This window comes from Enterobacter sp. UPMP2052 (assembly GCF_053709675.1).
The window spans coordinates 1208886-1434051 of record NZ_JBSKJR010000001.1 but is presented as its reverse complement, the minus strand read 5'-3'; the positions used below and the strand labels follow the sequence as shown (position 1 = coordinate 1434051).

Annotated in this window: 227 protein-coding genes, 2 tRNA genes and 4 pseudogenes (2 of these 233 only partly in view); 109 read left to right on the top strand and 124 right to left on the bottom strand. The window is 55.7% G+C overall.

Annotated elements, in window-relative coordinates; translation table 11 throughout:
• Together ACWKX3_RS06660 and ACWKX3_RS06655 are read right to left on the bottom strand one after the other, a co-directional pair.
• On the bottom strand, positions 1-297 hold the start of the coding sequence (locus ACWKX3_RS06660; RefSeq protein ID WP_006174886.1) for a helix-turn-helix domain-containing protein. Its footprint begins 333 nt before the window's first position; the window shows 297 of its 630 coding nt (coding positions 1-297); the start codon lies at positions 295-297; the stop codon falls past the left edge of the window.
• Positions 298-374: 77 nt separating this feature from the next.
• Entirely contained in the window at positions 375-1034 is a 660-nt protein-coding gene (locus ACWKX3_RS06655) for a helix-turn-helix domain-containing protein (RefSeq protein WP_006174887.1), read from the bottom strand.
• A 401-nt stretch (positions 1035-1435) separates the two neighbouring features.
• On the opposite strand from ACWKX3_RS06655, the gene ACWKX3_RS06650 reads away from it, so the two are divergent.
• From ACWKX3_RS06650 to ACWKX3_RS06625, 6 genes are all read left to right on the top strand, one after another.
• Complete coding sequence (locus ACWKX3_RS06650; RefSeq protein WP_454541690.1) at positions 1436-1966, top strand: fimbrial protein; 531 nt, start codon at positions 1436-1438, stop codon at positions 1964-1966.
• A 75-nt stretch (positions 1967-2041) separates the two neighbouring features.
• A complete protein-coding gene (locus ACWKX3_RS06645; RefSeq protein ID WP_058608965.1) occupies positions 2042-2722 on the top strand; it encodes a fimbrial biogenesis chaperone in 681 nt (226 codons plus the stop codon).
• A gap of 36 nt (positions 2723-2758) precedes the next feature.
• The gene (locus ACWKX3_RS06640; protein WP_454541488.1) at positions 2759-5281 is read left to right on the top strand and encodes a fimbria/pilus outer membrane usher protein; all 2523 of its coding nucleotides are present in this window, start codon (positions 2759-2761) and stop codon (positions 5279-5281) included.
• A 10-nt stretch (positions 5282-5291) separates the two neighbouring features.
• Positions 5292-6239, top strand: a complete 948-nt coding sequence (locus ACWKX3_RS06635) for a fimbrial protein (protein ID WP_058608963.1) — start codon at positions 5292-5294, stop codon at positions 6237-6239.
• A 15-nt stretch (positions 6240-6254) separates the two neighbouring features.
• Positions 6255-6761 (top strand): fimbrial protein, encoded by a 507-nt coding sequence (locus ACWKX3_RS06630; RefSeq protein WP_400403542.1) that lies wholly within the window; start codon positions 6255-6257, stop codon positions 6759-6761.
• Between the two features lie 25 nt (positions 6762-6786).
• Positions 6787-7419, top strand: coding sequence for a helix-turn-helix transcriptional regulator (locus ACWKX3_RS06625; RefSeq protein ID WP_454541487.1), 633 nt, complete (start codon positions 6787-6789; stop codon positions 7417-7419).
• A 75-nt stretch (positions 7420-7494) separates the two neighbouring features.
• Here the strand turns inward: ACWKX3_RS06625 and ACWKX3_RS06620 are convergent, their stop codons facing one another.
• Genes ACWKX3_RS06620 through ycgZ form a run of 3 tightly spaced genes read right to left on the bottom strand, consistent with a single transcriptional unit; the run spans position 7495 to position 8362 of the window.
• Positions 7495-7773 carry a biofilm/acid-resistance regulator YmgB/AriR gene (locus ACWKX3_RS06620; protein WP_006174895.1) on the bottom strand — a complete coding sequence of 93 codons (279 nt, stop codon included), beginning with the start codon at positions 7771-7773 and terminating at the stop codon, positions 7495-7497.
• A 29-nt stretch (positions 7774-7802) separates the two neighbouring features.
• Positions 7803-8123: a hypothetical protein gene (locus ACWKX3_RS06615; RefSeq protein ID WP_454541486.1), complete on the bottom strand. Its 321-nt coding sequence runs from the start codon at positions 8121-8123 to the stop codon at positions 7803-7805.
• Positions 8123-8362, bottom strand: coding sequence for a regulatory protein YcgZ (gene ycgZ, locus ACWKX3_RS06610; protein ID WP_042319640.1), 240 nt, complete (start codon positions 8360-8362; stop codon positions 8123-8125). The genes ACWKX3_RS06615 and ycgZ overlap by 1 nt, the downstream gene beginning before the upstream one ends.
• A 340-nt stretch (positions 8363-8702) precedes the next feature.
• Here ycgZ and ACWKX3_RS06605 point away from each other — a divergent pair, with 340 nt between their 5' ends.
• Together ACWKX3_RS06605 and ACWKX3_RS06600 are read left to right on the top strand one after the other, a co-directional pair.
• Positions 8703-9923, top strand: a complete 1221-nt coding sequence (locus tag ACWKX3_RS06605; RefSeq protein WP_088207437.1) for a diguanylate phosphodiesterase — start codon at positions 8703-8705, stop codon at positions 9921-9923.
• A 188-nt stretch (positions 9924-10111) separates the two neighbouring features.
• A complete protein-coding gene (locus ACWKX3_RS06600) occupies positions 10112-10846 on the top strand; it encodes a MerR family transcriptional regulator (RefSeq protein ID WP_454541689.1) in 735 nt (244 codons plus the stop codon).
• A gap of 128 nt (positions 10847-10974) precedes the next feature.
• Here ACWKX3_RS06600 and ACWKX3_RS06595 read toward each other — a convergent pair whose 3' ends face one another.
• Together ACWKX3_RS06595 and ACWKX3_RS06590 are read right to left on the bottom strand one after the other, a co-directional pair.
• Positions 10975-11409: a DUF3828 domain-containing protein gene (locus ACWKX3_RS06595; protein ID WP_088207436.1), complete on the bottom strand. Its 435-nt coding sequence runs from the start codon at positions 11407-11409 to the stop codon at positions 10975-10977.
• 1 nt (position 11410) lies between these two features.
• Complete coding sequence (locus tag ACWKX3_RS06590) at positions 11411-11779, bottom strand: CHAP domain-containing protein (protein WP_454541485.1); 369 nt, start codon at positions 11777-11779, stop codon at positions 11411-11413.
• A gap of 604 nt (positions 11780-12383) precedes the next feature.
• Between ACWKX3_RS06590 and sufA the strand changes: the two genes are divergently transcribed.
• From sufA to ldtE, 7 genes are all read left to right on the top strand, one after another.
• Complete coding sequence (gene sufA, locus ACWKX3_RS06585; RefSeq protein WP_006174903.1) at positions 12384-12752, top strand: Fe-S cluster assembly scaffold SufA; 369 nt, start codon at positions 12384-12386, stop codon at positions 12750-12752.
• 8 nt (positions 12753-12760) lie between these two features.
• Complete coding sequence (gene sufB / locus ACWKX3_RS06580; protein WP_454541484.1) at positions 12761-14251, top strand: Fe-S cluster assembly protein SufB; 1491 nt, start codon at positions 12761-12763, stop codon at positions 14249-14251.
• A 9-nt stretch (positions 14252-14260) separates the two neighbouring features.
• Positions 14261-15007 carry a Fe-S cluster assembly ATPase SufC gene (gene sufC / locus ACWKX3_RS06575; protein ID WP_006174905.1) on the top strand — a complete coding sequence of 249 codons (747 nt, stop codon included), beginning with the start codon at positions 14261-14263 and terminating at the stop codon, positions 15005-15007.
• Positions 14982-16253: a Fe-S cluster assembly protein SufD gene (gene sufD / locus ACWKX3_RS06570; RefSeq protein ID WP_153681553.1), complete on the top strand. Its 1272-nt coding sequence runs from the start codon at positions 14982-14984 to the stop codon at positions 16251-16253. Before sufC ends, sufD begins: the two co-directional genes overlap by 26 nt.
• Entirely contained in the window at positions 16250-17470 is a 1221-nt protein-coding gene (gene sufS / locus ACWKX3_RS06565; RefSeq protein ID WP_454541483.1) for a cysteine desulfurase SufS, read from the top strand. Before sufD ends, sufS begins: the two co-directional genes overlap by 4 nt.
• 14 nt (positions 17471-17484) lie before the next feature.
• Positions 17485-17901 carry a cysteine desulfuration protein SufE gene (sufE, locus tag ACWKX3_RS06560; RefSeq protein ID WP_006174908.1) on the top strand — a complete coding sequence of 139 codons (417 nt, stop codon included), beginning with the start codon at positions 17485-17487 and terminating at the stop codon, positions 17899-17901.
• Positions 17902-17998: 97 nt separating this feature from the next.
• The gene (gene ldtE, locus ACWKX3_RS06555) at positions 17999-19012 is read left to right on the top strand and encodes a L,D-transpeptidase LdtE (protein ID WP_454541482.1); all 1014 of its coding nucleotides are present in this window, start codon (positions 17999-18001) and stop codon (positions 19010-19012) included.
• A 57-nt stretch (positions 19013-19069) separates the two neighbouring features.
• Here the strand turns inward: ldtE and lpp are convergent, their stop codons facing one another.
• From lpp to ACWKX3_RS06530, 5 genes are all read right to left on the bottom strand, one after another.
• Positions 19070-19306, bottom strand: coding sequence for a murein lipoprotein Lpp (gene lpp / locus ACWKX3_RS06550; protein ID WP_001082307.1), 237 nt, complete (start codon positions 19304-19306; stop codon positions 19070-19072).
• 309 nt (positions 19307-19615) lie between these two features.
• Positions 19616-21028: a pyruvate kinase PykF gene (gene pykF, locus ACWKX3_RS06545; protein WP_006174910.1), complete on the bottom strand. Its 1413-nt coding sequence runs from the start codon at positions 21026-21028 to the stop codon at positions 19616-19618.
• Positions 21029-21035: 7 nt separating this feature from the next.
• Positions 21036-21332: a protein YnhH gene (gene ynhH, locus ACWKX3_RS06540; protein WP_420026201.1), complete on the bottom strand. Its 297-nt coding sequence runs from the start codon at positions 21330-21332 to the stop codon at positions 21036-21038.
• 73 nt (positions 21333-21405) lie between these two features.
• On the bottom strand, positions 21406-22551 hold the full coding sequence (locus ACWKX3_RS06535) for a trans-sulfuration enzyme family protein (protein ID WP_454541481.1): 1146 nt from the start codon (positions 22549-22551) through the stop codon (positions 21406-21408).
• Positions 22552-22562: 11 nt separating this feature from the next.
• Positions 22563-23933 carry a pyridoxal-phosphate dependent enzyme gene (locus ACWKX3_RS06530; RefSeq protein WP_153681556.1) on the bottom strand — a complete coding sequence of 457 codons (1371 nt, stop codon included), beginning with the start codon at positions 23931-23933 and terminating at the stop codon, positions 22563-22565.
• 399 nt (positions 23934-24332) lie between these two features.
• Here ACWKX3_RS06530 and ACWKX3_RS06525 point away from each other — a divergent pair, with 399 nt between their 5' ends.
• From ACWKX3_RS06525 to ACWKX3_RS06505, 5 genes are all read left to right on the top strand, one after another.
• Positions 24333-25355, top strand: coding sequence for a methionine ABC transporter ATP-binding protein (locus tag ACWKX3_RS06525; protein WP_454541480.1), 1023 nt, complete (start codon positions 24333-24335; stop codon positions 25353-25355).
• Positions 25348-26016 carry a methionine ABC transporter permease gene (locus ACWKX3_RS06520; protein WP_058608951.1) on the top strand — a complete coding sequence of 223 codons (669 nt, stop codon included), beginning with the start codon at positions 25348-25350 and terminating at the stop codon, positions 26014-26016. The genes ACWKX3_RS06525 and ACWKX3_RS06520 overlap by 8 nt, the downstream gene beginning before the upstream one ends.
• A gap of 28 nt (positions 26017-26044) precedes the next feature.
• Complete coding sequence (locus ACWKX3_RS06515; protein WP_006174916.1) at positions 26045-26857, top strand: MetQ/NlpA family ABC transporter substrate-binding protein; 813 nt, start codon at positions 26045-26047, stop codon at positions 26855-26857.
• Positions 26858-26963: 106 nt separating this feature from the next.
• Positions 26964-27173, top strand: coding sequence for a fumarate hydratase FumD (fumD, locus tag ACWKX3_RS06510; RefSeq protein WP_014831602.1), 210 nt, complete (start codon positions 26964-26966; stop codon positions 27171-27173).
• Between the two features lie 173 nt (positions 27174-27346).
• Positions 27347-28753 carry a DUF1996 domain-containing protein gene (locus ACWKX3_RS06505; RefSeq protein ID WP_153689578.1) on the top strand — a complete coding sequence of 469 codons (1407 nt, stop codon included), beginning with the start codon at positions 27347-27349 and terminating at the stop codon, positions 28751-28753.
• Between the two features lie 48 nt (positions 28754-28801).
• Here ACWKX3_RS06505 and ACWKX3_RS06500 read toward each other — a convergent pair whose 3' ends face one another.
• On the bottom strand, positions 28802-28942 hold the full coding sequence (locus tag ACWKX3_RS06500; RefSeq protein WP_003857665.1) for a hypothetical protein: 141 nt from the start codon (positions 28940-28942) through the stop codon (positions 28802-28804).
• Positions 28943-29067: 125 nt separating this feature from the next.
• Between ACWKX3_RS06500 and ACWKX3_RS06495 the strand changes: the two genes are divergently transcribed.
• Entirely contained in the window at positions 29068-29850 is a 783-nt protein-coding gene (locus ACWKX3_RS06495; RefSeq protein ID WP_454541479.1) for an MBL fold metallo-hydrolase, read from the top strand.
• Positions 29851-29921: 71 nt separating this feature from the next.
• On the top strand, positions 29922-30557 hold the full coding sequence (locus tag ACWKX3_RS06490; protein WP_088207428.1) for a carbonic anhydrase: 636 nt from the start codon (positions 29922-29924) through the stop codon (positions 30555-30557).
• A gap of 28 nt (positions 30558-30585) precedes the next feature.
• Here ACWKX3_RS06490 and ACWKX3_RS06485 read toward each other — a convergent pair whose 3' ends face one another.
• Positions 30586-32181, bottom strand: coding sequence for an FAD-NAD(P)-binding protein (locus ACWKX3_RS06485; protein ID WP_454541478.1), 1596 nt, complete (start codon positions 32179-32181; stop codon positions 30586-30588).
• Positions 32182-32425: 244 nt separating this feature from the next.
• Here ACWKX3_RS06485 and glgS point away from each other — a divergent pair, with 244 nt between their 5' ends.
• Together glgS and ACWKX3_RS06475 are read left to right on the top strand one after the other, a co-directional pair.
• Entirely contained in the window at positions 32426-32626 is a 201-nt protein-coding gene (gene glgS / locus ACWKX3_RS06480; protein ID WP_454541477.1) for a cell surface composition regulator GlgS, read from the top strand.
• 8 nt (positions 32627-32634) lie between these two features.
• Positions 32635-32865 (top strand): hypothetical protein, encoded by a 231-nt coding sequence (locus ACWKX3_RS06475; protein WP_141114467.1) that lies wholly within the window; start codon positions 32635-32637, stop codon positions 32863-32865.
• A 411-nt stretch (positions 32866-33276) separates the two neighbouring features.
• Here the strand turns inward: ACWKX3_RS06475 and ACWKX3_RS06470 are convergent.
• The 3 genes from ACWKX3_RS06470 to mdtK all read right to left on the bottom strand — a co-directional run bounded on the left by ACWKX3_RS06470 (position 33277) and on the right by mdtK (position 34961).
• Positions 33277-33353: transfer RNA gene (locus tag ACWKX3_RS06470), tRNA-Val, on the bottom strand.
• A gap of 4 nt (positions 33354-33357) precedes the next feature.
• A tRNA-Val gene (locus ACWKX3_RS06465) sits at positions 33358-33434 on the bottom strand.
• 153 nt (positions 33435-33587) lie between these two features.
• Positions 33588-34961, bottom strand: coding sequence for an MdtK family multidrug efflux MATE transporter (mdtK, locus tag ACWKX3_RS06460; RefSeq protein ID WP_058608946.1), 1374 nt, complete (start codon positions 34959-34961; stop codon positions 33588-33590).
• Between the two features lie 225 nt (positions 34962-35186).
• Between mdtK and ACWKX3_RS06455 the strand changes: the two genes are divergently transcribed.
• Positions 35187-35828 carry a riboflavin synthase gene (locus tag ACWKX3_RS06455; RefSeq protein WP_006174926.1) on the top strand — a complete coding sequence of 214 codons (642 nt, stop codon included), beginning with the start codon at positions 35187-35189 and terminating at the stop codon, positions 35826-35828.
• A gap of 30 nt (positions 35829-35858) precedes the next feature.
• On the opposite strand, the gene cfa is transcribed toward ACWKX3_RS06455, so the two are convergent.
• Both cfa and punC read right to left on the bottom strand, forming a co-directional pair.
• On the bottom strand, positions 35859-37007 hold the full coding sequence (gene cfa / locus ACWKX3_RS06450; RefSeq protein WP_058608945.1) for a cyclopropane fatty acyl phospholipid synthase: 1149 nt from the start codon (positions 37005-37007) through the stop codon (positions 35859-35861).
• A 298-nt stretch (positions 37008-37305) separates the two neighbouring features.
• Positions 37306-38505: a purine nucleoside transporter PunC gene (gene punC / locus ACWKX3_RS06445; RefSeq protein ID WP_088207417.1), complete on the bottom strand. Its 1200-nt coding sequence runs from the start codon at positions 38503-38505 to the stop codon at positions 37306-37308.
• Positions 38506-38619: 114 nt separating this feature from the next.
• On the opposite strand from punC, the gene punR reads away from it, so the two are divergent.
• Positions 38620-39531 (top strand): DNA-binding transcriptional activator PunR, encoded by a 912-nt coding sequence (gene punR / locus ACWKX3_RS06440; RefSeq protein ID WP_006174929.1) that lies wholly within the window; start codon positions 38620-38622, stop codon positions 39529-39531.
• A 16-nt stretch (positions 39532-39547) separates the two neighbouring features.
• Here punR and purR read toward each other — a convergent pair whose 3' ends face one another.
• Positions 39548-40573 (bottom strand): HTH-type transcriptional repressor PurR, encoded by a 1026-nt coding sequence (gene purR / locus ACWKX3_RS06435; protein WP_006174930.1) that lies wholly within the window; start codon positions 40571-40573, stop codon positions 39548-39550.
• A gap of 297 nt (positions 40574-40870) precedes the next feature.
• Here purR and cydH point away from each other — a divergent pair, with 297 nt between their 5' ends.
• Positions 40871-40960, top strand: coding sequence for a cytochrome bd-I oxidase subunit CydH (gene cydH / locus ACWKX3_RS06430; RefSeq protein WP_042319665.1), 90 nt, complete (start codon positions 40871-40873; stop codon positions 40958-40960).
• 165 nt (positions 40961-41125) lie between these two features.
• On the top strand, positions 41126-42292 hold the full coding sequence (locus tag ACWKX3_RS06425; protein ID WP_006174932.1) for an MFS transporter: 1167 nt from the start codon (positions 41126-41128) through the stop codon (positions 42290-42292).
• A gap of 36 nt (positions 42293-42328) precedes the next feature.
• On the opposite strand, the gene sodB is transcribed toward ACWKX3_RS06425, so the two are convergent.
• Complete coding sequence (gene sodB, locus ACWKX3_RS06420; RefSeq protein ID WP_006174933.1) at positions 42329-42910, bottom strand: superoxide dismutase [Fe]; 582 nt, start codon at positions 42908-42910, stop codon at positions 42329-42331.
• 122 nt (positions 42911-43032) lie between these two features.
• Complete coding sequence (locus ACWKX3_RS06415; protein ID WP_006174934.1) at positions 43033-43803, bottom strand: C40 family peptidase; 771 nt, start codon at positions 43801-43803, stop codon at positions 43033-43035.
• A gap of 338 nt (positions 43804-44141) precedes the next feature.
• Between ACWKX3_RS06415 and grxD the strand changes: the two genes are divergently transcribed.
• On the top strand, positions 44142-44489 hold the full coding sequence (gene grxD / locus ACWKX3_RS06410) for a monothiol glutaredoxin 4 (RefSeq protein WP_313829695.1): 348 nt from the start codon (positions 44142-44144) through the stop codon (positions 44487-44489).
• Positions 44490-44531: 42 nt separating this feature from the next.
• Here the strand turns inward: grxD and rnt are convergent, their stop codons facing one another.
• The 5 genes from rnt to eptA form a co-directional block, all read right to left on the bottom strand.
• Positions 44532-45182: a ribonuclease T gene (gene rnt / locus ACWKX3_RS06405; RefSeq protein WP_006174936.1), complete on the bottom strand. Its 651-nt coding sequence runs from the start codon at positions 45180-45182 to the stop codon at positions 44532-44534.
• A gap of 96 nt (positions 45183-45278) precedes the next feature.
• The gene (gene gloA / locus ACWKX3_RS06400) at positions 45279-45686 is read right to left on the bottom strand and encodes a lactoylglutathione lyase (RefSeq protein WP_006174937.1); all 408 of its coding nucleotides are present in this window, start codon (positions 45684-45686) and stop codon (positions 45279-45281) included.
• A 100-nt stretch (positions 45687-45786) separates the two neighbouring features.
• Positions 45787-46884, bottom strand: coding sequence for an alkene reductase (gene nemA / locus ACWKX3_RS06395; protein ID WP_006174938.1), 1098 nt, complete (start codon positions 46882-46884; stop codon positions 45787-45789).
• Between the two features lie 54 nt (positions 46885-46938).
• Positions 46939-47538 (bottom strand): TetR/AcrR family transcriptional regulator, encoded by a 600-nt coding sequence (locus tag ACWKX3_RS06390; protein WP_006174939.1) that lies wholly within the window; start codon positions 47536-47538, stop codon positions 46939-46941.
• 26 nt (positions 47539-47564) lie between these two features.
• Positions 47565-49205, bottom strand: a complete 1641-nt coding sequence (eptA, locus tag ACWKX3_RS06385) for a phosphoethanolamine transferase EptA (protein WP_454541688.1) — start codon at positions 49203-49205, stop codon at positions 47565-47567.
• 148 nt (positions 49206-49353) lie between these two features.
• Here eptA and ACWKX3_RS06380 point away from each other — a divergent pair, with 148 nt between their 5' ends.
• The 3 genes from ACWKX3_RS06380 to sodC all read left to right on the top strand — a co-directional run bounded on the left by ACWKX3_RS06380 (position 49354) and on the right by sodC (position 51138).
• Positions 49354-49593, top strand: a complete 240-nt coding sequence (locus ACWKX3_RS06380; RefSeq protein WP_006174941.1) for a DUF1289 domain-containing protein — start codon at positions 49354-49356, stop codon at positions 49591-49593.
• A gap of 48 nt (positions 49594-49641) precedes the next feature.
• Positions 49642-50538 (top strand): aldo/keto reductase, encoded by an 897-nt coding sequence (locus ACWKX3_RS06375; protein WP_454541476.1) that lies wholly within the window; start codon positions 49642-49644, stop codon positions 50536-50538.
• Between the two features lie 81 nt (positions 50539-50619).
• Positions 50620-51138, top strand: a complete 519-nt coding sequence (sodC, locus tag ACWKX3_RS06370) for a superoxide dismutase [Cu-Zn] SodC (RefSeq protein WP_102891009.1) — start codon at positions 50620-50622, stop codon at positions 51136-51138.
• Here the strand turns inward: sodC and ACWKX3_RS06365 are convergent.
• From ACWKX3_RS06365 to ACWKX3_RS06355, 3 genes are read right to left on the bottom strand one after another with little or no spacing between them, the layout of a single operon-like run.
• A complete protein-coding gene (locus ACWKX3_RS06365) occupies positions 51117-53150 on the bottom strand; it encodes an FUSC family protein (protein WP_454541475.1) in 2034 nt (677 codons plus the stop codon). The genes sodC and ACWKX3_RS06365 overlap by 22 nt on opposite strands.
• The gene (locus tag ACWKX3_RS06360; protein WP_236347069.1) at positions 53150-54010 is read right to left on the bottom strand and encodes an efflux RND transporter periplasmic adaptor subunit; all 861 of its coding nucleotides are present in this window, start codon (positions 54008-54010) and stop codon (positions 53150-53152) included. Before ACWKX3_RS06360 ends, ACWKX3_RS06365 begins: the two co-directional genes overlap by 1 nt.
• 2 nt (positions 54011-54012) lie before the next feature.
• The gene (locus ACWKX3_RS06355) at positions 54013-54249 is read right to left on the bottom strand and encodes a DUF1656 domain-containing protein (RefSeq protein WP_006174946.1); all 237 of its coding nucleotides are present in this window, start codon (positions 54247-54249) and stop codon (positions 54013-54015) included.
• A 187-nt stretch (positions 54250-54436) separates the two neighbouring features.
• Between ACWKX3_RS06355 and slyA the strand changes: the two genes are divergently transcribed.
• Positions 54437-54877 (top strand): transcriptional regulator SlyA, encoded by a 441-nt coding sequence (gene slyA / locus ACWKX3_RS06350; protein ID WP_006174947.1) that lies wholly within the window; start codon positions 54437-54439, stop codon positions 54875-54877.
• Positions 54878-54914: 37 nt separating this feature from the next.
• Here slyA and ACWKX3_RS06345 read toward each other — a convergent pair whose 3' ends face one another.
• Both ACWKX3_RS06345 and slyB read right to left on the bottom strand, forming a co-directional pair.
• Positions 54915-56276 carry an MASE4 domain-containing protein gene (locus ACWKX3_RS06345; RefSeq protein ID WP_454541474.1) on the bottom strand — a complete coding sequence of 454 codons (1362 nt, stop codon included), beginning with the start codon at positions 56274-56276 and terminating at the stop codon, positions 54915-54917.
• Between the two features lie 189 nt (positions 56277-56465).
• Positions 56466-56933 (bottom strand): outer membrane lipoprotein SlyB, encoded by a 468-nt coding sequence (slyB, locus tag ACWKX3_RS06340; RefSeq protein WP_042319672.1) that lies wholly within the window; start codon positions 56931-56933, stop codon positions 56466-56468.
• 253 nt (positions 56934-57186) lie between these two features.
• Between slyB and anmK the strand changes: the two genes are divergently transcribed.
• The 5 genes from anmK to pdxY all read left to right on the top strand — a co-directional run bounded on the left by anmK (position 57187) and on the right by pdxY (position 61774).
• The gene (gene anmK / locus ACWKX3_RS06335) at positions 57187-58311 is read left to right on the top strand and encodes an anhydro-N-acetylmuramic acid kinase (protein ID WP_454541473.1); all 1125 of its coding nucleotides are present in this window, start codon (positions 57187-57189) and stop codon (positions 58309-58311) included.
• A 94-nt stretch (positions 58312-58405) separates the two neighbouring features.
• The gene (gene mliC, locus ACWKX3_RS06330; protein WP_236347060.1) at positions 58406-58729 is read left to right on the top strand and encodes a C-type lysozyme inhibitor; all 324 of its coding nucleotides are present in this window, start codon (positions 58406-58408) and stop codon (positions 58727-58729) included.
• Positions 58730-58786: 57 nt separating this feature from the next.
• Positions 58787-59443 carry a pyridoxamine 5'-phosphate oxidase gene (gene pdxH, locus ACWKX3_RS06325; RefSeq protein ID WP_006174952.1) on the top strand — a complete coding sequence of 219 codons (657 nt, stop codon included), beginning with the start codon at positions 58787-58789 and terminating at the stop codon, positions 59441-59443.
• A 125-nt stretch (positions 59444-59568) separates the two neighbouring features.
• Positions 59569-60843 (top strand): tyrosine--tRNA ligase, encoded by a 1275-nt coding sequence (gene tyrS / locus ACWKX3_RS06320; RefSeq protein WP_454541472.1) that lies wholly within the window; start codon positions 59569-59571, stop codon positions 60841-60843.
• A gap of 70 nt (positions 60844-60913) precedes the next feature.
• Positions 60914-61774 carry a pyridoxal kinase PdxY gene (gene pdxY, locus ACWKX3_RS06315; protein ID WP_236347059.1) on the top strand — a complete coding sequence of 287 codons (861 nt, stop codon included), beginning with the start codon at positions 60914-60916 and terminating at the stop codon, positions 61772-61774.
• Between the two features lie 86 nt (positions 61775-61860).
• Here the strand turns inward: pdxY and gstA are convergent, their stop codons facing one another.
• The 12 genes from gstA to blr all read right to left on the bottom strand — a co-directional run bounded on the left by gstA (position 61861) and on the right by blr (position 72062).
• The gene (gene gstA / locus ACWKX3_RS06310; protein ID WP_006174955.1) at positions 61861-62466 is read right to left on the bottom strand and encodes a glutathione transferase GstA; all 606 of its coding nucleotides are present in this window, start codon (positions 62464-62466) and stop codon (positions 61861-61863) included.
• 105 nt (positions 62467-62571) lie between these two features.
• Positions 62572-64080, bottom strand: a complete 1509-nt coding sequence (gene dtpA, locus ACWKX3_RS06305; protein ID WP_058608928.1) for a dipeptide/tripeptide permease DtpA — start codon at positions 64078-64080, stop codon at positions 62572-62574.
• 611 nt (positions 64081-64691) lie between these two features.
• On the bottom strand, positions 64692-65327 hold the full coding sequence (gene nth / locus ACWKX3_RS06300; protein ID WP_006174958.1) for an endonuclease III: 636 nt from the start codon (positions 65325-65327) through the stop codon (positions 64692-64694).
• The gene (locus tag ACWKX3_RS06295) at positions 65324-66010 is read right to left on the bottom strand and encodes an electron transport complex subunit E (RefSeq protein WP_058608927.1); all 687 of its coding nucleotides are present in this window, start codon (positions 66008-66010) and stop codon (positions 65324-65326) included. The genes nth and ACWKX3_RS06295 overlap by 4 nt, the downstream gene beginning before the upstream one ends.
• A 2-nt stretch (positions 66011-66012) precedes the next feature.
• Positions 66013-66633 (bottom strand): electron transport complex subunit RsxG, encoded by a 621-nt coding sequence (gene rsxG / locus ACWKX3_RS06290; protein WP_454541471.1) that lies wholly within the window; start codon positions 66631-66633, stop codon positions 66013-66015.
• Between the two features lie 10 nt (positions 66634-66643).
• On the bottom strand, positions 66644-67696 hold the full coding sequence (rsxD, locus tag ACWKX3_RS06285; RefSeq protein WP_006174961.1) for an electron transport complex subunit RsxD: 1053 nt from the start codon (positions 67694-67696) through the stop codon (positions 66644-66646).
• Positions 67697-69733: an electron transport complex subunit RsxC gene (rsxC, locus tag ACWKX3_RS06280; RefSeq protein ID WP_454541470.1), complete on the bottom strand. Its 2037-nt coding sequence runs from the start codon at positions 69731-69733 to the stop codon at positions 67697-67699.
• Positions 69726-70304 carry an electron transport complex subunit RsxB gene (gene rsxB, locus ACWKX3_RS06275; RefSeq protein ID WP_101737819.1) on the bottom strand — a complete coding sequence of 193 codons (579 nt, stop codon included), beginning with the start codon at positions 70302-70304 and terminating at the stop codon, positions 69726-69728. The genes rsxC and rsxB overlap by 8 nt, the downstream gene beginning before the upstream one ends.
• Entirely contained in the window at positions 70304-70885 is a 582-nt protein-coding gene (gene rsxA, locus ACWKX3_RS06270; protein ID WP_006174964.1) for an electron transport complex subunit RsxA, read from the bottom strand. The genes rsxB and rsxA overlap by 1 nt, the downstream gene beginning before the upstream one ends.
• 76 nt (positions 70886-70961) lie before the next feature.
• Positions 70962-71402: a DUF2569 domain-containing protein gene (locus ACWKX3_RS06265; RefSeq protein ID WP_006174965.1), complete on the bottom strand. Its 441-nt coding sequence runs from the start codon at positions 71400-71402 to the stop codon at positions 70962-70964.
• An 86-nt stretch (positions 71403-71488) separates the two neighbouring features.
• Positions 71489-71704 (bottom strand): transcription modulator YdgT, encoded by a 216-nt coding sequence (gene ydgT / locus ACWKX3_RS06260; protein WP_006174966.1) that lies wholly within the window; start codon positions 71702-71704, stop codon positions 71489-71491.
• Positions 71705-71936: 232 nt separating this feature from the next.
• Positions 71937-72062, bottom strand: a complete 126-nt coding sequence (gene blr, locus ACWKX3_RS06255) for a division septum protein Blr (RefSeq protein ID WP_171007377.1) — start codon at positions 72060-72062, stop codon at positions 71937-71939.
• A gap of 242 nt (positions 72063-72304) precedes the next feature.
• On the opposite strand from blr, the gene ACWKX3_RS06250 reads away from it, so the two are divergent.
• Entirely contained in the window at positions 72305-73345 is a 1041-nt protein-coding gene (locus ACWKX3_RS06250) for an oxidoreductase (RefSeq protein ID WP_153688471.1), read from the top strand.
• 44 nt (positions 73346-73389) lie between these two features.
• Here ACWKX3_RS06250 and add read toward each other — a convergent pair whose 3' ends face one another.
• The 3 genes from add to malX all read right to left on the bottom strand — a co-directional run bounded on the left by add (position 73390) and on the right by malX (position 77301).
• Positions 73390-74391 carry an adenosine deaminase gene (add, locus tag ACWKX3_RS06245; RefSeq protein ID WP_454541469.1) on the bottom strand — a complete coding sequence of 334 codons (1002 nt, stop codon included), beginning with the start codon at positions 74389-74391 and terminating at the stop codon, positions 73390-73392.
• 97 nt (positions 74392-74488) lie between these two features.
• Positions 74489-75661 carry a MalY/PatB family protein gene (locus ACWKX3_RS06240; RefSeq protein WP_454541468.1) on the bottom strand — a complete coding sequence of 391 codons (1173 nt, stop codon included), beginning with the start codon at positions 75659-75661 and terminating at the stop codon, positions 74489-74491.
• A 47-nt stretch (positions 75662-75708) separates the two neighbouring features.
• A complete protein-coding gene (gene malX, locus ACWKX3_RS06235) occupies positions 75709-77301 on the bottom strand; it encodes a maltose/glucose-specific PTS transporter subunit IIBC (RefSeq protein ID WP_454541467.1) in 1593 nt (530 codons plus the stop codon).
• 177 nt (positions 77302-77478) lie between these two features.
• Here malX and ACWKX3_RS06230 point away from each other — a divergent pair, with 177 nt between their 5' ends.
• Positions 77479-78507, top strand: coding sequence for a Mal regulon transcriptional regulator MalI (locus ACWKX3_RS06230; protein ID WP_006174972.1), 1029 nt, complete (start codon positions 77479-77481; stop codon positions 78505-78507).
• An 89-nt stretch (positions 78508-78596) separates the two neighbouring features.
• Here ACWKX3_RS06230 and ACWKX3_RS06225 read toward each other — a convergent pair whose 3' ends face one another.
• Both ACWKX3_RS06225 and manA read right to left on the bottom strand, forming a co-directional pair.
• The gene (locus tag ACWKX3_RS06225) at positions 78597-80123 is read right to left on the bottom strand and encodes a YdgA family protein (RefSeq protein WP_006174973.1); all 1527 of its coding nucleotides are present in this window, start codon (positions 80121-80123) and stop codon (positions 78597-78599) included.
• A gap of 99 nt (positions 80124-80222) precedes the next feature.
• Positions 80223-81398, bottom strand: a complete 1176-nt coding sequence (manA, locus tag ACWKX3_RS06220; RefSeq protein ID WP_442779045.1) for a mannose-6-phosphate isomerase — start codon at positions 81396-81398, stop codon at positions 80223-80225.
• Positions 81399-81596: 198 nt separating this feature from the next.
• Here manA and fumA point away from each other — a divergent pair, with 198 nt between their 5' ends.
• Positions 81597-83243: a class I fumarate hydratase FumA gene (gene fumA / locus ACWKX3_RS06215; RefSeq protein ID WP_454541466.1), complete on the top strand. Its 1647-nt coding sequence runs from the start codon at positions 81597-81599 to the stop codon at positions 83241-83243.
• Positions 83244-83406: 163 nt separating this feature from the next.
• Positions 83407-84801 (top strand): class II fumarate hydratase, encoded by a 1395-nt coding sequence (fumC, locus tag ACWKX3_RS06210; RefSeq protein WP_058608916.1) that lies wholly within the window; start codon positions 83407-83409, stop codon positions 84799-84801.
• Here fumC and tus read toward each other — a convergent pair whose 3' ends face one another.
• The 4 genes from tus to rstA all read right to left on the bottom strand — a co-directional run bounded on the left by tus (position 84802) and on the right by rstA (position 88870).
• Positions 84802-85731, bottom strand: a complete 930-nt coding sequence (gene tus / locus ACWKX3_RS06205; protein ID WP_042319685.1) for a DNA replication terminus site-binding protein — start codon at positions 85729-85731, stop codon at positions 84802-84804.
• A gap of 51 nt (positions 85732-85782) precedes the next feature.
• Positions 85783-87102 (bottom strand): two-component system sensor histidine kinase RstB, encoded by a 1320-nt coding sequence (gene rstB, locus ACWKX3_RS06200; RefSeq protein ID WP_454541465.1) that lies wholly within the window; start codon positions 87100-87102, stop codon positions 85783-85785.
• A 148-nt stretch (positions 87103-87250) separates the two neighbouring features.
• Positions 87251-87622 carry an anti-adapter protein IraM gene (gene iraM, locus ACWKX3_RS06195; protein WP_042319690.1) on the bottom strand — a complete coding sequence of 124 codons (372 nt, stop codon included), beginning with the start codon at positions 87620-87622 and terminating at the stop codon, positions 87251-87253.
• Positions 87623-88153: 531 nt separating this feature from the next.
• A complete protein-coding gene (gene rstA / locus ACWKX3_RS06190; protein ID WP_202562070.1) occupies positions 88154-88870 on the bottom strand; it encodes a two-component system response regulator RstA in 717 nt (238 codons plus the stop codon).
• 129 nt (positions 88871-88999) lie between these two features.
• On the opposite strand from rstA, the gene ACWKX3_RS06185 reads away from it, so the two are divergent.
• The gene (locus ACWKX3_RS06185; RefSeq protein ID WP_454541464.1) at positions 89000-89335 is read left to right on the top strand and encodes a GlpM family protein; all 336 of its coding nucleotides are present in this window, start codon (positions 89000-89002) and stop codon (positions 89333-89335) included.
• Here the strand turns inward: ACWKX3_RS06185 and folM are convergent.
• The 3 genes from folM to ydgH all read right to left on the bottom strand — a co-directional run bounded on the left by folM (position 89332) and on the right by ydgH (position 92605).
• Positions 89332-90054, bottom strand: coding sequence for a dihydromonapterin reductase (gene folM, locus ACWKX3_RS06180; protein ID WP_454541463.1), 723 nt, complete (start codon positions 90052-90054; stop codon positions 89332-89334). The genes ACWKX3_RS06185 and folM overlap by 4 nt on opposite strands.
• A 39-nt stretch (positions 90055-90093) precedes the next feature.
• Positions 90094-91476 (bottom strand): amino acid permease, encoded by a 1383-nt coding sequence (locus tag ACWKX3_RS06175; RefSeq protein ID WP_102890994.1) that lies wholly within the window; start codon positions 91474-91476, stop codon positions 90094-90096.
• A 184-nt stretch (positions 91477-91660) separates the two neighbouring features.
• On the bottom strand, positions 91661-92605 hold the full coding sequence (gene ydgH, locus ACWKX3_RS06170) for a DUF1471 family protein YdgH (RefSeq protein ID WP_058608912.1): 945 nt from the start codon (positions 92603-92605) through the stop codon (positions 91661-91663).
• A gap of 534 nt (positions 92606-93139) precedes the next feature.
• Between ydgH and pntA the strand changes: the two genes are divergently transcribed.
• The 3 genes from pntA to ACWKX3_RS06155 all read left to right on the top strand — a co-directional run bounded on the left by pntA (position 93140) and on the right by ACWKX3_RS06155 (position 97285).
• Positions 93140-94669 carry a Re/Si-specific NAD(P)(+) transhydrogenase subunit alpha gene (gene pntA, locus ACWKX3_RS06165; RefSeq protein ID WP_442779048.1) on the top strand — a complete coding sequence of 510 codons (1530 nt, stop codon included), beginning with the start codon at positions 93140-93142 and terminating at the stop codon, positions 94667-94669.
• 10 nt (positions 94670-94679) lie between these two features.
• Positions 94680-96068, top strand: a complete 1389-nt coding sequence (gene pntB / locus ACWKX3_RS06160; protein ID WP_006174988.1) for a Re/Si-specific NAD(P)(+) transhydrogenase subunit beta — start codon at positions 94680-94682, stop codon at positions 96066-96068.
• A gap of 107 nt (positions 96069-96175) precedes the next feature.
• Complete coding sequence (locus ACWKX3_RS06155) at positions 96176-97285, top strand: mechanosensitive ion channel family protein (RefSeq protein WP_088207392.1); 1110 nt, start codon at positions 96176-96178, stop codon at positions 97283-97285.
• Positions 97286-97326: 41 nt separating this feature from the next.
• Here ACWKX3_RS06155 and uspE read toward each other — a convergent pair whose 3' ends face one another.
• The 3 genes from uspE to ogt form a co-directional block, all read right to left on the bottom strand.
• Positions 97327-98277 carry a universal stress protein UspE gene (gene uspE, locus ACWKX3_RS06150; RefSeq protein ID WP_006174990.1) on the bottom strand — a complete coding sequence of 317 codons (951 nt, stop codon included), beginning with the start codon at positions 98275-98277 and terminating at the stop codon, positions 97327-97329.
• Positions 98278-98414: 137 nt separating this feature from the next.
• A complete protein-coding gene (gene fnr / locus ACWKX3_RS06145; RefSeq protein ID WP_006174991.1) occupies positions 98415-99167 on the bottom strand; it encodes a fumarate/nitrate reduction transcriptional regulator Fnr in 753 nt (250 codons plus the stop codon).
• Positions 99168-99350: 183 nt separating this feature from the next.
• Positions 99351-99866 carry a methylated-DNA--[protein]-cysteine S-methyltransferase gene (ogt, locus tag ACWKX3_RS06140; RefSeq protein ID WP_454541462.1) on the bottom strand — a complete coding sequence of 172 codons (516 nt, stop codon included), beginning with the start codon at positions 99864-99866 and terminating at the stop codon, positions 99351-99353.
• 823 nt (positions 99867-100689) lie between these two features.
• Here ogt and smrA point away from each other — a divergent pair.
• The gene (smrA, locus tag ACWKX3_RS06135; RefSeq protein ID WP_006174994.1) at positions 100690-101253 is read left to right on the top strand and encodes a DNA endonuclease SmrA; all 564 of its coding nucleotides are present in this window, start codon (positions 100690-100692) and stop codon (positions 101251-101253) included.
• Positions 101254-101329: 76 nt separating this feature from the next.
• Here smrA and tcp read toward each other — a convergent pair whose 3' ends face one another.
• Entirely contained in the window at positions 101330-102997 is a 1668-nt protein-coding gene (tcp, locus tag ACWKX3_RS06130) for a methyl-accepting chemotaxis citrate transducer (protein WP_454541461.1), read from the bottom strand.
• A gap of 140 nt (positions 102998-103137) precedes the next feature.
• Between tcp and ACWKX3_RS06125 the strand changes: the two genes are divergently transcribed.
• Positions 103138-104004, top strand: coding sequence for an aldo/keto reductase family oxidoreductase (locus ACWKX3_RS06125; protein ID WP_454541460.1), 867 nt, complete (start codon positions 103138-103140; stop codon positions 104002-104004).
• Positions 104005-104063: 59 nt separating this feature from the next.
• Here the strand turns inward: ACWKX3_RS06125 and ACWKX3_RS06120 are convergent, their stop codons facing one another.
• Positions 104064-104273, bottom strand: coding sequence for a hypothetical protein (locus ACWKX3_RS06120; protein WP_006174997.1), 210 nt, complete (start codon positions 104271-104273; stop codon positions 104064-104066).
• 231 nt (positions 104274-104504) lie between these two features.
• On the opposite strand from ACWKX3_RS06120, the gene ACWKX3_RS06115 reads away from it, so the two are divergent.
• Positions 104505-105893 (top strand): M24 family metallopeptidase, encoded by a 1389-nt coding sequence (locus ACWKX3_RS06115; protein WP_454541459.1) that lies wholly within the window; start codon positions 104505-104507, stop codon positions 105891-105893.
• Positions 105894-105991: 98 nt separating this feature from the next.
• On the opposite strand, the gene yajD is transcribed toward ACWKX3_RS06115, so the two are convergent.
• Both yajD and ACWKX3_RS06105 read right to left on the bottom strand, forming a co-directional pair.
• Complete coding sequence (gene yajD / locus ACWKX3_RS06110; protein WP_006174999.1) at positions 105992-106339, bottom strand: HNH nuclease YajD; 348 nt, start codon at positions 106337-106339, stop codon at positions 105992-105994.
• Positions 106340-106423: 84 nt separating this feature from the next.
• Positions 106424-107005 carry a nuclear transport factor 2 family protein gene (locus ACWKX3_RS06105; protein WP_220711409.1) on the bottom strand — a complete coding sequence of 194 codons (582 nt, stop codon included), beginning with the start codon at positions 107003-107005 and terminating at the stop codon, positions 106424-106426.
• Positions 107006-107112: 107 nt separating this feature from the next.
• On the opposite strand from ACWKX3_RS06105, the gene ACWKX3_RS06100 reads away from it, so the two are divergent.
• From ACWKX3_RS06100 to ACWKX3_RS06090, 3 genes are all read left to right on the top strand, one after another.
• The gene (locus ACWKX3_RS06100; protein ID WP_220711410.1) at positions 107113-107991 is read left to right on the top strand and encodes a LysR substrate-binding domain-containing protein; all 879 of its coding nucleotides are present in this window, start codon (positions 107113-107115) and stop codon (positions 107989-107991) included.
• Between the two features lie 116 nt (positions 107992-108107).
• A complete protein-coding gene (locus ACWKX3_RS06095) occupies positions 108108-109136 on the top strand; it encodes an LLM class flavin-dependent oxidoreductase (RefSeq protein ID WP_058608903.1) in 1029 nt (342 codons plus the stop codon).
• 23 nt (positions 109137-109159) lie between these two features.
• Entirely contained in the window at positions 109160-110107 is a 948-nt protein-coding gene (locus ACWKX3_RS06090) for a zinc-dependent alcohol dehydrogenase family protein (protein ID WP_102890984.1), read from the top strand.
• A gap of 13 nt (positions 110108-110120) precedes the next feature.
• On the opposite strand, the gene ACWKX3_RS06085 is transcribed toward ACWKX3_RS06090, so the two are convergent.
• Entirely contained in the window at positions 110121-111155 is a 1035-nt protein-coding gene (locus ACWKX3_RS06085; RefSeq protein ID WP_006175004.1) for an AI-2E family transporter, read from the bottom strand.
• A 133-nt stretch (positions 111156-111288) separates the two neighbouring features.
• On the opposite strand from ACWKX3_RS06085, the gene ACWKX3_RS06080 reads away from it, so the two are divergent.
• The 3 genes from ACWKX3_RS06080 to mdtI all read left to right on the top strand — a co-directional run bounded on the left by ACWKX3_RS06080 (position 111289) and on the right by mdtI (position 112257).
• Complete coding sequence (locus ACWKX3_RS06080) at positions 111289-111459, top strand: protein YdgV (protein WP_006175005.1); 171 nt, start codon at positions 111289-111291, stop codon at positions 111457-111459.
• A 119-nt stretch (positions 111460-111578) separates the two neighbouring features.
• Positions 111579-111941, top strand: a complete 363-nt coding sequence (gene mdtJ, locus ACWKX3_RS06075) for a multidrug/spermidine efflux SMR transporter subunit MdtJ (protein ID WP_058608901.1) — start codon at positions 111579-111581, stop codon at positions 111939-111941.
• Positions 111928-112257, top strand: a complete 330-nt coding sequence (gene mdtI / locus ACWKX3_RS06070; RefSeq protein ID WP_006175007.1) for a multidrug/spermidine efflux SMR transporter subunit MdtI — start codon at positions 111928-111930, stop codon at positions 112255-112257. Before mdtJ ends, mdtI begins: the two co-directional genes overlap by 14 nt.
• Positions 112258-112334: 77 nt before the next feature.
• On the opposite strand, the gene ACWKX3_RS06065 is transcribed toward mdtI, so the two are convergent.
• From ACWKX3_RS06065 to ACWKX3_RS06050, 4 genes are all read right to left on the bottom strand, one after another.
• Positions 112335-113156 carry a trypsin-like serine peptidase gene (locus tag ACWKX3_RS06065; RefSeq protein ID WP_006175008.1) on the bottom strand — a complete coding sequence of 274 codons (822 nt, stop codon included), beginning with the start codon at positions 113154-113156 and terminating at the stop codon, positions 112335-112337.
• A 272-nt stretch (positions 113157-113428) separates the two neighbouring features.
• Complete coding sequence (gene asr / locus ACWKX3_RS06060) at positions 113429-113797, bottom strand: acid resistance repetitive basic protein Asr (RefSeq protein ID WP_042319707.1); 369 nt, start codon at positions 113795-113797, stop codon at positions 113429-113431.
• Between the two features lie 148 nt (positions 113798-113945).
• Positions 113946-115433 (bottom strand): carboxypeptidase M32, encoded by a 1488-nt coding sequence (locus tag ACWKX3_RS06055; protein ID WP_337284968.1) that lies wholly within the window; start codon positions 115431-115433, stop codon positions 113946-113948.
• A 110-nt stretch (positions 115434-115543) separates the two neighbouring features.
• Positions 115544-116797: an MFS transporter gene (locus tag ACWKX3_RS06050; protein WP_454541458.1), complete on the bottom strand. Its 1254-nt coding sequence runs from the start codon at positions 116795-116797 to the stop codon at positions 115544-115546.
• A gap of 120 nt (positions 116798-116917) precedes the next feature.
• Here ACWKX3_RS06050 and ACWKX3_RS06045 point away from each other — a divergent pair, with 120 nt between their 5' ends.
• From ACWKX3_RS06045 to bioD, 3 genes are all read left to right on the top strand, one after another.
• Positions 116918-117817 carry a LysR family transcriptional regulator gene (locus ACWKX3_RS06045; protein WP_368746699.1) on the top strand — a complete coding sequence of 300 codons (900 nt, stop codon included), beginning with the start codon at positions 116918-116920 and terminating at the stop codon, positions 117815-117817.
• A gap of 127 nt (positions 117818-117944) precedes the next feature.
• Positions 117945-119165 carry a sugar metabolism global transcriptional regulator Mlc gene (gene mlc, locus ACWKX3_RS06040; protein WP_042319713.1) on the top strand — a complete coding sequence of 407 codons (1221 nt, stop codon included), beginning with the start codon at positions 117945-117947 and terminating at the stop codon, positions 119163-119165.
• 130 nt (positions 119166-119295) lie between these two features.
• Positions 119296-119991 carry a dethiobiotin synthase gene (gene bioD, locus ACWKX3_RS06035; RefSeq protein ID WP_454541457.1) on the top strand — a complete coding sequence of 232 codons (696 nt, stop codon included), beginning with the start codon at positions 119296-119298 and terminating at the stop codon, positions 119989-119991.
• On the opposite strand, the gene clcB is transcribed toward bioD, so the two are convergent.
• The 18 genes from clcB to ACWKX3_RS05945 form a co-directional block, all read right to left on the bottom strand.
• Positions 119926-121236 (bottom strand): voltage-gated ClC-type chloride channel ClcB, encoded by a 1311-nt coding sequence (gene clcB / locus ACWKX3_RS06030; RefSeq protein WP_454541456.1) that lies wholly within the window; start codon positions 121234-121236, stop codon positions 119926-119928. The two genes, bioD and clcB, sit on opposite strands and share 66 nt — an antisense overlap.
• A gap of 102 nt (positions 121237-121338) precedes the next feature.
• Positions 121339-122487, bottom strand: coding sequence for an osmoprotectant ABC transporter ATP-binding protein OsmV (gene osmV / locus ACWKX3_RS06025; RefSeq protein WP_153688450.1), 1149 nt, complete (start codon positions 122485-122487; stop codon positions 121339-121341).
• Positions 122487-123134, bottom strand: a complete 648-nt coding sequence (gene osmW / locus ACWKX3_RS06020; RefSeq protein ID WP_006175017.1) for an osmoprotectant ABC transporter permease OsmW — start codon at positions 123132-123134, stop codon at positions 122487-122489. The genes osmV and osmW overlap by 1 nt, the downstream gene beginning before the upstream one ends.
• A 9-nt stretch (positions 123135-123143) precedes the next feature.
• Positions 123144-124043, bottom strand: a complete 900-nt coding sequence (gene osmX / locus ACWKX3_RS06015) for an osmoprotectant ABC transporter substrate-binding protein OsmX (RefSeq protein WP_446187321.1) — start codon at positions 124041-124043, stop codon at positions 123144-123146.
• 18 nt (positions 124044-124061) lie between these two features.
• Entirely contained in the window at positions 124062-124772 is a 711-nt protein-coding gene (gene osmY / locus ACWKX3_RS06010; protein ID WP_006175019.1) for an osmoprotectant ABC transporter permease OsmY, read from the bottom strand.
• A gap of 236 nt (positions 124773-125008) precedes the next feature.
• Positions 125009-125761 (bottom strand): YoaK family protein, encoded by a 753-nt coding sequence (locus ACWKX3_RS06005; RefSeq protein WP_058608894.1) that lies wholly within the window; start codon positions 125759-125761, stop codon positions 125009-125011.
• A gap of 235 nt (positions 125762-125996) precedes the next feature.
• A complete protein-coding gene (locus ACWKX3_RS06000) occupies positions 125997-127730 on the bottom strand; it encodes a polyurethane esterase (RefSeq protein ID WP_101737797.1) in 1734 nt (577 codons plus the stop codon).
• Positions 127731-127757: 27 nt separating this feature from the next.
• The gene (locus tag ACWKX3_RS05995) at positions 127758-129119 is read right to left on the bottom strand and encodes a TolC family outer membrane protein (RefSeq protein WP_454541455.1); all 1362 of its coding nucleotides are present in this window, start codon (positions 129117-129119) and stop codon (positions 127758-127760) included.
• The gene (locus ACWKX3_RS05990) at positions 129119-130432 is read right to left on the bottom strand and encodes an HlyD family type I secretion periplasmic adaptor subunit (protein WP_454541454.1); all 1314 of its coding nucleotides are present in this window, start codon (positions 130430-130432) and stop codon (positions 129119-129121) included. Before ACWKX3_RS05990 ends, ACWKX3_RS05995 begins: the two co-directional genes overlap by 1 nt.
• Complete coding sequence (locus tag ACWKX3_RS05985; RefSeq protein WP_454541453.1) at positions 130425-132149, bottom strand: type I secretion system permease/ATPase; 1725 nt, start codon at positions 132147-132149, stop codon at positions 130425-130427. Before ACWKX3_RS05985 ends, ACWKX3_RS05990 begins: the two co-directional genes overlap by 8 nt.
• Before the next feature lie 576 nt (positions 132150-132725).
• A complete protein-coding gene (locus tag ACWKX3_RS05980; protein WP_058608889.1) occupies positions 132726-133229 on the bottom strand; it encodes a DUF523 domain-containing protein in 504 nt (167 codons plus the stop codon).
• 85 nt (positions 133230-133314) lie between these two features.
• Positions 133315-133983 carry an epoxyqueuosine reductase QueH gene (locus ACWKX3_RS05975; RefSeq protein WP_006175027.1) on the bottom strand — a complete coding sequence of 223 codons (669 nt, stop codon included), beginning with the start codon at positions 133981-133983 and terminating at the stop codon, positions 133315-133317.
• Positions 133984-134168: 185 nt separating this feature from the next.
• On the bottom strand, positions 134169-134618 hold the full coding sequence (locus ACWKX3_RS05970; RefSeq protein ID WP_454541452.1) for a cell envelope integrity TolA C-terminal domain-containing protein: 450 nt from the start codon (positions 134616-134618) through the stop codon (positions 134169-134171).
• 200 nt (positions 134619-134818) lie between these two features.
• Entirely contained in the window at positions 134819-135433 is a 615-nt protein-coding gene (gene dmsD, locus ACWKX3_RS05965; protein ID WP_102890978.1) for a Tat proofreading chaperone DmsD, read from the bottom strand.
• 40 nt (positions 135434-135473) lie between these two features.
• On the bottom strand, positions 135474-136328 hold the full coding sequence (locus ACWKX3_RS05960) for a dimethyl sulfoxide reductase anchor subunit family protein (RefSeq protein WP_454541451.1): 855 nt from the start codon (positions 136326-136328) through the stop codon (positions 135474-135476).
• A 1-nt stretch (position 136329) separates the two neighbouring features.
• Positions 136330-136947: a DMSO/selenate family reductase complex B subunit gene (locus ACWKX3_RS05955; RefSeq protein WP_006175031.1), complete on the bottom strand. Its 618-nt coding sequence runs from the start codon at positions 136945-136947 to the stop codon at positions 136330-136332.
• A 10-nt stretch (positions 136948-136957) separates the two neighbouring features.
• A complete protein-coding gene (gene ynfE / locus ACWKX3_RS05950) occupies positions 136958-139396 on the bottom strand; it encodes a selenate/tellurate reductase subunit YnfE (protein ID WP_454541450.1) in 2439 nt (812 codons plus the stop codon).
• 136 nt (positions 139397-139532) lie between these two features.
• A complete protein-coding gene (locus ACWKX3_RS05945) occupies positions 139533-139838 on the bottom strand; it encodes a DUF1161 domain-containing protein (protein WP_400407312.1) in 306 nt (101 codons plus the stop codon).
• A 69-nt stretch (positions 139839-139907) separates the two neighbouring features.
• On the opposite strand from ACWKX3_RS05945, the gene ACWKX3_RS05940 reads away from it, so the two are divergent.
• A complete protein-coding gene (locus ACWKX3_RS05940) occupies positions 139908-140654 on the top strand; it encodes a YnfC family lipoprotein (protein ID WP_265348779.1) in 747 nt (248 codons plus the stop codon).
• 17 nt (positions 140655-140671) lie between these two features.
• On the opposite strand, the gene speG is transcribed toward ACWKX3_RS05940, so the two are convergent.
• Together speG and ACWKX3_RS05930 are read right to left on the bottom strand one after the other, a co-directional pair.
• Positions 140672-141232, bottom strand: a complete 561-nt coding sequence (gene speG / locus ACWKX3_RS05935; protein WP_153688443.1) for a spermidine N1-acetyltransferase — start codon at positions 141230-141232, stop codon at positions 140672-140674.
• Positions 141232-141570, bottom strand: coding sequence for a DUF1283 family protein (locus ACWKX3_RS05930; protein WP_006175036.1), 339 nt, complete (start codon positions 141568-141570; stop codon positions 141232-141234). The genes speG and ACWKX3_RS05930 overlap by 1 nt, the downstream gene beginning before the upstream one ends.
• A gap of 153 nt (positions 141571-141723) precedes the next feature.
• On the opposite strand from ACWKX3_RS05930, the gene ACWKX3_RS05925 reads away from it, so the two are divergent.
• From ACWKX3_RS05925 to ACWKX3_RS05905, 5 genes are all read left to right on the top strand, one after another.
• Positions 141724-142050, top strand: a complete 327-nt coding sequence (locus ACWKX3_RS05925; protein ID WP_058608883.1) for a YnfA family protein — start codon at positions 141724-141726, stop codon at positions 142048-142050.
• A 110-nt stretch (positions 142051-142160) separates the two neighbouring features.
• The gene (gene rspA / locus ACWKX3_RS05920; protein ID WP_006175038.1) at positions 142161-143375 is read left to right on the top strand and encodes a starvation-sensing protein RspA; all 1215 of its coding nucleotides are present in this window, start codon (positions 142161-142163) and stop codon (positions 143373-143375) included.
• A gap of 14 nt (positions 143376-143389) precedes the next feature.
• Positions 143390-144409: a Zn-dependent oxidoreductase gene (locus ACWKX3_RS05915; protein ID WP_454541449.1), complete on the top strand. Its 1020-nt coding sequence runs from the start codon at positions 143390-143392 to the stop codon at positions 144407-144409.
• A gap of 73 nt (positions 144410-144482) precedes the next feature.
• The gene (locus ACWKX3_RS05910) at positions 144483-145862 is read left to right on the top strand and encodes an MFS transporter (protein ID WP_006175040.1); all 1380 of its coding nucleotides are present in this window, start codon (positions 144483-144485) and stop codon (positions 145860-145862) included.
• Between the two features lie 221 nt (positions 145863-146083).
• Entirely contained in the window at positions 146084-147547 is a 1464-nt protein-coding gene (locus tag ACWKX3_RS05905; protein ID WP_454541448.1) for a mannitol dehydrogenase family protein, read from the top strand.
• A gap of 43 nt (positions 147548-147590) precedes the next feature.
• On the opposite strand, the gene ydfZ is transcribed toward ACWKX3_RS05905, so the two are convergent.
• A complete protein-coding gene (gene ydfZ, locus ACWKX3_RS05900) occupies positions 147591-147794 on the bottom strand; it encodes a putative selenium delivery protein YdfZ (protein ID WP_006175042.1) in 204 nt (67 codons plus the stop codon).
• A gap of 288 nt (positions 147795-148082) precedes the next feature.
• On the opposite strand from ydfZ, the gene ACWKX3_RS05895 reads away from it, so the two are divergent.
• Positions 148083-148514 (top strand): universal stress protein, encoded by a 432-nt coding sequence (locus ACWKX3_RS05895; RefSeq protein ID WP_006175043.1) that lies wholly within the window; start codon positions 148083-148085, stop codon positions 148512-148514.
• Between the two features lie 34 nt (positions 148515-148548).
• Here the strand turns inward: ACWKX3_RS05895 and ACWKX3_RS05890 are convergent, their stop codons facing one another.
• A complete protein-coding gene (locus tag ACWKX3_RS05890) occupies positions 148549-149235 on the bottom strand; it encodes a GntR family transcriptional regulator (RefSeq protein WP_102890973.1) in 687 nt (228 codons plus the stop codon).
• A 90-nt stretch (positions 149236-149325) separates the two neighbouring features.
• A complete protein-coding gene (ydfG, locus tag ACWKX3_RS05885) occupies positions 149326-150072 on the bottom strand; it encodes a bifunctional NADP-dependent 3-hydroxy acid dehydrogenase/3-hydroxypropionate dehydrogenase YdfG (protein WP_006175045.1) in 747 nt (248 codons plus the stop codon).
• A gap of 143 nt (positions 150073-150215) precedes the next feature.
• On the opposite strand from ydfG, the gene dcp reads away from it, so the two are divergent.
• A complete protein-coding gene (gene dcp / locus ACWKX3_RS05880; protein ID WP_454541447.1) occupies positions 150216-152249 on the top strand; it encodes a peptidyl-dipeptidase Dcp in 2034 nt (677 codons plus the stop codon).
• A gap of 150 nt (positions 152250-152399) precedes the next feature.
• On the opposite strand, the pseudogene ACWKX3_RS05875 reads toward dcp, so the two are convergent.
• The 6 genes and pseudogenes from ACWKX3_RS05875 to ACWKX3_RS05850 all read right to left on the bottom strand — a co-directional run.
• Positions 152400-152555, bottom strand: a pseudogene (locus tag ACWKX3_RS05875) (integrase); the annotation flags it as partial.
• 120 nt (positions 152556-152675) lie between these two features.
• The gene (locus ACWKX3_RS05870) at positions 152676-153881 is read right to left on the bottom strand and encodes an MFS transporter (RefSeq protein ID WP_454541446.1); all 1206 of its coding nucleotides are present in this window, start codon (positions 153879-153881) and stop codon (positions 152676-152678) included.
• 4 nt (positions 153882-153885) lie between these two features.
• Complete coding sequence (locus ACWKX3_RS05865) at positions 153886-154914, bottom strand: zinc-binding dehydrogenase (protein WP_454541445.1); 1029 nt, start codon at positions 154912-154914, stop codon at positions 153886-153888.
• A 26-nt stretch (positions 154915-154940) separates the two neighbouring features.
• The gene (locus ACWKX3_RS05860) at positions 154941-155459 is read right to left on the bottom strand and encodes a carboxymuconolactone decarboxylase family protein (protein ID WP_400443621.1); all 519 of its coding nucleotides are present in this window, start codon (positions 155457-155459) and stop codon (positions 154941-154943) included.
• Between the two features lie 37 nt (positions 155460-155496).
• Complete coding sequence (locus ACWKX3_RS05855) at positions 155497-155979, bottom strand: OsmC family protein (protein WP_454541444.1); 483 nt, start codon at positions 155977-155979, stop codon at positions 155497-155499.
• Between the two features lie 45 nt (positions 155980-156024).
• Positions 156025-156801: an SDR family NAD(P)-dependent oxidoreductase gene (locus ACWKX3_RS05850; protein ID WP_102890967.1), complete on the bottom strand. Its 777-nt coding sequence runs from the start codon at positions 156799-156801 to the stop codon at positions 156025-156027.
• A gap of 175 nt (positions 156802-156976) precedes the next feature.
• Here ACWKX3_RS05850 and ACWKX3_RS05845 point away from each other — a divergent pair, with 175 nt between their 5' ends.
• The 7 genes from ACWKX3_RS05845 (at position 156977) to ACWKX3_RS05815 (ending at position 161753) form a co-directional block, all read left to right on the top strand.
• Positions 156977-157891 (top strand): LysR substrate-binding domain-containing protein, encoded by a 915-nt coding sequence (locus ACWKX3_RS05845; RefSeq protein WP_088207359.1) that lies wholly within the window; start codon positions 156977-156979, stop codon positions 157889-157891.
• 217 nt (positions 157892-158108) lie between these two features.
• Complete coding sequence (locus tag ACWKX3_RS05840; RefSeq protein ID WP_047343910.1) at positions 158109-158390, top strand: hypothetical protein; 282 nt, start codon at positions 158109-158111, stop codon at positions 158388-158390.
• 36 nt (positions 158391-158426) lie between these two features.
• On the top strand, positions 158427-158771 hold the full coding sequence (locus tag ACWKX3_RS05835; protein ID WP_454541443.1) for a carboxymuconolactone decarboxylase family protein: 345 nt from the start codon (positions 158427-158429) through the stop codon (positions 158769-158771).
• 41 nt (positions 158772-158812) lie between these two features.
• Positions 158813-159496, top strand: coding sequence for a cupin domain-containing protein (locus ACWKX3_RS05830; protein WP_454541442.1), 684 nt, complete (start codon positions 158813-158815; stop codon positions 159494-159496).
• A complete protein-coding gene (locus ACWKX3_RS05825; RefSeq protein ID WP_454541441.1) occupies positions 159493-160587 on the top strand; it encodes a flavin monoamine oxidase family protein in 1095 nt (364 codons plus the stop codon). The genes ACWKX3_RS05830 and ACWKX3_RS05825 overlap by 4 nt, the downstream gene beginning before the upstream one ends.
• A gap of 624 nt (positions 160588-161211) precedes the next feature.
• The gene (locus ACWKX3_RS05820) at positions 161212-161277 is read left to right on the top strand and encodes a DUF4113 domain-containing protein (protein ID WP_454541687.1); all 66 of its coding nucleotides are present in this window, start codon (positions 161212-161214) and stop codon (positions 161275-161277) included.
• A 68-nt stretch (positions 161278-161345) separates the two neighbouring features.
• A complete protein-coding gene (locus ACWKX3_RS05815; RefSeq protein WP_454541440.1) occupies positions 161346-161753 on the top strand; it encodes a hypothetical protein in 408 nt (135 codons plus the stop codon).
• Between the two features lie 14 nt (positions 161754-161767).
• Here the strand turns inward: ACWKX3_RS05815 and ACWKX3_RS05810 are convergent.
• Positions 161768-162422 (bottom strand): annotated as a pseudogene (locus ACWKX3_RS05810) (SOS response-associated peptidase).
• Between the two features lie 372 nt (positions 162423-162794).
• Here ACWKX3_RS05810 and ACWKX3_RS05805 point away from each other — a divergent pair.
• A pseudogene (locus tag ACWKX3_RS05805) lies at positions 162795-163042 on the top strand (M3 family metallopeptidase); the annotation flags it as partial.
• Positions 163043-163180: 138 nt separating this feature from the next.
• On the opposite strand, the gene ACWKX3_RS05800 reads toward ACWKX3_RS05805, so the two are convergent.
• Both ACWKX3_RS05800 and ACWKX3_RS05795 read right to left on the bottom strand, forming a co-directional pair.
• Positions 163181-164443, bottom strand: coding sequence for an amino acid permease (locus tag ACWKX3_RS05800; protein ID WP_137272110.1), 1263 nt, complete (start codon positions 164441-164443; stop codon positions 163181-163183).
• Positions 164444-164459: 16 nt separating this feature from the next.
• Complete coding sequence (locus ACWKX3_RS05795) at positions 164460-164717, bottom strand: branched-chain amino acid transport system II carrier protein (protein WP_454541439.1); 258 nt, start codon at positions 164715-164717, stop codon at positions 164460-164462.
• A 603-nt stretch (positions 164718-165320) separates the two neighbouring features.
• On the opposite strand from ACWKX3_RS05795, the gene ACWKX3_RS05790 reads away from it, so the two are divergent.
• The gene (locus ACWKX3_RS05790) at positions 165321-165713 is read left to right on the top strand and encodes a hypothetical protein (protein ID WP_187370421.1); all 393 of its coding nucleotides are present in this window, start codon (positions 165321-165323) and stop codon (positions 165711-165713) included.
• A gap of 184 nt (positions 165714-165897) precedes the next feature.
• Here the strand turns inward: ACWKX3_RS05790 and ACWKX3_RS05785 are convergent, their stop codons facing one another.
• Entirely contained in the window at positions 165898-166569 is a 672-nt protein-coding gene (locus ACWKX3_RS05785) for an SOS response-associated peptidase (protein WP_454541438.1), read from the bottom strand.
• A 576-nt stretch (positions 166570-167145) separates the two neighbouring features.
• Between ACWKX3_RS05785 and ACWKX3_RS05780 the strand changes: the two genes are divergently transcribed.
• Entirely contained in the window at positions 167146-168018 is an 873-nt protein-coding gene (locus ACWKX3_RS05780) for a manganese catalase family protein (RefSeq protein WP_236346974.1), read from the top strand.
• A 95-nt stretch (positions 168019-168113) separates the two neighbouring features.
• On the opposite strand, the gene ACWKX3_RS05775 is transcribed toward ACWKX3_RS05780, so the two are convergent.
• Positions 168114-169103 (bottom strand): 2-hydroxyacid dehydrogenase, encoded by a 990-nt coding sequence (locus ACWKX3_RS05775; protein WP_088207351.1) that lies wholly within the window; start codon positions 169101-169103, stop codon positions 168114-168116.
• Positions 169104-169313: 210 nt separating this feature from the next.
• Here ACWKX3_RS05775 and ACWKX3_RS05770 point away from each other — a divergent pair, with 210 nt between their 5' ends.
• From ACWKX3_RS05770 to ACWKX3_RS05760, 3 genes are read left to right on the top strand one after another with little or no spacing between them, the layout of a single operon-like run.
• Positions 169314-171953, top strand: coding sequence for a YdbH family protein (locus ACWKX3_RS05770; protein ID WP_454541437.1), 2640 nt, complete (start codon positions 169314-169316; stop codon positions 171951-171953).
• Positions 171950-172141: a YnbE family lipoprotein gene (locus tag ACWKX3_RS05765; protein WP_006175056.1), complete on the top strand. Its 192-nt coding sequence runs from the start codon at positions 171950-171952 to the stop codon at positions 172139-172141. The genes ACWKX3_RS05770 and ACWKX3_RS05765 overlap by 4 nt, the downstream gene beginning before the upstream one ends.
• A gap of 7 nt (positions 172142-172148) precedes the next feature.
• Complete coding sequence (locus tag ACWKX3_RS05760; protein ID WP_101737780.1) at positions 172149-172469, top strand: YdbL family protein; 321 nt, start codon at positions 172149-172151, stop codon at positions 172467-172469.
• A gap of 11 nt (positions 172470-172480) precedes the next feature.
• On the opposite strand, the gene feaR is transcribed toward ACWKX3_RS05760, so the two are convergent.
• Complete coding sequence (gene feaR / locus ACWKX3_RS05755; RefSeq protein WP_042320537.1) at positions 172481-173389, bottom strand: transcriptional regulator FeaR; 909 nt, start codon at positions 173387-173389, stop codon at positions 172481-172483.
• Positions 173390-173630: 241 nt separating this feature from the next.
• On the opposite strand from feaR, the gene ACWKX3_RS05750 reads away from it, so the two are divergent.
• On the top strand, positions 173631-175130 hold the full coding sequence (locus ACWKX3_RS05750) for an aldehyde dehydrogenase family protein (RefSeq protein WP_454541436.1): 1500 nt from the start codon (positions 173631-173633) through the stop codon (positions 175128-175130).
• Between the two features lie 71 nt (positions 175131-175201).
• Here ACWKX3_RS05750 and ACWKX3_RS05745 read toward each other — a convergent pair whose 3' ends face one another.
• From ACWKX3_RS05745 to paaZ, 3 genes are all read right to left on the bottom strand, one after another.
• Entirely contained in the window at positions 175202-176308 is a 1107-nt protein-coding gene (locus ACWKX3_RS05745; RefSeq protein ID WP_454541435.1) for a membrane-associated sensor domain-containing protein, read from the bottom strand.
• A gap of 121 nt (positions 176309-176429) precedes the next feature.
• Positions 176430-178706: a primary-amine oxidase gene (gene tynA / locus ACWKX3_RS05740; protein ID WP_454541434.1), complete on the bottom strand. Its 2277-nt coding sequence runs from the start codon at positions 178704-178706 to the stop codon at positions 176430-176432.
• 205 nt (positions 178707-178911) lie between these two features.
• Positions 178912-180951 (bottom strand): phenylacetic acid degradation bifunctional protein PaaZ, encoded by a 2040-nt coding sequence (gene paaZ, locus ACWKX3_RS05735; RefSeq protein ID WP_454541433.1) that lies wholly within the window; start codon positions 180949-180951, stop codon positions 178912-178914.
• A 283-nt stretch (positions 180952-181234) separates the two neighbouring features.
• On the opposite strand from paaZ, the gene paaA reads away from it, so the two are divergent.
• From paaA to paaY, 13 genes are all read left to right on the top strand, one after another.
• A complete protein-coding gene (gene paaA, locus ACWKX3_RS05730) occupies positions 181235-182164 on the top strand; it encodes a 1,2-phenylacetyl-CoA epoxidase subunit PaaA (protein WP_006175063.1) in 930 nt (309 codons plus the stop codon).
• 11 nt (positions 182165-182175) lie between these two features.
• Positions 182176-182463, top strand: coding sequence for a 1,2-phenylacetyl-CoA epoxidase subunit PaaB (gene paaB / locus ACWKX3_RS05725; protein ID WP_006175064.1), 288 nt, complete (start codon positions 182176-182178; stop codon positions 182461-182463).
• An 8-nt stretch (positions 182464-182471) separates the two neighbouring features.
• On the top strand, positions 182472-183218 hold the full coding sequence (paaC, locus tag ACWKX3_RS05720) for a 1,2-phenylacetyl-CoA epoxidase subunit PaaC (RefSeq protein WP_153681589.1): 747 nt from the start codon (positions 182472-182474) through the stop codon (positions 183216-183218).
• An 11-nt stretch (positions 183219-183229) separates the two neighbouring features.
• Complete coding sequence (gene paaD, locus ACWKX3_RS05715; RefSeq protein ID WP_088207343.1) at positions 183230-183727, top strand: 1,2-phenylacetyl-CoA epoxidase subunit PaaD; 498 nt, start codon at positions 183230-183232, stop codon at positions 183725-183727.
• 7 nt (positions 183728-183734) lie between these two features.
• On the top strand, positions 183735-184805 hold the full coding sequence (paaE, locus tag ACWKX3_RS05710) for a 1,2-phenylacetyl-CoA epoxidase subunit PaaE (protein ID WP_202562108.1): 1071 nt from the start codon (positions 183735-183737) through the stop codon (positions 184803-184805).
• Positions 184802-185569, top strand: a complete 768-nt coding sequence (gene paaF / locus ACWKX3_RS05705) for a 2,3-dehydroadipyl-CoA hydratase PaaF (RefSeq protein WP_006175068.1) — start codon at positions 184802-184804, stop codon at positions 185567-185569. The genes paaE and paaF overlap by 4 nt, the downstream gene beginning before the upstream one ends.
• Positions 185569-186357 carry a 2-(1,2-epoxy-1,2-dihydrophenyl)acetyl-CoA isomerase PaaG gene (paaG, locus tag ACWKX3_RS05700; protein WP_454541686.1) on the top strand — a complete coding sequence of 263 codons (789 nt, stop codon included), beginning with the start codon at positions 185569-185571 and terminating at the stop codon, positions 186355-186357. Before paaF ends, paaG begins: the two co-directional genes overlap by 1 nt.
• A 1-nt stretch (position 186358) precedes the next feature.
• Positions 186359-187786 (top strand): 3-hydroxyacyl-CoA dehydrogenase PaaH, encoded by a 1428-nt coding sequence (gene paaH, locus ACWKX3_RS05695; protein ID WP_454541432.1) that lies wholly within the window; start codon positions 186359-186361, stop codon positions 187784-187786.
• A complete protein-coding gene (gene paaI / locus ACWKX3_RS05690) occupies positions 187776-188198 on the top strand; it encodes a hydroxyphenylacetyl-CoA thioesterase PaaI (protein ID WP_006175071.1) in 423 nt (140 codons plus the stop codon). The genes paaH and paaI overlap by 11 nt, the downstream gene beginning before the upstream one ends.
• A complete protein-coding gene (pcaF, locus tag ACWKX3_RS05685) occupies positions 188198-189403 on the top strand; it encodes a 3-oxoadipyl-CoA thiolase (protein WP_454541431.1) in 1206 nt (401 codons plus the stop codon). Before paaI ends, pcaF begins: the two co-directional genes overlap by 1 nt.
• A gap of 25 nt (positions 189404-189428) precedes the next feature.
• Positions 189429-190745, top strand: a complete 1317-nt coding sequence (gene paaK, locus ACWKX3_RS05680; RefSeq protein WP_042319744.1) for a phenylacetate--CoA ligase PaaK — start codon at positions 189429-189431, stop codon at positions 190743-190745.
• Positions 190746-190885: 140 nt separating this feature from the next.
• A complete protein-coding gene (gene paaX, locus ACWKX3_RS05675) occupies positions 190886-191821 on the top strand; it encodes a phenylacetic acid degradation operon negative regulatory protein PaaX (protein WP_058608865.1) in 936 nt (311 codons plus the stop codon).
• A 9-nt stretch (positions 191822-191830) separates the two neighbouring features.
• Complete coding sequence (paaY, locus tag ACWKX3_RS05670) at positions 191831-192427, top strand: phenylacetic acid degradation protein PaaY (RefSeq protein ID WP_220711434.1); 597 nt, start codon at positions 191831-191833, stop codon at positions 192425-192427.
• 66 nt (positions 192428-192493) lie between these two features.
• Here paaY and ACWKX3_RS05665 read toward each other — a convergent pair whose 3' ends face one another.
• Positions 192494-192961, bottom strand: coding sequence for a nuclear transport factor 2 family protein (locus ACWKX3_RS05665; protein ID WP_454541430.1), 468 nt, complete (start codon positions 192959-192961; stop codon positions 192494-192496).
• Between the two features lie 102 nt (positions 192962-193063).
• On the opposite strand from ACWKX3_RS05665, the gene ACWKX3_RS05660 reads away from it, so the two are divergent.
• A complete protein-coding gene (locus tag ACWKX3_RS05660; protein WP_454541429.1) occupies positions 193064-193660 on the top strand; it encodes a TetR/AcrR family transcriptional regulator in 597 nt (198 codons plus the stop codon).
• A 47-nt stretch (positions 193661-193707) separates the two neighbouring features.
• Here ACWKX3_RS05660 and ACWKX3_RS05655 read toward each other — a convergent pair whose 3' ends face one another.
• From ACWKX3_RS05655 to ACWKX3_RS05640, 4 genes are all read right to left on the bottom strand, one after another.
• Positions 193708-194307, bottom strand: coding sequence for an NAD(P)H-dependent oxidoreductase (locus ACWKX3_RS05655; RefSeq protein ID WP_088207335.1), 600 nt, complete (start codon positions 194305-194307; stop codon positions 193708-193710).
• Positions 194308-194381: 74 nt separating this feature from the next.
• Complete coding sequence (locus tag ACWKX3_RS05650) at positions 194382-194975, bottom strand: TetR/AcrR family transcriptional regulator (protein ID WP_454541428.1); 594 nt, start codon at positions 194973-194975, stop codon at positions 194382-194384.
• Between the two features lie 101 nt (positions 194976-195076).
• Positions 195077-195847, bottom strand: coding sequence for a hypothetical protein (locus tag ACWKX3_RS05645; protein WP_006175080.1), 771 nt, complete (start codon positions 195845-195847; stop codon positions 195077-195079).
• A 1-nt stretch (position 195848) separates the two neighbouring features.
• Positions 195849-196046 carry a hypothetical protein gene (locus ACWKX3_RS05640; RefSeq protein WP_006175081.1) on the bottom strand — a complete coding sequence of 66 codons (198 nt, stop codon included), beginning with the start codon at positions 196044-196046 and terminating at the stop codon, positions 195849-195851.
• A gap of 258 nt (positions 196047-196304) precedes the next feature.
• Here ACWKX3_RS05640 and ACWKX3_RS05635 point away from each other — a divergent pair, with 258 nt between their 5' ends.
• The 8 genes from ACWKX3_RS05635 to ACWKX3_RS05600 are packed head-to-tail and all read left to right on the top strand — an operon-like array spanning position 196305 to position 202182.
• Entirely contained in the window at positions 196305-196739 is a 435-nt protein-coding gene (locus tag ACWKX3_RS05635) for a nuclear transport factor 2 family protein (RefSeq protein ID WP_454541427.1), read from the top strand.
• Positions 196736-197455 (top strand): SDR family NAD(P)-dependent oxidoreductase, encoded by a 720-nt coding sequence (locus ACWKX3_RS05630; RefSeq protein ID WP_454541426.1) that lies wholly within the window; start codon positions 196736-196738, stop codon positions 197453-197455. Before ACWKX3_RS05635 ends, ACWKX3_RS05630 begins: the two co-directional genes overlap by 4 nt.
• Positions 197452-198708: an NAD(P)/FAD-dependent oxidoreductase gene (locus ACWKX3_RS05625; RefSeq protein ID WP_454541425.1), complete on the top strand. Its 1257-nt coding sequence runs from the start codon at positions 197452-197454 to the stop codon at positions 198706-198708. Before ACWKX3_RS05630 ends, ACWKX3_RS05625 begins: the two co-directional genes overlap by 4 nt.
• Position 198709: 1 nt before the next feature.
• Positions 198710-199432, top strand: coding sequence for a DUF1365 domain-containing protein (locus ACWKX3_RS05620; RefSeq protein WP_454541424.1), 723 nt, complete (start codon positions 198710-198712; stop codon positions 199430-199432).
• Positions 199429-200649 carry a class I SAM-dependent methyltransferase gene (locus ACWKX3_RS05615; RefSeq protein ID WP_454541423.1) on the top strand — a complete coding sequence of 407 codons (1221 nt, stop codon included), beginning with the start codon at positions 199429-199431 and terminating at the stop codon, positions 200647-200649. The genes ACWKX3_RS05620 and ACWKX3_RS05615 overlap by 4 nt, the downstream gene beginning before the upstream one ends.
• Positions 200646-201131 (top strand): DUF2878 domain-containing protein, encoded by a 486-nt coding sequence (locus tag ACWKX3_RS05610; protein WP_102890815.1) that lies wholly within the window; start codon positions 200646-200648, stop codon positions 201129-201131. Before ACWKX3_RS05615 ends, ACWKX3_RS05610 begins: the two co-directional genes overlap by 4 nt.
• A complete protein-coding gene (locus ACWKX3_RS05605; RefSeq protein ID WP_454541422.1) occupies positions 201128-201652 on the top strand; it encodes a hypothetical protein in 525 nt (174 codons plus the stop codon). The genes ACWKX3_RS05610 and ACWKX3_RS05605 overlap by 4 nt, the downstream gene beginning before the upstream one ends.
• On the top strand, positions 201649-202182 hold the full coding sequence (locus tag ACWKX3_RS05600; protein WP_404599735.1) for a DUF3833 domain-containing protein: 534 nt from the start codon (positions 201649-201651) through the stop codon (positions 202180-202182). The genes ACWKX3_RS05605 and ACWKX3_RS05600 overlap by 4 nt, the downstream gene beginning before the upstream one ends.
• On the opposite strand, the gene ACWKX3_RS05595 is transcribed toward ACWKX3_RS05600, so the two are convergent.
• Together ACWKX3_RS05595 and ACWKX3_RS05590 are read right to left on the bottom strand one after the other, a co-directional pair.
• On the bottom strand, positions 202179-202637 hold the full coding sequence (locus ACWKX3_RS05595; protein WP_404599812.1) for a DMT family transporter: 459 nt from the start codon (positions 202635-202637) through the stop codon (positions 202179-202181). The two genes, ACWKX3_RS05600 and ACWKX3_RS05595, sit on opposite strands and share 4 nt — an antisense overlap.
• A gap of 4 nt (positions 202638-202641) precedes the next feature.
• A pseudogene (locus ACWKX3_RS05590) lies at positions 202642-203076 on the bottom strand (DMT family transporter).
• 97 nt (positions 203077-203173) lie between these two features.
• On the opposite strand from ACWKX3_RS05590, the gene ACWKX3_RS05585 reads away from it, so the two are divergent.
• On the top strand, positions 203174-204106 hold the full coding sequence (locus ACWKX3_RS05585) for a LysR substrate-binding domain-containing protein (protein ID WP_454541421.1): 933 nt from the start codon (positions 203174-203176) through the stop codon (positions 204104-204106).
• A 3-nt stretch (positions 204107-204109) separates the two neighbouring features.
• On the opposite strand, the gene ACWKX3_RS05580 is transcribed toward ACWKX3_RS05585, so the two are convergent.
• Both ACWKX3_RS05580 and ACWKX3_RS05575 read right to left on the bottom strand, forming a co-directional pair.
• A complete protein-coding gene (locus ACWKX3_RS05580; RefSeq protein ID WP_446187296.1) occupies positions 204110-205138 on the bottom strand; it encodes a methionine synthase in 1029 nt (342 codons plus the stop codon).
• Positions 205139-205164: 26 nt separating this feature from the next.
• Entirely contained in the window at positions 205165-206148 is a 984-nt protein-coding gene (locus tag ACWKX3_RS05575) for a DUF1852 domain-containing protein (protein ID WP_101737760.1), read from the bottom strand.
• Positions 206149-206345: 197 nt separating this feature from the next.
• Between ACWKX3_RS05575 and ACWKX3_RS05570 the strand changes: the two genes are divergently transcribed.
• Entirely contained in the window at positions 206346-206885 is a 540-nt protein-coding gene (locus ACWKX3_RS05570) for a DUF2058 domain-containing protein (RefSeq protein WP_454541420.1), read from the top strand.
• 7 nt (positions 206886-206892) lie between these two features.
• Here the strand turns inward: ACWKX3_RS05570 and ACWKX3_RS05565 are convergent, their stop codons facing one another.
• Positions 206893-207579 (bottom strand): RluA family pseudouridine synthase, encoded by a 687-nt coding sequence (locus ACWKX3_RS05565; protein ID WP_088207313.1) that lies wholly within the window; start codon positions 207577-207579, stop codon positions 206893-206895.
• A 90-nt stretch (positions 207580-207669) separates the two neighbouring features.
• On the bottom strand, positions 207670-208275 hold the full coding sequence (gene azoR, locus ACWKX3_RS05560) for an FMN-dependent NADH-azoreductase (RefSeq protein ID WP_006175119.1): 606 nt from the start codon (positions 208273-208275) through the stop codon (positions 207670-207672).
• A 204-nt stretch (positions 208276-208479) separates the two neighbouring features.
• On the opposite strand from azoR, the gene hrpA reads away from it, so the two are divergent.
• Entirely contained in the window at positions 208480-212382 is a 3903-nt protein-coding gene (hrpA, locus tag ACWKX3_RS05555; protein WP_454541419.1) for an ATP-dependent RNA helicase HrpA, read from the top strand.
• Positions 212383-212527: 145 nt separating this feature from the next.
• Here hrpA and ACWKX3_RS05550 read toward each other — a convergent pair whose 3' ends face one another.
• From ACWKX3_RS05550 to ACWKX3_RS05535, 4 genes are all read right to left on the bottom strand, one after another.
• Entirely contained in the window at positions 212528-213187 is a 660-nt protein-coding gene (locus ACWKX3_RS05550) for an O-methyltransferase (protein WP_137848566.1), read from the bottom strand.
• A 64-nt stretch (positions 213188-213251) separates the two neighbouring features.
• Positions 213252-214631 carry an efflux transporter outer membrane subunit gene (locus ACWKX3_RS05545; RefSeq protein WP_454541418.1) on the bottom strand — a complete coding sequence of 460 codons (1380 nt, stop codon included), beginning with the start codon at positions 214629-214631 and terminating at the stop codon, positions 213252-213254.
• Positions 214628-215710, bottom strand: a complete 1083-nt coding sequence (locus ACWKX3_RS05540; protein WP_454541417.1) for an HlyD family secretion protein — start codon at positions 215708-215710, stop codon at positions 214628-214630. Before ACWKX3_RS05540 ends, ACWKX3_RS05545 begins: the two co-directional genes overlap by 4 nt.
• Positions 215711-215743: 33 nt before the next feature.
• Positions 215744-217396 (bottom strand): MFS transporter, encoded by a 1653-nt coding sequence (locus ACWKX3_RS05535; RefSeq protein ID WP_438503829.1) that lies wholly within the window; start codon positions 217394-217396, stop codon positions 215744-215746.
• 217 nt (positions 217397-217613) lie between these two features.
• On the opposite strand from ACWKX3_RS05535, the gene ACWKX3_RS05530 reads away from it, so the two are divergent.
• Positions 217614-218408, top strand: coding sequence for a YdcF family protein (locus ACWKX3_RS05530; RefSeq protein ID WP_454541416.1), 795 nt, complete (start codon positions 217614-217616; stop codon positions 218406-218408).
• Between the two features lie 198 nt (positions 218409-218606).
• A complete protein-coding gene (aldA, locus tag ACWKX3_RS05525; RefSeq protein ID WP_101737754.1) occupies positions 218607-220046 on the top strand; it encodes an aldehyde dehydrogenase in 1440 nt (479 codons plus the stop codon).
• A 37-nt stretch (positions 220047-220083) separates the two neighbouring features.
• Here the strand turns inward: aldA and gap are convergent, their stop codons facing one another.
• The gene (gene gap / locus ACWKX3_RS05520; protein WP_006175144.1) at positions 220084-221085 is read right to left on the bottom strand and encodes a type I glyceraldehyde-3-phosphate dehydrogenase; all 1002 of its coding nucleotides are present in this window, start codon (positions 221083-221085) and stop codon (positions 220084-220086) included.
• Positions 221086-221275: 190 nt separating this feature from the next.
• Here gap and cybB point away from each other — a divergent pair, with 190 nt between their 5' ends.
• Positions 221276-221806, top strand: coding sequence for a cytochrome b561 (gene cybB, locus ACWKX3_RS05515; protein ID WP_404599746.1), 531 nt, complete (start codon positions 221276-221278; stop codon positions 221804-221806).
• Positions 221807-221843: 37 nt separating this feature from the next.
• On the opposite strand, the gene ACWKX3_RS05510 is transcribed toward cybB, so the two are convergent.
• Together ACWKX3_RS05510 and ACWKX3_RS05505 are read right to left on the bottom strand one after the other, a co-directional pair.
• On the bottom strand, positions 221844-222917 hold the full coding sequence (locus ACWKX3_RS05510; protein WP_454541415.1) for an oxidoreductase: 1074 nt from the start codon (positions 222915-222917) through the stop codon (positions 221844-221846).
• Positions 222918-222929: 12 nt separating this feature from the next.
• Complete coding sequence (locus ACWKX3_RS05505; protein WP_454541414.1) at positions 222930-223676, bottom strand: DeoR/GlpR family DNA-binding transcription regulator; 747 nt, start codon at positions 223674-223676, stop codon at positions 222930-222932.
• 763 nt (positions 223677-224439) lie between these two features.
• Here ACWKX3_RS05505 and ACWKX3_RS05500 point away from each other — a divergent pair.
• A protein-coding gene (locus tag ACWKX3_RS05500) for a TolC family outer membrane protein (RefSeq protein ID WP_454541413.1) crosses the window boundary here: on the top strand, positions 224440-225166 show its 5' portion. Its footprint extends 611 nt past the window's final position; 727 of the gene's 1338 nt are visible here — the first part of the coding sequence; it begins with the start codon at positions 224440-224442; its stop codon lies off the right edge, out of view.

Below are 225166 nucleotides of genomic sequence, written 5' to 3'. Positions count from 1 at the left end.
CAGCACCCCGATCAGGCAGGGCGTGACGGTTTTAAGGTAGTCATCAAAAAAAATGTCCGTCAGGTTAGCGACGCCAAACAGGGCAGGGCTGCTGGCCGTTGAGAGCATCAGCGTGTCGCTTCTGCGGTAGATTGCAACCGTCCCTTCAAGGATCAAATAACACATCCCTTCACCGTTGACCTGCAGGTCTAGCTGTTCGCCGCGGCCTGTTGTGCGCGTGACGCACGAGGGACGTAAGAAGGCGATCAGCTCTTTAGCGTAGGGCGAACCTCTGGGAGGTTTTTCAGACGAGGACATAACGGATAACCTTATACATGGATTATCTCATTATAGTGCGAACCGCAGGGTCATTACCCGGTTTAAAGGGTTACCGATCAATATTTTCGCGGTAAATGATGAAGCTCAAGCAGTATCCCACGCTCCATGGTGATGTACTTTCCGGTACGCAGTTCGGCAAGAATACGCATGATGCCGCTGCGCGATAAATAGGTCCGGCTTTTAATATACGCCGCTGCGGTGGTATTCAACCGGATGGCTTCCGGCTCCTGCATCAGTTCGACAAGCTGGAAGCGGATGATGTCATAGGCCGACATCTGCGAGATTTGCGCGCAGTGCTCATAGACGCGGGAGGCGGTGTAGATCAGCAGTTTTGAGAAATGCTCCCACAGATCCTCACGGGCAACGACGTTATTAAAAACCTCCAGCGGAACGCGCGCAATTTCGGATGTCTCGTTCGCCCTGACATATAAATGCTCAGAAGAGAACTGGCTGCTCACGCCGAGAATAAACGGCGCGGATTCAGAATTTAAAACAATCCCGTCACCGCGACGGTACAGGGCCACGCCGCCTTGCAGCAGCAGGAAGCACTGGCGGATCTCTTTATCATAATACTGAACGACTTCACCCCGGGCGAGAACCATGCGTTGTGCAGCAGGCAGAACATGTTTAATGAGCGTTTCAATGTGCCTGTAAGGTTTTAATTCAAGTACCGTTGATATTCCGCTGTCATGGGCGGCGGACAGACGCGTATTCATTTAAGACCTCAACTGAGAAGCGTGAAGATTTTTTGATCACCTGCGAATTATCTTAAAAAATGAGACAGGAGTGAATATGTTACCCGAGTCCAAAAGTAGACCGAAGGACGTTGCGGGAATAACGTACTGAAAGTATTACTAACGGGGAAAGAGTCTAAAAATAGACTCGTGAAATTTTGAATAATATCCGCGACATAGGCAGTGTTAATTTGTGGTTAAAATAGAGTCTACAGCTAGACCTCAAATCGATTGTATTCAACATTAAGTTTCTCTAAATTTTATACAGCGGTCAGAAAATGCACATTGCATATCGCCAGATAAAAAGAGTTGCTGCCGATTCTTTTTACGGCTTCCTGCTGCCTGAATGTCGATAATAAATAAAGTTACACGGGATGATGATGATGAAAAAAATGATGGTAATGGCTGCCCTCGCAGCAAGTTCTGCCCTGACGGCAACAACGGTATTCGCTGCAGCAGGGACGGTAAATTTCGCGGGTAATATTCTGGATTCCGCCTGTGACGTGGATGTTGCATCACAAAACCAGGTTGTCGTACTGGGCGATTATTATAAAACAGAGTTTACCGCCACCGGCGCAAGAACGGCCGCAACGAAATTTAATATCGTTCTGAAAAATTGCCCGGTCACGGTGACCAGCGCAAAAGTGCGTTTTGACGGTACGCCGGATATCAGCAATTCAAACCTGCTGACTATTGATTCCTCAGTAGCGGGTGCAGCCACCGGGATTGCAATTAACCTGATGACAGCAGATAAAGCAGACCTGCCTCTGCACGGTACCAACGGTTATACCTATATGCTGAGCAGCACTGCGGATAATACGTTGGATTTCTATGCTCAGTATATCTCAACTGCAGCGACGGTGGTCGCGGGTCCGGCTAACTCTGTGGCTAACTTCTCTGTGGTTTACAACTGATATACGAGCACAGCGTTATTACGCTTACGTCTCGATGGGGGGCATATTGCCCCCTTGTTTCAAACAGGTAGAAAAATGAAAGTTATTGGCAAAATGATTCTGATATCGGCCGCTGCTCTGGGCATAACGGACGCGTACGCCGGTGTGATTATCGGCGGAACGCGCGTTATTTTTGACGGGGCTAAAAAAGAGGCCTCCATTAACGTTAATAACCCTGACAGTTCGCCTTATCTGATTCAGTCCTGGGTGGATATGCCACAAGGGGAGAATAATAAAGCGCCGTTTGTAATTACGCCTCCGCTTTATCGTCTGGAGGGTGGGCAGCAAAACGTTGAACGCATCGTGCTGACCGGCGCACTGCCCCAGAATAAAGAGAGTTTGTTCTGGCTCAATATAAAAGCCATTCCCTCATCGGCAGCCCAAACCAATGCCCTGCAAATTGCCGTGAAAACACGCATAAAGCTGATTTATCGTCCGGCTAATTTGAAAGGCTCCAGCCCGGAAGAACAGGCGAACCAGTTAAAATGGCAGCGCAGGGGCAATACTCTGGAAGTATCGAACCCGACGCAATACGTCATCAATTTTAATGAAATTAGCCTGGGTGGAAAGAAAGTGGAAGACGTGACGTTTGTTCTGCCAGGTTCGGTCACCCGCTTTGCTATTCCGCAAGGGGCTAATGGCAGTGCAATGACATTTAAAATCATCAATGACTACGGCAGCCCTGGAATAACCCATCAGGTTAACGCGTCATTATAAAGTAAAGGTCTCTCCTGAAAAGATCAGGGAAAAGAAATGGCAACGAAAAAGAATAAAATGTGGCCCGCGCGTCAGGCGTTATATTTTGTCGTTGCGTTTTTCAACGTCGCGCAGTCAGTTTACGCCCGTGAAACATTCAACCCCGAGCTGGTGGAGCTGGATAACCCGGATATGGGCAAAGCGGATTTGTCCGCGTTTGAAACAGGCGGCCAGGCGCCGGGCCAGTACCGCGTTGACATTATTCTCGACGGCCAGCTTGTAGAGACCAAAGACGTGCAGTTTATTGCAGGGAAAGCCGCGGACGCACCCTTGCAGCCCTGTCTGAGCCTTGAGCGGCTAAAGGCGTGGGGTGTAAAAACCGCGCTGTTCCCCGCGTTGTCGCAAGACAGCGCGGACTGCGTCAACCTGGAGGCGATCCCGCAGGCCAGCGCACGGTTTGAGTTTGCGGCGCAGCGGCTCATCATCAGTATTCCGCAGGCTGCGATCGCTATGCCCGCACGCGGCTATGTCTCGCCCGACCGCTGGGACGACGGGATCACCGCTGCCATGCTGAATTACAGCATTAGCGGGGCAAAAGGCTGGGCCAGGCAACATACCGGAACGGACGCCAGCAGCCAGTACATTAACCTGCGTCCGGGGCTTAACGTCGGACCGTGGCGTCTGCGAAATTACAGCACCTGGTCGCGAGACGCGTCAGGGCAGAGCAGCACGGATACGGTTTATACCTATGTTCAGCGCGCCATTATCCCCCTGAAAGCGCAGCTCACGTTAGGCGACAGCGCGTCCCCCTCGGATGTGTTTGACAGTCTGCCGTTTCGCGGCGGCCAGTTGGCCTCGGATGACGATATGCTGCCGGATTCGCAGAAAGGGTACGCCCCGGTGGTCAGAGGGATTGCCCGCACCAATGCCCAGGTAGTTGTGCGCCAGAACGGCTATCAGATTTACCAGACCTACGTGGCGCCCGGGGCCTTTGCGATTACCGATATGTACCCCACCGGCGGCGCGGGGGATCTTGACGTCACCATAGTGGAAAGTGACGGGAGCGAGCAGCACTTTACGCTGCCGTTTGCTTCTCTGCCGGTTTTGCAGCGGGAAGGGCGACTGAAATACGCGCTCACCGCCGGACAGTACCGCTCGTATGACCGCAGCGTAGAAAACACGCCGTTTGGCGTAGTGACGGCCATATATGGTTTGCCGCAGGGATACACCCTTTACGGCGGCCTGCAGGCATGCGCTAAGTATCAGGCCCTGTCGCTGGGCGTCGGAAAAAATATGGGCGGCCTCGGTGCCGTGTCTGTGGACGTGACGCGGAGCGAATCATCGCCTCAGGGCGAGGGCCAGGCTCACGGCGAGTCCCTGCGGGCGCGATACGCTAAAAACATGGTCAGCACTGGCACCCATTTTTCAATTGCGGGCTACCGCTATGCCACCCGCGGCTATTACGGCATGCAGGAGACTCTGGATACGTATGGCGATAACCGCATCGTTCAGGAGCGGCGTCGCAACCGGGCGGAGTTGACGATGAGTCAGTCGCTCGGCGGAAACCGTGGGTCGCTGATGCTGAGCGCGGCGCGGGAAGATTACTGGAATTCCGGACGAACCATGGCGTCCTACAGCCTTGGGTATAACAACTACTGGCGGCATGTCAGCTTCGGGTTGACGTGGACGTACAGCAGAAACGGCACCCCCGACGCCAGTGGCAGCCAAAAGCGGTATGAAAAAGATCAGCTTCTGGCCCTGAACATCAGCGTCCCGCTTGATACGTTCCTGCCGCAGACGTGGGCCAGTGAAGGGATGAACGTCAGTAAACATAATGGCACGACGCACAACGTCGGCCTGAACGGTGTGGCACTGGACAATCAGGCCTTGAGCTGGAACCTGCAGCAGGGCTATGGCACCCGTGGCGCAGGCAACTCCGGCACCCTGAGCGGCGATTATAAAGGTGCTTACGGCGATGCGAGCCTGGGATACGGCTACGACAAACAGAGCGCCCGCCTCAACTATGGCCTGCAGGGCGGGATCCTTCTGCATGAGAATGGCCTGACGCTCACGCAGCCGCTTGGCGAGACCAACTCACTGGTTAAAGCGCCGGGCGCGCATGATGTTGCTATCCGCAACCAGCCGGGCGTCAAAACTGACTTTCGCGGCTATACGGTGGTCAGCAATCTGTCGGTATACCGTCAAAACGACATTACCCTCGCGCCCGAAAGCCTGCCTGACGACGTCGAGCTGGAGCTGACCACCCAGACGGTGACGCCAACCCGTGGCGCGGTAGTGCGATCGGACTACAGGGCGAAAATTGGCCGCCGCGCCCTGATAACCTTGCTTTACCGGGGGCGTGCCGTGCCTTTTGGTGCCATCGTCACCCTGGCGCGCACGGAGAGCGACAGCGTGATTGTGGGCGACAGAGGGCAGGCGTACCTCTCCGGCCTGGAGGATCGGGGAACGCTCGACGTGAAGTGGGGGCCTGGCCCGGACCAGCAGTGCCGCGCCGCGTTCGCACTTGCGAACCAGCCTTCTCCGGCGGGCATGACCGAACTGACAATTAACTGCCTTTAGGGTTTAACCGATGCGATTACCGATCTTCATTTTTATGCTTTGTCTCGCGTTAAGCGCACCTGTCGCGGTCGCCGGCACCTGCACGACGATCACGCCCCTGGAGTCGACGCTCTCGGTAGGGACGTTGTCAGTGCAGCGCGATGTCGCGGTGGGGACGGTTATCTTTTCCCGCGCGGCCACCACGACGAAATCGTATTTAAGTGGCTGCAGCAACCCGTTAATGCTGGGGTTCAGCCTGCGCTATCTGAATGCTGTGCCGAGCACCCTGGGCAATCATATCTACGATACCAATATCCCGGGAATTGGTATCCGCTTCTCTTCGGGCCCGCATTTCGACAACCCGATGAACACCTTTTCGTATAACGCGCAGACATCTTACGTGGAATGGTGGGGCGGGAAAATTGAACTGATTGTCACCGGGCCAGTGACTTCTGGCTCGCTGACGCCGGGCGTTGTCGGCGTCGTCGCCGTGCAGGACGCTGACGGCGTTTTTCGCGACGGCCTGACCACGCGTATTACCGACGGAACCGTTAACGTCGTGGCCTGCACGATCCTCACGCCGCAACTGACCTTTCCGATAGGCGATATCTCCGCCGCGACGTTTGGCTCAACGGTGGGTACTACCCCTTCGGGCGCGCAAAACACCCAAAACCTTGGGCTGAATTGCGATGCGGGTGCCAACGTGACGGCGACCTTAAGCGGCATTCAGAACCCCGATGTGGCGAATAACAGCGTGCTGGCCTTAACCGGACAGGGTAACACCGGTACGGCAAAAGGCGTCGGCGTACAGCTGTTATATAACGGCACGCCGCTGACGTTGAATAACCGTCTGGTGATGAAGTCCGCTGCGGGTGGGCAGGAGACGTTTCCGTTGACCGCGCGCTATTATCAGACGCTGCCGGCCGTGGAGGCGGGCTCCGCGAATGCATCCGCCACGCTTAATCTCACCTACCAGTAGCGGGAGCCTGTGAAGATGAAAATCAAAGTGCTGCTGTTGGCGAGCCTGCTGAGCACCAGTGCAGAGGCTGCGGATGGTGTGAACCTGAACGTCACGGGAAATATTGTCGCGTCACCCTGCGTGTTTAACGCAGGCAATGACAATCTCGATATCAACCTTGGCGATCATCAGGCTACAAACATGGCTACCCCGGGCGCGTCTACCGATCCGGTTTCGTTTAACCTGGCCTTTACCCTGTGTCCGGCGGGCACGCGGAGCGTAACGGTGCTCTTCACCGGGACGCCTGATCCCGACGCTGGGCCGGAGTATTACAAGAACAGCGGCACGGCGACGCATGTGGCTATTGCCATGTCCGAGGCGAGCAGCGGGACGTTAAAGGGGAGCGGGTCAACAATTACGCGGGCGATCGGCGCAGACAGAACGGTCACGCTGCCCATGCAGGCCGTGGTCACATCGGTCGACGGCAGGGCAACGCCCGGATCGCTGAGCGCGGTGGTGGTCCTCACCATGCAGTACAACTGAACGGTATGAGCGTAAAGAGAGAAAAATGATCAATATCGTAATAAAAGAATCTAATGCCTTATTCCGCTGCGGACTCACCGCGTTTTTTAGCGATTTCTTTTGGCGCGAACGCGGGCAGACTATCGGCTTTAATTTTACCTTTACACCTGAAAGCGTGAAAAACGCCGATATCATCGTGCTGTCGTTATGCCCAGGGGAGTGCTTTAGCTGTTTGCCGGAACTGCATGCGCGACAGAAGGGGATAATCATTGGCTTTGTCGATGATGACCGGCGCGCCTGCGCATTGGGCTCCTGTTTTGAGGATATTATTTTTATCTCCCGACGCGCATCGCTTGCCAGAATGCGCCAGGAACTCTGCCGTCTGTGGCATAACCTCCAGCGCCCTGAATATCATCAGCAGGCTGTATCATGTTTTGATTGCCAGCAAAAATACCTCTCACCCCAGCAAATCCGCATTATGATTGGCTTGCATAAAGGTATGACGGTGCTGCAGATAGCCAATAAATTACGTATTAGCGGCAAAACCGTGTTTACGCACAAATATATGGCGATGCAGAAATTCAATTTGCGGAGTGATTATGAGTTAGTGCTGTGGATGAACCGGCTGGCAGAAAAAAATAACTGGCCTGCCGTATTTCGCGACGAACTGAGTCATTAATCGTAAAAAGCAGAAGAGGAAAAGGGCGTGTCATTCTGGATAAAATGACACGCCGGCATAAATGAGGGAAAGATGTTAAAGATCGTCCATGGTGTAGCCCACCACAATTTCCAGCGTTTTGCGGATTACGTCTGCCTGGACCACATCGTGCGTGGTTTCCAGCGTCTGGATGAGCCACAGAATAATGGCTTTATTGGTCAGATGGCCTTCCGAGGCCAAAACACAACGGACTGCAGTAGAAAAAACAGCGGACTCTTCAGCAAAACGCTCGCCTGCGTGACGGAAATACTCCGATAACGCGCTATCTAAAAAGGCGGAATGGTATTCGGGTTGAAGCTGAATATTTTGTCTCATTTGTTCTCACCGTAGCTGTTAAGTTGTAGTCAATGTATTTTCTTTGGATCGGACGGTTTTCCATTACCAAATAAAGGCACTACATTGTCTCTGTTATATTTCAGAGATCCCTCTCTGTTAGATCGTCCTTGAGCGGCTCTGCGACGCATAAACGGGATTGTGGTTTCACCCATTTCGGCAATCACCTTCGCGAGTGTCTCCCGCCGCTGGGGATTCTTTTCATGTGCTTTCATACGTTGCAGACGCTGAAGCAGCGCTTCGGTTGTAACTGGCCCCCGCTCTTTCAGTAGAGAAAGAACGGCTTCACCGATAAGCTGGTCGATCAGTTTGTCTACATCACTGCTGTTCATTATCGTTCAAAGAGCAGTCCAAGCAGCATGTGATAGTGCTGTTCCTCTTCCGGGCCGGAGGCCCTTTCAAGGCGACTTAATAATTTGGTGCAGAGCGATTTGCGATTCAAATTCCGCCCGTCGCTCAGGATCTCAACAACCACCTGGCCCAGCGTCTCTTGCTGAGTGGGAAGCGCGGCTTTTTCGAAGTACTGCGCAATCGCGGCTGCTGAGTCAGCGACGTAACCGTTCTGTTGCATGTTTCGCTCCTGTAAAATTCCGTAATCAGTAACGTTACAAATAAGGTATACACATTTTTTAAATCTGTACATGGAAAATGTACAGTTTTTTAAATATTTTGTAGCGTTTATAACAAATATTGTTATTTAACATGTGGTTATGTGAAGTTAATTTTATGCGACTGTGTCAGGATATATTGTACAATGCGCGTTCTGAATGCTGTGTTGTACAGGATGCTTGCGGGGTGTGCGATCGCATGTAACTTATTGAGATGTAGATTATTTGTTAGCGAATTAATGTGCTATAACAGAACCCTACCCACAATGATTTGTGGCCGACCCTTTTAACCCCGGAACGAGCATGCTAACAACCATCATTTACCGCAGTCACATCTGCGAGGACGTTCCAGTAAAAGCACTGGAAGACATGGTAGGGGTTGCAAACAGGAAGAACCAACACGCGGACGTAACCGGAATTTTGCTGTTCAATGGAACGCATTTTTTCCAGTTACTCGAGGGACCCGAAGCGAGCGTTTTGGCAATCTATCAGAATATTTGCCGCGATCCGCGACATCACAATCTGGTGGAGCTGCTTTGCGACCATGGGCCTTCACGCCGGTTTGGTAACGTCGGGATGGAGCTTTTCGACCTGCGTAAATATGACAGGGACGAGGTTCTCCAGCAGGTGCTGGACAAAGGCACCACCAAGTACCAGATGACATACAACGACCGCGCGCTGCAATTCTTCCGCACGTTCGTTGAGGCTACGGAAAAAGCCAACTACTTTGAACTTCCCTCTGCGGATGCCTGGGATTTTGTTCAGGAAGAAACCGCGTTATCCGCACAGCCTGCTGTGGTGCCGAAGGGCGCAGACTGTAGCTTCGCGTTTCAGCCTATCGTTGACCCGTTTATGCAGCAGGTGGTCTCGTGGGAAGCGCTTGTCCGTACGGTGGATGGCGGATCGCCAGCGGACTATTTTTCATCACTCACGGGCAATGCCATCTATGAAGCCGACCTGAAAAGTAAGCAGGTCGCGCTTTCCATGGCCTGCGCGCTGGGGCTTCAGACCCAGACGCTGTCCCTCAATCTGCTGCCGATGACGCTGGTTAATGCGCCGAATGCGGTGGACTTTTTGCTCACGGCAATCGAAGCGAACGGCTTTGTACCGGAGCAAATCGTGGTGGAATTCACTGAAAGCGAAGCCATTTCACGCTTTGAGGAATTTAATCACGCCGTGAGACAGCTTAAAAGCGCCGGTATCAGCGTGACAATCGATCACTTTGGTGCCGGATTTGCCGGGTTGCAGCTTCTGGCTCAGTTTCAGCCGGACAGAATCAAGATAAACCGCGATCTGGTGGCGAACGTTCACAAAAGCGGGCCGCGTCAGGCGATTATCCAGGCGATCATTAAGTGCTGCGCTTCGCTTGAAATCCAGTTTTGTGCCGTAGGCGTTGAGCTGGCTGAAGAGTGGATGTGGCTGGAATCGGCTGGCATTTCTCAGTTCCAGGGGCATCTTTTTGCCAGCCCACGGTTGGGCGGCGTTCCAGCCATCGCCTGGCCTGAGAAAAAGTTCGAAATTTAATCAGGTTGTACACTATGACTCACGCATAGCTGTACGAACGATCAAATTTATACAACAATACATTAACGAGTGGATGGTTTGTACACCATCCACTTGTTCCAGGATGAGGAGTTAGTTATACAAATGCGTTGTACAATCTGATAAGGTAAGACGAGTTAGGTATGGAAGTATTGAGCGTGAGGGAGTTTATGGCCTATTACAGTATCGGCGAAGTCGCCGAACGATGCGGTATTAACCCCGTTACGCTGCGTGCCTGGCAGCGCCGTTATGGATTGTTAAAGCCACAGCGCAGCGAAGGGGGTCATCGGCAGTTTGACGATGAAGATATCCTGCGTATCGAAGAGATCAAGCGCCTGATGAAAAGCGGCGTGTCGGTCGGTAAAGTTAAAGCGTTACTTGAAAACAAAGAAGTATTGACCCAAAGCAGTTGGGTGGTGCTTCAGGAAGAGATGTTAACCGTTCTGCGCTACGCGAACCCAACAAAGCTGCGCGCCAAGATCAGCGAGTTTCGTCGCGACTACGCGATGGATGTGCTGATCGACATGATTATCACTCCCGTACGTCAAAAAATGAATCAGGACCAGAATACGGTGCGTCACATGGCGAGCCTGCTCGACGGCGTACTGATTGAATTTGCCATCACAAGCCTGGTTGAATCGCGCAAGAAAGTCGGCAAAGACGCGCTGCTGATTGGCTGGGAGTGTGATGACCGAACCCATCTCTGGCTCGAAGCTGCACGCCTGGCGTGGAAAGGATGGCATATTGACGTCCTGGCTGAACCCATTGATTCCCCGCGCCCCGAGCTTTTCCCGGGACAAAAAATCTTCGTCTGGACGGGAAAAACGCCTACGGCACGCCAGCAGGAACAGCTGGATCACTGGCGGGAACAGGGTTTTGCCGTGTCATTCCACGGGGCAGAATAATCGGTATAACGCGGCCACGCGATAATAATGTGATTGACGATGAGAACCCCGCCGATGCGGGGTTTATGCTTTCTGGTGAGACGATGTTTTCACGGATGAATTCCATTCATGATCCGTTGTAATGTGGTTCAGTTATTATCTCGTGCAGCGACGGATTGAATTTTCCATACACCATTCTCCTTAACCATACAGTCGATAACCGTGTGGGGATTTTTTTTGCCGTAAGTGATGCTGACGTTAACGCAAACCGGATCGGCATCATAAGAAGCTATCGACACATTTTGCGCCCAGTCGTCACCGATATATTGCGATTTGGTGAAAAAATCTGCGTCATAATATTCTTCATCGGCGTAGCGCGGATCCTGCGCATGACGCAATTTCTGCATAGTGCTTGCGGTGACGTAGGTATCAATGCGTCCGCTATCACTAATGGGAAAGTGGTCGTCATTAATCTGGTTCACGTACCAGCGATTAAATTCAAGCGCTCGCTGCATGGGAATTTGCATATCATCCGCTGCTGATGCGGTGGCGCTGAGGATGAGAAGAACGGCTACTTTTTTCATTTTAATAATGCCTGTAAAGCGTCACGGCAGGCTGTAACGTTCTGTACCGTGGTCCTGGATATAAGCTGTTTTGTCTGAAATCGGAATACCACGTTCCTGCGCCGTCGTATATGCATGCATGACCATATTCACCTGGGCCCGGCAGTGCATCAATGACTGCTACATCTCCAGCAACGGGGGTCCCGTACACTTTAACAAACCCTGCGTTTTCGAGCGACCGCCAGAAGTCTTTAGCATTAGCGCCTTCGATTTTTACGCCGCCAGCTCGAATGGCGGCAGCGACGGCACGCGCGCAATAATGGCCGGTATGAGCCTGAGCCTGAGCGTGGGTGTGGGCATAAGAAACGGCTTCTGATTTATTCCATGACATAAATTTTCCCTTTGTATGAACAATTAACAGGGAAACATTACGCCGAATATATTGAGCAAGATGTAAATAATGACGAAGCGATATTAACCAAAATAGATCGCATCCATGCTTAAACAAGGGTAAATAACCTCACTCAATACCTTTCGCGATTAAGCCTGTTCTTCGCAGGGATAAACGCTTTCCACACCCAGACTTTGAGAAATAGGGGTGATGTTTCACGAACCTTGCCGTTAACACTACGTCAGGCAATCAGCGCATAACCCAGCGGCAGGTTCCTGCAGAAACCCCTTAACGGCAACTCTTTGATTTAGCGTAAATTGCTAAAAACCGCAGAAACCAGAAAATCTATCTTAATAATAGGCATTTCCGATGCATATTTTACTTTTGCCGATTTTAATTCTCTCTTATTGAAAAATACGCCATTTATCAATGCATTGAACAATTCAAACCCTCCCTCCTGCAACCTGCTACAGGGTCTATGCTTAAGGAAAGTCGCCAAAAAGGGCGATTAAGCCGAAAGCCCCTGCTCGCAAGGGGTTGAAGTGATAATCGTTATCACTAACATGGTGTTATGCCCTGGTGGCTTATTAGATGAGGTGGACCTATGGAACTGCATTCAGAAACCTTCAATCCTGCCGATTTTGCCTGGCGTGGGCTAACGCTTACGCCCGCCGCTGCAGCCCACATCCATGAACTGGTGGCGAAGAAGCCCGAGATACTGGGCGTGCGTTTAGGCGTAAAACAAACAGGCTGCGCAGGCTTCGGCTATGTGCTGGATACCGTCACAGAACCTGCGAAAGATGACCTGGTGTTTGAAACTGACGGCGCGAAGCTCTACGTCGCGCTGCAGGCGATGCCCTTTATCGACGGCACCGAGGTTGACTATGTTCGTGAAGGTTTAAATCAGCTGTTTAAATTTCATAACCCGAAAGCCCAGAACGAATGTGGCTGCGGCGAAAGCTTTGGGGTATAGGCGGTACTATGTCTCGTAATACTGAAGCAACGAGTGATGTTAACACCTGGAGTGGCGGGCACCTCAACTATAAAGAGGGGTTCTTCACGCAGTTGCAGACCGATGAGCTGGCGAAAGGCATCAACGAAGAGGTTGTGCGTGCCATTTCGGCCAAGCGTAATGAGCCGGAGTGGATGCTCGAATTCCGCCTGAGCGCGTTTCGCGCCTGGCTGGAAATGGAGGAGCCGCACTGGCTGAAAGCGCACTACGATAAGCTGAACTATCAGGATTACAGCTACTACTCCGCGCCGTCCTGCGGCAGCTGTGATGACACCTGCGCCTCTCAGCCTGGCGCGGTCCAGCAAACCGGCGCTGACAATGGCTTCCTCAGTAAAGAGGTAGAAGACGCCTTCAACCAGCTCGGGGTACCGGTACGCGAAGGCAAAGAGGTGGCGGTGGACGCCATCTTTGACTCCGTCTCCGTCGCGACGACCTACCGTGAAAAACTGGGCGAACAGGGGATCATCTTCTGCTCGTTCGGTGAAGCGATCCACGATCACCCTGAGCTGGTGAAAAAGTACATCGGTACCGTGGTGCCGAGTAACGACAACTTCTTTGCGGCCCTGAACGCCGCGGTGGCTTCCGACGGTACCTTTATTTACGTGCCGAAAGGGGTGCGCTGCCCGATGGAGCTGTCGACCTATTTCCGTATCAACGCAGAGAAAACCGGTCAGTTCGAACGAACTATCCTGGTCGCCGATGAAGGCAGTTACGTCAGCTATATCGAAGGGTGCTCAGCGCCAGTGCGTGACAGCTACCAGCTTCATGCTGCGGTTGTGGAAGTGATCATCCACAAAGACGCGGAAGTGAAATACTCCACGGTGCAAAACTGGTTCCCGGGGGAAGGCAATACCGGTGGCATTCTGAACTTCGTCACCAAGCGCGCGCTGTGCGAAGGTGAGAACAGCAAAATGTCCTGGACCCAGTCGGAAACCGGCTCGGCCATCACCTGGAAATACCCAAGCTGCATTTTGCGCGGGGACAACTCCATCGGCGAGTTCTACTCGGTGGCGCTCACCAGCGGTCATCAGCAGGCGGATACCGGCACCAAGATGATCCATATCGGCAAAAACACCAAATCGACGATCATCTCGAAAGGCATCTCTGCCGGGCACAGCCAGAACAGCTATCGCGGGCTGGTGAAAATCATGCCGACGGCGACCAACGCCCGTAATTTTACCCAGTGTGACTCAATGCTGATCGGTGCCGACTGCGGGGCACACACCTTCCCGTACGTCGAGTGCCGGAACAACAGCGCACAGCTTGAGCACGAGGCGACAACCTCGCGCATTGGGGAAGATCAGCTCTTCTACTGCCTGCAGCGTGGGATCAGCGAAGAAGATGCCATTTCGATGATTGTGAACGGCTTCTGCAAGGATGTGTTCTCTGAACTGCCACTGGAATTTGCCGTTGAAGCCCAGAAACTCCTCGCCATTAGTCTTGAACACAGCGTCGGTTAAGGAAAGCACATGTTAAGCATTAAAGATTTACAGGTCAGTGTGGAAGATAAAGAGATCCTCCGCGGTCTCAACTTTAACGTCAAACCGGGCGAAGTCCACGCCATCATGGGGCCAAACGGCTCCGGGAAAAGTACGCTTTCTGCGACGCTGGCAGGACGAGAAGATTACGAAGTCACCCACGGCGCGGTTGAGTTTAACGGCAAAGATCTTCTGGAGATGTCGCCGGAAGAGCGGGCGGGCGAGGGCATTTTTATGGCCTTCCAGTATCCGGTGGAAATCCCCGGCGTCAGCAACCAGTTCTTCCTGCAAACCGCGCTCAACGCGGTACGCAAGTATCGCGGCCTCGACGCGCTGGACCGCTTTGACTTCCAGGATCTAATGGAAGAGAAGATCAAGCTGCTAAAGATGCCGGAAGACCTGCTGACCCGCTCGGTCAACGTCGGCTTCTCCGGCGGTGAGAAAAAGCGTAACGATATCCTGCAGATGGCGGTGCTCGAACCGGAACTTTGCATTCTGGATGAGACCGACTCCGGCCTGGATATCGATGCCCTGAAAATTGTGGCGGACGGGGTTAACTCCCTGCGCGATGGCAACCGCTCGTTCATCATCGTGACCCACTACCAGCGCATTCTTGACTACATCAAACCGGATTTTGTGCACGTGCTCTATCAGGGACGTATTGTGAAATCCGGCGATTTTACGCTGGTCAAACAACTGGAGGAGCAAGGTTATGGCTGGCTTACCGAACAGCAGTAATGTTCTCCAGCAGTGGCACCGCCTGTTTGAAGCGCAGGGCAATACCCGGTCTGAACAGGCTGAGCACCATTTGCAGCAGCTGCTGCGCCTCGGCCTGCCGACGCGTAAGCAGGAGAACTGGAAATACACCCCGCTCGATGGTCTGCTGAAGGGCGAATTTGTCACGCGCCTGGCGGACGTTAACCCGGCGCAGCGCGATGCGCTGGCGCTCACCCTGGATGCGGTGCGTCTGGTCTTTGTTGACGGGCAGTTCCGGCCTGAACTGAGCGACAGCACCCAGGAGAGCGGATTTGAGGTGGCGATCAATAACGATAGGCAGAACCTGCATGCGCCCGTGCAGCCTGAGGTTTTCCTGCACCTGACCGAAAGCCTGGCGCAGAGCGTGACGCATATTTCCGTCAGGCGTAACCAGCGCCCTGACAAACCGCTACTGCTGATGCACATCACCCAGGGGCTGGACGGCGATGAGATCAACACGGCGCACTATCGTCACCACGTTGAGCTGGCGGAAGGGGCGGAGGCGACGGTCATCGAGCATTATGTCAGCCTGAACGATACCCGCCATTTCACCGGGGCGCGCCTGACCATGAACGTGGCCGCGAACGCCCAGCTTCACCACATCAAGCTGGCGTTTGAAAACCCGGTGAGCCATCACTTTGCTCATAACGACATTGCGCTGGGGCCAGACGGCGCGGCCGACAGCCACAGCTTCCTGCTCGGCGGCGCGGTGCTGAGACACAACACCAGCACGCAGCTTAACGGTGAAAACACCACCCTGCGCATCAACAGCCTGGCGATGCCGGTGAAATCAGAAGTGTGCGACACGCGTACCTGGCTTGAGCACAACAAAGGCTACTGTAACAGCCGCCAGCTGCATAAAACCATCGTCAGCGATAAAGGGCGTGCGGTGTTTAACGGCCTGATCAATGTGGCGCAGCATGCGATCAAGACCGACGGGCAGATGACCAACAACAACCTGCTGATGGGCCGTCTGGCGGAGGTGGATACCAAGCCGCAGCTGGAGATCTACGCCGATGACGTCAAATGCAGCCACGGCGCAACGGTCGGGCGGATTGACGACGAGCAGATGTTCTATCTGCGCTCGCGCGGCATTGACCAGCAGGCCGCGCAGAAGATGATTATCTATGCCTTTGCCGCGGAGCTGACGGAAGCCCTGCGCGACGGCATACTCAAACAGCAGGTCCTGACTCGTATTGGCCAGCGTCTGCCTGGAGGCGAGGCATGAGTTTTCCCGTAGAAAAAATCCGGGCTGATTTCCCGGTCCTGACCCGTGAAGTCAACGGTCTGCCGCTGGCCTATCTCGACAGCGCGGCCAGTGCCCAGAAGCCCAATCAGGTCATTGACGCTGAAGCCGGGTTCTACCGCCACGGCTATGCCGCCGTGCATCGTGGCATTCACACGCTTAGCGCCGAAGCCACTCAAAGCATGGAAAACGTGCGTACTCAGGCCGCTGCGTTCCTCAACGCCCGCTCGCCGGAAGAGCTGGTCTTTGTGCGCGGCACCACCGAAGGGATCAACCTGGTGGCTAACAGCTGGGGCAGCGCGCAGGTGCACGCGGGTGATAACATCATCATCACACGGATGGAGCACCATGCCAATATCGTGCCGTGGCAGATGCTCTGCGAGCGCGTCGGTGCAGAGCTGCGCGTGGTCCCGTTGCATGACGATGGCACGCTCCAGCTGGCGCAGCTCGACGCGCTGCTGGACGAGCGCACGCGGCTGGTGGCGGTGACGCAGGTCTCTAACGTGCTGGGCACCGAGAACCCGGTAGCGGAGATCGTTGCGAAGGCGCATCAGGTGGGCGCGAAGGTGCTGATAGATGGTGCTCAGGCGGTGATGCACCACGCGGTGGATGTGCAGGCGCTGGATTGCGATTTCTACGTCTTCTCCGCCCATAAGCTTTACGGGCCTACCGGTATTGGCGTGCTGTACGTCAAAGAAAATATTTTGCAAGCTATGCCGCCGTGGGAAGGGGGCGGGTCGATGATCGCCACCGTCAGCCTGACGCAGGGCACCACCTACGCCCGTGCGCCGTGGCGCTTTGAGGCGGGGACGCCCAACACCGGCGGGATTATCGGCCTGGGGGCGGCGTTATCTTACGTCTCGGCCATCGGCCTTGAGGCAATTCATGAATACGAACAGCTGCTGATGCATTATGCGTTACAGGAGCTTGCCAGCGTGCCGGACCTGACGTTATACGGCCCAGCCAACCGCCAGGGCGTTATCGCCTTTAATCTGGGGAAACACCACGCCTATGATGTGGGGAGCTTCCTTGATAATTACGGCGTGGCGGTACGTACCGGACATCACTGCGCCATGCCGCTGATGGAGTGGTACCAGGTGCCGGCAATGTGCCGGGCATCGCTGGTGATGTATAACACGATGGAAGAGGTCGACAGACTGGTGGCTGGGCTGAAGCGCATTCATCAGCTGCTGGGTTAACAAAGAGGCGAAACATGGCAGAACTGCCGGATAAAGAAAAACTGCTGCGTAACTTCGGGCGTTGCGCAAACTGGGAAGAGAAGTATCTCTATATTATTGAGCTGGGACAGCGTTTGCCGCCGCTCGGCGAAGAGGCCCACAACCCGGATAATATTATTCAGGGCTGTCAGAGCCAGGTGTGGATTGTGATGCACCAGAATAGCGACGGCGTTATTGAGCTACAGGGTGACAGCGATGCCGCCATTGTAAAAGGGCTTATCGCCGTCGTGTTTATTCTCTATCACCAGATGTCTCCTCAGGATATCGTCGCCTTTGACGTGCGCCCGTGGTTTGAAAAAATGGCGCTCACGCAGCATCTCACCCCGTCACGCTCCCAGGGTCTGGAAGCGATGATCCGCGCCATCCGCGCTAAAGCCGCAATCATTAGCTAGACTTACAGGACAGCATTCATTCTGTTTCGCGAGGTGGTTCCCGCCTCGCTGGTTTTTCAGCTTTCTGGCGTTCTGTCAGTGAATAAGGAATCTCAGCATGAAGCGCGCGTCTTTCATTACTCTTATACTTTTAGGTTCGCTCGGTGCCCTTAATACGGCCCGTGCGGTGGATTACCCTTTGCCGCCCGTCGGCAGCAGGCTTATTGGCCAAAATCAAACGTACACCATTCAGGAGGGCGATAATAAACTGCAGGACATTGCGCGACGGTTTAACACCGCCGCACAGCTGATCCTTGAGACCAATAATACCATTGCACCGGTGAACCCCGCGCCGGGCACGGTCATCACTATACCGTCTCAAATGCTGCTACCGGACACCCCGCGCGAGGGGATTGTGGTGAACCTGGCAGAGCTGCGGCTCTATTACTTCCCGCCGGATGAAAACAGGGTAGAGGTCTATCCGCTTGGCATCGGCCAGCTGGGGCTGGAAACGCCGGTCAGTACCACGCGCGTGAGCCAGAAAATCCCCAATCCTACCTGGACGCCAACGGCGGGCATCAGAGCACGCTCACTGGCGCAGGGCATTAAACTGCCGCCTGTCGTACCCGCAGGGCCAAATAACCCGCTAGGACGCTTTGCACTGCGTTTAGGCATCGGTAACGGTGAATATCTCATCCACGGTACCAGCGCACCAGATAGCGTCGGTCTGCGCGTCAGTTCCGGCTGTATGCGCATGAATGCCCCGGATATTAAAGCGCTGTTCGAACAGGTGCGCGTCGGCACGCGGGTCCAGATTATCAACGAGCCGGTCAAATTCGCCGTGGAGCCAGACGGCAGGCGTTACATCGAGGTTCACCGTCCGCTGGCGCAGCAGGAAGGGGAGAACCCGCAAACCGTAGCGATAAGCCACTCAGCGGATTTTGCGACCTTTGTGGCGCAGGCGGGCAATGATAAAGCGCTTATTGATAAAGCGTTGTCACGCCGGGCCGGGATACCGGTTGCCGTGTCAACGGCGAGCGGCACGTCCGCGAGCACAAACGTGTTATCGGTGCAAAATAGCCGGGGGTCAGATGCGGTTGCAGAGCGCGAGGCAGAGAAGGTGACGCAGTAGTCTGGAAAAGGCAAAAAAAATGGCGCACAATGTGCGCCATTTTATTAACAGGTACTATTACTTACGGTATTTAGTAGCCTGGTTGTCCAGACGCTGGTTAGCGCGAGCTGCGTCGTCTTTAGCAGCCTGAACGTCAGAACGCATTGCGTTCACGTCGTTGCTCAGCTGGTCAACTTTAGCGTTCAGAGTCTGAACGTCAGAAGACAGCTGATCGATTTTAGCGTTGCTGGAGCAACCTGCCAGCAGAGTAGAACCCAGGATTACCGCGCCCAGTACCAGTTTAGTACGATTCATTATTAATACCCTCTAGATTGAGTTAATCTCCATGTAGCGTTACAAGTATTACACAAACTTTTTTAGGTTGAGAATATTTTTTTGTTGGGAATGCGCCTATTTTTGATCGTTCGCTCAAAGAAGCATCGTATTTGGCATTTTTGTCGAAAAAGCTATGTTAAAAAAGGCATTTTTCATCGGATTCATCTTAGATAATTGGCGATTAAATAGAAAAACCCGATTTGCTTTTTGATTAGACAGGGCTAAAGACAGGAATAAAAAAAGCGCCCCGTGGGGCGCTTTAATCAAAATTAATTCGTTCGGGAATTATTACAGCACGTGAACAGATGCGGTGTTAGTGGTGCCCGCTGGGACCAGCGCACCAGAAACCATTACCACAACGTCGCCTTTCTGTGCCAGACCGCTTTGCAGCGCCAGTTCTTTACCCTGGATGTAGAAATCGTCAGTTGATGCGATTTCTTCCACCAGATGCGCCACAACGCCTTTGCTCAGCACCAGCTGACGCGCAGTCGTTTCGTTAGTGGTCAGCGCCAGGATGGTGGCGTCCGGGAAGTATTTACGCACTGCACGAGCAGATTTACCGCCCTGGGTTGCCACAACGATCAGCGGCGCGTCCAGTTTTTCGGCGGTTTCTACCGCACCGCGGCACACTGCTTCGGTGATGCGCAGTTTACGGCTGTCGTTGTTGAAGTCCAGACGGCTGGTCATCACGCGGTCAGTACGCTCGCAGATGGTCGCCATGATGCTAACGGCTTCCAGCGGGTATTTACCTTTTGCAGACTCACCGGACAGCATGACTGCGTCGGTACCGTCGAGGATGGCGTTCGCCACGTCGCCTGCTTCTGCGCGGGTAGGGCGTGGGTTTTTGATCATGGAGTCCAGCATCTGCGTCGCGGTGATAACCACTTTGCGCGCGCGAACGCATTTCTCGATCATCATCTTCTGCGCGAAGATAACTTCTTCAACCGGGATTTCAACGCCCAGGTCACCACGTGCAACCATGATGCCGTCAGACGCTTCGAGGATTTCGTCGAAGTTGTTCAGGCCTTCCTGGTTTTCAATTTTGGAGATGATTTGAATCTTCTCGCCGCCGTGCGCTTTCAGGTGCTCACGGATTTCCACCACGTCGGAACGCTTACGGATAAAGGACGCTGCCACGAAGTCAACGCCTTGCTCGCAGCCGAAGATCAGGTCTTGCTTGTCTTTTTCAGCCAGTGCTGGCAGCGCGATGGAAACGCCCGGCAGGTTAACGCCTTTGTTTTCGCCCAGGTCGCCGTTGTTCAGCACTTTACAGATAACTTTATTACCTTCGATAGCGGTCACTTCCATGCCGATCAGGCCGTCGTCCACCAGAACGGTGTTGCCAACGGACAGATCGCTGGTGAAGCCTTCATAGGTTACCGCAACGGTTTCGCTGTTGCCGACAACGGACTTGTCGGTGGTGAAGGTGAAGGTCTGACCCGCTTTCAGGGAAACGTCGTTACCGCCTTCCAGCTTGATGGTACGGATTTCAGGACCTTTGGTGTCCAGCAGGATCGCGGCTTTTTTGCCGGTCTTGCTCATCACGTTGCGCAAGTTCTGGATACGCTGACCGTGCTCAGCATAGTCACCGTGAGAGAAGTTCAGACGCATAACGTTCATGCCGGCGTCCAGCATTTTGCTCAGCATCTCTTCAGATTCGGTTTTTGGGCCGATGGTGCAAACAATTTTCGTCTTTTTCATGACAGTCTTAGTCTTTAAGTTGGGAAGGATATGGAAATCTCGCTCCGGGGGCGCACCGCCGCGGAGTCAAACCTGTGTTGCAAAAGAGTATATGACACGCACTAAGGATAGGAGACATCAAATGAGCGTGCAGAAGAAAGTGTGCCTGTGTGACAGCCCAACGGGAGAGAGGAAAAGTTGTACGTGGTTTTTTGTCTTCCAAGCGCTGAAACCATTCACCAGGGATTTGGCGCGCATTATACGCTGAAAGGGAGGCAAAAGGAAAATGGAAACAGCGTTTCAAAAACAATCTGTGCAGTTTCACATAAGATTGTTATCAATGCGTTAAGGTGAAATGACATCTTATGGCGGCAGGTGCAACACCTGCCGCGTATTGCTTAAAGAGTCAGCGCCTGGTCGAGGTCGGCGATCAAATCCTGCGCGTCCTCTATCCCCACCGACAGGCGGATAAGCTGCGGCACGATACCGTTAGCCAGACGCTGATCAAGAGGAATGGAGGCGTGCGTCATGCTGTAGGGCTGGCTGACCAGACTCTCCACGCCGCCCAAACTTTCGGCAAGCGTAAACAGTTTCAGTTTGCGGATGACCTCTGTCGCGCGTTGCGCATCGCCTTTAACCACCAGCGAAATCATGCCGCCGGGCAGCGCCATCTGGCGACGGGCAAGTTCATACTGCGGGTGTGACGCCAGCCCCGGGTAAAATACGCTCTCAACCTGCGATTGCTGCTCAAGCCATTGGGCCACGGCCAGCGCGTTGATTGAGTGGCGCTCGACGCGCAGCGAAAGGGTACGGATGCCGCGCAGGGTCAGGAAACTGCTGAACGGATCCAGAACGCCGCCAACGGCGTTTTGCAGGAAGCCCAGCTGTTCGGCCAGCGCCGGGTTATCGCCCACCACCGCCAGCCCGGCCACCACGTCCGAATGGCCGTTAAGATATTTGGTGGCGGAGTGCACCACGATATCAAATCCGGACGCCAGCGGACGGTGGATCACCGGTGAGGCAAAGGTGTTATCCGCCACGCTGATAACGCCATGACGACGCGCAATGTCCGCTATCGCTGCCAGATCGGCCAGCTTTAACAGCGGATTGGTCGGTGTTTCTACCCAGACCATGCGCGTCTGGGGTCGGATCGCGGCTTCGATAGCCGCCAGGTCGCCGGGTTTCACCCAGCTCACCTGCAGCCCGGCGCTGCGCTTGCGCACGTTTTCTATCAGACGCCAGGTGCCGCCGTAAACGTCATCAATGGCGACGATATGGCTGTCTTTATCCAGAAGCTCAAGCACGGTCGAAATCGCCGCGAGGCCGGACGCAAACGCGTAGCCCCGCGAACCGCCTTCAAGCCCGGCAATCGCGGTTTCCAGCGCGTGGCGGGTCGGGTTACCGCTGCGGGAATATTCATAGCCTGTGTGCTCGCCCGGCGACGGTTGCGCAAACGTGGACGTGGCGTAAATCGGCGGCATGACCGCGCCGTGCTCGTCGCGAAACTCGCCGCTGTGAACGCTGAGGGTGGCCAGATTTTTCATCGTTTATTCCTTTATTGTGACAGGCGGTTGCGCCAGGTGGTCAGAACGTCGCTGCGCGTGATCAGCCCTAAAAAACGGTCGTTGTCGGTAACGACAGCGACCAGACCGCGGTCAAAGATGTTGAACAGGGCGCTGTCAGGGGCGTGTTTATCGAGAAACTCAACCTGTCGCGTCATGGCCCGGGTGACGGGTAGCGCGAAACGATCGCCATCCCCTCCGATATGGCGCAGCAGATCCCACTCATCAATGATGCCAACGACCTGGCCATTCTCCATGACCGGAAGCTGGGAGATGTCATACAGGCGCATTCGCGCCAGCACGGTGGAGAGCGTGTCATCCGGTGCGGCGGTCACCGTTGCACCCTCGTCGTGCCGCAGGGCAATGTAGTCGGACAGGTCGCCAGCCGCAGGGCGCGAGATCAACCCCTGCTGGCGCAGCCAGTCGTCGTTAAACATTTTTGAGAGATATTTATTGCCGCTGTCGCAGGCGAAGGTCACCACGCGTTTGGGCGAGGACTGTGCCTGGCAATATTTCAGCGCGGCGGCGAGCAGCGTGCCGCTGGAGGAGCCGGCCAGAATGCCCTCTGTTTTCAGCAGCTCGCGTGCGGTGGCAAAAGCCTCGCGATCGCTGATGCGCCAGGCGCGGTTCACCCCCTCAATGTGGGCCAGCGGGGGAATAAAGTCTTCGCCAATCCCCTCGACCAGCCAGGCGCCGGCATCCTGATAGCGCCCGGTCTCAACCTGATCGGCCAGAACCGACCCGGCGGGATCCGCCAGCACGAACTCGGTGTGAGGAGAGTGTTCGGCAAACCATGCCTGCAGGCCACCCAGCGTTCCGCCGGAGCCAACGCCAACGACAATGGCATCGATGTTGCCATCAAGCTGCTCAAACAGCTCCGGTGCGGTCGTGGTGCGGTGCGCCAGCGGGTTGGCAGGATTATTAAACTGGTCGATATAAAACGCACCGGGCAATTCGTCCGCCAGACGTTGGGCGTAATCCTGATAGTAGGCCGGGTGGCCTTTATTCACGTCTGAACGGGTGAGCACCACCTGCGCGCCCAGCGCACGCAGGTGGAATATCTTTTCACGACTCATTTTGTCCGGGACAACCAGAATCAGCGCATAGCCTTTTTGCGCCGCAATCAGCGCCAGGCCCAGCCCCGTATTCCCGGCAGTGGCCTCAATAATCGTGCCGCCGGGCTGCAACAGGCCGCTGCGCTCCGCTTCCGCGATCATCGACAGCGCCACGCGATCTTTAATCGAGCCGCCGGGGTTCTGGTTTTCCAGTTTAAGAAACAGCGAGCAGGGGCCGGTATCGAGTTTGTGCAGCTGGATGACGGGCGTCTGGCCAATCAGGTCGGTAACGGAATGGTAAATCGTCATGGTCATGTCCTTTCAGGATTTCATGACCGGATGATAGGACCCTGAAATTTTCTCAATAAAGAACCTTTCACTGCCATTTATAACAAAAAGGAATATTCATACCGTTTCGGGAGGGAAAGACAGCAAGACGTAAAGTGCTCTGGAAGTGAGGACGGCCAAATCGCCCTGTATTGCGCTAAAAATAGCCGATTTTGCCGGCTGAGCGCGGCGGGATATGCATTCGCCAGAAATCAATTGCTGAAATTCATCTAACAGGCTTGCAGGCTGTAGCAGCGCCTCTTATTTCGTCAGGTTATAAGACATTCCATTTTGGTCATTTCAAAGTTGATAACGGCTGTTTACTCTCTTTTGGACATCCATACTGCTAAACCGCCAAATGCGGAACGGATCAGAATAAGAATGATAGTACTCAGGAACATTTCGAAGATTTTTGACAACGGAAAGGTGGCGCTCACGGCGGTTGATAACGTCAATCTGACGGTGGAGCAGGGCCAAATTTACGGCATTATCGGCTACAGCGGCGCGGGGAAAAGTACCTTAATTCGCCTGCTCAATGGCCTTGAAAAGCCAAGCGTCGGTAGCGTGATCATCAACGGGCAGGATATTTCCGCCGCAAAAGGCGAAGCGCTGCGACAGGCACGCCTGAAAATCAGCATGGTTTTCCAGCACTTCAACCTGCTGTGGTCGCGTACGGTGAATGAGAATATCGCCTTTTCGATGCAAATTGCGGGTGTCCCTAAAGCCCGGATCAAGGCTCGCGTGGCCGAACTGGTAGAGCTGGTGGGGTTGAAGGGGCGCGAAAATGCCTATCCGTCTCAGCTGAGCGGCGGTCAAAAACAGCGTGTCGGCATCGCCCGTGCGCTGGCGAATAACCCTGACGTGCTCTTGTGCGATGAGGCCACCTCTGCGCTTGATCCGCAGACCACCGATCAGATCCTCGATCTGCTTTCGGACATTAACCGCCGCTTTAAGCTGACCATCGTGCTGATCACCCACGAAATGCACGTGGTGCGCAAAATTTGCGACCGCGTGGCGGTGATGGAAAACGGCAAAGTGGTGGAGGAGGGAGAGGTCCTGAGCGTCTTTACGCATCCGCAGCAACCGATTACCCAACAGTTTGTCCGTCAGGTGAGCCAGTATGCCGAGGATGAAAGCTTCAATGCCGAACTGGCGAACGCGCTGGAGGGCACGGTGATCAGGCTGACCTTCACCGGGCACAGCACGCACCGTCCGGTTGTGGGCGAACTGACCCTGCGCTACGGCCTGCCGTTTAATATTCTGCACGGAAAAATGACCCAAACCGCCCACGGGGTGTTTGGACAACTGTGGGTGCACGTGGTGGCATCCGATGAACAACTGAACAATATCCTCGCCGATTTGCAGCACAGCGATATTGAAGGCGAGGTCGTGAAGCATGGCTGAGAATCTCTTTCCGCATCTGAAGTGGGACCAGCTCTGGTCTGCAACCCAGGAGACCCTGTACATGACGGCGCTGTCCGGGGTGGCGACGTTTGTGCTGGGCATCGTGCTCGGCCTGGCGCTGTTTTTAACCGCGCGCGGCGGGCTGTTTCAGAACCGTACGGTCTACAGCGTGATCTCGATTGTGGTGAACGTGTTCCGCTCTATCCCGTTCATTATTCTGATCGTTCTGCTGATCCCGTTCACGAAAACGATTGTCGGCACCATTCTCGGGGCCAACGCGGCGCTGCCTGCTCTGATTGTTGGCGCGGCACCTTTCTATGCGCGTCTGGTTGAGATTGCCCTGCGCGAAGTGGACAAAGGGGTAATCGAAGCCACGCGTTCTATGGGCGCCCGGCTGAGCACGTTAGTGTTTCGGGTTTTACTCCCGGAATCATCACCCGCACTGGTTTCAGGTATCACAGTGACGCTCATCGCGTTGGTGAGCTACAGCGCGATGGCGGGAGTGATTGGTGCCGGCGGGTTGGGAAACCTGGCCTATCTGGAAGGATTCCAGCGCAACCACGGTGACGTCACGCTGGTGGCAACGGTGACCATTCTGATCATCGTTTTCATTATCCAGTTCTGCGGCGATGTCATTACTTCACTTTTAGACAAAAGATAATCTCTAATAACACACAGGAACCATCATCATGAAAAAAACGCTGACGCTGATCGCCGCCGCCACCCTGAGCGCCCTGAGCTTCGCCTCGTGGGCCGATACGCTGACCGTGGGCGCATCCAACACGCCGCACGCTGAAATTCTGGAGCAGGCGAAGCCGATCCTGGCGAAGCAGGGTATCGATCTGGAGATCAAGCCGTTCCAGGACTACATTCTGCCTAACACCGCGCTGGCGGGACGCGACATCGATGCCAACTACTTCCAGCACATTCCCTATCTTAACAGCGTGCTGAAAGATCACGCGGGCGACAAGGATTACGATTTTGTCAGCGCGGGCGCAATCCACATTGAGCCAATCGGCATCTACTCGAAAAAATACAAATCGCTGAAGGATCTGCCGGAAGGCGGCAAAATTATCATGCGCGACGCGGTGTCTGAAGAGGGGCGCATCCTCTCCATCTTCGAGAAAGAGGGCGTGATCAAGCTGAAGCCGGGCATCGACAAAGTGACTGCGCGCATCAGCGATATCGTGGAGAACCCGAAAAAGCTGCAGTTTACGCCTAACGTAGAAGCTTCTCTGCTGCCGCAGATGTACAACAACGACGAAGGTGCGGCGGTGGTGATTAACGCCAACTACGCTATTGATGCTGGCCTTGATCCGGTTCACGACCCGATTGCAGTCGAGAGCGGTGAGAACAACCCGTACGCCAATATCATCACCGTGCATCGCGGTGACGAGAAGAAAAAAGATATCGTTGCGCTGGTGGACGTGCTGCACTCCAAAGAGATTCAGGACTGGATCCGCACCAAATATAAAGGCGCGGTGATCCCCGTTAATAACTGATGCGTTGATTAAACAGATGAAGCCCGGTGAACGTCTCGCCGGGCTTTTTTTGTATCCAGCCGATGAATCATTTAAGCTGGCCGTTTAGGGCAACGGAGTGATGACGATGGGCAATGTGACCAAAGACGAAGCGCTGTATCAGGAGATGTGCCGGGTGGTGGGGAAGGTCGTTCTTGAGATGCGCGATCTGGGCCAGGAGCCGAAGCATATTGTGATTGCCGGCGTGCTGCGTACCGCACTCGCAAACCAGCGCGTGAAACGCAGCGAACTGACCACCCAGGCGATGGAAACAGTGGTGAAAGCCCTGGCCGGCTGAGGTTTGTCCCGGCGTGGTTCCCGCACGCTGAACGGCGCCGCGCGCAACCTGGCCCTGAACTGGGCTAAAACGCCCGTGTAAAGCACTTTGGCGCGGAAAAACGGGCGGTGAATCGCTCGGTGAATCAGGCGGCTTTTGTTACCAATAGGTCCTTTCATTTCATGGAGAAAATGATGAAACGGACCACGCTCACTACAGCCCTTTCTGCCCCCGCTTTACTGTTTGCCATGCACGCCGCTCATGCTGCCCCCCAGGCGCACGTGGTGTGCAGTTATTCCCACACGCTCGGCGACGATGCGATCATGATGTACGGCATGCCCAACCAGGCCATGCTGCACGACTTCTTTGGCAACAGGCAAACCGACGCGGCCTCTACCCGTGAAACGCTGCGCCAGCACGAAGAGACAACCTGCGATAACAAAGCCGACAGCTCGGCCTACTGGGTGCCGTCGCTGCGCCTGCCGGACGGCACGGTGGTGAAACCGGCCTACCAAAAAACCTACTATCAGGCCTCACACGTCGATACCTGGCCGCTTTCACCTTTCCCGGCGGGGCTGTCGCTGCTGGCGGGAGACCACCACGGCGCGGCGCCCAACCCACACATCACGTTCCTTTGCGCGAACGGCAAAGGCTACAGCAACAAGGTGGGGGAAACGTGCGGCCTGCGTAAAGCGAAGGATGCGGTACAGTTTAATATTGGCATTCAGTTCCCGAACTGCTGGGATGGCGTCAACCTGAAGCCGGTTCACGGCCTCGCAAATGCCACCTACGACATCAAAGGCGCCTGCCCGAGCGGGTTCCCGGTGAAGATCCCCACCGTCAATATGAACGTGGCCTGGGTGCTCCCGACCATCACCTCCCTGGACACCACAAAAGTGCAACTGTCTATGGACCCGATCATGCACGGTAACGAGCGTGAGGAGCGCTGGGGCAGCCTGTACACGGCCCATGCCGACTTTATGAACGGCTGGACCGAAGAGGGGGCGCGTTTTATGACTGACCGGTGTATGAACCGGGGAATGGACTGCGGTACCACCGTGCCTTACGGCTATTCCATACCGAAAGCGAACGTCTGGCTTAGCAGCCAGGAGCCTGACGCGTCCCAGCCTGCGCCGCAGGTGCTACTGGTTCAGGATAACTGGCAGAACGGCGGGCGCACCCGCAACGCCGAAACCCTGTCGCTGGTGAAATTTAAAATCCCACCGCTGCCAGCAGGCCAGGACGCCTCGCAGTTCAAGTATCGCGTGCGGATCTTCGGCGGGAAGGTTGAGACCAACGGTGCCGATCAGATCTTCTTCTACCCGGCCAGCAATGACTGGGATCCGGCTACCGTGCGCTGGACCTCGCGCCCGGCGTGTAACTACCGGTCTGATGCCGTGCTCTATCTAAACCATTCGCGTGAGTATCGCATGGTCGATGTGGACAAAGCCGTACGCAAGGCGCTGGCCGAAGGCAAAACGGAAATTTCATGGTATATCGGGGGCGATCGGCAGGGGAATCACTATCAGTTCCAGCCGGCCTCGTCGGACGAGAGCATCATGTTAATGCTGAGCGGATTCAAGCACGTCCCTGAAAATTAAGGGATGAAACGACAATAAAAAAAGCACCGGGTCACCGGTGCTTTCTCATTAGATCTTGCAGGCGTCGCCGCAGTCATCGTCGGCGACAATCGCCTGGGCCTTTTTGTCCGCGTCATCAAGACGTTCCGCGTTACGCTCTTCTGCTTCATCCAGCCCGTTAAACACTAAGTTATCGAGATCAATTTCCATAGGACACCTGCCTGGTTCAGTTTTTGATACTGGCAGAGTATAGGGCAAAATGCGCCTGCAATGTACCGTGCAGCACATAAGGATAATCCCTGCCATACTCAGTGGTTTATCGCTGAGGAAACCTGATGATTACGCTCTGTAAAACCTGCGGCACCTCTTACGATCGCCAGCCTGACAGATGCCCGATTTGCGAAGATGAACGCCAGTACGTTCCGGCTACCGGGCAGGCGTGGATGGATTTTGACAGCGTAACCGCAACGCACACTAACAAATGGCAGCAGCTGGAGCCGCAGCTGCTGGCCCTGAAAACCGTTCCGGCATTTGCCATCAGCCAGCGGGCATTCCTGTTGCGGACCGCCCACGGCAATATTCTCTGGGATTGCATCGCGAACCTTGATCCGGCTACCCGGTCGCTGGTCGCGGCACTCGGCGGCATCAGCGCCATCGCGATCTCGCATCCTCATTACTACACGACGATGCAGGACTGGGCCGAGGCCTTTGATGCCCCGGTTTATCTCCATGCCAGCGACCGCGAATGGGTAATGCGCGACAGCCCGGCGCTCCACTTCTGGGAAGGCGACGCACTGGAGATCGCGCCGTCGGTCACGCTTCTGCGCCTTGGCGGTCACTTTGCCGGAGGCACGGTACTGCACTGGCAGGACGGCGACGGGGTTTTACTGGCCGGGGACATTCTTCAGGTCACCCCGGGTCAAACCGCCGTCTCGTTTATGTGGAGCTACCCCAACATGCTTCCGCTGCCTGCCGCAACCGTAGCGCAGGTGACGGACCGGCTGAAGGGCAAACGTTATCAGCGCCTTTATGGCGCGTTTGAAGGGCAGAACGTACTGGCGAAAGCGGATGAGATTGTGCAGCGGTCGGGCCAGAAATATATTGCTTGTCTGAAGTAAAGCGCGGTGGTTAACTTTACGCGTGTGATCGCGATCATACCTAAATTAAAACAGATAAAAGAGAAATGGCTATGCAACATATCATTGAAGGTTTTCTCAGCTTTCAAAAAGAGATTTTCCCGCAACGTAAAGAGCTCTTCCGCAGTTTAGCGTCCAGTCAGAATCCCAAAGCGCTGTTCATCTCTTGCTCCGACAGCCGTCTGGTCCCGGAACTGGTTACGCAGCAAGAGCCGGGACAGCTTTTTGTCATTCGTAATGCTGGCAACATCGTGCCGCCGTTCGGGCCAGAGCCTGGCGGCGTGTCTGCCACGATTGAGTATGCGGTTGTGGCGCTGGGCGTAACCGACATCGTGATCTGCGGTCATTCCAACTGTGGTGCAATGAAGGCGATTGCCGATAACGCCAACCTGGAGCCAATGCCTGCCGTTTCGCACTGGCTGCGCTATTCCGATGCCGCTAAAGCGGTCGTCGAGAAGAAAAGCTGGGAGCGCCCGATCGATAAAGTGAACGCGATGGTGCAGGAAAACGTCTTTGCCCAGCTGAGCAACATTAAAACCCACCCGTCGGTGGCGGTCGGTCTGCGCAACAACGCCATTCGCCTGCACGGCTGGGTGTATGATATCGAGAGCGGCGATATTCGTGCCCTTGATAAAGACACCAAAACCTTCGTGTCATTGTCTGAAAACCCGAGCGTGTTCTTCGAGTAATCAGCCATCAAAGGGCACGGAAGCCCTGTTAGTTCTCTACAAACTGCAATTTCTTGCGCGATCGCACTGCCGGTTGCGACACCGCTTTTGCCATCGCTTCACCCATCTCTGCGCTTTCTGCCAGCCCCTGAACAAAGGGATGGTCGTGCATGAGCCACGGTATCGCTCCAAACGCAATCCGCCCGCGAAGCGCCTCGGGTGCGCGCAGGGTATAGTCCTCTCCAACGTCCGGTATCTCATCCCCCGTTGCCAGCAGCTGTTTGCGCAGCGAAGGGAAGGGCAGATCCTTCGTCTTGAGTGGCTTTTGCCCGCGAGCATCAATGAACACGTCGAAGCGGTAGGTGGTCTCGCCGGTTCTGATGGCGGTTTGATCGCTCCCGATATCCAGGTCGTAATCCTCGCCAAGCGCCAGCACGCTGATGATCCCCGCTTCCCGAAGGGCCAGCAGCCTGCGAATCGACTGAGAGGGGATGGCCGCATAATTATCAATAAACACCCGCGCCAGCCCCCGCTTGAATCGTTCTGCGTCCCGGTCATCCAGATGATGCACCACTTCCTGAACCACCTCATGCAGTCGCAGGACGGTGTAGCGCCAGGCAACGGTGCGTTTATCACGTTTGTTTCGCTCCACCTCGCGTAGGTTATCCTCCGCCCACGAGAAGGGATCGTGACGTTTGCGATCGGCGAACCAGGCATCAAAAACAGTATCGGGATCCAGCGTATTCAGGGCAATCGCCTCGCTCCACTGCGGGTCGGCCTGTTCAAGTTCCCTGACCATCAGCGCAAAAATCCGGTCGAGCAATCCCTCCGGGCCTTTTGCGATTTCGGCTTCGGCAGCCGCGTCGGTCAGGATCGACAGCGGTTCATAGGGGATAGGGCAGTAAAAATCGGCCTCGGGCAGAATGCCCGTGCGCGACATCAGCACAATTTTCAGATCCTGGCTTTTGTCGTCCAGCTCGAACCTGTCGTCAACAAAGCGTCCATGCTGGATCACCACCGCCATGGCCGCGTCCAGCCCGCTAAGCGAGGTGCCCATAATCCCGACACGGCAGGGCGGAATTTTGGCGTCCATCAGGCCCGACCACGGGCTCGGGAAGAATGTTTTTGATGCTTCATCGTCTTCGGGCCAGACGTGGCCGGTGGCGATAACTGCGAGATCAAATTTATCGTCAAAGGGGGCGTCATTGACGCAGAGGGTCACGCCTTCTTCCCGGACATCAAGGTCGGTAACCGGGGCGGATTCATGCACCTGGACATCGAATCCGCGGCGCTGCGCTTCTTGCACAATGGCTAAAAAGCGGTCGCGAAAGTACTCGCCCAGCAGAATGCGCGGCAAAAACTGTCGTTCATGCAGCGTCGATTTATCCACGCCGTAGCGTGCGAGATGTGTCTGGCTTTGCGTCCTGAGCCAGTCCAGGTAGGTTATAAAGAGCGGCGGGATCTCGATACTGGCGATATTAGCCAGCATCAGCCGCGAATTGTCCTCGTCGCTGTAGGGCATGCCCACACCGGCCTGGTCTGCTTTTTCAAACACGGTGACAGCGAGAGGGGTTTGACTCCTGAGAAGTGAATAAAAGGTGTAAATACCGGTAGGCCCCGCGCCTATAATCGCGATCTTCTTCATCGACATCCTTCCTGCGTTTTTTTGTTATAGGAAAAGCGTAGCAGGAGAAAGGGATAAAAATGAGAGAGACGTAGTATTCCGAACAGCATGCGTGTCGATAGCCTTTGTAAAGCATTCCGGAAATGAGAGGGCGGGCAAGCAAATGCGCACGCATTGCTCAAAAAACGATCTTTTCCAGGCGGATACTGAAATCAGAAAAGCATATGACCTTGAACAGCAAATTCAATGACTGGAGGGATATGCGATGAACCGACAAGAAATACACGCACTGAAGAATTTTGATTTTCTGGCGCGCAGTTTTGCCCGTATGCACGCCCTGGGCCAGGAGATTGATGTTGCTGCCGTGACCGGCAATATGAGTGATGAACAACAAGCATGGTTTCGGGAGCGATACGAACTCTATCGAATGCAGGGCGAGCGGGCGAGGATAAAAGAACTGCGGTAAGAATCGTAATGAAACTGGACAGCGCACCGGGTGATATGGCCGCAAAGGGAGGAGGCCTGCAGCTCTACTTTGCACCGGATGACAGCGCGGTGCCGTTTAGTCAGAGCAGGTACTACTACACCTCGCCGTACGGTAGGTCTGAGACGGTACAGCTTAAGGCGTGCTACTACCAGACCACGTCGGCGATAACGGCAGGCACGGCCAACGCCACGGCGACCTTCACGCTGACCTGTAAATAGCGCAGGACCCGTTATTATGAACCACGAAAGAAGAGGGCCCCCCTCGCGCTCACTTTCTACCCGTCATACTTCAAGATGCATATGCGTTGGCTGCACTCTCTCACCCCAATAACTTACGTTAGTACGTTGCTGGGGATTGGCTCCTTTGCCGCATTACCCGGCCTGTGGCCTCACCCATTTGGGGACAGATCATCGGCCCGGAATCGTGACAGCTTTACCACGTCGTACACCTGTAACCAGCTGAAATGGTTGACATTACGCTGGAACGTTGATGCAACAAGATTTAGAGCGACTGCGAGATTAAAAGGCAGTTGAGAAGTGACGATGCTATAGCGAAACATGATGCCTGAAATGCTCTTGGGCACATAAAAGTTAGATGAAAGAATGAGGAACTACAGAGGGATAATAGAATGGTGCGTCTGAATGGACTCGAACCATCGACCCCCACCATGTCAAGGTGGTGCTCTAACCAACTGAGCTACAGACGCAGAGTGGTGCGTTCAATTGGACTCGAACCAACGACCCCCACCATGTCAAGGTGGTGCTCTAACCAACTGAGCTATGAACGCAACGTGTTGTCGGTGACAACGGGGACGAATATTAGCGGCACAGCCCCAAGGTGGCAAGAGGGAAAATGCATTTTTCTCTCTGATTTCACGCGATTGCTTCATTACCGCGCAAAGTGAAGAGAAAGTAGCCGCCGGCGGGCGGCTACCGGAGATTTATCGTGCAGCGCGCTGCAAAATGACCGTCGAAGGCTGACGCTGCAGAAAGCGCATACGCAACATCATCATGATGGCCGCGGAGGTCAGACCGATGATAAAGCCCATCCAGAACCCGGCAGGCCCCATGCGATCCACCACCAGATCGGTTAACGCCAGCACGTAGCCGCACGGCAGACCCAGCACCCAGTAGGCGATAAAGGTGATAAAGAAGATCGAGCGCGTGTCTTTATATCCGCGCAGCACGCCGCTGCCGATCACCTGAATGGAGTCGGATAGTTGATAAATCGCCGCGAGCAGCATCAGATGAGACGCAAGCATGACCACTTCTGGGTTGTCGTTATAGAGCAGGGCGATTTGCTCACGCAGCGCCACGGTAAAGAGCGCCGTACAGGCGGCCATACAGACGCCAACGCCCAGCCCGGTTCGTGCGGCGGTTTGCGCATCAAGCGTGGAACCTTGCCCCAGACGGAAGCCCACCCGAATGGTCACGGCGGCGGCCAGCGACATAGGCAGAACGAACATCAGGGAGCTGAAGTTCAGCGCAATCTGGTGCCCGGCAACGTCTACGATCCCAAGCGGTGAAACCAGCAGGGCAACGACCGCAAAGAGGGTGACTTCGAAGAACAACGCCAGGGCAATGGGCAGGCCGAGCTGGATGAGGCGGGTTACCACGTGCCAGTCCGGGGTGCTGAATGCCTGCTCGTTACGGATATCACGCATCGAGCGCGCCCGCTTAATAAAGGTGAGCATGCTAAAGAACATCACCCAATACACCGCCGCGGTTGCGACGCCACAGCCGACGCCGCCGAGCTCAGGCATCCCGAAGTGGCCATAAATAAAGATGTAGTTCACCGGAATATTCACCAGCAGGCCGATAAAGCCCATCACCATGCCGGGCTTGGTTTTCGCCAGCCCTTCACACTGGTTACGCGCGACCTGGAAAAAGAGATAGCCCGGAGCACCCCAAAGTAACGCGCGCAGATATCCGACGGCTTTATCGGCCAGAGCGGGGTCAATATTCTGCATCGCGCGAATGATATGCCCCGCGTTCCAGAGCACCACCATGATCAGCACCGAGACGAAACCGGCCAGCCAGAACCCCTGGCGAACCTGGTGCGCCACACGGTCGCGGCGGCCTGAACCGTTCAGCTGCGCGATCACCGGGGTCAGCGCCAGCAGCAGTCCGTGGCCGAAAAGGATCGCGGGAAGCCAAATTGAGGTCCCGATAGCCACGGCGGCCATATCGGTGGCGCTATAGCCACCGGCCATCACCGTATCGACAAATCCCATTGCTGTCTGGGCAACCTGCGCGACGATCACCGGGATAGCCAGTGCCAATAACTGACGCGCTTCAATCATGTACTTCTGCACGTGAACACCTTTGAATTGTTGTTATTTGAGAGACTAAAAAAGCCGCCATAACGGGCAGCAAAAAGAAAATGAAGGGGGATGCCAGCTATTGTAGCGGGGTTTACCTAATTATCTAGTGAAAAAATAGCCAGAAAAAGCACACTGCTGGCAACCTGTTTTTCCAACTGTTATTGTGTTGGGATTAAACGGTGTCACCACCGTCCGGAAAAAACAGGAGTTACAGGCATGTTTACTGGTATTGTCCAGGGCACCGCTAAAGTGGTGTCTATTGATGAAAAACCCAATTTTCGTACTCACGTTGTTGAGCTGCCGGAATATATGCTCGACGGCATCGAAACCGGTGCGTCGATTGCGCATAACGGCTGCTGCCTGACCGTCACAGAAATTAACGGTAATCACATCAGCTTTGATTTAATGAAAGAAACATTGCGGATTACCAATCTGGGCGAGCTGGCGGTAGGGGATACCGTAAACGTTGAGCGTGCCGCGAAGTTCAGCGATGAGATTGGCGGGCACCTGATGTCAGGCCACATCATGACCACGGCCGAGGTCGCCAAAATCATTACCTCGGAAAATAACCGTCAAATCTGGTTTAAAGTTCAGGACCCGGCATTAATGAAATACATCCTGTACAAAGGGTTTATTGGCATTGATGGGATCAGTCTGACGGTGGGTGAGGTCACGCCGACGCGTTTTTGCGTGCATTTAATTCCGGAGACGCTGCAGCGTACGACGCTGGGCGCAAAAAAACTGGGACATCGCGTGAATATCGAAATTGATCCGCAAACCCAGGCGGTCGTCGATACCGTTGAACGCGTGCTGGCGGCAAAGGAAGCGGCGATAATAAAAGCGATTGACGAAGAATAAAAATAACCCCGGGCTTCCGGGGTTATTTTTTTAGCGAGCCACCCGCAGGCCGTGTTCAATACCGCGGCTAAATACCACCTGCCACAGTTGAATATCACGCGCCCGGAATGCCCCTGCGCAGGCATTCAGATAATAACTGAACATCCTTTTGAACCGTTCGGAATAGTTGTCGGCAATCTCCGGCCAGGCCGCCTGGAAGCGTTCGTGCCATGCCATTAACGTGGTGTCGTAATCTGCGCCAAAGTTGTGCCAGTCTTCCACGATAAAGTGAGATTCACTGGCATTGGCTATCTGGCGTACAGAGGGCAAACAGCCATTCGGGAAGATGTATTTATTGATCCACGGGTCAACGTTGTTGTCGGTCCGCTTCGAGCCAATGGTATGCAGCAGGAAGATACCGTCCGGCTTCAGGTTACGATCGGCTACCGTAAAGTAGGTCTTGTAGTTTTTCGGCCCTACGTGCTCAAACATTCCGACCGAGACGATTCGATCGAATTGCTCATTAAGATCGCGATAATCCTGCAGACGAATATCGACATCCAGACCCTGGCAGCGTTCCTGCGCCATCTTTTGCTGTTCGGCAGAGATGGTGACGCCTACAACGCTAACGCCATAATGCTTCGCCATAAAGTACGCCAGACCACCCCAGCCGCAGCCGATATCCAGTACGCGCATGCCGGGTTCAAGCTGCAGTTTTTCACAAATTAAGCGCAATTTGTCCTGCTGCGCCTCTTCAAGCGTGGTCGCCTTTTTCCAGTAGCCGCAGGAATATTGCATGAAGGGGTCGAGCATACGGCTGAACAGGTCGTTGCCAAGATCGTAGTGTTCTTTGCCAACGATCCATGCCCGTTTTTTACTCTGGAGGTTGAACAGGCGGGCGGAGGCGATGCGCAGCGTGTCTTTAACGTGTCGAGGAAGCTGGTTCTCCAGCCCCGCGCGTAGAACGCGGGTGAAAAAGATATCCAGCCGCTCGCAATCCCACCATCCATCCATATAGCTTTCGCCCAGGCCTAACGATCCCTCCTGCAGGACGCGTTTAAAAAAGTCGGGATGTTTGACCTGAGGGTCGTAAGGGGAGGACCCGTTAATAGTGATGCCCGCACGACTCAACAGTTCACTGGCGATCCGGGACCAGTTGTCGTCCGGAACGCTGACTTCTTCTATACACGATGAACTCATAGCTTCTCCATCACCTTGCTGTGATCAGAACCTTCAAACAGCGTAGACGCTTTTTATGGTTTGTGAGAAATCTCACGGTAAATGCCCGCGAGGCTAGTATCCGACGTAGAACAGAGGAAGGGAGATAACCCTTGCCGAAATGCCTTCCATGGTAAAACGGGAGCACTCCGGCTCCCGTTAACACTTAATATTTATCGTATTTATCGAACCAAATTTAGTATAGGCCTCAAAATTTGGTGATTCAATAGAAAATTCTTAGCAACCTAATCACTGATATGCAACATAATTTCCCATGCGATTATGCCTGGGAGGCGTCTGCCTGCGCGCGGCTGGCCTGCTCACGGTAGGCAGAAGACTGTATGCGATATCCGATGACGGCCAGCACAGCGGTAAACAGCATCACGCTGGTGGTGGTGAGCAGCGGGGTAACGATCAGCGCGGAAACCACGAGGCTTGCGAGGAAACATAACCCCAGCTGCAGGGTATTTTGCAGCGCCGCCGCGCGGCCGGTGGCCTGCGGGAACGGACGCAACGCCTGCGCCACCACGATAGGATAAATTGCGCCGTTGGCGACGGCCATCACGCAGAAAGGAATCAAAATTTCTGCAAGCCCCACGCCCGGAATGAAACCGACAGCCCAGGTGCCTACCACGCTCAGGGTGTAGAGCGCCAGCAGCCAGGGCAGCATCTGTTGTCCGTCCCATTTCTGCAGGGCCGCACGACAGCCGTAGCCGCCCACCAGGAAGGCGATAGTTTGCGGAACGTAGCTCAGACCGATGGCCGCCGGGCTATAGCCCATATCGTGGAGGATAAAAGGTGAGCCGGTGAGCCAGGCGAAGAAGCTCGCAGAGCAGGCGGCGTAAATCAGGACGTTACCGCGATACGCTTTGGTGCGCAGCAGGGAGATAAAGGTGATGGGCTTCGCATCGGCGTGCGTGGCTTTTTTATGGGCCGGCTTAAGCGCAAAGGCGGGCAGCATCAGCACCAGCGTAATGGCAAACAGCGTGGCGAAAATCGCCTGCCAGTCGAAATGGGCGAGGATCCAGCTGCCCAGCAGCGGAGCAAGGGCCGGCGACAGGCCGACCAGCGGCATGATGGTAGCGAAAATCCGGTTTGTACGCGAGGCCGGGTAGTAGTCGGTCACCAGCGCCTGCCAGGTGACCGCTGCCGCGCATACGCCCACCGCCTGAATAAAGCGCAGCACCAGCAGCCAGGTGGCATCACGTACCCACAGCATCCCCAGACAGCCTACGGCAAAAATCGCCAGGCCGAGTAACAGCACCGGCTTGCGGCCAAAGCGGTCAGAGAGCGGCCCCCACATCAGCTGTGCGATGGCGAAGCCCGCAAGGAATAAGCTCAGGCTGGCGCTGATGGCGGCGGCAGGCGTCTGCAAATCTTCCTGCATCGCGGCGAAAGCAGGGAGGTACATATCGGTTGCCAGAAAGCCAAGCACGCTTAAGCCGCCGAGCCAGACTAAAAATCCGTTCCTGGGTTGCATTGTTTTTTTCTCCTGAGGAGGCAGGTGTTAATTGGCGCAGAGTGTAGGGAGTGCAAAGCGGCTTGTGAAACGCTAATATTTGGTAAGTGCATTCAAATTTTTTGCAGGCAGAAAATGTGGTCTGATTATTCTCTTGAAGTTGTAGACGCCGTGGCGCGTAACGGCAGTTTTACCGGAGCCGCGCAGGAACTGCATCGGGTTCCCTCTGCGGTCAGTTATACCGTGCGCCAGCTGGAGGAGTGGCTGGCGGTGCCGCTGTTTGAGCGTCGGCACCGCGACGTGGTGTTAACGCCTGCGGGGGCGTGGTTTCTCAAGGAGGGACGTTCTGTCATCAAAAAAATGCAGATCACCCGCGAGCAGTGCCAACAGATCGCCAACGGCTGGCGGGGCCATCTCTCCATTGCGGTAGACAACATTGTGAAGCCCGAACGCACACGGCAGATGATCGTGGATTTCTATCGCCATTTCTCGGACGTTGAGCTGCGGGTATCGCAGGAGGTGTTCAACGGCGTCTGGGATGCGCTGGCGGACGGCAGGGTTGAGATGGCTATCGGCGCGACGCAGGCTATTCCCGTTGGGGGACGTTACGCTTTTCGGGATATGGGCATGCTGAGCTGGACCTGCGTGGTCGCCAGCCATCATCCTTTGGCCGCGCTGGAAGGGCCGCTGAGTGACGACACGTTGCGCAACTGGCCGTCGCTGGTGCTGGAAGATACCTCGCGCTCGCTGCCCAAACGCATCACCTGGCTGCTGGACAACCAGCGGCGCGTGGTGGCACCTGACTGGGAGTCGTCTGCCACCTGCCTGACGGCGGGCCTGTGCGTGGCGATGGTGCCCGTCCACTTTGCACGTCCGAGGATCGACAGCGGTGAATGGGTTGCCCTGCAGCTGGAAAACCCGTTCCCGGATGCAGCCTGTTGCCTCACCTGGCAGCAGAACGACGTATCGCCTGCCATGGCCTGGCTGCTGGATTATCTGGGAGACAGCGAAACGCTGAACCGGGAGTGGCTACGGGCGCCAGCGTAGCTGGCCCCGTTAACCATTAGCGACGGTAGTCGCGGAAAGGGCCATCCGCAACGGAACGGCGCTCAACAAGACGCGGGTGGACTTCAATAGACTGCGATTCTTCACGCTTGTTAACGATCCTGTCCATCAGCATGTTGAAAGCGGTTTCGCCCAGCGAATCTTTCGGCTGGTGGATGGTGGTCAGCGCCGGGGTGAAGAAACGGGCGTTACGCACGTTGTCATACCCGATCACGGAAATGTCCTGCGGCACGCGCAGACCCAGTTCATCCGCCGCACAGAGCGCACCCATTGCCATAATATCGCCCCCGCAGAAGACGGCGGTCGGGCGAGGCTGCTGGGAGACGATCTGCTGCATGGCGCGATAGCCCGATTCTGGCTCGAAGTCGCCCTGCACAATCCAGTTTTCCGGCACGGTGATCAGTGCTTCTTCCATCGCTTTCATAAAGCCAGCCAGACGCCCTGCGCCGGTGTTGCGCTCAAGCGGGCCGGGAATAACGCCAATCTCGCGATGCCCGCGTTCTACCAGATAACGACCCGCCATATAGCCGCCTTCAAAAGCGTTATCAATCACGGAGTCGGTGAAATCGGCGCGCGCTTCGCCCCAGTCCATCACCACCATCGGGATGTGACGGTACTCTTCCAGCATGGAAAGCACCGATTCCGGGTATTCTGAACACATCACCAGCAGGCCGTCGACGCGCTTTTGCGCCATCATTGAAAGGTAGGCACGCTGTTTTTCAATGTTGTTCCAGGCGTTGCCCAGAATCAGGGTATAGCCTTTCTGGAAGCAGTTTTTTTCCACCGCTTCGATAATTTCTGCGAAATAGGCCGCTTCGCTACTGGTTGCCAGCAAACCGATCGATTTGGTGTGATTCACTTTGAGGCTACGCGCTACCGCACTCGGGGAGTAGTGCAGCTCTTTGATCGCCGCCCAGACGGCATTGCGCGTCTCTTCAGCAACAAAGCGAGTTTTGTTAATAACATGTGATACGGTTGTAGTGGAAACGTTTGCGCGTTTTGCTACGTCTTTTATTGTTGCCATTAAATGTCACTCCAGACCATATCCTAAGCTCCTGATAATCATGAAGGTAAACGTTTGCCTTCTCTCACCCTTATTACGCAATCTTGAATTGCGACACGCCGGGAAAACGACACAGGACGTCAGGAGGGGGTCAATGGCCGGTACGCTAATAAATTTAGCGTGGAATTTTGTCCTATCTTGATGAAAAGGGGAAGAGCAAAAGTGGATATCAGGTTAAAACCAGGAAGATTTTTGACCTGAACTGTGTAAAAATGAGCAAGCTCACTTTTCGTGGGGTGATTAAAAGGAGAAAAATTGATGAGTTCCGATCTGAAGTTTTCGCTGGTTACCACCGTTATTGTGCTGGCATTGATTGTGGCCGGTGGTTTAACGGCTGCGCTGCACTGATTCACGCGGAGGGAGAGGCGTCTCCCTCCACATCCTCGCCTGATTGTTACCCCTCTGGCAAAAATCTTTTGCCAAAATGTAAACTTCTCATTTTTTGTGATTGATGTCATGCTTTTGGCTTCATTGTTCTGTGTCACGACGCGACACGGCATCCGGAGTTAACGCATGAAAATCAATTTCCCCTTGCTGGCCCTGGCGATTGGCGCTTTTGGGATTGGCACCACTGAATTCTCCCCGATGGGCTTGCTGCCCGTTATCGCGCGGGGCGTAGACGTCTCAATACCGGCGGCTGGTATGCTGATCAGCGCCTATGCGATCGGCGTGATGGTGGGGGCACCCCTGATGACGCTGCTGCTCTCGCACCGCGCGCGTCGCAATGCGCTGATTTTCCTGATGGCGATCTTCACGCTTGGCAATGTGCTCTCCGCAATTTCGCCTGACTACACCACCCTGATGCTGTCGCGTATTCTGACCAGCCTCAACCACGGTGCTTTCTTCGGGCTGGGATCAGTCGTTGCCGCCAGCGTGGTTCCCAAACACAAGCAGGCCAGCGCGGTCGCCACCATGTTTATGGGCCTGACGATCGCCAATATTGGCGGCGTACCGGCGGCGACCTGGCTCGGTGAAGTCATCGGCTGGCGCATGTCGTTCCTCGCCACCGCCGCACTTGGGGTTGTGGCGATGGCCGCACTGTTCTTCTCCCTGCCGAAGGGCAGCGCCGGAGAACGCCCTGATGTACGCAAAGAGCTGTCGGTGCTGGTGCGCCCTCAGGTTCTTTCCGCGCTATTGACCACCGTGCTGGGCGCCGGGGCGATGTTTACCCTCTATACCTATATTTCACCGGTGCTGCATGAGATCACTCACGCTACGCCGATCTTTATTACCGCGATGCTGGTGCTGATTGGCGTGGGCTTCTCGATTGGCAATTACCTTGGCGGGAAGCTGGCAGACCGTTCCGTTACCGGCACGCTGAAAGGCTTTTTAACCCTGCTGATTGTGATTATGGTGGCCATCCCGTGGCTTGCGCGCACTGAAGTGGGGGCGGCGATTGCGATGGTGGTCTGGGGGGCGGCGACCTTTGCCGTGGTACCGCCACTGCAAATGCGCGTGATGCGTGTTGCTCATGAGGCGCCGGGGCTCTCATCTTCCGTCAATATCGGGGCGTTCAACCTGGGGAATGCGCTGGGCGCTGCGGCGGGCGGTGCGGTGATCTCGGGTGGTCTGGGTTACGGCTTTGTACCCGTGATGGGGGCGATTGTGGCCGCGCTTGGCCTGCTGCTTGTACTGATGTCCGGGCGAAAACAGCCTGAAGCGGCCTGCGCTGCAAAATAGAATAAACGCAGAAGGGCGAACCCTTCTGCGTGTCTCTTACCCGGCGAAGTTCTTCGCCACGAATTCCCAGTTAACCAGCGCCCAGAAGTGCTCCAGATAGTTAGGGCGCGCGTTACGGTAGTCGATGTAGTAGGCGTGTTCCCACACGTCCACCGTCATCAGCGGCGTGGCGCTGGTGGTCAGCGGTGTACCAGCGTTAGACGTCGACACGATAGCCAGCTTGCCGTTGGCCTCTTTCACCAGCCATGTCCAGCCGGAACCAAAGTTTTTCACCGCAGCGTCGGTAAATTTCGCTTTAAAGTCCGCGAAGCTGCCAAACGCCGCGTTGATCGCCTCGGCCAGTTCACCAACAGGTTCTCCGCCCGCATTTGGTGCCAGGCAGTGCCAGTAGAAGGTGTGGTTCCACACCTGAGCGGCATTGTTGAACACGCCACCCTCTGAGCTACGCACGATCTCTTCCAGCGTTTTGCCTTCAAACTCGGTGCCTTTGATCAGGTTGTTGAGGTTGGTGACGTAGGTCTGGTGGTGTTTGCCGTAATGGTACTCCAGGGTTTCCGCAGAAATGTGCGGTGCCAGGGCGTCTTTTGCATACGGTAGTGCAGGTAATTCGAACGACATTGCTTCTCTCCTTATTGTTTTATACGTTGCCAATAACCCTACAGACAACAAGGATAGAGTAGCAGATTAAAAGGGTATGCAAAAGAGGAGCTTACCCTGCTACGACGGTAGCAGGGCAGGGGCTAGCGGACGGTTTTCGGCGTCATGACCCGGCGCGCGCCAACGTAGTGGCGTACCCAGTAATCTTCGCTGAGAGAGGTGATCTGGATATCCTGGCCGCTACGCGGAGACTGAATGAATTTTCCATTGCCGACGTACACGCCAACGTGATCAGCCGTGCCGCGGCCCTGGGTGCGGAAGAACACCAGGTCGCCGTTCTGGAGTTCGCCACGGTTTACCGGAGCCGCATCGCGCAGGTGGTACATTTCATTCGCGGTGCGGGGAATACGAAACTTCACCAGATCCTTATACGCGTAATAGACCAGGCCGCTGCAGTCGAAACCGGTACGCGGAGAGGAACCTCCCCAGTGATAGGGTTTACCAATTTGCCCCATCAGTTTATTCATCGCCGTCTTTTGCGCTTTTTGCATGCGCACCTTATGCACTTCCGCGAGTTTGGTGGCTTTGGTGCACGTCGATTTATGCCCCTTGCGCACCGTGCATTTTTCGCTCACGAGCCTGGCAGCTGTCTGGGTAGTTTTACGCGTGTGGGTGCGGGAGGTTTTGGTTTTCGATTTGGTCTTGCTGGAGGCGGTTTGTTTGGTCTGAGCGGTGGTTTTTTTCTTAACGGTCTTGCCGGGAGTTTTTTTCTTACGTTCTGTGGTTTTCGCCAGATGCGTTTTTTGTACAGCAGAATGCCGCGCCTGTTCAGAGGCGTTCGCCGCTGGCGTGAATGAGAGTGATGTAAACAGTAAAGCACAGAGCGTGATCGAGATTTTATTTATCCGCGCCACTGGGCAGTCCCCTGATAATTGCAGGCCATCAATAATGCCCGCGTGTGATTTACAAAGCCCGTCGATTCTAATCTATAAAAACCCGGGAAGTTAATAGCATTTTTCACTCTAAAAACGTGTTTCGTTAGCAAGTGCAAAAAAATTCATCGTTCTGTAGCCCTATTGTTCACTCCCTAAGCAAAACCTTAGCGGGAGAAGGGGTAAGCACCATTTTCAATGCAACTTATAGCCACACACGTTAAAATATATAAACGTGACTAAAATGTTATTTTCCGATGTCTGTCTGAACCGCTACAATGTCAGACAATTGCCGTAACAGAAGTTAAAGGAAGCAAAACATGAGCACCACTATTGAAAAAATCCAGCGCCAGATCGCTGAAAACCCGATTCTCCTGTACATGAAAGGTTCTCCGAAGCTGCCTAGCTGCGGTTTCTCCGCGCAAGCGGTTCAGGCGCTGTCTGCCTGTGGTGAGCGTTTTGCTTACGTTGATATCCTGCAAAACCCTGACATCCGTGCTGAACTGCCAAAATACGCAAACTGGCCGACCTTCCCACAGCTGTGGATTGATGGCGAGCTGGTTGGCGGCTGCGACATCCTGATCGAAATGTATCAGCGTGGCGAACTGCAGCAGCTGATCAAAGAGACTGCGGAGAAGTACAAAACCGAAGAGCCGGGCGCAGAATAATCTTGCTGCCCCTGTAAAAAAGCGACCTTTCGGTCGCTTTTTTTATGCGTCGTTCTCGCCCATCGGCAGCGGCCAGCCGCCTAACCGCTTCCAGCGGTTCACGATTTCGCAGAACAATTCGGCTGTGCGCTCGGTATCATAGAGCGCGGAGTGCGCCTGCGTGCCGTCAAATTCGATTCCTGCGGTGATGCAGGCTTTTGACAACACCGTCTGACCGAGCGCCAGACCGCTCAGCGCCGCTGTGTCAAAGGTTACGAAAGGGTGGAAAGGGTTGCGCTTAAGTGAGGCGCGCTCGGCGGCAGCCATCGTAAAACTGTGGTCGAAGGTGGCGTTGTGCGCCACCATAATGGCGCGGCTACAGTCGTTATCTTTCATGCCTTTACGCACCATTTTAAAAATGGCGTGAAGCGCGTCGTACTCGCTCACCGCGCCGCGCAGCGGGTTTTTCGGATCTATGCCGTTAAACGCCAGCGCCTCGGGCTGCAGATTCGCCCCTTCGAAGGGTTCAACGTGGAAATGCAGCGTGGTGTCCGGTGTAAGCCAGCCCTGTTCATCCATTTTCAGCGTTATGGCGGCAATCTCAAGCAGCGCATCGGTTTTAGCGTTAAATCCGGCTGTTTCTACATCAATGACAACGGGATAAAAACCACGAAAACGGTCGCACAGACCGGTAAATTGAGCGTTATCGGACATCAGGGTCTCTTACATGGGGAAAAAAGCAGTGCGCATTATGGCAAATTTTGGCAGGGGATGCAGTAAAACAACAGGGCGCAAATGCGCCCTGGGGGATCAGTTGCCCAGACCGCGACCGGCGTCTTTGGCTTCAATCAGTTCGATTTTGTAACCGTCCGGATCTTCAACGAAGGCAATCACGGTTGTGCCGCCTTTAACCGGGCCCGCTTCACGCGTGACGTTGCCGCCGTTGCTGCGGATGCGTTCACAGGCTTCGGCTGCGTTATCCACTTCCAGCGCGATATGGCCGTAGGCATTGCCCAGGTCATAGCTCTCCACGCCCCAGTTATAGGTCAGTTCGATAACCGCTTCATCGGATTCCGGGCCATAGCCCACGAAGGCCAGCGAGTATTTGTATTCCGGGTTTTCGCTGGTGCGCAGCAGTTTCATGCCCAGTACGTTAGTGTAGAAATCGATAGAACGTTGCAGGTCGCCAACGCGCAGCATGGTGTGAAGTAGGCGCATAATTTCCTCATTAACCAATGGAAAGGATTATCTTTTTTAACAGAAACGATGTTTTAGTATAGCGGCGATATGTCGCCGCTATCAATGCACAATGACGGGATTAGAGCGTAGGGTAGTCGGTGTAGCCTTCCGCGCCGCCGCCGTAGAAGCTTTCCGGACGCTGAGGGTTAAGCTCTGCTTTATGTTTAAGACGTGCGACCAGGTCCGGGTTAGCGATGAAATCGCGACCAAACGCAACGGCATCGATCAGACCTTTGTTGATCAAGTCTTCTGCTTTCTCAGGCGTGTACGCGCCCGCACCGATGATCACCCCGTGGAAACGATCGCGCACTTTCTGACGGAACGCTTCGGTGTATGGCTGACCGCCAGCCCAGTCTGGCTCGGACATGTGCAGGTAGGCAATGCCGCGTTTGGCCAGTTCTTCAATCAAATACAGCGCGTCTGCTTCTTCATTCGGGCCGTTGTCCACATTCTGGAACGTACCGATCGGGGAGACGCGGATACCGATACGGTCAGCGCTCCACTCTTTACACACTGCGTCCACCACTTCCAGTACCAGACGCGCGCGGTTCTCAACGCTGCCGCCGTATTGGTCGGTACGGTGGTTAGAAGATGGGGAGAGGAACTGGTGCAGCAGGTAGCCATGGGCCGAGTGCAGTTCAACCATGTCGAAACCGGCTTCACGCGCATTCGCGACCGCCTGACGGAAATCATTGACGATACCCGGGATCTCGTCCAGCTCCAGCGCACGCGGCATGGACGTATCAACGCGAATGGCGTTGCCGTTTTCATCGCGCAGGGAGGTGCGGGTATTGGCGCTCAGGGCCGAGGCGGAAACCGGTGCCTGGCCGCCAGGCTGGATGCTGCTGTGTGAGATACGCCCGGTGTGCCACAGCTGCACCGCGATGCGGCCATCGTCAGCGTGCACGCCAGCGGTGATTTTCTTCCACGCGGCAATCTGCTCCGGGCTGTGCAGGCCTGGTGCGCCCGCGTAGCCTTTCGCCTGAGCGGAAATCTGGGTTGCTTCGGAGATGATCAGGCCAGAGCTTGCGCGCTGACGATAGTATTCACCCATCAGTGGAGTTGGAATATCACCCGGCTCAATGCTGCGCAGACGGGTAAGCGGGGCCATGAATACGCGGTTTGGTGCAGTAACAGCACCCACTTTCAGTGGGGTAAATAATTTTTCATCGGACATAAAGACTCCTGAGTAGACCAGTCGACTAGTAACAAGGTAAATAAAAAACGCCTGCTAAACGCCAGGCGCTGTAATCGTGCATTTCACATGTGCCAGGGCGCTTTCAAGCGGTGCGGCACTGCGAGAAATTTTGGCCTGAAGATTGGCACCTAACCACAGAGCATAAAGAACCTGCGCCTGGGTTAACGGCTCTCCGGAGAAGGCCAGCGTTTTTTCGTCGCGACCTTTCTCCAGCGCCTGTGCAAGCAGGGCGATAACACCCGTGGCGCCTTTATCCATGGCTGCGCGCATATCTTCGGAAAGATCGCACACCTCGGCAGAAAGTTTTACCGTCAGGCAACCGCTGATAATGCCCTGCTGACAGAACTGGGTCAGCGTTTCCTGATAGTAGTTCAGCACACGATCCCGATAGTTGCCTTCACCCTGGGCAAAATGGGTGGCGAGGCGCTGATGATAGCTGGCATAGTGCCGCTCAAGCATCGCCACGCCGAAGGCTTCTTTGGATCGAAAATAGTGATAAAACGATCCCTTCGGCACTTCGGCGGTTTTTAACAGTTCGCTCAGCCCCATTCCGGTAAACCCGCGATGCATGCAAAGACGCTCGCCGGTAGCCAGTAGATGTTCGCGCGTATCGTGTTCAGTGTGTCTGCTCATCGCTGCACTGTATTAGACCATTCGGTCTAATGCAAGCCGATTTCGTGTCTGCATGCGTTGACAATATCCAGCTGCTGCTGATAAACCGTTGATTTCACGTCCATCATCCCCAGCACCGTTGAGAACAAGTTGTCCTGTGACACCGCATTTTTTGCTGCATAATCACGTAAGCACTGCTCATCAACGCCAAAGTTTTTCGCATAGTCCGGGGAGAGCCAGAACACGAACGGAATGTGCGTCTGCTGTTCCGGCGCCAGCATGTACGGCGTGCCGTGCAGATAAATTCCGCTTTCGCCCAGCGATTCACCGTGATCAGACAGGTAGATCAGCGCCGTATTCATGCTGCTCTGGCGCGCTTTCAGCGCGTCGATGGTTTTACTGACCACGCTGTCGGTGTACAGAATCGTGTTGTCGTAGGTGTTAATCAGTGACTGATGATCGCAGTCCTGAATTTCATTGGTATCACAGGTCGGGGTGAATTTCCGGAAACTGCTGGGATAGCGGTTGTAATAGGCCGGACCGTGGCTGCCCATCAGGTGTATGACCAGAACGCTGTCCTGTTTCAGCCCGTCCAGCACGTTATCAAGACGGTAGAGGTTGACGTCGTCGATGCAGGACTGGTCTTTACAGAATGTATCCAGCTTCCACTGCGTCATGTCCGTGTGCGGCACCCGATCGCAGGCGCCTTTACAACCGCCGTCATTATCACGCCACAGCAGGTTGATGCCCGCATGGCGGAGCACGTCGAGCAGGCCTTCCTGGTGATGGGCCAGATCGGCATCATAATTTTTTCGGGTCATACCGGAGAACATGCAGGGAACCGACACCGCGGTCTCGGTACCGCAGGACGAGGCCTGGGGGAAGGAAATCACCTTTCGCTTTTCCAGTTCCGGGGTCGTTTCGCGACCATAGCCATTTAGCGAGTAGTTCGCCGCGCGTGAGGCTTCACCGACGACCACGACCAGAACCGTTTTCTTCTGTTGGCCGGAAATCAGCACCCCTTTATGGGCATCCTCCCCGATGCGCACCAGCGTTTGATTGCCTGCAAACCAGCGGGTTTTGCTGTATTTGATAACCGCGCTGACGTAGTTCGCCGGGGTGACCATTTTCACAATGCTTTTGTTATTACGAAATAACGAGGCGTAGTCCTTATAAAACACAGAGGCGATCAGTACGATCACCAGCAGCGCGCCCAGCATGGCCGCGACCCGCATGAGCAGGGCGTACCACCATTTCCCCGCGCGGATCGTCGTCAGAGCCAGCACCACCGACGGCACCACCCCTGCAATGACAATCCACAACACGATCTGCGGCGTCAGCAGCGCGGTGGCTTCCTGGGAATTGGTTTCGAATACGTTGACGATCATGTTCTGGTCGATAACCGCACCGTAGGTATACATAAAGTAGGTGGCGGCGGCGCATCCCATGGTCAGGATGATCATCAGCGGCTTGCGGATAAACGGGATATTCAGCAGGCTGAAGACAATGACCCAGCCGCAAAACAGCACCAGCGGAACAGACGCTGCGAACAGCATGTCGTGCAGATGAGCAGGGGCAATAATCTGCCAGCTGCGGTGAATGAACAACGCGTTTAGCGCGGTGAAGAAGAGAGCACAACCGAGCGTGAACTTCATGTCGTTACAGTGTAACTTTTTGGCAAACCACATCATTAACAAACCATTCTTTATTGTGATTTGTTGAGTATAAGGCGGGAAGATTAGTGAAACCTTAATGCCACATTTCTGTGGTAAAGCCCTTGCAGACGCCGTGTTTAGCGTCTTCACTGTAGGTGATAAACGGTTTGCGGAGGTGTGTGTGGCAGAGCAGCTGGAGTTTTTCCCCGTCCAGAGCCCTTGCCGGGGGATTTGCCAGTCGGATGAACGCGGATTTTGTCGCGGCTGTATGCGTACCCGCGATGAACGGTTCAACTGGCAACATTTAAGCGATCCGCAAAAGCAGGAGGTGCTTCGCCTGTGCCGGCAGCGTCTCCTGCGCAAATTACGCGCAAACAAAGCGGTTGAAAGCGAAGAACCCCAGCAACCTTCACTGTTTTAGCAAGGTAATTGCGTATACTGATGACATAACTTCTCTGAGGAAATTGTTATGGTTCAGCGTATTACTCTTGCCCCGCAGGGCCCGGAATTTTCCCGCTTTGTGATGGGTTACTGGCGTTTGATGGACTGGAATATGTCCGCTCCCCAGCTGGCGAGCTTTATTGAAGAACACCTCGATCTTGGCATCACCACCGTCGACCATGCTGATATTTATGGCGGCTATGCGTGTGAAGCGGCCTTTGGCGAGGCGCTGAAACGTGTGCCTGCGCTGCGTGCCAGAATGGAGATCGTGACGAAATGCGGTATCGCCACCACGGCAAAACCTGAACATGCCCTCGGCCATTACATCACCGACAGCGCACACATCGTTAAGAGCGCCGAGCAGTCGCTGGTGAATCTGGCCACAGACCATATCGACCTGCTGTTAATTCACCGCCCCGATCCGCTGATGGATGCCGATGAGGTGGCTGAAGCGTTCCTCAATCTTCATCAGAGCGGCAAAGTGCGCCACTTCGGCGTCTCGAACTTCACGCCAGCCCAGTTCGCACTGTTGCAGTCGCGACTGCCGTTCACGCTGGCGACTAATCAGGTTGAGATTTCACCGGTTCACCAGCCGCTGCTGCTGGATGGCACGCTCGACCAGCTGCAGCAGTTGCGCATTCGTCCTATGGCGTGGTCTTGCCTCGGCGGCGGACGGCTGTTCAATGATGAAGCCTTCCAGCCGCTGCGTGATGAGCTGGAAACCGTTGCCCGTGAACTCAACGCTGAGAGCATTGAGCAGGCCGTGTATGCGTGGATCCTGCGTCTGCCGTCAAAACCGCTGCCGATTATTGGTTCCGGCAAGATTGAACGCGTGCGCGCCGCGCTGGGCGCTGAAGAACTGCAGATGACCCGCCAGCAGTGGTTCCGTATTCGCAAGGCGGCGCTCGGTTACGACGTTCCGTGATCGGGTAACGCGGTGACTTTCCGGTGATTACTCAGCTCCTGGTTTAAACTTAAGGAGCAAAAAATAATCAACGGAGGTTACATGAAACGTTTTGCTCTGGCATTAGTGGCACTGGCTGTTTGCGCAGGCGCGCAGGCAGCCAGCGATGAAGTAGAAATGAATCTCGTCACCTCTCAGGGGGTTGGACAGTCCATCGGGACGGTGACCATCACCGAATCGGACAAAGGACTGGAGTTTGCCCCCAATCTCAAAGCGCTTCCTCCCGGTGAACATGGCTTCCATGTTCATGCCAATGGTAGTTGTCAGCCCGCGATAAAAGAGGGTAAAGCGTCGGCGGCAGAAGCGGCGGGCGGCCACCTCGATCCTGAGCACACCGGTAAACATGAAGGCCCGGAAGGAATGGGGCACTTAGGGGACCTGCCGGTGCTGGTCGTGAATAACGATGGCAAAGCCACGGACCCCGTAACAGCGCCACGGCTGAAAAAGCTGGACGAGGTAAAAGGTAAGTCGCTGATGATCCACGTTGGTGGCGATAACATGTCCGATCAACCTAAACCGCTCGGCGGCGGGGGAGCACGCTACGCCTGCGGGGTGATCTGATCGCCAATTGTACCCGGCGGCGGCGCTTGTTCGAGCTGCGACAGCGAACAGTGCAGCCGCCAGATTATCGACGCTAAATCCCGCGCCGCAGGCAAATGATGGCGCGCCAGGGTATCGCAAATGCGCTGCAGTTCGGCGAGCGTGACGCTAAGCGACCGCTGCTGAACGCCACGCTCGCTCATGACATCCCGCAGCAGAGAGATACAGACATCCCGAACCTGCGACAGCGGATCGGAACGCGTCTCCCAGGCACGCAGCTGCCAGACCACATGCGAACAGTTCAGCAATACCACGCCCCAGCGAAGCAGCCAGCGGCGCGCAAGGGAGTCCTGACTGTTATTGAGCTGGCTGACGTGGTGATACACCAGCGACTCATACTCGCTCTCGCGCAGATGCGGTCTGCGGCTGAGCTGATCGACGAATCCCCTGCGTAATTCCCGAATATGACGGCGGCTTTTACGGGCATCGGACCCGGGACGCAGCACGGCGAACGCTAACCACGCCAGCCCCACGCCTAAAATTTTGGCCAGATTGTCATTGAGGAAGTCAGCGTAATCATAGACCGGTGGATTTGTGACCGAGATAAATGACCCCATAAAGACGATCAGCTGTCCCCACAGGCCCGCCAGCTTCGGCATTTGCAGTTTCAGCAACTGCATGGTGATTAATAGCGGAAAGAGAAACAGCAGAAACTGCCAGAGATCGCTTATCTGCACCATCAACCCAAACTTGACGACAAAACTGAATAAGGACAGCAGCACCAGCGTGCGAAGCAGCAGCGTCAGCGAGTTGAACGGCGAGGCGACAACGGAATAGAGCACGCAGCTGATGGCGGCCAGGGTGAGGGCGGCGCTGCCGGATTCCCATTGGGTGGTGATGCTCCATGCGCCAACCAGCGTCAGCGCACAGAAGGTGCGAAACCCGCTCCACAAGGCTTCCATATAGTCGGTATGGCGCGCCAGCGCCGGGCTGCCCGGTACGGCGAATTCTGTTATCGGCGTGGCATTCTCAATCGCCCGGATCCAGCGGCTGCTGCGCAGATAGAGCCGGCAAAAATAGTTCAGGCGCTGCCAGAAGGCCCGGTGGCGATAGTCATATTCATCCGTTGGGGCGAGCGGGGCGATAATTCGCGCCACGGTATAGATATCCGCATCCGGTCGGGCGAGGGTGGCGAGCAGCGTATCGATAACCTCTCGGGTATGGACAGGCGAGTCGGGCCAGTTCAGCAGCATCCTGCGCAGGCTGGAGATGGCGCTGGTCATCCGCAACTGCTGATGCAGAAGATAGTTCAGGAGCGTGTTCTGGCGGCGAAAGCGGTAATGGCTCCAGAACGCCTGAATGCGCAGCAGATTCATGGTCAGGATCTGCCCGATGACCTTTTCATGTGCCAGGCGAATATCATCGTTGGTGTCAGGCTGCCACAGCAGACTGGCGTGTTCCAGCAGGCGCGCATGCATCGTCTTCAGGGCGGTGATAAGCGCGGTACCGTCTGAGGTACTGGGCAGGATCATCATCATCACCCCGCCACACAAGATCCCAACGATAACTTCACAGACGCGCGCCTGGGCGATATCCCACAGCTCGGTGGTGTCCAGCACGTTGACGACCGGGAAGGCGATGATAGCCGCCGTATAGCCCGCGAGCTGGAAAGCGTAGGCGACGTTGTTGGTGAAGTGCGCGCAGGCCCAGGTGCAATACCCAAGCCATCCGGCCATGCTCAGTAAAAAGAGCCACGGATCGTTCAGGGTATGTCCGGCGATAATCAGTGCGGCCGTAGCCCCGAGTAAACTCCCCGCGACGCGGCCCAGACTTTTGCTGATCACGCCGCCGACGGTCGGGAAGCTGACCACTGCCGCCGAGGTCATTGCCCAGTAGGGTTGATCCAGATTGAGATAATACGCAACGGTAAGCGCCAGACACATCGCAATGCCGTTGCGCAAGGCGTAGCGCCACTGCGGGCGCGTCGCTTTGATCCACGGCGTATTGCGCCAGGAGAACGCCTGCAGGTTCATCAGTGTGACCCGATTGAGACGGTGCAGGTGGTACCGGATACCAGCGTGATGCCTTGCGGAAGGGTATCGAACTCCACCCGGACCGGCACGCGCTGCGCTAGGCGCACCCAGGGCACGTTAGGTTTGATGTCCGGCACCAGGCCAGAATCGGCCTCGACGCTCTGATCGTAAATGGCACGGCCGATACTGGAGACGTGACCCTGTAACGTCTGCGAGCCGCTGTAGAGCGTTATGGTCGCTGGCGCGCCGGTCTGAATATGACGCAGCTTGGTTTCCTCGAAGTAGCCGACTACGTAAAACGAGTGGCTGTCGACTAACGCAAAGACAGGCTGTCCGGTGGTGGCATAATCGCCCACGCGGGTGGAGAGGTTTGTTATCCAGCCGTCGACGGGCGCTTTTACCACGGTCTGGGTAAGTTGCCACTGCGCCTGTTTCAGCGTGGCCTGTGCCACCTCAACGCTTGCCTGCATTGCCTTTACGTTGAGGTTGGCGGTGTCCAGATCCTCCGCCGAAATATAGTTCTGGGACAGATGGCGACGACGGTTGGCTTCATTATTGGCTTTCGCCAGATCGGACTGGGCTTTAGCAAGTTGCGCCTGCGCATTGAGGACCGCAATGTGGAAAGGCGTCTCATCAATGCGGAACAACACATCACCCTGTTTAACGAACTGATTATCCTTCACCATCAGCGCGGTGATCGTGCCCGATACCTGGGGGGTAATACTGACCTGTTCCGCACGGACCTTGCCGTCCCGCGTCCAGGGCGATTGCATGTAGTAGTTCCACATCCACCAACCCGCGATGAGTGCCAGCGCCAGAACCAAAAGAGTGGAAAAGTATTTAAGCGTTTTCAGGGACATATTCACCACACAACCAATACGGCAAGGCCAAGACACACGGAGAGGGCAAAGAGGGAGAGATCCATCAGCATCGGATGCCAGATTTCGCCGGAGTACATCCAGTCACGCAGCACGCGGTGTGCCACAAGCCAGATCAAAAAGCCCAGCAGGACAGCTTTAAACAGCGGCGGAAAATAGACGGATGCTCCGACAACCAGGTCCTGGAGGGGTAATCCCGCGGAGCTTAACGAGAACGTCACGAGCAGAGATCCTTTGCAGTGAGGAGAATGCCACGATGGCCTGTTTTTACATGACGACGCATGAATATTCAGTGTAAATCATACTGACAACATCGGCTGTATGCAGTATTGCATTTGTTTTGGCAATACAAATGCTGCACACTATTCTAAAATCAGTATAATAACTTAGCAAGCTAATTATAAGGAGATGAAATTGGAATCGCCATTAGGTTCTGATCTGGCAAGGTTGGTACGCGTCTGGCGTGCTCTGATTGACCATCGCCTGAAACCTCTGGAATTGACACAGACGCATTGGGTTACGCTGCATAACATCCATCAGCTTCCGCCCGACCAGTCACAAATTCAACTGGCAAAGGCGATCGGCATTGAGCAGCCTTCGCTGGTACGTACGCTCGATCAGCTGGAGGAGAAGGGACTGATATCCCGGCAGACCTGCGCCAGCGACCGACGCGCTAAGCGTATTAAACTGACTGAAAAAGCCGCGCCAATCATCACCGAGATGGAGGCCGTCATCAGCAAGACGCGAGGGGAGATCCTGTCCGGGATTTCACCTGAAGAACTGGAGATGCTCATCGGGCTTGTTGCTCGCCTCGAGCAAAACATCCACGAACTGCAGTCGCGCGACTGATCCTGCAAAAAGGCCTTGCTGATGCAAGGCCTTTTTTTCACGAGTAAACCACCACCCGGTTGCGACCCGTCTCTTTCGCTTCATACATCGCCTTATCGGCGCACTCCACGCACGTTTCCGCCGTCGTTTCGGCTGACGTCGCCGTAAAGACACCCATGCTGATGGTAATGGGTTCAGGCAGTTGTTCCTCGCTGCTGTTTCTATCGAAACTGCTGAGCTTCTCGCGGATCCGCTCCGCCACCTGGCGAGCCGTGTCCGGCGGGGTATTCGCCAGCATCAGAACGAACTCTTCGCCCCCGATACGCGCAGCAATGTCATCCGGGCGCACCGAGTCCATCAGCAGCCTGGCGACAAATTTTAATACCTTATCGCCCTGAAGGTGCCCGTAGCAGTCGTTGATACGCTTGAAGCGATCGAGATCGCTTACGACAACGGAAACCGGCTGGGTACGGCTCGCGCTGCGCAGCGAATGGTTGAGTGCGTCGTAAAAGTAACTGCGGTTGTACAGACGCGTAAGAGGGTCACGTATGGAGTTTTGATAAGATTGCTGATACTTCAAATGTGATTCACGATAGAGGTTAAATACATCATAAAGCAGAACAAATATAATCAACAGCGTGGCAATGGTCTCAAATAAACGCGCACGATACCAGGAAATATCTTCAGCCTGCCCGGCTAACAGCATCATCAAAAGCGTCCCGAAATAACACAACGATAAGAAATTACCGCTGACCCAAAACATATTACGTATCCGGGTAATAATCATCAGCGTGACAAACGTCGCGACCCACAGCACGATTAAGATAATGTTAATCACCCGGTTCCATATAGCCATAAAATGTCGGGTTTCATTATCGATCAGGTCCAGAGAGAAAAACGACGAATGGCTGGAGTAGAACCAGGCGAGGGTGATTATCACCGCGGTAAAAAGAAGCATGCCAAAAAAAAGAAAAATATGCGTCATGCGGGAAAGGGGAACATCACGCACGACATACAGCAGGGCAGATACAATAAACAACACCGCCATCAGGATATGGCGAAACATGTAATAGATCATCGCATCGTTATAGTTGATGGTACTGAACTGATAGAGGTTCAGCCACGCCGGAAAGCTGGTGAGCGTCCCAACCATCAGCAACGCAGAGCCGGTAAAGGCAAGCGCGATAGCGACAAGATACAACCGCCGTTTGTCACACCAGTATTTCATCACCATAAAGCAGGCGATAACCGAATGAAAGACCAGCAAAAAAATGGTCAGCGTGGGGAATAACAAAGGTGAAAAAGAGGGGACGTGTTTAACGAGTTGCAAAAACAGGAAATGTAATATCCCTATAACAAAAAAGCTCCCCAAAAAGAAAGGAATGTATCTATTTTTTACATATCGACCAATCGCAAGCATAATAATCTTAACAAAAAAATGAATAAAGGCGGCGAGTTTAGCGATGATATGCGCAAATTACTTTGCGCAGGAGCAATATATTATGGGAAGTAATTATGAATAAGATGAATATGTTTTTGCAATTAAAACGGATGACAGATATTCATGTGAGATAAAGGATACGGCCTGTAGACCGTATCCTTTATTAAATTAACGTGGAGAAACGGTCACCTGGCTGCCGTTGCTGGCAATCACGACGCGCTGGCCTGCAGAAAAGCGGGTGCTGCCTTGCTTCTGCACAACCATGATGGTGTTACCGTCATCTTTACGGATTTCCAGTTCAACACCCTGGGTTTTGTTCATGGCACCCTGAACGCCCTGGCCTGCTACGCCACCGGCAACAGCACCCGCCGCGGTGGCCAGTGAACGACCTGTCCCGCCACCGATGGTGTTACCCAGGAAACCACCCAGAACGGCACCGCCGATTGCACCGACGACATTGCTGTCATCACCACCCTGGATCTGTACAGGACGTGCATTGACAATCGTACCGTAGGTGACGTTCTGCACCTGTTTAGCTTCAGACGCGCTATAAACGTCGCCAGAGAGTGAACTGTCATTCACACAACCAGCCAGTGTTAAACCAATCAGCGAAACGCCCAGTACACGTAAAATCATTTGAATCTCCTGTTCACCAACAACGCCCGGTTCGGGCATCCGTAATGGCTAAATTATATGGCATAAGAGGCCAACGTTCATAACTTTGTATGCACAATAAGAAAAGTGTACTTGAAATTGGCTTAACGAGACATAAACAAAAATCTCTGTGGTACGTGTCTGACATTGTTAAAAAATATTATCGCCGCATAGAAAAGCCCCCCGGATTGTGGTTGAGTATTTATCCTAAGACCACGCAACCTAAGGAAAGCGCATGAAATCGGGTCGATACATAGGCGTGATGTCAGGCACCAGTCTTGATGGTGTTGATGTCGTTCTGGCCGCGATAGATGAAAACATGGTGGCCCAGCAGGCAAGCCTGACCTGGCCGATCCCCGTCTCGCTGAAAGAGGACATCCTGAACATCTGTCAGGGCCAGCAACTGACGTTGTCACAGCTTGGGCAACTGGATGTCCGCCTGGGATCGCTGTTCGCGGATGCTGTTCTGGCGCTTATGCACAAGGAAAACCTGCAGCCGCAGGATATCGTGGCGATTGGCTGCCACGGTCAGACGGTGTGGCATGAACCGACCGGCGACGCGCCGCATACCCTGCAAATTGGCGATAACAACCAGATCGTAGCGAAAACCGGCGTCACGGTTGTGGGCGATTTTCGTCGACGGGATATTGCCCTTGGCGGGCAGGGCGCGCCGCTGGTTCCGGCTTTCCATCAGGCGCTGCTGGCACACCCCAGCGAACGACGGATGGTGCTCAACATTGGCGGGATCGCCAACCTGTCGATGCTGATCCCGGGCCAGCCGGTGCGCGGGTACGATACGGGGCCGGGCAATATGCTAATGGATGCTTGGATCTGGCGTCAGTGCGGCAAACCCTACGACAAGGACGCGCAGTGGGCGAGCGAAGGTAAAGTTGTCCTGCCGCTCCTGCAATCCATGTTAAGCGATCCCTATTTTTCGCTTCCTGCGCCTAAAAGCACCGGCCGTGAATATTTCAACTATGGCTGGCTGGAGTGCCAGCTGGCGCCGTTCCCGGCGCTGTCCGCGCAGGACGTCCAGACCACGCTGGTGGAGTTGACCGCTGTCTCGATATCTGAACAGGTCATGCTCAGCGGCGGATGCGAGCGACTGCTGGTGTGCGGCGGTGGCAGCCGTAACCCGCTGGTGATGGCACGTCTCGCCGGGTTGTTGCCAGGCACCGAAGTCTCGACCACGGATGAGGCCGGGATCAGCGGGGATGATATGGAAGCACTGGCCTTCGCCTGGCTTGCGTGGCGTACCGTTGCCGGCCTGCCGGGCAATTTACCGTCCGTCACCGGCGCGCGTGAAGCCAGCGTGCTGGGGGCGATTTACCCCGCAAATCCTCGTCATAATCAGAGTTAACTGAATTTCAGTGCCGCGGCCAGCCGTTAGAATATGACGAAAAGCCGGAGGGTGATAACGCCCTCCGGGATCAGAAAAGTCGACGGAACACGCCATGAAAAAACTTCTTCTTATTACTCTGCCTTTTTTACTTGCAGGATGCAGTGCCTATAACCAGTTCGTTGAACGCATGCAGACCGATACGCTGGAGTATCGCTGTGATGAAAAACCGCTCACCGTGAAGCTGAACAACCCGCGTCAGGAAGCGAGCTTTGTTTATGACAATAAACTCCTGACCCTCAAGCAGGGCATGTCGGCCTCTGGCGCTCGCTATACCGACGGGATCTATGTCTTCTGGTCGAAAGGTGACAGCGCCACGGTCTATAAACGCGACCGTATCGTGCTGAACAATTGCCAGTTAGAAAATCCGAAGCGTTGAGATTTTCACAGGGGCGGCGCACAATAGCGCCACCCTAAGTCTATTTCAGCTAACGCCATGTCAGATAACGACGAACTGCAGCAAATTGCGCACCTGCGCCGTGAATACACCAAAGGCGGTCTTCGCCGCCAGGATCTTCCCGCTGAACCGCTGGCGCTTTTTGAGCGCTGGCTGAAACAGGCCTGCGAGGCTAAGCTCGCTGACCCCACGGCCATGGTTGTTGCCACGGTTGATGAAAACGGCCAGCCTTACCAGCGCATCGTGTTACTCAAGCATTATGATGAAAAAGGGCTGGTGTTCTATACCAATCTTGGCAGCCGCAAGGCGCACCATCTCGAACGCAATCCCCGTATTAGCCTGTTGTTCCCCTGGCACATGCTGGAGCGTCAGGTGATGGTCACCGGTAAAGTCGAACGCCTCTCGACGCTGGAGGTGGTGAAGTATTTCCACAGCCGTCCGCGCGACAGCCAGATTGGCGCGTGGGTCTCTAAGCAGTCCAGCCGCATTTCGGCGCGCGGCGTGCTTGAAAGCAAATTCCTCGAGTTAAAACAGAAATTCCAGCAGGGCGAAGTGCCGTTACCGAGCTTCTGGGGCGGGTTCCGCATCCCCATCGAACAGATGGAATTCTGGCAGGGGGGCGAGCATCGCCTGCACGACCGCTTTTTATACCAGCGCGAGAGCAACGGCTGGAAAATTGACAGACTGGCACCCTAAACCCCGAAATTTGTTGTTTTAAGCGCTAGCGCAACGTGCGCCAGCGCTTTATTCTATGTTCCTTTCGCACCAGGCGAAAAGTCGTGTACCGGCAAAGGTGCAGTCGTTTATACATGGAGAATTTGATGGCAAGCAGTAACTTGATTAAACAATTGCAAGAGCGGGGCCTCGTGGCCCAGGTGACGGACGAAGAAGCGTTAGCAGAGCGACTGGCGCAAGGCCCGATCGCGCTCTATTGCGGCTTCGATCCCACCGCTGACAGCTTGCATTTGGGGCATCTTGTTCCCTTGTTATGCCTGAAACGCTTCCAGATGGCGGGCCACAAGCCGGTCGCACTGGTGGGCGGCGCGACCGGTCTGATTGGCGACCCAAGCTTTAAAGCCGCTGAGCGTAAACTGAACACTGAAGACACGGTGCAGGAGTGGGTGGATAAAATCCGCAAACAGGTAGCCCCTTTCCTCGACTTCAACTGTGGTGACAACGCCGCCATTGCCGCGAATAACTTTGACTGGTTTGGCGGCATGAACGTGCTGACCTTCCTGCGCGACATCGGCAAACACTTCTCTGTTAACCAGATGATAAACAAAGAAGCGGTGAAGCAGCGTCTGAATCGTGACGATCAGGGCATCTCCTTTACCGAGTTTTCCTACAACCTGCTGCAGGGCTATGACTTTGCCTGCCTGAACAAACTGCACGGCGTGGCATTGCAAATTGGCGGTTCCGACCAGTGGGGGAACATCACCTCCGGTATCGATTTGACCCGTCGTCTGCATCAGAATCAGGTCTTTGGCCTGACCGTACCGCTGATCACTAAAGCCGACGGCACCAAATTTGGTAAAACCGAAGGCGGCGCGGTATGGCTCGATCCGAAGAAAACCAGCCCGTACAAGTTCTATCAGTTCTGGATCAACACCGCCGACGCCGACGTGTATCGTTTCCTGAAATTCTTCACCTTCATGGACATTGAGGCAATCAATGCGCTTGAAGAAGAAGACAAAAACAGCGGTAAAGCGCCACGCGCGCAGTACGTGCTGGCGGACGAAGTGACCAAACTGGTTCATGGCGAAGAAGGTCTGGCGGCCGCAAAACGCATTACGGCAAGCCTGTTCAACGGCACCCTGAGCGATTTAAGCGAAGCGGACTTCGAACAGCTGGCGCAGGATGGCGTGCCGATGGTTGAGATGGAAAAAGGTGCAGACCTGATGCAGGCGCTGGTGGATTCCGAGCTACAGCCGTCCCGCGGCCAGGCACGTAAAACCATCGCCTCTAACGCCATCACCATTAACGGCGAAAAACAGGCCGACCCGGAATACACCTTCGTTGAAGGGGACCGTCTGTATGGCCGCTACACGCTGCTGCGTCGCGGTAAGAAAAACTACTGTCTGGTGTGCTGGAAGTAATTAAAAAATGTCGCCAGGGGCGTGGGAAACCACGCCCCTTTTGTTTGTTCAGGGTAGTGGTAAGCAAAAATTGAAGAATATCCTCGCCATTCAGTCCCACGTTGTTTTTGGACATGCGGGTAACAGCGCTGCGGAATTCCCCATGCGCCGCCTCGGTGCCAACGTCTGGCCCCTTAATACCGTTCAGTTTTCTAATCATACGCAATACGGCAAATGGACCGGCTGCGTGATGCCGCCTTCCCATCTGACGGAGATCGTGCAGGGCATTGCTGATATCCACCAGCTCAAGCGCTGTGACGCCGTGCTGAGCGGCTATCTTGGCTCCGCAGAGCAGGGTGAGCACATCCTTGGCATCGTACGCCAGGTCAAAGCTGCGAACCCGTCAGCAAAGTATTTCTGCGATCCGGTGATGGGGCATCCTGAGAAAGGCTGCATCGTCGCGCCCGGCGTGGCGGAGTTTCACGTGCGCCACGCGTTACCGGCGAGCGATATCATCGCCCCAAACCTGCTCGAACTGGAGATCCTCTGTGAGCACCCGGTCAATAGCGTCGACGAGGCGGTAAGTGCGTCCCGCGAACTGATTGCTCAGGGGCCGGAGATTGTCCTGGTGAAGCACCTCGCACGCGCAGGGATAAGCCAGGACCGTTTTGAAATGCTGCTGGTGACAAGGGATGACGCCTGGCACATCAGCCGACCGCTGGTCGATTTCGGCGCGCGTCAGCCGGTTGGGGTGGGGGACGTGACCAGCGGTTTACTGCTGGTGAAACTGCTGCAGGGCGCAACCCTGCGCGATGCACTTGAGCATGTCACTGCAGCCGTGTATGAAATTATGATTGCCACCAAAGACATGCATGAGTACGAATTACAGGTTGTGGCGGCGCAGGAGCGTATTGCGAAGCCTGAGCACTACTTCAGCGCCACTCGCTTATAATCATCGCAATCATCGCCCGGCGGCGCTGCGCATGAAGTTGTAGGCCGGGTGAGCGTGAGCGCCACCCGGCAACACAAACCGCCCGGTCAGTTCAACCCTTCTGCTTTCAGCGCCGCGGCAACCGCCGGACGCTCCGCCACGCGCGTCATATACGCCGCAACATGGTCTAAGCCATCCATATTCAGCTTCACTGCGCGCGCCCAGCGCAGAACGGTGAACAGATACGCATCGGCAATGGTGAAACGGGCACCGGAAATCCACTGATCGTCTTTTAGCGAGTCGTTAATGTACTGCAGCTTTTTCTCCAGCAGCGCGCGCACGGTAGGTTTGTACTCTTCCGGCGTATCCGGGCGGAACAGCGGAGTAAAGCCTTTGTGCAGCTCGGTAGCGATATAGTTCAGCCACTCCAGCGTCTTATAACGGGCAATGCTGCCGGTCGGAGCAAGGAGCTGGCGGTCGGGCACATTGTCTGCGAGGAACTGCATAATCGCCACGCCCTCGGTGAGCAACGTACCGTCATCCAGCAGCAGAGCCGGAACTTGTCCCTTCGGGTTAATGGCAAAATAGTCATCGCCATTTTCCAGGCGCTTCTTCATCAGGTCGACGCCATCAAGCGTGAAATCCTTGCCGCTTTCGCGCAGGGTGATATGGGAAGCAAGAGAGCAGGCGCCCGGTTTGTAGAACAGTTTCATCGGTAACTCCTTTTCGCTGAGGTTCCAGCTATGTTAGTGCGCGATTGGATAAAAAAAAAGCCGCTAATGCATTAGCGGCTTTTATTCAGTCGTTTCCCGATGACATTACACGGCAGCGGTCTTGCTCGCTTTAGCGTCGTTGTCGTCGTCCTGAGTCATACGATTCAGCTTAGGCGCTGTCATCAGCATCAGCACGGCGATAACGCCCGTGGCGATACCAATCTGCATGAACACGGTGCCATAGACGTTCAGGGACATCAGTGGGTCGGTCACGTTCTCCGGCACGGCCATCAGGTTAGCAATCTTACCGGCGATCAGTGCTGCGCCCGCGGTGGTCAGGAACCAGCTACCCATGATGAAGCCCATCAGACGCTGTGGAACCAGTTGTGCAACCATTGCCAGGCCCAGACCGGAGATCATCAGCTCACCGACAGACTGCAGCGCGTAGCTCAGGATCAGCCAGCTGACAGAGACGATACCCGCGTCGGTGGCAAACTTGGTACCCAGTGGCAGCACCAGGAAGGCACCGGAGCACAGCAGCATACCGATGGCAAACTTGTGCGGCATTGGCAGACGGTCGCCCATCTTGTTATAGATAGCCGCCAGAATCGGGGAGCCAATCATGATCCAGAACGGGTTCAGCGCCTGGAACTGCTCCGGCTCAAACGCGATGCCCAGAATAGCGTGCTCAACGTTACGGATGGCGAAGAAGTTCAAAGAGGTTGGCATCTGCATGTACAGAACGAAGAAGATAATCGCCTGCAGCATCAGAATGAAGGCCACAATCATCTTACGACGCGCAGCACCGTGCATGGCGAAGGCTTCTTTCGCGAAGATACAGACGATACCCAGCGCAACTAATCCCAGAACGCCGCGAGCGATGGTCTGGTTATGCAGCAGCCAGGTCGCGATTGCCACGAGGACGACAACACCTACGATGGTCGCCAGCAGTTTGCCCATGTGCAGAGGTTCGAAGTCAGGTTTGGAACCGTTGTTTTTAACCCAGCTGCGGCAGAACAGGAAGTTCACCACGGTGATCAACATACCCACGAAGCTCAGTGCGAACGCGACGCTCCAGCCAAACTTAGCAGCCAGCCACGGTGTTGCCAGCATAGAGAAGAAGGAACCGATGTTGATGGACATGTAGTACATGGTGAATGCACCGTCCAGACGCGGATCATCTTTGTTGTAGCAGGTTGAGAGCAGGGAAGACGGGTTCGCTTTGAACAAACCGTTACCCACGGCGATGGTCGCCATACCCATATACACAACCGCGGCGTCATGACCAGACCATGCAACCAGCCCATAGCCAATCGCCAGAACGATAGCGCCCAGCATGATGACACGTTTGGTGCCAAGCACTTTATCACCCAGCCAGCCGCCTACCGCGACCAGACCGTACACCAGTGCGCTGAATGAAGAGAACAGCGTGATGGAATCGGCTTCTGACATACCCAGTTGTTTAACCAGGTAGACCGCCATGATCCCTTGCAGGCCGTAGAAACCAAAACGCTCCCATAACTCAATGGAGAAGATGAGATAGAACGCTTTAGGTTGTTTAAAAGCGTTCAGGCTCACGCTTTCTTCAGTTGGTTTATTGTTTGCAGTCGACACATATACCTCTTTTTTTACATCCCATATTAACGGGGGTGTTCATAGCGTGATGACCGTGGTCCATCCGCTTTATAGTTATATTGGGAGGGGAAACGGCGGGTAATGTTCACTATCCGCGGCCTTCTGGCAATACGTTTGTAATACTCTGTTACATATAACTGAAGCCCTATAATCAGCGGGTCAGGCAAATGTTATTCAGCGTTAAATTTCTTTCGATGAGTTTTGTTGGTTTTTTTCACTACCTTTAGCCCCGGAAATCGGCTGTATGGCGATATGTTCTGCTATTTGCCCTTTCAGGCAGTGATATAGCCCATATTCTGAAAAATGACTGGTCTTATCTGCGGCGTTGGGGTGGTTAAATCTTGTCTGGCTAAGGGTTTGCCGGGCTTTTAACAACAAAAATCCAACATGACGTTATCAGAGTGATCCCGATCACAGATGTATAGAAATTTTTGGTGATGAAAAAACAATTAACCTGTTTGAGTGTTAAATCACCGAAGGATCGCCCGGCACGTTGCGGTCAACGGCGAACAAATTTCGGTCAAAAGGAAGGTTACTAGTACACCTTCCTTTTATAAGGTATTGAATGGCAGAAGAATGTGGTGAGCGCGTCAGGCGTAGACTTTTTCTTTGTATTCGCAAAGATCTTCAATGATGCACGAGCCGCAGCGGGGCTTACGGGCAATGCAGGTATAGCGCCCATGCAAAATTAACCAGTGGTGGCAGTCCACCTTAAATTCTGCCGGTACCACTTTGAGCAATTTCTCTTCGACCTGCTCAACGTTCTTACCGGGCGCGAAGTTGGTGCGGTTTGAGACGCGGAAAATATGGGTATCCACGGCGATAGTCGGCCAGCCAAACGCGGTATTAAGCACCACGTTAGCCGTCTTGCGCCCGACACCGGGCAGGGCCTCCAGCGCAGCGCGATCTTCAGGGACTTCCCCACCGTGCTGTTCCAGTAAAATCCGGCAGGTTTTGATTACGTTCTCGGCTTTGCTGTTAAACAGCCCGATTGTCTTGATATAGGATTTAACCCCCTCGACGCCGAGCGCAAGCATGGCTTCAGGCGTATTAGCGACGGGGTAGAGCAGGGCCGTGGCTTTGTTGACGCTCACGTCGGTGGCCTGCGCAGAGAGCAGTACGGCGATCAGCAGCTCAAAGGGTGAGGTAAAGTTAAGCTCCGTCGTCGGATGAGGGTTTTCATTCCGCAGACGAGTCAGGATCGCAATGCGTTTCTCTTTATTCATGAAGCCTTCTCGGGTATCCCTTCCTGCACGCTGCGCTCGGCCGCGCGGCGTTTACGTTTTTCATCAATCAGGTATTTTATCGCCAGCATCATGCCAAGGCCAATAAAAGCACCTGGTGGCAGCATCGCCAGCAGGAAGGGGGTATCCGTATGGAAGACCTCAATGCGTAGCGCTTTTGCCCAGCCGCCCAGCAGCGCATCCGCACCGTCGAACAGCGTCCCGTTGCCCAGAATTTCACGCAGGGAGCCCAGGACGAACATCGCGCCGGTCGCGCCCATGCCGATGGCAAAGCCATCCAGGGCAGACATCGCCGGGGTGTTTTTCACGGCAAAGGCTTCTGCGCGGCCCACAACGATGCAGTTGGTGACGATAAGCGGAATAAAGATCCCCAGGGACTGATACAGTCCGAAGGCATAGGCGTTAATCAGCATCTGCACAATGCTCACCACCGAGGCGATGATCATCACGTAAATCGGAATGCGAATTTCCGTGGGCGTCCAGCGGCGCAGCGCAGAGATGGACAGGTTGGTCAGGGTCAGCACCAGCGTGGTCGCCAGCCCCAGGCCAAGGGCGTTGGTTGCGGTGGATGTCACCGCCAGCAGCGGGCACATCCCAAGCAGCTGAACCAATGCGGAGTTGTTCTTCCAGAGACCCTGGACGATAACCTCTTTAACCTGACTCATGTTTACTCCTCACAGGCCGGAAGATTGTCAAGTTGCGCAGGCAGCGTTTCCGCGTACAGCCCGGCACGTTTTACGGCGTTGACCACGGCGCGGGGGGTAATGGTCGCGCCCGTGAACTGGTCAAATTCGCCGCCGTCTTTTTTCACCGCAAAGGCTGCGTCATTCTCGCCATGAATCACTTTACCGGCAAAATGCAATATCCAGTCGCTCAGACGAGGCTCGATTTTATCCCCCAGGCCCGGCGTTTCGTGATGTTCCGTCACGCGCGTTCCCAGCACGGTGCCCGTGAAGTCAGTACCGACCAGCAGCTGTATCGCGCCAGAATAACCGTCCGGCGCCGTGGCTTCCATCACCGCGCCCACCGGTTTATCACCTTTTCGGGCGATAAAGACGCGATGCGTCCCTTTGCCGAGCTGCGGAACCTGCACCAGGAAGCAGCTTTGCTGCAGGTTATTATCATAGAAGTCAGAGGGGATCACCTGGTCAAAAAGCGCTTTCTGCTGCTTCGTCGACTGCTCATCAATGGTGGTTTTGGTCAGGGTATTGACCAGCGCGGTCAGGCCTGTCAGCACGGCGGCGAAAACAGCCAGCGTAACGCCGTGTTTTTGCATAGTTTTCAGCATGGCGAAACCCTTAGCGATGGCCGTACACGCGCGGACGCGTGTAATAGTCGATGAGCGGAACGGTAATATTGGCTAACAGCACGGCGAAGGCGACACCGTCCGGATAGCCGCCAAAACTGCGGATCAGCCAGACCAGCAGCCCGGCTAGCGCGCCGAAGATCAGGCGGCCACGGTTGGTGGTGGAGGCGGTGACCGGATCGGTCAGGATGAAGAACGCACCCAGCATGGTTGCGCCGGAGAGCAGATGCATCTGCGGGCTTGCCAGCGACTCAGGAGAGAACACCCAGCCCAGGGTCGCACAGACCGCCAGCGTCACGAGGAAGCTGACCGGAATATGCCAGCGAATGGCTTTTTGCTGCAGCAGGAACAGGCCACCCAGCAGGTACGCAAGGTTGACCCACTGCCAGCCCGCGCCAGCCAGCATACCGCTGAAAATGGCGGACTTCATAATCTGATCCACGCTGTGCCCGGCGTGCAGGGACGTTTTGAAGGTGTCGAGCGGCGTCGCCTGGCTAATGCCGTCCACGCCGATGCGCAACACGTTCATGTCCGCGCCGAGCGCGGTGTGTCCGGTAAAGATAACGTGCAGGGCATCCATAAAGCCGGGCACCGTGGCCGCGATCTCCTGCGGCGGCAGCCAGCTCGTCATCTGCACCGGGAAGGAGATCAGCAGAACCACATAGCCGATCATCGCCGGGTTAAACGGGTTATGGCCTAGCCCGCCATAGAGCTGTTTAGCAATGATCACGGCGAAGACCGTGCCCAGCACTACCATCCACCACGGCGCAAACGGCGGAATACTGATCGCAAGCAGCAGGCCGGTTAAAAGCGCCGAGTTGTCGGCCAGAATGCGGCTCACCTCTTTTTTACGCAGCTTCAGCACCAGACCTTCAGCCGCCAGGGCACTGGCACAGCCGAGCGCTAACTGGATAAGCGTCCCCCAGCCGAAAAACCACAGCTGGACGGCGATACCCGGCAGTGCCGCCAGGCACACCAGCATCATGATGCGCGAGGTCTGGCGCTGGTTGTGGGTATAGGGGGAACTTGCGATTCTGAAAACCATTTAATCCTCGTTAACTGCTTGCTGTGCGGCTTTCTTCGCCTGAACACGGGCAATCGCGGCGGCGACTGCGGCTTTGCGTGGATCGTCATTTGCAGCGACGGTCTGTTCTTCCTGTTGTGCGGCCTGTTGTGCGGCTTTGCGCGCCTTAGCACGCGCGATAGCCGCTTCAACCGCCGCCTTACGCGGATCGACAGCCTCTGGCTCAATCACGACGCTGGACTGGGCTGCTTTACGGGCTTTTGCTCGTGCAATAGCGGCTTCAACCGCGGCTTTACGCGGGTCAACCTCAACCGCAGGTTCTGCCGGTTGCACGTTCTCAGCCTGACGCGCACGGGCTTTTGCTCGCGCGATGGCGGCCTCAACCGCGGCTTTACGCGGGTCGATTTCACCAGCGGGCTCTGCCTGCTTAGCTTTTTCAGCCTGACGCGCGCGGGCTTCGGCTTTACGCGCTTCACGGGCGGCAATCGCGTCGCTGTTATCCGGTTTCGCACCTGCCGGGATTTCAATCGTCTCGGCGGCGTGAGCTTTTTTCTCCCGCACGCGGGCCAGCGCGGCGGCGATTGCGTCCCGATCCGTCTCGGCGGGCTGCACGGCGGCTTGTTTATGGCGTTCCTGGCGCGCCGCTTTTTCACGCTCCAGACGTGCCTGACGAGCCTCGAAGCGCGCTTTGGCTTCAGCGGCGCGTTTGTCTTCCATGGAGATGGCGTAGATCTCGGCCTTCTCCTGACGGAAATATTGCACCAGCGGGATATTGCTCGGGCAGACCCAGGCGCAGGCACCGCACTCAATGCAGTCTGCCAAATTGTGGGCTTTGGCTTTATCGTGCAGTTGGCCTTTGCTGTACCAGTACAGCTGCTGCGGCAGCAGATCGGCCGGACAGGCATCTGCACAGGCGCTACAGCGAATGCAGCCTTTTTCTTCCTGCTCCTCGCCCATCTCGGTGGAGGAGGGCGCCAGCAGGCAGTTGGTAATTTTGACCACCGGGACGTCCAGCCACGGCAGAGTAAAGCCCATCAGCGGGCCGCCCATGATCACCATCTGATCGCTACCCGGACAGAAGCCGGCATGGTCAAGCAGATGGCGTACCGGTGTGCCCAGACGCGCCCAGACGTTGCCCGGACGGGAGACGGATTCACCGGTCAGGGTGACCACGCGTTCGGTCAATGGCTCACCGTCAATCACCGCGCGTTTAACCGCGTAGGCCGTGCCGACGTTCTGCATCAACACGCCGATGTCCGATGAACGTCCGCCGTGGGGAACCTGTTTGCCGGTCAGGATCTGGGTGAGCTGCTTAGCCCCGCCAGAAGGATACTTGGTCGGGATAACGCGAAGGCCGATGTCGTGGCTTCCCGCCAGCACCGCCCGCAGCATGGAAATGGCCTGCGGTTTGTTATCTTCGATGCCAATTAGGACGTCGCGCGGCTGCAGAATATGCGCAAGGATGCGAATGCCTTCCACAACCTGCGCGGCACAGTCCTGCATCAGACGATCGTCGGCGGTAATGTAGGGTTCACACTCTGCGGCGTTAATAATGAGTGTTTCGATTTTGTCGCCGCCGCCGCGCAGTTTGGTCCCCGTCGGGAAACCCGCGCCGCCCAGCCCGGCCACGCCGAACTGATGGATACGTTCAATCAGCGCCTCCCGGCTCTGGGCACGGTAATCGCTCCAGCCTTCACGGTCGATCCAGCGATCTTCCCCGTCAGCGTCGATGATTACGCTCAGCTCAGACAAGGCAGAAGGATGCGCAACGGTATGCGGAGCAATCGACACCACGGTACCGGAGGTCGGGGCGTGAACGGGCAACATGCGCCCGCGACCAAAGGTCAGCGGCTGGCCGCGCAGGACGCGATCGCCCTCTTTGACGCAGAGTTCACCCTCAGCGCCGATATGTTGTTTCAGCGGCATGACGTAGCGCGTCGCCAGCGGAATTTGACGCAGCGGCGTGCCGTTAGACTGGGTTTTCATCTCTGGCGGATGGATACCGCCATCAAAGTCCCAAATCTTCTCTTTTCTGAACGCGGAGAATAACTTAAGCATGGTGTTCCACAGGAATAATGCGAACCGGAATGGTTTGAAGATCCCATTTCCAGTTTTCGGTAGTCGTTTCAACCGGACGTAGTTCTATGCACTGCGTCGGGCAGGGGGCCACGCAGAGGTTGCAGCCGGTGCACAGATCCGCTACCACGGTGTGCATGGCGCGGGTGGCACCGACAATGGCGTCCACAGGACAGGCCTGAATACATTTGGTGCAGCCGATGCAGTTGGCTTCGTCAATCACCGCCAGCGCGCGCACCGGCTCCTGCACGTCGGCATCGCCGTCCACCGGTTGCGGATCGACATTAAGCAGGGCAGCGATTTTCAGCATCACGGCTTCGCCACCCGGCGCGCAGCGGTTAATCTTTTCACCCTGAACGCCAACCGCCTCAGCATACGGGCGGCAGCCGGGATAGCCGCATTGCCCGCACTGACTCTGCGGCAGCAGCTCATCAATTTTTTCGACAACCGGGTCGTCCTCAACCGCAAAACGGCGGGAGGCATACCCCAGAATGACGCCAAACACCAGTCCCAGCACGCTGATTGAGGCGATGGCAATCCAGATAGCATTCATTACAACTTCACCAGACCACTGAAGCCCATAAAGGCTAAAGACATTAAACCCGCCGTGACCAGCGCAATCGAGTTACCGCGAAAAGGCGCGGGAATATCTGCGGCTGCCAGGCGCTCGCGAATGGACGCGAACAATACCATCACCAGGGAGAAACCGACCGCGGCAGAGAATCCATACAGCGCCGATTGCATAAAGTTATGACCGAGGTTGATGTTCAGCAACGCCACGCCGAGCACCGCGCAGTTCGTGGTGATCAGCGGCAGGAAGATGCCCAGCAGGCGATACAGCGCCGGGCTGGTTTTACGCACCACCATTTCGGTAAATTGCACCACCACCGCGATGACCAGAATAAAGGCCAGGGTGCGCAGATAGGTCAGTCCCAGCGGAATGAGGATCCAGGTGTCAATCCACCAGGCACAAATCGACGCCAGGGTCATGACGAAGGTCGTCGCCAGCCCCATACCCATTGCGGTCTCCAGTTTTTTGGACACCCCCATAAACGGACACAGGCCCAGAAACTTCACCAGGACGAAGTTGTTAACCAGCACAGTGCCGACAAAGAGCAGTAAGTAATCGGTCATTATTTAGCCTGAAATAAAAAAGCCGCCTATTATCGAATAATCCACAACGGGCGACAACAGGTTAACTGTAAGGTTATTACGGGTTAACGAAGGTTTTTTTCACACGCGCTGAACGCTTGAAATAGGGAACCAGTAGCGCCGCCGCCAAAAGCGGAAAGAGCAACTGGCGAACCGCCAGCGCGTCGGAAACCGGTGAAAAAGCAAAGGCTTTGATCGCCAGCAGCACGGAAATGAGCAGCCAGATAATGTAGTGTTTGGGCACACTCTGACGACGCTTAAAGAAGGCAATGGTCAGCCACAGCGTGTAGTACCACATGGCAATTGCGAAAACGAACGACACGAACCACAGGGTAATATTAAGCACACTTTGCGACATCAGGGTCTGAATGGCATGAGGCGTAATCAGTGCAGTGGTATAAAGCAGCAGCGCCAGCGAGGCGCTTAATAAGGCAACCAGCAGCCATGCCAGGGGGGCGATTAACCAGCCTCCAATTTTTTCACCAGCCGATGCGGTCATGTTCTCTCCGATGAGTTTGCGCGAAATGTTCTACAGAGATTTGCAGGGCGGAGAGTATATAACATTTCGCGCGGATGGCTACCTTCTTATAGTACGTAACGCCATACCGACTTAGGCACTTCGCCGACGTTAAAGAGACGGCCGCCGGAGACCAGTTCAGCACGACGGTGATCGGCTGCGCGGTACATATTGATGATTTCCTGATTATCTGACAGCGTGTAGTTCAAATGGTCAAACAGTTTTTCCAGGCTCTCAAGCGAATTGATTTTGCGAAATTTTAATAAATAGTCCTGAACTGTCATTTTAATAAGTTTCCATATAAAAGTGAGTAATACCTCTGAAGGTAATTCGTTCGGATAATAAACGGATTAATAAAGACGTAAACTGCCCACTCAGGTAATGCGACGAAATTAGGAGTTTTCTTTAAAGAAAGAATCAGGCATCAGATGATGCCTGGAAGAGAGGTTAACCTTGTTCACCACGGCTGGCAATATGCCACTGACACATTATGTCACTCACCGGCGGGCGGGCAGGCTACTTCGGTTGCACGGCAGCGACAGGCTCCGGAGGCTGGTAGTTATCAATGTGGCTGGCAACGCCGAGCAAAATGACCGAAACCCCCAGGACAATCCATCCTGCTAATTCAATGATTCGATTAATAATTGACGTCATAATTCGCGTTTGTAATTTATCCTTAAATACAGATGACGAATGTTACAGCGCGTCATGCGAGTCGGCAAGGGGTTTGGGTATCGTTCCCGTATCCACTCTCATTAGGTTACATTTATTTAACAAAGACTACCGGCACAGGATGCTATTTTTAGTGAAGGGATACGGAATTACGCTGCCGGACGCGCATAAAGCCAGTGTGAAATACGTTCATGACGTGAGAGGGTAGCACTATGAGTGAAAACATCCGTGTCGGCCTTATTGGGTATGGGTACGCGAGTAAAACATTTCACGCGCCGCTGATAGCCGGTACGCCCGGCATGTCCCTGGCGGCAATCTCAAGCAGCGATGCAGCCAAAGTGAATGCCGACTGGCCTGTGGTACCGGTGGTTTCTGAGCCTAAGCATCTGTTTAATGACCCCAATATCGATTTAATCGTAATTCCCACGCCAAACGATACCCACTTCCCACTGGCAAAAGCCGCGCTTGACGCGGGTAAGCACGTGGTGGTGGATAAACCCTTCACCGTGACGTTGTCACAGGCGCGAGAGCTGGACGCGCTTGCGCGCAGCCTCGGGCGGCTACTGTCGGTGTTTCATAACCGCCGCTGGGACAGTGATTTCCTCACCGTCAAAGCGCTGATCGCGGAAGGCACGCTTGGGGAAATCGCCTCGTTTGAATCCCACTTCGATCGTTTTCGCCCTCAGGTGCGTGACCGCTGGCGCGAGCAGGCGGGGCCGGGGAGCGGCATCTGGTACGATCTGGCTCCGCACCTGCTCGATCAGGCGGTGAATCTCTTTGGCCTGCCTGTGAGCATGACCGTCGATCTGGCGCAGCTCCGGCCAGGCGCGCAGACCACAGATTACTTTCATGCCATTCTTAGCTACCCGCAGCGCCGTGTCATTCTTCACGCCACTATGCTGGCGGCGGCGGAGTCTGCACGCTATATCGTTCATGGCACGCGGGGAAGCTACGTTAAATTTGGTCTGGATCCGCAGGAAGAACGCCTCAAAAACGGCGAGCGGTTACCGCAGGAGGACTGGGGCTACGATATGCGCGATGGTGTGCTGAGCCGCGTGGAAGGGGAAGCGCTGGTGGAAGAGACCCTGCTGACGCTGCCCGGTAACTATCCGGCATATTACGCGGCCATCCGCGATGCGTTAAACGGCAACGGCGAGAATCCGGTGCCGGCGAGCCAGGCGATACAAATTATGGAGCTGATCGAGCTGGGAATGGAATCTGCCAAACATCGCGCAACGCTCTGTCTGGCATAATGTTTTGTTGGCCGGGCACGCGTCAGCGCTGCCCGGCAGAGGGCTTACGCGTGCGCCACTTTATCGCGCAGCGCCTGCTTCTCTTCCTGTGTCAGGAAGGCCATTTCCAGTCCGTTAATCTGGGCCTGACGGATCTGGTCGCGGCTGAGGCCAGCCTGTGGGGCGGCGACCGAGTATTCGTGAATGATATCGACACCCTGTACCGCCGGGTCATCGGTGTTCAGCGAGGCCAGCACGCCGTGCTCAAGGAAGGTTTTCAGCGGATGGTGCGCCAGCGTCGCCACGGTGCTGGTCTGGATGTTGGACGTCAGACAGGATTCAATCCCGATGCGCTGCTCAGCAAGGAAATCCATCAGAGCACGGTCTTCAACGGCTTTCACACCATGACCAATACGCTCTGCGCCCAGCTCGCGAATAGCCTGCCAGATACTTTCCGGGCCCGCTGCTTCACCCGCGTGAACCGTAATGTGCCAGCCCGCATCGCGCGCACGGTTAAAGTGGGAGAGGAACAGGCTGCCGGGGAAGCCCAGCTCATCACCGGCCAGATCGATGGCGGTGATCTGGTCACGATGCGCCAGCAACGCGTCCAGTTCCTGCAGACAGGCGGCTTCCCCAAAGGTACGGCTCATGATGCCAATCAGACGAGCCTGGACATCAAAGGCTTTACAGCCTTCCTGGACGCCAGCAATAACGGCTTCAACCACACCGTCAACGGGCAGGCCGTGGGTCATGGCCATATAGCCCGGCGAAAAGCGCAGTTCGACATAGTGCAGGCCGTTGCGGGCGGCGTCTTCAATGTTTTCAAATGCCACACGGCGACAGGCGTCCAGCGAGGCCAGCATTTTCACCCCCCAGTCCAGTTTGCTCAGGAAGCTCACCAGGTCAGGTTCGTTTGAGGTGACCTGCACGTGCGGGATCAACGCGTCAAGCGTGTGGGCGGGAAGGGTTAAATTGTACTGGCGGCCAAGATCGAGGATGGTTTGGGCACGAATGTTACCGTCAAGGTGACGATGAATATCAGTTAATGGCAGGTGTGTATCAATCATGGTCGCACTCTTTTTCTGGTTAAAGTGCGACACATTATAAAAACAAAACGGGGTAAAAAGCTATTTGCGCAAGGGAAAATTCCGTTGCGCAAACCAATTACCGCAGAGATCGGATGCCGTTGATCAGCCGCTGAACGCCTTGCTCCAGCTTGCTGCGTGAACAACCGGCATTGAGGCGCACGAATCCTTTGCCCTCTTCGCCATAGGTATATCCCGGCATGATGGCGACTTTTTGCTGCTCGATCAGCACCTTTTGCAGTGCGTGTTCATCAATAGCCAGTGGACGCAAGTCGATCCAGGCGAGATAGGTTGCGTCGGGCGGCTGCCAGCCTAAATTCGGAAATGCGCGGTGCAATTCCTGCGCGACATAGTGCAGGTTTTGCTCAAGATAGCTGCGCAACGCGTCAAGCCAGGGTTCACCCTGCTGGTACGCTGCAATGTGCGCGGTCAGGGCCAGCACCGAAGGGGAAGAGAGTCCATCCCGGCCTTTTAGCGCGCTGAGATAAGCCTCCCGGCTGAAATCGTCACCTATCAGGCCGTAAGCGCCGGTCAGTGCCGGAATGTTGAAGCTTTTCGAGCCTGAGGTCAGCAATGCCCATTTTCCGCGAGCGACCTCGTTCCACGGCGTATGACGATTTTCGCCCCAGACCATATCCATGTGGATTTCATCGCTAATCACCGCCACGTCATAGCGCGCGCAGAGATCCGCCATGTGGGCCAGTTCGTCGCGCGTCCACACCTTACCGGTCGGGTTCTGCGGGCTGCACAGCAGCAGTATTTTGTTTTGCGGCTGGGACAGCGCCGCTTCCAGCGCAGCCATATCGCCCTGCCAGCCCTCTGGCGTTTTTTGCATGGCGACAGGCACAACGCGGCGCTGGTTACCTTCAATTGCTTTATAAAACGCATCGTAGGCGGGGGTATGTACAACCACGCCGTCTCCGGCGTGAGACCAGATACGAATTAGCTCCGACACCATGTAAATGACCGACGGGCCATACACAAGGGTATCAGTGTCGATCTGGCTGTTAAAACGCTGCCGGAACCAGTGAGCCACGGCGGCCAGAAATTCATCATTCTTCCAGCGGCTGTAGCCAAACACGCCATGGTTGATGCGCTGATGCAGTGCGTCGGTAATGCAGGGCGCCGTGGCGAAATCCATATCCGAGATGGTGAACGGCAGCAGGTCCGCGGCCCCGAAACGGTCGGCAACATAATCCCACTGAGTACACCAGGTGCCGTGGCGATCCACGACGGTAGAAAAATCAAACATAACGTCGATCCTCAAAGTAAAACCCCCTCACGCAGAGGGGGTTGGCATTACGCTTCGACTGTCCGCATAAGGGTAGCCAGTTCGTCTTTCACGGACTGGACCTGCGGGCCGATAACCACCTGCAAATTGTGCTGATTTAACTGTACCACGCCAATCGCCCGGTTGGCTTTCAATGCGTTGGTGTCGACTTTGGACATATCCGCCACCGACAAACGCAGACGGGTGATGCAGTTATCCAGCGAGGTGACGTTATCCGCACCGCCCAGCGCCGCCAGAATGGCAGGGGTGTTATAGCCGGATTTGCCCACGGTGCCCGCGACCGCCTGTTCAACGCTGGTGGCGTTATCCGTATCGCGGCCCGGTGTTTTCAGGTTAAAGCGGGTGATGGAGAAGCGGAAGATACCGTAGTACACAACGAACCAGATGGCTGCCACCACCGGTACCAGATACCACTTGGTGGACAGACCGTGCAGAATACCGAACACCACGAAATCAATAACGTTGCCGTCGGTGTTACCAATGGTCACGCCCAGCACGGCCATCACGGTGAAGCCAAGACCCGTCAGCACGGCGTGAATGAGATACAGCACCGGCGCGACGAAGAGGAACAGGAATTCGAGTGGCTCGGTGGTACCGCCAACAACGCAGGCGATCACGCCGGAGATCAGCAGGCCTTTAATTTTATGACGATTTTCCGGGCGTGCGCAGTGGTACATCGCCAGCGCAGCACCAGGCAGGCCGCCCAGGAAGGCAGGCATTTTACCCTGTGACAGGAAGCGCGTGGCGCTCTCAGAAAAACCGTGCGTCGTCGGGCAGCTCAGCTGCGCCTGGAAGATGGTCAGCGCGCCGCTAACGTCATGTCCGCACACGTCCATGGTGCCGCCCGCTTCGGTAAAGCGAATCAGAGCCACGAGGATGTGCTGCAGGCCAAACGGCAGCAGCAGGCGCTCACCGGTACCGAAGATCATCGGTCCAAAATCACCCGCGCCGTTAATGATGCGGCCAATGCCGGTGATGCCCATCGCGAAGACCGGCCAAATCAGCGGAATAATCAGGCCAAACAGACCCATGACGACGAGGGTGATAATCGGAACAAAGCGCGTACCGCCGAAGAACGCCAGGGCATCAGGCAGACGGATATTGTGGAAGCGTTCATGCAGCATCCAGATGATCACGCCCGCAATGACCGCACCGAGGATCCCGGTATCGATGGACTGAATGCCGATCACGCTCTGAATGTTGTTCGCTTTCAGTACCGCAGCGTCGGTGGTAGGCAGAATGCCTTTCGCGGTCAGCCAGAAGTTAACCGCAAGGTTCATCACCGCATAGCCGACAAAGCCTGCGAATGCCGCAACGCCTTTGTTTTCACGCGCCAGGCCGAGAGGGATGGCAATACAGAACATCACCGGCAGGAAGCTGAACGCGAAGGAGCCGACCTTGCTCATCCAGATGAAGATCGCCTGCAGCACAGGATTGCCAAGGAAGGGGATCAGCGTGATCACATCGTGACTGCTGAGCGAGCTGCCGATCCCGAGCATAATCCCGCAGAAAGAGAGAAGTGCCACGGGCAGCATAAAGGTTTTACCCAGTTGCTGGAAAAATTCCCACAGCGATATTTTTTGTGCTGCTTTCGCCGTCATAAAACGACTCCTTAATGATAAAAATAAGATGACCTGCTTCAATGCTGCGAGAAGATAAAACGTTTTATCAAATTTTTGTGCGCGCTAAATCACATTCTCAGGCTTTAGCTGGTAGTATAAAGATAATGTATTGATAAAACGTTTTACCGATCTCATTTCAGGGAGTTTCGCCAACCCATGGCTGTAGCGAAAAAAGTCACCATCAACGATGTCGCGCTCGCGGCGGGCGTTTCCGTGAGTACCGTTTCACTGGTGCTGAGCGGGAAAGGTCGCATCTCGTCTGCGACGGGTCAGCGCGTCAACGAGGCCGTTGAGCAGCTCGGGTTTGTGCGTAACCGCCAGGCCTCGGCGCTGCGCGGAGGGCAAAGCGGGGTGATTGGTTTGATCGTGCGTGACCTGACCTCGCCGTTTTACGCCGAGTTGACCGCCGGTCTAACCGAAGCGCTTGAGGCGCAGGGGCGGATGGTCTTTTTGCTTCACGGCGGGCGCGAGCCAGAACAGCTGCTCTCCAGGCTCGACATGCTGCTGACCCAGGGCGTTGATGGGGTGATCGTCGCGGGCGCATCGGGCGTGGGCAGTGAATTGTGCGAGCGCGCCGCCGAAAAAGGCGTTCCGCTGGTGATTGCCTCGCGAGCAAGTTATCTTGATGAGGCGGATACGCTGCGCCCGGACAACATGCAGGCGGCACAAATGCTGACCGAACATCTTATCCGCCGTGGACACCAGCGTATCGCGTGGCTGGGCGGTAAAAGTTCGTCCCTGACGCGTGCCGAGCGGGTCGGCGGCTACTGCGCTACACTCATCAAATACGGATTGCCGTTCCACAGCGAGTGGGTCGTGGAGTGCGAATCCAGCCAAAAGCGAGCGGCGGAAGCGATGGGGACGCTGCTGCGCAGTAACCCAACCATTAGCGCCGTGATTTGCTATAACGATGTGATTGCGATGGGTGCCTGGTTCGGCCTGATCCGCGCCGGTCGTCAGAGCGGTGAGGGCGGTGTTGAAACGTTCTTTGGGCATCAGGTGGCGCTGGGGGCCTTTGCGGATGTCGGGGAGAACGCACTCGACGATCTGCCGATTGTCTGGGCCACAACGCCTGCGCGTGAGATGGGTTATACCCTGGCGGACAGAATCATGCAGCGCATCGAAAATACCGATGTCCAGGCCGGACACCAGATTGTGGCGGCGCGGCTGGTGACGGCGAAGTAGTTTCGCTTGCACGGCCCGGATCCACAGGCCGGTTGAGGCGCAGGCGTCATCCGGCAAGAAAAAACCCCTCATGCGAGGGGTTTTGACATTTACTGCTGCGGTACCGCCGGAGCGGGCGCTGGCGCAGCCGGTTCAGGCATACCCAGCGTCGGCATACCAAACATACCCACAAAGTCCTCCAGCGGCATTTTGTTGCCGTTGAGGGTGACCTGGCCGTTCGCGTACTGCAGGCTGGTGGAAATGGTATTGTCCTCCACCTTCGTGATACGGAACATCTGGCCCATTGCCGCCAGACCTTTCACCTGCTGGTTAGCCAGTTTGCCCGCATCGTCCTCGCCGTAGCCTTCGAGCTTCGCAATTTGCGTCATAAACTCGGTAGCCATATCCATCGGGATTGTCAGCTTGCTGTCGAGTGACTTCACGCTGCGATCCACTTCCTGCGCCAGCGTCTGTACTTCACCCGTCGCGGTGGCCGGATCTTTCAGGAACAGCGACAGATTGAAGTTGGTCTCGCCTTTGCCATTTTTCCAGCTTAGTGGCGCAACGGTGATTACCGGTTCGCCTTTCAGCAGGATCGGCAGGTTATTAAACAGCACCGTCATCGCCTGCTGCTGGTAAGCCTGCGGATTCTGTTGCAGCGCAGCATCGCTCAGCAGGGCCTGGCTCTCTTTGCTGTATTTCTGGCTAAATTCGTGCCACGCCTGACCGTCAATATTGCCGATTTTCAGCGACAGTTTTCCGGTGCCCAGATCCTGATTCTGCACTTTCAGGCTTTTCAGGCTGTAGTCCAGCTGCGTATTGATGCTTTTGCCGTCTTTAGACACATCGGATTTGCCGTCCAGATCCATGCCTTCCAGCACGGCCATCTCTTTGCCTTCAACCGCAATGGCGATTTTATCAAGGCTCAGTTTCTGGTCGCCAATGCGCTCATCAAAATCGGTCATCCGGCTGTTGCCGCTGGCTTTCAGGTTATTGAAAGTAAGCTGGACCTTCTGGTTGTATTCATTGACGGAATTCACCAGGCCGCTTTCTGCATCCCCGGTCAGGGAGACATTCTTACCGTCACGATCGGCATCAAGCTGGAAATTACCGCCGCTAAAGGCAACTTTATCGGTGCCTTTTTCATAGTTCAGCGCTTTCAGATCGATATCGGAGCGGGTGTCTCCGGCATAGCTGATGCGGGTATTGATCTCAAACGGAGAGGTGTTTTTCGCCATATCAAACAGCGGTTTCGTCACCTCATTATTAACCAGTACGGTTCGTGCTGATGCCATGGATGGGATCAAATTAAACGTCTTCAACTGCGCCAGCGGGAAGGGACCGTGGCTGACCACTTCGTCCAGCACGACGCTTTGACCCGGTTTCAGCCAGGCGTTCTGGTTACCGGCAACCGGCTTCACGACCACCTGCATATGGCTGGTAAAGACGCCACGCTTATAGTCCTGATAGCTCAGCTCCAGGCCTGCCTCAGGTGCACTGCGCTTAATCTCGCTGTTTGCCTGGGCCATCATCTCTGCCAGACGGCTTTCCAGTTGTTTCCCGGTATACCAGGAAGCTCCCGTCCAGATCACGCCTAAAGCTACAATCACTCCTACCGCTACGACCGATTTTTTCATTGCGATTATCCCTAAAATGAAACCAGGCGGTGAAAACCGCCTGGTGATACAACGCCTGTTACTAGCTTAGCAAGAGTTGTTAAAAAATTCAGTAAGTCCCTAAAGCTTATTGAAAACGCGCGCCAGACGGCCCTTACCGCTAATGCTTACCGGAGACTCGTTTGCCGCCACGAAGGCCGACTCGCCGGGTTTCAGCACCAGACGCTGCTCGCCTTTATGCAGCGTCGCTTCGCCTTCCACACAGAACAGGATCGCCGCGCTCTCTTGCGCAATGGCAGTTTCGTCTGCGCTAAGATCGTGCAGGGAGAACGCAAAATCGTCTACCGGGATTGGGAAGTCCAGCTCTGCGCCATTCTTCACCGGCTGGGTCAGCAGCTCGGCGGCGGGTTTCGCCACAAATTTAACGTTGGCAACCAGTTCCGGGATGTCGATGTATTTTGGCGTCAGGCCGGCGCGCAGCACGTTATCCGAGTTCGCCATGACCTCCAGCGCCACACCCTGCAGGTAGGCGTGTGGGGTTTCGGCAAACAGGAACATCGCTTCGCCCGGATTGAGCTTCACCACGTTCAGCAGCAGCGGAGAGAACAGGCCGCTGTCGTCCGGGTAGAATTCTGAAATAACGCGGATGGTGTCCCACGGCTCGCCCTGCTGGTCGTTCAGCGCGGCTTTGAGGATCGCCAGCGCGTGCGATTTCTCCTCACCCTGCATGTTGAGCAGGCTGGCAAACAGCTGGCTCAGGCCTTCCGCATTCGGGTTTTCAAGGAAATGCGCAATGGCGTTATTGGCACCCGCGACGGGTTGCAGCAGAGAGATAATCTCTGAAAACTCGCGGAAGGCATTCATCGCCAGGAAAGGGGTAAGGGCGAAAACCAGCTCCGGCTTGTGGTTAGGATCTTTGTAATTACGCTCGGCGGCGTCCAGCGGAATACCTGCCGCGTTCTCTTTCGCAAAACCGATTTCGGAGGCTTTCTTGTTCGGGTGAACCTGAATGGAAAGCGGCTGGTCGGCGCACAGTACCTTAAACAGGAACGGCAGTTCGCCAAAACGGCTGGCAACTTTATCGCCAAGGAGGGCCATTTTATCGGCGTCGATGGCGTCACGCAGGCTGCGCACCTGACCGCTGGCGTCTTCAATTTTTGAGCTGCTCTTCGGGTGCGCGCCCATCCACAGCTCTGCCATCGGCAGTTGGTCTGGATTCGCGATACCGTAGAGATCCGTTAACGCAGTTTTACTTCCCCAGGCGTAGTTTTGCACTGAGTTGATGAGTTTTTGCATTATCAAGCCCTGATTCAAATGTGGAATTAACGCGGGTATTAAAGCAATAAACCGCCCCGAAGTAACCTGCGGATGTAAAAAGTCGTACTAGTCTCAGTTTTTGTTAAAAAATTGTGTAGGATAAGCTAACTCGCTTTTAAGCCGGGCAGCGGAACATCTGCCCTACATAATCAGACCCAAGCAGTAAGTGAGAGAACAATGTCGAATAAACCCTTCCAGTATCAGGATCCTTTCCCGCTCAGCAAGGATCAAACCGAGTATTACCTGCTCACCCGCGATTACGTTTCTGTCTCAGAGTTTGAAGGCCAGGCGATCCTCAAAGTGGATCCGCAGGCGCTGACCTTGCTGGCGCAGCAGGCATTCCACGATGCCTCTTTTATGCTTCGCCCCGCGCATCAGCAGCAGGTTGCCGATATCCTGAGCGACCCGGAGGCCAGCGAAAACGATAAATACGTTGCGCTGCAATTCCTGCGAAACTCCGATATTGCGGCCAAAGGCATTCTGCCTACCTGTCAGGATACCGGCACTGCCATTATCACCGGTAAGAAAGGCCAGCGCGTCTGGACCGGCGGCGGCGACGAAGCCGCGCTGGCGCGTGGTGTGTATAACACCTATACCGAAGACAACCTGCGTTACTCGCAAAACGCCGCGCTTGATATGTATAAAGAGGTCAACACCGGCACCAACCTGCCCGCACAGATTGACCTCTACAGCGTTGACGGTGACGAGTATAAATTCCTCTGCATCGCCAAAGGCGGCGGTTCAGCCAACAAAACCTATCTCTACCAGGAGACCAAAGCGCTGCTTACCCCAGGCAAGCTGAAAAACTATCTGGTCGTGAAAATGCGTACCCTCGGCACGGCGGCCTGCCCGCCGTACCACATCGCCTTCGTAATTGGCGGGACGTCAGCCGAGAGCACGCTCAAAACCGTCAAGCTGGCGTCGACGAAATACTACGACGGCCTGCCGACCGAAGGAAACGAGCATGGTCAGGCGTTCCGCGATGTGCAGCTCGAACAGGAACTGCTGACGGAAGCGCAGAACCTGGGGCTGGGCGCGCAGTTTGGCGGGAAATACTTTGCCCACGATATTCGCGTGATTCGTCTGCCGCGCCACGGCGCATCCTGCCCGGTGGGCATGGGCGTCTCCTGCTCGGCGGATCGAAACATCAAAGCGAAGATCAACCGCGACGGCATCTGGATCGAAAAACTGGAGAATAACCCGGGTAAATATATCCCTGAATCGCTGCGTAAGGCGGGCGAGGGGGAAGCGGTTCACGTGGACCTGAACCGTCCGATGAGCGAGATTCTGGCGCAACTGTCTCAGTATCCGGTCTCCACGCGCCTCTCCCTGAACGGAACGATCATCGTTGGACGTGACATCGCCCATGCGAAGCTCAAAGAGCGTCTGGATAACGGCGAAGGGCTGCCGCAGTATATTAAAGACCACCCAATCTACTACGCCGGTCCGGCGAAAACGCCAGAAGGCTATGCGTCCGGCTCGTTAGGCCCAACCACGGCGGGCCGTATGGACTCGTATGTCGATCAGCTGCAGGCCAACGGCGGGAGCATGATCATGCTCGCCAAAGGCAACCGCAGCCAACAGGTGACCGATGCCTGCCACAAGCACGGTGGCTTCTACCTCGGGAGCATCGGCGGCCCGGCAGCCGTGCTGGCGCAGGGCAGCATTAAGAGCCTGGAGTGTGTGGAGTACCCGGAACTGGGTATGGAAGCGATCTGGAAAATTGAAGTGGAAGATTTCCCGGCGTTCATCCTGGTGGATGACAAGGGCAATGACTTCTTCAAACAGATCCAGTCTTCCCAGTGTTCGGCGTGTGTGAAGTAGTCTGACTACATTACCCGGCCTACATTCTCGTGGGTCGGGTAAGGCGAAGCCGCCACCCGACACCAAAAAGAGCGCACAAAGCGCCATAACGTTTCTCAGAAGTCATCAATACTTATCTCTTAAGCATGTGAGCAATCCCATCTTGATAATCAAGGAGAAAGTAATGACAACGCATCGCCGCGAGAAAGATTCGATGGGCGCAATCGACGTCCCGGCTGACAAGCTATGGGGCGCGCAGACCCAGCGTTCGCTTGAGCATTTCCGCATTTCAACCGAGAAAATGCCCGTCTCGCTGATCCAGGCGCTGGCGCTGACCAAGCGTGCAGCAGCCAAAGTTAATCAGGATTTAGGCCTGCTGGAGGCCGGGAAAGCCCGCGCCATCATTGACGCCGCAGACGAAGTGCTGAAGGGGCAACATCCCGACGAATTCCCGCTTGCCATCTGGCAGACCGGTTCAGGCACCCAGAGCAACATGAACATGAACGAAGTGCTGGCGAACCGGGCAAGCGAGCTGCTGGGCGGCGTTCGCGGGATGGAGCGCAAAGTTCACCCGAACGACGACGTCAATAAAAGCCAGAGTTCTAACGATGTCTTCCCGACGGCGATGCACGTGGCCGCGGTGATCGCCCTTCGCGAGCAGCTGATCCCGCAGCTGAATGTGCTCAAAACCACCCTCCACGAAAAAGCGCAGGCGTTCCGCGATATCGTCAAAATTGGCCGTACGCACCTGCAGGATGCCACGCCGTTGACCCTCGGCCAGGAGATCTCGGGCTGGGTGGCGATGCTTGAGCACAATCTCAAGCACATCGAACACAGCCTGCCGCATCTGTCGGAGCTGGCATTAGGCGGCACGGCGGTGGGCACAGGACTGAACACCCATCCGGAGTATGCGGTACGCGTGGCAGAGGAGCTGGCGGCCATCACCGGGCAGGCGTTCGTCACCGCGCCGAATAAGTTCGAAGCGCTGGCGACCTGCGATGCACTGGTTCATACCCATGGCGCACTAAAAGGGCTGGCGGCATCGCTGATGAAAATTGCCAACGACGTACGCTGGCTGGCATCAGGCCCACGCTGCGGTATCGGTGAGATCGCTATTCCGGAAAACGAACCGGGCAGCTCGATCATGCCGGGCAAGGTGAACCCAACCCAGTGTGAAGCCATGACCATGCTCTGCTGTCAGGTGATGGGCAACGACGTGGCCGTCAACATGGGCGGCGCATCCGGCAACTTCGAGCTGAACGTCTATCGCCCGATGGTGATCCACAATCTGCTGCAGTCTGTACGTTTGCTGGCGGACGGCATGGAGAGCTTCAATGAGCACTGCGCGGTGGGTATCGAGCCGAATCGCGAGCGCATCGGCCAGCTGCTCAATGAGTCGTTAATGCTGGTTACGGCGCTCAACACCCATATCGGCTATGACAAAGCGGCTGAAATCGCCAAAAAAGCCCACAAAGAGGGGCTGACCCTGAAAGCCGCGGCGCTGGCGCTGGGTTACCTGACGGACGCCGAGTTCGACAGCTGGGTCCGTCCGGAAGAGATGGTCGGCAGCATGAAGTAATCACGTCGCCACATACAGGTGCAGCCGTGGAATAATCAGCTGCAGCGGCTGCGCCTGCGGTTTATAGCGATGCTGAATGTTGTCGGCATCGTAGTTCAACAGTTCGCCAATGTCCGGCACCACCGCCCCCTGCTCACTGTCGTAAAGCGCGATAAGCGGCGTTGGGCAGGCGTACTGCACCTGCTTTTGTTGCCCCGAATACCAGACGCGGGCGATAGGTTGTACCTTCACCGGGCGCTTTATTTTAAGACGCGTATCTGCCGGTAATGAGGCGATGCTGTGATACTCCTGCTCCAGGCGTTCTATCCACTGCTCGCGCGACCAGGGGGCGACCGTGCGCGGGGCTTTCAGGCTCTTCTCCAGCATGTCCAGCACCTCGTTACGGGTGAAGTTTTTAATGATGTGCTTGTTGGCCCAGCCAAAGCGGAGCGTGGCGGGGTGGCGCAGCGCCGTGAGCGTGCGGTACGCATTCAGGGTAATTAACCCCGGTAGCTGGCGGTGAACCCATTCGAAGCGGGCGGCGGGTGCCAGCCCGGACTCCACGGTCACGATTTTCTCAAAGGCGTTTTTCAGGGCATTGATGCGCTGAATGTGCGCCTCCAGCGCTTCACGCGTAGTGGTATCCGTTTGCAGACAGATCACGCCCGGCAGGCGCACGGCCGCCTTGCTGCTACGCTGCTCGGATTGTTGCTGGATAAACAGGCGGCGATAGTGCTGAAGCGCGAGCGTCAGCGCACTTTTCCCGACGTGCTGTGTCACCTCAATGGTTTGCAGCGGGTCGTGTTCCGCCCCTTTTGCCACATCGGGAAGCGAAAACACGCGCGCCGCCAGCAGGCGACACGCCTGTAAATGTTCCGTCAACGTCAGCAGTTCATGCTCAATACTCCGGAACGTGGCATTGAGCCGTTCGATGAGATCGTAAGTCGCCATAATCACTCTCATTAGTTACAACATACTTATGGTATAGCACAGCACGCCCGGTCAGGCCAGCGTGCGGTTTAGGTCAGGCAGGGACGGGAAGGGTATAGTGTGGTACACCGGCCAGCTAAAGCAGAAGCGCGCGCCGCCGAGGGGGCTGTCATCGCAACGCACCGTGCCGCCCATCGCCTGCGCAATAGAGTGAACAATCGCCAGCCCCAGACCGCAGCCGCCCGTGGCGCGATCGCGACTCGGATCGAGACGGACAAAAGGTTCAAAGACGTTTTCGCGCTCATCGGGGGCAATGCCAGGCCCATCGTCCTCAACCGTCAGGCTCGCCTGGTTGCCCTGCAGATCTAAACTGATTTGCAGGGTGTGCTCGCTGTAGCGCAGCGCGTTGTTCATCAGGTTATCCAGCACGCGTTCCATCAAGCGCATGTCCAGCGCACCATAATCGCCTGGCGTGACGGCGGTTAACAGTGCGCGCTGGGGATTCACGCTCTGCACATCATCAATATGCGTTTGCAGCCAGACGGGCAGGTCCGGCGTAGTGAGGTGCAGTTCGTTTTGCGGACGGTCGAGCCGGGCGTAGGTGAGCAGTTCCTCTATCAGCGCTTCAAGCTGACCGATGTCGCGGTTAAGCGCCAGAGACTCCGCCTCGGTGAGGTTTTCGCTCATCTCCAGCCGGTAACGCAGGCGGACCAGCGGCGTGCGTAATTCGTGAGCAATGCCGTCGATAAGCTGCTTTTTACTCGCAATCAGCGCGTTAATGTTATCGGCCATCTGGTTAAAGGCGATCCCGAGGCGATCGAAGCTGGAGCCGCTGTCGAAGTGAATGCGCTCGGTAAAATGTCCCTCGCCAAAACGCTGCGCGGCGGTTTCAAGCTTTAGCATGTCCTGCCAGTGCGGACGCATCCAGATAAAGACCGGGAAGGCCAGCGAGATGGCAATGAACGCCAGCAGCGCCATGTCCAGCAGCCGCATCTGGTGCAAAAAATAGAGATAGGGAACCGGGCCAACGGCCAGTACGTAATGGCTGCGCGGAATGCGCTGAATGAAGGTGTACTTTTCATCAAGCGCCACGATATCGCCATCCCGCAGGCGCTGGAGGGCTGGCGCGTCTAAATCAAAATTCTTCAGCGGCTCAATGCGTAAATCAAACGACAAATTGAGATCCAGCTCTTTCAGGGTTTTCGCCCAGTCGTGAGGGGGAATTTCACGCAGTTCGCTTCGCATCAGGTAAAGCGAACTTTTCATTAAATCGTCCAGCGACTGTCGGCCAGCGCGTTCAGCGGTGAACTTATACACCAGACCGACCAGCATGGTCATGACCAGGAAGCAGACAAACAGCAGCAGATAAAACTGCACAAAAAGCTTTTTCATTAATGGCACACCACCGAGAAGACGCAGATCCAGCAACCTGTGTGCTGCTATGAAAGCAGGCTTTACGCCTGCTGACAACATTTCTGGTCTCACTGTACCAGAAGACTACGCCTCTCTTGCACTGTGCGCCTGCAACCGGACAGGACGATTAATGTTTGTTGCGGTTCGTGCTCATAATTAATGGATTCGTCGCAAATCCGTGCGGACATTTTCGTGCGTTGCAATGCATCGCATAGGAGCATATTTCTTCGTGCTGATTTTTATTGAACGGGCAGGCCATCTTGTTTTTGATTTCATTCCACAGCATTTCGTTATAAGGAGACACGTTGTATAAGGAGATAGGGCTATAAATTCCATTGATAAACACACCCTTTTTTGTTGGGTATATTCTGTCCCCAGGGTACAAATACACATCGCTTTCGTACCAGATGATCAGCTTCAGAAACTTAAGTCCCAAAATGCTCGAATAAACAATTCCCGTATTCGGACAAATGATTGAGCTGATTACTCTCCATGACATCGCTGTACCTCTACCATTAAAAAATTTTGAGCTTATAAGGTTTAGCATGCGATTCAGATTTCGGCAATTATCTAAGTTGTTGAAAATGATCACTATTTTTTAATTTTCGGTCGGTTATCCTTTGTTTTCATAGGGATAACATTAAAGCCAGGTTTATGTGCTTACAAAAATTTAACGATTTTACGAATTGAATGCCTGAATTTTGATCGATAAAGTTGAAAAGTGAATGCAAAATATATTCTATGCGAAAACATCAATTGATTAGATATTCTTTCGCTTGCGTTACAGAGCATGCGGATAATAGACAGGTATTGTTACTTCTGTTGCGGTTTTGTCGAGGTAATATAGGTTGGTTTTAGGACTAATCTTACCGTGAAGTGATGGTTTCGCGCGGAAATATTTTCGCTTGCCACACATGAAAACGGTTTTGCTTGAACATTCTGGCCTGTACGAGCCAGGCTGAATAAGAGGTGAAAACTGGCAATGCGCATTCAAAATGCGTAGATTCTGAATGCGCTGAAATAAACAGGATCAGGTTTCCCAGGCATGCGGGGCAAAAAGATAGCCCTTATTGCGCACGGTTTTAATGCGGTAAGGTTCAGTGGCGTTATCCAGCAATTTCTTACGCAGGCGTGAAATGGCCACGTCCACGCTGCGGTCCATTCCGTCGTAACTGACGCCGCGCAGGTTTTTGAGCAACGCATCGCGGTCCATGATCTGTCCGGCGTGCGTCGCCAGCTCCCAGAGCAGGTCAAAATCTGCGGTTGAGAGGGCGATTGGCTCTCCGGAAAGCAGCACCTGACGATTGACGGGGTCGATAGAGAGCGTACCGAATCGCATCGTCTTATGGGGCGTCAGGGATGATGCAGCCACTTCGCGTTCGTTACTGGCTCGCTGGCGAAGATGAAGGCGCAGGCGCGCGAGCAGCACGGCTGGCGGCGTCGTTTTGAGGATATAGTCATTAGCCCCCATCTCCAGCGACAAAATGTGGTTCATGTCACTGTCGAGCGAGGTCAGCAAGACGATAGGGCCGTCCCATTGTGCGCGCAGATCCCGGCACAGCGTCATGCCGTCCTTGCCGGGGAGCATGATGTCCAGCAGCACTAAATCGGGGTTTTCTCGCAAGATCACCTCTTCGGCGCGGTCGCCGCGAGGCTCAACAATGACGTCCATATCATGTTTACCCAGGTAAGCGGCAATCAGTTGCCCGACTTCGGGTTCATCCTCTACATAAACAATCTTATTCATACTGCGTCTGTTATCGCGAAAAAAGCCAACATACACCGCACAACCTTAACCTTCCATATACTCTTTCACTATTAATGCCTGTTCCGTTATTCTGCCTGACATTGTTACTTGATTGTTATAGGAAAAAGTATGGGGCTGATGATTGAGGCTGCGCTGGGCGCGCTGGTGGTGTTACTGATTGGCGTACTGGCAAAAACGAAGAATTACTATATTGCCGGGTTAATTCCCCTGTTTCCGACCTTTGCGCTGATCGCGCACTATATCGTCGCCACCGAGCGGGGCAATGACGCGCTGCGCAGTACAATTGTTTTCGGGATGTGGTCGATTATCCCTTATTTCCTCTACCTGCTGTCGCTGTGGTATTTCACCGGCTTTCTTCGTCTTCCTCTGGCGCTGAGCGGGGCAGTGGTATGCTGGGCGCTCAGCGCCTGGGTGCTGATCTTCTTCTGGAGCCGCTTCCACTAGCGTAGCGGGCGTCCACCGTCCACGGCGAATGTTCTGCCAGTGACGTAGCAGCTGGTGAGCAGATAATCGATGAGGTCGATGATCTCTTTTTCACCCGGCGCAATTTTCATCAGCGACTTATTTAGCGCCTGCTGGCGGTACTCAGCGTCGTCACCCTCATTGAACAAAATCATCGACGGGGCGATGGCGTTAACTTTGACTTCGGGGGCCAGCTTGCGGGCAAACGAACGCGTCATGTTATCCAGCGCCGCCTTGCTTGCCGCGTAGGCTATGTGCTTGTCGCTACCACGCTCTACGACGTAATCGGTGAAGTGGATAATGCCACCCGCGGCATGACCGTGGCCGCGCAGTAAATCCTGCAACGCGTGGTTGAGCAGATACGGGGCGTTGACGTGGATTTGCATCATGCAGGAGAGCGTGTCGCTGAGCGATGTACCGGGCTTTTCAGCAAGCCACGCGCTGGCATTATGAATGATGGCGCGCAGACCCTGAGTGGTTGATTTCACCGTCTGAGCAAAGGCCAATATTCCCTCATCCGTAGAGAAATCTGCCTGGATGCAAATTGCCCCGGCTTTTCTCAGCTCCTCAATCGCGGGATATTCGTTACGGTAGCTTGCGATCACCGGCTGGTGGAGGTTCAGGAAATGATGGGCGAGGGCGAGGCCGATGCGACGGCCTGCGCCGGTAATCAGTATTGGGCGATGCGGTGTTTGTCCCATCGTGTTCTCCTTTACAGTTCAACAACGGGACAAACAGCGTTATCCCATTAACATCCACGTTGCCGGTACGGCAGCCATTAGCAGCAGCCCGATCAGCACCATCTCGCGGCGTTTGAGCGCATTATCGAGCTGATGGGTACGACGCGCGTAGATAAACACCAGCAGACCCGGCGCATACAGCACCACCGACAGCAGCAGGTGCATAGGACCGGAAGCATACAACAGCCACAGGCCGTAGATACAGGCTCCGACGCCTACCGCATAGTGAGCCGGACGGCTGGCAATTTTCAACAAATACGCACCCACTAAGAAATAGGGTACCAGAATCATTTCAGAGGCGATGGTCAGCAGGGTGTTATAGTCTGAACCTGTGAGCCAGATCAGCACCAGACAGACCTGCACGCTGATGTTTGTCAACCAAAGCGACGCCGATGGCGCATTGTTCTTATTCTGGCGGGCAAAAAGACGCGGGAACGCTTTGTGCGTTGCGGCCAGGAATGGCACTTCTGCCGCCATAATCGTCCAGCTCAAATATGCCCCGCAGACCGAGACAATCAGCCCGGCTGCGATGACCACATCACCCCATGGACCGAGCATTTTGACCATCAGGCCCGCCATTGACGGATTACGCATTCCGGCCAGTTCCGGGCGAGCAACCACGCCAAGCGACAGCAGCGTTACCAGAAGATAGACGCCCAACGCTGCCAGTACGGCCAGCAGGGTCGCACGGCCAACATCGCGCTTATTCCGCGCCCGCGCAGAGACCACCACCGCACCTTCAACACCGATAAACACCCACAGGGTAATCAGCATGGTGTTTTTCACCTGCTCCCAGACGGGCACGCCGAGCGCAACGCCGGAGAAATCAAGCGTGAAAACGTCCAGACGAAACGCGATAAACGCCAGGACAACAAACAGGCCAAGCGGCACCAGTTTCGCCAGCGTCGCGACCAGGTTGATGCTGGCCGCGGTCTGGACGCCGCGCAGTACCAGCCAGTGGACCACCCACAGCAGGACCGAGGCACCGACAATGGATTGCCAGGTGTTCCCGTCGCCGAACAGACGCAGTTCTGGCGTATCGGTAAAGAAACTGAGGGCAGAGAAGACGATCACCAGATAGGAGACGTTAGCGATGACCGCACACAGCCAGTAACCCCATGCGGAACAGAAGCCAATCAGCTCCCCGAAGCCTTCGCGTGCATAGGTGAATATCCCGCCGTCCAGATCCGGTCGGATACGCGTCAGCAACAGCATGGCAAAGGCCAGCAATAATATCCCGACCCCGGTGATGCCCCAGCCAATCAACAGTGCCGCAGGGCTTGCGACCGCCGCCATATTCTGCGGCAAACTGAATACGCCCGCGCCCAGCATTGAGCTCAATACGAGTGCAGTTAAAGCACTCAGGCCAAGTTTCTTTTCCATTGGCTTCCTGTTATGAAAGGTCCAAATCCAGAATAATTATTTCGCTAAGGCGCATAAAAATGGTGGATCACACTAAGGCGCGGGATTTTACGGAGTGTCACGAATGCATGCAATGATGTGCGGCAGAAATTCGAAAAAAAGTAACAAAAAAGGCGGCCAGCGCCGCCTTTGCTAAACCCTTTACTTACTTGTACAGGTCGGCGCTGATGGTCACGTTGTTACCACGTTCCTGCCACTGGCGGGTGATGTGGTAATACTTGGCCCCTTTCTTCGCGGCACGCTTCGCCACCTGATAAGAGACTTCCGTACCGTTGCCGTAGTTGCCGGTGAATTTGACGCTGTCGAACGGCACCATCTGTGCAGCAGTGGCGTTGTTCAGCTCTTCAATTTTTGTTCCATCCGGCAGCGTGACAGCGTAACGCCCACCTTTAGTGGTCTGCGTTTCAAAGAAACGACCCACTTCAGCGCTTGGGGCTGCAGAGGTAGCAACGCCCGGGATTTCGACTTTCTTCGCCTCTTCACCGCCTTTCGCCAGCGCTGCGCGACCGGCGTCAGAATCAGCAGGGATGGCATCCGGGCTTTGCAGTACGCGTTTTTTCGCATCTTGTTTATAGATGAACGCGGTGATGCGCTGGTTGCCGCCCTGGTTGGCATCGACCTGACGCACGATGTAGAACGCGTAAGCCCCTTTCGCTTTCGCCGCTTTGGTGATGACATCATTCACCTCAGGCTGGCTGCGATAGAAGCCCTGAACGGTAACGGTGTCGTAAGGCTCAAGCTCAATCGCCTGATCTTTTGGCAGCTCTACGATACCGTTAATGACGCGGTTTGTCGGCGCGTCCGCTTTCGGGGCATTTTCTTTGAACAGCGCAATGGTCACGCGCTGGTTGCCGCTGTTGCCCTGATCGGATTGATCAAGAACGTAAAACGAGGCTGCGCCTTTTTTATCGGCGGCTTTTGATGCGGCGGCAACGGCGTCGCCAATGGAGTTGTAACGACCCACAATGACCGTCTGGTCAAAAGGTTTTAACGCTGCCGCTTGCTCCGGCGTTAACTCTGTCGCGGCATTCGCAGACAGGGCGGTCGCAGAAAGAAGTGCGGACGCCAGGAGTGTGTTCTTAAGCTTCATAAAAATAATCCTTCGCCTTGCGCAAACCATGTACTGGTATTGTTGTTAATTTGAGACGGTCCCGATTATGGCATTTAAAACCCGTCGCTGTCTGCGCCATTTTTCACAGCCTGTGCTCACGGCGTGACCCAATTCGATAGCATTTAGTGATATGTTGAAAAAACAGACGTTTGACAAGCAAAACTGATGAAGCATATGACTTTTACAAGTTAATTTAATGTTAATAAGTTGTTCTCATATGGCGCTATATCATGTTTTTACCGCCTCGCTTGCGCGATTTATCGGTCTTCGTGATGAATTTAAGGTAAATATCCCTGTCAGTGACGCCGATCGCTTATTTTTGACAGATAAAATAAGAAATAGTGTTTTATGGCGGTAGATCACAGGCGCTATTTTCAGTAGGTTATAGAAAGTTTGTTACTGTTTTATTTTCCGGGGTGATTCATTTTTCGCCGCTATGTCGGTGGCGAAAATGATACAAGCCGCGGTCATTTATCGACAAACCATCATCAATAACCGATGGAAGGGAAAACTATGCGTATTGGGGTACCAAAAGAACGGTTAGCCAATGAGACCCGCGTAGCGGCAACGCCGAAGACGGTGGAGCAGCTGCTTAAACTGGGTTTTACCGTCGCGGTTGAACGCGGCGCGGGCAAGCTGGCAAGTTTCGATGACGAGGCCTTCATTCAGGCTGGCGCAGAAGTCGTAGACAGCGCGGAAGTCTGGCAATCACCAATCATTCTCAAGGTGAATGCGCCAGAAGAGAGTGAGATCGAGCTGCTTAACGCGGGCACGACGCTGGTGAGCTTCCTCTGGCCTGCGCAGAATCCGGAACTGATGGAGAAACTGGCGGCACGCGGCGTGACCGTGATGGCGATGGACTCTGTGCCGCGTATCTCACGTGCGCAGTCGCTGGATGCTTTAAGTTCGATGGCCAATATCGCCGGATACCGCGCGATCGTCGAAGCCGCTCACGAATTTGGTCGCTTCTTTACCGGTCAGATCACCGCCGCGGGCAAAGTGCCTCCGGCGAAGGTGATGGTGATTGGTGCGGGCGTGGCGGGCCTGGCGGCAATCGGGGCAGCCAACAGCCTCGGCGCTATCGTCCGTGCGTTTGATACCCGCCCGGAAGTGAAGGAACAGGTACAAAGTATGGGGGCCGAATTCCTTGAGCTGGACTTCAAGGAAGAGGCGGGCAGCGGTGACGGCTACGCGAAGGTGATGTCCGAAGCCTTTATCAAGGCGGAAATGGCGCTCTTTGCCGCGCAGGCGAAAGAGGTCGATATTATCGTCACCACCGCGCTGATCCCGGGTAAACCAGCACCGAAGCTGATCACCCGTGAAATGGTCGACAGCATGAACCCGGGCAGCGTGATCGTCGATCTGGCCGCGCAGAACGGCGGGAACTGTGAATACACCGTGCCGAATCAGGTCATCACCACGGCCAACGGCGTGAAGGTGATCGGCTATACCGATCTGCCGGGCCGTCTGCCAACGCAGTCTTCCCAGCTTTACGGCACCAACCTCGTCAACCTGCTGAAGCTGCTCTGCAAAGAGAAAGACGGCAACATCACCGTTGATTTCGACGATGTGGTGGTGCGCGGCGTCACGGTGGTACGCGACGGTGAAATCACCTGGCCTGCACCACCGATTCAGGTTTCCGCCCAGCCCCAGGCCGCCCCTAAAGCCGCGCCTGAGCCTGTAGAGCCCGCGAAACCGGCCTCGCCGTGGCGCAAATACGCGATCATGGCGCTGGTGATTATTCTGTTTGGCTGGCTGGCCGACGTTGCGCCGAAAGAGTTCCTCGGCCACTTCACCGTCTTCGCGCTCTCCTGCGTGGTGGGTTACTACGTGGTGTGGAACGTCTCCCATGCGCTGCATACGCCGCTGATGTCCGTTACCAACGCCATCTCGGGGATCATCGTGGTGGGGGCATTACTCCAGATTGGTCACGGCGGCTGGATCAGCTTCCTGAGCTTTATCGCGGTGCTGATCGCCAGTATCAATATTTTCGGTGGTTTCACCGTCACTCAGCGCATGCTGAAAATGTTTCGTAAAGGCTAAGGGGTAGCATATGTCTGGAGGATTAGTCACAGCCGCATACATTGTTGCTGCAATCCTGTTTATTTTCAGTCTGGCGGGGCTTTCCAAACACGAAACGTCTCAGCAGGGAAATAACTTTGGTATCGCCGGGATGGCGATTGCGCTGATTGCCACCATCTTCGGGCCGGATACCGGCAACGTTGCGTGGATCCTGGTGGCGATGATCATCGGCGGGGCGATTGGTATTCGCCTGGCAAAACGCGTTGAAATGACCGAAATGCCAGAGCTGGTGGCGATCCTGCACAGCTTTGTCGGGCTGGCGGCGGTGCTGGTGGGCTTCAACAGCTACCTGTATCACGAACCGGGGATGGAGCCGATTCTGGTAAACATTCACCTGACCGAAGTGTTCCTTGGGATCTTCATCGGTGCGGTCACCTTTACCGGTTCAATTGTGGCCTTTGGCAAACTGCGCGGCAAAATTTCCTCAAAACCGCTGATGTTGCCTAACCGTCACAAGCTGAACCTGGCGGCGCTGGTCGTATCCTTTGTGTTGCTGCTGATCTTCGTGCAGACCGAAAGCGTGGGCGTGCAGGTTCTGGCGCTGCTGGTGATGACTATCATCGCGCTGGCGTTTGGCTGGCATCTGGTGGCCTCCATCGGTGGGGCAGATATGCCGGTCGTGGTATCGATGCTGAACTCCTATTCGGGCTGGGCAGCGGCAGCGGCGGGCTTTATGTTAAGCAACGACCTGCTGATCGTCACCGGTGCGCTGGTGGGTTCTTCCGGTGCGATCCTGTCCTACATCATGTGTAAAGCGATGAACCGCTCGTTTATCAGCGTCATCGCGGGTGGCTTTGGTACTGACGGTTCTTCTACCGGTTCTGATGAAGAAGTGGGCGAGCACCGCGAGATTTCCGCAGAAGACACCGCAGAGATGCTGAAAAACGCCCATTCGGTGATCATCACCCCGGGCTACGGCATGGCGGTTGCACAGGCACAGTACCCGGTGGCGGAAATCACCGAGAGGCTGCGCGCGCGTGGGATCAAGGTTCGCTTTGGTATTCACCCGGTCGCCGGGCGTCTGCCGGGCCACATGAACGTGCTGCTGGCGGAAGCCAAGGTGCCTTATGACATCGTGCTGGAGATGGATGAAATCAACGATGATTTCGCCGATACCGACACCGTGCTGGTAATTGGCGCTAACGACACCGTAAACCCGGCAGCGCAGGACGATCCGCGTAGTCCGATTGCCGGTATGCCGGTTCTGGAAGTGTGGAAGGCACAGAATGTCATTGTCTTTAAACGCTCAATGAACACCGGCTATGCTGGTGTACAGAACCCGCTGTTCTTCAAGGAGAACACCCATATGCTGTTTGGCGACGCCAAGGCCAGCGTGGATGCGATTCTGAAAGCGCTGTAATTCTGCTTCATCCTGACAAACCGCCCTCAGGGGCGGTTTTCTTATTTCTGCGGCCAGCTTTTCTCCTCTGTCTATACTTTACCCTTTGTGTAATATGAGGAGGTGTAATGCGATTTTTGTCCCGCTTCGACATCATCGAGCTGATGATGACGCCGTCTTTCTGGATAGGCGTTGCCACGGTGGTCTTTGTGACGCTGCTGGTGTACTGGCTGCTGACGCGCCTGATCGCCTTCGTTAAAAAAGGGATTACCACCTGGGGCGACAAGCACCCCACCACCAATCGGATGCGCTTTATCCTGACGGACATGCTTAACCGCACCAGCCGTATCCTGCTGTTTATCGTGGCGCTGTTGTTCAGCCTGCGTTTTATCGACTTACCCGACCATCTCTTTGGCACCGTGAGCCACGCCTGGTTCCTGGTCTTCGCGATCCAGGTGGCGCTTTGGATGGATCAGGGGGTGGTGTCGTGGCTTCATCACGTCATGCTGGCGCCGGGAAGCCATAAAAATCCGGTGACGCTGGTGATCACGGGGCTTATCCTCCGTGCCATTGTCTGGTCAGTGATGCTGCTGTCTATTCTTGCTAACGCGGGCGTCAACATCACTGCTCTGGTTGCCAGCCTTGGGGTAGGGGGTATTGCCATCGCCCTCGCGGTGCAGACAATCCTGAGCGATGTCTTTGCCTCACTGTCTATCGGTTTTGATAAACCCTTCGAAATTGGCGATTTTGTGGTGTTCAACGATGTTGCGGGGACGGTTGAGCACATTGGTCTGAAAACCACCCGTATCCGCAGCCTGAGCGGGGAGCAGATTGTCTGCGGAAACGCCATCCTGCTGCAACAGACGCTGCATAACTATAAGCGTATGCAAACTCGGCGAATCGTCTTTACCTTCGGTGTCGCCAGCGATACGGCGCCGGACAAACTGCGTTCTGTCGGTGAGATGGTCAAACAGATTATTACTGACGTCGGTGAGACGAAGTTTGACCGCGCCCATTTCCTGGGCTTCGATCGCGATCGCCTGACCTTTGAGGTGGTTCATATCGTTGATACAGCGGATTACAACAAATACATGGATATTCAGCAGGAGATTAATATCCGTATTCTGGAGGGGCTGAACCAGCAGGAGATCGAGCTGGCGCTGCCGAGCATGGTTCTCCACGCGCCCTGGATGGATGCCGTAGACGAGGCACCTGCGCAACGGTTGAGCGAAGCGTAATGAAAAAAGCCCGCCTTTACCGGCGGGCTTTTATTTAGGGGTCAATCGTCTTCTTCATCGTCCAGTTCAACCGGGGTCTGATACTCATCCGGTTTAATGACCAGCAGGTCACAGCGCAGATGGTCGATCACCTGTTCGGCGGTATTGCCCAGGAAGGCGGCAGAAATACCGGTGCGGCCAATGGTCCCCAGCACCACAATCCCGGCCTGCAGATGCTCGGCAAGGTCAGGAATAACCTCTTCAGGCAACCCTTTTTCAACGTGGGTCATTTTCTCATCGATGCTGAATTTCTGACGCAACGCTTTCATCGCCAGCAGATGCTGACCGCGGATCGCGTCGTTATAGACGCTGGGATCAAATTCAGGCAGCTCGATGGCAATATTGATCGGCGTGACGGGATACGCGCCTACCAGGTGTACCTCGGTATGGTTGACCTGTTCGGCGAGGTGAAGCGTCTCTTTTACCAGCTTCTCGTTAAGGGAATTATGATAATCCTCTTCGCTTGCCAGGTTGACCGCCACGACAGCTTTTCCGCCTTCCGGCCACGGCTGGTCCTTCACCATCCATACCGGGCAAGGGCATTTACGCAGCAGGTGCCAGTCGGTAGGGGTGAAGATCACTGATTCAAGCTTGTCGTGCTGGTGCGTCATTTTCAGCAGGAGATCGTGCCCACCAGCAATCACTTCCTGGATAATGGCTTCGAAGGGACGGTTGTGCCAGACCACTTTGATGTCGATGGGAACGCCCGCGTCCAGGTAATATTTTGCCTGTTCACGGATCCACGCGGTACGCTGGCCGATCACGCCCTGACGCATCGCGGTACGCTCGTCAGGGGACAGAAGGGTGGTCATCTCATACGAGAAGTCGTAGATCGGCAAAAACGCTTTAATTTTGCCGCCAATCCGTTGATGTAAATACACAGCACGCCGTAAAGCGGGTTGATCGTCCTGGTTAGGATCGATGGCCACCAGCATGTTTTGATACTTTGCCATACAGGTCTCCTTACAACTGTCACCACAGTCTGTAATTAAAAGAGTAACCTATATATGTTGAATGAAACAGGGGGGAGAGTTTTGCCAGATCAATAATTACGAAGATTTATCGATCTGGCAGGCGTCGTGCGAAGCGGTTACGCCACGTTGCGGGCGTGTCCGGCGAGGACCGCCAGCGCTTCACCGTTTTCGATGGTGATGTATTTACCTTTTACCGCCAGCATGCCGCTTTTCTGGAAACGACCCAGCAGGCGGCTGATGGTTTCAACGGTCAGACCGAGGTAGTTACCGATATCGCCGCGCGTCATCGTCAGACGGAATTCGCGTGGGGAGAAACCACGTTCTGCGAAACGACGGGAGAGGTTATAGATAAACGCAGCCAGACGCTCTTCTGCATTCTTTTTAGAAAGCAGCAGGATCATATCCTGGTCGCCTTTGATCTCACCGCTCATCAGACGCATCATCTGCTGGCGCAGGTTAGGCATCTTCCCGGACAGGTCGTCCAGCGTTTCGAACGGGATTTCGCAAACCATAGAGGTTTCCAGCGCCTGAGCAAAGCTCGGGTGGTGGCCAGTACCGATGGCATCAAAGCCTACCAGGTCGCCCGCCAGATGGAAGCCGGTGATCTGCTCATCGCCTTGCTCGGTGATGGTGTAGCTTTTGATGGTGCCAGAGCGGATAGCATAGAGCGATTTCAGTTCGTCTCCCGCTTTAAACAGCGTCTGCCCTTTCTGAATCGGCTTTTTGCGCTCGATGATATTATCAAGCTGATCGAGTTCATGCTCATTCAGAGTAAACGGGATACAGAGCTGGCTGATGCTGCAATCCTGGCAATGGATAGCACAACCGCCAGACTGAATGCGTCGTATAATTCGCTTTTCCGGGATCATAGGTTTGCTCAAGCCTTAATTGATATTGGTCAATTTTAACATCTTTTTGGTAAGTACGTAAGCCTGGCAAACGACCAATAAGCACAAGAGACGCCAACGTGTTGCCATCTTCTTGAAATTCCACAGCTTGATTATGGATTTTTAGCCTAACCGGAAGAAAATTAAGCACTAAAAGCCTGGTTTCTACAGCAAAAAATACCCTTCGTGACGCAGTAACCACTCCTTACGCTGCACGCCACCGGCATAGCCCGTCATGGTGCCGTTGCGTCCGATGACGCGATGGCAGGGAACCACAATACTGACAGGATTCGAGCCGTTAGCGGCACCCACCGCGCGTGCTGCGCCCGCACGACCGAGCAGCTCCGCGAGTTGGCCGTAGTGCATGACCTGCCCGCAGGGAATAGACCGCAGCGCCTGCCAGACTTCGCGCTGGAAGGGCGTTCCGCCCGTGGCGGTAGGCAGGTCGTTGATGATGTCGAGTTCGCCTTCGAACCAGGCGGTAAGTTTATCGCTGAGGCCACCCGGGTTGGTGGCAGATACACGCTCATAACCCTGCGCGCGGTAATGGATGTTAAGCAACGCTTCCATACGGTCGCTGTGCTCTTCCCATTCAACGGCGCGCAGATGGTATTGTTCATCCGCAATCACCCACAGCGGCCCGAGGGGCGTCGCAATTTTATCTTCGAGTAATCTCAGCATCTTCAGTCCTTCGTCCGTATGCGGTCCAGGCGGCAGGACGACAAGATACCATGCCAGTTGCCTCACCAGCCATACCCCTAAAAAGATACGCCGTCATGATGAGGCCAGCGAATTGGAGGTACTCTGCCTGACGGGCGGTCATCAATTACACCATGTCAGCACGATTACTGATTAATATGAGGCAGAGCGAGTTAATGTTAAGCAGGCGTTTATCGGAAAGGATTTCCAGCTTCAGAAGACGATTGCGTAATATGCATTTGCTTATAAGCGAGCAAGGGGGAGGTTATTTGTCATAATGCGGAAAATGTATTTAACGCGCTAAGAATAATGCGTATCGGTATTATTTGCTAATCATTTTCATTTGTCGCGATTCTTATGACACGAAACCCTTTACTGCGCGGATGCCAGGCAGAGCCCCGCATAGCGCTATAAAAAGCCAATAAAGAGTGTCGAAATAAAATAGGTAAAAAAACAGAGCCTGTCCGACATCAGACAGACCCTATAGTACACACAGCAGTGCGTCCATTCGCAAGTCCCGCATGTTTTATTCCTTCGGCAGGTCTGATCAGTTATAACAGTTTTCCGCTAAAAAGATAGAGAGAGTAGTGATTGATTTCACGATTTTTTAACTTAAATTTATCATTTCATTAGCGCTGAAATTTTAGTTAAGTTTACTTAAATTATTTAGTGAACGGCTATTTAATATATTCACCAAAATTATATTTGCCCGATGTAGCATCGGTGAAACCCGCCAAAAGCGGAAGATTGAGGCCCGCGACTGGCGCAGGTATAGTAGATGTTCAGATGCAGCCGGAGAATTTCCATGAATCCTGAAGATAAATCCCTTTTCTTAGACGCCATGGAAGATGTCCAGCCCCTGAAACGCTGTGCGGACATACACTGGCAGGCCAACCGCAACACGCGGGAGCGGCAGGATATTGATACCGAGCAGCTGGATAACTTTCTGACGCTTGGGTTCCTGGAACTGCTTCCGCTTGAGGAGCCGCTGGCGTTTAAGCGTGATGGGGTCCAGCAGGGCGTGATTGAGAAACTGCGTGCGGGGAAATACTCCCGTCAGGCCAGCCTGACCCTGCTGCGCCAGCCCGTCGAACGCTGCCGCCAGATGCTCTATTCCTTTATTCGCCAGGCCGGTCGCGATGGCTTGCGCAATCTGATTATCATCCACGGTAAAGGGCGCGAGCAAAACGCCCATCCCAACGTGGTGCGCAGTTATCTGGCGCGCTGGTTGACCGAATTCGACGACGTGCAGGCATTCTGTGAAGCGCAGCCGCACCATGGCGGCAGCGGGGCGTGTTACGTCTCGCTGCGCAAATCCGATGAGGCGAAGCACGAAAACTGGGAACGTCACGCCAAGCGTAGCCGCTAGCGCAGGGCAGGGAACGGGGCATGCTGGCGCAACACGCCCCGGTTAATTGGCATTATTGTATCTGCGGGAGCATATGTCAGAAGGTTTCCCAGTGGGCGTCTGCGGCATTTGCCGTGGCCGTGGCCGTCGCCGGGCGCAACAGCTGAGGTGTTTTCACCCCGGTCGGACGTGGGGCAACCGTCTCCTGCACGTTCAGGCGAAAAGCTGCCACGGCCTGACGTAACTGCCCGGACTGATCTTCCAGCGCGGCGGCTGCGGTGGCGGACTCCTGCACCAGCGCGGCGTTTTGCTGTGTCACGCTATCCATCTGCGACACCGCCAGGCTTACCTGCTCAATACCGCGGCTTTGCTCGTCAGAGGCGGATGAAATCTCGCCCATGATATCGGTCACGCGGGTGACCGCCGCGACGATCTCTTTCATGGTCGCACCCGCCTCGCTCACCTGATCTGAACCGGTGTTTACCCGGTTGACCGAGTTTTCGATAAGCCCTTTGATCTCTTTTGCCGCCTGCGCGCTGCGGCTGGCTAAGGTGCGAACTTCGCCCGCGACCACGGCAAAACCCCGACCCTGTTCGCCCGCGCGTGCGGCCTCGACCGCCGCGTTCAGCGCCAGAATATTGGTCTGGAAGGCGATGCTGTCAATCACGCCGGTAATATCCGCAATTTGCCGCGAGCTGTCGGCAATGTCGGTCATGGTACGCACGACGTTATCCACGACCTGCCCCCCACGTGCAGCGGTTTCAGAGGCGTTCTTCGCCAGCAGCGTCGCCTGTCGGGCGTTGTCGGAGTTCTGTTTCACCGTGGCGGTCAGCTGCTCCATGCTGGCAGCCGTCTCTTCCAGCGAGGCGGCCTGCTGCTCTGTCCGGGCCGAGAGATCGTTGCTGCCGGCGGCTATTTCGCCCGCCCCGGTATAAATTGCGTCCGTGCTTCCGCGAACGGCGCTCACCGTGCCGATCAGCGACTGCTGCATCTCGTGCAGACCGGCTGCGAGCTGGCCCATTTCGTTACGCCCGGAGAGGTGAAGGGTCTGGGTCAGGTCGCCGCTCGCGATGGTACGAATATGGTTCATAATGGTATTGAGCGGTTTTAACAGCATGCGCTGCAGCCCCTGCCAGATGACAATCAGCACGGCAATCACCGCCAGCAGGATCGCCCCCAGCGTCCACTGCATCTGGGTAAAGCTGCTCTGGTTCTCAACGGCGGCGGCCTTAAGCAGGGTATTGTTTTCAGCGCGCCAGCGAGTGTAGACCGCCTCCATATTATCCTGCGCCTGTTGCGCATCAAGATCGCCATAAGCCTGGTAATTGTCTGCACGCAGGTACGCAATCGACAAACGCATCACCTCATGCATCTGCTTCCAGGCGGCCTGCATCTCCTCGGTTAAGGCCGCGTTCTGGCCCTTAACCTGCGGCATTTTCTGCCAGTCGTTGTGATACGTTTCGGCCTTAACCAGTGAGTCGCTGGCGGTACCCAGCAGGGTGTTGATCGCGGCAAGAGACGCCGGGTCGCGCTGGTTTTTCAGATAGCGGATCGCCACGCGGGTGACGGTCACGCGTGTTTTCACCAGCGTATTCACGCTGTCGCTCAGGCTCTCCTGTTGGGCGTTGAGTACCCCGGAGTTCTGGAAATTATGACGGTCGTTGCTCACGGCGGAATAGAACAAGCCTCCCGTGACAACTTGCAGCAGACAGAATATGGTGAGAGCAAAGAGAATACCGGTGATCACGTGCAGGTTTTTCAGCATAGCGGTCGTCCATTAGGATGCAGGGGTTGCATAATTACTATCGTCGTAGCCCCTTTAAACTTTAATTAACTATTGCTTAACTAATGGTTTCCATACGGAACCTGTTGTAAATCCGAGTCATTTTTATGAGGAAGGTCAGCATGAGCAGCATTGATAAAAGCGGGACGTTTACGCTTGGCACGCGTACGGTTAAACGGCTGGGTTATGGTGCAATGCAGCTCGCCGGGCCGGGGGTGTTTGGCCCCCCGAAGGATAAACAAACCGCGCTGGAGGTGCTTCGCGAAGCGGTAGCAGCCGGCGTCAATCACATTGATACCAGTGATTTTTACGGGCCGCACGTGACCAACCAGCTTATCCGCGAGGCGCTGCACCCGTACCGGGACGATCTGACTATCGTGACCAAGATTGGGGCTCGCCGTGGGGAGGATGCTTCCTGGCTGCCGGCGTTTTCAGCTGCGGAGCTGACGCAGGCGGTACACGATAATTTGCGTAACCTTAAGCTGGACGTACTGGACGTGGTGAACCTGCGGATCATGTTCAGCGCGCACGGTCCGGCTGAAGGCTCAATTGCCGAACCGCTGATCACGCTTGCAGAGCTTCAGCAGCAGGGGCTGGTCCGACACATAGGTTTAAGTAATGTCACCGCCGCGCAGGTTGCCGAAGCGCAGAGCCTCGCAACCATCGTCTGCGTGCAAAACATGTATAACATTGTTAACCGCGGCGATGATGCGCTGGTAGATTCCCTTGCGCAGCAGGGGATAGCCTACGTGCCGTTCTTCCCGCTCGGGGGCTTTACGCCGCTGCAATCGTCCGGGCTGCAATCGGTCGCCGATACGCTGGGGGCAACGCCGATGCAGGTTGCGCTGGCATGGTTACTGCAACGTTCCCCGAACATCCTGCTTATCCCGGGCACCTCGTCCGTGGCGCATCTGCGGCAAAATCTTGCCAGTGCGGACCTTGAGCTACCACCTGAGGCGCTGGATGCCCTGAATTCCCTGTCGAGTTAAGCGTGCCGAAATAAGCCCGGCGATCTTTCACCGGGCTTTTTTCTGACGGGCGCACGGGCTTATTCCGCCCCGGTCGCCACCTGACGGCTCTGCCTGTGCAGCGCCAGCGCCTCCGCCACAATTTCCTGCTTGCTCTTGCGCGTTTCATACGCGGTCGTCCTGACGTATTCCATCAGGGCAGCATCGATGCGTGCGCTCAACATTTTCAGGTCAGCCTCCTTTGCTAAACCGCGCGCCGTCCGTTTGTCGGGATAATCACGGGTTGGCATAGAAAACGTCCTCCAGAATGTGTCTTGTTAATTTGTGCTGTAAAATATGATATCAAGAGAAAGTAAAGTCAATGCATAGTGTGCGCGTAGTGAATTTTATTTTTCTGGGTTAAGTCATTTTGATGTGTGTATGAAGTGACTTTTGTCACCCTTTTGTTTATCGGGTTAGCTATGTGACGGGTACTACGGCATGATAAAACGTCGTTTAGCGCAGATCGTGAGGGTAGAAGAATGGATTATAAGGCAGTGCAGTTGCAGATTACGGAAGCACCCGAGGTATTCCCGGATGTGGCGCCCGTCCCGCTTACGGATGACACCCTGGCGTCCCGTAAGGCGAAAATCCTGGCGCGCATGCATGAGGAGGGGTTTGATGCCCTGATGATTTATGCCGATAAAGAGCATGGCAGCAATTTTGAGTACCTGACCGGTTTCATTCCGCGTTTCGAAGAGGGCCTGCTGATCCTGACGCAGCGCGGGGAGGCGATCGCAATCCTTGGCAATGAAAATCTCAAAATGGCCGCCCATTCACGCATCCCGGTGAGCCTGAAACACAGTCCTTATTTCTCTCTGCCCAACCAGCCCATGGACAACGAAAAACCGCTCGACGCCCTGTTCCGCGAGGTCGGGTTGTCGGACATGGCCCGGATCGGGCTGGTCGGCTGGAAAATGTTCACCGCAGCCCTGACAGACAATAAACAGTTGTTTGATATCCCGTCGTTTATCGTTGATGCTGTGCGTGAGTCTGCCGGGGCGAATGCAAGCATTGAAAACGCCACCTCACTGTTTATCGGTGGGGATAACGGCGCGCGCACCATTAACAACGCGAATGAAATTGCGCACTATGAATATGGCGCAAATCTGGCGTCTACCTGCATGCTGAACGCCATGAATGCGGTAGAACCCGGCATTCGGGAGGCTGAACTCGGCAGCTATCTGGCCGCGCAGGGGCAATATAATACGGTTGTCACCATCGCCGCCGCCGGGACACGTTTTGAAAAGGCCAACCTTTATCCCACGTTTAAGCCCGTTGAGCGCGGCCAGCCGCTGTCCATGACGACCGGCTTCCGGGGTGGGTTGTCCAGCCGCACCGGATTTGTTATCGCAGACGAAAGTGAACTGCCGGAAACGCAAAAAGACTATCTCGACCGCATCGCAAAACCCTATTTCGCCGCGGTCGTCACCTGGCTTGAACATATTCACGTTGGCATGGCGGGCGGGGCGCTTTATGCGCTTATCGAGTCCGTTCTGCCTAAACATAAATATGGCTGGCATCTGAATCCGGGCCATCTCAGCGCGGAAGAAGAGTGGATGTCATCGCCTGTGTTTAGCGGCTCAACGCAAACCCTGAAAAGCGGCATGATTGTGCAAATCGATATCATCCCTTCCGTGAAGGGCTATACCGGCGTCAGTGCTGAAGAGAGTATTGCACTGGCTGACGCTCAGCTGCAGGCCGAGATCCGGCGCGCTTATCCCGAGCTGTGGGCAAGGATAGTGGCTCGCAAACGTTATCTCACTGACGTGCTTAAGATTAAGCTCAGCGACGACGTCATACCGCTGTCCAACACCGTGGCCTATTTACGGCCTTTCCTGCTGGCGAAAGAGCGCGCTTTTACCTGCTAAGTATGGGCAACCACGGGGGACTCTAAACACGCTATGGGATTGCGAAGATGACACTGCCCGATCTCAGGCAGTGTCGTTGCCGGACGCACGCTGGGAGGTTATTTCTTTTTATTCATCAACGACTTTAAATCCGCGAAAGGGTTGTAGGTCGCTTCGCCGACATCTTTCTGCGCATCTTCACCCGCCACCACGGTGGTGCCGTACTGATCCGCTTCGGTGTACTTCGAGTGTTCATGGTCGTGACAAAACAGGCACAACAGCTCCCAGTTACTGCCATCTTCCGGGTTATTGGTGTGATCGTGATCGATATGATGGACTGTTAACTCGCGAAGGTTGGAGTAAACAAATTCCCGCGAGCAGCGCCCGCACACCCACGGGTAAATTTTGAGCGCTTTCTCGCGGTAGCCGCTTTCCAGCCGCGCGTAGTTTTTGGGGATCAGAGCCATTTCAGTGATTACCTGCGATTGAGTTCAGGCCGCAAATATATCGCATAAGTCCGCAGAAAGGTAACGGGATCCCGGTTATCGCGCTCAGGCTGCGAGCCAGCGCTGACCGTCGGCCTTCATTTTCGCTTCCAGATCGCTGCCGCGCGTGGCAAATACTCGTCCGAGAGGAAAACCACTTTGATCAAGCAGGTAGGCGAGGGTGGCATATTCACGCGGGTATTTTGCAACGACAGTGCGATCTATCTCCACCGGGCCCAGCGGGAAGGTGAACGTGCCCATGTCGTAGATACTCTGGCGGTGAAAGAGCTTCCACACGCCGTCGCGTTTTTCGGCCAGATCGTAGAAACGGTTATGGCATTCGCAGCCAATATTGAGCTTTACATTTTCAGCCACGATCATCGCGTTGGTTTCAAGGATCGCTTTAGTCCCTTCAGCATTAAACGTCACGGCAGGCGTCGCGATAAAATGTTTGGTGCGCAGATCAGATGCGCCCATGCGCATAGAGCCGTCGACAAAGTCGCTCGCCAGGCCTTCAAACCAGGTGATCTCAATCGTGCCGTCGGGATGGAAAAGCTCACGTAGCGCATGCCATTCGCCAAGGTCCCGGTGCATCCAGCCATTCATTAAATCACTGAGTTGTTGTCTGTCATTTTCCAGATTACGCATTGTGTTTCCTCCTGTTATGGGATGGATGCAGTTTGACGCCATAACACGCTAAAATGAAATATATAGATATGACTGATTAATCATTTTTAATTATCGATGAGGTGGGTATGGAGCTTCGCCATCTGCGTTATTTTCTGGCGGTCGCGCAAGAGGGCCATTTCGGTCGGGCGGCAGAAAAAATGAATATCGTGCAACCGGCCCTGAGCATGCAGATCAAAGCCCTGGAAGCAGCACTGGGTGGCCCGCTTTTTGTGCGCACCAGCCGCCGGGTCGAACTGACTGATGCCGGAGAACTTTTTATGACCGAAGCCCGGCGCACGCTCGAACAGGCGGAGCACGCGAAATTGACCGTGGCGCGCGCCATGCGTGGCGAAACGGGGCGGGTGCGGGTAGGGTTCGCAGGCAATGCTATTTTCAGTGGAAGGTTGATTGCAGACCTGCGCCTTTTTCATCAACGTTTTCCTGACGCTGAGCTCATGATTCAGGAAGTGGGCCCGCAGAACCAGGTCGAGGCGATTCGTGCCGGACAGTTGGATATCGGGTATACCCCGATAAGCAGCACGCTTTCAGCACCGGAAATTCACGTCCGGCGCATCGGAGCCTGGGAGTTCCTTGTCGCGATGACGGACGATCATCCACTCGCTCAGCACCCCAGTTTGACCATTGGAATGCTGGCCGGGAAGCCGCTTGTGCTTTACGACGCGCATGATGCGCATGAGCATCTGTTTATCATGCTGACTCAAAAGCTCGGAGAGCAGTGTCATGTGGCGTATCGCTCCGGCAGTACGCTGAGTATTCTGGCGATGGCGGCGACCGGGTTAGGGCTGGCGTTGATCCCGGCCCCGCTTCAGCAGGTGAACATCCCGGGGCTGGTTTATCGTCCTTTGAACGAGCCCGATTTTACCGCCAACCTGGTACTTATCAGCCGTAAGCAGGAGCCGAGTGCTGCAGTGAACGCCTATCTGGGGCTGGTGGCTGGCACGTGATAAGCGTCACGATCGGTCCGTCAATTTATTTGACCTGGTCAGTGAAAGAAACGGTATTTATTCTCATCATGGAATGCGTAAAGTGGTGGAAACCCGTTTTAACCAGGATACGCGTTATGAAAAAGATCGGCTTTTTGTCATTTGGTCACTGGACGCCGTCGGCGCAATCTGCCACCCGTTCCGCGGCGGACACGCTGCTGCAATCCATCGATCTGGCCGTTGCGGCCGAAGAGCTTGGCGCTGACGGCGCGTATTTCCGCGTGCACCACTTTGCCCGCCAGCTCAGCTCTCCGTTCCCATTGCTGGCCGCCATTGGCGCGAAAACCAAACGGATCGAGATTGGCACGGGCGTTATCGATATGCGTTATGAAAACCCGATGTATATGGCCGAGGAGGCGAGCGCGGCGGATCTGATTTCCGGCGGTCGCCTGCAGTTGGGCATCAGCCGCGGCTCACCGGAGCAGGTGATCGACGGCTGGCGCTATTTTGGCTACGTGCCGCAGGAAGGCGAAAACGAGTCGGATATGGCGCGCCGCCACACCGAGGTACTGCTTGAGGCGCTGCGTGGGGAAGGCTTTGCGAAACCTAACCCGCAGCCGATGTTCCCGAACCCGCCGGGACTGTTGCGTCTGGAACCCCACTCTGAAGGTTTACGCGACCGAATCTGGTGGGGGGCAGGCTCGAATGCCACGGCGGTGTGGGCCGCTCAGTTGGGCATGAACCTGCAAAGTTCGACGCTGAAAGATGATGAAACCGGCGAGCCGTTCCATATTCAACAGGCAAAACAGATCCGCGCCTACCGCGAGGCGTGGGCGCAAGCCGGGCATACCCGGACGCCGCGCGTGTCGGTGAGCCGCAGCATCTTTGCCCTGATGAACGATCGTGATCGGAGCTACTTTGGTGCAAGCCGCAACGACAGCGACAGCGTGGGCTTCCTCGATGAAAAAACGCGTGCGATCTTTGGCCGTAGCTATGCAGCGGAGCCTGACAAGCTGATTGAACAGCTGAAACAGGACGAAGCCATCGCTGAAGCGGATACCCTGTTGCTGACCGTGCCAAACCAGCTGGGTGTGGATTACAATGCGCATGTTATTGAATCCATTCTTAAGCATGTTGCACCGGCACTGGGCTGGCGCGACAGCTAAACCGGCCTTCACAGCGAGACATAATGGAAAATCTTGCCCTCTGGTATCGCCGTTTCGGCGAGCCAGACAGCGTTCTGCAACCTGAGGTTTCGCGGCTCAACGCCCGCTCCCCGGAGCATTTGCGGGTGCAAATGCTCTTTTCGCCGGTCAATGCCTCCGATCTTATCCCGATAACCGGCGCGTACCGCCACCGGACGTCATTACCGGCGGTGGCGGGGTACGAAGGGGTCGGGATCGTCACTGAGGCACCCGAGGCCTTTTCCTGCCTGCTGGGTAAACGCGTGCTGCCGCTGAGGGGGCAGGGAACCTGGCAGCGCTACGTGGATTGCCCGGCCGGGTATGCGATCCCCGTGCCGGACGATATCGACTCAACGCTTGCCGCACGAGCCTATATCAACCCGCTGGCAGCACAGATGATGCTGGATAACCATCCGCCAGACGGGAAAACAATACTCCTGACGGCAGCGGGCTCTGACTGTGCGGTGTTGCTCGGGCAGTGGGCGCGCCAGGCCGGAGCGCAGGCGGTGTACGGGATCCATCGCTCGCCTGTCCATGCCGGGCGGCTCGCCGCTATGGGGATCATCCCCATCGCACAGCAGGATACGGCAACAATCAACGCGGTTGCTGCCCGTGCGGACGTGGTGTTTGACGCCACGGGCGGCAGCCTGGCGGAGGCGATCCTGGATGCCATGCCGGAGAAGGGCGTCTTTGTTTGCTATGGGCTGCTGAGCGGGCAAACCTTCCGTCAGCAGCGGGCGCTACCGCGCGTGGCGTGGTTCCATATTCGGAACTCACTGGATGCACTGAGCACAGAGGCATGGCAGGCGGAGTTCGGGCGCATCTGGCCGAAGCTGCGGGCAAGCCTATACCGCGACGCCACCCTCTATCCCCTGACGGAGTGGAAAGCGGCGCTTGCCGCGTATCGTGAAGCCGGAAGGCCCGGTAAGCCCATGCTGGCGATGGGCGTCTGACCCCCCGGCACCCTTATTTATGGCTCATATCGCTGAGTAATACCGCGATGCTTTGCCCGCCCGCGGTTTGCTCAAGGCCGATTTTCACAATGATGGTCAGGGGAACGGAGAGCAGCATCCCGACCGGACCAAGCAGCCAGCCCCAGAATATCAGCGATAAGAAAACGACAAGGGTGGAAAGCCCGAGACCGCGTCCCATCATGCGCGGCTCCAGTATGTTGCCGAAAATGAGGTTAACGATCAGGTACCCCGCCAGCAGAACAAGCGCATCGTACAGCCCGCTGAAGACCAGAACCTGAAGAATGGGTGGGATCGCCGCCAGCACCGAACCAATGTTGGGAATATAGTTCAGCGCAAAGGCCAGCAGTCCCCAGACGAACGCAAAGCGGACGTCCAGGGCCATCAGCATGCCCCAGACTACCGCACCCGTCACCAGGCTGATGGCGGTTTTCAGCACCAGATAGCGAGAGACGCTGTCCAGCGCGCGCTGAATAGCGCCCATGCCCTCAACCGGGCGGACCATCATTTGCTGCAGTTTGGCGGGCAGCTGCGGCACTTCCAGCAGCATAAAGACCACGGTCAAAAACAGCAGGAAAATGGAGGTCATGGCGTTGGAGAGCTGGGCCAGCAGGCTGGTGACGATGGTCATGGCCGCATTGGGATCGATATACCTCAGCAGCTCTTCAACAGAAATTTCTATGCCCGCACGCTGCAGCCATGGCTCGAGTTGCATCAGCGGGATCGCCAGCGACGAGCGGTATTTGGGCAGCGTGCGCGCCAGCTCGTTCAGCGATGTCCCGAGATAGGCCACCAGCAGCACCATGGCGACAATAATAATGCCGATCAGCAGCGTAATGGCCAGCACCCGCGGTATGCGCAGCCGGACCATGCGGTGCACCAGCGGGTTGAGGATCACTGCGATGAACAGCGCCAGAATAAAGGGCACGATAATGTCAGCGGCAAAGCGCACGCCGGTCAAGATAATCACCAGCATGCCCAGCATAATGACAATCTTGAGTCCGTTCAGGGTAATGATGGGTTTGGCCATGGACGTTCCTGAATAATCTTTTTATTTATAATAGATGCGAAAGCCGTTTAAAAAAACTAACCAAAATCAAACAAGCTGGGTAAAGAATTGAAAAGGCTTTGAGTAAATTCCTGGCTTATGGTACAAATCAGGCGTGTTCAACTACCGAGGACAATTTTCATCCGCAAAGACGAGAAGCAACAACGCGGATAATTGTAATATTATGGACAATTTGTTCAGGACGTATTTTTCAAAAAACACCGCTGTCATTTCTTCCTCCTTCTGCCTTCTCTTTGGTGAGCAACACTGGCACACCGCGCTGTAGTCACATCTTCTGCCTGAGCTGGCGCTATGCGCTTAGCTGTCTGATTTAATTACATATTTTTAGGGTTTGCTGTGCTCAGCGGGCCTCGATGGATTATATTCTCAAGCAGGAGAAAAACCATGTTTTACTGGATTTTATTAGCATTAGCGATCGTCGCTGAAATTACCGGCACGCTGTCTATGAAATGGGCCAGCGTCAGTGATGGCAACACCGGCTTTATTTTAATGCTGGTGATGATTACCCTTTCCTATATTTTTCTCTCCTTCGCGGTTAAAAAAATCGCACTGGGTGTCGCCTATGCGCTGTGGGAAGGTATCGGTATTTTGCTGATCACATTGTTCAGCGTGATGTTATTTGACGAAACGTTATCGACCATGAAGATTGCCGGTTTGACCACGCTGGTGGCCGGGATCGTGCTGATTAAATCGGGTACACGTAAGCCGACAAAACAGCCAAAGGAGCAGACCCATGCAGCAGTTTGAATGGATCCATGCGGCCTGGCTGGGACTCGCTATCGTGCTGGAAATTGCAGCTAACGTTTTTTTGAAGTTCTCGGACGGTTTTCGCCGTAAGTTTTACGGCCTGATGTCGATTGCTGCTGTGCTCGGGGCGTTTAGCGCCCTGTCACAGGCGGTTAAAGGCATCGATCTCTCAGTGGCGTATGCGCTCTGGGGCGGATTCGGTATCGCCGCCACTCTGGCCGCGGGCTGGATCCTGTTCGGTCAGCGTTTAAATAACAAAGGCTGGATAGGGCTGGTGCTGTTACTGGCGGGCATGATCATGATTAAATTCGCCTGATCCCGCTCCACCAATGTTTACAGGCAGCGACATTCGCTGCCTGTGTTACGTATGGGGGAAACGAAAACAGAAGGACGTTACTGCTGCGCCAGTGCGTCGAGCTTGTCCCGAAAGCCGGTCACGGAGAGCGCGCGGTTATCGGCACGCCAGCGGTCTTTGGCGGCGGGCGCAGAGCTTTGCACGCCAATTAACTGCCAGCCGTTGTCGGTTTTTAACATCAGCGGCGAGCCGCTATCTCCCGGTAAGGTATCGCACTGATGCGAAAGCACGCTGTTTTGCGCCCAGCCTGTGACGACGCAGTCCGTGTGGGTATAAAGCGCATCCAGATGATCGACAGGGTAGCCTGACTGCGTGACTTTGCGGTCGGCCGCTTTCAGCGCGGCGGTGAGCGCCGCTTTGTCTCCCTCAAACAACGGCAGTGGGGTAATGCCCGACGGCGGATAACGCAGCACGATCAGACCAAAATCCCAGGACGCAGCCGCAGGCGGCACGATCCAGCCATCGCCATCGGGCTTGAGCCTTTTACCGAGCGACGGATCAACGCGGCCTTCAATCCCGTGGATTTCATAGCGCCATATCCCTTTTAGCGACACGAAGCGCAGGGCGACGGCTTTGTCCGGTTTCCCGTTGGGCGGAGTGAGCAGGCAATGGCCTGCCGTCAGGGCAAGCTTAGGGGTAATGAGCGTGGCGGTACAGAGGTTACCGCTGGCGGTCTCCAGTTGACCGATGGCATCCCAGGGGGCCTGAGTGGGATCGGCAACGCGCGTGCGGTCGTCATGACCAAAAAACAGCGTCTTGACCTCTTTCGCGCTTATGACGCTTTCATCACCATCATCCGCATGGGTAAAGCCAGAAAAAAGCCCAAACGTTCCCAGTAACAGCACAACAGATTTACGCATATCACACTCTGGTGGGGTAATTATGATTATTAAAAGTGAACCCTGTAAAAATACTATAGACGGGACGGCGCTAAAGTGGGAGTAAAATCAGCGTGCTACAGTCAGGAAAGATAAAAATGGCTTGCGATGAGCGCGCATAAAATAAGGAAGATAAGAATGAGCTCAAACCGATAGCGTCGCAGCATACGCCCTCCGGATAAAAAACGGCGCTGACAATCTGTTCAGCGCCGGTTTACCAACGTGTCCCGAAGGACACGGTTCAGCGTGTATGCTTATGCTGCTGGCTGTGCAGCAGGTTTAGCCGTTTCGTGTTTTACCGCTTTTTTGTGATGCTTTTTAGCGGCCTGCGCTTTCTGTTCAGCCGCTGGCTTGGTCGCTTTTTTGTGATGCTTTTTCGCCGCCTGTGCTTTCTGCTCTACCGCAGGCTTGGTTGCTTTTTTGTGGTGCTTTTTCGCTGCCTGCGCTTTCTGCTCTGCAGCAGGTTTAGCCGCTTTGTGATGCTTTTTATGGTGAACGGTTTTAGCCGGAGCAGCGGTAGTGGTCGTTGGCGCAGCAGCAGGCGTCGCGGTAGTTTCTGCAGCGAACGCAGCAGAAGACAGACCCATAGCAGCGGCAACAACCAGAGCTAATACTTTTTTCATGTTCATACCCTCGAATTTGGTTTTTCAGTTAACCCCACTGCGGGGCCGTTGAAATAACTATATCCCTGTAAATTCTGGGTTTCCGTGAGTGATTGGTATCCGCGTGTAACCATATGTACAACGCCGGGTACGAACCCGGCGAAGGCGGTTACAGGTAGCGTGAGGTCAGATGCTCTCGGAAATAGCGAACGTTAAGATCTTCGCCGGTAGCCTGAGCGATCAGCTGTGAGGTGGTGAAGCGGCTACCGTGTTGCCAGATGTTCTGGCGCAGCCAGTCAAACAGAGCGCTGAAATCACCCTCAGCGATAGAGGCCTGCAGGCCAGGCAGCGCCGTACTGGCGGCGTGGAACAGCTGTGCGGCGTACATCGCCCCCAGCGTGTAGGACGGGAAGTAGCCGAAGCCGCCGTCGGTCCAGTGGATATCCTGCATGCAACCGTTGCGATAGTTGTCTTTGGTGGACAGTCCGAGCCAGGCCTGCATTTTTTCATCCCACAGGGCCGGAATATCATCCACTTCAATCTCGCCATTAATCAACGAACGTTCAATTTCATAACGCAACACCACATGCGCGGGATAACTCACTTCGTCGGCATCGACACGTATGTAGCCCGGTTTAACGCGCTGGTTCCAGGCGGTGAAGTTCTCTTCGCTAAAGGCCGCCTGGCTGCCGAAACGGGCATGCACCGCCGGGAGCAGGTGCTTCAGGAAGGCGTTACTGCGCCCCAACTGCATCTCGAAGAACAGGCTCTGGGATTCGTGGATGGCCGTGGAACGCGCCAGCGCAATGGGCTGACCGGCCCAGGCGCGGGGCAGGTTTTGTTCGTAACGGGCATGGCCGGTTTCATGGATCACGCCAAACAGGGCGCTGAGCAGTTCGTTCTCATCATAGCGGGTGGTGATGCGCACATCTTCCGGCACACCGCCACAGAACGGATGCGCGCTGACGTCCAGACGACCACTGTTAAAGTCGAAGCCAAGCATCTTCATGGCTTCCAGCCCCAGCTCACGCTGCGTCGCCGTCGGGAAAGGCCCCTGCGGCGGAACGAACGACTGCTGAGCCTGCTTTTCAACAACGTTTGCCAGCAGGTCCGGCAGCCAGGATTTCATATCGCCAAACAGTACGTCGAGGCGAGCGCTGGTCATATCGGGTTCAAAAATATCCAGCAGCGCATCGTACGGCGAACAGCCTTTAGACTCGGCGCGCAGACGCGCCTCTTCGCGGCTGAGCTTGACTACCTCTTTCAGATTGGCAGAAAAACCCTGCCAGTCATTGGCGGGACGTTGGGTACGCCAGGCATGTTCACACTTGCTTCCCGCCAGCGATTTGGCCTCTACCAGCGATTCCGGCAACAGCGAGGCCTGCTGGTAATGGCGCGTCATTTCGCGCAGATTAGCCTGTTCAACGTCATTCAGATCCTCCTGCGCCGCCGCTGCCAGCCAGTCGCCCACTTTTTTATCGGTCAGGATCTGATGTTGCAGAACGCTCATCTCCGCCAGGGCTTCACCGCGCGCGGCGCTTCCGCCCGGAGGCATCATCGTAAACATATCCCAGCTGGCGATAGAGGAGAGGTGGGAGAAGCGGGAGAGACGCTGGAATACTTTTACAAGTTGTTGGTATTGCGTATTTTTTTCCATTCTTGTTCTTCCTTCTGGATGGGAATGTTTTCAGGAGCGTTCGTGGATAGTAACAAAATTTCAACACAAACCCTGCACATTTCCTGCACCAGAAAGACGGGACGCCAGGACTATTTCAGTCTCTTATGCAAACTCCCGCCCACCAGCAGCGCCGCACACAGCATCAGGGCGATAAACCCGCCGACGCCGTTCCAGCCGTAGTTATGCCAGAAGACGCCGCCGAGCGTCCCGGCAATGCTTGAACCGAGATAATAGCTAAAGAGATACAGTGACGACGCCTGGCCTTTGGCACGGCGGGCGCGCGGGCCAATCCAGCTGCTGGCGACGGAGTGGGCGGCAAAAAAACCGGCAGAGAAAAGCAGCATGCCGGTAAAAATCAGCCACAGGGAAGAGAACAGCGTCATCAGCAGACCGAGCAGCATCACCGCAGTCGAAACCAGCATCACGGGGCCACGGCCAAAGCGTGCAGTCATCGCTCCGGCTTTCGGTGAACTCCAGGTGCCGGTCAGATAGGCGACAGACAGCAGACCCACCACCGCCTGGCTCAGGTGCCATGGGGAGAGCATCAGACGGTAGCCGATGTAATTAAACAGCGTGACAAACGACCCCATCAGCAGGAAACCGCTCAGGAATAAACGCGGCAGCCCTTTATCCCGCCAGTGCAGACGGAAATTGATAAACAGCGTTTTCGGGCGCAGGGACGTCGGGCGGAAGTGGCGTGACGCGGGCAAAATTTTCCAGAACATCAGCGCGGCGGCAAGGGCGAAGAGACCAATCACCGCCAGCGCAATGCGCCAGTTAAAGAAGTCGGTAAAGACACCGCTCAGCAAACGCCCGCTCATCCCGCCGATGGAGTTTCCGCTGATGTACAGCCCCATCGAGAACGCGACGAAGCTCGGGTGGATCTCTTCGCTGAGGTAGGTCATGCCTACTGCCGCCACGCCGCTTAGCGATAAGCCAATCAGGGCGCGCATCACCAGAATACCGTGCCAGCTGGTCATCATGGTGGACAAGAGCGTGCATACGGACGCCAGCATAAGTGCCGTGACCATCACCTGTTTACGGCCTATCGCATCTGAAAGTGGTCCGGTGAACAGCAGGCCCACCGCCAGCATGCCGGTTGAAATGGAGAGCGAAATACTGCTGGTGGCAGGCGAGACGCCAAATTCATGGGATAAAACGGGCAGGATGGGCTGAACGCAGTAGAGCAGGGCAAAGGTGGCCAGACCGGCTGAAAAGAGCGCCAGCGTGACGTGCATAAACTGAGGGGTACCACGTTTGATGAACTGCACCGGCTGTGCTGCTGGGGGTAAATCATCGATATCGCTTGCCGGATCGATATCGAGGGTAGATGTACGACTCACACGGTTTCCTTGCTTAACATCCCCGGGATGACGGGTGACGAATATGACCACAGGATCAGAGTAGGAAAATGTAAATATTCTGTCTAATATATTAATAATCTCAAATGATACTTTATAAATATGAATATCGAGCTGCGTCACTTACGTTACTTCGTCGCGGTCGCTGAGGAGCTGCATTTTGGCCGCGCCGCCGCGCGTTTGAATATCTCCCAGCCCCCGTTGAGCCAGCAAATTCAGATCCTCGAGCTGCAGATTGGGGCACGCCTGCTCGCCAGGACTAACCGCAGCGTAAGCCTTACCGCGGCGGGCAGGCAGTTTCTTGCCGATAGCCGACACATTCTGGGCCTGGTGAACGACGCCGCCGCCAGGGCGGAACGCCTGTACCTGGGCGAAACGGGGGAGTTACGCATCGGTTTTACCTCCTCGGCACCCTTTATCGGTGCAGTATCGGCCACGCTTTCCTCGTTTCGCCGTCACTACCCGGACGTGCATATTCAGACCCGCGAAATTAATACCCGTGAGCAAATTTCGCCCCTCAACGAAGGGTCGCTTGACCTCGGGCTGATGCGCAATACTCTGCTCCCCGACACGCTGGCGTGGGAGGTTATCCTGCGCGAGCCGCTGATGGCGATGATCCCGCGCGATCATCCGCTGGCCGCAAAGCCCGTCGTCACCCTGACAGAGCTGGCAGCTGAGCCGTTTGTCTTTTTTGATCCGCAGGTGGGCACAGGCCTGTATGATGATATCCTTGGATTACTGCGTCGCTACGATCTCACGCCAACGATCGCCCAGGAGGTGGGAGAGGCGATGACGATTATCGGCCTGGTGGCGGCAGGGCTGGGGGTTTCGATCTTGCCGGCCTCCTTTAAGCGGGTGCAGCTGCGCGAGATGCGCTGGGTTGCGCTTGCCGAGGAGGATGCGGTCTCTGAGATGTGGCTGGTATGGTCAAAACATCATGAACTGAGCCAGGCGGCACAGCGTTTTAAAAAGCAGCTTATCAGCGCCTCACAGGGGCGATAAATACAGGGAAAAGTGGGCAGAAATGTGCTGTAAATCACATGGCTAAGTAAAAATTTGACGGCGGCCATTGAAGTGCTTCACCATAGCCCACAGTTTATTTCGAAGCTCGAAAATAAGGGAGTACGAGGTGGTTGCTGATAGTCAGCCAGGGCATATTGATCAGATTAAGCAGACCAACGCTGGCGCGGTGTATCGCCTGATTGATCAGCTCGGACCGGTTTCGCGCATCGATCTTTCGCGCCTGGCTCAACTGGCGCCTGCCAGTATCACGAAAATTGTTCGCGAAATGCTGGAAGCCCATCTTGTTCAGGAGACAGAAATCCAGGAGCCGGGCAGCCGTGGACGTCCGGCGGTAGGGCTGATTGTCGAAACCGAGGCCTGGCATTACCTCTCGATGCGCATAAGCCGCGGTGAAATCTTCCTTGCCCTGCGCGATTTAAGCAGCAAGCTGGTGGTGGAAGACCGTCTGGATCTGCCGCTTGATGCCGAACAGCCGCTCCTTGACGCCATTCTCACTCATATCGACCAGTTTTTTATACGTCATCAGCAGCGCCTTGAGCGCCTGACGGCGATCGCCATCACTCTGCCCGGCATCATTGATACGGAAAATGGCATTGTGCATCGCATGCCGTTTTACGACGGCGTGAAAGAGATGCCCCTTGGCGATGTGCTGGAGAGCCATACCGGGGTGCCCGTCTATATTCAGCACGACATCAGCGCCTGGACGATGGCGGAAGCCTTGTTTGGTGCCTCGCGTGGCGCGCGGGACGTGATTCAGGTGGTTATCGATCATAACGTCGGGGCCGGCGTGATTACCGACGGACGCTTGCTGCATGCCGGAAGCAGTAGCCTGGTTGAAATTGGTCATACTCAGGTCGATCCGTACGGTAAGCGCTGCTATTGCGGCAACCACGGCTGCCTGGAAACCATTGCCAGCGTAGAAAGCGTGCTGGAGCTGGCGCAAGTGCGTCTGAGCCAGTCGATGAGTTCCTCGCTTCACGGTCAGCCCTTAACCGTCGACTCCCTGTGCGCCGCCGCGCAGCAGGGCGATCTGCTGGCGAAGGACATCATTACCGGCGTGGGGAATAACGTGGGCCGGATCCTCGCCATCATGGTCAATCTCTTTAATCCACAAAAAATTCTGATTGGTTCGCCGCTGAGCCAGGCACCCGATATTCTCTTCCCGACAATATCCGCCTGCATCAATCAGCAATCTCTGCCCGCGTACAGCAAGAATATCGTGGTTGAAAGCACCCAGTTTTCTAACCAGGGCACTATGGCCGGCGCGGCGCTGGTCAAAGACGCAATGTATAACGGTTCTTTACTGATCCGTTTGCTTCAGGGTTAACTCTTTTCCAGAGATGTACGAAAAATTGCGCTATCTCAAGCCGGGTAGCGCAGGCATCCCGTAGACTTCCTGCACTGAATTATTTACCTGGTTTATATTTTCAAAGCATACCCAAGGGGTGGAGTGAGTCATGCTTAAGCGTTTCTTTGTAACTGGTACTGATACTTCTGTCGGGAAGACTGTTGTATCCCGCGCGCTATTGCAGGCCCTGGCGGCGAGCAATAAACGCGTTGCAGGCTACAAGCCGGTCGCAAAAGGCAGTAAAGAAACGCCAGAGGGGCTGCGCAATAAAGATGCTCTGGTCCTGCAAAGCGTCTCATCCCTGGAGCTGCCTTATCATGCGGTCAATCCGATTGCGTTAAGCGAAGATGAAAGCAGCGTGGCGCACAGTGGCCTGATCAATTACACGTTGTTATCCGATGGGCTGGCGAACCTCAGCGCGCAAGTGGATCACGTGGTGGTTGAAGGCACTGGCGGCTGGCGCAGCCTGATGAACGATTTGCGTCCGCTCTCGGAGTGGGTGGTGCAGGAACAACTGCCGGTGGTGATGGTGGTGGGGATCCAGGAAGGGTGCATCAACCATGCGCTGCTCACGGCCCAGGCTATCGCAAACGACGGCCTGCCGCTGATTGGCTGGGTGGCGAACCGCATTAACCCGGGGCTGGCGCATTATGCTGAAATCATTGACGTGCTCAGCAAAAAATTACCCGGGCAGCTGGTGGGCGAACTGCCTTACCTGCCGCGCGCCGAGCAGCGCGAGTTAGCGCAATACGTCGACCTCTCTGCTCTCGGCGGTATGTTGTCCGTAGATAGAGTCGTGGCGTAACGTCCGCGAAAGCACCGACGCGACCACGCACGCAACCAGCAGGCCGGGCAGTAAGACATACTGCCCGGTCATTTCGCACACCATTAATGCCGACATGATTGGCGCATGCGTGGTCGCCGCGAGCAAGGTCGCCATTCCCGCCAGCCCCAGTAAAATCGCCGTTTCAGACCCCGGCAACCACAGCGCAAAAATCTGCGCAAACAGCATGCCCGTCCCCATGCCAATAAACAGCGTGGGCGTAAATACCCCGCCCGGCGCGCCTGAGCCGCTACTGGCCAGCACCGCCAGCAGCTTGCAGAGAAACACCCCCGCAATCACCGACAGCAGCGGCGGCGCGAGAAGAAAGGCCTGCACCACGCTGTAACCATTGCCCCACACTTTAGGCGTGATAATCGACAATAACCCGACGATCAGCCCGCCAAGCGCCAGCTGCAACGGTGGCGTCAGCTTCAGCCGCAAAAACAGGGCGTGGCTGTAGGTCATGAGCCACATCAACAGCGGACCGCAGACGCCCGCGATCAGCCCCATCCCGACAATCAGAGAGTAATCCGCTGCGCTGAGCGCCTGGCTAAGATGCACCTCATAGAGCGTGTTGGCTCCGGGGCTTAACAGGCGAGTGGTGAGCAATGCCACCACGGCGGCGATGACCACCGGCCCGAGGGAGGCCAGCATCAGCGTCCCGAAGAGGATTTCAGCAATAAACAGGCTGCCCGCCAGCGGCGCGTGGTAGGCACTTGCCATCCCGGCGGCGGCTCCGCAGGCGATCCACAGCTTCCACTCTGATTTTGGCGTGAAGCGCTGGGCAAAGAAGGAGGCGGCGAGGGCGGCGAGCAGGATCATCGCACCTTCCCGGCCAATGGCGCTGCCGCTGGCAACCACCAGCAGCGAGGCGAGCGATTTCACCAGGCTGGCCCCATAGTCAAACTGCCCATCGCCGGTCTCCAGCGCTTCCATATAATCCGTGGGCGCGTGCGGGCGCTGTGCCGTAAAGCGTTGCCATCCCCACAGCAATAGTCCGGCGGCCAGCCCGCCGAGTGCAGGCGTTAATGCCCGTCGCCAGGGCGATAATGCGGAGGCGGCGTTCACCAGGCTGCCGCTGTTGTTACTGAGAAACAGCCACTCCAGCAGATACATAGAATGCCGAAACAGGGCCACGGCCAGCGCGGCCAGTACGCCAGTCAGGGTGGCGATCAGCAGGCGGCGAAACATCGCGCGGATGTCGGGGTAGGCATGTAGACGTTGCATGGGTCACGCGTAAACGGGAAAGATACAATATTGTGGCGGGAAATCGCGGGGTTAGCAAAAGGTATGCGTGCGAAAAAGCCGGGCAACGCCCGGCCAGAAAGGTTAACTGTCGCTATGGATATTCAAGGCCCGGCGCGTGCGCCCTGAACTGAGGTATTCCGCGATGTAATCTTGCGAAATCTCGCCGTTATAGCGCCCCTCTTCGTCGACGATAGGCATCCAGCTGGTGTTACTTTCATACAGACGGGACAGCACCACGCGCAGGTTATCTTCCGCTTTACCGGTCATGCGGAACGGATGGATGATATCGCCGCAGGCACCGCTGGCGTTACGGGCTTCACGGCGCTTAACGAACCCCAGCGGCTTGCCCAGCTCGTCAACAACGGTAATGGCACGGATATCGTTGTCATCCATGGTGGCAAACGCCTCCGAAAGCGAGGTAGACGGACGCACGGTTATTGTCGGTTGCTGATCGGTAACATCCCCGGCTGACACCAGCAGCAGGCGCTTCAGAGTACGGTCCTGCCCGACAAACGAGCCGACAAATTCATTTGCCGGTTTTGCCAGCAGCTCGTCAGGGCTGGCGCACTGAACAATGCGTCCCTGGCGGAACACGGCAATACGGTCGCCAAGCTTCAGCGCCTCGTCAATGTCGTGGCTGACCAGCATGACCGTCTTTTTCAGCTTGCGCTGCATCTCGAGGAACTGGTTCTGGATCACTTCGCGGTTAATCGGATCGACCGCACCGAAAGGTTCATCCATCAGCAGTACCGGAGGATCGGCTGCCAGGGCGCGGATCACGCCGATACGCTGCTGCTGGCCGCCCGACATTTCACGCGGATAGCGGTTAAGGAACTTGTGCGGATCCATGGCAACCATGTCCATCAACTCTGCAGCGCGCGATTTGCAGCGTGCTTTGTCCCAGCCCAGCATGCGCGGCACAACGGTGATGTTCTCTTCGATGGTCATGTTCGGGAACAGGCCAATCTGCTGAATAACATAGCCAATATTGCGACGCAGGGTTACGGTATCCATCTCGCTGGTGTCCTTGCCGTTTACCAGGATTTTACCGCTGCTCGGGGTGATAAGGCGGTTAATCATCTTGAGCGTGGTGGTTTTACCGCAGCCAGACGGGCCGAGCAGGACGCACATTTCCCCTTCCGGGACGTTCAGATTAACGTTATCCACGGCTTTAACGGTCTGGCCGTGCTTCTGTGAAAATTGTTTGGTGAGGTTTTCCAGTTTTATCATTATCGAATCCCCTTCGGAGTCAGGACGATCTGCAGTCGATGGAGTAACCAGTCGAGCACAATCGCTAAAAGACAAATCATCAATGCGCCGGCAATCAGCATACGAATATCGCTCCCGCCAATGCCGTTAAGCAGCAGCAGACCCAGACCGCCCGCGCCAATCACCGCAGCGATGGCCATCACGCCGATGTTCATTACGACGGCGGTACGGATCCCGCCAAAAATCACCGGTAACGCCATCGGGATTTCCACCCAGCGCAGGCGCTGCCAGAAGGTCATGCCAATTCCGCGACCCGCCTCACGCAGTCCCGGCGGCAGGCTGTCGAGCGCCGTATGGGTATTTCGCACAATCGGCAGCAGGGAGTAGAGGAATACCGCTGTAACGGCGGGCAACGCGCCGATACCCTGGCCGACAAGCGAGAAGAGGGGGATCATCAGGCCGAAGAGGGCAATGGACGGGATGGTGAGCACAATGGTGGCAATGCCCAGCACCGGCGTTGCCAGCCATTTGTGGCGAACAATCAAAATCCCCAGCGGAACGCCGATAATAATGGCAAGGCCGACGGCCAGCGCGACCAGCCACAGGTGCTGCAGCGTCAGCATTAACAGGTAATCCCAGTTGTCTAAAATGTAGTGAACCGTATCCATAGCGTCTCCTTACAGCAGATTCTTGCTACGCAGGAAATCACGGGCGACCTGCTGCGGTGACTGATGATCGATATCGACCTTTTTATTCAACTCGGTGATAACGTCGTTATTGAGCTGGGCCGAGAGGGTGTCCAGCGCCTCTTCCAGACCAGGGTTAGCGTCCAGTGTGTCTTTGCGCACGACCGGTGTAACCGCGTAGCTTGGGAAGAAGCCTTTATCATCTTCCAGCACTTTGAGATCGAAGCCTTTTACGCGCCCGTCGGTGGTGTAAATCAGCCCGGCATCGACAAAGCCATCGCGCACCGCGTTATAGACCAGACCGGGGTCCATCTGGCGGATTTGCGGGCGATCCAGCGGCATGTTGTACGCCGCCTGCAGCGGTTTCATGCCGTCGCTGCGCCCGGCAAATTCAAGGTCGAGACCCAGCAGCCAGTTGTTATCAGGATCGGTTTTGCGGATGTGCTCAATCTTCGCCACCATCTGTGACATGGTGGTGATATGTTCCGCCTCGGCGCGTTTGCGCTGCATCGCGAAAGCATAGGTGTTGTTCATATCAGCAGGCTTGAGCCACACCAGACCGTGCTTCGCATCCAGGCGTTTTACCGTTTCGTAAGACTCCTGCGGCGACATACGTTTATTGATGTGGTTAAAGATGATCAACGACGTACCGGTATATTCCCAGGTCATATCAATCTGTTTATTGATCATCGCATTGCGGGAGATCACCGTGGCGATATTGGTTTGCGGCTGAACCTGAAAACCCTTCTTTTGCAGATACTGCACGGTCATGGCCGACAAAATGTGCTGCTCGGTAAAGCTCTTGGTCGCCAGGATTAGCGGGGCGGCGAACGTCTGGCTGGCAAAGAGCGCGGCGGCGCAAAACGCCGTCAGGCCGGAAAACAGTCTCATAAAAGCTCCTTGTTATAATTATCGAGCGAGGTGCGGGCTCATCAGGCGGCCCAGCGCCGCCAGCAACGTATCCAGAATCAGGGCGAACAGGGCGGTGGCCGCGGCACCCAGAATCAGCGTCGGGAAGTCGTTGAGGTAGATCCCCGGAAAAATCAGCTCGCCGTAGCTGCTGGCACCAATCAGGAAGGCCAGCGGTGCCGTACCGACGTTGATAGCGGTGGCGATGCGGATGCCGGAGAGCATCACGGGCCAGGCGTTAGGGATTTCAACCTGGCGCAAACGCTGCCATTTGGTCATCCCGATCCCGTTGGCGGCTTCCAGCAATGACGCCGGAACGGAGCACAGCCCGGCATAGGTATTGCGGACAATGGGCAGCAGCGACGCGAGGAACAGCGCGATGATCGCGGGGGTATCGCCGATACCAATCACGACCATTGCCAGCGCGAGAACCGCCAGCGGTGGCAGCGTGTTACCGACGTTAAATATTTGCATCACGTATTCCGCCACGCCTCGCGCAGCCGGGCGGCTGAGCAAGATCCCACTGGGAATACCGACCAGCAGGGCAAAGAACATGGACGAGAACACTAAAATCAGATGTTGTTGCCCGAGATAGACCAGGTCAACCTGCCGCGCCTTGATCGTCTCCAGCCCAATACCCCATGTGAGGAGGGCGAGAACCACGATAATCGCGCCGACAAAAAGCAGCGAACGTTTGAGTAATGGGTGCATTGCGGTGTGTCTCCCTGTGCGCATGCGTTATAGCAACCTGGGTTGCCTGTTGTTATGCCATGTTTCGGCAGGGGTATAAGAGCTATAGCAAGCGTTTGGGACGGGTTCCAGCGAAGGGAGAAAATCAGTAACCCTATGAAACTAGTGAGATCATGGGTTAAGCCTTACGGGGTAAGGGTTCGTATGCGGCGGGCAGAATTATCTGAAAGCGATCTTATAAAAGTGACGCTGTAACTTTATTGCCTCGCCCTACGTATATTGGCACGCACCCGACGTACGCGAAGGGAGGTGCTAACGATGGAAAAAGCAGCAATGAGCACCAGCATCAGCCCCAGCGCCAGCATTGCGGTAAATCCAAACCAGCGGAACAGGATCAGCCCTGCAATACCGCCCGTGATAAAGGAGAAAAGGGTAGTTAAATGGGTTTTCAGCTGGCTTTTCTGCGCCGCCGTATCTTTGGAATAATCCCGACGCATCATGGCGACCACCACGGAGGCCAGCGATATCCCCGCATCGGTCAGCGTCCCGGTAATGTGCGTGGATCGGACGCGTCCACCGGAAAGCTGAGTAGAGGTGGAATTATGAATCCCCATTAACCCGCAGAGGAAAATAATAATTTCCCGGTTGGTGGAGAAGGCGTGAAAATAGATTTCATATAAGGCTACCCCGGTCAGTAATATCCCTTCCACCAGCAGAACCTGGCTAAATACAAGCCTGACATTATGGATAACGCCCCACAGGACAATCATGCGCGCCACTATCGCGCCCGTGACAAACGCCAGAATCAGCGTGCCGAAGAAAAGGATATCGTCCAGATCCGTCGAGGAGACTTCGCTGGAGAGCTGTGACGTGTTGCCGGTCATATGTGACGGAAAAAAGCCAAACGCCCCCAGCGCAATGGCGTTCAGCACCCCTGCAGAGGTCGCCAGCCACAGTGCAAGCCGCCGATCCTCGCGGTGCGTGCGCGCTTTTTTAAATTTAATCAGCAAGGAATACCTCCGGTTTGCGACCTGCCTCAACAGTCAGACTAGCAAAGCGGCATCACGGGCTGACCAGGATAGTGCTTAATTCGTACCCTGAGAATGTCACCTCAACTAATGCCGGGACGTGAGGCGGTTGACGTTTTAAAAATCGGTCAGTTACATGAACAGATAAGGATGGAGACAAAAAGCAGGATGAACAGAAAGGGAAATATCCCCACAGGCGATCCCGTGGGGATGGGACTTATGCCACAGCAATATGCATCTGTGAAAGCATATCGCTATTAACCCCTACCAGCGTGACGCTGCTGTCACCATACGTCAGCAGGGCGCTATCGCCTTCAAACGAAAGGTGGTTAAGATAGCTGTCATTATCGGCAATACTTTCGTTAGCCATGAAGACCAGGCTGTCGGTGGTTGAGAGGTTGTAGACAGTGTCGTGGCCGAAATCACCATAGAAAAGAAGCGTATTATCGCTGCCGTTCAGGTGAATCGCGTCGTCGGCATAGCCTGAAACCACGTTGTTATTGTTACCGACTACGCTGATATCGCTGTCATTGGCCCCTGAATAGAACCAGCTATCATTGCTGGCGGTAGAAACGGTGAAACTGTTCTGCGTGTCAGCATAATAGCTGTTGGCATAGGCGAGGGAGCCGCTGTTGCCTTCTAACCCATAATCCGTTACTTCCCATGTCGCGTTCTGATTGAAGTGGATACCAAACAGGCTGAATAAGGTGTAGTCAGCATTAACGTACTGGATATCTTCTGCTCGGGTAATATCCCCGGTAGAATACTTAAAGTACAGCGTTCCCTCAGCGTCGTGGCTGAAGGTGAAATCGGCGACATTACATTCCGTGACGTAGGAATTGCTGCCCGCGCCGCCATAAATAACGTTATAGCCACTGTGATCTTTAAAGCTATCATCGCCACCGCCACCGCAGAGATAGTCGTTACCTTTACCCCCTTGTAATAAATCGTTTGTTTCCGTGCCAACAATAAAGGTTGACCCAACATGCGTGGTGGATTTATTCAAATCGGACACCCAGGTTGTCGAGCGGTATTCCTCAGAAAGATTGGATACGATGATATTTGAATTCTGATGCGTCAAATCATAGATTTCAGAATTCATAATGCGTAACGCGCCGTCGGTATACCCCTGACCGGAATGTCCGGCCCATGCCGCCATATTTGCGATGGAGAAGATCTGTAAATCATCGGTCAGGCCTGCATAATAATCATTGAATGAAACGATATTATTGGTACAGGTCTCAAGCGGGGTGTCATGATTAAACAAGCTGTCCAGGGATAAACTGTGGCCTGTTAAAACGCGAAATACCGGGTCGTTCTCGTAGCCGATATTCAGGACTTTATCATCGGCCAGGTTTTGGGTAGGAGAAGCGAAAGCGACGTAGCTCGACTCCTCATAAAAACCGCCCCATTGACCCTGTGCGGAAAGGGTTGCCATGCTATTAACCGCCAGTCCGCCAAGGCTATGCCCGGTAATAATTACGTCGTCACCCGTCAGTCCATTCGCTGTCGCAAATGCGGCCACTGAACTCATAAGGTTTTTATAGGCGTTGAGCACATAGTTATCCGCATAGCCGTCGATCACCGCCGATAAGCCATCGCTTACGGTATCCATCACCGTGTTAATCGTATGCAGAATCGACGGTGCGCTGGCATAGGTGCCCGTTCCCCAGAAGCTGATACCGATATTGACGAGCTTACCGTTGGCATCATATTTCCCCATCACGTTGCACTCGGCGCTGGATTCCAGAAGGCTTTCGCCATAAAACGCGCCATAAGGGTTAGCACAACCTGAATAGTTAAGCGTTTTACCGTCTAACACTTTCCAGCCATTCTCTTCGCTATAGGTATAATCAGGATACGTCGCCGCACCAAAATTAATACTCTCTATGGTCAGCGCATCCTTAATAAGCTGCGTGTTTTTCTCACCCTGATAATCAAATACAGGCATGGTCTGTCCCTCTGTTTTATTTTACAATTATTGAGCGAAATAGGTGTCCAGTAACATGACGTTGTCATTGTTTATTTCGCCCGACTGCGCGAGCAAACTGACCCATGCTTTTATGACAGCATGTTTTTCAGCAGTAAGCTCAACGTTGGTTTTATAGAACGCCTGTTCGGCGTTAAGTAAATCGATATTCATGCGCTGGCCCGCCTGAATACTTTTTTTAGTGGCGTCAATCTGTCGTCTCGCGGCCTCCACCGCCGAGGTATAGGCCGCAATCCGTTCTGGCGCATGCAGGCATTTATTCAAGGATTTTTTAATTTCGCTGTAGGTTTTCAGGCGCTGCGCGTCGTGAAGGTATTTGGCCTGCTCATAGCGGGCAGCAGCCTGCCGGACAGACGCTGACACGCCTCCACCGGAAAACAGATCCATGCTGACGCGCAGGCCAACGCTGTCGGTACGGTATTTTTGATTAATGGTGTTGTCGTTGCTTGAGTCATTCTCCGAATGCAACGCGTAAAGCTGAACCCGGGGCAGGGCACCCGCTCGGCTACGCTCGATCTCATAGCGTTTTTCCTCGACACTCTGCCCGGCAGAGAGGATCTCGGGATTATGCAGGGCGGCCTTTTGCTCCCAGTACTGATAGCGGGTGGATGCCAGCGGCAGCTCCAGCGGCTTTTTGCTGAGGGTGGGCAGCGCGGCGGTGCCAGGCAGGCTGATGCCCACGATTGCCGAAAGCGCAACGGTGGCTGTATCCAGCGCATCGCGCGCTTCTACCTCATCAGCAACCGCCAGACTGAGCGCCGACCGGGTCTCGGTGACGTCGGTAATCGAACCTTCACCGGACTCAAACTGGCGCTGTGTCTGCTTTTGCTGCTCTTCGAGTCCCTGACGATGCAACACCGCAAGCTGCAACCGCTGGGACGCCTCGGCAACGTCCAGCCAGGCCGTGATGTAACGGTTTTGCAGATCAACCAGACTGCTTCGGTAGCGTTCGTCAGACTGCATTTTTTTGATGATGCCGATGCGATAGCTGGCATAAGCGTCGTAATCAAATAACGGCTGAAACAGGGTCAGCGATCCGGAATAGCTGTCGTACTGTTGGTGTTGAACCACCTCTGTGCGCTCGCCCAAAAAATTTGACTGCTGATACTGCTGTCGTTGCCAGTTACGCGGCGCGCGCTGGTAGCTGACGCTCAGTTTTGGCAGCAAACCTGCCCGGCCTATGGGGATGTACTCTTCCCCGGCAAGCTGATCCTTAACCGCAGCCAGATACTGGGGGTCGTTGTCCAGCGCCATAAACCAGCCCTGCGAAAGGGTTAATGCGCCTGTTGAAAACGGCGTAAGCAGCGCGATAAGCGCTAAAGCGCGTTTTAATTTGCCAGTGAACACCATTATTCCTCTATAAAAGACTGCGACGCACGATCCAGGATCGGTTTCATCAGATAGCTCAACAGCGAGCGCTCCCCGGCTTTGATAAATACCTCGACGGGCATGCCGGGTTTAACATCTTCTTTTTGCAGTGTTTTCATGCCGTCGGGTGAAACCGTTATCTGAATTTTGTAATAGGGTTTTTGTGTGGCGGGATCGGTCTGACGGTCCGCTGATACCAGCGACACCTGGGCCGGAATTTTAGGCGTCTTTTGCTGATTAAAGGCGGTGAACATCAGGGTGACGGGCATACCCTTGTGGACTTTATCGATGAGCGAGACATCGAGCTGTGAGTCGACAATCAGAGAAGAGGATTGCGGCACCAGCTCCAGCAGCTGCTCCCCGGCGCTCACAACGGCGCTTTCGCTGGCAAGCGCGAGGTTCATGACAACCCCATCCTGCGGGGCAACGACCCGGGTCTGCGAGAGATCGACATCCGACAGCGTCAGCTGTTTTTTACTCTCGCTGATTTGCAGGCGCAGCTGGTCAAGCTGGGTTTCAATCTCTTTCCGGTTGTCGGCCAGGCGCTGCTGCATGCTGCGTTGAAGCTGTGCGATCTGATTGCCTGACTCCACGATTCGGCTACGGGTTTCGCCCAAATCGCCTGCCAGCGATGCAGATTGCACCTGAATGTCGAGATAGCGGTTACGCGGGAAATAGCCCTCGGCCATCAGCGGCTTAAGGTCTTTCAGTTGACGATTAAGCAGCGCGAGCCCGCTTGCTTTGGTCTCGGCAGTTCGGACAAGCGCATCGCGCTGGCGCTCCAGCCCGGCGATGGCCTGCGCGTCGTTTTGCTGCGCGCTTTCCAGCGCCTCCTTCCTTGCCGTCATGAGCTGGCGTTGCTGAACAATAATGGGTCGGATGACCTCTTTCAGCGCCTCTTGTTGCGCTTCAGGCGGTAGTTGCAGCTCGCTGACACCGCCCAGTTCTGCCTGGAGGCGGCATTGCGCGATAAGGGCCGTCAGGTAATGCAGGCGGGCGGCGCTCAGTTGCGCAAGCGTCGATCGCTGGCTCAGCAGCACCAGAAGATCGCCCTTGTGTACCGTCTGGCCCTCTTTGACGGCGATGTGCTTCACCATGCCGCCAGTAGGGGCCTGAATGGCCTTACGGTATCCGTCAACCATCACCGTCCCGGAGGCAACCACGCCTTTGTCCAGCGGTGCCAGGGCAGCCCAGAGCAGGAAAGTGCCCAGACCGGCCAGTAATACCGTCCAGCCAAGGCGGACAAACGGGTTAACGTTAACGGCTGGCGTCAACAGCGCTTCGCGGTTATGCATGGGCTTTTCCTTGTCCTGCAGGCGCGGTTTTCGGCTGATTCGCCGGTCGGGCTGCGTGCTGTAAGAGTTGTGATGTCGGGCCGTAAAGCTTTTGTTTTCCGCCTTCCAGAACCAGAAGGTGGCTGGTGAGGGGGAGGATCCCAGGCCGATGCGAGATGATCACCACCGTTTTTTTCTGCTGACTGAGCTGGCGGATGACCTGCTGCAAGGCCAGCTCACCCTGTTCATCAAGGCTGGCGTTAGGCTCATCCAGTATCACCAGCGCGGGATTGCCATAGAGCGCCCGCGCCAGGCCAATGCGCTGCTTTTGCCCGCCCGAAAGGGTCGTACCCTGTTCGCCAATCAGGGTGTTGTAGCCGTCGGGCATGCGCAAAATCATCTCATGTACACCTGCCAGCTTTGCGGTGGCGATGAGCAGAGGTGAATCGATCTCGCCAAAACGCGCAATATTCTCGGCGATGGTGCCGGTGAACAGCGACACGTCCTGCGGCAGATAGCCTATCCCTGGCCCGGCGTGTTGCTTCTGCCAGTGGTAAATATCAGCGCCATCCAGCCTGACATCGCCTTCACCGGCAGGCCAGACGCCGCATAACACTCTGGCAAGACAGGATTTTCCCGATGCACTGGCCCCCACAATACCCAGCACTTCCCCGGGTTGTACCTGGAGATTGATAGCGTGTAGAAGGGGGGGCTGCGCATTTCCGGGTGCGCTGACGGTCAGGTTCTCCACCGTAAGAACGCCCTGGGCCGCAGGCAGGCACACACTCTCCTGCACCGGAGGATAGTCGCGGATCAGACAAGACACGCGTTCCCAGGCCTGTCGGGCAGACCGATATCCCCGCGCCACGCCGATGAGTTGTTCAACCGGAGCCAGCGCTCTACCCAGTAAAATGGAGCCTGCAATCATCATTCCCGGTGAAATGTCACCCAGAATCGCCAGCCAGCAGCCCAGTCCCAGCATCAGGGACTGCAGCGCCATGCGCACCGTTTTGGTGATGGCAGACATCAGCGCAGCCCGTTCGCTCGCTGCGCCCTGGCAATACAGGAACTGTTGATGCGCCCGCCACCAGCGGGTTTTAACGTTATCCGTCATCCCCAGCGCCAGCAGGATCTCGGCATTTTGTAGGGTGCTGTTTGCCTGATGGTTAGAAAATAGCGCATGGCTACCCGCTTCGTTTAACAGCGTACGGGTCATTTTTTCGTTAATAAACGCCAGGCCCAACAGAAGAAAAGCCCCTGCAAGCGAAAACAGGCCAAGCCAGGTGTTAAACAGAAAAATGACGCCGACATAGACGGGAAACCAGACTGAATCAAAAATCGCAAATAGCGCCGGGCCGGTAATAAACTGGCGTAAGGTCGTCAGATCGCTGATGGCCTGGCCGGCGTTCGGGCTGCGCTTCACCCGATTTTTTTCGCATGCAGCGGTGTAGAGTGCTGGCGAAAGGGCGTTATCAAACTGATTACCTAACCTGATAATGACGATGCCCCTGACATAATCCATGAGTGCCATAATGGCAAACAAAAATACCACCAGTAGCGTCAGCATAAACAGGGTTGCCGTATTCCCGGAGGGCAATGCCCGATCGTATACCTGCAACATATAGATGGAAGGCGTAAGCATCAGAATATTTATTACTGATGAGAAAAAAGCAACGGTGAGGAATATCCGCGTGCGCTGATGTGTAAAATTCTTAAATATCCCCAAGGGTTCATTCATTTTTTAGACTCTGGCGTTGTTCCGGCACGACCCGGGGATGAATATGCGCGTCATTAAAAAGAAAAACAAAAAATTAACAATTAATATCAGGCCATACCTACATTGCGCGGGATAAATGACCACATTGAGTGAATTACAAGCTTATAAAGATGTAACCCTATAAATAGTAAAGGAAAAGCTATGTGTGCTGATAGGTTGCCCGCCTGCCGCAAGGCGTTCATTTGCCTCGCGTAAACCCAATGCAGGCTTACGGGGATTATGTATAAACCATCGTCATCAGGATCGCAACAAACAATAATAAATATAGGCGCTTCATGTAAAATTCTGATTACTTAACTCTGTCTAATAATGACAGTGAATATCCTGAGCGGGCAGTTACGCCTTTTGTTATGCGCGCCTGTAAAAACTTTTTAAGACTTAGCTTATGCGTGGCGTTAACCATTTTCCGGGCAGGGCGAAACGCTGAGGATATTATTCTGAAAATTGAAGCGAGAGGAGTAATAAATAAAGCATACGCGTAATGACACGGCTGGCTTCAAAAATGTCCGCTTCCGGCACGAAGCGGAATAGCTCAATTCAGGAGGTGTGTCCGTCTCTTTCTTCAATCCACTGCACCAGCTCTGCCACCTGAGCTTCAGAGAATACCGCGATACCGTGTTCGGAAAGCAGTGATGCCGCGACTCCCATACCGGGTTTGCGGGTATTGTTAAACGAACCGTCATAGATAGTCTGGCTCCCGCACGTCGGACTGCCGTCAGTTAACAATGCGGCGCAACATCCTGATTCCTGGGCTGCCCGCAGGGCCAGCCACGCAGCGAGCTGATAGTGTTCGGTAACATCCTGTCCGGTATTCTCAACTATTCTGCCGTGGCCGTGCATGACATCGTGACCGTCCGCTAACTGAATTTCAGCTGGTGGACGAGGAACAGGCAGCCCGGCGGCCAGTTCAGGACAGTGGATCACTAAGCGTTGTTCCTGTTGCCACTGAGATAACTGAGCGATCACCCTTGCTTTATCACTTCCGTTATAACGAACCCGGAAACCCATCAGGCAGGCACTTACGAGGATTTTGTTTTTCATCGTTTTTTTGGTTTTGAGAGGAGTCATACAGCAACAGAACGTAAAGCTGAAAAAAGGGGCTTTTTCAGCTTAGTGTGGGCAGAGCTTATTTCCCTTCGTCCTCTTTTCCGTAATAGAGTTGTCCGAGTTTAATCAATGGTCTGCCCTGCGATTTACGGTGCATGTTGGTATCACGCAGTGAATAGACGCAACCACAATACTCCTGCTGGTAAAACTGTTCGCGCTTGCTGATCTCAATCATGCGCGATGATCCGCCTTGCTTACGCCAGTTATAATCCCAGTACACCATTCCCGGGTAACGGGCAGCAGCACGTTGTCCGCAGTCATTGATCTGTTGCATATTCTTCCAGCGGGAAATCCCAAGCGAGCTACTTATTACGCTGAAACCATGTTCCGCCGCATAGAGAGCCGTGCGCTCAAAACGCATATCAAAACACATGGTGCATCGAACGCCGCGCTCCGGCTCCCACTCCATGCCTTTCGCGCGTTCAAACCAGTTGTCAGTGTCATAATCTGCATCGACAAAAGGGACGCCATGTTTCTCGGCGAAGCGAATATTCTCCTCCTTTCGGATGAGATACTCTTTCTGCGGATGTATATTCGGATTGTAGAAGTAAATGGTGTAATCAATGCCCGACGCCTGAATGGCCTCCATGACCTCCCCGGAACAGGGGGCGCAGCACGAGTGCAACAACAATTTATCTGCACCGTCAGGGAGTTGTAGTTTTGGTCGTTCAAATTTATCAAGGGCCATAAGTCATTTTTTCAGCAAAGGATACTTGCGAAAATTGTAGCATTTAAAAGGGTGTTGGAAGAAACGCGATAAGTATCAGGAACGTCTGATACGGCGTTTAACCTTCATAGGCGCTATTAGGAAGCTTATTCGCAGGAATTACTGTACGGAGGAAGATATAAGCATTGCAGAGGGTTATTATGATGCTAACCGCGCATATTGAAGCCGGATTTTTGGAAATCTCTATAGACTTCCGGGTTGCTGAAGGCCGGGAATTTGGCTTTATGAGCTGCTGATTCAATCGCTTCGCAATAGGCTTTGTTGCCGTCGCTTGTTGATATTTTTAAAGGTTTACCATCTTGAGCAAATTCAATATGCAACCTGCATTTTTTCCCTTTCCAGTTTTGCGACCCATCAAGTTTGGCATTTACTGCTGCCCTGATTGCCCGCGCTTGCGCGCCCCATTCATCCTGGTCATCCCAGCGTCCTGAACTGCAAATACCCGTAGCTGTGGTTTTATGGCATCCGGAAGGATGTAACGGCGCGCATCCCGCGGTCAGGCTCGCAATAATGAGCAGCATAACAGATTTTTGTACTGTTTCAGAAACTCCCACTTCTTGTCCCTCAAGCCTTATAAACCCCAGCACTAGTGGCATATTTTCCGGTCATTACTGGTATCTTTTCAACTACCAATTATCTCTATAAATTGGATGTTTCGGGTGAGCGTTCTGTATAGACGGGACAAAAAACTGCGGTTTATTACTAAATATCATCGGCTTACACGCATATGGATAGCCCAAGAGCTACAATATCAGGGAAACCAGGCTTACTCCACATCAAGCAAGCCTGGTGCTTATTAGCGGTAAAGCGGCTTATCCGCCACCGGAATAAGCAACCTTGACTGCCAGTCTGCCAGGGTCAGTTGCGCGAGTCTACCCAGCGCGATATAGAAGGGATGTCCTGCATTTTCGACAAACTCAGACAAAAAGCGCGTGCTCCACGGCAGCAAGTGCCAGGCGAGAAGCTGATCGCGTTCCGCCTCGCGGCCATTTTCTACAAGCCATGCGGCCAGCAGCAGCAACGTGCCGAAGTGGTCTTCCGGTTCGTTTTGCTGCATCTCAAAATGGATGTTGTTATCGCGCATCCACTGGCGCAGCGCGAGAGTGGAATCCCCAAACAGCACAGATTCACGATCCAGCCAGACGGAGCCCCACGGTGGCGCGGGCAGTGCGTACGGCCCGACGAACAGGCGTTGCCAGGCTTCAGGGAGTGACTCATCCGCAGGCGTATTAAACGCCTCGGCGATGGGCAGCAGGGTCTCCTGATCCAGCGGCCAGGCCTGGTACCAGTCACCTGCAGCGATGGCCTCCACCAGCGGCGCAATCTGCTCGCTGTTCGGGGCAAAATAAAACAGTGCGCCTAATACTCGGGCGCTAAACGCGAACGCGTCGTTCTCAGAAACTTCATTCATTACAACATTCCTTTCTCGTGCGGGTTGCCCCGCACGCTTATTAACCCGCAATCGCCATACCGACGGTCATGTGCAGACCATAGAATAACCCACGACCCAGCAACTCGCCGAGAACAACCAGGATGACGCCTGCAAAAAGACCGAAGGTTCGTGGCGTCTGACGACGAACCAGCGGGCAGAGCCAGCAGCCTAACCCGGCTGCGACCAGCACAATACGTGTGGTTTGCAGCGAACCATAGTCCGGCAGCAGGGCGCTTGCCTGCTGAACGGAGCTGTGAATCATCGCTACATCAGCGGTCTGCATGACGATAACCGCGACGCTCGCCACTAGCGCGAGCACGCTCACCGAGGCGAAAACAGTGCCTCTAAACGGTGCTCCGGCAGTGCGCAGTAACAGCGCCGCCAGCAGAGGGCCACCCAGCGCAGCGGTCAGGAAAAAGGCCAGCGTGGTGTAGCTCGTATACCAGGTGGGGACAGTTTCAATCTGATAGACGCGGGTCATCGCCCAGACGAACACCACGCCCAGGATCTGACTCACGATCATCCATACCTTGCCAAGCGAAGGCGGCATTTTACCTGTCACCGATATCAGCCACCAGAAACCGCCCACCGCAAAGAATACTGAACCGGCGGCAATCTCGTTGCTCAGACCCGAGGCACCGATGCGGTTCAAAGAGTTAAAGGCGCGAAGGGGGGAGCCAAGATGGAGCACTGAGGCCATAAAGCCGATCCCCATCACCACCCAGAGAAAGAACATGCTGCGGACAATCCGCGCCTTCACCGCCTCGTCTTTTTCCGTAAACCAGGTCAAACCGCAGACGATCAACGCCCCGACCACGCACTGCCCGAACACGGTGAAGATCACCAGCGGCCATTCATGCCATCCACTTCCCATCTCACACCTCCTTCGGGTTTGCCAGATAGCCCGTGGTATCCCCGGTCGGGCGGCTGTTGGCGTTAGGTTTAATCACAATGCTCGGCTTCGTGAAGTGCGCGGACGGCAGCGGCGCAACCGCCGCCAGCTGGCCGTGCTTTTTACGCAGCTCCTCAATCGGGCCAAAGTCCAGCGCGCGCAGCGGACAGGACTCAACGCAGATCGGCTTTTTGCCGTCCGCCACGCGGGTGTGGCAGCCGTCGCACTTGGTCATGTGGCCTTTGGCGGCGTTATACTGCGGTGCGCCGTACGGGCAGGCCATGTGGCAGTAGCGGCAGCCGATGCAGACATCTTCATCCACCACCACAAAACCGTCCTCACGCTTGTGCATCGCGCCGCTCGGGCAGACCTTGGTGCACGCCGGATCTTCGCAGTGGTTACAGGCAATCGACAGATAGTAGGCAAACACATTCTGGTGCCAGACGCCGTTATCCTCCTGCCAGTCGCCGCCCGCGTATTCGTAGATACGGCGGAAGCTGACGTCCGGGGTGAGGTTTTTGTAGTCTTTACAGGCCAGCTCGCAGGTTTTGCACCCGGTGCAGCGGCTGGAGTCAATATAAAATCCATACTGAGTTGTCATCGCTTACTCCTTACGCCTTCTCGATCTGCACCAGATTGGTGTGCTGCGGGTTGCCTTTTGCCAGCGGCGACGGGCGGTGCGTGGTCAAGGTGTTGATGCACGAACCATGGTCAACGCGATCGCCGTTCATGTTGGCATCATGCCAGGCTCCCTGGCCCATAGCGCTCACGCCCGGCATGATCCTTGGCGTAACCTTGGCCGGAATGCGCAACTCGCCGCGCGCATTGAACACGCGAACCATGTCGCCGTTCTTAATGCCGCGCTGGCGGGCATCGACAGGGTTCAGCCACACCTCCTGACGGCAGGCGGCCTGCAGGATATCCACGTTGCCGTAGCTGGAGTGGGTGCGCGCCTTGAAGTGGAAGCCGAACAGCTGAAGCGGGTAGGTGCTGCGCTCAGGGGCGTCCCACCCCTCAAACGTCGAGGCATACACCGGAAGCGGGCTGATGGTTTCATCCTTGCCCAGCTCCCATGTACTGGCGATAGTTGCCAGCGCGCTGGAGTAAATTTCGATTTTTCCTGACGGCGTTTTGAGCGGGTTTGCCTGCGGATCTTCGCGGAATTTTTTATAGGCCACAAAGTGTCCCGCCGGATCTTTGCGTTTGTAGATCCCCATTTTTTTCAGCGCGTCGTAGGACGGCAGCAGCGGATCTTTTTCGAGCATTTTCGCATACAGATACTGCAGCCACTGCTCCTGGGTGCGGCCTTCGGTAAAGCGTTGATGAATATCCGGCCCGAGGCGTTTCGCCACTTCACTCATGATCCAGTAGATAGGCTTGCGCTCAAACTTCGGTGCGGTGACGGGCTGAAGGAAAATCAGATACCCCATGTTGCCCGCATAGTCGTTAGGAATAATATCTTCCTGCTCTACGGTCATCAGGTCGGGGAGGAGAATATCCGCGTAGTTCGCGGACGAGGTCATAAAGTTGTCGATGACCACGATCGTTTCGCATTTACTTTCATCCTGCAAAATGTCGTGGGTTTTGTTGATGTCCGAGTGCTGGTTGATGATGGTATTGCCGGCATAGTTCCAGATGAATTTGATCGGGACATCCAGCTTATCTTTGCCGCGCACGCCGTCGCGCAGGGCGGTCATCTCCGGGCCTCGGGCAATCGCATCCGTCCAGCTAAAGCAGGAGATCTGCGTCTTCACCGGGTTATCCGGCAACGGCATACGTTCGATGGTGATGGTGTAAGTCGATTCACGGGCACCGCTGTTGCCGCCGTTAATGCCGACGTTACCGGTCAAAATCGGCAGCATCGCGATCGCGCGTGACGTCAGCTCGCCGTTAGCCTGACGCTGTGGCCCCCAGCCCTGGCAAATATAGGCCGGTTTCGCCGCGCCAATTTCCCGGGCAAGCTTAATGATACGGTCCGCAGGAATGCCGGTGATGCGCGACGCCCACTCAGGCGTTTTCGCCGTTTTATCGTCGCCCTGACCGAGAATATAGGCTTTGTAATGGCCGTTGGCAGGTGCGCCTTCCGGCAGCGTTTTTTCATCGTAGCCGACGCAATAGTTATCGAGGAAGGGCTGGTCGACGAGGTTTTCATTGATTAATACCCACGCTAGACCGGCCACCAGCGCGGCGTCGGTACCTGGACGGATGGGGATCCACTCATCTTCGCGTCCGGCGGCAGTGTCGGTGTAACGCGGGTCAATCACGATCATGCGGGCGTTTGAACGCTCGCGGGCCTGCTCAAGATAGTACGTGATCCCGCCGCCGCTCATGCGCGTTTCGGCCGGATTGTTGCCGAACATGACCACCAGTTTGGTGTTCTCAATGTCCGAGGTGCTGTTGCCGTCGTTACTGCCGTAGGTGTACGGCATCGCGCAGGCGATTTGCGCCGTGCTGTACGTGCCATAGTGGCTGAGAAAACCGCCGTAGCAGTTCATCAAGCGCGCCACCAGCGAGGCGTAAGGGGAGGAGCGGGTAATATTGCCGCCGACAATCCCGGAGGAGTAATTAATGTAGACCGCTTCGTTGCCGTACTTTTCCACGACGTGTTTGAGGCTGTCGGTGATGGTATTCAGCGCTTCGTCCCAGCTGATGCGCTCAAACTTGCCTTCACCGCGCTTACCGACGCGCTTCATCGGGTAATTCAGACGATCGGGGTGATTGATTCGACGACGGATCGAACGCCCGCGCAGACAGGCGCGAACCTGGTGATTGCCATACACGTCGTCGCCGGTGTTATCCGTTTCGACCCAGTACACTTCGTCGTCGCGAACGTGCAGGCGCAGAGCGCAGCGGCTTCCGCAGTTAACCGAGCAGGCCCCCCAGACGACCTTATCGTCAGCAGGCGTGACGGCGTTTTGTACCGCGGCGGCGGCACGCTTCAGACCAAATGGCAGCGATAGCCCACCGGCGGCAAGCGCCAGCGATCCTATTGCCGTAGATTTCACCAGAGTTCGGCGGCTAATTCCGCCGTGATGTTCAACATCAGACATGACTCACCCCATCATTGTAATTAACTATTATTTTCACCCGTGATTACAACCGGGCTAATGATGGGGTGAATGTTACTTATTTGGTGGTATTAAATATTAATCCTCGTCAAGGGAAAGGGTATTGATAAGCAGAAAATTACTGAGGCTCGCTCGGTGCATTTTCCTGCGTACCCGCGCCACTTACGGGATAGCTACCGCTGCTTGTGCGGGTGTACAAAATTTTAAAGGTATCGTTGGCACAATGCCCAACAACCTGTGCATCGGGCTGGTCGGCCTGATCGTTCGGAACAATGTTGAGCGTAAAGCCTGATTCAGGCACGCCGTTGTTAATGATTTTCTGCTGAATATCGCTTTTCACGCGCTCGCAAGAATCCGGTGCAGCCAGTACGGCCGGTGAAGCACTTAACAGCAGCAGGGCGGTAGTCCAGGTTAACCGTTTCATCTGTAGCTCCTTTTCTCTGTGTGTAGATTAATTTTAGCAGGGATCGTGTAAACAACTGTATTTGCTAATATGATTGGGAATAATCTCTCTGTATCGGTAAATGATGTGAAGAAATATGTAGCGATAACCCTTCTGGCGACAGCGCTGGCAGGGTGTGACGACCACTCCGCACCGCTCAGTTTTACGCCGGAGATGGCGAGTTTTTCAAATGAATTTGATTTTGATCCCCTGCGCGGCCCGGTGAAAGACTTTACCCAGACCTTGTTCAACGACAAGGGTGAGGTGACGAAAAGGGTCACCGGAACGATGTCGGAAGAAGGCTGCTTCGATACCCTGGAGCTGCACGATCTGGAGGCCAATACCGGCGTGGCGCTGGTGCTCGATGCAAACTATTACGTCGATGCCGAGACCCAGCAGCAGAAGGTCAAGCTGCAGGGGAAATGCCAGCTGGCGGAGCTGCCTTCCGCAGGCGTGACCTGGGACACCGACGATAACGGATTTGTTGTCGCGGCCCACGGCAAAGAGATGGAAGTGAAGTATCGTTACGATGCGGATGGCTACCCCCTGGGCAAAACGACCGTATCGGGCGATCAGCATCTGTCGGTGCAGTCGACGCCGTCGAAGGATCTGCGCAAAAGAATGGATTATACGGCGGTAAGCCTGCTCAATGACAAGCCGCTGGGTAAAGTGACGCAGAGCTGCGACTACGACAGCCGCAATAATCCGGTGAGTTGCGAGCTGGTGATTGCCAATGACAGCGGAAAAAACGCCGTTGAGCGCAAATACACCATCAAAAACACGATTGAGTATTACTGAGTGAACAACCGCGCAGTTTACTGCGCGGTCGGTTTCAGAAGGGTCGAGCCTGAGGCTTTATGTTCCGCCAGATGCTGATGCTGGAAGATACACATGCGGATGGTGTTGCGGTATTCACCGTTAATAAAGAACTCATGAATCAGCTCGCCTTCCACCATAAAGCCAAGCTTGCGGTAGATGTGGATCGCTTTTTCGTTCTCTTTATCAACAATGAGATACAGCTTGTAGAGGTTAAGGACGTTAAATCCGTAATCCATGGCCAGCTTTGCCGCCCGGGAGGCGAGACCTTTTCCCTGATGTTCAGGGGAAATGATGATCTGAAATTCCGCCCGGCGGTGAACGTGGTTAATCTCAACCAGCTCGACCAGCCCGGCTTTCTCGCCTTCGCACTCAACGACAAAACGGCGCTCGCTCTGATCGTGGATGTGCTTGTCGTACAGATCCGACAGCTCGACAAACGCCTCGTAAGGCTCTTCAAACCAGTAGCGCATCACGCTCGCGTTGTTATCGAGCTGATGGACAAAGCGCAGATCTTCACGCTCCAGCGGGCGGAGCGTGATGTCATGTCTTGCCGCCATTAGGGTGCAACCACACGGCCAGTGCGGCGATCCAGACAGCGCAGGGTGTTTGGCTCCCAGTAGGCGTTGGTGTTGGCGCTTTGCTGGCATTTATCACGCGCATCAAACGCAACATCTTCTTTATCCCACTCTTTCTCGGCGCGTTTATTCACCTTCTGACGAAGACTGCGGGTGTCATTCCATTGTTCCTTGTCCATGGCGGCGTTCTGACGGCTTTGTGCGCTATCACCAGACTCGATGATGAGTTTGCTGGTTTCAGCGGAGGCCGTATTGATCATTGCGCACGTTGACAGCGCCAGCAGGGCGGTCAGACAAAGGCGTTTGCTTAAAGTAGTCATAGCGTGTTCCTTGAATAGCGGTGCAGACAGGCAGTATAACCCGTTCGAATTCTACACCAAACCAAATTGGCGACATACCCGCACAGCAGGTATGGAAAACGTCATTTAATTATCGCGTATGATGGTTAAATCAAACATCACAGAACGATAAAAATGCTCAAAACGACACTGCTTTTTTTTGCCACCGCGCTGTGTGAAATCATCGGCTGCTTCTTGCCCTGGCTTTGGTTGAAGAAGGGGGGAACTATAGCGCTGTTGATCCCGGCGGGCATTGCGCTGGCGCTGTTTGTCTGGCTGCTCACCCTACATCCTGCCGCCAGCGGGCGCGTGTATGCCGCTTACGGTGGGGTCTACGTGTGTACCGCGCTGTTGTGGCTGCGCGTGGTGGATGGCGTTAAATTAAGCCTGTATGACTGGTCAGGCGCGCTGATTGCCCTGTGCGGCATGCTGATCATCGTCGCCGGTTGGGGGCGCAGCTAGCGCCCTGTTTTTGTGATCGCTCGCTGATTTTATGATCATTATACTTGTATGGTAGTAGTGTAGTTGCGTAAATTTCCTGCATCACAACGAACGATGTAAGGAACCGGATTATGAAGATTGTCGGGGCTGAAGTATTTGTTACCTGCCCGGGGCGTAATTTCGTCACCCTAAAAATTACCACCGATGAGGGGATCGTTGGCCTGGGCGATGCCACGCTGAATGGACGCGAGCTGTCCGTTGCCTCTTACCTGAAAGATCACCTTTGCCCGCAGCTGATTGGCCGCGATGCGCACCGCATCGAAGATATCTGGCAGTTCTTCTATAAAGGCGCTTACTGGCGTCGGGGACCGGTCACCATGTCTGCCATCTCGGCCGTGGATATGGCACTGTGGGATATCAAAGCCAAAGCGGCTAACATGCCGTTGTACCAGCTTCTTGGCGGCGCATCGCGCGAAGGGGTAATGGTTTACTGCCACACCACGGGCCACACCATCGACGACGTGCTGGAAGATTACGCCCGCCATAAAGAGATGGGCTTCAAGGCGATCCGCGTGCAGTGCGGCGTGCCGGGAATGAAAACCACCTACGGTATGTCTAAAGGAAAGGGGCTGGCGTACGAACCCGCCACCAAAGGCGACTGGCCGGAAGAGCAGCTGTGGTCCACGGAGAAATACCTCGACTTCACGCCGAAGCTGTTTGACGCCGTGCGCAACCGGTTTGGCTTCAATGAGCATCTGTTGCACGACATGCATCACCGCCTCACACCGATTGAAGCGGCGCGTTTTGGCAAAAGCATTGAAGCGTACCGCATGTTCTGGATGGAAGACCCGACGCCTGCCGAGAACCAGGAGTGCTTCCGCCTGATCCGCCAGCACACGGTCACGCCGATTGCGGTGGGCGAAGTGTTTAACAGCATCTGGGACTGCAAGCAGCTTATCGAAGAGCAATTGATCGACTACATCCGGACCACCATTACCCATGCGGGCGGGATCACCGGTATGCGTCGCATTGCGGACTTTGCTTCGCTCTACCAGGTGCGTACCGGCTCGCACGGCCCGTCGGATCTCTCGCCGATTTGTCACGCCGCAGCGCTGCATTTCGACCTGTGGGTGCCAAACTTCGGCGTACAGGAATATATGGGCTACTCCGAGCAAATGCTGGAAGTCTTCCCGCACAGCTGGCGCTTCGATAACGGCTACATGCATCCGGGCGACAAGCCGGGGCTGGGCATTGAGTTCGACGAGAAGCTGGCAGCGAAATACCCGTACGATCCGGCGTACCTGCCGGTTGCGCGTCTTGAAGACGGCACGCTGTGGAACTGGTAAACGAGGAGCGAACGATGAAAAGCATAGTGATCCAACAGCCCGACGCGCTGGTGATTGAAGAGCGCCCGATCCCGGTACCTGCCGCAGGCGAAGTGCGCGTCAAAATCTCCCTGGCGGGCATTTGCGGCTCAGACAGCCACATCTACCGTGGGCATAACCCGTTCGCCAAATATCCGCGCGTGATTGGTCACGAGTTTTTTGGCGTGATCGATGCCATCGGCGAGCACGTGGAAGCGTCCCGTCTTGGCCAGCGCGTGTCGGTTGACCCGGTTATCAGCTGCGGCCACTGCTACCCGTGCTCGGTGGGCAAGCCTAACGTCTGCACCTCGTTGGTGGTGCTGGGCGTTCACCGCGACGGCGGCTTTAGCGAATATGCCGTGGTGCCCGCCAAAAACGTATGGCCAATCCCGGATGCCATCCCTGATAAACATGCGGTGATGGTCGAGCCGTTTACCATCGCGGCCAACGTCACCGGTCAGGCAAACCCTGGCGAGCAGGACGTGGCGCTGATCTACGGCGCAGGTCCGATGGGGCTGGTCACCGTTCAGGCGCTGAAGGGCGTGTATAAGGTGAAACAGGTCATCGTGGTCGATCGTATTGACGAGCGGCTGGCGATGGCGCAACGCAGCGGCGCGGACTGGGTCATCAATAATGGCGAACAGTCTCTGCAGGCTGTGCTGGAAGAGAAGGGGATTAAACCTACGTTAATTATTGATGCCGCCTGCCATCCGTCGATTTTACAGGAGGCCATTACGCTGGCCTCTCCGGCGGCGCGTATCGTCCTGATGGGCTTTTCCAGCGACCCGAGCCAGATTGTTCAGCAGGGCATCACCGGCAAAGAGCTGTCGATATTTTCCTCGCGCCTGAATGCCAATAAATTCCCGGTCGTGATCGACTGGCTGGAAAGAGGGCTTATCGACCCTGAAAAACTGGTTACCCATACCTTTGACTATCACCACGTTACAGACGCAATCGAACTGTTTGAAAAAGACCAGCGGCAGTGCTGCAAAGTCTTACTCACATTCGGCCAATAATAATTCACGCGGTTAAGAGCCTGCGCAGACAGGCTCTGAGTGGTACGCATCTTACCTTTTAGAGATAGCCATTATGACTCAAGCACAACCTCAACGATCCACGTCCGACCTGGTAAAAGCCGCCGTCTCCGGCTGGCTGGGCACCGCGCTGGAGTTTATGGATTTCCAGCTCTACTCGCTGGGCGCCGCACTGGTGTTCCATGAAATCTTCTTCCCGGAACAGTCCGCCGCGATGGCGCTGATCCTCGCAATGGGCACCTACGGCGCGGGCTATATCGCGCGTATCGTCGGCGCCTTTATCTTCGGCAGAATGGGCGACAGCATCGGACGTAAAAAGGTGCTGTTTATCACCATCACCATGATGGGGATCTGTACCACCTTAATTGGCGTATTACCGACCTACGCGCAGATTGGCATTTTCGCGCCGGTGCTGCTGGTCACGCTGCGTATCATTCAGGGCCTGGGCGCCGGGGCGGAAATCTCCGGGGCAGGGACCATGCTGGCGGAGTACGCGCCGAAAGGAAAGCGCGGCATTATCTCCTCGCTGGTGGCCATGGGCACAAACTGCGGCACGCTGAGCGCGACGGCGATTTGGGCGGTGATGTTCTTTGCGCTTGACCGCGAAGAGCTGGTTGCCTGGGGCTGGCGCGTGCCGTTCCTTGCAAGCGTGGTGGTGATGATCTTTGCCATCTGGCTGCGAATGAACCTCAAGGAAAGCCCGGTATTCGAAAAAGTGAACGATGCAGAAGCTGCCGCACCGCAGGCCGTACAGGACACCTCTCTGGGCGCGATGTTCAGAAGTAAATCGTTCTGGCTGGCCACCGGGCTGCGTTTCGGTCAGGCGGGCAACTCAGGCCTGATCCAGACGTTCCTTGCGGGCTATCTGGTGCAGACGCTGCTGTTTGATAAAGCCATCCCAACCGATGCGCTGATGATCAGTTCAATCCTCGGGTTTATCTCCATTCCGCTGCTGGGCTGGCTATCGGACAAGGTGGGACGCCGGTTGCCTTACATCATTCTCAACATCTCGGCGATCGTTCTGGCGTACCCGATGCTGTCGATCATCGTTGACAAGAGTTATGCCCCGGGCGTGCTGATGCTCTCCATCATCGTGATTCACAACGTGGCGGTGCTGGGGCTGTTTGCCCTGGAGAACATCACCATGGCGGAAATGTTTGGCTCGCGAAACCGCTTTACTCGCATGGCGATTTCGAAGGAAGCCGGCGGCCTGGTCGCGGTGGGCTTTGGTCCGGTGCTGGCAGGGATCTTCTGCAACATGACCGGCTCCTGGTGGCCTATAGTGGCGATGCTGGTGGTTTACTCGCTGATTGGGCTGGTCTCTGCGCTCCTGATGCCTGAAGTGCGCGACCGTGATTTGAGCGACGCTGAAGATGCTGCCGAAGTGCCTCAGAAAGAGCGTGCGGCATACGGGGCACTCTCCACCCGGCGTTAATGGTTTATATGTTTTGGGATATGTCACACAACTTATTGCTCATGTCACACCACATGGCAAAAAGTTAATATAAATCAATATCTGAAATCGACGTATCAGTATGGTTGATGGCAGTCCTTTTTTTCTCGCTACTGCCATTCTAGTTGGTGTAGTCAGCAGGCGCTGTCGCTCTTGCCGGAGCGGCAGCGGTTCTTAGCTTTCTAATTTAACGAGTCACAATCATGGAAAATCGGTTATTACAGGCGAAGGCCACGCTGCCTCAGTACGATCGTGAACGCCTCAACGCGCGTATTGTTCACCTGGGCTTTGGCGCATTTCATCGCGCACATCAGGCGGTCTACGCCGACATTCTTGCCGCAGAACACGACAGCGACTGGGGATACTGTGAAGTGAACCTGATCGGCGGTGAACAGCAGATCGCCGATCTGAACGCGCAGGACCATCTCTACACCGTGGCGGAAATGTCTGCCGACGCCTGGACCTCCCGCGTCGTGGGGGTGGTGAAAAAGGCGCTGCATGCCCAAGTTGATGGGCTGGACGCTGTCCTGTCGGCGATGTGCGAACCGCAGGTGGCGATTGTTTCGCTCACCATTACCGAGAAAGGGTACTGCCATTCGCCTGCCACCGGGCAACTGATGCTCGATCATCCGTTTATCGTGGCGGACCTGCAAAATCCCCATCAGCCAAAATCTGCACCGGGCGTTGTGGTTGAAGCGCTGGCGCGGCGTAAGGCAGCCGGCCTGCCGGCCTTTAGCGTCATGTCCTGCGATAACATGCCGGAAAATGGTCATGTGATGCGCAACGTTACCTGCGCCTACGCACGTGCCGTCGACGCTGAACTGGCAGACTGGATCGATGCCAATGTTACCTTCCCGTCAACCATGGTCGACCGTATCGTCCCGGCGGTCACGGCCGAGACGCTGGATAAAATTGAACAATTGACTGGCGTTCGCGATCCGGCTGGGGTGGCCTGCGAGCCGTTCCGTCAGTGGGTGGTGGAAGATAACTTTGTCGCCGGGCGTCCACAGTGGGAAAAGGCCGGCGCTGAGCTGGTATCAGACGTTATTCCTTTTGAAGAGATGAAGCTGCGTATGCTTAACGGCAGCCACTCGTTCCTGGCCTATCTCGGCTATCTGGCGGGTTATCAGCACATTAACGACTGCATGGAAGATGCGAACTACCGCAAAGCCGCTCACGCGCTGATGCTGAAAGAGCAGGCCCCAACGCTGAAAGTGCAGGGTGTGGATTTAGGCCATTACGCCGATCTGCTGATCGCGCGTTACAGCAACCCGGCGCTGCGTCACCGCACGTGGCAAATTGCGATGGACGGCAGTCAGAAACTCCCGCAGCGTATGCTTGATTCCGTGCGCTGGCACCTGGTCCATCAGCAGCCTTTCCCGCTGCTTGCATTGGGCGTGGCGGGCTGGATGCGCTATGTCGGCGGCGTGGACGAGCAGGGTCATGCCATCGAGGTAAGCGATCCGCAGCTGGCGGCGATCCAGTCAGCGGTAAACAGCAGTGCAGAAGGCGAGAGCCGCGTGAAAGCGCTGTTGGGTATCGAGGCGATCTTTGGCAAAGAACTGCCGCAGGAAGCTGTTTTTGTCGATGCGGTAATGAACGCGTACCAGATGCTGCTACAGAAGGGGGCGAAGGCCACGGTGGCGCAATACGCGGCGCAGGGTTAATGCTTCACATGCCGCCGTTCGCGGCGGCATGGCTTTGTGCCTGTTAGTGCATTCCCAGGCGAATCAGTTCAATCGGTTCAAATTTACCGTCACAACCTTCGACTTCCACCGTTTTGCTGCGACGCACCTGTGCAGCATCCAGCCCGGTGCTGTGGATCGCTTTAATAATCCCCGTGCGGCCCGTGCCGTTAATCATTACGCGGCTGCCGGTGGTGATTGCGTTGCGGTTACGGTCATATGTCATCATGGTAATTTCTCCTCTCTAACCTATCCGTTACGGCGCTATTCAGACCGCGCCATTTACGGGCACTATAAATACGCCTCTCTTTAACGATTGTTTTTGTTTTTGATCAAACTCACACTTTTTTCTTTATTACGGCCCGCGTTGACGCTTCTGAACCGCTATTTACAAAACGGACAAATGTTTTCACGAACTGATAGTTTACCCACGTTAACGTTGAGGGTTTGTTTATAGTGCGAATGGCACTCTGGTTACAGGAAATACCCCTTTCATCTGAATTAAGGAGTCAGGCTTATGTACAAAAAGATTTTGATGCCTGTTGATGTGTTTGAAATGGATTTGAGTGACAAAGCGGTGCGTCATGCGGCTAATCTCGCCAAAGCGGAAGGTGCCTCAATCACCCTGGTTAATATCCTGCCTGTCAGCGGCCGCTCGTTACTGCGCGGGTTCAATGCGGATATTAAAAAGTTTGAAGAGTACATGACCACCGAGTCTGATAAAAAGATGACGGCGTTAAAGCGCTTGTTTGATATCGACCCGGAGAAAATTGAGTGCAAAGTGCGCTTTGGCAGCGTGCGCGATGAAATTATTAAAATGAGTAAAGAAGGGGATTATGACGTGATCGTTATCGGTTCGAAAAACCCGAGCATCACAACCCATTTACTCGGCTCCAACGCAGAGTCTATTCTGCGCTACGCCAGCATCCCGGTATTAGTTGTCCGCTAACAACCTCGCCGCAACCGCAAGGGGGCGGCGAATATTACTCTTCGCTGAACCAGTCGCTATTTTCCTGACGAATAAGCTGCACGGATTCACTTATTTCCTGCAGGTGCAGAGTCATCGCATTTTCCACACCCTCCAAATCCCGTTTTTCCAGCGCATTAAAAATATCATGGTGCTGTCGGAGCAGCATTTCCGGCGGCGAAACATGGTCAAGGCTCATGTAACGCACGCGGTCAATGGTGGCTTTGATGTTTTCGATGGTATCCCACGCTAGCTGACAGTCGGCGATTTGCGCCAGCTTCTGATGAAACTCGTCATCCAGCTGGAAAAAGTCATTGAGCTGTTTACGATCAATCGCAATGCGCTGCTGATGCAGGTTTTGCTCCAGCAGGTAGCACTGGTTTTCGTTGATCAGCGTAGCCGCCCGTCGCACAACCGCGCACTCAATCGCCTGACGGACGAAACAGCCGTTACGGACCTGCGAAAGCGAAATTTTGTTCACATAGCTGCCGCGCTGGGGGCGGATCTGAATCAGGCCGTTTTCAGCCAGCTTGATAAACGCCTCACGCACCGGCTGACGGGAAACGTCAAAACGCACCGACACCTCTTTTTCAGACAGCGGAGTGCCAGGCGGGATCAGGCAATGGACGATATCACGTCGTAAAATGCGATAAATTTGCTGGTTAACAGGCTGGGTGGGGTTGAGTTGCGATTCAGCGGCCATGTGTTGTGATTTCTCAGAGAGTTAACCTGACTAGACTACCATTCTTTTGCCCGCCATCACAGACCCGGCCCGCAGGCCGGGCGGGGCAAATTAGCCGCGATGGACGCTCAGTCCGGCAAAGCTCTGGCTGACCGGCATCATTTCAACGGTGTTGATGTTGACGTGTTTAGGCAGCGTCGCCACCCACCAGACCGTCTCGGTGACGTCTTCCGGGGTCAGCGCATTCGCGTTTTCGTAGGTTTTACCCGCTTTCGCGTCATCGCCTTTGAAGCGGACGTTAGAGAATTCCGTCCCGCCCACCAGGCCTGGTTCAACGTCCGTCACGCGGATAGCCGTGCCGTGCAGGTCGGTGCGCAGGTTCAGGCTGAACTGGCGCACGAAGGCTTTGGTTGCGCCGTAGACGTTGCCGCCTGCGTAAGGCCAGCTACCGGCGGTAGAGCCGATGTTGATAATGTGGCCGCTGTTGCGTTCCACCATGCCGGGCAGCACGGCGCGGGTCATGTACACCAGGCCCTTGTTGTTGGTGTCGATCATGTTTTCCCAGTCTTCCACGCTGGCTTTATGGGCGGGCTCCATGCCCAGCGCCAGACCGGCATTGTTGACCAGAACATCAATGGCACGCCACTCGGCCGGCAGGTTCGCGATCATCTCTTCAATGGCCGCGCGGTTACGTACGTCCAGTTGCGCGGTCAGGATGCTGTCGCCCAGCTCATCCTTTAGCTCCTGCAGGCGCTCCTGACGGCGGCCTGTTGCAATCACTTTATGGCCGTTGGCGACGAAGCGACGCGTGATGCATTCACCAAAACCCGCGGTCGCCCCGGTAACTAAAATTATCATCTCACTGTTCCTCAACGCTTTTTGTGTTGTACTACCATAGCACGCTCGCGGGCGGCCCGTTAAGGCTACATTTGTATGATGGCATTGCAGGCGCTGACGGCCTGGCCTACTCTGGGGGAATACACCGTTCTGAGGAGTGAAAAATGTCGGTCAACAATCCTTTTTTTGACATCAGCCTGCTGCCGTATCAGGCACCGCGATTCGATCTTATTGAAGACAGCCACTATCGCCCGGCATTCGACGAAGCCCTGCGCCAGAAGCGTGCTGACATCGACGCTATTATCGCCCAAACGTCCCCACCGGATTTTGACAACACCGTGCTGGCGCTGGAGAAAAGCGGCGCGATGCTATCACGCGTCAGCAGCGTCTTTTTTGCCATGACCTCCGCGCACACCAACGATGATCTGCAGGCGCTGGATGAGCAGTTCTCAACCGAGCTGGCGGAGCTGGCAAACGATATCTGGCTTAACGACACGCTTTTCTCCCGCGTCGAGCGCGTCTGGCAGGATCGCGCCGCGCTGGATGCGGAATCCCGTCGTCTGGTGGAAGAGACCTGGCAGCACTTTGTCCTTGCGGGCGCACGCCTTAACGCTGCCGAAAAAGCGGAGCTCAAAACGCTGAATACGGAATCCGCCTCGCTGACCAGCCGCTTTAACCAGCGTTTACTCGCCGCAGACAACGCGGGCGGGCTGGTGGTGGACGATGTTCAACAACTCGATGGCCTGAGCGCGGACCAGATTAGCACCGCCGCGCAGGCCGCAACGGAAAAAGGTCTTCGCGATCGCTGGCTGATCCCGCTGCTTAATACCACGCAACAGCCCGCCCTCGCCGCGCTGCGCAATCGCCAGACGCGTGAACGTCTGTTCAAGGCCGGATGGGATCGCACCCAAAAAGGCGATGAAAACGATACCCGCGAGCTGATCCGCCGTCTTGCGTCGCTGCGCGCGCGGCAGGCTCAGCTGCTCGGATTTGAGGATTACGCAAGCTGGAGCACCGCTGACCAGATGGCGAAAACGCCTGCCGCCGCGCTGGCCTTTATGCGGGGGATCGTGCCTGCGGCGCGTGGGCGGGCGGCGCGTGAACAGGCTGATATCCAGAAGGTGATTGACGACGAGCAGGGCGGTTTTACCGTTGAAGCATGGGACTGGGCCTACTACGCCGAGCGCGTGCGCTCGGCAAAATACGCGCTCGATGAGTCGCAAATCAAACCTTACTTTGCGCTCAATACCGTCCTGCACGACGGCGTATTCTGGGCTGCCAGCGAGCTGTTTGGCATTCGTTTTGTTGAGCGTTTTGACATCCCGGTGTATCACCCGGACGTGCGCGTATGGGAAATTTTTGACCACACCGGCGAGGGGATGGCGCTGTTTTACGGTGACTTCTTCGCCCGCGACTCAAAAAGCGGCGGGGCGTGGATGGGCAATTTCGTCGAACAATCCTTTGAGTCTTGCGCCCGCCCGGTGATCTACAACGTGTGCAACTATCAAAAACCCGCTACCGGCCAGACGGCACTTCTCTCCTGGGATGATGTCATCACGCTGTTCCACGAGTTTGGTCATACGCTGCACGGCCTGTTTGCCAGCCAGCGCTACGCTACGCTTTCTGGCACCAATACGCCGCGAGACTTTGTTGAGTTTCCGTCGCAAATCAACGAACACTGGGCCAGCCACCCGCGCGTGTTTGCGCACTATGCCCGTCATTATCAAACCCAGGAACCCATGCCGGATGCCCTGCGGGATAAAATGCTGAACGCCACCCAGTTCAACAAGGGCTACGACATGACGGAGCTGCTCAGCGCTGCCTTGCTGGACATGAACTGGCACAGCATTCGCGACACCGTTGATAACGTAGAATCGTTTGAGGCCGAGGCGCTGAAAAAGGAAGGGCTGGATCTTCCCGCCATCCCGCCACGCTATCGCAGCAGTTATTTCGCCCATATCTTCGGCGGCGGCTATGCGGCGGGGTATTACGCCTACCTGTGGACCCAGATGCTGGCAGACGATGGCTTTCAGTGGTTTGTCGAGCAGGGTGGTTTGACTCGCGAAAACGGGCAAAAATTCCGCGAGGCGATTTTGTCGCGCGGGAACAGCACTGATTTAGCAGAACTTTATCGCCAGTGGCGTGGGCACGATCCGAGGATTGAACCGATGCTGGAGAATCGCGGGTTGAGTTCGTAAGGACTATTTCAGGCTGGAAGCAGAACCGGGCGCGGTGCCCGGTTTTTGCCCGATTTTTTCTTCCCCAAAACGCCTCCAAAATTCCTCCCCAACATGAATTCTTAAATTCTGCGAAATTTGCAGAGGGATACGGTCCAATTATTCACTTAGCTACTCTTTCACTTTCACCCATTCGAGACCGCGATCGTTATGATATTGCGCTGTCATCCTGTCTGATGAGTGACCGGGTAGCAGCTGGGTATTGATGCCTTGCCCCTCATACAGACGCTCCGATAGAGAACGCTGCTCGTGAAAAGTCGGCATTGTTTTCCCATCCTCCACGGAAATCCAGACGCTGCGGAGCGTTTGCGCCATTCTCGTTGATTTTGGGCTTTAGATACTTTGCACATCAACATAACCCGCTTTCAGGCCGCAGATAAAACTGCGTCAGGAGCTTAATTTATCCTGCTTTTTTGTCCGCAACTCGTTAATAATACCTAAAAAAGCAAGCCCGACGGGAACAAGGGATCCCCACAGGACTGCGTTCCAGCCGTAGAGATTGAGCAGAGCACCTGAAGAAAATGACCCAACAATCATCACTCCAAACACCACAAAATCATTCAGGGACTGGACCTGGGTCTTCTCTTCGGGACGGTGATATTCAATGATTTTTGCCGATGCGCCGGTGAAGCCAAAATTCCAGCCCAGACCCAGCAAAATCAGCGACAGCCAGTAGTGAAAAATATCGGTTCCACTGAGTCCGGCCAGCACAGAACATGCCGTGATAAGCAGACCCGCAGCGGCGATACGCATGGCCCCAAAGCGGTTAATTAATTTGCCGGTGAAAAAGCCCGGACCGTACATGGCAATAACATGCCACTGGATACCGAGATTGGACGCCTGCTGAGAAATGCCGTGCATGTGCATTGAGAGTGGGGCTGCCGTCATCAGGAAGTTCATCACCATATAAGTGACCGCACCGCTGAATACGGTTCTGGCAAACCCTGGCTGACGGACAATTTCGCGTAAAGGCCGCCCACCCGTTTTTACCGCGCCGGCAGGTTCTGTGGTTTTCACGCCTTTGAGTATGAATGCCGAAATGACGGCCACGAGCGCCTGGGCGAGGAACGTGACGGCGAATGTATGAGGCAGCCAGAGGTGCATCGTTCCGGAAACCAGCATAGGACCAACCACGCCAGCTATCACTCCGCCTCCCATAACCAGCGACAAAGCCCTGGCCCGGCGTTCGGGCGTGACGCCGTCCGTTGCGGCAAAACGAAAGCTGAGCGCAACGGCCGCATATGCTCCCCCCATAAATGCGGCAATGCAGAAAAGTATAAAAGAGCCAATGACGACGGCAAGTGCAGCGGTCAGTCCGGTAATGACGCCAGCCCCGGTGCCGACCATAAACGCAGTTTTACGGCCATTTTTCCGCGCCAGTGAACCTAACGGTAAGATGCAGGCCGCCATCCCAAGTACAAACATGGTGATGGGCAGCGTGGCCAGCGAGCTTGCAGGCGCAATCGAGTTACCCACAATTGCGCCTGTGGCATAAAAAACCACAGAGTTAGCACCGGCGAGAGCCTGTGCGGCCGACAGGCGGATGATATTGTTTTTCTGATCTGCAACGGGCAGGAAATGTGCTGCGGACATATGATTAATTATCCTGATTCATGGTGAGCACTATCCGGTATCGCGCCAAACCCTGCTTCAGTCTGCTGAGCGCCTCATTTGCCCTTTCAAATGGCAGCAGCTCTGTAACAGGCAAAGCCTGAAAGAGGTGGCTGAACTGCAGTGCGCGCTCGGTTTGCGCCGGTGTGCTGACGAAAGATCCTGTCAGGGTACGTTCAGCGCCGATCATCATACCGGGCATCACCTTTAACGGCGTTTGTCCGGTACCCAGCAGAATCGCTTTTCCCCGGGGTGCCAGAGAGGACAGGAGGGCTGAAACCGTTTCTGAAGCCGGTGCCGTTGCCACAATAAAATCCACACCGCCGTCATTTTTCAGGCGTTCTGATGCGTTTTCCTCAAGTGTATCGATGTAATGATGCGCACCCAGCTCAAAGGCCGCTCGCTCTTTTTCATTACCCCGCGCAATTACGGTCACCTCAAAACCCATTTTACGGGCGTACTGAACGGCCATGTGGCCAAGGCCACCTACTCCGAGAACCGCGACTCTGTCGCCCGCCCTTGCGCCTGAATTACGCAGCGCGTTGAAGGTTGCGGTACCGGCGCAAAGGATCGGCGCGGCATGTACGGAAGAAAGCGCGGAGGGGATGGCTATCAGCGCGGTGTGCCGCATGACGACGTACTCTGCGTAGCCGCCATCACAGCTGAGTCCAGGCGTAAGCTGGTTTTCACAAAGATGAAAAAGCCCGCTGCGGCAAGGTTTGCAGTGCTGACAGTACCCCCCCAGACGTCCGACGCCTACCCGCTGACCAGTTTGCCAGATATCGGGTACCCTGTTTCCCTTCCGGGCAATAAACCCGACAATTTCATGTCCCGGTATACGGCCGGGCTGGCCCGCCTGCGGTGCTTTTTCCGCGTCCCGGAGATCGGCACCGCATACGCCGCATGCTTCAATTTTGATGAGCACGTCGTCCGGGCCGGGAGCGGGTACCGGCCGCTCGGTCATTTCCAGCACACCGGGGGCAACGATCTGCATAGCGCGATATTTTTTATTCATAAGTTGCACCGGAAAATTTGGGGTTGTCAGATGGCAAGGGCGACAAGAAAACGGGACACCATGTTATAGGCGGCGACAGTAGCAACCGCTTCCACGGTCTCTTTTTCACCTAACAGGCTTTTCAGCGCACCGATTACATTCTCCTCAACCACGACGTTCCGGGTGGACTGGTCCGTAAGCTGTATAAGCAACGTTTCGGTGTCATTAAAGACGTGTGGCGCGGAGGATAACCGCAGCGCTTCTGCTTTTTCAGCCGTTCCGCCTGCATCCAGATAGGCAGGGTAGTGCACATTCCATTCAAATTCTGCTTTATTCAGCCAGGCAACACGCAGCATGATCAGTTCCCGGTATTCAAGGCTGAGTGAAAATTCCTGACGTACCCGTACCATCAGTTCGTTCCAGCCCGTGGCCAGGGGGGCACTCTTCAGTAATACCCGGTCAATATCTATCAGTTTTCCGCCGGGCCGACGGGCCTTTATCGCGTTGAGAAGATCGGCGTCGACTGGCTCTTCATCCTGCCAGGGAGTTACTCTTGATGTGTTCATATTATTTTTTCCTGTAGAACAGAACAATCCAGCCGCGTCAGCTCAGTATTAAGTCACCTTCGATCAGTATATTCTGGGCCAGTAACCACCGGTTCAGAGAGGAGGCAATCACCCGCTGATGAACCCCTTCAAACTGATGCACCGTGCCGCCACCGCTTACATGGATGACATACACAAGCCTGCCGGAAGCATCCTCTGCAGGTCTGTCACCGGAGGCCGGTCTACCCTTCGGAAGGTGCCCGTCAGTGTGTATTTCAAGATGCGTAAGGGCGAGACTTTCAGCCCTGGCTTTGAGAATAAAGGCGGCCATCATGCAGGCATTGAACGCAGCGAGCATCAGCTCCTGGGGGTCAGGAGCCAGCCCTTCGCCACCCAGCGAAACCGGTTCATCGGAATCGATAACATGACTTTGCAGGGCAGCCGGAGCGTCGTCTGCGGAAAAGGACTGGCAGAGCGTTCGGCTGGCCATGCCCCCCTGCCACGAGGTGACAAGGTCATAACGCGCGGTCTGGATTTGCATAATTACTCCAGTGCCGCACGCGGGTAAGCGCGTGCGGCATGGTCATCAGGCGTTACGGCCAGCCATTACGCCGCCATCGATATCCCAGATAGCGCCGGTGACCCAGCCAGTCTTGTCAGAAAGCAGGAAAGCAACGGTTTCCGCGATATCGACCGGGGTACCCACGCGACCGATCGGGTGGAAGCTGTCAAAGCTGCTCATCACGTCCTTCACGTCGTCTTTCGGAATGAAGCCTTCGTAAATCGGCGTGTGAACAACGGCCGGAGACACCGCATTCACTCGGATCCCTTTTTCACCCAGCTCAATGGCCAGGTTTTTAGTCAGCGCGTGCAGACCCGCTTTTGCCATTGAGTACGCTGAAGACGGAGTGGCACCGATGGCCTGCTGTGCCCACATGGAACCGATATTAACGATGGAGCCTTTAATGCCAGCTTCAACCATATTGCGCACCACGTCACGGGTAATAAAGAACGTCGCGCGGTTAATGTTCATGTACATGTCATAGTCTGACACTTCATGTTCGGTGAACGGTTTCGGGAAAAATACGCCAGCCGCATTGACCAGCAGGCTGATATCTTTGTGTTCGGCATTAATGGTATTCACCACGTGCTGCATACCTTCTTCTTTCATCAGGTCGGCAACGATGATGGAAACCTGACCATCAGCAGCCAGTGCCTGGCGGGCCTGCTCGGCTTTGTCCTGGCGATTGCCAACCAGCACAACGCTGCCACCGTTTTTCAGAACCAGCTTCGCCGTTTCGAAGCCCATACCGCTCGTACCACCGACCACTAACAGTTTTTTACCGGCAAAAGATGCGTTCATCGCTAACCTCTTAAATTCATATGGTTGTCATTGATGAAAAGCCGTGCTTCTCATCGTGTGAAACCAGAATGCCACCCGGGCCCCTGATTGACGACTGAGAAGAAATTGCGACTCAGGAAAGAAAATCTATCTCGCTGGCGTATACTGAGGAAAATAATGCATCAGGATGAACACAATGCGATCGCTAAACCGACTTAAATGGCTGCACGCTTTTGAAGCCACCGCCAGGCATGGCAGCTTTACCGGCGCGGCTCAGGAACTGGGCGTTACGCCCGCCGCAGTAGGCCAGCTGGTGCGCTCGCTGGAAGACTGGGTCGGGCACCCGCTTCTTCACCGCACCCGTTCAGGAAAAGAGCGTCTGACGCTGGTTGACGAAGCGCAGGAGGCACTCCAGGACATCACGCAGGGGCTCGACAAACTTGAAACCGGATTAAACAAGCTTCGTGGTCGCCGCTCGCGCTCGGTGGTGGTGGTGACGGCGTCGCAGGTACTGATGATGAACTGGCTGATGGATCGCCTGAACCGGTTTTCGGAAACGCACGAAAATATCGATCTGCGGCTTAATGTTACGGAAAAGTTGATGGACGTGTCGCACGGCGAGGCGGATATCGGTATTCGCTGCGGACAGGGCGACTGGCCTGGCGTGAATAAAACCTGGCTGATGGATGAGGAAGCGGTGCTGGTCTGCAGTCCCCACCTGGTGCCGTCCGGGAAAATGGCCTGCAGTGAATGGCTCGCCACGCAAAAACTCATTCACGATGACACGCCGCATCCCGGGGCAGATTTTCCGTCATGGAATGATGTCCTGATGGCGGTCGGTGCACCCGACGCGCTGGAAAGCGGGCTGCATATTAACTCTACCTCGGCGGTGATCCTGTCGGCCCTGAGCGGCAGGGGGGTGGCTATTGTCCGCTACGCTCTGGTGAAAAAACTTATCGAAACCGGACAGCTGGCCCAGCTGCATCCGGACCACCGTTGGCCACTCAAGTGGTCCTATTATCTGGTTACCCCGCAGCAAAAAGTCATGCGTGATGAAGTAAACGTTTTCCATGACTGGCTTCTTCAGGATGTCGTTTCAGACCGCTCATAAACTGCCTCCTGAGGCATCACGCTGTCCCGGTAATCAGTCCAGCCGCGTGATGCTTCATTCCCTGCCAAACCACGACATAGAATTTCTTCTCTGCTCCGCAAGATTATCTGATTTGTTGAAGCTGTCTGGCTTTCTGATAATCGCCCTCAACGAAAGGTAATACAGACCGGGTTTGTAACCGGGCGTGTTGCCTCAACCCTGAGCGAAGGAGAGAACGATGGCTTATCTGCAAATCACCCTGGATATCAGTAATGAAAACCGTGCGGCAGCGGCGGGGGTATACCAGAAATACAAAACCCCGTTTCTGACCACCATCGAGGGTGCCACCTCTAAAGAGCTGCTTGTCCGTGACGAGGATGTCCAGGTGCTGCACGGCTTTAAGACTGTGGCGCAGGCGCAGGCATACCTTAGCAGTCCGCTGTTCACGCAGGATGTTGTTGCAGGATTGAAACCCTATTTAAACAGCGCGCCTGACGTACGTATTTTCGACGTCATGTAATGATATTTCTGAGACAAAAAATAACCGGAGTTTTCAATGTTCTTGAACTGGAATGAATATCGCAGTGGCCTGCTCGCCACCATCGGCAAATTTGCCAAACTGCAGCCAGAGTTTATGAAAGGCTTTCAGCAGATGGATAAAGGGGCGTCAGAAAACGTGCACCTCGATCCTAAAACCCATGAACTGATTGCACTGGCCGTGGCCGTCACCACCCGCTGTGACGGTTGCCTGGCCGTACACGTGGACGCTGCGGTTAAGCACGGTGCCACGCGTGAAGAGATCGCCGAAGCGCTGGCCGTTGCCATTAACCTGAACACCGGCGCAGCGCTGACGTATACCGCGCGAGCTCTGGATGTGTACGATAATCTGCCAAACAAATAGGCCTGCAGACGGCCCCCTCCAGGGCCGTCTAATCACTGACTATGATGTTACTGAATTCTGATTTTTCGCAGCGTGCGATCGTTACTCCGGACGATTATCAGTGGATACCTTCTCCCCAGCCCGGCGTTGAGCGCGTGATGCTTGACCGGATTGGTCGCGAGCAGGCCCGCGCAACCAGCATTGTCAGGTATGCGCCCGGATCCACATTTCCCGCACACAGCCATCCCGGCGGAGAGGAGATTCTGGTGCTCGACGGTATCTTTACCGAAAACGGGGTCGACTATCCTGCCGGCTGGTATCTGCGCAGCCCGGACGGTTCTTCTCACCAACCCTCAAGTCGCGACGGCACAACCATTTTCGTCAAGCTGCGCCAGATGTCTGCCGGTGAGCGCCAGCCGGTCAGGATAAATACGCAGGAGGCAGCCAACTGGCACGGTCAGCCGCAAAGACAAGTCTGCCCGTTATTCTCCGGCACTTCAGAAACCGTGCTGCTTCAGAGGATTGACCCGGGTGAGCGGATCTTCTGTGCACCGCTTGTTGGCGGAGCAGAGATCCTTCTTCTGCAAGGGGAACTCCATGCGCCGGAAGGTTGCTATGGGGCAGGAAGCTGGCTGCGGTTTCCGCCGGGTGATATGCCTGCTCTTATAGCCACCGCCTCCGGCGCACTTTTTTATCTGAAAACGGGACATCTCAGCCCGACAACCCTGACCGGAGCGACATTATGAAGCAGAGCGCTGTTATCATTGGTGCGGGCATAAGCGGCCTTTATGCCGCCACGCTGCTTGAAAAAGCGGGTGTTGATTATGTGATCCTTGAGGCTCGTGACAGAACGGGCGGGCGCGTGCTGTCAGGCCTGGAACTGGCGGGTGCCTCCGCTGGCATTCATGTCGATATGGGGGCAGCGTGGTTCTGGCCTGATATGCAACCGGACTTCGCGCATTTTATCGAGCGGCTTAACCTTCCGGTAATCGCGCACGGCCGCCCGGGAGACATGCTCTACGAGCGCCAGCTGGATTCGCCCCCTGAACGCTACCCGTCATGGGAGAGCTCCCCGGCGTCTTTCAGGCTGAAGGGAGGAATGCAGGCGCTGACGGCGGCACTTAAAAGTCAGATCCCGGCTGAGAAGATTAAAACCGGCCATCAGGCGATGGCGGTTTCCCGGGCCGGCAAGGAAGTGCAAGTCCATACCCGTTCCGAAGGCAGTAAAAAGGCCGTGTTTTCCGGTGAGCATGTCTTCCTCGCTTTGCCTCCCGCCCTGGCAGCGAAAATAGATTTCAGACCAGCGATGCCGGAACAGGTGCTGTCGAACTGGCGGAAAACTCCGACGTGGATGGCTCCCCATGCGAAATATGTCGCTGTATATAAAACAGACTTATTTCATACACGACAGCTTTCCGGCAATGCAGGAAGCCGCGTGGGGCCAATGGTTGAGATCCACGACGTATCCGAGCCAGATTCGGGCAAAACGGCGATTTTTGGTTTTATTGGCGTACCGGCAAAATCAAGATGGACAGTCAGCGAAGCTGTTCTCAAAAGCCTTTGCCGGGAGCAGCTCATACGCTTATTTGGACAGGATGCGGCAGAACCTGAAGCTGAGTATATAAAAGACTGGGCGGCCGATCCGTTTACTGCAACGGAATTTGATCTCCTGCAGGAGGTCGGGCACGCAACGCCTGAGCAACTTCCCACCAGGGGGGAGTGGTCCGGTGAGATAACAGGTATCGCCAGTGAATGGTCGCCGCTATTCTCGGGCTATCTGGCAGGCGCTATTGACTCTGCATTAACGGGTGTTCAGCGCTGGTTACAACTGAAATAACCCCCGTGAAAATGGTTTGTAGCCTTTCGAACCGGAGAGGGGTTGTTGAAAAACATGCGTATCCGGTTTGATAATACGTCTGCTATGGCTTCTGAAAGGTCCGTTTCTGGCACAAAGCTGACACTCTACCCGGGGTCAAGTTAGTTAAGAAACTGACTTAAGGTGATTTTGTAATACTCTGGTATTAACGTGTCGCTTGTGTGTCATGCTTGAAAAAGGTCAGAGGACATTCAAATCAGAGTCGGCATTCGCAAACGCCATTCGGGACTGATCAGGGCTCCCAGCGTTTTCCTGTTGAACCTGCTGTTCTGCATTTTCTTATGCCTGCAGCTGTGCCTGTCTCTCAATTTGCTGCTCTGCCTCATACTGGGCCTGTTGTTGCGCCCTGAGTTGAGCCTGTTGTTACGCTTCAATTTGGCTCTGCTGGGCATCCTTCGCCTGCTGGATCTTCTGCTGTTCAACGATCGCCTTGTCTCGATCTTGAGGAGTTTGCCCCCATAAAGCAGGAAATCGTGTGCAGTCGCTCTTTTGGCGAACGAGTCACAGAATACGAGGAGATGAGGCAAGCGATATGCTCTTACGCGGCCCGTGGTTGCCGGGCAGGGCATTCGGCAGCAATGGCAGATGAAGCGAGAAATACTTTCGCCGCGGTATACGACCCGCTTCCAGGATTTATTAACTGTTAAATAAATGCAGGACATTATTGTCAAAATAAAGTATCTTATTCAGGCACTTATAAAGACTTAAATGGAATTGATATGTTAAAACCTATTCTTGCATTAGCCGTTCTTACCTTAACTGGGTGTGCCATTATCCAGGAGCCTCCAAAGCATGGTACTCCTGATGCTGTATATACGACTAAGAGCGATACAAAAAGCGTTGCATTATGCATTGCTGAGGTATTTGCAGATTACGACCCTTACATTTTAGCCAGCTATAAAGAAGAATTCTGGGGTTATAAGATTAATTATTCCGCCGGACCATATGGTGAAGCCGAGATTTACAAGAAAAATAACGTTACAACCGTGAATTATTTTGATGAGAATAATTCAGACAAGAAAATGGTAAAGCATCTTAAAAACGGCATTCAAAAATGCGTAACCAAGGTGTACGACATGACTCCAGTAGGGGGTAAGCAGCCAGATGGAAGCGTAAAACTCTGGTAATATCTCTCAGGATATCACTGAATATTACCAGTCAATTCAGCACTCTGATTTTTTGGATTACCAACGGTACGCGACACCGCGTGCCAGATAAACTTGTCGGCGGGCACCGCTCCGTCGGCTGCTATCTCTTCCGCTTCTTTTCCGCCTATGTCCTGGCGCATCCATTCCCTTGCTGCTTCCGGTGATAGAACAAGTGGCCGGCCAGTCCTTTATCCGCTGCAGACGTCACAATGAGAAAGCCTTCTGCTTCATCGCCTCGCTCAAAAGGTATGCTGCCAATCGCTGCCATGAATATCGGTTGGCCGTCGGCCCGGTGAATGAAGTAGGGCTGCTTCTTGTCGCCTTCCTTTTTCCACTCAAACCATCCATCCGCAAAGCAGAACGCCCGGCCATGTTGCCACAAAGGTTTAAACATTCAACTGGTGGCCGCCGTCTCGACACGCGCGTTAATCAATGGCGGTTTATCCCACCACTCGGGCGCGTAACCTCAGAACATCGGATCAGATGCAGCTGCTCGTCGCGTACGCTCAACAGCAGGACTTTTGTACCGGGCGCCACGTTGTACCGACCAATAGGCTCTGGGTCATATGCGATATCACGATCGGCTTCAATAGCCAGGTAAGCAAGATATTCTTCACGGGTTTGGGCTTGTGCAAAACGTCCACACATAGAAACCTCCAGTCAGTCAGACTGAAAGTATAGGGCAGAGAGAAAAAGAGGTGCGCACCGAAACCTTATGATTTTGAAACAATCGCATGATGATTCAAATCGGAGCGGTGGTAAAGTTGGGCGTTGCGAATCAGGTAGATGCTACGCAAAGTTAAACTTATGTTTCGAAGCGGCTATCGTTTATTAATTGTGCGAAATACGAGATTTAAGAGTGGGTGAAGGGCGTTTTTGAGTGATTTTCTTCCCCAAAACGATGCGCAACCTACTAAATAATATGAGGTTTCAATAGGGCTGAAATGGTGCAACTCAACCCTTCGATTACAAGTTAACATATTGTTTACAAAGAACAAAAACAATAGTTGAATAGTATGCTTCGCCCATATCTTCGGCGGCGGCTATGCGGCGGGGTATTACGCCTACCTGTGGACCCAGATGCTGGCAGACGATGGCAATCAGTGGTTTGTCGAGCAGGGTGGTTTGACTCGCGAAAACGGGCAAAATTCCGCGAGGCGATTTTGTCGCGCGGGAACAGCACTGATTTAGCTGAACTTTATCGCCAGTGGCGCGGGCACGATCCGAGGATTGAACCGATGCTGGAGAATCGCGGGTTGAGTGATTAGGTTCAATACACCAGACTCCCCGCGCAGTGAGATGGCGCGGTTTCAGCACCAGCCGCTTCTAACAGCATCAGTGCCTTACAGCGTAGCGGGCCACACGAGCCCGCTACGCCTGCAACAATCTCTGTGCCACGCTCTGCCTTACAGTAACGGCCACAGCAGTGCGGACAGAGTTGCCAGCCCACCCAGTACCACCAGAAACACCGTCACGCCGCGCAGCTGCGACAGCGCAGTGCGGGTGTAAATCAGGTAGGCGGGGATCAGGAACAGGATCACCGCAATCAGCGGCCCGCATAACGTTTCAATCAGGTTAAGCACGTCCGGGTTCGCATAAACGATACCAAAGGTCAGCAGGAACAGTACCAGCGAGGCCACGCGCTTACTGGTGGTGGCCTTCTTACCCGATACGCTGGCCGCCAGCTGGCCGAACGTCTCTGCCACCGACAGACCCACGCCCAGGAAGGATTTGGTCATCCCGATGATAGCGATGAACGGGGCCACGTAATAAATCAGGCTGAAGTCACCGCTTCCTTTCATCACAGACAGCACGTTCAGGTTCTGCGCCTTCGCCTGCGCAAAGCTGTCATGCGGGATGCTCAGCATACAACTCAGCACAAAGAAGATGATGCTGGAGAAGATAGCCACATAGGCCACGCGGAGCACGAACAGAGCCTTGCCCTCGCCCTCGTTTTTCTTCTCACGGTAGTATGAGGTGAGCGGGGAGACCATCGGCGCACAGCAGAATGAGAAGGTGATCAGCGGCAGCGTCAGCCAGATGCCCTTCATGGTTACCGACAGCGGGGTGCTCTTCACCTCAGCGACCGCGCCGGTGAGATTGGACAGATGCCAGCCCGGAATGAGTGACACGGCGATCAGCAGCACAGACACAGCGAACGGCAGCGCCAGCGCACTCATGGTGGCCACCACCTTATCGCGCCCCTTGCTCAGTACCACATACAGCGCGGCCACCACGATAAACGTCAGCGGGCCACGGCTGATACCGCTCATGTGAAGGTGCTCGGTGAGGAAATTATCCAGCGCGTTGACCAGCGCGACCCCATACACCAGGGTAACCGGGAAGAAGGTGATGCAATAGAACAGGGTCATCAGCTTTTCGCCGCGCCCGCTGAAGAAGGAACCGAAAATCGGCAGCGTGCCGTTTTCAGTTTGTTCCTCACGCATATACACCCGGCACAAGAGCAGATGGGGCAGCAGGGATAAGGGCAGGCCCAGCAGCAGCATCACCAGGAAGATGACCGGGCCGCGTGTCCCGATCTCCACGGGGAGGAACAGGGTTCCCGCGCCGACCGCCGTGCCATAGAGACCCAGCGTCCACAGGTTGTCCTGCCAGCGCCAGCTGCCGCGCGTTGTAATGTTGCCAATGGTGGTTGGTGCTGTATTCATAATGCTTACCGCTTAGTTAGTGGGAGATGACGACTTGCAGCCCAGCGGTGCGGGGACTGACGAAGAACATGCCAGGAATGATATAAAAATGAGATGCCAGTAGCGGCAAAAGGACGCACGAAATAATGAACTCGAGTGAAGATATTAAATAATATTCGCCGGTCATCTTGCCAGTAATCGGCGGACAGATAATGTTACCCGCGCCGGGGAACAGCGCCAGAGTCATGAATTCCGGCACTTTTACATCATCGGTGGGGAAGAGTTGCTTTCGCATACCGTGAACCTTGTGAGTAAACCTGTATGCATTTATCATTATTTATTGATGTTGCGTTAACAGGCGGTTAATAAGGAAAGGCACTTGCTAAATTAATGAACAAATAACGCCCGACTTTCCCTGCCTGCACGCCTGTTAATTAAAAATGAATACCTTACTTATTAATTACCACAAGCAATCCGGATGCTGAAGAAATTGCTTATTCGATGATTTTATAGCGCGCGTCAACATTCATGCCTAACCCGTATTAAAACAGCAGCTTTAAAACATTCTCTTAACGCTTCTTTATCGTTTAGCCCATTCTGTTTATTCAGTCTGATATCAATGGCGTGCTCTGGCGGCGGCTTCTCAGCGAACGCGCTATCAGAACCCCTGGCCAGTGCCTTTAAGGTCGATCCTCGCCAGAGAATCCCGTCATCCCACAGCTTGCCTCTTTACAAGGCGTAATGGGAATTGTAAAGATTCCCATTTTCTTTGTAAGGTTGTTTGAATTTATCTCGCATTTTGTCTACTCTTATTTTGTGACGCGAAATTACTAAAACACCCGTGCGTGCCATACGCAATGCAAAGCAGAACGACGTAACATCACTGAAAGAGGGTTTTATGGAGTGGAAGATAGTCGAGACGATAGCAAGCCCGGAGACAGGCACGTTTTTTGGCAGGGTTGAGACAACATACGGGCTGAGTTATATCCTCTTGTTTAAAGGTGATTATTACGTGCGCCCCGGGGAAGTTGTCACGATGACTGAAAAAGGCATCCTGATTGATAATCGTCGCAGACGCGTATGGATAGCTCATGCAATGCCTTATTCATCAATACGTTGGTTAGGTTTCAGAATGAAAAATGATTGCCCCGGTAACCGACGTGAAATGAGTCAGCGGTGTGAAAGCGAATCGCCATGCCAGTTTACGCTTTGCCCCTTTGGGCTAAAACACTATCATCCACAAAGTTATTATAACGAAGAAATTAACATTCAAGTAATAAACGGTCGTTAACACTCTCAGCGGCAGGGCATCGTTGATGTAACGCCATGAATACGCCGGTACATGATCGCCTCCAGACGTGCATATAGGGTAAGCGCCTGGTTATCAGAAACCCTTATCTGTCGGATACGAATTCTTCTCCTCTCTTACCCCAGGAGATTCGTATCCGACGTGAGGTGGGGAGAAATGTACGCGGCTAGCGTGCCGCTTCGATTAACTCTGGCCCCTGATTCTTCACATTTCCCACTGCACGCGTAACGGCATGCCAGATGAAGGTGTCGGCGGGCACTGCGCCGTCAGCGGCAATGTCTTCTGCTTCTTTCCCGCCTATATCCTGTCTCATCCATTCGCGTGCCGCGTCGGGTGATAACACCAGCGGGCGGCGGTCGTGGATATCGACCAGCCCCTTATCGGCGGCAGAGGTGACAATGAGAAATCCTTCAGCGTCATCACCACGTTCAAACGGCGTACTGCCGATCGCCGCCATAAAAACAGGCTTTCCGTCGGCCCGGTAAATGAAATACGGTTGTTTTTTGCCATCTTCCTTCTTCCACTCGAACCATCCATCCGCAAAGCAGATGGCTCTGCCATGCTGCCAGAGTGGTTTAAACATCCTGCTGGTGGCTGCGGTTTCAACCCGCGCATTAATCAGGGGGGCTTTATCCCACCATCCGGGCGCATAACCCCAAAAAACGGGATCGAGATGCAGTTTTTCATCGCGTTCGCTCAACAGCAGGACTTTTGTCCCTGGCGCCACGTTGTAACGGCCAATGGGTTCCGGGTCATAGGCAATGTCGCGATCGCGTTCCCCGGCAAAGTAAGCAAGATACTCTTCACGGCTCTGCGCTTGTGCAAAACGTCCACACATAGACACCTCTCTTGAAACGACATACTGAAAGTATAGGGCAGGGGAAAGAGGAGTTGATCGGCTTGTCATGAATGCTTTTTTTACTCACTCTCTGCTTTTTTGGGTATTGCAGAAAAGACAGACCTAATTTCGACAGGAGGAAGCGCCCTTCAGAGGATAATTTGACTATCTGACGAGACGAGCTAACCTTAATAACTGTGTGCAAACGGGATAACGTTAAATATTCTGTCAAGGTGAAGAGTAAAAATAAGAGTATTTACCGTGAGTGATGATGGAGAATATATCTTACTTTCCTCGTGCGTTATTTATGTTGCGACGGAAGGTGTAGGTGAGAATAGTCTTAAATTAGAGTTGGAGCGCGTTAATTCGACGACAGACTTTTATATGATGATTCTGGAAGCGCCCGTTACGCGCCGTTATTACGCTATTTCAAACTGCGGATAATACCGCCGCAGTCATCATGTTTTACTCAATGTTTATTTCACAACGATCCTGTTGCGGGTATGACACGTCCATTTTTTCTGTGCTCGGTTGAGCCAGGCATTTTAGCTAAAAATACTATAAGTGAGGCAGAGCATGTTTAAACACGTCAAACAACTTCAGTATACCGTACGCGTTGCAGAGCCTAATCCGGGCCTTGCCAATCTCCTGCTTGAACAGTTCGGCGGCCCTCAGGGCGAGCTGGCGGCGGCATGCCGTTACTTTACACAGGGGCTGGGCGATGACGATCCAGGTCGCAAAGATATGCTGCTGGATATTGCGACCGAAGAGTTAAGCCACCTGGAAATTATCGGCACCATGGTTGGCATGCTTAATAAAGGTGCCAAAGGCGAGCTGGCGGAAGGCACTGAAAATGAAGCGGAACTTTATCGTTCCATGACGGCGAATGGTAACGACAGCCATATCACCGCACTGCTGTACGGCGGCGGCCCGGCTCTTACGAACTCTGCCGGTGTACCGTGGACGGCAGCTTACATCGATACCATCGGCGAACCGACCGCGGATTTACGTTCAAATATTGCCGCAGAAGCCCGTGCAAAAATTATCTATGAGCGACTCATCAACGTGACCGACGATCCTGGCGTTAAGGATGCGCTGGCCTTCCTGATGACCCGTGAGGCGGCGCACCAACTCTCTTTCGAAAAGGCGCTTCAGTCTATCCGTAATAACTTTCCGCCGGGCAAACTGCCGCCGGTAGAACAGTACACCAACAAGTACTACAGCATGTCTTCGGGTGGCGAAGTTCGCGGCAGCTGGAACAGCGATAAATACTTCGACTACGTGGAAGATCCACAGCCAGCCGTTGATGGTGGAACGGGCGATGCGGAAGTGAAATTGACCGCTAAGCAGAAAACCATGATGAAGGCGATGGTCAAACGCACGCAGTCCGACCCGCAGGCTGACCCGCTTACCGGCGCTGAGCTGGGGGCAGGGAAGAAAGAGGTTTAAGCATTGCCCAAGGTTCCGTTCGCCTTATGAGGTGAACGGAACCTTCCACTGTACTCCACAGTACTTACCGATTTGAAAAACTACCCGCCAATCACCTACGCGATCTCATTCGGACAGGCTTCGCCTTTCTCCAGCTGCTGCAAATTCCCCAGCGTCGTTTCCGAAATGCTGATCAGCGCCTCGGCGGTAAGAAAGGCCTGATGCCCGGTGAACAGCACGTTATGGCAGGCCGACAGACGGCGGAACACGTCATCCTGAATCACGTCATTGGATTTGTCTTCAAAGAACAGGTCACGTTCGTTCTCATAGACGTCCATACCCAAGGCACCAATCTTCTGGGTTTTCAGCGCTTCAATCGCCGCCTGTGAATCAATCAAACCGCCGCGGCTGGTGTTGATGATCATCACCCCGTCCTTCATCTGGTCAAAAGCCGTCTGGTTTAGCAGGTGATAGTTTTCTGGTGTCAGCGGGCAGTGCAGGGAGATCACATCAGACTGGGAGAACAGCGTCTGAATATCAACATACTCCACGCCCATCTCCAGCGCGGCAGCGCTTGGGTACGGGTCAAAGGCCAGCAGGCGCATACCAAAGCCTTTCAGAATGCGCAGGGCGGCTACGCCAATCTTACCGGTGCCGATGATCCCGGCGGTTTTGCCGTACATGGTAAAACCGGTCAGCCCTTCGAGAGAAAAGTTCGCATCACGGGTACGTTGATAAGCACGGTGAATACGACGGTTCAGCGACATCATCATGCCGATGGCATGTTCCGCCACCGCTTCCGGTGAATAGGCCGGTACGCGAACGACCTTCAGACCCAACTCTTTCGCCGCATCCAGATCCACGTTATTGAACCCGGCGCAGCGCAGGGCGATATATTTCACCCCCTGTTTTTTCAGCTCTTCCAGCACCGGGCGGCTGCCATCATCGTTGACGAAGATACAGACGCCTTCACAGCCGTGGGCGGTTTTGGCAGTTTTCTCAGTCAGCAGAAAGTCGAAAAATTCAAGATCGAATCCGTAAGCCTCGTTAACATGTTGCAGATACTTTTTGTCGTACTGCTTTGTGCTATATACCGCGAGTTTCATAAGACTTTCTCCAGTGATTTTACATTCACGTTAGCATGATTAAAATAATCTTACAATTTATAAAATTTTATTGAATTCAATAAGTTCTATGAATAATGATAGAGCATCTATCCTTAAAAATGACAGTCTCTTCAACTGACTGGCTAATCATGCGACAATGATCGGCAATGTCGGCTTAATTCTTTCGCTAAATCAGGATATTAACTGCCCATGAAGGGTAAATACAAAGCCGCGATCGCGCTCCTACTGCTGTTGATCGTTTTGCCGCTGACGCTGCTGATGACGCTCGCCCAATGGGTACCGACCCTTGCCGGGATCTGGCTGCCGGTGGGGACGCGCATCGCCTTTGAAAAAAGTCCTCGTCTGACCCGCAACGCCCTCGTTATTCCGGATCTCCGCTATCTGGTAGAAGATTGCGAAATTGCCCGTATCGAAAACGTCACGCTGTCGCACCCCAGCCGCTGGGCGCTGGATGTCGGCGCGCTTGAGCTGAACTCTGCGTGTCTGAGTAAACTGCCCGAGTCCGCCCCGTCCACCGTCGCGCCAAAAACCCTGGCCCAGTGGCAGGCGATCCTGCCGAACACCTGGCTGACGATCCACCGCCTGACGCTCTCCCCCTGGCAGCAGTGGCAGGGGGAGCTTCGCGCGTCCTTAACCCCGGCCAGCCAGACTCTCACTTATAAAGGCGAGCAGGTGAGCATCCAGGGGCAGCTTCGCGGCCAGAATCTGACCATCAAGCAATTCGACATTCACCTGCCGGACCAGCCGCAGCCCGTGACGCTGGTGGGGGAATTTACCCTGCCGCTGGTGCCGGACGGCGCGCCGGTTAAAGGGCACGCGCAGGCCACCTTCAACGTGCCACACTTATCGTCTCTGGTCGATGCCGATCTGGAGTGGGCGGACAATCAGGGGCAGCTGGTGGTCATGGCGAGGGATAACCCCGACCCGCTGCTCGACCTGCCCTGGCAGGTCACCGCCCGGGAGCTGACCATCAGCGACGGTCGATGGAACTGGCAACAGCCAGGTCTGCCGCTGAGCGGACGCGTTGGGCTGAAGATTGATAACTGGCAGCAGGGGCTGGAAAAAGCGACCTTCACCGGACGCCTGAACGTGCTGACGCAGGGCGATGCCGGGAAGGGCAACGCCGTACTGACTCTCGGCCCTGGCACGCTGAGCATGGATAACAGCCACATGCCGCTGCATTTGAGCGGCGAGGCGAAACAAAACGATCTGATCCTCTACGCCAAACTTCCGGCGACGCTGACCGGAAGCCTGGCAGATCCCATCCTGGAATTCGCCCCCGGCGCGCTGCTTCGCTCGCGCGGACGCCTGATTGATTCGCTGGATATCGACGAAATACGCTGGCCTCTCGCGGGCGTTAAGCTGACGCAAAAAGGCGTGGATGGCCGTCTGCAGGCGATATTACGCGCTCATGAAAACGAGATGGGCGATTTTACCCTGCACCTGGACGGCCAGGCGCAAGACTTTTTACCCGACAGCGGGCTGTGGCAGTGGCGCTACTGGGGCAACGGTAACTTCACGCCGATGAACGCACGATGGGACGTTGCAGGGAAAGGAGAATGGCGCGATCGGGTGATTGCGCTGACCGATCTCTCCACCGGTTTCGATAAGCTCCAGTACGGCACGATGCTGGTCAGCAAGCCGCGTCTGGTGCTGGAAAAACCGGTGCGCTGGCAGCGCGATCCTGCCCATCCGGCCTTCAGCGGGGCGCTGTCGCTGAAAGCGGGACAAACCACCTTTTCAGGCGGAAGCCTGCTGCCGCCCTCGGTACTGAATTTTAGCGTCGACGGGACTGACCCGACCCTGTTCCAGTTCAAAGGGGATCTTCACGCCGACGCCATTGGGCCGGTGCAGGTCAATGGCCGCTGGGACGGTGTGCGTTTGCGCGGTCAGGCCTGGTGGCCGAAGCAGTCCCTCACGGTATTCCAGCCGCTGCTTCCGCCAGACTGGAAGATGGCGCTGCGCGACGGCGAACTTTACGCGCAGGTGGCCTTCTCGGCGGCGGCGGACCAGGGATTCGAGGCGGGCGGCCACGGGGTGGTAAAAGCCGGTAGCCTGTGGATGCCCGACAACCAGATCAACGGCGTCGATTTTGTTCTGCCGTTCCGCTTTAGCGAAGGGACCTGGTCGCTGGGCACGCGGGGGCCGGTGACGTTGCGCATTGGCGAAGTGCAAAATCTGGTGTCCGCACATAATATCACCGCCGATTTACAGGGTGACTACCCCTGGACCGACGACAACCCGCTGCTGCTCACCAACGTGAAGATAGAAACGCTCGGCGGCAAAATCACCCTGCAGCAATTGCGTATGCCGCAACATGATGCGGCCCTGCTGCGCGTGGACAATATCTCCTCCAGCGAGCTGATTAGCGCGGTGAATCCCAAACAGTTTACGATGTCTGGCCCGGTCAGCGGGGCGCTGCCATTCTGGCTCGACAACGAACGCTGGATTATCAAAGACGGCTGGCTGACCAATCCGGGGCCCATGACGCTGCGTATTGACAAAGACACGGCCGACGCCATTGTGAAAGACAATATGGCCGCAGGGGCCGCCATCAACTGGCTGCGCTACATGGAAATCACCCGGTCGTGGACAAAGATCAATGTCGATAATCTGGGGGTCTTAACCCTGCAGGCGGCGATCAAGGGCACCAGCCGGGTGGATGGCAAAAGCGGTTCGGTCAATCTGAACTACACCCACGAAGAGAACGTTTTTACCCTCTGGCGCAGCCTGCGCTTCGGGGATAATCTGCAAACATGGTTTGAGCAACATGCGGCCATACCGGGTATCCGCAGTTCGACCGGCAAGGAAAGTGAGGAACAACAATGAAAAAGATGGCAGGTGTACTCACCGTGGCCGTTGCCGTGCTGCTCTCGGGCTGTACGCCGCGTATTGAAGTGGCGGCACCGAAAGAGCCGATCACCATCAATATGAACGTCAAAATCGAGCATGAGATCCACATCAAGGTCGATAAAGACGTAGAAACCCTGCTGAAAACGCGCAGCGATCTGTTCTGAGGATGCCATGAAACGATTACTACTGATTTTACTGGCGCTGGGAATGAACGTGCAGGCCGCGACGCTGACCTTAAACGAGGCACGCAACCAGGGCCGGGTGGGGGAAACCCTGAGCGGCTACCTGGCGCCGGTTAAGCAGGATCCAGACACGCTGGCGCTGGTGAAAAGCATAAATGCCGCACGTACCGAGAGCTACCAAAAGCTGGCCGACAGCAACAACCTGCCGGTGGATGAAGTGGCGAAAATGGCCGGGCAAAAGCTGGTGGCCCGTGCGCAGCCGGGCGAGTACGTGAAGGGGATCAACGGCAAGTGGCTGAAAAAAGAGTGAACTGAAAAAATCTAGCGGCAGCGTTTACGGTACTCGCCGGGCGAGACGCCGAAACGCTGCTTAAAGGCGGTAGAAAAATGGCTGTGATCGGCAAAACCCCAGCTGTAGCCAATGCCCGCCAGCTTCTCGTCGTCGCCGGCTGAACGCAGCATCTGTGCGCAAAGATCGAGTCGACGGTTTTTAATGTACTGCGCCACCACCAGCCCTTTCTCGGCGAACATACGGTACAAACTGCGCACCGACATCCCACTCTCTGTGGCGATCCACTCCGGGCGCAGCGCGTCTGACTGGATATGGTCGTCTATCAGGGAAAGCACGTTCTGGAACTGACGTTCCTTGCGCGGCTGCACCGCGTCGCGTTGCTGAAATGCCGGGCGCAGCAGGCAAACCATCGCTTCCAGCGCCGCTTCGCTCTCGACCTCACTCAGCCCGGTATTGCCCATACTCTCCTGAAGCAGACGATGGCTCAACTGCACGGTCGGCAGGCTGCGGGAAAGCGTGAGCGCGCAGCTCACTTCCTGAAAGCGGCACTGCTGTTCAATGATCTGACGCGGCACGAGCAGAGAAATCTGGCGGGATTTGTCCTGCCAGTAAATCGAGCAAGGGCGCGAGGCGTCCAGCAGGGTGATATCGCCCGTTTTAAGACGTGAGCGCCGCCCGTCCTGTTCAATCTCCGCGCTGCCGTCGAGCTGAAACACGGTATAGAACCACGCATCGTTGCCGTGGGCAATTTCCCGACGGGTGCGGAACAGATTAACCCCGGCTGCGGTGACGGTGCTTAACTTCAGGCTGCGGGCATAGCTGGTTTCCAGTTCACCGATAAACTCTCCCTCTAAAGGACGCGCATCAAACCGGCCGCACGCCTGGTTAATTTGCGCCAGCCATTGCTGATACTTTTCCTGTTCGCTCGCACACGCCATGGTTTCTCTCGCCGCACCGTCAATGTTTTCGCATTGTTGCATTTGTGTTGCATTTTGTCTGGCCTTCGAGGCTGACTATAGGAAAGAACGCTCATGCGGAACAGCGATATAAGCGGTAATTATCACGTTTTGCGGAGCCTGTCACAGGTGGCAAAGCGAATGTCACACAGACAAAAGCGGGATGGCAAAACCCCTCTTAGACTGCATTAACATCCTGAGAAGAATAACCAAGGAGTACCCGATGTCTGAATCACAGGTAGCCGTTCTGCCGTGCGTACAAGAGTTTCTCGACCGTCACCATGGCCTGTGGATCGAAGGGCGCGAAGTGGCGTCTGACGGCGAAAAACGCCTGAACGTCTATAACCCGGCGACGGGCGAGGTGATAGCCTCAACGGCGGATGCCAGCGTGGACGATGTGGATCGCGCGGTGATGTCTGGCTGGCGCGCTTTTGTTTCGCGCAGCTGGGCGGGAAAACTGCCCGCCGAACGCGAGCGCATTCTGCTGCACTTTGCCGACCTGGTCGAGCAGCACGGCGAGGAGCTGGCGCAGCTTGAAACGCTGGAGCAGGGGAAATCCATCAACATTTCCCGCGCCTTTGAGGTTGGCTGCACCCTGAACTGGATGCGTTACACCGCCGGGCTGACGACCAAAATTGCGGGCAAAACGCTCGATCTCTCTATTCCGCTGCCGCAGGGGGCGCGTTATCAGGCGTGGACCCGTAAAAAACCGGTCGGGGTGGTGGCGGGGATCGTACCCTGGAACTTCCCGCTGATGATCGGCATGTGGAAAGTGATGCCCGCCCTGGCGGCTGGCTGCTCGATCGTTATCAAACCCTCAGAGACGACGCCGCTGACCCTGCTGCGCGTGGCGGAACTGGCGAGTGAGGCGGGTATTCCGGATGGCGTGTTCAACGTCATCACCGGCAGCGGAGCCACCTGCGGTGCAGCCCTGACGTCGCATCCGCGCATAGCCAAGGTGAGTTTTACCGGCTCTACGGCGACGGGGAAACAGATTGCGCGTACGGCTGCAGAGACGCTGACGGGCGTCACGCTGGAACTGGGCGGTAAAAACCCGGCTATCGTCCTGAAAGATGCCGATCCGGCATGGGTCATTGAAGGGCTGATGACCGGCAGCTTCCTTAATCAGGGGCAGGTCTGTGCGGCAAGCTCGCGCATCTATATCGAAGCGCCGCTGTTTGACACGCTGGTGAGCGGGTTTGAGCAGGCGGTGAAATCCCTCAGCATCGGTCCGGGCATGTCGCCGCAGGCGTTTATTAACCCGCTGGTCTCCCGCGCCCACTGCGATAAGGTCCAGACCTTCCTTGATGAAGCCGCCTCCCGAAAGGCCGAGCTTATCAGCGGCAGCCGCGGCCCGGACGGGAAGGGATACTATGTTTCACCGACGCTGGTGGTTAACCCGGACGCGTCGCTGCGACTCACCCGTGAAGAGGTTTTCGGCCCGGTGGTCAACCTGGTGCGGGTCGCGGATGGCGAAGAGGCGTTACGGCTGGCTAACGACACCGAATATGGCCTGACGGCCAGCGTCTGGACGCAAAACATCAGCAAGGCGCTGGAATACACCGACAGGCTGCAGGCCGGCACCGTCTGGGTAAACAGTCATACCCTGATCGATGCCAACCTGCCGTTCGGCGGCATGAAACAGTCTGGCACCGGGCGTGACTTTGGCCCGGACTGGCTGGACGGCTGGTGCGAAACGAAGTCGGTGTGCGTGCGGTATTAAAAAACAAGCCGGGGTGCGGGTTTTGTAGGCCGGGTAAGCGCAGCGCCACCCGGCTTCATTTAAAGCGACATTTAAAGCGACCAACGATCCCGCCCGGCCTCCTTCGCCCGGTACAGCGCGGCGTCAGCGCGGGCGAGAAGCTCCGTTCCGGCCAGCCCTTCGGCCATCTCTGCGATCCCCATGCTCACGGTAACGTATTCGCTGGCGTTTGAGGCGCTATGCGGGATTGCGGCGGCACGCAGTTTCTCCTGAATGCGCAGGGCAACCTGCTCAGCCCCCCGTAGCGGGCAATCGAAAAGGATCACCACGAACTCTTCGCCGCCGTAGCGGGACACCACGTCATTCGGCGTGCGCACCGACTGCTTCAACACCTGGGCTACGGAGGTTAAACAGGCATCCCCCGCCTGATGGCCGTAGGTGTCGTTGTAACGCTTGAAAAAATCGACATCAAGCATGATCAGCGAGAAGGCCTTTTTGCGTTCGGTCGCATCCTCCAGCAAGGTCTCCATCGCCCGGCGATTCGCGGTCTGGGTTAACGCATCAAGATGTGCGAGCGCGTCCAGACGCAGGATCAGGCGCTGATTCTGCTGGTTCCGCCGCCAGGCCTCTTCAAACCAGCGGTGCAGAATAACCCGCCCGCAGACGAGGATGAGCGTAAACACCCCCCAGATAACGGCAAAGCGCAGGTTAATCCCGTGGTTGAGCGCAACACTGGCCACCGGCAGCGCAATCCACAGCGGCAGGAGAAATGCCAGCAGCCCTGACGGGTAAAAATAGAGCGCCGTCATGCCCGCGAGCATCAGGATCACATAGACAGGCCAGGCATGAGGGAGTTGGGCAACCGCGATGAGCCAGTAGCTGCACAACGACCACAGCAGGCTGCAGATAAACAGCACGATGCCGATACCGGCAATATGCCGCCAGGCCATCACCACCAGCGTGGCCGAAAGTAAAATGATGCCCAGCATCGCGGTGTCGACCATCGTAGCAAGCGATCTGGACGCGCCCAGCAGCGTATCCATGTTGCCCACGATAGTGTTACGCAGCAGAAGCATGACCGCCAGGCTCAGGTTCACAAAGGCCAGCCACGGGAGATTCATTGCCAGACCGTGGCGCACCATCGATTTGTGGGTGGGCCATGTCGCGAGTTCAGGCGTCGTATTGCGTCTTTTTTCCATGAAGGTGGGATCCCGTCCGGGGGGGCGTGCATGCCAGAGGTTTATCTTTAACTATAAGCAGCCTCGATTATTCATCAAATCAATGAGCATAAAAAACCGGGCGTTGCGCCCGGCGTGATGGTTATTGCTGTTGCTCTTTTTTCTTACCCAGCGTCGGCGTTTCGTCGAAGAAGTTCCACGGTTTGAGCAGGGTATGTACCCATTCTGTCGGCATGATCGGCCACTCCTCCGCGCGGGCAACGTGGGTGGTGCCGGTGGTCATCCAGACCACGTCATCCTGGTCGTTCACCGACTCGTTATCCTTGCTGTACTGCCCCAGGCCGGTATCGTGGGTTGAACGGTTCGGGAATTTGCCTTCCGGGTACATCTCGTTGGGATGGTAACGCGTTACCCACAGCTGCTTATCCATAAAGCTCAGACGGTGGTAAATCCACTCGTCCTGGGCAAACTTCGCGCCGGTGGCAACCGGGTGCGTGCCGCCCGCGTACGGGATAATCTGATACGAGACCGGGTTGCCCATGCGGTTCTCTTTCGTTGTGTTACTCAGCAGACGAATGGTGCCCGGGTCGAATTTTTGCGCGGCCTGCAGTTCACTGTCGATATCGTACTGATTGACCTGCATGGTGCTGGTGCGGGGACCGCCTGCGGTATTCGGCTTCACTTCCGGATCCATCGCCACCAGCTTGTTATTGGTCCCGTCCACGTCCAAATCCAGACGGAAGTTATAGATGTGCTGATGCGTGGTCCCAACGATGTTGTGGTCGATCAGCGTTCCGTATCGGGTGTCATCTTTGGCGGTGGCGTCATGCATGGTTTTCGCCTGCACGCCTTTAACCGCCTCGATCCCCGTCGCGCCTGCATCAATGCCGATGGTGCCGTTTTCGTGGAATACCCAGTCGAAGATGTAGTCGTAATTCCCCACGGTGCTTACCCAGCGCACCACCAGTTCGCGACGCTCGGCGCTGACGTTCGGCTGGCCCATCTCCTGATGCTTATACTCCGGCCCGGCATAGCGTTCAAAAATGGCGATAGCGCGCGGGATATCCATCGGTGCGCCGGTATAGTCGGGGATTGTCTCGTTCAGCAGTACGGCGTTAGAGGGCACGTCTTTGCCGCGCACCAGCGGTGAGGTCAGGGTGCCCATACCGTAGTCCCCGGAATCAAGATAGGCTTTGAAGTACCAGCCCACATCCGGGTCGCCGTACGGAACAATCATCCCGCCCAGCGATCCCTGGTACATCACCTGACGTTTTTTACCGTTATCGTTGTACGTAACGGTAGAGAGCATCGGCCCGACGCGCGAATCCAGGCTCAGGTGGAAATCCCAGTTCTGCCAGTGGACCATATCGCCGGTAATGGTGTAGTTCTTCCCCTCTGGCTCGATGATCTCCAGCGGTTTTTTGGCTGTTTCAATGCGGTCGCGGCCATCATACGGGCGGGGCGTGAGCGGTACGGGGACCACCGGGCCTTCCTCAATTTTCTGGATTTTCTTCTGTTCGAGATCGACCACCGCGACCAGGTTTTCAATAGGGTGCGCCCAGTAGTTGCCATCGCCCACATCAAGGTAGCTCACCACTTTCAGCAGGCGGTCCTCTTGTTTCAGGCCATCTTTCCCGTCGAAATAGCCCACGGTCAGCGGGGTGGTGATCACCTTCTTCGTGTCGGTGATACCGCGTTTTTTCAGCACCGCAGCAAACTCTGCGCTGTCGTTAATAATCTGCTGCACGGTAGCAAAGTCGTCCAGCAGGACCATGCCGTGGGCGTCTTTGATGGTTTCCCAGCGCAGGATCTTCTTATCCTTCAGGTCCACCAGGCTTTCGATGATCTGTTTCCCGTCCAGCAGGGTGAGGTTCGCCTGACGGGGAGCGTCCACCGCCGTGCCGTTGAGCACAAAGTCCCAGACTTTGGCTTTCTCCGGCTCGGCCAGCGCAATCTGGGTGAAACGGGTATTGGGTTTGAAGTCGGCAGAGGCTTTCACAATCTCAACAGCCTGTTTGATCTCCTCCGCTGTCAGCGCATTGAGGGGATGAGGGCGCTTTTCTACCTGGAACGTCTGATCAAGGCCTGACTGAAACACATCGTTGATAAAGGTCTCCGGGATAAACGCCTGGTTATTCTTCATTACGACCGGTACCTGCAGCGTCAGCGGCTTGCCGTTAACAATGGCGGTTTTCGCGCCCGGCTTAACCTTCACAAACGCACCGTCTTTCGAGAGGGTGAACATTTGGGCGTAATCATCCCACTGCACATCCGCGCCAAAGTCTTTCAGCGTTTTTTCCATCGGCACCATGTGCGCCTCGCTGCCGTGAGCGAAAACAGGGGATTGCCACGCGCAACACAGCGCAATGGCCATCGCCAGCGCCGTTCTACGGGCAGAAAAAGTAGCATTGCTTACCATCGTAGACCTCATCTTGTTGTGTTTATTGTGTTGTGTCAGCCTTATCCTGACAGCAGCCTGAGAAAAGCGTTTGCCTGCATCTGCCAGGTTATTTGTCAGGTTTGCCAGGTTAAAAAAAGAGCGGGGTGACGTCACACCCCGGCAGGCCGTCGTTGGCCGGGTAAACGTCGCGTTACCCGGCAGGAAAGACGGTGGAGGAAAGGGATCAGACGTCGCCGTGCTGGCGGGCGACCAGCGTCAGAATGGAGTAAAGGGCCACGGCCTGCTGGTGCTGGTTGTAGATTTCCACTGACCACTCCACCACGCCGGTCGGTTTTTCATCGGGGGTGCGCTGTTTCTTCAGCGTTTTGCGCTTACAGGTCAGACGCACCTGAATGGTGTCGCCCGGCTTCACCGGCTCGATAAAGCGCAGGTTCTCCATGCCGTAGTTGGCGATGACCGGGCCGACGCCCGCATCAACAAACAGCCCGGCGGCAGCGGAGATCAGGAAGTAGCCATGCACCACGCGCTCACCAAAGATGGACTCGGCAGCGCCGATTTTGTCCATGTGCGCGTAGAAGTGATCCCCGCTCAGACAGGCAAAATTCACGATGTCGGTTTCCGTCAACGTACGGCGCGGCGTCAGCAGGCTGTCGCCAGGCTGAAGCTCCTCGAAGTATTTGCGGAACGGATGCACGCGGTCTTCCTGCACCTCTGCGCCGCGCACCCACTGTTTACCGATGGCCGCCAGCATGGAAGGGCTGCCCTGGATCGCAGTGCGCTGGAGGTAATGCTTCACGGCGCGCAGGCCGCCAAGCTCTTCGCCGCCGCCCGCACGACCCGGACCGCCGTGCACCAGCTGCGGCAGCGGTGAACCGTGCCCGGTTGACTCTTTTGACGACGCCTCGTTGAGGATCTGAATGCGTCCGTGGGCGCGCGCCGCGCCGGCAATGAACTGCCGCGCGGTGGCGGGTTCTGCCGTGACCAGCGTGCCCGCCAGGCTTCCGCCGCCCGCTCGGGCAAGCGCCATTGCGTGGTCGGCATGGCGATAAGGCATCAGCGTGGCGACAGGGCCAAAGGCTTCAATGGCATGGACCGCCGGGGTTTCATCCGGCTGCGGGCAGAAGAGCAGGGTCGGCGGGAAGAATGCTCCGGCGGCGTTCAGGTCGGCTTTTCCGCCAAGGCGAATCTGGCAGCCCGCGGCCACCAGGCGATCCACGTTGGCCTGCACGTCGGCACGCTGATCGCTGTTGACCAGCGCGCCCATTTTTACCCCTTCCTGCGCCGGGTCGCCCATCACCACCTTTTCCAGCCGCGCAATCAGCGCCTGGCTGACGGCCTCCGTCTGGCGCTGAGGAACCAGTATTCGGCGGATGGCGGTACATTTCTGCCCGGCTTTGGCGGTCATCTCACGCACCACTTCGCGAATAAACAACGCAAACTCCGGCTGCTCCGGCGTGACGTCTTCACCCAGCACGCAGCAGTTCAGCGAGTCTGCTTCCATGGTGAACGGAATCGAGTTCGCCACAATATTAGGATGAAGGCGCAGGCTTTGCCCTGTTGAGGCCGAGCCGGTGAACGTCACCACGTCCTGACTGTCCAGGTGGCTCAGCAGATCGCCTGCGCCGCCGCAAATCACGCTGATTGCACCGTCCGGCACCAGGCCGCTGTCGACGATCGCTTTCACCATCGCCTGCGTCACCTGCGCGGTGGCGGTGGCGGGCTTAATGATGGCGGGCATGCCGGCAAGCCAGGTGGGGGCCAGTTTTTCCAGCATACCCCAGCACGGGAAGTTAAAGGCGTTGATATGCACCGCCACGCCGGCTTTTGACGTTAAGACGTGGCGGGCGGCAAATCCGCCCTCTTTAGAGAGCGGGATCAGCTCGTCTTCCGGCCACAGCGTATCGTCCGGCAGCTCGCGGCTGCCGAGGCCTGCATAGGTAAACAGAGTGCCGATCCCGCCCTCAATATCCACCCAACCATCGGCACGGGTCGCGCCGGTCTGGGCGGACAACGTATAAAACTGCTCTTTCTGGCTCAGGAGGTGCTTCGCCACCGCCTTCAGCATGGCGGCGCGTTCAATAAAGGTCATCGCGCGAAGTGCTTCGCCCCCGCGCTCGATGGCGTAGCGGCGCGCGGCCGCCATATCCAGCCCTTCGCTGGTGACTTCCCATAAGGCTTCACCGCTGATGGCGTGATGAATCGTGCGCTCACGGCCCCGGCCAGACTGCCAGATGCCGGACAAGAAGCTGGCTAACTGCTGCATCGCTTATCTCCAAGTGTTTCGTAATTTCACTATAGATAGTTTGATCATGAATCATAAAAATCAAGCTGAGTTTTAAAGAATTGTTAACATTGTGATCTGGCAGGAGGAGAGGGGACGCTTTAAACGCCCGCTGACAGGCCTTGTGTGAAAAGCCTTGCGAGCCACGTCACAAAATAAACAAACACATCTTGGGGTTATATTTAACCTTTGTGTAACTTTTATGAAACGAAGTGATTCATCATTTTGCCTGTTTAAATAAATTTACGAATCATAAGGTGATGACGTGACGCAAGAACAACGCTTTGAGCAGCGCATAGCGCAGGAGACAGCCATCGAGCCACAGGACTGGATGCCTGACGCCTACCGCAAAACGCTGATCCGCCAGATTGGTCAGCACGCGCACTCCGAAATCGTCGGCATGCTGCCGGAGGGGAACTGGATCACCCGCGCGCCGACGTTGCGCCGCAAAGCCATTCTGCTGGCGAAGGTGCAGGACGAAGCCGGGCACGGGCTGTACCTCTACAGCGCGGCGGAAACGCTGGGCTGTGCGCGGGAGGACATCTACCAGAAGATGCTCGACGGCAAGATGAAATACTCCTCGATCTTCAACTACCCCACCCTGAGCTGGGCCGACATCGGCGTAATTGGCTGGCTGGTGGACGGCGCGGCCATCGTCAACCAGGTGGCGCTCTGCCGTACCTCTTACGGGCCGTATGCCCGGGCGATGGTGAAAATCTGTAAAGAAGAGAGCTTCCACCAGCGTCAGGGCTTTGAAGCCTGCATGGCGCTGGCACAGGGCAGCGAATCGCAGCGCCAGATGTTGCAGGACGCCATTAACCGCTTCTGGTGGCCTGCGCTGATGATGTTCGGGCCAAACGATGATAACTCCCCAAACAGCGCCCGCAGCCTGGCCTGGAAAATCAAACGTTTCGGCAACGATGAACTGCGCCAGCGTTTTGTGGATAACACCGTCCCGCAGGTGGAGATGCTGGGCATGACGGTGCCGGACGCCGATCTGCATTTCGATGAACAGAGCGGCCACTACCGCTTTGGCGAGATCGACTGGCAGGAATTTGACGAGGTGATTAACGGGCGCGGGATCTGTAACCACGAGCGTCTGGCCGCAAAACGTAAAGCCTGGGACGACGGCGCCTGGGTGCGCGAAGCCGCCCTGGCGCACGCAGAAAAACAACACGCGCGCAGCGCAGCGTAAGAGGAAACATCATGAGCAATGTCTACTGGCCGCTGTACGAAGTGTTCGTACGCAGCAAACAAGGATTATCCCATCGTCACGTGGGCAGCCTGCATGCCGCTGATGATCGTATGGCGCTGGAAAACGCCCGCGACGCCTATACCCGCCGCAGCGAAGGTTGCTCCATCTGGGTGGTGAAGGCCAGCGAAATTATTGCCTCTCAGCCCGAAGAGAGCGGTGAATTTTTCGATCCGGCCGAGAGCAAGGTCTATCGCCATCCGACGTTTTACACCATCCCTGATGGCATCGAGCATATGTGAGGTTGGGGATGAATAACGTATCTGCATACGCCCTGCGTTTGGGCGACAACGGTCTTGTGCTGTCCCAGCGTCTCGGTGCCTGGTGCGGTCACGCGCCGGAGCTGGAAATTGACCTCGCGCTGGCGAATATCGGCCTCGACCTGCTGGGTCAGGCGCGCAACTTTCTGACCTACGCCGCCGAGCGGGAAGGCCAGGGCGATGAAGATTCGCTGGCGTTTGGTCGCGATGAACGCCAGTTTTGCAATCTCCTGCTGGTGGAGCAGCCGAACGGCAGCTTCGCTGACACCCTTGTCCGCCAGTACCTGATGGACGCGTGGAACGTGGCGCTGTACGAACGCCTGATCCACAGCAGCGACGCCCGGCTGGCCGCCATTGCCGCTAAAGCGATTAAAGAGGTGCGCTATCACCTGCGCTTTAGCCGCGGCTGGCTGGTGCGTCTCGGCGACGGCACGGCGCTCTCCTCGCAAAAAATGCAGCAGGCGGTGAACAGCCTGTGGCGCTTTACGGCGGAGCTGTTCGACGCCGACGACGTTGAGCTGGCGCTGATCGCCTCCGGCGTGGCGGTTGATCCGCGCACCCTGCGCGAGCCGTGGGAACGTGAAGTGTTCGCGGGTTTACAGGAAGCCACCCTGAGCGTCCCCGATGAAGCGGCGTACCGCACGGGGGGCAAACGTGGCCTGCATACCGAACATCTGGGGCCGATGCTGGCGGAGATGCAGTATCTCCAGCGCGTCTACCCCGGTCAGCAGTGGTAAAGGAGAGCGCTATGCAACGCCTCGTCGACATCGCACCGGCACAAATCCCGCAAATCTGGGCGCTGTTAAGCCAGATCCCGGACCCGGAAGTTCCGGTGCTCACCATCACCGATTTAGGCATGGTGCGCAGCGTCAAGGCGCAGGGCGAGGGCTGGGTCATTGGTTTTACGCCGACCTATTCGGGCTGCCCGGCAACGGAACACCTGCTGGGGGCGATCCGTGAAGCGATGACCGCGAGCGGCTTTACCCCGGTGCATATCGTGCTCCAGCTTGAACCTGCGTGGACGACCGACTGGATGACGGCGGATGCCCGTGAACGCCTGCGGGAATATGGCATTAGCCCACCCGTCGGCCACAGCTGCCACGCCCATGCGCCTGCTGAGGTGAGCTGCCCGCGCTGTGCGAGCACCAACACCTCGCTTATCAGTGAATTTGGATCCACGGCCTGCAAAGCGCTCTACCGCTGCAATACCTGCCGTGAGCCTTTCGATTATTTCAAATGTATTTGAGGCTGCCATGACAACGTTTCACTCCTTAACAGTGGCAAAAGTAGAACCTGAAACCCGCGACGCGGTCACCATCACCTTTGCGGTGCCGGACGCGTTGCAGGACGCGTATCGCTTTCGTCCCGGCCAGCATCTGACGCTGAAGGCAACCCTTGGCGGCGATGAACTGCGCCGCTGCTACTCGATTTGCCGACATGCCGCGCCGGGTGAAATCAGCGTGGCGGTAAAAGCCATAGAGGGCGGGCGCTTCTCCCGCTATGCCCGCGACGAAATCAAGCAGGGTATGGCGCTGGAGGTGATGGTGCCCCAGGGGCAATTTGGCTACCAGCCGCAGGCCGAACGTCAGGGGCACTATCTGGCGATTGCCGCCGGGTCGGGCATTACCCCAATGCTGGCGATTATCTCCGCCACCCTTGTCACCGAACCCAATAGCCACTTCACCCTGATTTACGGCAACCGCAGCAGCCAGACCATGATGTTCCGCAGCGCCCTGGCAGACCTGAAGGACAAATATCCGCAGCGGCTGCAGCTGGTGTCCATCTTTAGCCAGGAGACGCTCGACAGCGATCTGCTGCACGGGCGCATCGACGGCGAAAAGCTGCAGGCGCTGGCAAAAACCCTGATCAACTTCCGCCAGTACGACGAAGCCTTTATCTGCGGCCCGTCGTCAATGATGGATGATGCCGAAGCGGCCCTGAAAGCTCTGGGGATGCCGGAGCAATCCATCCACCTTGAACGCTTTAATACGCCGGGCTCCGCGATCAAACGTACCCTGAGCGTGCAGACGGAAGGCCAGAAAGTCACCGTTCGTCAGGACGGACGCGACCGCGAGATAACCCTGACGGCGGACGATGAGAGCATTCTCGATGCCGCGCTGCGCCAGGGGGCAGATTTGCCCTACGCCTGCAAGGGCGGCGTCTGTGCCACCTGTAAATGCAAGGTGCTGCGCGGAAAAGTGGACATGGCAACTAACTACAGCCTGGAGCCGGACGAACTGGCGGCAGGCTACGTACTGAGCTGTCAGGCGCTGCCGTTAACCGCCGACGTGGTGGTCGATTTTGATGCGAAGGGGATGGCATGAGCGAACTGATTGTCACCCGTCATGGCCGCGTGCTCCAGCTGACGCTGAACCGCCCGGCGGCGCGTAATGCGCTGAATAACGCCCTGTTAAGGCAAATCGCCGACGCGCTGGAAAGCGCTGCGGTTGATGGCGATATCTCCGCCTGCGTGATCGCCGGCAACGAACGCTGCTTCGCCGCCGGGGCAGATCTCAACGAAATGGCGGAAAACGATCTCTCCGCCACCCTGAACGACATCCGTCCGCAGCTGTGGGCGCGGATTAACGCCTTCAATAAACCGCTGATTGCCGCCGTAAACGGCTTTGCGCTGGGGGCGGGATGTGAACTCGCGCTGCTCTGCGACGTGGTGATCGCCGGGGATAACGCCCGTTTCGGGCTGCCGGAGATCACCCTCGGCATCATGCCGGGCGCGGGCGGTACCCAGCGCCTTATTCGCTGTGTCGGCAAATCCCTCGCCAGCAAAATGGTGCTGACCGGCGAAAGCCTCTCTGCAGAGCAGGCGCAGCGCGCCGGGCTGGTCAGCGATGTGTTCCCGGCCTCGCTGACGCTGGAGTATGCCCTGAAACAGGCAGCACTGATGGCGCGCCACGCGCCGTTGGCCCTGCAGGCAGCGAAGCAGGCGCTGCGTCAGTCTTACGAAGTGCCGCTGCAGGCCGGACTGGCGCAGGAGCGGCAGCTGTTCACGCTGCTCTCAGCCACCGAGGACCGCCGCGAGGGCATCGACGCCTTCCTACAAAAACGCACACCCGACTTCAAAGGACGTTAATTGTGGAATGTATTCTGAGTCAGATTGAGCAAGGCGTGATGACCATTACGCTGAACCGTCCGGAGCGGTTGAACAGCTTTAACGACGTGATGCACCGGCAACTTTCCGACTGCCTGAAGCAGGCCGAGCGTGACGAGTCTATCCGCTGCCTGCTGATCACCGGGGCAGGACGCGGCTTCTGCGCGGGACAGGACCTGAATGACCGTAACGTGGACCCTAACGGCCCGGTGCCGGATCTCGGGATGTCGGTGGAAACCTTCTATAACCCGCTGGTTCGCCGTCTGGCGAAACTGCCGAAGCCGGTAATTTGCGCGGTCAACGGCGTGGCGGCCGGGGCGGGCGCTACGCTGGCACTCGGTTGCGACATGGTGATCGCCGCGCGCTCGGCCAATTTTGTGATGGCGTTTAGTAAGCTCGGTTTAGTGCCCGACTGCGGCGGCACCTGGCTGCTGCCGCGTATCGCCGGACGTGCCCGGGCGATGGGGCTGGCGCTGCTCGGTGACAAACTCAGCGCCGAACAGGCGCTGGCGTGGGGAATGATCTGGCAGGTGGTCGACGATGAACAACTCTCCGCCACGGCGCAGCAGCTTGCGCTGCACTTTGCCTCGCAGCCGACCTTTGGCCTGGGGCTGATCAAGCAGGCAATTAACGCCGCCGAAACCAACACCCTCGATGCCCAGCTCGATCTGGAGCGGGATTACCAGCGCCTGGCCGGGCGCAGCAATGATTACCGCGAAGGCGTCAGCGCGTTTCTGGCGAAGCGCACGCCAAACTTTACGGGGAAATAAGATGGTGACGACGCTTCACACCGTCGCTGTGATTGGCAGCGGCACCATGGGCGCGGGAATTGCTGAAGTGGCGGCGAGCCATGGTCATCAGGTCCTGATTTACGATATCAACGCCGAGGCCATATCACGCGCTATCGACGGTATTCACCAGCGCCTGATGTCGCGGGTAGCGCGCGGGAAGGTGTCCGCAGACGCCTGCGACAACATTCTGGCACGGCTGACCCCCGTCACCGACATTAACGCGCTTGCCGTGGCGGATCTGGTGATTGAGGCCGCGTCCGAACGGCTGGAGGTGAAAAAGGCGCTGTTTGCGACGCTGGCGGACATTTGCCCCCCGCAAACGTTACTGACCAGCAATACGTCGTCCATTTCCGTCACCGCCATTGCGGCGGAGATCGCGCATCCCGAGCGTGTGGCAGGGCTGCACTTCTTCAACCCCGCGCCGGTGATGAAGCTGGTGGAGGTGGTGAGCGGCCTGGCGACCTCGACGGAAGTGGCTGACGCCCTGTGCGAGCTGGCGCTGAACTGGGGAAAACAGCCGGTGCGCTGCCAGTCGACGCCGGGCTTTATCGTCAACCGCGTGGCGCGACCCTTCTACTCCGAAGCCTGGCGCGCGCTGGAAGAGCAGGTCGCTGCGCCAGAGGTGATTGACGCTGCGCTGCGCGAAGGCGGCGGCTTCCCGATGGGGCCGCTGGAGCTGACTGACATGATCGGTCAGGACGTTAACTTCGCGGTTACCTGCTCGGTGTTCAACGCCTTCTGGCAGGAGCGCCGTTTTCTGCCGTCGCTGGTGCAGCAGGAGCTGGTGCTGGCCGGGCGTCTCGGCAAAAAAAGCGGGAAGGGCGTATATGACTGGCAGGGCGATAAACCACACGTGCCGTGGCTTGTGCCGGTGAGCGACAGCTACAGCCCGATGAGCGTGCAGCGAAAAAGTGACGGTGTCACGCAAATTGATGAGGTCCTGCTGATTGAAACCCGGGGCGAAACCGCGCAGTCGCTGGCGGTACGCCATAACGGCCCGGTCGTCGTGGTGGACCGTATCGAACGGGATGTGGCGGTTATCGCCGTCGCCGCCAGCAATCCGCACTCTGCCACGCAAAAAGCGATCTTTTATCTACAACAGCAGGGCCATCGGGTCGTGCAAATTGCCGATTATCCCGGGCTGCTGGTCTGGCGTACGGTGGCGATGATTGCCAACGAGGCGCTGGATGCCCTGCAAAAGGGCGTCGCCAGCGAGAAAGATATCGATACCGCCATGCGGCTTGGCGTCAATTACCCGAGCGGCCCAATCGCCTGGGGGGAACGCCTTGGCTGGCAGCGTCTGCTGGCGCTGCTGGAAAACCTGCAACGACATTACGGCGAGGAACGCTATCGCCCCTGTTCCCTGCTGCGCCAGCGTGCGCTTCTGGAGAGTAGCTATGAGTCATAACGCCTGGCACAACGCCCGCACTATGTATGAACAGGACGCCTGCGCGCAGGCGCTGGGGATCGACATTATCGAGATGGACGAGGGTTACGCGAAAGTCACCATGACCATCACCCCGCAGATGCTGAACGGGCATAAAACCTGTCACGGCGGACAGTTGTTCTCCCTGGCCGACACCGCGTTTGCCTACGCCTGCAATAGCCAGGGGCTGGCAGCGGTGGCCTCCGGCTGCGCAATCGACTTTCTGCGTCCGGGGTTTGCCGGAGACAGGCTGACCGCCACCGCGCGGGTAAAGCATCAGGGCAAACTGACCGGCGTATACGACATTGAAATTCAGAATCAACAACAGAAAACCGTCGCTCTCTTTCGCGGGAAATCTCACCGCATTGGCGGCAGTGTCACAGGAGAAGCCTGATGCGCGAAGCATTTATTTGTGATGGTGTTCGTACGCCAATTGGCCGCTACGGCGGGGCGTTATCCGGCGTTCGCGCTGACGATCTGGGTGCCGTGCCGCTGCGTGCGCTGCTGGCTCGCTACCCGCAGCTGGACGCGGAGCGTATTGATGACGTGATTTTCGGCTGCGCCAACCAGGCGGGGGAAGATAACCGCAACGTGGCGCGCATGGCGGCGCTGCTGGCGGGCCTGCCGCAGAGGGTATCCGGCACCACCATCAACCGCCTGTGCGGCTCAGGGCTGGACGCGATTGGCTTTGCGGCGTGGGCCATTAAAGCCGGTGATGGCGATCTGCTGCTGGCCGGCGGCGTGGAGTCCATGTCGCGTGCGCCGTTTGTGATGGGCAAGGCGACCTCCGCCTTTCAGCGCCAGGCAGAAATGTTCGATACCACGATTGGCTGGCGGTTTGTGAACCCGCTCATGCATCAGCAATTTGGTACTGACAGCATGCCGGAAACGGCAGAGAATGTAGCTGAATTGTTAAATATCAGCCGTGCCGATCAGGACGCCTTTGCACTGCGCAGCCAGCAGCGTACCGCGCGGGCCCAGGAAAATGGTGTTCTGGCGCAGGAGATTGTGCCGGTCACGGTTGCCGGTAAAAAGGGCGCGGTGACAGACGTTTCGGTCGACGAGCATCCGCGGGCAGACACCACCGCAGAACAGCTTGCGGCTCTGAAAACCCCGTTTCGCAAAAACGGCGTGGTCACGGCGGGGAATGCCTCCGGCGTGAACGACGGGGCGGCGGCGCTGATTATCGCCAGCGAACCTATGGCGCTTGCCCAGGGGCTGGTGCCGCGTACGCGAATCGTGGCGATGGCGAGCGCAGGCGTTGAGCCGCGTCTGATGGGGCTGGGTCCGGTACCCGCCACGCGTAAAGTGCTGGAGCGCGCCGGTCTCAGTATTACCGATATGGACGTGATCGAGCTTAACGAAGCCTTTGCATCGCAGGCGCTGGGCGTATTGCGCCAGCTCGGTTTGCCGGACGATGCCGCGCACGTCAACCCGAACGGCGGGGCGATTGCCTTAGGCCATCCGCTGGGCATGAGCGGCGCGCGACTGGCGCTGGCAGCCAGCAATGAATTACACCGACGCGGCGGGCGCTATGCCCTGTGCACGATGTGTATCGGTGTGGGTCAGGGCATTGCCATGATCCTTGAGCGTGTTTGAGCAATCACACTGTGAGTACCCTACAATGACAAATACAACAATGCTTGATCCGATCGAAACCGCCTCCCTCGACGAGCTGCAGGCCCTGCAAACCGAGCGCCTGAAGTGGACGCTGCATCACGCCTACAGCAACGTCCCGATGTACAAACGCAAGTTTGACGCGGCGGGCGTTCACCCTGACGATTTCAACGAACTGGCGGATATCTGCAAATTCCCGTGCACCACCAAGCAGGATCTGCGCGATAACTATCCGTTCGACACCTTTGCCGTGCCGATGGAGCAGGTGGTGCGTATTCACGCCTCGTCCGGCACCACCGGCAAGCCAACCGTAGTGGGCTATACCCAGAACGACATCGATAACTGGGCCAATATCGTGGCCCGCTCCCTGCGTGCCGCCGGGGGCAGTGCGAAAGACAAGATTCACGTGGCGTATGGCTATGGCCTGTTTACCGGCGGGCTGGGCGCGCATTACGGTGCCGAGCGCCTGGGGGCGACGGTGATCCCGATGTCCGGCGGCCAGACCGAAAAACAGGCGCAGCTGATCCGCGATTTTCAGCCGGATATGATCATGGTGACGCCTTCCTATTGCCTGAATCTGATCGAAGAGCTGGAGCGCCAGATGGGCGGCGACGCCAGCCGCTGCTCCCTGCGTGTCGGCGTGTTTGGTGCAGAGCCCTGGACCCAGGCGATGCGCCGCGAGATCGAAAAACGTCTGGGTATCACCGCGCTGGATATTTACGGTTTGTCCGAAGTCATGGGGCCGGGCGTGGCGATGGAATGTCTGGAAACGGCCGATGGGCCGACCATCTGGGAAGATCATTTCTATCCGGAAATCGTCAATCCGAACGACGGGACGCCGCTCGCCGACGGCCAGCAGGGCGAACTGCTGTTCACCACGCTGACCAAAGAGGCGCTGCCGGTGATCCGCTACCGCACCCGCGATCTGACGCGTCTGCTGCCCGGCACCGCGCGCACCATGCGCCGCATGGATCGCATCAGCGGGCGCAGCGACGACATGCTGATCATCCGCGGCGTGAACGTCTTCCCGTCTCAGCTGGAAGAGGAGATCGTTAAGTTCGAACATCTCTCTCCGCATTACCAGCTGGAGGTGAACCGCCGCGGGCATCTTGATTCACTTTCCGTGAAGGTGGAGCTAAAAGAGAGCAGTTTAACCCTGACCCACGAACAGCGCTGCCAGGTGTGCCACCAGCTGCGCCACCGCATCAAATCGATGGTGGGGATCTCGACCGACGTGACGATTGTTAACTGCGGCAGCATCCCACGCTCGGAAGGCAAGGCGTGCCGGGTGTTTGATTTGCGTAAGGTGGCGGCGAACGGTTGAGGTTTATTTCCCCTCACCCCAGCCCTCTCCCAAAGGGAGAGGGAGTCTTACGTTCCCTCTCCCTTTGGGAGAGGGTTAGGGTGAGGGTACACCCCCTCATTCATATGCTATGATTCATCCATAAAAAAAAACTCACCAGAATGAATCACATGAATAAACTTGATGCCTTTATCCAGCACGCCGTCAGCTCAGTACCCATCAGCGGGACATCGCTTATCTCTTCGTTATACGGCGATGCGCTGTCCCATCGCGGCGGCGAAATCTGGCTCGGAAGCCTGGCAGCCCTGCTGGAGGGGATGGGGTTTGGCGAACGTTTTGTGCGCACCGCGCTGTTCCGCCTCAATAAAGAGGGCTGGCTGGACGTTTCGCGCATTGGCCGTCGCAGCTTTTACCGCCTGAGCGACAAAGGGCTGCGTCTGACGCGCCGCGCGGAGAATAAAATTTACCGCGCCGAACTGCCCGCCTGGGATGGCAAATGGCTGCTGCTGCTGTCGGAAGGGCTGGATAAAACCACGCTCGCCGACGTCAAAAAGCAGCTCATCTGGCAGGGGTTTGGCACCCTGGCCCCCAGCCTGATGGCGTCGCCGTCACAGCATCTGGCGGACGTGCAGTCGCTTCTGCACGACGCGGGCGTGGCGGAAAACGTCATCTTCTTTGAGGCCCACTCCCCGCTGGCGCTCTCCCGTGCCGCGCTGCGTGCGCGGGTTGAGGAGTGCTGGCAGCTTACCGAACAAAACGCGATGTATGAGACGTTCATCGACTCGTTTCGTCCGCTGCTGCCGCTGTTGAAAGAGGCCGCGCCGGAAGATCTCACTCCCGAGCGCTGCTTCCAGATCCAGCTGCTGCTGATCCATTTCTACCGTCGCGTCGTGCTTAAAGATCCGCTGCTGCCCGAGGAGTTACTTCCGGCGCACTGGGCGGGGCAAAACGCGCGACAGCTCTGTATCAACATCTACCAGCGCGTCGCGCCGGGAGCGCAGGCGTTCGTCACCGAGAAGGGCGAAACGTCCGTGGGTGAACTGCCCGTGCCCGGCACGCTCTATTACCAGCGCTTTGGTGGTCTGCATAGCGTTTAAGGAGACAGTATGCCTGTTTATCAAATTGACGGCCTGACGCCGGTCGTGCCCGAAGAGAGCTACGTTCACCCGACGGCGGTGCTGATTGGTGACGTGATCCTCGGCAAAGGCGTATACGTTGGCCCCAACGCCAGCCTGCGCGGGGATTTTGGTCGTATCGTCATTAGAGATGGTGCGAACATTCAGGATAACTGCGTGATGCACGGTTTCCCGGAACAGGACACGGTTGTTGAGGAGGACGGGCATATCGGCCACAGCGCGATCCTGCACGGCTGCGTGATCCGCCGAAACGCGCTGGTGGGGATGAATGCCGTGGTGATGGACGGCGCGATCATCGGTGAAAACAGCATCGTTGGCGCGGCGGCGTTTGTGAAAGCCAAAGCCGAAATGCCTGCCAATTATCTGATTATTGGCAGCCCGGCCAAAGCGATACGCCAGCTCAGCGAGCAGGAGATCGCATGGAAAAAGCAGGGTACCCGTGAATATCAGGTTCTGGTGGAGCGCTGCAAACACACGATGCATCAGGTAGAGCCGCTGCGTGAAGTGGAAGAGGGGCGCAAGCGGCTGGTGTTTGACGAAAACCTGCGGCCCAAGTCGGCTTCATAGGGGTTAATTGTGTTACCTGAGTGGGACTTCGATTAAGGGTCCCTCCTTCAGGTAACACCCGATTTCCTATAACCCAAGATCGCTCAAAGAGGGATGGTCGTCAGGGCGTCTGCCCAGCGGCCAGTGGTACAGCCGCTCCGATTCTTTGATGGGCATGTCATTAACGCAGGCGAAACGGCGCGTCATCAGACCATTCTTATCAAACTCCCAGTTCTCATTGCCATAAGAACGGAACCAGTTGCCTGAATCATCATGCCATTCATAGGCATAGCGCACGGCAATCCGGTTATCCGTAAATGCCCACAGCTCTTTGATCAGCCGATAATCCAGCTCCTTCTTCCATTTGCGGTCCAGAAAAGCCTGCGCTTCTTCCCGGTTGGTGGCGAATTCTGCGCGGTTTCGCCATTTCGTATCCAGCGAGTAGGCAAGGGCGACTTTTGCCGGGTCGCGGCTGTTCCAGCCATCCTCTGCCAGCCTCACTTTTTCAATGGCCGTTTCACGGGTAAATGGCGGTAACGGTGGGCGCGCATTCATAGTCATACCTCAGGTTGATATTAGGTAGACAGGTCTGTCTACTTGCGTTAATCTATGCCTGAAAAATAATGCTGTCAATACATCATTTGAGGACGGAATTGGATGAAGACATCCATCAAAAATAAAGACGAGAAAATGAGCGTCAGGGATAAAATAGTGCTTACCGCGCATGACCTGTTTTATTCCACAGGGTTTAAAGCAACGGGCGTGGATACCATCATTAAGCAGGCACACGTCACCAAAGTGACGTTTTATCGCCATTTTCCGAGTAAAAGTTTACTTATTCTGGCCTATCTGAATTACCGCCATGAATTATGGATGAACGACTTCGTCACCGCGTTACGTCGGCATCTGGCGGAGGGTAAAACACCGGCGCAGGCCTTATCCGCAACGCTTCAGGGCTGGTTTATGTCGCCCGACTTCCACGGCTGTGCGTTTATCAACGCCAGCGCAGAGGCGAAATCAGAAGAGATTGAAAGCGAGATAAAAGAAATATGCCGTAGCCATAAACAAGAAACAAAAGCCAATATTGCCGCGTTAACCCATATTACCGATGCGCAAATACTTAATGAAATTATGATACTCATCGACGGGGCCATTATTCATGCGCAAATGGGTATGGAGGTGGAGGAGGTTATCGAACAACTGAAAAACGGACTGGAAAAAATAACCGGTCACGCTGCGTTGAGCGGGGCGTAATCGACGCATAAACGTGTGCCGATTACGCCACTGGTAAAATGTGATGCTTAATGAATATGACCGAGCGTTTGCAGGAAATCCTCAACCTGCTGCGGCGTTGCGGTATCGGCCTGATAAAGAATATCAAGCTTCACGTTTTTAAGGCCGCAGAAGCCGAAAACGCCGTCAACGATCTGGGCCTGCATCGCGTTGGTGTAACCGTGTTTATCGAACCCAGCAAGGTCGCTACCGGCGGTAGCAATAAGGCGAACCGGCACGTCGCGTAAATTGCCCTGGATCCGGCCATCCGCTGCCACTTTGTACGCCCAGTTCAGAGTAAGTACCCGATCAAACCAGCCTTTCAGGATACCGGGAACGGACCACCAGTAGATGGGGAAGACGAAGACCAGCATGTCTGCCCGATCAACCCGCTGCTGTTCACGCAGGATCTCTGCGGGAAGCGCGCTGGCGTCGCCGTGATACAGGTCAAGATCGGCACCGGACATTACCGGAGAAAAGCCTTCCGCATGAAGATCGGCTATCTCTACCTGCACACCTTGCTCACGCAGGGTCGCGGCAATACGCGCCGAGAGGGAATGGTTTAGGGCGTTTTTGACCGGGTGAGCCGTAACGATCAGCGCAGTATTTATTGCGGTTGTAGCAGACATAGCCACCTCACAAGGGGGAGTGAATGAGGTTTTATCTTACTATTGGTAACTTAGTTGTCAATCTGCCCATCCGTTCATTTTGTGCTATCGACGTAGGTATCCAGTACGCCAGACATCGCGCCGTTGAGCATCTCTTCGGCGACGTTACGCGCCAGAATCCCATTACCGGCTGCGGTGCTGAGCGCGTCCGCCGCACCGATAATCGCCGTCAGCGCTGCTTCGCCCCGTACTCCTTTTAAGGTGATGAACGGCGCAAGCGCGGTGCGCAGGCAGTCTGCACAGTCGGCAACGCAGGCTTCGCGAAAATCTTGCAGCGCGCGGGACCCGGACAGGGCAGCCGCTATTGGGCCAGTTTCCGGCCCGGCGCTGATGGCGCAGTCGATATAGGCCGCACAAAAAAAACGAAGGGTGTCAGCGAACATTTTATTGTCCCTGTCCAGCGTCTCGCGGAATTTTTTGAGCTGTCGATCGCTGAAATCCTGGTAGAGCGCCATCAACAATCCCTCACGATCGCCAAAGTGATCGTAGGGAATGGGTTTGGTGACGTTCGCCCGCTCGGCCAGATAGCCCAGCGTGAGCGCTTCGGTGCCTTGCTGACGAACAATGCCGCGTGCAACCTCCAGTAACTGAACGCGTCGATCTTCTTTTCTTAAGCGCTTAACGACCATATTCCCCCCTGAATTTATCTACTAAACGTAGTTTACACGCTTTGTCCTTGCGACAGTATGTAAAACGTTGCGCTATCCCTCTGCGCCGCTACGGGGGGCGGCTAGCGGTCGGCATTCTCCTCCTGAGCCATTTCCAGCGCGCTGGCACTGGCGGGGTCAAATAACGAAATGCTCTCAATCTGGTTGAGCATAATCACCTTGCGGAAGTCCATGGCGCTGCGCGGATCGGAATCTAGCGTAATGCCGTGCTCGTCGTACCATCTGCTGTAGTTATTTTCGATGCGCAGGTTCATCGTTTTTTCGTCGCGGTAGCCGCTCAGCATCGGGATGAGTACGATATTGGCCGTCTTTTCATACTCCAGCGTGGCGGTGTGGATCATGCCGATATAAATCCGCCGCGACCTCAGCGCCACCTGCGCCAGTTCCCCTTGCTCCATGCACTGATACAGTACCTGTTCGATGCCGCTGGACTGCGCCAGGCGCTTGTAGAGTTTTTTCCTGCCGTCACCGTCCAGCCTGGCGCTGCCCGCCCAGTTAGAACGGTACAGACAGAACAGTATGGCGAACGCCAGCATCACCACCACCGGCGCCTGGATCCCCAGGAAACTCCAGTTCATAAAATCAATTTGCCAGTCGGAATATTTATCCGAAGTGAAGTGGAACTTGTTGTCGGCGGCCGAAAGGGCCAGCAGTATCAGCCAGAGCAGGCCGGTGGCAATCACCCCCTGAAGAACGAAAATACAGCCATACAGCGCAACGAGAAAATAGACATCCCAGCCGAACGAACGCTTAATTTTGAAACGCGTTGAGAGATCGCGACTGGTGTACCAGTACCCACAGACCATCAACACCATGAATATTGCCGTTCCCATTTCAGGCCCTCTTCAGCGCGTTGACATGGCGCAGAAAGTCCTGCCGTACCTCGTTACTTTTGTAGTTCACCGAGGCGTTTCCGTCCTGATCGATGATGATGCGGTCGCCATCCTCTACGGCTTCGATAATCTCCTGGTGACTAATTACCTGCAGAAGGGATTCCGGGCTGGCAAAGAGCGCCATCAGTAACCTTTTCATCGCATGACATCCTTATGAATTAAAAGGATAAGTCTGGAAGAGAAAAGGGATATTTTCCTTAAGGTTATCCCTAAAAAAATATGGGCGTGACGATGCCGTCTAATTTTGGCTGAAAACCTGTACTTGATGGATGATTGTATCTTGTTGAAAAGAAATAGATAAAATAAATAGTTGCGCACAAACTTGGACAAATAACGTTAATTGTGTAAGTTTAAATTATGTGATTACGCTACGTTATTAATACCCAGGATGTGTCCCATGAGCACGTTGCCAACCGTTATCAGTCGCTTCGTTAACTATTACGTCGCGCTGGATACCCAGCCACCGTCGGCGCTGGCGGAGGTTTATCATTCCGATGCCACGCTCGTCGATCCCTTTGGTGAACACCACGGGCTGTTGGCGCTTCAGCGCTACTTCACCCATCTGCTGGCCAACGTTCAGGAGTGCCGATTTACCGTCGATGCGCCGTTACAGCAGGGCGACCGCTTTGTGGTCACCTGGGTTATGCACTGGTCGCACCCGCGCATTGCGGGTGGGGCGTTGCGTCATCTGCCGGGGTGTTCGGTGGTGAACATGCACAACGATCGCATTATTCGCCAGCGCGATTACTACGATGCGGGAGAGATGATTTATGAGCATCTGCCCGTACTCGGCTGGGCCGTCCGCGGCGTTAAGCGGAGAGTGAAATCATGAAAACGGTCCTGATTACCGGCGCAAGTTCGGGCATTGGGGCTGGGCTGGCGACATCCTACGCCGATGACGGCTACCGGGTGATTGCCTGCGGGCGCGATCCAGCGCGTCTGGCGTCGTTGCAACAGCACAGCCCCAACATCACGATTCGCCTGTTCGACATGACCGACAGGGAAGCCTGTCTCCAGGCGCTGCAGGGCTGCGCTGCCGATACGGTGATCCTCTGCGCCGGTACCTGCGAATATCTTGATAATGGCGTGGTGGATGCCGCGCTGGTCGAGCGGGTGATGACCACCAATTTCATGGGGCCGGTGAACTGCCTGTCTGCGCTGCAAACGCAGCTGGTCTCCGGAAACCGCGTGGTGCTGGTCAGCTCCATGGCGCACTGGCTGCACTTCCCGCGCGCCGAAGCCTATGGCGCTTCCAAAGCCGCATTGACCTGGTTTGCCAATACGCTGCGTCTCGACTGGGAACCCAAAGGCATTGCCGTCACGGTTGTTTCGCCTGGTTTTGTCGATACGCCGCTGACCCGTAAAAACGATTTCTCAATGCCGGGGCGCGTAAACGTGGACGCGGCGGTAAAAGCCATCCGCCACGGGCTGGCAAAAGAGAAGGATCATATCGCGTTTCCCGCCGGCTTTAGCCTGGTGCTGGGCTTGCTCTCCGGCCTGCCGGACATTCTTCAACGCGTGCTGTTGCGCAGGATGGTGCGACCATGAACATCGCGATTATCGGCAGCGGCATTGCCGGGTTAACCTGCGCCTGGCGGCTCGCCGGGCACCATCAGGTGACATTGTTTGAAGCGCAGCCCACCCCTGGTGGTCATACCGCGACGGTGGATATCGACACGCCCCAGGGCACGTATGCCATCGATACCGGCTTTATCGTCTACAACGACCGCACCTATCCGCGCTTTATGGGGCTGCTCAGTGAACTGGGCATCAGCGGGCAAAAAACGCAGATGAGTTTTTCGGTGCACAACCCGCAGAGTGGGCTGGAGTACAACGGTCACACCTTGACGTCGCTGTTTGCCCAGCGCCGTAATCTGGTTAACCCTGCGTTCTGGACGCTGCTGAAAGAGATCGTACGCTTCAACCGGCTGGCAAAACAGACGCTTAAGGCGGAGATTGACGAGCGCGCCACGCTGCAAACCTTCCTGCAACAGCACGGCTTCACGCCGTTCTTTGCGCGTCACTACATCCTGCCTATGGGGGCGGCTATCTGGTCTTCGTCGTTGCAGGAGATGAAGCGCTTCCCGCTGTCGCTCTTTTTGCGCTTTTTTGAACACCACGGCCTGCTGGACGTCACGCATCGTCCGCAGTGGTACGTGGTGCCGGGCGGCTCCCGAGAGTACATTCGCGCCATGATGGCTAAACTGGGAACCCGCCTGACGCTGCACCTCAGCGCGCCCGTGCAGCAGGTTATCCGCCACCCACAGGGGGTCGAGATTGCGGTAGAGGGCGAAAGTCACACCTTCGATCAGGTGATCTTTGCCTGTCACTCCGCCCAGGCGCTGGCGATGCTCGCCGATCCAACCCAGACAGAACGCGAAGTGCTGGGGGATATCGGCTGGCAGCGTAATGAGGTCGTGCTTCACAGCGATCCACGCTGGCTACCGGTGCGTAAGCGTGCGTGGGCCAGCTGGAACTATCGCCTGAGCGAACAGGATCAGGCCAGCGCCTGCGTGACGTACAACATGAACATTTTGCAGGGCCTGCCCGCAGGCAGCCCGCTGTTTTGCGTCACCCTCAACCCGGAAACGCCCGTAGAAGACCGCTTTGTCCTGCGCCGTTTTGTCTATGAGCATCCGCTGTTTAACCCGAAAAGCTGGCGCGCCCAGGCGCGACGCGGAGAAATAAACGGGCAGCAGAGAAGCTGGTTCTGCGGGGCGTACTGGTACAACGGTTTTCACGAAGATGGCGTGCGCAGCGCGCTGGACGTGGTCAACGCGATTGCGGGCGAGGGGAACTGAGATGAACAGCTGCCTTTACCACGGCGCATTGCGGCATCGCCGCCTGCAGCCGACAGCGCATCGCTTTACCTACCGCGTCTTTATGGCCTGGCTCGATCTGGATGAGCTGGACGCGCTGCCCAGCGTAGGCGTGCGGCGAAACCGCTTTGCGCCAGCGGCGTTTTATGATGCGGATTATCCGCTGGGCACGCCGCTTAAAGAGCAGGTCCTGCTGCGGCTGGAAAGCCTGACCGGCGAACGTCCGACAGGAAGGGTCATGCTCCTGACGCAGCTGCGTTATTTCGGCTTCCATTTTAATCCGGTCAATTTCTACTACTGCTATGACGCGCAGGCCACCCTGCGTTGGGTGCTCGCCGAGGTACGCAACACGCCGTGGAATGAGCGTCATTACTACGCGGTGGAGGGGCAGGACGCGCAGCCCACGGTGAAAGCGTTTCACGTTTCGCCGTTCAACCCGATGGACATGGTCTACCACTGGCGCTTCAACAGCCCGGACAAGACGCTGCACATGCATATTGAAAACCATCAGGCGTCCAGGGTGTTTGATGCCACGTTGACGCTGCGCCGGGAGCCGCTAACGCGCGGGGCGTTGCGATCGCTGCTGGTGCGGATCCCGTTGATGACCCTTAAAACCGTTTTAGCGATTTACTGGCAGGCGCTCAGGCTGTGGCTGAAACGCGTGCCGCTGCATAACCATCCCCTCAGCAGGAGTGAACGCTCATGAGCGATCCCGTCTTTGTGCTTGAACCCGATATCCCGCGCAATGTTCGCGTCGCGCGCTGGTTACTCTTTCGCCTGTTGAAGGGCTTACGCGGCGGCTCGCTGACGCTGCGTGACGGCGCGCAGACGTTCCAGTTTGGTGATACTTCTGCCGCGCTCCACGCCCAGGTGCTGGTTCTCTCCCCGGGCGTGTACTGGCGCATCTTAACCGGTGGCAGCCTCGCCGCGGCGGAAGCCTGGATGGATGGCGAATGGGAGACGTCACAGCTCACACCGCTGCTGGAGTTGATCGCGCTTAACAGCCAGATCCTCGGCCAACTGGAAAAAGGATTTCGCCTGTTCGGTAAGCCCGTGGAACGGCTCCGCCACTGGATGCGGCGCAACTCGCGTGCTCAGGCGCGTGACAATATTGCCGCCCATTACGATCTCGGCAATTCCTTTTACGCCCATTTTCTTGATGAGCAGCTGCTGTACTCCAGCGCGCTGTTTACTGCTGATACGCAGGATCTCACTGCGGCCCAGCAGGCCAAGATGGCGAGGCTCTGCGACCAGCTGGCGCTCAGTGAGAACGATCACCTGCTGGAGATTGGCACCGGCTGGGGGGCGATGGCGGAATACGCCGCCCGACATTACGGCTGCCGGGTGACCACCACCACCCTGTCGCAGGAGCAGTACCACTGGGCCACGGAACGGATCGCCCGGGCGGGGTTGCAGGATCGCGTCGAGGTGTTGCTTTGCGATTACCGCGATCTGACCGGGGTCTACGATAAGCTGGTGTCGATTGAGATGATTGAGGCCGTCGGACAGCAGTACCTGCCGACCTTTTTCCGGACCTGTCAGTCGCGCCTGCGCCCGGGTGGGCGCATGGCTATTCAGGCCATCACCATCCAGGACCAGCGCTATCACGCCTACAGCAAAAGCGTTGATTTTATTCAGCGTTACATCTTCCCCGGCGGCTTTTTACCCAGCATTACCGCCATGAACGCGCTGATGACGCGCCATACCGATTTTGTGGTGCGTAACCTCTTCGATATGGGCCCCGATTACGCCCGGACGCTGGCGCACTGGCGGCAGCGTTTCGTTCACGCCTGGCAGGAGATTGAAAAGCTGGGGTTTGATGAACGTTTCCGCCGGATGTGGCTGTACTATTTTGGCTACTGTGAAGCCGGGTTTAACGCCCGCACCATCAGCGTGGTGCAACTGACTGCGGAACGCGTATGAAACGGTACGGGCAGGTGTTCCTGCTGGCTATCGGGTTTGATCTCTACTGGACGCTGGTGGTGCTGTTTCGCGAGCAGGGGCTGGTCATCTGGTTTGCGCTGGCGGTGCTGGCCTGGCTGATGCTGCCGCCATCATACCGGGGGTATGCCCTGGTGCTGGCCGTCACGGGCGGTCTGCTTGATACCCTCTGGGCGCTGACGGGGCTCATCACCTTCACCGGTGCATCGCTGATGCCGCTATGGATGATGGCCCTGTGGCTGATGTTTGCCTGCGTCTGGACGCAACTCACCCGCACCACCACCTTGCCGGGCTGGTTGCTGACCGCGCTGGCGACCCTGGGCGGGCCGGTGGCCTATCTCATCGGTGAGCGTCTGGGGGCTATCACGTTTCAGGAGCCGACCTTTATCGTCATCAGCTGGATGATCCCCGGCTGGCTGGTGCTGATGCTGTTTTTCCACCTGCTGATGGGGAGACAACAATGAGAAATCTGTTACTCGCACTGTCGCTGTCGTTTTTTACCTGCACCGTGCAGGCGGCAGACTGGCTGAGCTGGCGCAAGGTGGGCGACGCCACGCTCACCTGGGGACCCTTTACCCTGTACACCTCGCAGTTGCTGACCCCCGACGGGCGATACCGGGGGATGAGCCGCGATAACGCGTTGATTATCACCTACGCCCGCGACATCGATCGCGACGAACTGGTTGAGGCAACCCGCGACCAGTGGCAGGCGCAGGGCATTTTGCAGCAGGAGCCGCAGAGCAAAGCGTGGTTACGCATGCTTAAAACGCTCTGGCCGGACGTCACGCCCGGCACCCAGCTCGCGTTTGTGCTTACCGACGGGCAAGGGCAGTTCTGGTATCGCCACCCGGCGGCGCAAACATCATTTACCCCCCTCGGGCCACGCCAGTCGGCAGCGTTTAGCTCACGCTTTCTGGCGATCTGGCTCGGCCCTCATACTGAATATCCTGACCTGCGCAAGCAGCTCACTGGAGGATCGCCATGAAACGTTTCCTGTTAATCGCCCTGGGCCTGATGATGTTGCTGGCCGGGTGCAGTACAGACGTGACGGAGTACCGTCAGCAGCAGCCAAAGCTGGATATCTTCAACTACTTCCAGGGGAAAACCGAGGCGTGGGGGATGGTACAGGATCGCAGCGGTAAACAGATCCGCCGTTTTCACGTTACGATCGTCGGGGACGTGGTCGGCGAGACGTTGACGCTCAATGAACACTTTGTCTATGACGATGGCGAGAAACAGCAGCGCGTGTGGCACATCCGCCGCACCGGCAGCGACCGCTACGAGGGTACGGCGGGGGATATCGAAGGCGTTGCGACCGGTCAGGCGGCGGGCAATGCTCTTAACTGGCAGTACAGCATGCACGTTAAGGCTGACGGTAAAACCTGGCTTCTGCACTTTGATGACTGGATGTACCTGCAGGACGGCATTCATCTGTTCAATAAAACAGAGATGAAGAAATTGGGCGTCACCGTCGCCACGGTGACGCTGTTCTTTACCCGCAGGGAAGGCGCTTAACGCGGGTCCGGGCGGGCTTTATTGCTTGAATAGATGAAAAACAGGGCAACGCACAGACAGACAATGGCCGCCAGCCGGCTCGTTGAGAACGGAATGGCCGCATTGTTCAGCCAGCCAAAGTTATCAATCAGCATGCTCATGGCCAGTTGCCCTAAAATCACCGCTACCGTCGCAACGGCGGTGCCGATACGCTGCACGGCGAGCACCATAATGACGATGTAAGGCACGCCGCACAGCGCGCCCAGCAGCTGCCATTTGGGCACATCCATCAGGCTGACCGCCTGTTTTGGTTCAAAGAAGAAGATGAGCAGGGCGGTTACCAGCGCACCGACAGAAAAGGTCAGAAACGCGCTTTTAAATACGCCCACGCGGCTGCCCAGTTGTCCATTAATGGCGGCCTGCACGCTCAGCGTTGCGCCGCCGATCACGGCCAGCAAAATCATTATTACAGTCATCATGTTACCCCTGTGCCACCAGAATCAGCGCGGCGATGATAAAACCCAGCGCGATAATGCGTTTGGTATCAATCCTGCGGTGCGGCGTACCGAGCAGGCCGAAGTGGTCGATAATCAGGCTTTTAAAGACCTGACCCGCCAGAATGCCAATCATCGTCATGGCGATGCCAATGACGGGCGTGGCGATCGTCAGAATGACCACGTACACCGGGCCAAGCACGCCTCCCAGCAACTGCCAGGACGGCTGGGCGAAAAATGAGGGACTGTTACGTAGGCTGAAGAACAGCATCAGCAGAAAGGTCAGCGCGGCCCCCACGCCGAAGATGCTGAACGTGGCCCATAAATCCCCGACCTGCGCGCCCAGAGGCCCAAGCAGGCCAGCCTATACGGACAGCCCCATGCCGCCGGCAATGACCAGTAAAATAAAAACAAATTGCATCGTGTCTCTTCTCCTTTTTCAGGCGGAGAAGATTACGCCTTACGACTGATGAGAAAAATGACATAATCAAGGAAACACCTTTGCAGGATATGCATCAATGTACGACGCCGGAAACATCAACCTACGGGCGCTGCTGATCTTCATTGACGTTTATGAAACGCAGAATTTTTCTGTGGTCGCAAGACGGGAAGGGATCTCTGCCTCACAGGTTTCCCGTGTGATCCACCAGCTTGAGGACGCACTCGGTCAGCAGCTTTTTTACCGCAACACGCGCGCCATGATCCCAACGGAAAGCGGGCATCTATTTATCCGCCACGCGCGGGCGATAGCGGGAAATCTTGAGGACGCGAGGCGAGAGATGGATGAACGTGCGGGTGAACCTTCCGGGGTGATCCGCATCAATGGCCCGGTGTTCTTTGGGCAAAAAAATATCGCGCCCGGACTTGCTGGCCTGGCAGCGCGCTATCCACGGCTCAGCATTGAGTTGACGCTCACCGATGATTTTATCGATCCGCACCGGGACGCCGCCGACCTGATCTTTCGTATCGGCGCGCTGACCGATTCGTCATTTCACGCCCGGGGATTCGGCCAGCAGTTTTATCATCTGGCGGCATCGCCTGCCTATTTGCGTCAATACGGCGCGCCGCAGGGACCGGAAGATCTCAGCCGTCACCACTGCCTTGTGTATCGCGGCTCGTCTGGCCCTAACCGCTGGCTGGTCCGCCAGCCCGGGCACGAGTGGACCCATTATCCCGTTGCGCCGCTGATGACCTCCAATAACGCGGAAACGCTGTTGGTGGCCGCGTTGGGCGGAATGGGTATCGTGCTGTTCCCGGACTGGCTGGTGAGCGACAAGCTGAAAAGTGGCGAGCTGGTGGCCCTCCTGACGGATCGGGAATGCTCTATCAACACCGAGCCGCAGAGCATCGCGGCGATCTACCCGAACGCGCGTCATCCGCCCCTGAACGTCAGGGCGGTGATTGATTATTACGTTGAGCGGTTCGGTACGCCGCCGTACTGGCAGGCCTGAGGGTTAGCGCGTAAGTTCGCGACGGATGATCTCCGCTCCGGCACTTAAGGCGTTAAGTTTACCGTTGGCAACCTGGCGGGAAAGGGGAGCCATACCGCAGTTGGTCGACGGGTAGAGCTTGTCGGCATCGACAAACTGCAGCGCTTTGCGCAGCGTATCGGCTACGTCCTCCGGCGTTTCGACGTGATTCGTTGCCACGTCAATTGCCCCGACCATCACCTTTTTACCGCGGATCAGCTCCAGCAGATCCATCGGCACGCGCGAGTTATGGCACTCAAGGGAGATGATATCGATGTTAGACGTTTGCAGCTTCGGGAAGGCTTCTTCATATTGCCGCCACTCTGAACCCAGCGTTTTCTTCCAGTCGGTGTTGGCCTTGATGCCATAACCGTAGCAAATGTGTACCGCGGTTTCGCACTTAAGCCCTTCAATGGCGCGTTCCAGCGCGGCGATACCCCAGTCGTTGACCTCATCAAAGAAGACGTTAAAGGCTGGCTCGTCAAACTGGATGATATCGACGCCCGCGGCCTCCAGCTCCCTCGCTTCCTGATTGAGGATTTTGGCGAATTCCCAAGCCAGCTTTTCGCGGCTTTTGTAATGTGCGTCATAGAGCGTGTCGATCATCGTCATTGGGCCTGGCAGCGCCCATTTAATCGGTTTGTCCGTCAGCTGGCGCAGGTACTTCGCGTCGTCTACGAACACCGGTTTCTGACGCGCGACGGCATCAACCACGGTGGGTACGCTGGCGTCGTAACGGTTACGAATGCGTACCGTCTGACGGTTTTCAAAATCAACGCCGCTGAGATGCTCAATAAACGTGGTGACAAAGTGCTGACGGGTCTGTTCGCCGTCGCTGACAATATCAATGCCCGCGCGGATCTGATCGTCGAGGGATAAACGCAGCGCATCGCGTTTACCGGCAATTAATTCTTCATCCTGCAATTTCCAGGGGGACCACAGCGTCTCGGGTTGGGCAAGCCATGACGGTTTAGGTAAGCTGCCTGCCGTGGACGTCGGGAGCAATGTTTTCATAATAAAAGACCTTTGGTGACGATGTATTAAAGCGCGTAGCAATCAGACCACTGCTCGAGTATGTGTTTGTAGGGCTTAATAAAGTGCTCTTGCGTGAACTTACCCTGTTCAACCGCTAAATGACTGCGTTCTTCCCGGTCGTAAACAATTTTGGTCAAGGAGTGATCCTGCTGGTTCAGATCGGGCTGATAGCATTGCCCCGCCGCCGAGTTGGCGTTGTATATCTCCGGGCGATAAATTTTCTGGAAGGTTTCCATCGTGCTGATGGTGCCGATCAGTTCCAGGTCGGTGTAATCACGGAGCAAATCGCCGGAGAAATAGAAGGCAAACGGCGCGACGCTGTTTTCAGGCATGAAATACCGCACCTGTAACCCCATTTTCCCGAAGTATTGCTCGGTCAGCGAGGTGCCGTTCGGGCGATACTCTATCCCCAGTACCGGATGCTGATTTCCGGTGCGTTGATAGGTGTCTTTGCTGGAAACGCTTAAGCAAATCACCGGCGCTTTTTTGAAATTCTGTTTATAGGCGCCTGAATTGACGAAGCTTTTAAACAGATTCCCGTGCAGCACGCCAAAGTCCTCGGGAAGGCTGAACGCCGCCCGGTTTGCATTGTGCTCGGGCAGTACGACGCTGAAATCATAGTCCCGCACGTAGGAAGAGAAGTTGTTTCCGACGATCCCGTCGAGGCGTTCGTTGGTTTTTTTATCAACGATATAGGTTTTCAGGATTTCAATGGCCGGGAAGGTGGCGTGGCTACCTTCTTCAGCGATGTTCAGGTCGGCTGAAATGATCTCAAGCTCCACGGCGTAGCGATCCGCGTTGGGGTTATCCCAGTGGGCTAACGCATTGAAACGGTTGTTAATCATCACGAGAGTATTACGCAAATTTTCCTGACGTTTCTCCCCGCGTGCCAGATTGGCAAAGTTGGTCGTCGTGCGCGTGTTTTCTGAAGGGTTATAATTTTCATCAAAGCAACTGCGCTTAAGCGTAAAGGTAAAAGCCTGGCTCATCGTGGTTTGTATCCTGACTGTTCATGTTGCTGATTCGTTAACAATGCATAATTTATGCCTGAGCGACGGAACGAGGGGAAGTGACTTAATTTCACTGCAACATGAGGGTTCTTCATTCACGCCAAACCGTGTCGCTGGCACAGCCCGGCGGATTCCAGATATAATCACTAAAATTTACAACCGGTTTAGAAACGAAAATGACAAAACTCACCCTACAAGAGCAGATGCTGAAAGCGGGTCTGGTATCAAGCAAGAAGATAGCCAAGGTTCAGCGTACGGCGAAGAAGTCACGCGTACAGGCTCGTGAGGCCAGAGAAGCAGTGGAAGAGAACAAAAAGGCGCAGCTTGAGCGTGACAAGCAGCTTAGCGAACAGCATAAGCAGGCTGTGCTGGCAAAAGAGTTTAAGGCGCAGGTGAAACAGCTTATTGAGATGAACCGCATCACCGTATCAAAGGGCAACATCACCTTTAACTTCACCGACGGCAATCTGATTAAAAAGATTGAGGTGGATAAACAAACTCAGGCTCAGCTTATTAACGGTCGACTGGCGATTGCGCGTCTAGTCATCAATGCCAATGGCGACTGCGAATATGCAATCATCCCGGCGGTGGTGGCGGATAAAATCGCCCAGCGCGATGCCGACAGCATTGTATTAAACAGCGCGCTGAGTCAGGAAGAGCAGGATGAAGACGATCCGTATGCTGACTTTAAAATTCCTGATGATTTGATGTGGTAAATACCTGTCAAAACGGTGCAGCGTGACGGGCGTTGATCGCCTCTCCGCTCACCGGATGCACAAAGTCCAGCCCGCTGGCGTGCAACATCAAACGCGGCGTCCCTTCAGCCCCCGGCATTTCAAGCCCACCGTATAAATCGCAGCCCAGAATAGGGTGCCCCAGCTGCTGGCAGTGAATGCGTAGCTGGTGGGTCCGCCCGGTTTCCGGAATCAGTTCGACGCGCGTTAACGGCAATTCCTTACCCTTATCAATACGCTCCACTACCCGAAAGCGGGAGCGGGCCGGTTTGCCGCTGATGGCGCAAATTGACATTAACGGGAACAGGGCCGGGTCTTTAGCAATTGGGGCATCGATTATCCCTTCGTCGTCCTTAACGTGTCCGCAGAGCAGGGCGGTGTACGCTTTGCTTACGGCGCGCTGGCTGAACTGATGGCACAGCGCCGCGTTGATCGCTTTGTTTCGCGCAATCACCATAATGCCGGATGTGCCGAAATCCAGGCGATGCACCAGGGTGCAGCCGGGGAACGTCTGGACCAGGCGGTAATGCACCGAATCGAGATTCTGCGGGTTCTTCCCCGACAGGCTCAGCAGCCCGCTGGGCTTGTTGATCAGAATAAGATCGTCGTCCTGCCAGAGGATCTCAATGTCTTGCGTACACGGTGGGGCAATAAAGGTATCGATAATTACAGACATCAGGCTGCCCGGCTTAAGAGTGGGAGCGGATGATAACGAAATGCGGGGAAAAAGAAAAACCCTCCCACCGGGCGGTGAGAGGGGGAATACTTAGGCTGTTACCAGGCTGTCGATAGCGGCTTTCGCATCGGACTGCGCTTTGGTCGCCACTTCCGGACCGTACGCGATACCTTCAGCGAACACGAAGTTCACGTCGGTGATGCCGATGAAGCCCAGGAACAGGGTCAGATACGGTGCAACCAGGTCAGTTGGGGTATCTTTGTGGATGCCGCCACGGCTGGAGAGCACGATGGCACGCTTGCCTTTCACCAGGCCTTCTGGACCGTTTTCGGTGTAACGGAAGGTTACGCCCGCACGCGCCACCAGGTCGAAGTAGTTCTTCAGCTGGGTTGGAATGTTGAAGTTGTACATTGGGGCGTTGATGACGATAACGTCGTGCGCCTGCAGTTCAGCAATCAGTTCATCGGACAGCGCCAGGGCTTCCTGCTGACGTGGCGTCAGCGGGGCATCGCTTGGGCGCAGTGCGCCAACCAGCTCACCGTCGAGGACAGGAACAGGGTTAGCGGCCAGATCGCGAACGGTGATTTCGTCGGCGGAGTGCTGCTCACGCCATTGTTCAACGAAGTAGTCGGAAAGCTGACCAGACTGTGAGTACCCTGCCAGAATACTGGATTTCAACACTAATACTTTGCTCATGGGTGATTCCTGTTTTGTATTTGATTGAAGGGGGTTGCCCCGTTGCTTGTTGACACTTTATTCACAATCCTGCCACAGGGATAGCGCAATATATCGAAGTCTATGTTCGAAATTTTTGAATAAGGCGCGAAAAGCGCTGATGTGGTACTCTATATCAATCATTAAAAAGAGATTTTATCCGGCAGTGCACTGCCCGTTAACGCTATGACAGAACAACAAAAATTAACCTTCCCGATGCTCCTGCAACAGCTTGATTCACTGATGCTGCGCGATAAGCAGCGTTTTGCCCGCCGTCTGCACGGGGTCAAGAAGGTTAAAAATCCTGATGCACAACAGGCCATTTACCAGGAGATGGCAAAAGAGATTGACCAGGCGGCAGGGAAAGTTGTGCTGCGCGAAGCCGCACGCCCGGCGATCACCTACCCGGAAAACCTGCCCGTCAGCCAGAAAAAGCAGGACATCCTTGAGGCCGTGCGCGATCACCAGGTGGTGATTGTGGCGGGGGAAACCGGCTCCGGTAAAACCACCCAGTTGCCGAAAATTTGTATGGAGCTGGGGCGCGGAGTTAAAGGGCTGATCGGCCACACCCAGCCGCGCCGTCTGGCGGCACGGACCGTGGCGAACCGTATTGCCGAAGAGTTGCAGACCGAGCCGGGTGGCTGCATTGGCTACAAGGTGCGATTCAGCGATCACGTCAGCGACAACACCATGGTGAAGCTGATGACCGACGGTATCCTGCTGGCCGAGATCCAGCAGGACCGGCTGCTGATGCAGTATGACACCATCATCATCGACGAAGCGCACGAGCGCAGCCTTAACATCGACTTCCTGCTCGGCTATCTGAAAGAGCTGCTGCCGCGTCGCCCGGACCTGAAAATTATCATCACCTCCGCGACCATCGATCCGGAACGCTTCTCGAAGCACTTCAGCAATGCGCCAATTATTGAAGTGTCGGGTCGGACGTACCCGGTTGAAGTGCGCTATCGCCCGATTGTAGAAGAGGCAGACGATACCGAACGCGACCAGCTGCAGGCGATTTTCGACGCCGTTGACGAGCTGGGTAATGAAAGCGCGGGCGATATCCTGATCTTTATGAGCGGCGAGCGCGAAATCCGCGATACCGCCGATGCGCTGAGCAAGCGCGATCTGCGCCATACCGAGATCCTGCCGCTGTATGCCCGTCTGTCGAACAGCGAGCAAAACCGTGTGTTCCAGGCGCATAGCGGGCGTCGCATTGTGCTGGCAACCAACGTGGCGGAAACCTCGCTCACCGTACCGGGCATCAAGTACGTTATCGATCCGGGCACGGCGCGTATCAGCCGCTACAGCTATCGCACCAAGGTCCAGCGTCTGCCGATTGAGCCGATTTCACAGGCTTCCGCCAACCAGCGTAAAGGGCGCTGCGGCCGCGTCTCCGAGGGGATCTGTATTCGTCTCTACTCCGAAGACGATTTCCTGTCGCGTCCGGAATTTACCGATCCGGAAATTCTGCGTACCAACCTGGCCTCCGTTATCCTCCAGATGACGGCACTGGGGCTGGGCGATATCGCTGCGTTTCCGTTTGTTGAGGCGCCGGATAAACGCAACATTCAGGACGGTGTGCGTCTGCTTGAAGAGCTAGGGGCGATCACCACCGATGAACAGGCCACCGCATACAAACTCACCCCGCTGGGGCGTCAGTTGAGCCAGTTGCCGGTCGACCCGCGTCTGGCGCGTATGGTGCTGGAGGCGCAGAAGCACGGCTGCGTGCGCGAGGCGATGATCATTACGTCGGCGCTCTCTATTCAGGATCCGCGCGAGCGTCCGATGGATAAACAGCAGGCGTCCGACGAAAAACATCGCCACTTCCACGATAAAGAGTCCGATTTCCTCGCCTTCGTGAACCTGTGGAACTACCTGGGTGAGCAGCAAAAAGCGCTCTCATCGAACCAGTTCCGCCGCCAGTGCCGCGTGGATTTCCTGAACTATCTGCGGGTACGCGAGTGGCAGGATATCTACACCCAACTGCGTCAGGTTGTGAAAGAGTTAGGCATCCCGGTTAACAGTGAACCGGCGGAGTACCGCGAAATTCATATCGCGCTGCTGACCGGCCTGTTGTCCCACATCGGGATGAAGGATGCGGATAAACAGGAATTTACCGGCGCACGCAATGCGCGCTTCTCCATCTTCCCGGGTTCCGGTTTATTCAAGAAACCGCCGAAATGGACCATGGTGGCGGAACTGGTTGAAACCAGCCGTCTGTGGGGACGTATTGCCGCGCGCATCGATCCGGAATGGGTTGAACCTCTGGCTCAGCACCTGCTGAAACGCTCATACAGTGAACCCCACTGGGAGCGGGCGCAGGGCGCGGTGATGGCAACGGAAAAAGTGACGGTTTACGGGCTGCCGATTGTGGCGGCGCGTAAGGTGAACTACAGCCAAATCGACCCGGCCCTGAGCCGTGAGCTGTTTATCCGTCATGCGCTGGTGGAAGGCGACTGGCAGACGCGCCATGCGTTCTTCCGCGAAAATCTGAAACTGCGCGCCGAAGTGGAAGAACTGGAGCATAAATCGCGTCGCCGCGACATTCTGGTGGACGACGAGGCGCTGTTCGAGTTTTACGATCAGCGTATCAGCCACGACGTGATTTCTGCCCGCCACTTCGACAGCTGGTGGAAAAAGGCGAGTAAAGAGACGCCGGACCTGCTCAACTTTGAAAAGAGTATGCTCATCAAAGAGGGGGCGGAATCGGTCAGCAAGCTCGATTACCCGAACTTCTGGCATCAGGGTAACCTGAAGCTGCGCTTAACCTACCAGTTTGAGCCGGGCACGGATGCGGATGGCGTCACCGTTCACATCCCGCTGCCGCTGCTAAACCAGGTAGAAGAGAGCGGTTTTGAGTGGCAAATCCCCGGGCTGCGCCGCGAGCTGGTGATTGCGCTGATCAAATCGCTGCCGAAACCGGTGCGACGCAATTTTGTGCCTGCGCCAAACTACGCCGAGGCGTTTTTAGGCCGCGTCACGCCGCTGGAACTGCCGCTGCTGGATTCCCTGGAGCGCGAATTCCGGCGCATGACCGGCACCACCATCGACCGGGAAGACTGGAACTGGGATCAGGTGCCCGATCACCTGAAAGTCAGCTTCCGTGTCGTGGATGAGAAAAACCGAAAACTGCAGGAAGGTCGCTCTCTGACGGCGCTGAAAGAGGCGCTAAAAGGCAAAGTTCAGGAGACGCTCTCTGCGGTTGCCGACGACGGTATCGAGCAGAGCGGGCTGCATATCTGGAGCTTTGGTCAGCTTCCGGAAAGCTACGAGCAGAAGCGCGGCAACTACAAGGTGAAGGCCTGGCCGGCGCTGGTGGATGAACGTGACAGCGTTGCCATCAAGCTGTTTGATAATCCGCAGGAACAGCAGCAGATGATGTGGCGCGGTCTGCGCCGCCTGCTGCTGCTGAACATCCCGTCGCCAATCAAGTACCTGCACGAAAAGTTGCCTAACAAGGCCAAGCTGGGGCTGTACTTTAACCCGTACGGCAAGGTGCTGGATTTGATTGACGACTGCATCTCCTGCGGTGTGGACAAGCTGATCAACGAGGCGGGCGGCCCGGTCTGGACGGAAGAGGCGTTTGCCCGACTGCACGAAAAAGTCCGCGCCGAGCTGAACGATACCGTGGTAGAGATTGCTAAACAGGTCGAGCAGATCCTGACGGCGGTGTTTAACATCAACAAGCGTCTGAAGGGCCGGGTGGACATGACCATGGCGCTGGGGCTGTCAGACGTGAAGGCACAGATGGCGGGGCTGGTGTACCGTGGTTTTGTGACCGGCAACGGCTTCAGGCGCCTTGGCGACACGCTGCGTTACCTCAATGCGATTGAAAAGCGCCTGGAGAAAATGGCCGTCGACCCGCACCGCGATCGTGCCCAGATGCTGAAAGTGGAAAGCGTCCAGCAGGCGTGGCAGCAGTGGCTGAATAAACTGCCCCCGGCACGCCGGAATGATGAGGACGTGCAGGAGATCCGCTGGATGATCGAGGAGCTGCGCGTCAGCTTCTTCGCGCAGCAGCTGGGGACACCGTATCCGATCTCGGACAAGCGTATTTTGCAGGCCATGGAGCAGATTTCGGCGTAAACATTAGCGGTTTGGGGGCGTCGGGCTCCGGAGCCGTATGTTTCCCCTCACCCCAACCCTCTCCCATAGGGAGAGGGAGCCAATCGCGCGGATTTCCGCTTTTGAGCCTCTTCCTCCATGGTGAGGGCATCATCCCGCATAACGCTCACCCATTCACCATAGCCAGCGTAAACCCATCCCAGCCTTTCACCCCGACGGTTTGCAACGCAGTAGCGGTAAGGCGTGGGTTGTCGCCAATCATCTCAATAAACCGCCGTACCCCTTGCACGCGGGCGTCATCGCTCTGCCCATTGATGACCTCGCCGTCGCGCACCACGTTATCACCCACAATCAGCGTCCCCGGACGGGCATAGTGCAGCGCCCACTCAAGATAGCCAGGGTTATTGGGTTTATCGGCGTCGATAAAGATCAGATCGAAAGGGGGAATATCGCCCAGGTTTTCCAGGGAACGGAGCGCCGGGCCTTCAATCAGCTCTATGCGATCCTCAAGCCCTGCAAGCTGAATATTCTGGCGTGCCACGCGGGCGTGTGTGGGATCGGCCTCAAGCGTAATCAACTTTCCGTCCGGCGGCAGGGCGCGTGCCATCCAGATGGCGCTGTATGCACCGAGCGTGCCGATTTCAAGGATGCGCTGCGCCTGCGTCATGCGGACAAACAGCGCCAGCAACTGCCCCTGATTGGCCGCTACGTCGTGTTCGGGTAAACCGGCGCGAATGTTGTTATCCAGCACCTGCCGGAGCACGTCATCCTGGGGAATAAGCGAAGAAATCATGTAACGATCAACCGCAGACCACTGTTTTTGCATGATGACACCTCAGGTTAATAAAGCCCGTAGGCCGGGTAAGGCGCAGCCGCCACCCGGCACGTTGTCACTGACTGCGCCATCCTCCGCCGAGCGTATTATACAGATCAATCTGCGCCAGCAGCAGGTTATTTTTCACCTGCACCACGTTAGTTTGCACCGAGTACAGCGTGCGCTGTGCGTCGAGGACGTCCAGATAAGAGGAGTAGCCGTTGCGATAGCGATTTTGCGCGATGCGCAGCGTCTCCTGGGAAACCCCCTTCTGGGCCAGCAGTTCCTTCAGTTGTTCCTGATAGCGCGTAATGGCGTCAAGGCTATCGTTAACCTCCACGAACGCGTTACGCACGGTCTTTTCATAGGTGTACAGCGCCTGATTGCGCTGGGATTGTGAAATGTCCACCTGCGCATTCAGCGCCTGGCGGTTCAGCAGCGGCGCAAGAATACTCCCGCCTGCGCTCCAGAGCTGGAGCGGATTGTCCAGCAGCCCCGACAGCGTGCGATCCTGTACCGATCCGGTTGCCGTCAGGTTGATCGACGGCAGCAGGCTGGCGCGGGAGGCCGCGAGCGTGGCATCTGAAGCAACCAGCGCCCGCTCTGCCTGGACGATATCCGGGCGACGGTTGAGGAGCGTGGAAGGGAGCTGTGATGGCAACGTCAGTGGCGTAAGGACATCGAAACTCTCGCTGCGCGCCACCTCGCCGGGCTGCGTGCCGAGCAGCACGCTCAACGCGTTCTCCTGCTGTGCAATCTGGTGCTTAATCAACGGCACCTGCGCGCGCGTGGCGCGCAGTTCGGAATCGGATTGCATCAGCTCCAGCCGCGAACTGTAGCCGGTTTCAAACTGACGCCGGGCGAGGTTGAATGCCTCTTCGCGGGATTTAAGCGTCGACTGCGTCACCTGAAGCTGTGCATCCAGAGAGAGCAGGGTGACATAGCCGGAGGCCACCGATGAGGCGACGGTCAGGTCTGCGGCGGCGGCGGCGGCTTTTTGCGCCTCCAGCGATGCCTCTGCGGCGTTGGCGGTGCTGCGGTTCACTCCCCAGATATCCACATCGTAGCTGGCGGTCAGGCTGCCTTTGTACAGGGAGCCGTATACCGGAAGCCCGGTAGCAGCAGACTGGGAGCGGGCGCGGGTGCCCGTCACGCCCGCATCCAGGGAGGGAAACAGGCTACCGTCGGCGGCATACACCCGCGCCTGATATTCGTTAATCCGCTCGCGGGCAATCAGCACGTCGCTGTTGTTTTCCAGCGCCAGATCGACGTAGCGGTTCAGGTAGCTGTCGTGAAAATTTCGCCACCACAGCTGTTCTGTCGCACTGCCCGGGCCGGTCGCCGCGCGCCATTGCGCAGGAATGTGCAGGGTCGATTGCGCGGGCTTAACGTCGACGGACTGGCAGCCGCCAAGCAGGGCGGCTATGAGTAAACCGACCAGCGGGCGAAGGATCATGGCTTCGCCTCCCGGGTATCAATCGTGACCTGCACCGACATGCCGGGGCGCAGCAGCGCAGACGCTTCCGGGTCACCCAGCACCTCAATGCGCACCGGAATACGCTGGGCGATTTTGACGAAGTTACCCGTGGCGTTATCCGGCGTGATGGCGCTGAACTCCACCCCCGTCGCCGGCGAGATGCTCTCAACGCGGCCCTGATAGGCCTTATCGTTCAGGGCATCCACGGTGAACGTGACCGGCTGTCCGACGCGCAGATTGGCCAGCTGCGTCTCTTTTATATTCGCGATAACCCAGTGCTGCGGCGGGACCAGCGTGGTGAGGTGGGTGCCTGCGGTGACATAAGCCCCCAGACGGACGGCGATCTGGCCGAGCTGGCCATCGCGCGGGGCCACGATACGGGTGTTTTGCAGGTCAATCTGCGCCAGCTCCAGCGCGGCTTTAGCGTTATCGACATCGGCCTCCAGCGAGCCGCGATTCACGATCACCGTCTGCAGATCCTGACGCGACATCTCAAGCGTGGCTTTCGCCTGTTCGATGTCAGCGCTGCCCTGAGCAGCACTCGCCAGCGCCGCGTCGCGCTCGCGCACAGAGAGCGACCCGTCTGCCGTCAGATCTTTTACGCGTTTTAAATCCGCCTGATTTTTCAGGTTTTGCGCGCGGGCATTTTTCAGGGCCGCATCGTTTTTGGCGATCACCGCTTCCGCGCTTTTGCGCTGTTGCAGGTTGTTGTTCAGCGCGGCTATCTTCATTGCCAGCTGCGCTTCGGCCTGATGGACGCGCTGGCGATAGATACGGTCATCGATTTGCAGCAGCAGGTCACTCTTTTTGACCTTATCGAAATCCTTAACTCTCACGTCCGTGATATAGCCATTGACCTGCGGGCTGATAAAGGTGGTTTGCCCCCGGACGTAGGCGTTGTCGGTAAACTGGGCATGGCGCGTAAACGGCGGAAGCTGCCACGCATAAAGGATCACCAGCACCCCGACAATACCGATTGCCGCAGCGGTGAAAACAGACACTATGCGCACATTTTTGCGGGTATTGGCCTGCTCTTTAGCGGCATCCTGCTGACTCATAACAACTCCCAAAACGTCATTGACTCGTATCCATTATTTGTTGCCGGTGGCATTTTTTAACGCCATTTGGGCAGTGATGCGCAGACGCAGCAAGCGCCATAAAATCCACACCAGCGTGGCGGCCGCGATGCTTGCCGTCAGCAGGTAGGTATCATTGTAAGCCAGAATATTCGCCTCAAGCGTGGTCACCGTCTGGAGCTGGGTAATGGCCTGCGTGCTCAGCAGCGCGCTGTCACCGATCAGGCTTTTATACAGTTGGGTATAGGCCTGAATGCGCTCGTTGACCAGCGGATTGAGGGTGGTGAGCTGATCGGCCAGCAGGCTGGAGTGATACTTTTCGCGCCAGGTCTGGAAGGTGCCGAGTATGGCTGAACCCAGCAGGCCCCCGACGTTCTGGCTCATACCAAACAGCACCGAGAAGCTCACCAGGTTGCGCGGGTCGGCGATAACCCCGCCGATGCCCGCCAGCATGGCCGGGGCAAGGAAGAAGGCGCTGCCAAAACCCAGCAGGAACTGGCTGAACATCAGTTGATCCGGCCGGGTCAGGTTGTTCGACTGGCTGTCCAGCAGCGAGGCGATAATCATTAACACCAGCGACGTGACGATCGGCCAGGCCAGCTTCGTGGGTTTAATCGTCAGGCAGCTGGTGACGATGCCGCAGACGATACCGGCAAAAATGGCCCACGCCAGATGGGTCATCTGTTCGTTCTGTAACCCGACGTACTGCAGCCAGCCGATGACGCCGGTATTCTGCTCCGCCAGCACGATGCGGATCAGCAGCATGATCAGCCCAAGGCGTAAAATACTGCCGCTCGAGAGCCAGCGGGTGTTGAGCAGAGGGTTGCTGCGGTTATGCTCAAATACGATCGCCGAGACCACCAGCACCAGCGATAACGCCAGCGACCAGCCAATCCACGGCGCTTCAAACCACCAGTCGAGGCGGCCCAACGAGAGTACCGCGCACAGCAACGCCATGCCCGGAGCCAGTAGAAAGAAGGTGAGGAAATCTTTCTTTTCAAACACCTTGCGCCGATCTCCCGGCGGGAGTTTCAGCGCCATCACGCAGGCCAGCGAGATCAGCGCCAGGCCAAGCTCGAAAAAGTACAGCCCGCGCCACTCATCAAGCTGCAACAGTTCGGTGGAAAACAACCGCGCTAGGGGAATAGCCAGTGACGATCCGGTGATGCCGATGGTGAGTGCTTTGAGGCGATGTTTCGCGGGCCAGGCCTGGATCTGGTAATAGATGCCGAGCGAACTCAGCGCCGCTGCCACCATCCCGTGCGCGGCGCGGACCATCAGTGCGGAGCTAAGATCGTTAACGAAGAGGTGGAAAAAGGTCACCAGCACATACAGCACCAGAAACCCTTCGGTGAAGGCCCGCAAACCGTACTGCTGGCGGAATTTCACCAGCAGCAGGTTAATGGAGACGTTGGTCATGACGTACACGGCTGGCAGCCAGGCAATTTCGGTTGACCAGGCGCCAAACGTGCCCTGTAAATTTTGCAGGTTGGCGGTAACGACCGCGTTGCCGAGTGCGCCCGTCAGGCAGACCAGCAACCCTACCACGCCATAGGCGATCCGTTTCGGTGTGCTGTGTTCCGGCGTTGAAGGGGAACCCAGCAGGGCGGGTTTTTCGTGTGGCTGCCACTCGCGAGGAGCATAAGGGTCGCGCTGGGGCAGGCGCATAGCGTCGTTTACCTTTGAAATTGTTGAATAGTTAGTGGGCTAATGATTCTACGTCTGCCGTAAATCATAATTCAAGTGAATATGATTATCAGACATTTTAGGTTGGGTTGAAAGGTGACAAAATGAAAGGGTACGGACACGCCGGGATTCGGAGTGATCTCCTTTTCAGGACTGACGAGTACGGTACGCTGAACCTAACTGCTGTGAGGAGGTAACAATGACACTGGCACTTTTTCCTTGTTTACCCGAGGCAACCCTGAATGCCGCTAACGTCGCAGGACGCTGGCTGGCGCAGGATGACCTGCAACCCAATGCGCCCGTCGATTTGGTTATTCTCGCGGGCAACGCGGTGATCCCGACTATCGATGCGGCGTGCAGGGTGGCCTCGGAACAGGGTGTCCCGCTGCTGATTAGCGGTGGTATCGGACACTCCACCACCTTTTTATATGCTGCCATTGCGCGCCACCCGCGCTATAACCGCATTCCCACCACCGGGCGCGCGGAGGCGGCAATCCTGGCTGACATCGCCCGGGAGGTCTGGTCCATACCGCCCGAGCGCATCCTGGTGGAAGACCAGTCTACCAATTGCGGAGAGAATGCCCGCTTCAGCTGGGAGCGGATCAAACAGACGGGGCTGACGCCTGAACGTGTGCTGGTGGTACAGGACCCCACCATGCAGCGCCGCACCATGGCGACCTTTGCCCACGTATGTCGGGCAGAACCGGCGGCCCCTCTATTCATCAGCCACCCCGGCCTGACGCCCGTTCTGCAAAACAGCGATAACGGCCTGACGTTCAGCGGCGGACACGAGGGGCTTTGGCCGGTCGAACGCTATATTTCGCTGCTGCTGGGCGAGCTTCCGCGCTTGTGGGACGACGTCAACGGCTATGGACCGGCGGGGCGTGGCTTTATCGTCCACGTGGTTTTTCCTGCCGAGGTTCAAGCCGCATGGCGCATCCTGCGTGAGGATGCAATCCTTACCGAGGCGCTTGAAAGCCGTTCCCTTATCTAACCTTCTGCCCGTTTGCGGCGTCTTTTTCGCAAACGGGCATTTTGTGTTGCGAATTTGTAATTTGAATGTTCTGCTGACCCGATTCTTCTATGAGATACCTCACAAAAACAGCCTGATAGAGTAGGCAAGTGCCCCTGTGATTGTAATTTTTAACAATAAATTTACTTGTTAAAAACAGTGTAATTACAGGAGCAGGTTATGACAGTACCCGTACAACATCCTATGTATATCGATGGACAGTTTGTGGCCTGGCAGGGTGACGCCTGGATTGACGTCATCAACCCGGCAACCGAAGAGGTCATTTCCCGTATTCCAGATGGCAGCGCCGACGATGCCCGAAAAGCCATTGACGCCGCCGAACGCGCGCAGGCGGGCTGGGAGGCGCTGCCTGCGATTGAGCGTGCAAACTGGCTGCGAAAAATTTCCGCCGGGATCCGCGAGCGCGTCAGCGAAATCAGCGCCCTGATTGTCGCCGAAGGGGGAAAGATCCAGCAGCTGGCGGAAGTGGAAGTCAACTTCACGGCGGACTACATCGACTATATGGCCGAATGGGCGCGCCGCTACGAAGGAGAAATCATTCAGAGCGACCGTCCGGGCGAGAACATCCTCGTCTTCAAACGCGCCCTGGGGGTGACCACCGGGATCTTGCCGTGGAACTTCCCGTTCTTCCTGATCGCACGCAAGCTCGCGCCCGCACTGCTCACCGGCAACACCATCGTCATTAAACCGAGCGAGTTTACCCCCAACAACGCCATTGCCTTTGCCAAAATTGTCGATGATATCGGCCTGCCAAAAGGGGTCTTTAACCTGGTGCTGGGCCGTGGCGAAACCGTCGGCCAGGAGCTGGCAGGCAATCCGAAAGTGGCGATGGTCAGCATGACCGGAAGCGTCGGCGCGGGCGAGAAAATCATGGCCGCGGCGGCAAAAAACATTACCAAAGTCGGACTGGAACTCGGCGGCAAAGCGCCGGCCATCGTGATGGACGATGCGGATCTGGAGCTGGCGGTGAAAGCCATCGTTGACTCCCGCGTCATCAACACCGGGCAGGTATGCAACTGCGCTGAGCGCGTGTACGTGCAAAAGGGCATTTACGACCGCTTTGTGAACCGTCTGGGTGAAGCGATGAAGGCGGTCCAGTTCGGCAATCCGGCAGAGCGCACGGACATTGCGATGGGGCCGCTGATCAACGCGGCCGCGCGTGAGCGTGTCGAGCAGAAGGTGGCGCGCGCGGTGCAGGAGGGGGCGAAGGTGGTGCTTGGCGGTAAAACCGTCGAGGGCAAAGGGTACTTTTATCCACCAACCCTGCTGCTGGACGTGCGTCAGGACATGGCGATTATGCATGAAGAGACCTTTGGCCCGGTGCTCCCCGTAGTGGCTTTCGACACGCTGGAGGAGGCGCTGGCCATGGCGAACGACAGCGACTACGGATTAACCTCGTCGATCTATACCCGTGATTTGAACGTCGCGATGAAAGCCATCAAGGGGCTGAAGTTTGGCGAGACCTATATTAACCGCGAAAACTTTGAAGCGATGCAGGGGTTCCATGCGGGGTGGCGTAAGTCCGGTATTGGCGGGGCGGATGGAAAACACGGGCTGAACGAATACCTCCAGACCCAGGTGGTCTATTTGCAGTCGTAACCGTGATTCCCCCTCCGGTTACGGAGGGGGCAGAGTTTTACAGTGAAGCGAATTTGTCCAGGGTACGCACCAGTTGCGTAACAAACCCGTATTCGTTGTCATACCAGGCGACGGCTTTCACCAGCTGAACGTCGCCCGCCTCGCTGACTTCCGTCTGGGTGGCGTCAAACACCGAGCCAAAGTGCGAGCCAATCACATCCGAGGAGACAATCTCTTCATCGGTATAACCGAATGATTTGTTGCCCTGCGTTGCTTTTTTCAGCGCGGCATGAATATCCTCCACCGTCACCTTTTTCTCGAGGATCGCCACCAGCTCGGTTACGGAACCGGTTTTAACCGGGACACGCTGCGCGTGGCCTTTCAGTTTTCCGCTCAGCGCGGGGATCACCAGCCCGATGGCTTTCGCCGCACCGGTGGTGTGCGGAATGATATTCTCCGCCGCCGCGCGGGAGGCCCGCAGATCTTTCCCGCGTGGGCCATCCACCAGCGCCTGCGTCCCGGTATAGGCGTGAATGGTGGTCATGGTGCCCACCTTAATACCAAAGGCGTCGTGAAGCGCTTTCGCCAGCGGGGCCAGACAGTTGGTGGTGCACGAGGCCACGGAAACAATCGTGTCATTCGCGTCGAGGGTGTCGTCGTTCACGTTAAACACGATGGTTTTCATCTCGCCCGCCGGAGCGGAGATCAGCACTTTTTTCGCCCCTGCATCCAGGTGCGCGCGGGATTTCTCTTCCGAGGTGTAAAAACCGGTACATTCGACCACGATATCAACGCCTGCGGCTTTCCACGGAATATGCTTCGCCTCTTTTTCGGCGTAAACCGAAATGGTTTTGCCATCGACGATCAGCGAATCTTCGGTGAAATCGACGCTCCACGGGAAGCCGCCGTAGTTGGAGTCGTGCTTGAGCAGGTAGGCCAGCACTTTCGGTGAGGTCAGGTCGTTGATGGCGACCACGGTGTTGCTGTCCTGGGTTTCAAGAAGGCGACGAAGTACAAGGCGTCCAATGCGTCCAAATCCATTAATGCCAATTTTACTCATGGTTATCTCCTGGAAAACGTGTCGGTACGACAGTTTGAACTTATCCAGGCTTAGACCATGACGGGCAGGGCGGCAATTGAAGATGTTTCATTGCCTGCGAAGTAATTGAAAAACCATACAGAAAAGTTAATGAATTTTTAAGGAAAGCTGGTTATGTTGACGCAATATCAGTTCTTTATCGGGAAAAGACATGCGCACTAAATATACGGGCCTGCAAATAGGTATTCACTGGCTGGTGTTTTTATTGGTTATCGTGGCCTATTGCGCCATGGAGTTTCGGGGCTATTTCCCGCGTGGCGATCGCCCGCTGATCAACATGATCCACGTCTCCTGTGGCATCTCCATTCTGGTGCTGATGGTGGCGCGCCTGCTTATCCGCCTTAAATTCCCGGCACCGCCCATTCAGCCGAAGCCGAAAGCGATGGTCACCGGCCTGTCGCATCTTGGACACCTGATTATTTATCTGCTGTTTATCGCGCTGCCGTTGATTGGCATTGTCATGATGTATAACCGCGGCAATGACTGGTTTGCATTTGGCCTGGTGATGCCGCATGCGGCAGAGGGCAATTTTGACGTCGTGGACATGCTGAAATCGTGGCACGTCACGCTCGCAAACCTGGGCTATTTCGTTATTGGCCTGCACGCCTTTGCGGCGCTGCTGCACCACTACTACTGGAAGGACAACACACTCCTGCGCATGATGCCGAAAAAGCGTCAGTAACATCGAAAAAGGGCCTGCGCGATGCAGGCCCTTCTTTTTAGTTCAGACGGGCAACTTCATCTGCCGTCAGCTCCAGCGTCTCGGTTGACCCTGTCTCAGACGATTTCACTGCCGCTTCCAGCACGGCCATCACCGCCAGCGCCTCAACGGGGTGTACCGGATTATCCATTTTGCCGAACAACGCATCACGCACGTTAATGTAATACTGGCGCTGATCGCCTTTCGGGGTTTTTACCGGGTGCGGCTCACCGCTGGCATCAAACAGCACCATATCATCATCGTCTTCGCCCCACGTCGCGCTGCCCGGCACAATACCTGCCAGCAGCTGGGCTTCCTGCTGATCGATTCTGGCTTTCAGCACGCTGGCCTTGTCACCGTGAACGGCAAAACGCATCGCGCTGCCTGCGACCAGCATGCTGCAATGCAAAATAACCTTATGCGACGGGTAGTTGAGCACCACATGCGCCCAGTCGTTAATCTCCGCTCCGTCACGCAGGGTGGCGATGTTGCCCTGCACGGACTGCGGAAGGCCGAAAAGCTGCAGCGTCTGGTCGATCAGATGTGGCCCCAGATCGAACCACAGGCCGCTGCCGGGGACATTTTGCTCTCTCCAGCGTGCGCGAACCTCCGGGCGGAAGCGGTCGATGTGCGACTCGAAGTGCTTCACGTTGCCCAGGCTGCCTTGCTCAATGACCTGCTTGATGCCGAGGAAGTCGCTGTCCCAGCGGCGATTGTGGAAAACGGAGAGCAGGCGCTGTTTTTCTTCCGCCAGCGCAATCAGATCGCGGGCTTCCTGCATGTCGAGGGTAAAGGGTTTATCGACCACAACATGTTTGCCTGCATTCAGGGCCAGCGTTGCCAGCGGGGCATGCGTCGCATTCGGAGAGGCGATTACTACCAGGTCGACATCGGGGTGCTGAATGGCCTCTTCAGGCGTCGCCACCACGATAACGTCTGCAATATCGCGTTTAACCTTTTCGGCATCCCGGGAGGAGACGACTGTCAGCTTCAGCCCGTCGATGGACTGGATCAGCGGCGCATGGAAGGTTTTTCCGACAAAGCCATACCCGATCAGCGCAATGTTGATTGTCTTACCGTTAACCTTATTCATGTGTTCTCCACGTTATTGTGCCTCTGCAAGGGTCACTTGCATGGCGCCACCGTCCCCAAGCTCGGGCCAGGGACGATCTAAAAACAGTTGATGAATGCCGGATAGCCCGGAAACCAGATAGGGTTCGCAGCGGTTGAGCTTCATATGGTCCGCCACGATCCAGTGCTCATGGCTCGCAGCCAGCATGGCGCGTTTGACCTCGGCATCAGCCTCCGTGCTGGCGCTTAAGCCAAGCTGCGCATGAATGGCGCAGGCACCGAGGATGGCAATGTCTGCCCGATAGCGCGACAGCAGAGCGAGTGTGGCGCTACCGGCAAACAGGCGCTGCTGGTGATCCCATTTTCCGCCAAGCAGGATAAGCTCGATATCCTCCCGCTCGCTAAAGCACTGGGCGATATCAAGAGAAGGGGTGATAACCGTTAGCGGCCCCTTAAGGACGTTCGCCACCGCCAGCATCGTGCTGCCGGCATCAAGGAACAGCGTCGACCCCGTCGGCACGCTTTGCGCGACCCGTTTACCCAACTGCTGCTTGATCTTCGGCAGCAAGGTATTCCGCCCCTGACGATTCATGGCTGACAAATTAAGCGCAATAGCACCGCCGTGATTCTTCTGCGCCAGCCCCTGTTTTTCGAGGTCCGTCAGATCGCGGCGAACCGTATCGGCAGAAACCTGCAGCTTTTCAGCAAGGTCGATGATGCTCGCCTGGCCCTGTTCGCTCAGGATATCAAGCAGATACTTTTGTCTGGCCGTTTTATGCATGTTTTTTCAAATCCTGCAAAATATCGCAATAAATTGCATATTACAGCATTTTTCCGGAAAAGGAATGCGACTTGCTGCCGTAATCCGTCAGGGCGCATCATCCAGAGCGGTTGTGTTGCGAAAAATTGTTCACGTAGGTAATCATTAACAACCCATTGATTAAGTGTGTTTAATCAATTTTTAAAATGTTTGATTGGTGTTAAAACAATGTGTTGCATTTAATTTGGTTAAAGGAACTAATGAATAGCCAATCATCAACGAAAAATTTTACTTTTTTATTTTAGTGTGGGTTTTTCTTCCGTATAAAATGGTTAATGTAGAATTTAATAATTTACAGAAGGGGGCGGTTACTTAAATTGACACTTCTTTGAAAATCTTTGTGTCTGACCCGAAATGAAATTAACCCAAAAATGTACAAACCGATAATTAAGAATTTTACTTAAGAAACAACGAGTTTATATGTTTCATCTGAAAGGCTCTTTTTACGGATTTGTCCAGAAACGTGAGGATTTTTCTTATTTGTAACACCACATTAACATTGTGGCTGTAGTGGGATATAAGACATTTTGTTATGCTGCCGGCACGTTAAAGAAATAAGTAAATTCCTAATTTAAATTAGTCCTTGGTCAGGCCTTATCTCCAGCGTGGATGGGTATGGGTTTCCTTTGCCGAAAATTCTTGAGGAGGATGATGAATAATCGCCAAATTATTTTTACCTCTTATTGGGTATCTAATTGCGCGACATTCAGCGACAGGAGAGAACATGTCTATATTGCCAACAAACCTATTATTTAAAATATCCGCCGGACTGGCGTTAATTTCGCTGGCGATTAATCCGGCAGTGGCGAATAACGGCCAGGCGGCATTTGCTCCCGTCGCGGCAACTACCTTAAAAGAAAGTATCCTTTTTGCTATCGACCGCGACCCGTCCGTTAGCCAGCAGGCCGCACAGCTGGGCATTGGTCAGGTGCAAATAGATGAAGCGCGCAGCGGCTGGATGCCGCAAATATCCCTGAACGGCAGCACCGGCCATAGCCAAACCACCGACTCCAGCGGATCGCTGCGCAATTCTGCCGCCTGGGGATTAAGCCTGACGCAGCTGATCTACGATTTCGGTAAGACCAACAACAGCATCAGCCAGGCCTCATCCCAGCGGGACAGCTATCGCTTTCAGTTGATGAGAACGTTATCTGACGTGGCCGAAAAAACGGCGCTGAGCTATGTCGAAGTGAAACGCTATGCCGACCTCCTGCAGGCCGCCAGAGAAAACGTCCAGGCGCTTAAAAACGTTGAGAAACTGGCAACCCTTCGTGCGGATGCGGGGGTGAGTTCGACCTCGGATGAACTTCAGACCCGCACGCGAATTGCCGGGATGCAGGCCACCGTTGAGCAATATACCGCTGCGTTAAACAGCGCCCGCGCCAGGCTTGCGGTACTGACGGGGATGCAGGCCGAACGGTACTCACCGGTTCCCGCCAGACTGGCCATTG

Bases quoted from the DNA above. Each gene is read 5' to 3' on its own strand.
- ACWKX3_RS06655 (WP_006174887.1), bottom strand. From the start codon at position 1,034: ATGAATACGCGTCTGTCCGCCGCCCATGACAGCGGAATATCAACGGTA.
- ACWKX3_RS06650 (WP_454541690.1), top strand. From the start codon at position 1,436: ATGAAAAAAATGATGGTAATGGCTGCCCTCGCAGCAAGTTCTGCCCTG.
- ACWKX3_RS06645 (WP_058608965.1), top strand. From the start codon at position 2,042: ATGAAAGTTATTGGCAAAATGATTCTGATATCGGCCGCTGCTCTGGGC.
- ACWKX3_RS06640 (WP_454541488.1), top strand. From the start codon at position 2,759: ATGGCAACGAAAAAGAATAAAATGTGGCCCGCGCGTCAGGCGTTATAT.
- ACWKX3_RS06635 (WP_058608963.1), top strand. From the start codon at position 5,292: ATGCGATTACCGATCTTCATTTTTATGCTTTGTCTCGCGTTAAGCGCA.
- ACWKX3_RS06630 (WP_400403542.1), top strand. From the start codon at position 6,255: ATGAAAATCAAAGTGCTGCTGTTGGCGAGCCTGCTGAGCACCAGTGCA.
- ACWKX3_RS06625 (WP_454541487.1), top strand. From the start codon at position 6,787: ATGATCAATATCGTAATAAAAGAATCTAATGCCTTATTCCGCTGCGGA.
- ACWKX3_RS06620 (WP_006174895.1), bottom strand. From the start codon at position 7,773: ATGAGACAAAATATTCAGCTTCAACCCGAATACCATTCCGCCTTTTTA.
- ACWKX3_RS06615 (WP_454541486.1), bottom strand. From the start codon at position 8,123: ATGAACAGCAGTGATGTAGACAAACTGATCGACCAGCTTATCGGTGAA.
- ycgZ (WP_042319640.1), bottom strand. From the start codon at position 8,362: ATGCAACAGAACGGTTACGTCGCTGACTCAGCAGCCGCGATTGCGCAG.
- ACWKX3_RS06605 (WP_088207437.1), top strand. From the start codon at position 8,703: ATGCTAACAACCATCATTTACCGCAGTCACATCTGCGAGGACGTTCCA.
- ACWKX3_RS06600 (WP_454541689.1), top strand. From the start codon at position 10,112: ATGGCCTATTACAGTATCGGCGAAGTCGCCGAACGATGCGGTATTAAC.
- ACWKX3_RS06595 (WP_088207436.1), bottom strand. From the start codon at position 11,409: ATGAAAAAAGTAGCCGTTCTTCTCATCCTCAGCGCCACCGCATCAGCA.
- ACWKX3_RS06590 (WP_454541485.1), bottom strand. From the start codon at position 11,779: ATGTCATGGAATAAATCAGAAGCCGTTTCTTATGCCCACACCCACGCT.
- sufA (WP_006174903.1), top strand. From the start codon at position 12,384: ATGGAACTGCATTCAGAAACCTTCAATCCTGCCGATTTTGCCTGGCGT.
- sufB (WP_454541484.1), top strand. From the start codon at position 12,761: ATGTCTCGTAATACTGAAGCAACGAGTGATGTTAACACCTGGAGTGGC.
- sufC (WP_006174905.1), top strand. From the start codon at position 14,261: ATGTTAAGCATTAAAGATTTACAGGTCAGTGTGGAAGATAAAGAGATC.
- sufD (WP_153681553.1), top strand. From the start codon at position 14,982: ATGGCTGGCTTACCGAACAGCAGTAATGTTCTCCAGCAGTGGCACCGC.
- sufS (WP_454541483.1), top strand. From the start codon at position 16,250: ATGAGTTTTCCCGTAGAAAAAATCCGGGCTGATTTCCCGGTCCTGACC.
- sufE (WP_006174908.1), top strand. From the start codon at position 17,485: ATGGCAGAACTGCCGGATAAAGAAAAACTGCTGCGTAACTTCGGGCGT.
- ldtE (WP_454541482.1), top strand. From the start codon at position 17,999: ATGAAGCGCGCGTCTTTCATTACTCTTATACTTTTAGGTTCGCTCGGT.
- lpp (WP_001082307.1), bottom strand. From the start codon at position 19,306: ATGAATCGTACTAAACTGGTACTGGGCGCGGTAATCCTGGGTTCTACT.
- pykF (WP_006174910.1), bottom strand. From the start codon at position 21,028: ATGAAAAAGACGAAAATTGTTTGCACCATCGGCCCAAAAACCGAATCT.
- ACWKX3_RS06535 (WP_454541481.1), bottom strand. From the start codon at position 22,551: ATGAAAAATCTGGCCACCCTCAGCGTTCACAGCGGCGAGTTTCGCGAC.
- ACWKX3_RS06530 (WP_153681556.1), bottom strand. From the start codon at position 23,933: ATGACGATTTACCATTCCGTTACCGACCTGATTGGCCAGACGCCCGTC.
- ACWKX3_RS06525 (WP_454541480.1), top strand. From the start codon at position 24,333: ATGATAGTACTCAGGAACATTTCGAAGATTTTTGACAACGGAAAGGTG.
- ACWKX3_RS06520 (WP_058608951.1), top strand. From the start codon at position 25,348: ATGGCTGAGAATCTCTTTCCGCATCTGAAGTGGGACCAGCTCTGGTCT.
- ACWKX3_RS06515 (WP_006174916.1), top strand. From the start codon at position 26,045: ATGAAAAAAACGCTGACGCTGATCGCCGCCGCCACCCTGAGCGCCCTG.
- fumD (WP_014831602.1), top strand. From the start codon at position 26,964: ATGGGCAATGTGACCAAAGACGAAGCGCTGTATCAGGAGATGTGCCGG.
- ACWKX3_RS06505 (WP_153689578.1), top strand. From the start codon at position 27,347: ATGAAACGGACCACGCTCACTACAGCCCTTTCTGCCCCCGCTTTACTG.
- ACWKX3_RS06500 (WP_003857665.1), bottom strand. From the start codon at position 28,942: ATGGAAATTGATCTCGATAACTTAGTGTTTAACGGGCTGGATGAAGCA.
- ACWKX3_RS06495 (WP_454541479.1), top strand. From the start codon at position 29,068: ATGATTACGCTCTGTAAAACCTGCGGCACCTCTTACGATCGCCAGCCT.
- ACWKX3_RS06490 (WP_088207428.1), top strand. From the start codon at position 29,922: ATGCAACATATCATTGAAGGTTTTCTCAGCTTTCAAAAAGAGATTTTC.
- ACWKX3_RS06485 (WP_454541478.1), bottom strand. From the start codon at position 32,181: ATGAAGAAGATCGCGATTATAGGCGCGGGGCCTACCGGTATTTACACC.
- glgS (WP_454541477.1), top strand. From the start codon at position 32,426: ATGAACCGACAAGAAATACACGCACTGAAGAATTTTGATTTTCTGGCG.
- ACWKX3_RS06475 (WP_141114467.1), top strand. From the start codon at position 32,635: ATGAAACTGGACAGCGCACCGGGTGATATGGCCGCAAAGGGAGGAGGC.
- ACWKX3_RS06455 (WP_006174926.1), top strand. From the start codon at position 35,187: ATGTTTACTGGTATTGTCCAGGGCACCGCTAAAGTGGTGTCTATTGAT.
- cfa (WP_058608945.1), bottom strand. From the start codon at position 37,007: ATGAGTTCATCGTGTATAGAAGAAGTCAGCGTTCCGGACGACAACTGG.
- punC (WP_088207417.1), bottom strand. From the start codon at position 38,505: ATGCAACCCAGGAACGGATTTTTAGTCTGGCTCGGCGGCTTAAGCGTG.
- punR (WP_006174929.1), top strand. From the start codon at position 38,620: ATGTGGTCTGATTATTCTCTTGAAGTTGTAGACGCCGTGGCGCGTAAC.
- purR (WP_006174930.1), bottom strand. From the start codon at position 40,573: ATGGCAACAATAAAAGACGTAGCAAAACGCGCAAACGTTTCCACTACA.
- cydH (WP_042319665.1), top strand. From the start codon at position 40,871: ATGAGTTCCGATCTGAAGTTTTCGCTGGTTACCACCGTTATTGTGCTG.
- ACWKX3_RS06425 (WP_006174932.1), top strand. From the start codon at position 41,126: ATGAAAATCAATTTCCCCTTGCTGGCCCTGGCGATTGGCGCTTTTGGG.
- sodB (WP_006174933.1), bottom strand. From the start codon at position 42,910: ATGTCGTTCGAATTACCTGCACTACCGTATGCAAAAGACGCCCTGGCA.
- grxD (WP_313829695.1), top strand. From the start codon at position 44,142: ATGAGCACCACTATTGAAAAAATCCAGCGCCAGATCGCTGAAAACCCG.
- rnt (WP_006174936.1), bottom strand. From the start codon at position 45,182: ATGTCCGATAACGCTCAATTTACCGGTCTGTGCGACCGTTTTCGTGGT.
- gloA (WP_006174937.1), bottom strand. From the start codon at position 45,686: ATGCGCCTACTTCACACCATGCTGCGCGTTGGCGACCTGCAACGTTCT.
- nemA (WP_006174938.1), bottom strand. From the start codon at position 46,884: ATGTCCGATGAAAAATTATTTACCCCACTGAAAGTGGGTGCTGTTACT.
- ACWKX3_RS06390 (WP_006174939.1), bottom strand. From the start codon at position 47,538: ATGAGCAGACACACTGAACACGATACGCGCGAACATCTACTGGCTACC.
- eptA (WP_454541688.1), bottom strand. From the start codon at position 49,205: ATGTGGTTTGCCAAAAAGTTACACTGTAACGACATGAAGTTCACGCTC.
- ACWKX3_RS06375 (WP_454541476.1), top strand. From the start codon at position 49,642: ATGGTTCAGCGTATTACTCTTGCCCCGCAGGGCCCGGAATTTTCCCGC.
- sodC (WP_102891009.1), top strand. From the start codon at position 50,620: ATGAAACGTTTTGCTCTGGCATTAGTGGCACTGGCTGTTTGCGCAGGC.
- ACWKX3_RS06365 (WP_454541475.1), bottom strand. From the start codon at position 53,150: ATGAACCTGCAGGCGTTCTCCTGGCGCAATACGCCGTGGATCAAAGCG.
- ACWKX3_RS06360 (WP_236347069.1), bottom strand. From the start codon at position 54,010: ATGTCCCTGAAAACGCTTAAATACTTTTCCACTCTTTTGGTTCTGGCG.
- slyA (WP_006174947.1), top strand. From the start codon at position 54,437: ATGAAATTGGAATCGCCATTAGGTTCTGATCTGGCAAGGTTGGTACGC.
- ACWKX3_RS06345 (WP_454541474.1), bottom strand. From the start codon at position 56,276: ATGCTTGCGATTGGTCGATATGTAAAAAATAGATACATTCCTTTCTTT.
- slyB (WP_042319672.1), bottom strand. From the start codon at position 56,933: ATGATTTTACGTGTACTGGGCGTTTCGCTGATTGGTTTAACACTGGCT.
- anmK (WP_454541473.1), top strand. From the start codon at position 57,187: ATGAAATCGGGTCGATACATAGGCGTGATGTCAGGCACCAGTCTTGAT.
- mliC (WP_236347060.1), top strand. From the start codon at position 58,406: ATGAAAAAACTTCTTCTTATTACTCTGCCTTTTTTACTTGCAGGATGC.
- pdxH (WP_006174952.1), top strand. From the start codon at position 58,787: ATGTCAGATAACGACGAACTGCAGCAAATTGCGCACCTGCGCCGTGAA.
- tyrS (WP_454541472.1), top strand. From the start codon at position 59,569: ATGGCAAGCAGTAACTTGATTAAACAATTGCAAGAGCGGGGCCTCGTG.
- gstA (WP_006174955.1), bottom strand. From the start codon at position 62,466: ATGAAACTGTTCTACAAACCGGGCGCCTGCTCTCTTGCTTCCCATATC.
- nth (WP_006174958.1), bottom strand. From the start codon at position 65,327: ATGAATAAAGAGAAACGCATTGCGATCCTGACTCGTCTGCGGAATGAA.
- ACWKX3_RS06295 (WP_058608927.1), bottom strand. From the start codon at position 66,010: ATGAGTCAGGTTAAAGAGGTTATCGTCCAGGGTCTCTGGAAGAACAAC.
- rsxG (WP_454541471.1), bottom strand. From the start codon at position 66,633: ATGCTGAAAACTATGCAAAAACACGGCGTTACGCTGGCTGTTTTCGCC.
- rsxD (WP_006174961.1), bottom strand. From the start codon at position 67,696: ATGGTTTTCAGAATCGCAAGTTCCCCCTATACCCACAACCAGCGCCAG.
- rsxC (WP_454541470.1), bottom strand. From the start codon at position 69,733: ATGCTTAAGTTATTCTCCGCGTTCAGAAAAGAGAAGATTTGGGACTTT.
- rsxB (WP_101737819.1), bottom strand. From the start codon at position 70,304: ATGAATGCTATCTGGATTGCCATCGCCTCAATCAGCGTGCTGGGACTG.
- rsxA (WP_006174964.1), bottom strand. From the start codon at position 70,885: ATGACCGATTACTTACTGCTCTTTGTCGGCACTGTGCTGGTTAACAAC.
- ACWKX3_RS06265 (WP_006174965.1), bottom strand. From the start codon at position 71,402: ATGACCGCATCGGCTGGTGAAAAAATTGGAGGCTGGTTAATCGCCCCC.
- ydgT (WP_006174966.1), bottom strand. From the start codon at position 71,704: ATGACAGTTCAGGACTATTTATTAAAATTTCGCAAAATCAATTCGCTT.
- ACWKX3_RS06250 (WP_153688471.1), top strand. From the start codon at position 72,305: ATGAGTGAAAACATCCGTGTCGGCCTTATTGGGTATGGGTACGCGAGT.
- add (WP_454541469.1), bottom strand. From the start codon at position 74,391: ATGATTGATACACACCTGCCATTAACTGATATTCATCGTCACCTTGAC.
- ACWKX3_RS06240 (WP_454541468.1), bottom strand. From the start codon at position 75,661: ATGTTTGATTTTTCTACCGTCGTGGATCGCCACGGCACCTGGTGTACT.
- malX (WP_454541467.1), bottom strand. From the start codon at position 77,301: ATGACGGCGAAAGCAGCACAAAAAATATCGCTGTGGGAATTTTTCCAG.
- ACWKX3_RS06230 (WP_006174972.1), top strand. From the start codon at position 77,479: ATGGCTGTAGCGAAAAAAGTCACCATCAACGATGTCGCGCTCGCGGCG.
- ACWKX3_RS06225 (WP_006174973.1), bottom strand. From the start codon at position 80,123: ATGAAAAAATCGGTCGTAGCGGTAGGAGTGATTGTAGCTTTAGGCGTG.
- manA (WP_442779045.1), bottom strand. From the start codon at position 81,398: ATGCAAAAACTCATCAACTCAGTGCAAAACTACGCCTGGGGAAGTAAA.
- fumA (WP_454541466.1), top strand. From the start codon at position 81,597: ATGTCGAATAAACCCTTCCAGTATCAGGATCCTTTCCCGCTCAGCAAG.
- fumC (WP_058608916.1), top strand. From the start codon at position 83,407: ATGACAACGCATCGCCGCGAGAAAGATTCGATGGGCGCAATCGACGTC.
- tus (WP_042319685.1), bottom strand. From the start codon at position 85,731: ATGGCGACTTACGATCTCATCGAACGGCTCAATGCCACGTTCCGGAGT.
- rstB (WP_454541465.1), bottom strand. From the start codon at position 87,102: ATGAAAAAGCTTTTTGTGCAGTTTTATCTGCTGCTGTTTGTCTGCTTC.
- iraM (WP_042319690.1), bottom strand. From the start codon at position 87,622: ATGTCATGGAGAGTAATCAGCTCAATCATTTGTCCGAATACGGGAATT.
- rstA (WP_202562070.1), bottom strand. From the start codon at position 88,870: ATGAATAAGATTGTTTATGTAGAGGATGAACCCGAAGTCGGGCAACTG.
- ACWKX3_RS06185 (WP_454541464.1), top strand. From the start codon at position 89,000: ATGGGGCTGATGATTGAGGCTGCGCTGGGCGCGCTGGTGGTGTTACTG.
- folM (WP_454541463.1), bottom strand. From the start codon at position 90,054: ATGGGACAAACACCGCATCGCCCAATACTGATTACCGGCGCAGGCCGT.
- ACWKX3_RS06175 (WP_102890994.1), bottom strand. From the start codon at position 91,476: ATGGAAAAGAAACTTGGCCTGAGTGCTTTAACTGCACTCGTATTGAGC.
- ydgH (WP_058608912.1), bottom strand. From the start codon at position 92,605: ATGAAGCTTAAGAACACACTCCTGGCGTCCGCACTTCTTTCTGCGACC.
- pntA (WP_442779048.1), top strand. From the start codon at position 93,140: ATGCGTATTGGGGTACCAAAAGAACGGTTAGCCAATGAGACCCGCGTA.
- pntB (WP_006174988.1), top strand. From the start codon at position 94,680: ATGTCTGGAGGATTAGTCACAGCCGCATACATTGTTGCTGCAATCCTG.
- ACWKX3_RS06155 (WP_088207392.1), top strand. From the start codon at position 96,176: ATGCGATTTTTGTCCCGCTTCGACATCATCGAGCTGATGATGACGCCG.
- uspE (WP_006174990.1), bottom strand. From the start codon at position 98,277: ATGGCAAAGTATCAAAACATGCTGGTGGCCATCGATCCTAACCAGGAC.
- fnr (WP_006174991.1), bottom strand. From the start codon at position 99,167: ATGATCCCGGAAAAGCGAATTATACGACGCATTCAGTCTGGCGGTTGT.
- ogt (WP_454541462.1), bottom strand. From the start codon at position 99,866: ATGCTGAGATTACTCGAAGATAAAATTGCGACGCCCCTCGGGCCGCTG.
- smrA (WP_006174994.1), top strand. From the start codon at position 100,690: ATGAATCCTGAAGATAAATCCCTTTTCTTAGACGCCATGGAAGATGTC.
- tcp (WP_454541461.1), bottom strand. From the start codon at position 102,997: ATGCTGAAAAACCTGCACGTGATCACCGGTATTCTCTTTGCTCTCACC.
- ACWKX3_RS06125 (WP_454541460.1), top strand. From the start codon at position 103,138: ATGAGCAGCATTGATAAAAGCGGGACGTTTACGCTTGGCACGCGTACG.
- ACWKX3_RS06120 (WP_006174997.1), bottom strand. From the start codon at position 104,273: ATGCCAACCCGTGATTATCCCGACAAACGGACGGCGCGCGGTTTAGCA.
- ACWKX3_RS06115 (WP_454541459.1), top strand. From the start codon at position 104,505: ATGGATTATAAGGCAGTGCAGTTGCAGATTACGGAAGCACCCGAGGTA.
- yajD (WP_006174999.1), bottom strand. From the start codon at position 106,339: ATGGCTCTGATCCCCAAAAACTACGCGCGGCTGGAAAGCGGCTACCGC.
- ACWKX3_RS06105 (WP_220711409.1), bottom strand. From the start codon at position 107,005: ATGCGTAATCTGGAAAATGACAGACAACAACTCAGTGATTTAATGAAT.
- ACWKX3_RS06100 (WP_220711410.1), top strand. From the start codon at position 107,113: ATGGAGCTTCGCCATCTGCGTTATTTTCTGGCGGTCGCGCAAGAGGGC.
- ACWKX3_RS06095 (WP_058608903.1), top strand. From the start codon at position 108,108: ATGAAAAAGATCGGCTTTTTGTCATTTGGTCACTGGACGCCGTCGGCG.
- ACWKX3_RS06090 (WP_102890984.1), top strand. From the start codon at position 109,160: ATGGAAAATCTTGCCCTCTGGTATCGCCGTTTCGGCGAGCCAGACAGC.
- ACWKX3_RS06085 (WP_006175004.1), bottom strand. From the start codon at position 111,155: ATGGCCAAACCCATCATTACCCTGAACGGACTCAAGATTGTCATTATG.
- mdtJ (WP_058608901.1), top strand. From the start codon at position 111,579: ATGTTTTACTGGATTTTATTAGCATTAGCGATCGTCGCTGAAATTACC.
- mdtI (WP_006175007.1), top strand. From the start codon at position 111,928: ATGCAGCAGTTTGAATGGATCCATGCGGCCTGGCTGGGACTCGCTATC.
- ACWKX3_RS06065 (WP_006175008.1), bottom strand. From the start codon at position 113,156: ATGCGTAAATCTGTTGTGCTGTTACTGGGAACGTTTGGGCTTTTTTCT.
- asr (WP_042319707.1), bottom strand. From the start codon at position 113,797: ATGAAAAAAGTATTAGCTCTGGTTGTTGCCGCTGCTATGGGTCTGTCT.
- ACWKX3_RS06055 (WP_337284968.1), bottom strand. From the start codon at position 115,433: ATGGAAAAAAATACGCAATACCAACAACTTGTAAAAGTATTCCAGCGT.
- ACWKX3_RS06045 (WP_368746699.1), top strand. From the start codon at position 116,918: ATGAATATCGAGCTGCGTCACTTACGTTACTTCGTCGCGGTCGCTGAG.
- bioD (WP_454541457.1), top strand. From the start codon at position 119,296: ATGCTTAAGCGTTTCTTTGTAACTGGTACTGATACTTCTGTCGGGAAG.
- clcB (WP_454541456.1), bottom strand. From the start codon at position 121,236: ATGCAACGTCTACATGCCTACCCCGACATCCGCGCGATGTTTCGCCGC.
- osmV (WP_153688450.1), bottom strand. From the start codon at position 122,487: ATGATAAAACTGGAAAACCTCACCAAACAATTTTCACAGAAGCACGGC.
- osmW (WP_006175017.1), bottom strand. From the start codon at position 123,134: ATGGATACGGTTCACTACATTTTAGACAACTGGGATTACCTGTTAATG.
- osmX (WP_446187321.1), bottom strand. From the start codon at position 124,043: ATGAGACTGTTTTCCGGCCTGACGGCGTTTTGCGCCGCCGCGCTCTTT.
- osmY (WP_006175019.1), bottom strand. From the start codon at position 124,772: ATGCACCCATTACTCAAACGTTCGCTGCTTTTTGTCGGCGCGATTATC.
- ACWKX3_RS06000 (WP_101737797.1), bottom strand. From the start codon at position 127,730: ATGCCTGTATTTGATTATCAGGGTGAGAAAAACACGCAGCTTATTAAG.
- ACWKX3_RS05995 (WP_454541455.1), bottom strand. From the start codon at position 129,119: ATGGTGTTCACTGGCAAATTAAAACGCGCTTTAGCGCTTATCGCGCTG.
- ACWKX3_RS05990 (WP_454541454.1), bottom strand. From the start codon at position 130,432: ATGCATAACCGCGAAGCGCTGTTGACGCCAGCCGTTAACGTTAACCCG.
- ACWKX3_RS05985 (WP_454541453.1), bottom strand. From the start codon at position 132,149: ATGAATGAACCCTTGGGGATATTTAAGAATTTTACACATCAGCGCACG.
- ACWKX3_RS05980 (WP_058608889.1), bottom strand. From the start codon at position 133,229: ATGAAAAACAAAATCCTCGTAAGTGCCTGCCTGATGGGTTTCCGGGTT.
- ACWKX3_RS05975 (WP_006175027.1), bottom strand. From the start codon at position 133,983: ATGGCCCTTGATAAATTTGAACGACCAAAACTACAACTCCCTGACGGT.
- ACWKX3_RS05970 (WP_454541452.1), bottom strand. From the start codon at position 134,618: ATGCCACTAGTGCTGGGGTTTATAAGGCTTGAGGGACAAGAAGTGGGA.
- dmsD (WP_102890978.1), bottom strand. From the start codon at position 135,433: ATGAATGAAGTTTCTGAGAACGACGCGTTCGCGTTTAGCGCCCGAGTA.
- ACWKX3_RS05960 (WP_454541451.1), bottom strand. From the start codon at position 136,328: ATGGGAAGTGGATGGCATGAATGGCCGCTGGTGATCTTCACCGTGTTC.
- ACWKX3_RS05955 (WP_006175031.1), bottom strand. From the start codon at position 136,947: ATGACAACTCAGTATGGATTTTATATTGACTCCAGCCGCTGCACCGGG.
- ynfE (WP_454541450.1), bottom strand. From the start codon at position 139,396: ATGTCTGATGTTGAACATCACGGCGGAATTAGCCGCCGAACTCTGGTG.
- ACWKX3_RS05945 (WP_400407312.1), bottom strand. From the start codon at position 139,838: ATGAAACGGTTAACCTGGACTACCGCCCTGCTGCTGTTAAGTGCTTCA.
- ACWKX3_RS05940 (WP_265348779.1), top strand. From the start codon at position 139,908: ATGATTGGGAATAATCTCTCTGTATCGGTAAATGATGTGAAGAAATAT.
- speG (WP_153688443.1), bottom strand. From the start codon at position 141,232: ATGGCGGCAAGACATGACATCACGCTCCGCCCGCTGGAGCGTGAAGAT.
- ACWKX3_RS05930 (WP_006175036.1), bottom strand. From the start codon at position 141,570: ATGACTACTTTAAGCAAACGCCTTTGTCTGACCGCCCTGCTGGCGCTG.
- ACWKX3_RS05925 (WP_058608883.1), top strand. From the start codon at position 141,724: ATGCTCAAAACGACACTGCTTTTTTTTGCCACCGCGCTGTGTGAAATC.
- rspA (WP_006175038.1), top strand. From the start codon at position 142,161: ATGAAGATTGTCGGGGCTGAAGTATTTGTTACCTGCCCGGGGCGTAAT.
- ACWKX3_RS05915 (WP_454541449.1), top strand. From the start codon at position 143,390: ATGAAAAGCATAGTGATCCAACAGCCCGACGCGCTGGTGATTGAAGAG.
- ACWKX3_RS05910 (WP_006175040.1), top strand. From the start codon at position 144,483: ATGACTCAAGCACAACCTCAACGATCCACGTCCGACCTGGTAAAAGCC.
- ACWKX3_RS05905 (WP_454541448.1), top strand. From the start codon at position 146,084: ATGGAAAATCGGTTATTACAGGCGAAGGCCACGCTGCCTCAGTACGAT.
- ydfZ (WP_006175042.1), bottom strand. From the start codon at position 147,794: ATGATGACATATGACCGTAACCGCAACGCAATCACCACCGGCAGCCGC.
- ACWKX3_RS05895 (WP_006175043.1), top strand. From the start codon at position 148,083: ATGTACAAAAAGATTTTGATGCCTGTTGATGTGTTTGAAATGGATTTG.
- ACWKX3_RS05890 (WP_102890973.1), bottom strand. From the start codon at position 149,235: ATGGCCGCTGAATCGCAACTCAACCCCACCCAGCCTGTTAACCAGCAA.
- ydfG (WP_006175045.1), bottom strand. From the start codon at position 150,072: ATGATAATTTTAGTTACCGGGGCGACCGCGGGTTTTGGTGAATGCATC.
- dcp (WP_454541447.1), top strand. From the start codon at position 150,216: ATGTCGGTCAACAATCCTTTTTTTGACATCAGCCTGCTGCCGTATCAG.
- ACWKX3_RS05870 (WP_454541446.1), bottom strand. From the start codon at position 153,881: ATGTCCGCAGCACATTTCCTGCCCGTTGCAGATCAGAAAAACAATATC.
- ACWKX3_RS05865 (WP_454541445.1), bottom strand. From the start codon at position 154,914: ATGAATAAAAAATATCGCGCTATGCAGATCGTTGCCCCCGGTGTGCTG.
- ACWKX3_RS05860 (WP_400443621.1), bottom strand. From the start codon at position 155,459: ATGAACACATCAAGAGTAACTCCCTGGCAGGATGAAGAGCCAGTCGAC.
- ACWKX3_RS05855 (WP_454541444.1), bottom strand. From the start codon at position 155,979: ATGCAAATCCAGACCGCGCGTTATGACCTTGTCACCTCGTGGCAGGGG.
- ACWKX3_RS05850 (WP_102890967.1), bottom strand. From the start codon at position 156,801: ATGAACGCATCTTTTGCCGGTAAAAAACTGTTAGTGGTCGGTGGTACG.
- ACWKX3_RS05845 (WP_088207359.1), top strand. From the start codon at position 156,977: ATGCGATCGCTAAACCGACTTAAATGGCTGCACGCTTTTGAAGCCACC.
- ACWKX3_RS05840 (WP_047343910.1), top strand. From the start codon at position 158,109: ATGGCTTATCTGCAAATCACCCTGGATATCAGTAATGAAAACCGTGCG.
- ACWKX3_RS05835 (WP_454541443.1), top strand. From the start codon at position 158,427: ATGTTCTTGAACTGGAATGAATATCGCAGTGGCCTGCTCGCCACCATC.
- ACWKX3_RS05830 (WP_454541442.1), top strand. From the start codon at position 158,813: ATGATGTTACTGAATTCTGATTTTTCGCAGCGTGCGATCGTTACTCCG.
- ACWKX3_RS05825 (WP_454541441.1), top strand. From the start codon at position 159,493: ATGAAGCAGAGCGCTGTTATCATTGGTGCGGGCATAAGCGGCCTTTAT.
- ACWKX3_RS05815 (WP_454541440.1), top strand. From the start codon at position 161,346: ATGTTAAAACCTATTCTTGCATTAGCCGTTCTTACCTTAACTGGGTGT.
- ACWKX3_RS05800 (WP_137272110.1), bottom strand. From the start codon at position 164,443: ATGAATACAGCACCAACCACCATTGGCAACATTACAACGCGCGGCAGC.
- ACWKX3_RS05795 (WP_454541439.1), bottom strand. From the start codon at position 164,717: ATGCGAAAGCAACTCTTCCCCACCGATGATGTAAAAGTGCCGGAATTC.
- ACWKX3_RS05790 (WP_187370421.1), top strand. From the start codon at position 165,321: ATGGAGTGGAAGATAGTCGAGACGATAGCAAGCCCGGAGACAGGCACG.
- ACWKX3_RS05785 (WP_454541438.1), bottom strand. From the start codon at position 166,569: ATGTGTGGACGTTTTGCACAAGCGCAGAGCCGTGAAGAGTATCTTGCT.
- ACWKX3_RS05780 (WP_236346974.1), top strand. From the start codon at position 167,146: ATGTTTAAACACGTCAAACAACTTCAGTATACCGTACGCGTTGCAGAG.
- ACWKX3_RS05775 (WP_088207351.1), bottom strand. From the start codon at position 169,103: ATGAAACTCGCGGTATATAGCACAAAGCAGTACGACAAAAAGTATCTG.
- ACWKX3_RS05770 (WP_454541437.1), top strand. From the start codon at position 169,314: ATGAAGGGTAAATACAAAGCCGCGATCGCGCTCCTACTGCTGTTGATC.
- ACWKX3_RS05765 (WP_006175056.1), top strand. From the start codon at position 171,950: ATGAAAAAGATGGCAGGTGTACTCACCGTGGCCGTTGCCGTGCTGCTC.
- ACWKX3_RS05760 (WP_101737780.1), top strand. From the start codon at position 172,149: ATGAAACGATTACTACTGATTTTACTGGCGCTGGGAATGAACGTGCAG.
- feaR (WP_042320537.1), bottom strand. From the start codon at position 173,389: ATGGCGTGTGCGAGCGAACAGGAAAAGTATCAGCAATGGCTGGCGCAA.
- ACWKX3_RS05750 (WP_454541436.1), top strand. From the start codon at position 173,631: ATGTCTGAATCACAGGTAGCCGTTCTGCCGTGCGTACAAGAGTTTCTC.
- ACWKX3_RS05745 (WP_454541435.1), bottom strand. From the start codon at position 176,308: ATGGAAAAAAGACGCAATACGACGCCTGAACTCGCGACATGGCCCACC.
- tynA (WP_454541434.1), bottom strand. From the start codon at position 178,706: ATGGTAAGCAATGCTACTTTTTCTGCCCGTAGAACGGCGCTGGCGATG.
- paaZ (WP_454541433.1), bottom strand. From the start codon at position 180,951: ATGCAGCAGTTAGCCAGCTTCTTGTCCGGCATCTGGCAGTCTGGCCGG.
- paaB (WP_006175064.1), top strand. From the start codon at position 182,176: ATGAGCAATGTCTACTGGCCGCTGTACGAAGTGTTCGTACGCAGCAAA.
- paaC (WP_153681589.1), top strand. From the start codon at position 182,472: ATGAATAACGTATCTGCATACGCCCTGCGTTTGGGCGACAACGGTCTT.
- paaD (WP_088207343.1), top strand. From the start codon at position 183,230: ATGCAACGCCTCGTCGACATCGCACCGGCACAAATCCCGCAAATCTGG.
- paaE (WP_202562108.1), top strand. From the start codon at position 183,735: ATGACAACGTTTCACTCCTTAACAGTGGCAAAAGTAGAACCTGAAACC.
- paaF (WP_006175068.1), top strand. From the start codon at position 184,802: ATGAGCGAACTGATTGTCACCCGTCATGGCCGCGTGCTCCAGCTGACG.
- paaH (WP_454541432.1), top strand. From the start codon at position 186,359: ATGGTGACGACGCTTCACACCGTCGCTGTGATTGGCAGCGGCACCATG.
- paaI (WP_006175071.1), top strand. From the start codon at position 187,776: ATGAGTCATAACGCCTGGCACAACGCCCGCACTATGTATGAACAGGAC.
- pcaF (WP_454541431.1), top strand. From the start codon at position 188,198: ATGCGCGAAGCATTTATTTGTGATGGTGTTCGTACGCCAATTGGCCGC.
- paaK (WP_042319744.1), top strand. From the start codon at position 189,429: ATGACAAATACAACAATGCTTGATCCGATCGAAACCGCCTCCCTCGAC.
- paaX (WP_058608865.1), top strand. From the start codon at position 190,886: ATGAATCACATGAATAAACTTGATGCCTTTATCCAGCACGCCGTCAGC.
- paaY (WP_220711434.1), top strand. From the start codon at position 191,831: ATGCCTGTTTATCAAATTGACGGCCTGACGCCGGTCGTGCCCGAAGAG.
- ACWKX3_RS05665 (WP_454541430.1), bottom strand. From the start codon at position 192,961: ATGAATGCGCGCCCACCGTTACCGCCATTTACCCGTGAAACGGCCATT.
- ACWKX3_RS05660 (WP_454541429.1), top strand. From the start codon at position 193,064: ATGAAGACATCCATCAAAAATAAAGACGAGAAAATGAGCGTCAGGGAT.
- ACWKX3_RS05655 (WP_088207335.1), bottom strand. From the start codon at position 194,307: ATGTCTGCTACAACCGCAATAAATACTGCGCTGATCGTTACGGCTCAC.
- ACWKX3_RS05650 (WP_454541428.1), bottom strand. From the start codon at position 194,975: ATGGTCGTTAAGCGCTTAAGAAAAGAAGATCGACGCGTTCAGTTACTG.
- ACWKX3_RS05645 (WP_006175080.1), bottom strand. From the start codon at position 195,847: ATGGGAACGGCAATATTCATGGTGTTGATGGTCTGTGGGTACTGGTAC.
- ACWKX3_RS05640 (WP_006175081.1), bottom strand. From the start codon at position 196,046: ATGAAAAGGTTACTGATGGCGCTCTTTGCCAGCCCGGAATCCCTTCTG.
- ACWKX3_RS05635 (WP_454541427.1), top strand. From the start codon at position 196,305: ATGAGCACGTTGCCAACCGTTATCAGTCGCTTCGTTAACTATTACGTC.
- ACWKX3_RS05630 (WP_454541426.1), top strand. From the start codon at position 196,736: ATGAAAACGGTCCTGATTACCGGCGCAAGTTCGGGCATTGGGGCTGGG.
- ACWKX3_RS05625 (WP_454541425.1), top strand. From the start codon at position 197,452: ATGAACATCGCGATTATCGGCAGCGGCATTGCCGGGTTAACCTGCGCC.
- ACWKX3_RS05620 (WP_454541424.1), top strand. From the start codon at position 198,710: ATGAACAGCTGCCTTTACCACGGCGCATTGCGGCATCGCCGCCTGCAG.
- ACWKX3_RS05615 (WP_454541423.1), top strand. From the start codon at position 199,429: ATGAGCGATCCCGTCTTTGTGCTTGAACCCGATATCCCGCGCAATGTT.
- ACWKX3_RS05610 (WP_102890815.1), top strand. From the start codon at position 200,646: ATGAAACGGTACGGGCAGGTGTTCCTGCTGGCTATCGGGTTTGATCTC.
- ACWKX3_RS05605 (WP_454541422.1), top strand. From the start codon at position 201,128: ATGAGAAATCTGTTACTCGCACTGTCGCTGTCGTTTTTTACCTGCACC.
- ACWKX3_RS05600 (WP_404599735.1), top strand. From the start codon at position 201,649: ATGAAACGTTTCCTGTTAATCGCCCTGGGCCTGATGATGTTGCTGGCC.
- ACWKX3_RS05595 (WP_404599812.1), bottom strand. From the start codon at position 202,637: ATGACTGTAATAATGATTTTGCTGGCCGTGATCGGCGGCGCAACGCTG.
- ACWKX3_RS05585 (WP_454541421.1), top strand. From the start codon at position 203,174: ATGTACGACGCCGGAAACATCAACCTACGGGCGCTGCTGATCTTCATT.
- ACWKX3_RS05580 (WP_446187296.1), bottom strand. From the start codon at position 205,138: ATGAAAACATTGCTCCCGACGTCCACGGCAGGCAGCTTACCTAAACCG.
- ACWKX3_RS05575 (WP_101737760.1), bottom strand. From the start codon at position 206,148: ATGAGCCAGGCTTTTACCTTTACGCTTAAGCGCAGTTGCTTTGATGAA.
- ACWKX3_RS05570 (WP_454541420.1), top strand. From the start codon at position 206,346: ATGACAAAACTCACCCTACAAGAGCAGATGCTGAAAGCGGGTCTGGTA.
- ACWKX3_RS05565 (WP_088207313.1), bottom strand. From the start codon at position 207,579: ATGTCTGTAATTATCGATACCTTTATTGCCCCACCGTGTACGCAAGAC.
- azoR (WP_006175119.1), bottom strand. From the start codon at position 208,275: ATGAGCAAAGTATTAGTGTTGAAATCCAGTATTCTGGCAGGGTACTCA.
- hrpA (WP_454541419.1), top strand. From the start codon at position 208,480: ATGACAGAACAACAAAAATTAACCTTCCCGATGCTCCTGCAACAGCTT.
- ACWKX3_RS05550 (WP_137848566.1), bottom strand. From the start codon at position 213,187: ATGCAAAAACAGTGGTCTGCGGTTGATCGTTACATGATTTCTTCGCTT.
- ACWKX3_RS05545 (WP_454541418.1), bottom strand. From the start codon at position 214,631: ATGATCCTTCGCCCGCTGGTCGGTTTACTCATAGCCGCCCTGCTTGGC.
- ACWKX3_RS05540 (WP_454541417.1), bottom strand. From the start codon at position 215,710: ATGAGTCAGCAGGATGCCGCTAAAGAGCAGGCCAATACCCGCAAAAAT.
- ACWKX3_RS05535 (WP_438503829.1), bottom strand. From the start codon at position 217,396: ATGCGCCTGCCCCAGCGCGACCCTTATGCTCCTCGCGAGTGGCAGCCA.
- ACWKX3_RS05530 (WP_454541416.1), top strand. From the start codon at position 217,614: ATGACACTGGCACTTTTTCCTTGTTTACCCGAGGCAACCCTGAATGCC.
- aldA (WP_101737754.1), top strand. From the start codon at position 218,607: ATGACAGTACCCGTACAACATCCTATGTATATCGATGGACAGTTTGTG.
- gap (WP_006175144.1), bottom strand. From the start codon at position 221,085: ATGAGTAAAATTGGCATTAATGGATTTGGACGCATTGGACGCCTTGTA.
- cybB (WP_404599746.1), top strand. From the start codon at position 221,276: ATGCGCACTAAATATACGGGCCTGCAAATAGGTATTCACTGGCTGGTG.
- ACWKX3_RS05510 (WP_454541415.1), bottom strand. From the start codon at position 222,917: ATGAATAAGGTTAACGGTAAGACAATCAACATTGCGCTGATCGGGTAT.
- ACWKX3_RS05505 (WP_454541414.1), bottom strand. From the start codon at position 223,676: ATGCATAAAACGGCCAGACAAAAGTATCTGCTTGATATCCTGAGCGAA.